Consider the following 224953-nt stretch of genomic DNA (forward strand, 5'->3'; position numbering starts at 1 on the left):
CTGGCGGCGCGATTTGGAAGGCCTGAATGGCGAAGAAAGCGAAGAAGCAGGCCGCGTGCGGCCGCAAGCAGGATCGTGCGCGCGTCACCGGCGGTCAGGATTACGAGGTGAGCTACGAGGCGAGGAAAACCCGGAAGTCGGCGGCGTCGAAGAAGGCCCGTCAAGAAGGTCGGCAATAGCCGCAAGCGAGTTGAGCGCCTGGCTCGGGATGGCGATGAAAAAGTCGCTAGGACGGTACCTTCGAAGCGTCGTTAGCAATGCGTCGCTCGCGGCAGAGCGGCATAGGAGCGATGAACGTGCCCCGGCTCTTGCCCCCGAAGACCCGGGGTACATTCGCGATCATCGCCGTGAACCGGATGAAGCGCTGCTTTCTCCACTGGGATTTCACGCCGGATATCTTGGAGCACTGAGTCGCCCAGCTGCGCACTGGCCCCGGCTTCTGCGATCGCTGGGCCATTTCCTTTTCGGGAACAAAGTTGCAATCGGCGACGTTTAGGCACCGCTTGGTTTGAGTGGTTTCCTTGGCCTCAGCTGGTGCTCCCTCGCTGGGGCCATTTTCTTTTCTGAGCGCAGCCATGACGAACGCCGAGATGTGGATTCTCATCATCGTAGTTTTGGGCGTCATCGGCGTAGTGTTGGTTGGGGATCTTATCTTTTTTTGACGGCTACAGCTTCTTATCGGCTGCTGCGGCATTCGCGAATTAGGGCACGCTATCTGAGTTGCCTATGCAAATGCAGGGAGAGCTTTTCCGTGGCATCCTGTAACCGTGTGTCATCTCACCACATGTAATATCGTTCTGGCACTCGTCGTCGGCGTTGGCTCCTCCTCTAATAGCCGATCCCTTAGGTGATGACGTCGACCCGGCCCCAGCGGGGTAACCCCTCGCTGGGGCCGTTTTCTAAAAAGCCTCCAACTGGCGCTGGCCTCCGTCTGGGACACTTCGCCGCTCCGTGATTTTACGGAATCAGCATCCGTGCCGTTTGATTCTAGGATTTCAAGTGCCGGGGCTAGTTTTCATTCCGAAGCAATTTTCATTTGTCCGGCAAGGGGCCGTCGCGTGATCGGCCCCTTTTTGATTCAGCGGGTACCCTCGCTGGAGGTATCAAAGTCCGGGCTTGCGAATCGAATTGGGCCTGGCAGGATAGTTGCGCCTATCTGGCAGCGTCGGCCCCAGCACTGGCCCGTCGGCCCCCAGAGTGTTGGGCCATCATTTTGGTTGGACACGCCGTCGAACGTACCAGTGAACTTCGTAAATTACGAAGCGCGATTCACGAAGGTTAACGACGCCGCTCCTGAAACATTGCAACGGTCGCCCTCCTGACAGGGAGAATAGACATGGAAGACATGAACGGAGTGGAGCGGACATTTGCGTCTGTTACGGTGCTGGGTGTCTTGGTTCTCATCGCCAGCATGACCGCATACGCGTTTAGCTAGGCCGTGTACCTATAAACCCGGCGGCGTCATGTGACTGGTGAGTACGTCCGCTTTACTTCTATAGCGACCATTGCGACCAAGTTCGTGGGGCAGCGCAATATGTCGCGATGGGCCATGAGGAGAGTTGGTGGCTAAGAGCAGCGGAGCCAAGCTATTGGGATTACGTCGGAACGGCGATTTCGCAAACTAGTCCTTCCGCGCGCCAGTCAAAGAGCACCTTGCCGCCAAGTGGGGCGATCGTTCCTTCGATGAGGCGACTACCAAAGCCCTTGCGTTCGGGCGCAGTTACCCTCGGACCGCCCAATTCGGTCCAGCGAAGCATTAGCTGTCCATCCTCGGTGCGTGACCACGCCAATCTAATCCGGCCTTTAGCGTTAGATAGCGCTCCATACTTGGCAGCGTTGGTTGCCAATTCATGTAAAACCACAGCAATCGCCTGCGCAGCGGTGGGTTCTATTACGGTTTGCAGCCCCTCCATCACAATCCGCTTTACGTGGCCTTCTTGGAGATAAGGGGCGAGCTCCTGCTCGGCGATCGCCGAGACTTCTGCTCCGACCCACCGCGTTTCAACAAACAGCGAGTGAACATTTGCCAACGCTTGGATGCGCCCGCTGATCACTTCCTTGAGGCTCTCGGAGCTGTCAGACCGAGAAAGATTGATAATTGCCTGTACGTTCGCGAGGATGTTCTTGCTTCGGTGCTCCGCCTCGCGAGCCAGAATGCTAATCTGCTCCTGAGTTCGTTTCTGCTCGGTAATATCTCGAGCAATCTTTGATGCGCCAACGATGTTGCCGTGGGCATCTTTGACGGGAGAAACGGTCAGCGAAACGATGATTGAGCTACCATCCTTACGTCGCCGAACAGTCTCAAAATGGTCGATGCGCTCACCTCGTCGAATGCGAGTTAAAATCTGACGTTCTTCGCTTTGTCGGTCCTCCGGGATCACAAGTGTAATAGGCCGGCCGATCGCCTCGGCGGCCGCGTAGCCGAAGATGCGCTCTGCCGCCTTATTCCAGCTTGTAATAATGCCATCGAGATTTTTGCTAACGATCACGTCGTCACTGGATTCAACTATGGCGGCCAGCAGATTGGCCAAGCGCTCGGCACGTTCCAGGGCCGGCTCGCTGACGAGAGGTTCGCGTTGAAGTCCCGACTCTCTTCTTGGCGCCAAGATAAGCCCCCAAAACCAGATGTTGCACTGCCGTTGGTGCCCCAATCATAGCACCGAACGCAAAGGCAAGAAGGTCTCCATTGGCACGGTTTCAGCGGTAATTGTCGATCCCTTCTACTCCGTAAGCGTCCAACCGGGGCCTGCCCGGCGCATTTACTTAGGCGTGTCAGGAGCCATGTCCCACTCCAGTTCCGGCCTTATCTTATGTGAAGATTTTTGAAACGAATCCCTCGATGCCGCTTTTATTGCTCATGCAAAAGGCGACCGAGGTTCATCTAGTCCGCGTGACGACCGATGACGGCGAGGTCCAAATCTGGCTCGCTGCGACCTCGCGCGAAGAAGCCGTTGACCGAGTGCTGGACGCTATCCCGGAGGGATGGGCTGTTAGCCTCATTCAGCGACAGCTCGCCGCCGATCACCTCCCTATCCTCAACATGGCGATCGGAGAAGTGCGCCGGCATCAGGTGTCCTGAAGAAACGGCTCAGCACTTTGGGGGTGGCCTAGGGCCGGTGCTGAGGCCAGTTGTAGATCGGGCGCGAACCCGACGAGCCATTGTTAGCACGCTCCCGATTGCTACTTTGTGCGCGGCACGCAGGAACTCACCATAGGACGGAAGCATCTGATTGACGCTTCTGGTCAGCCAACCGCCCCCGACTGCCAGAAGAAAACCCGTATCGGCTCGTCTCGCCGACTATGACGGTGGGGCGGAGAAACAATTCCATCTCAGGCTACGGCCTTGGAAACGGCACCACGTCGCCATCCGCGGCGCGGATCACCACCCGGGACAGCTCCATGACGGCAAAAGCTTGGTCTTCGAGCGTGCATGGTGACCCGAATATTCAAGTTCGTCTGCCACTTCCGCGGCCTCCGCCGGTGCATCAAGACAACAATTGTTCTGGTGACAGGGTTCCAACGATGCACGGGGACTTTCTTGCGGCCGCGTTTAATGCGGAGTTCGTTCGCAATGCCACAAGCTGGCCGCGCTTGAACGGGTACGAGAAGGTCTTTTCCCGGGCTGCGCGATCTTGACCGACGCCTTGCGTTGGAGCGGCCGCTAATACGCAATTTGTCGTGCTATTGCGGGCTGCACCAGCAAGCGCAGTAATTCAGCCCATGCGAGACTTTCCCACCAAGATCACGTTCGTCGAGATGCGCGAAACGGGGGCAACGCGCGTCATTGTTTTCTGCAAAGACTACCGCTGTTCTTACAACGTCACAGTGGATGGTCGGTCGCATTCGACCTTATATTGCTGTCCGGCAACCGGGCAGCCTCGTCAGCCCTCAACGGAGCCAGGCGGCGCTATCAGACCGGGGCCGTCAGCTCCGCCGCTGTTCCGGCGCTGGAAGGTATCGCAAAGCACAGACAGGCCGCCGCAGACCCCAGCGCATCCACCACGGCGACCGATGCCACTGAGTATCGCTCCGAGGCCTATTGGGATGCCGACGACCATCAATCGGCATGCTGCCATGCGGAGAAAGACGCGGCATGGAATCTGGCTCCAACGACTCCCACCATGGCCAACGTCGCGGCGGTTCTCGAGTACGTGAACCGGTACGAAGACGCGGGCGAGGAATGGCCCGGCACCGACACGATCGGCCCGGAGGGCTGGCACTACAAGCTAAGGCAGACGATGGCCGTTGCAGCCGTCAACTTAGCCTAGCGACCGGTTCACGCCCCGGCGGGTTTCCCCCTTAACGCAATTTCCATTGTTTCCGGCGGTCGACCGCGGCGCGCACTATGTTCGGTCATGGCTTTCACCGCCTCATCTTCGTCGGCGCAAAAAGCGATGCTTCGCCGATCGGCAAACACGAGCCACTGGCGAAGGCCAACTTCCCTGATGACGTACTCGGTCATTTTCGAGCGTCCTGCAGCGAGTGGACTGCATCTTATGCAAACGACGTTGCTGTTCCATTAATCAGAAGCCGGCCCAGACGGTGAGCGCGCACCGAAAGGGGCAAGTCTTTCATTTCGAATGGAAAGGCAAAGTCGAGTATGCAGAGAGCGCTATCGAAGGCGCGGGCTTTGCCGTGACGGGTGCCGCTGTTCGATAAGCCGATTCCGGATCATCTGCCTGACTGGGGGACGGCCTGGATCTGATCCCAAAAAGTACGCCGCCGGGCTTGAAATGCAGTATCCCGGCGGCGGTCTTCCAACTGGCCCTGTCCCCGCAACACAGCGGTAGCAGCGCGGTCAACACACGCGAGTGATGCAGATCAATCCTACCGACGGGCTTTTGCGCTCGTCACCAGCGGCGATAACCGCCGTGATAGCCGTAACCCCTATGATAGCCGTAGCCCCTGTGCACGTATCCGTAACGACGGACGCCGTAGCCACGATAGCCGTAGCCGTAGCCGTACCGCCTGTAGACGGGCGCCGTGCGGACACAGCCGTTCGGGCCGCAGACTACGGCGACGTTCTCGACGTTTGAAGCGGGAGAAAGTGTGGCGAGCGGCATCGCCGACGCGCTTGCTGCCGCAGCAAGGCTGCCGAGCGCAGCAAGTCCAACAAGTGCAAATTTAAGTTTCATGGTTTCCTCTCGTGGAATCTAAGGCCCCCAAACTGTAGGAAGTTGAATGTGAATGCTGGATGAGCAGGCCGGCCGTTTTTGCGTGACGAAAATGCGGCGCGCTTATGCTCTGCGCGGGATGTCCCCAGCGGCCCCTAGGAGCATCCGGAACGAGGAGGGTGCCAAGGTCCAGACTAGCTAAATGCGATAACGAGCAGGCCCGAGCGCCCGCTCGGCTCATCTCCAGCTGGCGAGATGAACGGCCGAATTTGTGTCCGGCTGGGGAGCGCCCATCGTGGCCCATACGGCAATGCCGATGGCCAGCGCGACCAACATAGTCTTGGTAATGATTTTATTGCCATGCATACTGGAGACGCCTCTCTCACGCGTGCAGTCGCCAAATCTCAAAAGTACGCCGCCGGGCCCGAAATGGTTTGTCCCGGCGGCGCCCTGTCATTCCCGGCGCTGGGGCCCTGAAAATCCAAGTATCGGTTACCTAGCAGGCCTTTGCGTCAAACGACTGTTGCTTGGCTCACACAGACGTTTGGAAGAAGAGCCGGTGCCTGGGCCGCACGCCAGCTCCTCCCGAAACGGACCGCCATGTGTCATCCCGAACGTCCCGTCCCACAGAAAAGCGTGCGACCCTCTGGTCGCTGATCTCCCGACGACCCCTGTAAAATCGACATCGGTTTTCGGCGCTGGCGGGATCTGGCGGCAAGTCGTGAAGACAAACCCGGCCTTGCTGCATTGCCACCGGTCACCGAGCGCAACATTACTTGTGGCGGGACGGGGCGCAGCCAATACGAAAAGGACGGCGGCGCAGGCCACCAGATTTGCGATCACCAGCACGCGTACTTTGCGAATCCGCCGTGAACCCTTCGCCGTCGCTCCTTTCGAGAGAAATGGCGGGGCTAGGCACCGTTCTTCGAGCTGACTTCGCCACGTACGCAAATTGGCTTCGTCGAGAACAAGCGGCAGTACCCGGAGTCATGCATATGCTCCCGCGACAGATTGCCCAACGGTCGGCAGTTAAAAATTGAATTTAAGCATGCCCGAGAGGTAAGTATCAGATTTTGCGAATCTGCGCCGCTTGGTTCGCCAGCCCCTCCGCTAAAATCTCAGCTTGTTCTTTGGTTAGCTTCTCGGCAAAGGGGCCATCTTTTCTTATCTGCGCTGGCCCTTTGAGTTCGCTGTCGTAGACCATCCAACCAGTGCTTCCTTTCCGAACGAGGAAGCGGCTTCGCATCGGGCGTCCAATTAATTCCATTGCAACTACCATCCGTGAAATACCAACCCGGCAATTAACGTCTAGGGTGTGGGCGCCCAGTCATTGAACTATGTGAATTGGCGGCGATCAAGTTCGCAGTGAACTGGAAGCGGCCCCAACCTGGGAGCCGCCAACCCGAGCGATACGGGTTTTCTTCTGGCAGTCGGGGGGCACCTTGGCTGACTAGAAGCGTCAATTAGACGCTATGCCGTCTCGATGGTTCCTTGCCCGCCGGGCGTTCAGGGAAAAAAATCCAGCGAGATTCACAGACGTTATTTCCGGAGCCGGGCCTCATTTGGGAGGCTCCTAGCAACGGGGCACGTAATTTTCATTTCGTATTTTTTCAGCCCTGATAGCGACGATCGCTGCTTCTCGGCGGACAGCGGCTCGGCGATCCGACTTGACCCAAGCATGATCCGGATGCTGGGGCCTTTTCGATTAGGAACGAAGTGGATGCAGTGGCATTGGCTGCCCTGTTCTGTGCCGCATCGCTACCGGCACTGAGAACGTCCAGTAAACTGGCCCCAGCTTCCACGGTCGCCGGGGCCGCTTTTCGGGGTGCCCTTAGTCCTTCGGCCGGTGCCGACGAATTTGCGCCCCCCGGCTTTCACGTCCGCGTTCGGCTGATGCGCTTACGTATCCAGCGGTCCTAACCGCAAAAATTTTTTCGACCGGGTTCTTGACAGGGCATCTCCGATTTTTATTTTTCTCGCGCCAGCCCCATCGCGGAGGCTGGGGCCTGGTCGCCCTCGGGGCCAGGCGAGACGGGCACCGGTCGTGTCCGGTGCCGTCCATATCCATCTTGCTCTATGGAGGATTTGGCTATGCGCACATACGACTTCTCTCCCCTGTTCCGGTCGACCATCGGATTCGACCGGCTCTTTGATCTCGCCGAAGCAGCCCACCGGGCCGGCGAAGATCACTACCCGCCCTACAACATCGAACGGCTGTCCGAAGACCGCTATCAGATCGTGCTCGCGATCGCCGGTTTTGCGCCCGACGAAATTTCTGTCACGGCGGAGCAGAACGTTCTGACTGTCGAAGGCGTCAAGGTCGAAAAGGCCGAGCGCGAATACATCTATCAGGGCATCTCGACGCGCAGGTTCAAGCGCCAGTTCAGCCTGGCCGATTACGTCGAGGTCAAGAGCGCGGCGTTCGACAACGGGCTTCTCAGGATCGAGCTGGCGCGCGAGGTGCCGGAGGCGATGAAGCCGCGACGCATCGCCATCAATGCGGCGTCGAACACGGCGCCCCGACAGCTGGAAAGCGTCGCCGCCTGATCGAAACGGCGAAGCCGCGTCCGACGAACGGGACGCGGCTTCGTCTTCTCAGCAACTCGTCTTTCGAACGGAGGCATCCATGCGGCCGACGACCGCGCCTGCTCATAACGTTATTGGCTTTCATCTGCCGACTTGCACCCACCACGAATATGAGACCCCGCACGATGTGGTGCGGGATCCTCGCCTGAGCCTCGCCGAGAAGCGCGCTCTCCTGGCATCCTGGGCCTCGGACGCCAGCGCTGTAGCGTCCAATCCCGCCTTGCGGGCATCCAAGGGGCTCAAATCGCCCGTTCCTGTCCGCGACATCCTCGAAGCGCTTCGCGCGCTCGACGGCGATCCGCGCCATCCGCCAGGCGGCCGGCCTGCCCGCCTGCGCTCCGTCGACCGCTGCCTGGCTGCATAGGAGCGCGAGATGACAGACATCAGGCTACCGAAGCAGGTCATCGACCGCCTCGAGGGACGCTGGCGGTCAAGATTTGGACAGGCAAGGCGCCGGAGCTCAGAACTGTTCGACCACCGGCTTGAACAGCTGCGCGCTCACCGCAACAATATTCATCGGTATCGGCGACTGCTGCAGACCCAGCTCTCCGACCTCGAGCGTGAATTCATTGAAAGACGGCTCGCCGAAGAAGTCACGGCGATGCAAGGCCTCGCGGCCGACATTCCGCCACTTCCCTCCTCGTTCGATCGCGCGGCTTGCGAGGAGATCACGTCATGAATGGGCTGCAACAACTGCTCATAAGAGGCAGCGAAAAAGTCATCGGTCACTATCAATTCCTGCTGGATAGCGCGACCTCGGAACAAGAGCGCGAACGCTATCGACGGAGGATCGAGGAAGAACGCCGGATACTAGGCCGGTTGCTCGATAGCGACGTTCAATCGACATGCGCCGCGTGAGGCATCGCGTTCGCGCCGGGCTGGCGCCGGTAGGCACGACTGTAGCGCTGCTCGACAGGCAGGGCAGAAATGACCAGACTGTGTCTCAGTCGGCGTTGCGGCGCGGCTTGGCGGGCGCCTTCTTCGCCTTGGTGGATTTCGCGGGCGGCGCCTTGCCACCGCTCTGGATGCTCTGCTTCAAGGCGTCCATCAGGTTGAATACGTTGCTCGGGGCGGGCTCGTTGTTCCCCGATTTGCCGCGACGGAACTGCGGCGCGATTGGGAGGCCTGAATGGCAAAGAATGCAAGAAGCAGATCGCGCGTGGTCGCAAGCAGGACCGTGCGCGCGTCGCCGGCGGGCAGGATTACGAGGTGAGCTATGAGGCGAAGAAAGCCCGGAAGTCGGCAGCGTCGGTGAAGAAGGCCGTCAAGAAGGTCGGCAACAGCCGCAAGCAAGTTGAACACCGGCTCGGGTCGGCAATGAAAAGTCGTTAGGAACGGCGCCTTCGATGCGTCGTTAGCAATGCGCCGCTCCTCGGCAGAGCGACATCGGGCGAATGAACGTGCCCCGGCTCTTGCCCCGAAGATTCGGGGCATGTTCGCGAAAGGCGCGGTTTCGTCAGTTAGAAGGGGCGCAGTCTAGCGCCCTGATCTGACCTATTGCGTTGAAGGCCAGCATCGCTCCGTTTTCTGACTTGTCAGCCCCTCGGCTACAATCTCAGCTTGTTCTTTGGTGAGCTTCTCGGCAAAGCGGCCATTTTTCTTTATCTGCGCTGGCCCCTTGAGCTCGCTGTCGTAGACCATCCAGCCAGTGCTTCCTCTTCGAACGAGGTGCCGGCCTCGCATCGGTCTGCCAATAAATTCCATTTGCAACCACCACCTGTGAAAACTCGCCCCGCGATTGTGTCCAGGATGAGATGACACTCATTGAACTATGTGAACGAGCGGCCATCAAAACAAAAGCGGCCCCAACCGGGGCCGCCAACCCGAGCGATACGGGTTTTCTTCTGGCAGTCGGGGGGGCACCTTGGCTGACCAGAAGCGTCAATTAGACGCTATGCCGTCTCGATGGTTCCTTGCCCGCCGGGCGTTCAGGGAAAAAAATCCAGCGAGATTCACAGACGTTATTTCCGGAGCCGGGCCTCATTTGGGAGGCTCCTAGCAACGGGGCACGTAATTTTCATTTCGTATTTTTTCGGCCCTGATAACGACGATCGCTGCTTCTCGGCGGACAGCGGTTCGGCGATCCGACTTGGCCCCAGCATGATCCGGATGCTGGGGCCTTTTCGATTAGGAACGAAGCGGATGCATCGGCATTGATGGGCCTGTTCGGTGCCGCATCGCTACCGGCATTGAGAACGCCCAGCCACTGGCCCCAGCTTCCACAGTCGCTGGGGTCTTTTTCTTCGAATGTTTCTCAGGTTGAATTTCGCAGCGCCAAGAGCCGTTTCAAGGGCGCTCTCGAATAGCGCCTGCGCTTGCTCGAACATTTCGAGCAATTCCCGAGCCTCTGCCTCATTATAACACGTGCCCCTCGCAATCCGCTCGCGTTGGTTTGCCACAATGCGACGCCCATCCTGAACATGCTTTTCTGCGACTGTTATTTGCTCATCTAAAGTTGGCATGAGCTCTGGCCTGCAAATCTTCGGCTCCACCCATATTATCCGGTTCCGGGCGACAGAATAAAATGGCAATTGCAAAGGGAGGCGCTAACGTTGGTTTGTCGGGTTCGCGCCCGACCATCCCACTGGCCTCAGCGCCGGCCTCAAGGCCCCCAAAGGTGCTGGGGCCTTTTCTATGGCTGCTAGGAACGAGCATGGCCGAAGCTTGTTCATCTGACGAATGCGGCACATCAGCCCGACCAAGCCGCATTCTGACAGTGTGAGTGGAAAGCCCCATGGCCCCAGCGTGCTCCCAAGCGCTGGGGCCTTTTCGGTTCGGGAACAACTTGCAACTAACGTAGTTTAGGATCGGTACGACGAGGAGTGGGACTAACCTACCGGCCTCAGCGCTCTCCCGGGCGCCGGGGCCGTTTCTTATGACACGGTCCCTGACATGCCTAAGTGAATGCGGAAACCTCCAGCCGGCCTCACCCGCAAGATACCGGGGTGGCAAACTTCAAAGAGCATTGCTAATCGAGGCGCGGGGGTCACGCCCCCGACATCAAAAAGGAACACTTGGCCCCGGCTTCCCGCTGGGGCCGTTTTTGTTAGGCAGCCGATTCGCTTGTGCAAATACTGGAACATGGGCGCTGGCACAGACTACACATGTTCAGGTTCGATCACGTTGATGGTGTTGAGTTCAGCTTGCTTGGCGACGCTATCGTTTATCGCTCTCATCGTCGGCGTCACGGCTCTTCTGATCGGCTGAACTGGCGTAACTCCTCATGGATGATCCAAGCAAAGAAAAAAGTCCGGCTCGCGCCGGACTTCGTAGTCCAGGCCGAATTTCGAGATAGCGCTGCTTCTCGGCTGCCACGACGTCGAGAGCCTTTCAGCACCTCATTCACGCGACCGGAATTGTCTGCGGCGATGGATGGAGAATGGAGAGGCCGCCAACTGAGGCGGCCTCAGCCCAAAGGCGAGCGCAGCCATTCGGTCATCTGGGCGGCAGCGTCGTTCTGCCGGGCCTTCTTCAGCAGCATCTCTTTTTCGATACCTGGGGGAAGAGTCTTAGCTTCTTGACGCAGGCTCTTGGCCTCTTCGGTAAGACGCTCTTCGAGGGAAGTGATCTGCTTCACGCGGCGGCGGCGCTTCTTCATGGCGCAGCTCCGTTTCTTGGTTTGTCACAATGAGTGTCAACCAGCGGGTAGGAGCGCCGTTCCTAGAGTGGTTTCCTTGACCTCAGCTGGTGCTCCCTCGCTGGGGCCGTTTTCTAGCAAGCCGCCAACTGGGGGCGACTCTTCCGCGTCGTTGTTTGCGGAACGGCGCGATTGTCGGACTTCCTTGCCTCCAGTTTGATCAGCTTTAGTCTGGCACTCAGTCGGCGCAACCTGGCTCGTGCCCGCTTGGCTGAGGTATCAAGTTGGACGCCCACGATCCTGCGCTTCGCCATATTTGCTTTCCTCTGCGGGAAAGGCTCCTGCGTCTTGCGGCCGAGGAAACTGTCTGCCGGCCGCTTGAGTAGATCAACCGCCCGCGCCACGATCTCCTCAACAAGCGCGATCTGCTTGGTAATTGCTTCAATATGGATGCGATGGAAATTTGACCGGCATAGTCACGCTCTCCGGTGATGACGTTATAACGCGCCAAACTAGCATAGGTTGCTAGCTAGGCGGCCGATCGATCCTCCTTGTCCGGTCCGTCGCCCAACGACCTTGAGCAGCTCGTCGGGCAAGGGACGCTGCAGCGCCTTGGCCTCGTCCCACGGCGCGCGCATCCAGACGTCGCGCTCTTCAGCGGTGGATCAGCGGCATCCCCTTCGGGTGAATCGGCGCCACGACGCTGTTCGGCTCGGTGGTCAGGAAGCCGTAGACCAAATGCGGGCCGGGCACCGGTTTGGCCTTGGTGCCGCGGTGGATTGCCAGTTATGAATGGGTGGGACGAGAAGTGGTGCATTCTCATTCTGCCATGTGCCTTTGAGTTCTTCCCAACCTGCCGGGCGCGGACGGGTTCGTTGGCCGGATGTCTGGCTGCCCGATCGTTGCTCGAGCTTCGCTTCAGGCGCGACGCTTTCCGTGACTGGGGACTTCGGTCATTATAGACTATCCGCGAACTGCATCCGGATGGCTGAAGATTTCGAATGCGCTTCCACGCGCAACAGGCAATTAAGGTAATTCCGCACGCCTCAGCCGCGCGGACCGCGAGCGCCGTCGGAGCCGACACCGCAACGAGCATGGGACAGCCGATCGCGGCAGCCTTTTGTACGAGCTCGATGGAGACGCGACTTGTCAGGACGATCGCGCCTTCGCCGGCGGAGATGTTGGTGGAGGCGAGCGTGCCAGCGAGCTTGTCCAACGCATTGTGGCGACCGACATCCTCGCGGACTGCGACCAGTTCTTGATTGGGATGGAAGAAGCCGGCCGCATGCGTGGCGCGGTTGAGCCTCTGGGCGTCCGACAATGCGAGCAGGGCGCTCTCGACTTGCTCAGCTCGAATAGTGATAGACCTCGTCAAGTGGGGCGCTGGACGCGTGGCGTCCGCGAGGCTTTCGATGCCACAAAGGCCGCAGCCGGTCGGACCGACCAAGCGCCGCTGGCGCCGTCTGAAACGCTGTTCGCTAGTGCCGGCAAGCCACATGCGCAGCTCGACGCCTGACGGCCCTGGAATGATGTCGAGGGACTTCAGGCCAGAGACATTGTCGATGATGCCTTGGGTCAGGCTGAAGCCCAGCGCAAGATCCTTGAGGTCGGCGGGAGTCGCCATGACCACGGCGGCCGTCGTGCCGTTGTATACCAACGCGACGGGACACTCCTCTGCGAGAGTTCGCTGCGCTTCCAAGCCATCTTGATCTCTCCGCAGCGTCTCGACGGTAGGGTCTGGCAGGTGATGAAGGCTGTCGTTGGAGATCGGCAATTTCCGCATGAGCGCTCCTTGCCAGCACGACGCCCGGGACACGCCAAGGTTCCTGTCGCGCGAGGAACCTCCGCTTCAAAGGTCGGTTTCTGTCGGTACTTGTCGAGCGCGAGATCAGCCATGAAGCAAAAAGTGACAGTGAAGCAATACGCCGGACCGGCTGGTAGTTGGGGGTCTGTGAAGGCCGTCGCGGGTATGCTGACCCAAGAGGAGGTCGCGATCCTCGGCAGCGAAATCCTGCTCAAACAGAACAAGTCCGACGGATACATGTGCGTCAGCTGCTCCTGGGCGAAGCCGGCAAAACCCCGTCCGTTTGAGTTCTGCGAAAACGGCGCCAAGGCCACCGCCTGGGAGGTGACGAACAAGACGGTCGAGGCCGGATTCTTTGCAAAGCACACGCTCTCGGACTTGCGCGGCTGGTCCGATCATGCACTCGAGGAGCAGGGGCGCCTGACCGCGCCGATGCGCTATGATGTGGCGTTGGACAAATATGTTCCGGTGAGCTGGTCGGAGGCATTCCAGGAGATCGGCCGAGAACTGAATGGGCTCGATCCGCGTTCCGTGGTGCTGTACACCTCCGGCCGCGCCTCACTCGAGGCAAGCTACATGTATCAGCTATTTGGCCGGATGTACGGCACCAACAATTTCCCCGACAGCTCGAACATGTGCCACGAGAGCACGTCGGTGGCATTGCCCCCAGTGATCGGCGTGCCGGTCGGGACTGTACGGCTGCCGGATTTCGAGCAGACAGACTGCATCCTGTTCTTTGGTCACAATACGACAACCAACGCCCCACGGATGCTGCATCCGTTGCAAGAAGCGGCGCAACGGGGCGTCCCGATCATCACCTTCAATCCGCTGCGGGAGCGTGGTCTGGAGCGCTTCACCAACCCGCAGGACCCGATCCAGATGGTGGCGGGCGGCACCCGGATCAGTTCGCAATACCATCAGGTGAGGTTTGGCGGTGATGCCGGAGCCATCATAGGGATCTGCAAGGCCGTGATCGAGGCGGACGACGAGGCGCGGTCGAAGGGTCACGAACGTATTGTCGACGTCGCGTTTATCGAACAGCATACACGCGGGTTCGACGCATTCGCGGATTTCTGCCGCGCGCAGTCGTGGATTGATCTGGAGCAGATGTCCGGGTTGCGCCAGGCAGCGATGTTCCAGGCGGCCAGCACCTACATGGCTGCGAACGCCGTCATCGCGAACTACGGCATGGGCGTGACCCAGCATCGGCACGGCGTCGAAACCGTGAAGATGATCGTCAACCTGCTGCTGTTGCGCGGCAATATCGGCAAGCCCGGCGCCGGGATCTCTCCGATCCGCGGCCATTCCAACGTCCAGGGCCAGCGCACCGTCGGCATTTCCGAGAAGACCAAGTTGGTCCCGCTCGACAAGCTGAAGGAGCTATACGCATTTGAGCCGCCGCGATGGGACGGCCTGACGACGGTGGACGCCTGCAAAGCAATCCTCAAGAAAGAGGTGCGCGGTTTCGTCGGCCTTGGTGGCAATTTTATCCGCTGCATTCCGGAACGATCGCTGATGGAGCCGGCCTGGAGCAGGCTTCGGCTATCGGTCCAGATCGCTACCAAGCTGAACCGAACGCATCTCGTCCCTGGAGACGTAACTTTTCTGCTGCCGTGTCTCGGCCGGATCGAGATAGACCAGCAGGCGAACGGCCCGCAAGCCGTTGCCATGGAGGATTCCACGGCCTGCATTCATGGCTCGAGAGGACAACGCAAGCCGGTAGCGGAACGGCTGTTGTCCGAACCGCGGATCATTGCCGAGATGGCGAAGGCGACGTTGCCGCCGAATCCCAAGCTCGACTGGGACGCCTGGGTCGACAATTACGCGTTGGTCCGCGACGCGATCGAGCGGACGTATCCGGATCAATTCAAGGATTTCAACAAGCGCATGTTTGAGCCAGGTGGCTTTCCGCGGCCACTCGGCGCTCGCGAGCGGAAATGGAAGACGCCGAATGGCAAAGCCAATTTCACGGTTCCGGAAGTCGCTTTCGACATGCCGCCGGCCGGGGACGGTGTCTTCGAACTCATGACGACCCGCGCCGATGGTCAGTTCAACACGACGATCTATAACGAGAACGACCGCTTCCGCGGAATCTACGGCAGCCGAGAGGTTTTGCTGATGAACGCCGACGATATGGCCGAATGGAGTCTCGCCCAGGGCGATCTGGTCACACTGGAGACGACGGCCGATGACGGTGTCGAACGTCGTCTCGGTGGACTTCAGGTCGTTCCCTACGACGTTCCCCGTGGTGGCATCGTTGGATATTATCCGGAGTGCAACGTCCTCGTTCCGCTCTGGCATTTCGCCGAGGGCAGCAAGGTCCCGGCGGCGAAGTCGGTACCGGTGCGCATCAGCCGCGATCCGGTGCCTGAATTGACCGACACCCATGAAGTCCCGATCACCACGGTCGAGTGAGAGGAGGCGACATGCCCAGGGAAAACGATCTCGAAGGACAGCAGGATCAGGGCGGCAAGCACGGTGGCCAGAGGGGAATGCCAAAGCCGGAGCCCAAGCCGAAGGGTGATCAGCCCGATCTGCTGAAGCGGCAGGGCTCGACGCATCCGCCAACACAGGCGTGAGGCCGGCAGGATCGCGGCTGGCTGCATCACGCCGGCGTGCGCGTCATGAAATCCATCAAGCCAAGCCACAGCAAGATGCCGAGCCAGAACAGCCCGGCGCCGGCGAAGATCAGGAGGCGTGCGCCGCGGTCCCGCAGCTCCATGAAGAATGCCGCGACGATGGTGGCCTTGATAGCGGCAATCACAATCGCCACCGCGGAATTGAAGGAGCCGAGCGGCAGATAGGCCAGGGTGACGGTCAGCGCGAGGAGTGCCAGCAGGGCAAGCCAGGAGCCAACGAGCGTAAGCGGTGGCCGCCAGTTCGTCATGTGCCGCTCCGTCCGGGCAGATAGATCAGGGCAAACAGGACGATCCAGACCACGTCGACAAAATGCCAATAGAGTGCGGCGGAATGCAAGGCAGCGCGCATGCGCGTGCTAGCGGAGCGGCGCAGCAGGACGGCAAGCGTCGCGAGAACAGCGATGCCGATCACCATGTGAACGGCGTGAATCGACGTCGCGACGAAGTAGAAGATGAAGAACAGCTCGACCCCATCGGCGAGCGGCGCAACGTAGCTGAAGTCCACGCCGGGAACGAGGTGCTCGTGATATTCGCCGGCATATTCGGCTGCCTTCAGGCCAAGGAACAGCAAGCCAAGCAGCATGGCGCTGACCAGCATGGCGATACAGGTCCGGCGCGCGTCGGCCTGCAGCGCATTGACCGCGCAAGCGACGAAGAAGCTGGAAGTCAGCAGGATCGCCGTATTCGCCGTGCCGATGACGATCCTGGTGTGGCGGCCGGCCTCCGCGAACGCGGCCGGATTGGCGTGCCGGTAAACGAAATAAGCAAACAGCAGCCCGCCGAACAGCAGCACTTCGGTTGCGAGAAACACCCACATGCCGATCTCGGCGGTTTCATCGCGATGCTGAACGGAGGCGTATTGCGGAGCGAAGGCGCGGCCCTTAGGCATTCTGCGGCTCCGCGGCAAAGTCGGGCCCATATTGGTAGGGCGCACGGGTCACGACGGGCTGTGACTCGAAATTGAACTCGGGCGGCGGGGACGGGGTCTGCCATTCCAGGCCCGGCGCATCCCATGGGTTGGCCGGCGCGCGCCTGCCAAAAAACAGAGAATAACCGAGATAGAACATCGGCAGCAGATAGGCCGCCGCCAAGATCGTCGCGCCGCCGGAGGACAGCACGTTCCACACCTGAAATTCCGGCGGATAGACGTGATACCGGCGTGGCATACCTTCGGCACCGAGCACGAATTGCGGGAAAAAGGTCAGATTGAAGCCGAAGAAGATCAGTACCGCCGCCGTCCGCGCCCAGTATTCGGAGTAGAGCCGTCCGGTGATCTTGGGCCACCAGTAATGCAGGCCGCCGAAGTAGGCCGTCACCATGCCGCCGACCATGATGTAGTGGAAGTGGGCCACCACAAAATAGGTGTCGGTCGCGTGTACGTCGAAGGCAAGGCAGGCCAGGAACAGCCCCGTCAGACCGCCGATCGTGAACAGGCCGAGGAAGGCGAGGGCGTAAAGCATCGGAGCGTCGAAGCGCAGCGATCCCTTGTGCAGGGTGGCGGTCCAGTTGAACACCTTGATCGCCGAAGGCACCGCCACGATGAAACTCATGAACGAAAACACGAGACTTGCGAGCAGCGACTGGCCGCTGACGAACATGTGGTGACCCCAGACCAGAAAGCCGACGGCCGCGATGGCGAGGCTGGCCCAGGCGACGAATTTGTAGCCGAACACCGGCTTGCGCGAGAAGCAGGAGATCAGTTCGTTGACCACCCCCATGCCGGGCAGGATCATGATGTAAACGGCCGGGTGCGAGTAGAACCAGAACAGATGCTGGAACAGCAAGGGATCGCCGCCGATCCTGGGATCGAAGATGCCGACGCCGAGGAAACGTTCGGTCGCCAGCAGGACCAGCGTGATGGCGAGCACCGGCGTCGCGAGCACCAGGATCACCGACGTCGCGTAGAGCGACCAGATGAACAGGGGGAGGCGATACCAGGTCAGGCCCGGCGCGCGCAGCCGGTGAACAGTGACGATGAAATTCAAGCCGGTGAGGATCGAGGAGAAGCCGGCGATGAAGATACCGGTCACCGCGACGATGACGTAGCTGTTGGAATAGAGCGTCGAGAACGGGGTATAGAACGTCCAACCCGTGTCGATGCCGCCGGCAAGGATTGCGAACAGCGTCACGCTTCCGCCGGCGATGAACAGGTACCAGCTCATCAGGTTGAGGCGCGGGAAGGCGAGATCGCGGGCGCCAATCATCAGCGGCACGATGAAGTTGCCGAGCGTGTTCGGGATCGAGGGAATCAGGAAAAACCACACCATGATGACGCCGTGCATGGTGAAGAGCCGATTGTAGGTATCGGACGAGACGAGATCGGCCTGCGGCGTAGCGAGCTCGATCCGGATCGCGGTGGCGGCCGCGCCGCCGATGAAGAAGAAGCCGATCAGGGTCGCGAAATACAGGATCGCGATGCGCTTGTGGTCGGTGGTGAAGAACCAGGAGCGCAGGGTGTAGGCGGAGTTGAGATAGTCGGGCTCGGTCATGGTGCACGATCCGCAAGCGATTTGATGTAGGTGACGAGCCGCAACAACTGGTCCTCGCTGACCTTGCCTTCGAAGGACGGCATCACCGGCTGATATCCGGCGGCAACCTGGCTGCGCGGCAGCAGGATCGAATCCCGGATGTACTTGTCGTCGGCGGTTACCGTGGAACCATCCGAGAGCGGCACGGGCTTGCCGTAAAGTCCCTCCAGCAGCGGTGCGTGCACGCTGCTGTTGGCGGCGTGGCAGCCGCTGCAGCCGAGCTCGCGAAACAGCGCGCCGCCTTCACGAGCCAGCGAGTTGGCGGGTCCCTGGTCGTTCAGCCATTTGGCATAGTCCGCCGGCTCCATCGCCACGATCTCGCCGATCATGCCGGAATGGTCGGTGCCGCAATATTCGGCGCAAAACAGGTGATAGTGACCCGCCGTGACCGCTTCGACCTCGAGGCTCTGGTAGCGGCCGGGCACCACGTCGTGCTTGAGACGAAGCGCCGGGATGAAGAAGCTGTGAATGACGTCCTGGGATGCCATCACCAGCCGGACCGGGCGATTGACCGGCATATGCAGGCTGTTGATCTCGGATTGTCCGCCGGGGTGCTGCACTTTCCACATCCATTGCTTGGCGACGACAAAGACCGACAGCTCTCCTTGCGGTTTCTGGTAAATCTCGAGGTACACGCTGGAGCCCCAGACAAACAGCAGGAGGAAAATCACCAACGACGCCGACGTCCAACCGACCTCCCAGTGCCAGCTTTTCTTGACCCGATGTCCGCGATCGGTCGGGTTGCCAGCCCGGTAACGCACGCAGAACACGATGAGCAGGAAGAACAGCAGGCCGAGCACCAGGGCGCTCGCCAGGAGCAATCCTGCAAACAACAGATCGACGTCGCCGCCATAGGGTGAGACCCCGGGCCTCCAGAACGGGATCCATTGGCGCCACATCGTGCTCAGCCGCCCGTGCCGGTCATCGGGACGGCCATCCGGGCAGGCCGGTTTCCAGCAGCCGCTCCATCGCACGCCTAACGGGAATCCGGACCACGCCGCGGCCGGGATCGATCCAACCATAGCTGTCCGCAAATTGGCGATCGGCTTCCCGATGCCGGCGCAGTTCGGCCGCCGGATCGAGCGCAAGCGGCGGCGCCTCGGCACTGAGCGCAGGGCGCGTCACGGGGTTTCCACGATCGATCGACCGCGAGAAGGCGAAAGGCATGAGAAGCGGTGTCGCCACGACGAACAGTCCGAGGCCAAGCGCCAGCCAACACACGAGGACGGGATCGACATCGGACCGCTCGTAGTTGGTATCGGGGCTGTCAGTCATTGGGGGACCCGAAAGGCACGGAGACCAATGCCAAGCATGGGCGCATGTTCCAATCCAGGAACGATCCTGTTTGGCCCGCATTGGGATCTGACGTGCTCATGACGATGATCCGGCGACCGGATGACACAGATATTCTCTCCTGCCGCGGATACATGGCTGCGCCTGTCCATGGTAGCCGGTCTGGCCGTTCTGGGCGGTGGTCTGGTCGGCGTGATCGGATTTGCGCACTCGGCCTTTGAGACGTCGACCGACGTCCGCCCGCACCAGCCGGTTCCGTTCAGCCACAAGCACCATGCGGGCGAACTCGGGATCGACTGCCGCTATTGCCACACGGGCGTCGAAACGAGCCCGCAGGCAGGGCTGCCGCCGACTGCGACCTGCATGACCTGTCATTCGCAAATCTGGACCAATGCCGCGATGCTTGAACCGGTCAGAAAAAGCCTCGCCGACAACAAGCCGATCACCTGGACCCGCGTGGCGAAGCTGCCCGACTACGTCTTCTTCCGCCACGACATTCACATCGCAAAGGGCGTGGGTTGCGAGAGCTGTCACGGGCGCATCGACACCATGCCGCTGACCTATCGCGCCAAAGCGTTGACCATGGAGTTCTGTCTCGATTGCCATCGCGATCCCGCGCCGCATCTGCGTCCAAAAGATCATATTGCCGACATGACGTGGCAGGCCGGCCGCGATGCACGCAAGCAGGGCGAGGCGATCGCTGCGCACGAAGGCATCCGCTTCGGGCAGCTCACCCATTGCTACGTCTGTCATCGATGAGGCGCCCCGCGACAAAGCCGGACCATCCACGTGGCCCCGTCCTCTGGTCGAGCCTCGAGGAGTTGTCGGGCGATCCCGCGTTTGAAGCGTGGGTTGATGCAGAGTATCCGGTCGCCGCAACCTTTGGCCCGACGGCGCGGCGGACGTTTCTGAAGCTAATGGGCGCATCCTTTGCGCTTGCCGGACTAGCAGGATGCGAGAAGAGCCCGTTCGTCGCGGCGTTGCCCTATGTCGAACAACCGCAGGGTACGGACGTCGGCATTCCAAAATACTATGCGACCGCGGTGACGCTGGATGGCTATGCTCAGCCGGTCATTGCGACGACCTATTCCGGCCGGCCAACCAAGCTGGACGGCAATCCGGATCATCCGGCGACACAGGGCCGCAGCGACGTATTCATGCAGGCCGCCGTGCTCGAGCTCTACGATCCCGACCGCGCGCAAGCACCTAACCGTCGCGGCGAGCCGGTGACGTGGAGCGACGTGCAGCATCACATCGGCCTGTTGCGCCAGCAGTGGACGCAAAGCCAGGGCGAGGGGGTCGCATTGTTGCTGGGTCATTCGACTTCGCCGACGCTCATTCGCCAGATTGAAGCTCTGGTTCGCGAGTTTCCCAAGGCCCAGATCTATGAGCACGCCGCGGTTGGCGGCGGACGAGGGCTCGATTCGACGAGAGCGGCCTATGGTCAGCCGCTGCAACTTCGCCCACAATTCGAGAACTGCGACGTCGTCGTCAGTCTCGATGACGATTTCTTGGGAGCGGGGCCTCACCAGGTCGCCAACGCGCGCGCCTGGTCGGCGGCGCGACATCGCACCGCCGACCAGCCTGGCCTTGCGCTGTACATGGCGGAGGCCGTGCCGTCCACGACAGGAGCGATGGCCGAGGCGAGGGTGGCGGTCGATGCCTCGCGCACCTGGCTCGTCGCCCAAGGACTCGCCAATTCATGTGACGTCGCCGGCGCCGCAAAGCCTGATCTTTCGGCGAAGGAGCAACGATGGCTCGATCGCGCGGTCCATGCGTGCCGGTCGGCGCGAGGCCGAGCGCTCGTGACCTGCAGCCGCTTCGGCGACGACGCGACAGCGTCCTGGGTGGCGCGAACGAACGAGGCGCTCGGCGCGACTGCGCTGCTCGGCGCTGCGGCGCCTGTCCCCAATGTCGCGAACGCCAAGAGATTGAGCGATTTGGTCAGCGACATCGGCCGCGGCGCTGTGCAAACGCTCATCATCATTGACGCCAACCCGGCCTATACTGCGCCGGCATGGTTGGCTTTCAGGGACGCTGTTGCGAAGGTCAGGTCCTCGGTCCATGTCGGCATCCATCGGGACGAGACAGGGGCGCTTTGCGAATGGCATCTGCCATTGACGCATACGCTGGAGAGTTGGAGCGACGCGCGCTCGATCGATGGAACGGCCACTATCATCCAGCCCACGATTGCACCCTTCTACGATGTCCGCACCGTTCATCAGGTCATGGCGCTGCTGCTGGGGCAATTGGACCCGTTGCCGGCAGCGCCGGTTCGGGACACGTGGCGCGCGGCACTTGGCAACGATTTCGAGACGAAGTGGACGCGTTGCCTGCACGACGGCTATGTCCCGGAGCAGAGGGCGGCCCCACCGAACATCCACGCGGCGGCAACCGCCGTAGTCCCGCCGCCGCCAGATGACGGACTGGATATTGTCTTCCGGCCCGATCCGACGATCTGGGACGGCAGTTTCGCCAACAATGCCTGGCTGCAGGAGTTGCCGAAGCCGCTGACTACGCTGACCTGGGGCAACGTGATTTCAATCGGCCCGGCGCTGGCCATGCGAAAGGATCTGACCAATGGCGATCACGTCAGGATTAGGGTCCGGGATCGATCGATCAGCGGACCTGTGTGGGTCCTGCCAGGCCAGGCCCCGAACACGGTCGCGCTCACGCTCGGCTACGGCCGGAGCAAAGCGGGTCGGGTTGGCGATGGTCTCGGCTACAATGCCTATCACGTCCAACCGATCGACCAGCCCTGGCAGACCAAGGGCAGCCTGCACAAGCTGGGAACCCGCGAGACGCTGGCCGTCACGCAACTGCATCACCGCATGGAGGGCGTTGACTTCGTCCGTGAAGTCAACGCAGCCGACACCGATCATCCCAAGCACGAGACGACGCAACCGAGCCTCTATCCGCCGAAGCCTTCGGCGCAAAACGCCTGGGGCATGGTGATCGACCTCGATGCCTGCATCGGATGCAATGCGTGTGTGGCCGCCTGTACGGCCGAGAACAATGTGCCAGTCGTCGGCAGCGAGCAGGTCAAGGTCGGCCGCGAAATGCAATGGCTGCGGATTGCGCGCTATTATACCGGCGACGTCGAGGAGCCGCGCAGTTTCTTCCAGCCGGTGCCCTGCATGCACTGCGAGCAGGCCCCCTGCGAGATGGGCTGTCCGGTCCATGCCACGACGCACAGTCCGGAGGGCGTCAACCAGATGGTCTACAACCGCTGCATCGGCACCCGGACTTGCTCGAGCTACTGCCCCTACAAGGTGCGCCGCTTCAACTTCTTCGACTATCGCCCCGCGTCCGATGCGCCGGAACATGCGGCACACAATCCGGACGTCACGGTGCGCTCGCGCGGCGTGATGGAGAAGTGCACCTACTGCACGCAGCGGATCGAGGCTGCGCATGTCGCGGCCGACAAGGAGAACCGGCCGATCCGCGACGGCGAAGTGGTGACCGCCTGCCAGAGCGCGTGTCCGACCAAGGCGATCGTGTTCGGCGACATCAGGAATCCCGACTCCGAGGTGTCGCGCCTGCGCGGTGACGGACGGCATTACGTGTTGCTGGAAGAGCAGGGGACACGACCGCGCACGACCTATCTGGCACGCTGGAAACCCCCGGAAGGCCAGGGATGACCGATCGCACCGCCGATATCCTGCCGCAAGACCAGAGCCTCGGGCGGGTCAGCGATCAGCTCACCGGCATTCCCCTGCATTTCCCGGCGCGCCGGCGCTGGTGGATTGCGATGATCATCGCATCGGCGCTGCTGCTCCTCCTTGTGATCTCCACAACCGCGCTGTTCACCCGCGGTGTCGGCATCTGGGGTATCAATATTCCCGTCAACTGGGCATTCGCGATTCACAATTACGTCTGGTGGCTGGGCATCGGTCACGCCGGAACGTTGATCTCGGCGTTGCTGCTCCTGACTGGCAGCGAATGGCGCAATTCGCTCAATCGTTTTGCCGAGACCATGACGCTGTTCGCGGTGATCTGCGCCGGCATCTATCCGGTGCTGCATCTCGGCCGTCCCTGGTATCTGTACTGGATGTTTCCCTACCCCGCGACGATGGGGATATGGCCGCAGTTTCGCAGCCCGCTGGAATGGGACATCTGGGCGGTCTTGACCTATCTGACCGTATCGCTGGCGTTCTGGTACACTGGCCTCATTCCAGACTTCGCGGCCGCGCGCGACCGGTCGAGGAAGCGCGGCTGGCAGATTTTCTTCGGCATCACGTCGCTCGGCTGGCGCGGCTCGGCCGCGCATTGGCAGCGCTGGCAGCAAGCCTATCGCGTCACCGCGGGGCTTGCGGTGCCACTGGTCGTCTCGGTGCATAGCGAGGTGTCGCTCCTGTTCGCCGCCGGCCAGATTCCCGGCTGGCATTCGACGATCTTTCCGCCATACTTCGTGCTCGGCGCGGCCTTCTCGGGTTTTGCGGTGGTCGCAATCATCGCGATCGCGCTGCGGTCCCTTTTCGCTCTCGGCAATCTGGTCACCGATGACCATCTCGACGTGCTCGGCAAGGTGCTGCTCGCGTGCGGCCTGATGACTGGCTACGGTTACCTCTTCGAAGTTTTCGACGCGCTCTACTCCGGCGGAGCGCACGAGATGCGGACGCTGTCGGACCGGCTCACCGGCGCCTATGCCTGGACTTATTGGGGCGCGATCGCCTTCAATTTCGTTCCGCTGCAGGGGCTGTGGTGGCGTTCGGTGCGGCGCAGCGGCTGGATGCTTCTGTCGATCTCTATCTCGGTCGCGATCGGAATGTGGCTCGAGCGCTACATGATCCTCGTCACCAGCCTCTACCGCGACTTCCTGGTCTCGTCATGGGGCGCGTTCACTCCGACCTTCTGGGACTGGTCGACTTATCTTGGAACGATCGGCCTGTTCCTGGTGCCGTTCCTGCTTGCGATCCGCTTCATTCCGATGATTTCGATCTTTGAGACCGAGGAGCTGTTGCACAAGGAGCAGGAGAGGCCTCATGGCTGAGCACCCCTTCGGCCTGCTCGGCGAGTTCGCTACCCCGGAGGCGCTGCTCGCGGCCGCGCGCAAGGCCCGCGAGGTGGGCTATCGCAACCTCGACGCGTTCACGCCGTTTCCGGTTGAGGGGCTGGCGAAGGTACTCCGTCTGCCAACGCCCCGGATTTCCATCGTTGGTCTCGCTGGTGGTCTCGCGGGCGCCGCCATCGCGCTGCTGATGCAACTCTATGTGAATTACGACTATCCGCTCGATGTCGGAGGGCGGCCACTCTACGCACTCTCGGCTTTCGCCGTAGTGGTGTTCGAACTGACGATCCTGGTGTCGGCACTCGCGATGATCATCGCCATGCTCTGGCAAAACGGCCTGCCGCGGCTCAATCATCCGATCTTCAGCGCCCGTCATATCGCCCGGGCCAGCAAGGACCGGTTCTTTCTGTGCGTGTTGGCCGAGGACGCAGCGTTCGATTCCGAAAAGACGGCTGCTTTCCTGCAGAGCGCTGGGGCGCTGTCAGTGGAGCTCGTGTCGTCATGAAGGGCGCATGGCTTCTTGCGTCGGCCTTGCTGCTCGCCGGGTGCGACCAGAACATGGACGCACAGCCTCGTTACAGTGAGTACGGCCGCGCGCCGCTGTTTCGCGGCAGCGCATTGCGCAACCCGCCAGCGGGCGCGGTCGACCGCGACGCGCTGGCGGAACAGGCCGCTGTGCGGGCCAAGCCGCCATTGACAGCGGCGCTCCTGGAGCGGGGCCATCAGCGCTTCGACATCTTCTGCTTGCCGTGCCACGGCGCCAATGGGGACGGCAACGGCATCATCGTCGAGCGCGGCATGCCGCGTCCGACCAGTTACCATGCCGAGCGGCTGCGGAACGCCGAAGACCAGCATCTCTTCGACGTTATCAGCAACGGCTACGGCGCGATGTATTCCTATGGCGCGCGCGTGCCGCCGCGGGATCGCTGGGCGATCGTCGCCTATATTCGCGCGCTGCAGCTCAGCCGTCATGCGTCGATCGACGATGTGCCGGCCGACCAGCGCGGCAAGCTTGTGGAACCACCATGATCGGACGCGGCCTGCGCGATCGCCGTTTGATGATTGCCGTCGTCGGCACGGCCGGAATGCTGGTTGCTGGTGCGTTCGCAGACCATCGTTCGACCGCCGCGGCCTATCTCGTTGCCTGGATCGCGGTCAGTGCGGTTCCGATCGGGACGCTCGGCGTGCTCATGACGAGTTATCTGGTGCGGCGGGCGTGGACGGAGGAATTGCAGCCGGCAATGACGGCGATCTGCGCCACCCTTCCTATTTTCGGCGTGCTCTTCCTGCCGGTCCTGCTCGACCTCGCTACGCTCTATCCTGCGGCCGGACCTCACGCGGCGCTACCGGCCTTCAAGACGGTCTATCTCGCTCCGTGGTTCGTGGCGGCCAGAACGGGGGTCTATTTCATCGTCTGGACCTGGCTTGCCCTGAAGTTGCAGGCGGCCTGGCCGGACCCGGATCGCATGGCGAAGACGGCGTCCGGTGGACTGATCGTCTACGCGATCTCCGTGTCGTTCGCCGGTGTGGACTGGATGGAAGCGCTGGAGCCGCAGTTCCATTCATCGATTTTTGGCCTGCTGTATCTCGGTATGGTGCTACTGGACGGCGTCGCCGGCGCCATCGGCCTTGGACTTCTCCTGTGCGGCATAAGGCGAGTCGGCGGCTACAGCGCGCTGCTGTTGTCGACGATCCTGCTCTGGGCCTATCTCCATGCCATGCAGTACATCGTCATCTGGTCGGGCAACATTCCGGACGAGGTGACCTGGTACATCGATCGCTCGTCGGAGGGCTGGCAGTTCGCCTTGGCCCTTCTGGCCATCGGTCAGCTCGTGGTTCCGTTCTTTGCGCTGGTGAACCGTCGCGTCCGCGCCGATCGCCGTTGGCTACTCGGACTATGCGCCCTCACGCTCGCGATGCGGATTTGCGAGGCTTCGGTGCTGGCATTCCCGGCCATTGATGGTCTCCATGGTTGGCTCACCAGCATCATGCTGGTGGCCGGTCTGGCCTTGCTTATGGGGCTGTTGGCCTGGGGCGTAGCGTTCCGCCTGCGCCACGGCAGATGGCTCAACTTCGCGCCCCCTCGCGTTCGCGCCGAAGCAGAGCGACGATGAGCAGGCAGAGCAAGACCAAGGTCGCAAGACCGGTCGCCTTGAGCAGGCGACCGACCGCGAGCGTGTAGAGACCGCTCGCGGGATCAAATCCGTAGCACATCAGCCTGACATGATCGGTCCATCCGCCGATGCGGCCTTGACCGGCTTCGACCAACGCGAGGCGCAGATTGGCGGGATCGAGCCCGAGACCGGGCAGGGCGCGCGCAATGCGACCGTCGGCCGTCACGACAAAGGCGACCGCGGGATGCGCGTAGCGGCTGTGGTCGCGGTCGTAGACCGCTTCAAATCCGAATGCTCTCGTCAGTGCCGCGATATCGCTGGCATCGCCGCGCAGGACGTGGGTGGCGTCGCCCAGCGCGTCGAGGCCGACTTGCGCCTGCTTCATCTCCTTCGCGTTCTCCGCGGTATCCTGCGGGTCGAAGCTCACGACGTTCAGATCGAAGTCCTGATCGGGACGCAGGCCGGACTGCCGGAGCGCATCCGAGACGGTGCTGACCACCGGGCCGCACAACGTATCGCAGGTGAAATCTGCGAGGACCCACACGCTTGGCCCGCCGGTGAGCCATTGCCGGATCGGCCGTGCGACGCCGTTTTCGTCCCGCAGGCGGACGCTCAGCGGTAGCACGGCGCCGGGCCGGGGTGATGCCTCGACCCCGGCGAGATCGGACCTGGTCAACTCGGCGCGCGCCGGCGCCAGTGCTGCGCAGACCAAACAGACGGCAAGCATCATCTGGCGATGCATCGCTTCTGGCCTTCATTTCTCCTTGCCGGGCAATACGGTCTCGAGCAGCTGACGCGCTGCGCCGCGGATGACGCCGACTTCGTTCGGGTCGCCCTTGGCAAGCGCGATCGAGAAGTTCTTGGCTTGCTCGAGCGTGATATGCGGCGGTAGCGGGGGCACTTCCGGATCGGTCTTGACTTCCAGCACCACCGGAATGTCGCTCGCGAGCGCCTGCTCCCAAGCCGAGCCGAGCTGTGCGGGGTCGTCGACATAAATCCCCCGCAGCCCGATCAGGTCGGCGAAACGCGAATAAGACACGTTGGGGATGCGTTGCGATGCCTCGAACTTGGGATCGGCATTGATGATGCGCTGTTCCCATGTCACCTGGTTGAGATCTTCATTGTTGAAGACGCAGACGATCCAGCGATGATCGCTCCAGTCGCGCCAGTATTTGGCGACCGTGATAAGCTCGGCCATGTTGTTCATCTGCATGGCGCCGTCGCCAACCAGCGCAATGACGGGACGATCGGGCGCTGCATACTTCGCGGCGATTGCGTAGGGAACGGCCGCGCCCATCGATGCCAAGCCGCCCGACAGCGAGGCGTTGAGGCCGGGACGCATCTTCAGATCACGGGCAAACCAGTTGGCGCAGGAGCCGGAATCGCTGGTGATGATCGCGCGATCGGGAATGCGCGGCGACAGCTCCCATGTCACGCGCTGAGGATTGACCGGCTTGGCCGGCTGGTGCGCGCGATCCTGCAATGTCTTCCACCAGGTCCGGACATTGTCCTCGATCGTCTTTCGCCAGCTGCCGTCGCTCTTCTGCTTCAGGCGCGGAAGCAGCGCGCGCAGCGTCTCCGCGGCGTCGCCCACGAGGCCAATCTCCATCGGAAAGCGGATCGAGAGCATGCTGGCGTCGATGTCGATCTGGACGCCGCGGGCCTGGCCCTCCTCGGGCAGGAACTCGGAATAGGGAAACGCCGAGCCGATCATCAAGAGCGTGTCGCACTCCATCATCAGGTCGTAGCTCGGCTCGGTGCCGAGCAAGCCGATCGAGCCCGTCACCCATGGCAGGTCGTCGGGCACCACGGCCTTACCGAGCAACGCCTTGGCGCATCCGGCCGAGAGCCGGTCGGCGACGGAGGAGACCTCGTTGGTCGCGCCCAGCGCGCCGGCGCCGACGAGCATGGCGACCTTCTTGCCGGCGTTGAGAATGTCGGCGGCGCGATCGAGCTCGGCCTCCGCCGGAATGATCCTTGGAGGAGTGTATCCGACGCCGGACCGCAGCGTGCCGTGCGCGCGCGGCGGATCCTCGTAATCCTCTTCCTGCAGATCATTCGGCAGGATCAGCGCGGTCACGGTGCGCCGGGCGAGCGCAATGCGCGCGGCACGGTCGATCAGATGGCGGACCTGAGCGGCCGAGGAGGCCTGCGCGACATACGCGCTGGCGACGTCCTTGAACATCGAGACCAAGTCGAGCTCCTGCTGATACTGACCGCCCAGCGCGTTCCGCGCCTGCTGGCCCACGATGGCGAGCACCGGCTGATGGTCGAGCAGGGCGTCATACAGACCGGTGATCAGGTGTGAGGCACCGGGGCCCGACGTCGCGATGCAGACGCCGAGGCGGCCGGAAAATTTGGCATACGCACACGCCATGAACGCCGCCATCTCCTCGTGGCGCGCTTGGATGAAATCGATCTTACTTTCGGCGCGATTGAGCCCGCCGAACACGCCATTGATGCCATCGCCGGGATAACCGAAGAGATGCCGCACGCCCCAATCCTGGAGGCGCTGCACTACGAAATCGCCAACGGTCTTGGACATCCTGCATATCCCGAAAGTTGAATGTGAGCGGTGAACGGCGGGGATTGGCAGCCGTTCCAAAGCGACCCGTTCCTCAAGTAGGAGGCGGTTGGCCGCCAGGATGCAAAAGCGAAAGGCGGCTAAGTAAACGTGAGTCTCCCTAAGGCAGCACGAGCGACCATTCGCAAGCGTCGCTCTTAAGGAACCATGACTTCCTTCGGACATTGAAGGACGATGAGTAGATACTATTTCCACATTACGAACGGCCACCCATTCGACGATCCCGCCGGGGAGGAATTGCAGGACGAGCAGGCCGCTTGGCAGCAGGCGCTCCTGACTGTTCGGGATATCGAGTCGAACCTCGGCCTCGACGCGTCAAACCGCTGGTCCCTTGTGGTCAAGCGGGAAGATATGCCGGTTTTTCAGATCGAGGTCACGGCCAAACGCCTCGGCTCAAGTTAGCTGGCGGGCTGCAAATGAAGGTAGGTCGGATCGAATCCGGCCAACTCCTCCAGCCTGCCGTGATCCAGGATACGGTATTGCGAGCGCTCGACCTGCATTATGTTGCTCTCACGCAGTTCTTGCAGCACGCGGTTGACGTGTACGGTGGAAAGTCCAAGGCAATCACCCAGGTCGGATTGCGTGATGGGGAAGGCAAAGCTGCCGTCGCTGGTCCGGCCAATGACCTTTAATCTCCTGTGCATTTCGGCGAAAAGATGTGCCATGCGTTCGACCGCTGATCTGCGGCCGACATTCACGATCCATTCCCTGAAGATCGAGGCGTCAATCAACGTTTCGCGCCATAAAGCTGCCGCAATGTTAGGCCGCTCCCTGCTCAAGCTTTTGGTCGCCTCGTGTGGAATGAAGCCTAGCGTGCAAGGCGTAAGCGTCGAGAAGTCATGATCCATGACGTTGAGGTGCAGGCTCTGCAAGTCGGGAATCTCGCCAGGAACGTGTAGCGATAGAACTTGCCGTTTTCCATCGGGTGTCACCTTCGCGCGGAAAGCAAAGCCCTCGGCGAGCAGGCAACTTTCCCTTGTCCGACTTCCGTCAGCAACAATGATCTTTTGGGCCGGCAGCTGTTGCTCGCGGATTGGAAGTCGCTCTATGGCTCGGATGTCCTGACTGTCTAGTCGATTTGAGACAGTCAACTTTGTGATCAACGTCGTCGGTAGAGTCGAGGGCATCCGCGTTCTTCATACTTAAGACATGGAACGGGCGAGGAGCTTGCTTTCTTCACAAGCTATCGAGGGAGAGCATCACAGCTCGCGACTACCGACGCCCGAAACCCTCTGCGCCGATGCCAAAGGCCAACGATTGTTAATCGAAATTGTTCCTCGTCATTGGCGAAGAGTGATCTCACCCGTTTAGCAACGTCCGAAAGTCGCTGTGGGGTGCAGGCTTCGTCCAACGGCGCGGTTCGCGGAAATCCGAGCGTCGAAGGGAATTTTGGGAAAGTAACTAAGGTTGTAGAATCTATCGTGCTCCGAGCCTACGTTTGATCCGTCACCGTGCGGCCCAAGGTATCTACCGGTGATGAGATCGCCCATCACAGCGCTCCCGCCCCACGCAAACAGGGATCAGCGCCATGAAGAGGCGGCGTCGTTTCAGACAGACAGAAACCCTACAAGAACGGCTTGCGAAGTTTGCGGCCGATATCCTTGATCAGGCTAATAAGCTGCCGGATGGTCAGGAGCGGGAAGATTTGCTTAAGCGGGCACGGAGGGCAGATACAGCCGCTCATATCGATGACTGGGCCTCATCGCCCGGCCTCCGACCGCCGGCGTAGGGCTTGGAGTTATCTCCTCCCTCCAAGTCCTGAGCGCCCCCCCGAGCGGGGCCTTCGCTTAGGAACGCTGTTTTCCCCAGCGCGTTTCAGAACCATGAGTGAGAGTGTACATATCCTTGTAGAAGACGCAGTTCAGATTGCTTGGGATTTTCTCGAAGCCTCCGGCGAGATCATTGACGGCTATGAGACCAGTCGATTTCTCGTGAATGCTGTTGGTCGCATGGCCCTTGCTGGTGAGCGGCGTAAGATCATGCTGGCCAACCGCGCCATCGATGCTTATCGGAATCGCACGCCTCAGGCTGCTTGATGAGCAGAGCGGAGGGGTATCGAAGGGCCCGATGTCGGTAAGGTTATCCGAGACTGAGAACGTGGAAGTACATCGCGGCAATTATCGCGATGCTGAGCAGAATAATCCCAATTAAGAACCTTCCCATATCGGACTAAGCCAACCGGGGCAGGTTCGTTCCTGGCCGGGACTGAAAGGCGCCTTGAGCGAGAATTGGACACTTGGACGCATCGGGACGAAGTGGCAATTTTTGATATGGGTGTTAGCTTCGGAACCTCGGATCACGCCGCAATTCATCATAGATGACTGGCCCCAGCACCGGCCTCTAGCAGGCTGTTGAAAAAGGCGTTCGCCGTGGACCCGTGACCGTGATTCATTGGCTCCGACGGGATTCGGAGATCATGCGTGCGCGGCGGCGACAATCGAACGGGCGAGCTGTTCAGCTATGTTGATCTGGAGGCGCGGGTGCGGCGTGATCATCCGCTGCGAGCGATCCGGACGATTGTGAACGAGGGGCTGTCGGCGCTGGAGCGCGAGTTTGCCGCGCTTTATTCGCCGATCGGACGGCCGTCGATCCCGCCGGAGAAGCTGCTGCGGGCGATGCTGTTGCAGGCGTTTTATTCGATCCGCTCGGAGCGGCTTCTGATGGAGCGGCTGGAATACGATCTGCTGTTCCGGTGGTTCGTCGGAATCGGTATCGACGACGCAGTCTGGGACCATTCTGTGTTCTCGAAGAACCGCGACCGGCTGCTGGAAGGCGACATCGCGGCCAAGTTCCTGGCGGCGGTGCTGGCGCAGCCCAAGGTGACGAAGCTCCTGTCGAGCGATCACTTCTCGGTCGATGGCACGCTGATCGAGGCCTGGGCCTCGATGAAGAGCGTGAAGCCGAAGGACGGCTCTGGCGAGCCGCCGGCGCCAGGCGGCGGGCGCAATGCTGAAGCGGACTTCCACGGCCAGAAACGCTCCAACGACACCCATGCTTCGACCACCGATCCCGATGCCAGGCTGTACCGCAAGGGTAAAGGCAAGGAGACGAAGCTGTGCTTCATCGGGCATGGGCTGATGGAGAACCGCCACGGCCTGCTGGTCGACGCCTGCCTGACGCTGGCGAACGGCCATGCCGAACGGGTGGCCGCGCTGCACATGATCGAGCCGCGTGCCGACCGGCCGACAGCGATCACACTTGGCGCCGACAAAGCCTATGATGCAGAAGACTTCGTCAACGAGCTGCGCTCGATGAACGTGACGCCGCATGTTGCGCAGAACACCAGCGGCCGCAGCTCCGCGATCGACGGGCGAACGACCCGGCACAGCGGCTATGCCGTCAGCCAGCGCATCCGCAAGCGCATCGAGGAGGCATTCGGCTGGATCAAGACGGTCGCCGGGCAAGAAAAGACCTGCTTCCGGGGCCGTGATCGCGTCGCATGGGCCTTTACCTTCGCTTCTGCCGCCTACAATCTGGTGCGGCTGCCCAAGCTGATAGCGGAGGACGCCTGATGGCCAAGGTGCCTGGCTTCGCCAAGGCCTTTGCCGGCCGCTGGCGCATCGCCGACATGGACAACTGGGACAGCGACTTCCTCGATCTTGTCGAAGAGGCGCATCTCACCTTCCAGGGTAAGTCCGACGGTGAAATTGCCTTCGGTGCGCTAAAGGGCTTTCTCGACGTCCGCTACGGCGCGCGAGACGGTTCGGCCTGCGCGGAGTTCTCATGGGAAGGGCACGACGAGAATGACCCCGTCTGCGGTCGCGGGTGGGTTATGATCGGCACTGCTGGCAGGCTCGTTGGCCACTTCTACATCCACAATGGCGACGATTCAGGCTTCGTTTGCGAACGCGGCTGAGTTCTTCAACAGCCTGCTAGGCCCGCGCTAGACTCCAACCCACGGTGACCTACTTTACAGGACGAGCATCGTCGTGTTGGGGCTGAGCCGCATAGCCATCGCAGCAATTGCGATATTCTTGTGAGAAGCGGCCGCCTCAGTGTGGCGGCCTCTTGCATGCTTCAAGTCATGCAAAGAGTTCTTTGCTCGGCTACGTCAATCCGCATGAACGTACCGCTTTTGTGGACCTCCTCCAGCCATGCGCGATCGCACACCTAGCCCAGCGGTGTACTCGGCCGGCGTGCCTTGTCGTCGCGCAAGTAGGACGATCTCCCGCGTATCTCATTCGCTCCCTCCGTTTTGTCTGTGAAGCGCGGCTACGAATCTCCAACCACGATAGTCATAGAGCCCGGCCCAATGATGAACCAGCTTCCCACATTGCCGACAATCGAAAGACCCGGACGTGTTCACCGGGATCGAGCTGCGCTCCTGAAGAGCCGAATAAACTGCGCCGCAGTTGGAGCAGGCAAAATGAATGGTGATTGGTGGGGCCATCGACCGATCCAACGGCAGAGCTTTGCGCCCGTTCCTCGGATCGATCTACCGCCCAATGGGCGCTACGAGGCGCGCCTGTGTCCCGGGTGCTTGTCAATCGTTCTCTTTGCCGCGGTGATCGCTTCCCGCGAGCTTTGATAGGTCATCGTTCTAATGGTTTGCCGGCCGTTGAGAGGCGCTATCTCAACTAAGAATCCGCCGCCGGGTTGCTCGACGACCAACAGCCGGTGTCCTGAATATTCAAGTTCGTCTGCCACTTCCGCGGCCTCCGCGATTGCTCTGACAACAATTGTCCTGTGGGCTGTGTTCCAACGAGACGCAGGGATTCTTCTTGCGGCGCCGCCGAAGCTCTCACCGCTCTCCGGGCCACCAGGTCGATTGCGGGCTCACGGCGGAGATCTTCGTGGTGCGCAACGCCCATGGGCAAGGTCTGCGAATCCCTTGACCGAATGGTTGGCACCACGGTAGGACAGCCGCCAAGGTTCGTGGGATTGCTGATCACGCCGATAAGCGCTGAAATCGCACTCCTATGAAGGATTGCCCTACCAAGATCACGTGCGGCGAAATGCGCGAAACGGGCGCAACTCGCATCATGGTCTTTTGCAAAGACTATCAATGTTCGCACAACGTCCAGACGGACGCGGCGAAATGGCCGGACGAGATGCGCCTGTCAGATCTCGAGCCGCGGTTCACCTGCACAGTGTGCGGCAAGCGAGGCTCGATCATTCGGTCGGTGGACGTGCCGCCAAGGATGGGGACGGGCGGTTAATGGAAGTAGGTCAATCCTCCCGCCACGATCGCTAGGACGAAAGCCAAGGCGGCGGCTCCGATAATCCAAGGCATATCATGGCGTTCTCTGGGAGTCATCCGCAATTGCCCTTCCGTTAGGGATGGAGAAGCGAAAGCAGGCGTTGGCGGTTCTGATCCTGGTCGAGCTGATTTTTGCGCATCACTTCAAGCTCAGCTTCGACCTTAGTGGTGTCTTCATTCAACCGTTTCAATTCAATCAGCAGCGCCTCAAGCTCCGCGAGCCGCCTTTCGCCTTCGATCACATCGATTTCGATCTGCCTCAACTCGTCCATGATCGCATCTTTGTACATCGTCGCGCTACGACTCGCAGGCTCACTGACAAATGACAAACGACGTGCAAGCTCTGCTGGTTCCTTAGGTTCTTGCGAACAGATCTTTGCTAGTCTGAATCACACGAGTGAATGTGCCGCTCCGGCGGGGGCTCGAGGCAAAAATAATCTGCGTTAATGATGGACCGCATCTCACGTAGTAGGCTAGCTTCCGCTCAAGAAGTGAGAAATGCGCTATGCAGGGAAGTGCCCGCGTCCTGAGAGAACCGCAGTTCTGGCTCACCATGCTGTTGAGCTTGTCGCCGCTGTGGATCGCGGCTGGTCTTTTGCTCTTCTTGAGCCATTGAGACCTTTAGACAGCCGACAAACGCTCTTCTTTGTCGGCGCCGCGCACCACGATCTTGAGTGCTTCGTCGAGCAGCGGCCGCTGCAACGCCTTCGCCTCGTCCCACGGCGCGCGCATCCAGACGTCGCGCTCTTCGTCGGTGGTCAGGATCACCGGCATCGCCTTGGGATGGGTCGGTGCCACGACCGCATTCGGCTCCGTTGTCAGGAAGCCGTACACGAGGTGCGGACCGGGCCCCGCCTTGGCACCGCGATCGCCGGCGTACTCGGTCCAGATCCCTGCGAAGGCAGTCAGCGGCCGGTCGTCGCCCAGCGCAAACCAGACGACGTCCTTCTCGCCGGTCTCCGGGTTCGGCTCCCGTGCGTATTCCGACAAGCTGTTGAACGGCACCCAGGCAGCGGCTTTCCGGCTTTAGCCAGCGCTTCCGGTGCGGCGACTTGACGTTGCGGATGTTGGTCACCGGCGGGCCGCCATACTGCGGCGGCGACGGCATGCCCCAGCGCATCAGAACCATCTCGCGACCGCCGGCGCCATCGCGAATGACCGGCGCCGGATAATCCGGGAACGCGCCCGGCAACGCCGACAGGTTGCCGACACAGCGGTTGACGAGACGGAAGAGGCCGGCGTCGTCGGGTGCTGGCCGAAATAGGCCATCACTCGCCAAACCAAAACAGGCCGCAACACTGAAACGACTCCAGAACGAGAAAATTGTGCAAGGGAGAGAAGCGGACAGCGAAGGCGCGTTTGAGTCCCCCCAATTGCCCCGCAGACGCGCACTCGTTTGAATCAGCCCCAGCGCGACCTTGCCCTGGTGCGCTGGGACTGTTTTTGATCCGCCATTTGCGGACGCGAAAATCCTCTGCGGAGGAACGATCCAATTGGGCATCTGCTGGACGCGCTTTAGCACCTCAGGCGATGCGTTCATCCGGTGAATGGACCCGGTCCCTGCCAAGCCTAGTCCATTCACCTAAGGTCCCAGCGTCCGTCCCCCGGTAGCGCTGGGGCTTTCTATTGAGAAGCTGGCCACTCGCAGATGCGAAATATGCGAAGCGCCGTCGCCGAAGGCGTCGCGGATCGCCGTGCGGTAGGGATGGAAGCCGCCTGTTGAAATCTCGGGCTGGCCGATCACGCGGGCGCGCAGATCATGCAGAAAGCCGAAAATGCATCGTGCTTTCGGTGTTACGCTTGCCGACGCCCAGCTAATGGTCGCCTTTTGCGTTCCGGCCATGCCGATGAAAACGTACTGATCGCCCTTGGCGTTGATTTCGTGGCGATGAAAGAGGCCGCCAACTGAGGCGGCCTTAATCGTCCCAAATGCGCTCACCGCACTGGCATTGATAAAGCCGGACGGCTCTGCCCCTCTGAATATCGAGTATGGTTTGCGCTAGGCAAGCGAAGGCGGCGCAAGTTGGACAAAATGTCCGCGATCTGAGGTCGGCTCCGCCGACAGCTGTTCGTTATGATGCGTAGTCACTTAAGCCAGAGTAATCCCGAATGACAGGCCGGGAACAAGAGGCAATACCAGGTAAAACAGAAAACGACCCCGGCGCGGGGAACGCCGAGGCGCGGTCGCTATGAACTCCTGACTGGCGATCCGGCAGGATTCGAACCTGCGACCCGCGGAATCGAAATCTGCCACTCGGTTCGCGAACCGAACCTCGTCAACCACCGATTGACCACCGAAACCCCGTGAACAAACAGCGATAAAGGTGGTCAGTCAGGACTGAGCTTCGTTGTTTTTGTTGATTTTTTCGGCCGCTGATTACGTTCGGGACGCAGGGGTCGCAGGTTCGAATCCTGCCACTCCGACCATTCTTTCAAGCACTTATAGTTTCTGTGTTTTTCGTGCGCAACGACATGCGCATCGATTTGAAGCGCGGCTGCCATGTCGGTCGATTTCGGGACGCCGGTTCCTCTTATCGGCGATTCGGGACCATTGGAGCGCGCGAGGGTAACGGCCCCTGACGTGATGTTGCGTAGCACGTCACCAAGCACCACACGGTCTCCCTTCGGACCTCTCGGCCGATCCTGTCCGGCATCAAAGCACGAATAGCCCGCGGCGAGTAGTGCTCAGCATGCCATCGCAAATCCGAATATGCACTTTGTCAGGGGTTGCCGACCTCGAAGGCCAGCAGAACGTTGCCGGGCAGCCCGCTCCATTGCGCGTAGCCGGAATTGACGTACAGCATGCCGTCGACGACGACCGGGCCGGGTCCGTCCATGGCGCCGCCATGCGCCGCAACGCCGTTGACCGTGGTGTAGTCGCGGGCGGTGTCGATTTCCCAGAGCAACCGTGCGTCATCGGTCGCGTAGGCGCGCAGGAAGCCGCTCACGCCGCCCGAGAAGACGACGCCGGGAATGACGGTGACCGCCGCGGAGAGCGCGGGACTGCATTGGGGGCGGTCGCCACAGGCCACCGGCGCGACCTGCATCGCAATCTTCCCGGTCGCAAGATCGAGTCCGAACAGGCCGCCACCTTCGCTTGAATTCAGACGCCGGGTGCCGTCCCTTAGAAATCGTACGTCCGAATTGGCGACATAGATTCGGTCCTGGTCGGCGGCGGAACCCCACTCGGTCCCGCCCAACGCGCCACCCTTGCCGATCCGCGTCTGCCACAGGATCTTGCCCTCATGGTCGGGATCGAGCGCGTGGACCACGCCGGATTTCTGGCCGATCACCAGCACGCGTTGTCCGTCACGCAGGTTCACCAGGATCGGCGATTGACCGAAGTCATGGTCGGGGCCGCGGTCTTCCGGACAGTTGCTCTGATCGGTGCCGAAACACGCAACGACGAAGCTGTCCTTCGGCGTGGCCTGCTGATGCCACAGCATTCGGCCGGTCGCGAGATCGAGCGCGAGGATGGCATCGCTGGTGTCGGTTGCCGGGTCGGCATAGCTGTTCGAGGTCGCGACATAGAGCGCCTGGCGCTGCACATCGATCGTCGGCGCTGACCAGACCGACGCGCCGGCCGGACCGAACAGCTGGGTCCCGATCGCGTTCGCCCGTGTCGGATGCGGTGCCTCGGGGATCGTGTAGGCCTTCCAGATCTGTGCGCCGGTCTCGGCCTTCAGCGCAACGACGCTGCCGCGAAACGTACAGCACTGGTAGGTGGGGCGAGACCCGATGGCCTCCTCGATCGATGAAACGCCGACATAGACGACGCCGGAATAGAACACTGGCGCACCGGTAATCCGGGCCGCCACATGATCGTCGACCTTACTCTTCCAGATCAGTTTGCCGGTCGCGGCATTGAGGGCGTAGACGTTGGCACGCACATCACCAAAAAAGATGGCAGGCTGGCCGTTGTCCAGCGGGGCAAAGCTGATGGCCGTCCGCACCGGCGCCTCGGTCGGAAACGCCCAGCGCGTGCAGCCACTTTTGGCGTCGAGGGCATGGACCTTGCGGTCGCCGCCACCGACGAACAGCAAGCCGCCGACGACAGCCGGTTGCGCGTTGGCGTTGGACGTGTCAGGAAATCCGAACGCCCATTTCAGACGCAGTCGCGGGACCTGATCTTGCGCCAGGCCGGCCATTGCCGCCGGCTGAAACCGGCTGTTGTTGATGTCCGCGCCCCAACCGTTCCACCGCGGCCCGTCGATCGGCTGCGGAAAGCCGGTCTCGTTCTGCGCGCATTGGCCCGCGCTCTCGGCTGCCGCGAGCGAAGCGGCCTTTCCGGTGACGAGCGAGGCGATCGCCGCCCGCTCGTCGCTGGTCAGTCCCTGCGCGAAGGATGCCATCGGGCCGGTGGTCATCGCACCAAGCACCTCGTCGAACGATCTGGATTGCAGCGCAGTGCGGCTCGGCGCGCGAATACCCGTGTTGCTGCTGTCGTGACATTGCGCGCAGCGTTGCGCGTAGAGGTCGGCACCGCCTTGCTGTGCGGTTGCGGGCAGGCAAGACGAGATCAGGGCGATGGCAATCGCAGCACTCAGTTTCATCGTGATTCACCGGCGTTGGCTTTGATGAAGAGAGCGATTGCAGCTTAGCACAACCTTCCGGCTGCCATCGTGCCTGGCGGAGGCCGGCGGCATGCATGACGGTGCAGGATCCGATCGCCGCCGCCTTCAATTCGAGCGCCCGCCCGCGCGATCTCCCATTGACAGGCCGGCCGATGTGATAGAATTATAACACAATAAGTTGCAAAAATAACAACATGTCACCATCGTACCAGCGCCTCGCGCGGTCGACGGGAGGAAAATTTGGAATTGTCCGGTTCGATCGCAGCCGAGCCGCGGCCGTCGACGGCGCTGTTGATGGTCGGTGGCATCAGCAAGCGCTTCGGCGGCGTGCGGGCATTGCGCGACGTCAACCTCGATGTCCGGGCCGGCGAGGTGCACGCGCTGCTGGGCGAGAACGGGGCCGGCAAGTCCACGCTGATCAAGATCCTCAGTGGTGTCCACGCGGCCGACAGCGGCACGATCGAGATCGCCGGCATCCCAGCGACGTTCGACAGTCCGGCTAGATCGCGCGAGGCGGGCATCGCCGTCGTCTATCAGGACCTCAGTCTCGTCGAGTCGCTGAGCGTCGCCGACAATCTGTTGCTCGGCCGCGAGCCGCGTACGCGGTTCGGCTTTGTCCGCAAGCGCGAACTGATGGCCAGGGCCGGGACATTCCTGAGCGAGCTCGGCATTCCCCTTGACACCAAGGCGACGGTCGGCTCGCTGCCGTTCGCCTACCGCCAAATGACGGAGATCGCCAAGGCGCTGATGGGCGAGGTGCGCCTGTTGATCCTCGACGAGCCGACATCGTCCCTGACTTCGGATGAAGTTCGCATCCTGTTCGATGCGATCGGCAAGGCGACGCGCCGCGGTGTCGGCGTGATCTATGTGACCCATCGGCTCAACGAGGTCTTCGAGATCTCGCAGCGTGTCACGGTGCTACGCGACGGCGCCAATGCCGGCACGTTCGTCACCGCCGAGACCGACATGAAGCGGCTGGTGAACGCCATCATCGGCACCGATCGATTGGCGCCCGCGGCGTCGGGCGCCGAGGCTGCGGCCGCGCGTTCGTTCGATCCGTTGCCGGTCCTGTCGTTGTCGGGCGTGTCGAACGATCGCCTGTCGGCCGTCGATTTGTCCGTCATGAAGGGTGAGATCCACGGCCTTGCCGGACTGATCGGCAGCGGACGCACCGAGGTCCTGGAGACGATCTTCGGTCTTCGGCCGGTCGACAGCGGCGCCTGCCAGATCGACGGCCGGCCGTGGCTGCCGAGGAGCCCGGCCGATGCGATCGCACAGGGTGTCGCGCTGGTGCCGGAAGACCGGCACGTGCAGGGCCTGGTGCCGGATCATTCGATCGAGCGCAACATCACGTTGCCGCGGATTCCGCATTTCTCGCGCTGGGGCTTCATGCGGCAGCGCGCCGCCGCGCGGCGTGCCGACGCTGCGGTGGCGAAGCTATCGGTGAAGGCACAAGGCGCCTCGAGCCTCGTCAGGACATTGTCCGGCGGCAACCAGCAGAAGGTCGTGTTCGGAAAATGGAATGATCCGCGGCCGCGCGTGCTGCTGCTCGACGAACCGACGGTCGGCATCGACGTCGGCGCGCGCGAGGAGATCTACGGCGTGATCCGCAATGCTGCCCGCGACGGCACCGGCGTCCTGGTGGTCTCGTCGGACCTCGTCGAACTGATCGAGCTCTGCGACCGTATCTCCGTGATCGTCGACGGACGCGTGGCGCGAACGCTGGTGCGCGGGGAGATCGATGATGCCGAAGAGCTCCATCATCTGCTGCAGATCTACCAGGCTTCCGAACAAGGCGTATTGCAAGAGCTGCCCGCATGACCGAACTGACCGCGCCCAACCTCGTCGCCTCGTCGACCCGATCCGATCGACGCCGCAAGCTGCTGCGGAATCTGCTGCGGGGCGAGCGGCCCTACATGCTGTACATCGCCTTCGTGGTGCTGCTGATCGTGTTCAGCCTGTCCTCGCCCTGGTTCCTGTCGGTCGACAATTTCCTGAACATCGGACGCCAGACCACGCTGGTCTCGATCATCGCGGTCGGCATGACCTTTGTGATCATCGCGCGCCAGATCGATCTGTCGGTCGCATCGACATTGGCTCTGTCGGGCATGGCCGCGGCGCTCGCGATGAGCCAGATCAACAACAGCTGGATCGTCGGCGCCGCTGCCGGGCTCGGCACCGGCGCGCTGGTCGGGATGCTCAACGGCATCCTGACCACGCAGCTCTCGATCCCGTCGTTCCTGGTGACGCTGGGTTCACTCAGCATGGCGCGCGGTTTGGCGATGATGGTGACCAATACCAAGCCTGTCATCATCACCAACGAGACCTATTTCGCGATCTTCGGTGAGGGCTCGTTCCTGGGCATACCGGTTCCGATCGCCTGGACGCTGGTGGCGATGATCGTCGGCATCCTGCTGCTGCACTATAACGTGTTCGGCCGCCGCATCTATGCGGTCGGCGGCAATCCGACCGCGGCGCTGTATTCCGGCATCAACACCAAATGGGTGACGACCGCGGCCTTTGTGCTGACCGGCGCGCTGGCCGGGCTTGCGGCGCTGGTGCTGTCCGCGCGCTCGCACGCCGCGCGGCCCGACGTCGTGCAGGGCATGGAGCTCGACGTCATCGCCGCCGTGATTCTCGGTGGTTGCAGCCTGTTCGGCGGGCGCGGCTACATCCTGGGGACGCTGTTCGGCAGCCTCATCATCGGCACGCTCAACAACGGCCTCGTGCTGCTCGGCGTCAGCTCGCCGCTGCAGCTCGTCATCAAGGGAGCGATCATCGTGGCCGCGGTCGCCTTCACGAAACGCTAGAGCACGATGGCGCGGCGCGTGGGCCGCAAGGTCAGGCGTTGCAAGGGTAGGGGCAAGGTCGCCGGCCTCCGGTCAATCGGCGACCAAAACGGGAGGAAACAATGAAGCCAATCTTGCGACAGACCCTGCCGCTGACCGCGCTGATCGCGGCGACGGCCATTTCGATCGTCCCCTCGGCCCGCGCCGAAGTGCCTGCAACCTGCGTCAAGGGCGTCGATCTCGCGACGCTTGGACCGAAATCGATCGTCGGTCAGGGGCCCCATGGCGAGAAGGCCGCCTCGCCCGAGGTGCTGGCGCTGTCGGACGCCGATGCCGCCAGGATCAAGGAGAAGCATTTCAAGGTCGGCATCTCCATTCAGACCGTCAATCTCGACTGGGCGCAACTGCAGATCCAGGGAATCACCGACACGCTGAAGAAGTATGGTGTGACCGTCACCGGCGTCGCGTCCGCCGAATATCAGGTCGACAAGCAGATCGCCGACATCGAGAACACCATCCAGCAGCATCCGGATGGCATCATCTCGATCCCGGTCGATTTCACCGCGACCGCGCCGACCTACAAGAAGATCGCCAAGGCCGGCATCAAGCTGGTACTGATGGACAGCATCCCGACCGGCCTGAAGCATCCGGAGGAATATGCGTCCATGATCTCGGCGGACAGCCAGGGCAACGGCCTGATCGCGGCCCAGATCCTGGCGTCCTGCGTCGCGCAGGGCGGTACCATCGGTCTCGTCAATTTCGGCGTCGATTATTTCAGCACCAACGAGCGCACCAAGGGCGTCCGCGAGTGGATGCAGAAGAATCGTCCCGACATCAAGATGAAGCAGGTCGACTTCACCGACCCGCCCAAAGTGTCGCAGATCGCGGGCGACTTCCTCACCGGCAATCCTGATATCAAGGGCCTGTTCGCGGTCTGGGATCAGCCGGCGCTGGATACGCTGAGCTCGATGCGCGCGCAGGGCATCGACATTCCGGTCACCACCGTCGATCTCGGCCTGCAATCGGCGATCGAGATCGCCAAGGGCGGACCGCTGAAGGCAACCGGATCGCAGCGTCCCTATGACCAGGGTGTCGCGGAAGCGATGGCGATGATGAACGCGCTGCTCGGCAAGGAAACGCCGGGCTGGATCGGCGTGCAGTCGCTGCCGGTGACGCAGTCCAACGTGCTGGAATCCTACAAGACGGTGTTCAAGAAGGAGCCGCCGCCGGAGCTGACCGACGCCTGCAACAAGGCGAAGCCTGCCTGCAACTGAGCTACGGGAGTTCGATGCGTGGTCCCGCGAGCCCGCGCATCGTGAGCAGCCTGATCCGGGCGTGCCAGCCCCCGCTCGGATCAGGTTGCGCCGGTCACGTATTCGACGGGAAGGCTGCGGAAGTGCTTGCGCATGTCCGCTGACGCCGCGCCGCCGACGATGATCCGCGAGAACGCGCCGATATCGGAGAAGAATGCCGATTTGAGGCTGCCGAGCTTACTCGCGTCGATCACCAGGATGCTTTCCATCGCGGTCTCGATGACGGCCTGCTTGACGGCGACTTCGTGAAAATTCGAGCAGCTCGCGCCGCGGGTCCAGTGCACGCCGCCTGCGGAGATGAAGGCCTTGTTGATACCGAGCCGCCGCAGATAGGACAGGCCGTCGTCCGACGCAAAGGATTGCGACGACGGATGGTAGAGCCCGCCCATCACCATCACCTGCGTGGCCGGCCGTCGCGTCACGATCGACGCCACGTTCATCGAATAGCAGATCACCGAAAGCGGCAGGTCCTCGGGCAGGCAGTCCGCCAGCGACTGCATCGTTGTGCCGCAATCGATGAAGATCGTATCGCCTTCCTTGATCGAGGCCGCGGCAGACCGGCAGGCCAGACGCTTGTCCTGGGTGTGCTGATCGATCTCCTGCTCGAACGTGTACTTGACCCCGGTCGGCGACGCCGCATTGACGACGTAGCCGCCGAGCAGCGCCAGCGCGGCGTCCGGCCCGGCGAGATCGCGCCGGACCGTCATTTCGGACACCTTGAGGAGCTCGGCGGCGTCCTTCAGATGCAGCGTGCCGCTCGACTCGACGGCGCGGCGCAGCCTCTGCAGGCGCTGCACGCGCGTCTCGCTTGGTCGTGCGTTCGATGTTTCAGTCATTTTGATCGCCGGGCTTGCTTATCCGATTGACAATGATCTTACAATGTTGTGAGTTTATCAACGTCGATTTGTTACAATAATAACATCCAGGTCGGCGGGCTGATCGAGGGTCGGGGACGATGTCGTCCTCAGGCAGTCGGCAAACCCCGCGGCAAGGTCAGGGAGGATCACATGTTGCGATCGACACATTCAGTCTATCTGGCGATCTCGTCGATTCGCTAGGACCGCACGGCGCCTCCATGACGCAGAGCGTCTTCATACAGAATCCGTCCCCATTGGCCGCGCAGCCGCCTTCCCCGGGCGGCGAGCATCCGCTCCCGCGCAACAGCGGCCGTGCGCTCGAGATGGATTGGGTCGACGAGATCAGGATCAATCTGTCGGCCGCCGAACGCCGCGTTGCGAGCCTGCCGGGCCGGCGCACGGTCAAGAAGGACGCGCAGGCGGCGTGGCTTCTCAAGGCGATCACTTGCATCGACCTGACGACGCTCAATGGCGACGATACGACCGAACGGGTGAAGCGCCTCTGCGCCAAGGCCAAAGCGCCGGTGCGCGGCGACCTTCTCGAGCGTCTCGGCTTTGCGGGCCGCGAGCTGCATACCGGCGCGGTCTGTGTCTACCATCGGTTCGTGGCGACGGCCGTCGAAGCGCTCGAAGGATCCGGCATCCCGGTCGCTGCGGTCTCGACCGGATTTCCCGCAGGTCTCGTGCCGCGCGATCTGAAGCTGAAGGAGATCGAGGCGTCGGTCCGCGATGGCGCGGAGGAGATCGACATCGTCATCACGCGTGAGCATGTGCTGACCGGCGATTGGCGGGCGCTTTACGCCGAAGTGCGGGATTTCCGCGCCGCCTGCGGCGACGCCCATCTGAAGACGATCCTGGCCACCGGCGATCTCAAGACGCTGCGCAACGTCGCCAAGGCGTCGATGGTCTGCATGATGGCCGGAGCCGACTTCATCAAGACCTCCACCGGCAAGGAAGGCGTCAACGCGACGCTGCCGGTGACGCTCGCGATGCTGCGGATGATCCGCGTCTATCAGGAGCGCACCGGCTACCAGATCGGCTTCAAGCCGGCCGGCGGAATCTCGACGGCAAAGGACGTGCTCAACTATCAGTTCCTGATGAAGGAGGAACTGGGACGCGACTGGCTCGAGCCGGACCTGTTCCGCATCGGCGCCTCCAGCCTGCTCGCCGATATCGAGCGACAGCTCGAGCATCACGTGACTGGCCACTATTCGGCCTTCAATCGCCACCCCGTGGGATGAGACTCCAGCGATGAGCGTCGCAAACTATTTCGAGACCATGGAGTATGGCCCCGCGCCGGAGGCTGACGGCGAGGCACGCGCCTGGCTGGCGCGGCATGACGCCGTGTTCGGGCATTTCATCGCCGGCAAGTTCACAGCGCCGCATGCCGGTAAACACCTCACGACGACCGAGCCGGCCACCGGCAAGTCGCTGGCGCGCATCGCGCAGGGCGCTGCTGCCGATGTCGAGGCGGCGGTTAGCGCCGCGCGCACCGCGCAGGCAGCGTGGGCAAAGCTCGGCGGTCACGGCCGTGCGCGTCATCTCTATGCGCTGGCGCGCATGCTGCAGCGTCACGCCCGGCTGTTCGCCGTGCTGGAGGCGATCGACAACGGCAAGCCGATCCGGGAAACCCGCGATCTCGACGTGCCGCTCGCTGCGCGCCATTTCCTCTATCACGCCGGCTGGGCGCAGCTGCAGGAGCGCGAACTCGCCGATCAGGTGCCGGTTGGCGTGATCGGGCAGATCATTCCGTGGAATTTCCCGCTGCTGATGCTGGCCTGGAAGATCGCGCCGGCGCTGGCCGCGGGCAATACGGTGGTGTTGAAGCCGGCGGAGTTCACCTCGCTCACCGCGCTGCTGTTCGCCGAGCTTTCGGCTGAGGCCGGCTTGCCGCCGGGCGTGTTGAACGTCGTGACCGGCGATGGCGCGACCGGTGCATTGCTGGTCGAAAGTTCCGGTGTTGACAAGATCGCGTTCACCGGCTCGACCGAGGTCGGGCGGCTGATCCGCCAGTCGACCGCGGGCACCGGCAAATCGCTGACACTCGAACTCGGCGGCAAGTCGCCATTCATCGTGTTCGACGATGCCGATATCGACGGCGCGGTGGAAGGCGTGGTCGATGCGATCTGGTTCAACCAGGGGCAGGTCTGCTGCGCCGGCTCGCGGCTGCTGCTGCAGGAGGGGATCGCGGACACTTTCCGCCGGCGCTTGATCCGTCGCATGGAGACGCTTCGCGTCGGCATGCCGCTCGACAAGGCGATCGACATGGGCGCGGTGGTCGCGCCGGTGCAACTCGAACGGATCAAGTCGCTGGTCGAGACCGGAGTGAAGGAGGGCGCCGATAAATATCAGGCGTCCGGTGCGATCCCGGCGGAAGGATGTTTCTATCCGCCGACCTTGCTCTGGAACGTGCATCCGTCCTCGACGGTTGCGACCGAAGAGATCTTCGGCCCTGTCCTGGTGGCGATGACGTTTCGCACCCCCGACGAGGCCGTGATGCTCGCCAACAACACGCGCTACGGCCTTGCCGCCAGCGTGTGGAGCGAGACGATCGGTCTGGCGCTCGATGTCGCGCCGAAGCTCTTGGCCGGCGTGGTCTGGGTCAACGCCACCAATCTGTTCGACGCCAGCGTCGGCTTCGGCGGCTATCGCGAGTCCGGATTCGGCCGCGAGGGCGGCCGTGAAGGCATGTACGAGTATCTCAAGCCGAAGGCCTGGAGCGGGCGCAAGGCGCGGACCAAGGCATCGCCGCTGCCGACGGCTTCTGGCGCCAGCGCCGGATTCGATGTGCCGCCGATCGATCGGACGGCAAAACTGTTCGTCGGCGGCAAGCAGGTGCGCCCGGACGGTAATTATTCGCGTCCGGTGATGTCGCCGAAGGGCCGGCGCCTCGGCGAGGCAGGCGAGGGCAATCGCAAGGATATCCGCAATGCGGTGGCCGCGGCGCGCTCCGCCGAGTCCTGGACGCGGGCAACGGCGCATAATCGCGCCCAGATCCTCTATTACCTTGCCGAGAATCTTTCCGCGCGCGGCGACGAATTCGCCCGGCGCATCGCCGACATGACCGGCGTGTCGGCCGCGAAGGCGCGCACGGAAGTCGATGCGAGCATCGAGCGGTTGTTCAGCTATGGCGCCTGGGCGGACAAATTCGAAGGATCCATCCACGCGCCGCCGCTGCGCGGCGTGGCGCTCGCGATGCATGAGCCGATTGGCGTGGTCGGCGTCGCCTGTCCCGACGAGGCGCCGCTGCTCGCCTTCATCAGCTTGGTGGCGCCGCTGATTGCGATGGGCAACCGGGTGGTCGCCCTGCCCAGCGAGCGGCATCCGCTCGCCGCGACCGACTTCTACCAGGTGCTGGAGACCTCGGACGTGCCGGGCGGCGTGGTCAACATCGTCACCGGCGACCACAGCGAGCTGGTCAAGGTGCTCGCCGAGCATGACGATGTCGACGCGCTCTGGGCGTTCGGATCGCAGGATGCCTCAGCGGCCGCCGAACGGCTGTCGATCGGCAACCTCAAGCGCACGCTGGTCGATCATGGCCTCGCGCTCGATTGGTACGACAAGGCCGCGAGCGAGGGCCCGATCCTGCTCCGCCACGCGGTGCAGGTGAAGAACATCTGGATTCCGTACGGCGACTAGCGACGTCACCTTGCGGTGATATCGATGGGGTTCGGACCGTCAGAGTCCGGCGAGTTTGAAGACAAGGGAGGGACGCAACATGCTCAAGGGCATCGATCCACTGCTCAATGCCGACGTGCTCTACGCCCTGCGGGCGATGGGGCATGGTGATCGTCTGGTGGTGTGCGATACCAATTTTCCGGCCGACTCGATCGCGCGCCAGACGGTTCTCGGCCGGTTGCTGCGCATCGACAATGTCAGCGCGGCCAGGGCGATTGAGGCGATCCTGTCGGTGATGCCGCTCGATACGTTTGTCGACGATGCCGCGATCCGCATGGAGATTGTCGGCCAGGCGCAGGAAGTGCCACCCGTGCAGCGCGAGGTGCAGGTCGCGATCGATCGCGCGGAGGGACGGTCCTGGCCGCTGGTCGGCGTCGAGCGCCACGCTTTCTACGAGAAGGCCAAGGCGGCCTATTGCGTGATCGCGACGGGCGAGCGGCGCTTCTACGGCTGCTTCCTGTTCAGCAAGGGCGTGATCGGGCCGGACGGGGAGTGACGAGATGAGCAAGAGTGGCGTCGCCGTCCTCGGCGTCTTCGTCGTCGACCTCGCGTTCCGCGCCGGCAACATGCCGGCGATCGGCGAGACGATCGCCGGTTCGGGATTCGCGATGGGGCCGGGCGGCAAGGGATCCAACCAGGCTGTCGCGGCCGCGCGGGCCGGCGCCGGCGTGAGCTTCATCTCGCGGATCGGTAGCGACGCCTTCGGCGAGCTTGCGATCAGGACCTGGGAGGCCGAGGGAATTCGGCCGCGCGTGGCCAGGACGGCGGACGCGCCGACCGGCGCAGCCTTCATTTACGTCCATGAGACGCGCGGCGACAACGCCATCATCGTCGTGCCGGGTGCAGCAGGCGGTATCGGCCCGACCGATGTCGACGCGGTGGCGGACGCGATCCGCGACAGCCGCGTGTTCGTGACGCAGCTTGAGCAGCCGCTCGATGCAGCGCGGCGCGGGCTCGAGATCGCGCGCGCCGCCGGCAGCATCACGGTGTTCAATCCGGCGCCGGCGATCCAATTCAACGATGGCCTGTTTGCGCTGTGCGATTATGTCGTTCCGAACGAGACCGAGGCCGAAGCGCTGACCGGGATCGCGGTGGGCGATCTCGCCGGCGCCCGCCGTGCCGGCGACGCCCTGTTGGCCAAAGGCGCCGGAACGGCGCTGATCACCCTCGGCGAGCGCGGCGCGCTATTCCATGCGCGGGATCGCTCGCTGCACGTGCCGCCCTTCGCGGCCGGCAAAGTCGTCGAAACCACCGGCGCGGGCGATGCATTCGTCGGCGGCTTCGCGGCGGCGCTCGCGGACGGCGTCGATCCGCTCGAGGCTGCGCGCTTCGGTTCGGCCACGGCGGGAATCTCGGTGACCCGGCCGGGCACCGCGCCCGCGATGCCGCGGCGCGCGGAGATCGAAGCGCTGCTGAGGGGATGATGCTGCGATGATGCGGAATGATCCGATCAAGCACGTCTTCATCTGGCCGGCGGTGCTCGTCGTGCTGGCGATCTCGATATTTCCGCTGATCTATTCGCTGACCACGAGCTTCCTGAGCTACCGCCTGATTCCGCCGATCCCACCGCGCGTCGTCTGGCTCGGCAATTATGCGACGTTGTTGCAGGAGCCGCGGTTCTGGAATGCGCTCTTCACCACGACGCTGATTGCGCTGATCGCGGTCGGGCTGCAATACGCGATCGGGTTCGGCGTCGCGCTGGCGCTGAATGCGCGGGTGCCGGGCGAGCGGCTGTTCCGCGTCGCCCTGCTGCTGCCGATGCTGCTGGCGCCCGTCGCGGTCGCGCTGGTGGCGCGCATGATCTTCAATCCGACGATGGGACCGCTCAATCAGTTCCTGTCGAAGTTCGGCCTGGTAAACCTGCCGTTCCTCACCAATGGACATTGGGCACTCGCCTGCATCATCGCGGTGGAGGTCTGGCAGTGGACCCCGTTCATCATCCTGATGATGCTGGCCGGGCTGCAAACGCTTCCCGAGGATGTCTACGAGGCCGCTGAGCTCGAGAATGCCAGCGCCTGGCAGCAGTTCTGGGGCATCACCTTTCCGATGATGCTGCCGATCTCGGCCGCCGTCGTCTTCATCCGCCTGATCGAGAGCTACAAGATCATGGACACGGTGTTCGTGATGACCGGCGGCGGGCCGGGCGTGGACACTGAGACGCTGACGCTGTTCGCCTATCAGGAAGGCTTCAAGAAGTTCAACCTTGGCTACACATCGGCGCTCAGCTTCCTGTTCCTGATCGCGATCACGATCATCGGTGTCACGTATCTTGCGCTGCTGCGGCCGCATCTGGAGAAGCGCCGATGAGCGGGCAGGGCTTGACGGGACTGTCGCCATGGAGCCGCCGCCTGGTCGCAGCCGGCGTTCTCGTCTGGTGCCTGATCACGGTGTTTCCGCTCTATTGGGTGGTGGTGACCGCCTTCAAGACGCCGCCCGGCGTCGTCGGCGGACCTACCTATCTGCCGTTCATCGATTTCACGCCGACCTTGCAGCCCTTCATCGATCTCTATCAGGGCATCCGCGGCGAGTTCTTCCGGACCTTCCTGAACTCGACCATTGTTGGCCTGTCCGCGGCAGCGATCGCCACGGCGATCGGCGCGATGGCGGCCTATGCGCTGGTGCGGTTCGAATTCAAGGTCCGCTTCGGCGCGGGCTTCGTGTTCTTCCTGCTCGCGCTCGGCGGCTACCTGCTGTTCAACACGACGTTCGGGTTCACCCGCCCGCAGGCCCTGTTGCTGGCCTTTCCGATCGCGCTGATCGTGGCCGTCGCCGCCAACCGCCTGCCGCTGCCGGGACCGATCCTCGGCAATGAGGACATCCTGTTCTGGTTCGTCAGCCAGCGCATGTTCCCGCCCATCGTCACCGCCTTCGCCCTGTATCTGCTCTACAGCGAGATCGGCCGGCTGGGCTTCCAGCTGATCGACAGCTTTGTCGGCCTGACGCTGTGCTACGTCGCCTTCTCGCTGCCGATCGTCGTCTGGCTGATGCGTGACTTCTTCGAGGCTGTGCCGATCGAGGTCGAGGAGGCGGCGATGGTCGACAATGTCCCGAGCTGGCGCATCTTCTTCGGCATCGTTGTGCCGATGTCGATGAACGGGCTGCTGGCGACGTTCATGATCACGCTGGCCTTCGTCTGGAACGAGTTTCTGTTCGCGCTGTTCCTGACCAATTCCAGATGGCAGACGCTGCCGATCCTGGTGGCGGGACAGAACAGCCAGCGCGGTGACGAATGGTGGGCGATCTCGGCTGCGGCGCTCGTCGCCATCGTTCCCATGATGATCATGGCGGGCCTGCTCAGCCGGATGATGCGGTCGGGCCTGCTGCTCGGGGCCATCAAATAGCAAAAAAACCTTGTAGGGAGGACTAGACGATGTTGCGACGGACGTTCCTGATGCTGACCACCTCGCTCGCGATGGCCTGTGCCGCGAGTCAGGCGAATGCGGCCTGCAGCCCGGACTATACCGGTGTCACCCTGACGGTGGCGTCGCAGACCGGGCCGTATATCGCCTCCGCGCTCAAGCTCGGCGCGGACGAATGGGCCAAGAAGACTTGCGGCAAGGTCAATGTCGTCGAATTCCCGTGGTCCGAGCTCTATCCGAAGATCGCGACATCGCTGACGGCGTCGGACGCGACGTTCGACCTCGTCAGCTTCGCGCCGGCCTGGCTGCCGGACTTCGTGCCCTATCTCAGCGAGATGCCTAAGGAAATGCAGTCCGGCAAGGACTGGGACGATATCGAGCCGGCCTATCGCGAACGGCTGATGGTGTGGGAAGGCAAGATCTACTCGCAGTCGATGGATGGCGACGTCCACACCTATACCTACCGCACCGACCTGTTCAGCGATCCCAAGGAGAAGGACGCCTTCAAGGCCAAATACGGCTACGACCTCGCGCCGCCGAAGACCTGGAAGCAGTATCTCGACATTGCGGAGTTCTTCCAGCGGCCCGACAAGGGATTGTGGGGAACGGCGGAAGCCTTCCGCCGAGGCGGTCAGCAGTTCTGGTTCTTCTTCAGCCATGCGGCGGCATACGCCAACAATCCGAACTATCCGGGCGCGATGTTCTTTGACCCCGAGACGATGGACGCGCAGATCAACAACCCGGGCTGGGTGAAGGGGCTCGAGGAATACATCAGGGCATCGAAGCTCGGGCCGCCCAATGCGCTGAATTTCTCGTTCGGCGAGGTGAACGCTGCCGTGGCCGGCGGCCAGGTTGCGGAATCGATCGGCTGGGGCGACACCGGCGTCATCGCCGCCGACCCGAAGCAGTCGAAGATCTCGGGCAAGGTCGGTTCGGCGATGCTGCCCGGTTCGGACGCGATCTGGAACGCCAAGACCAAGAAGTGGGACAAGTTCCCGAGCGTGCTTCCGGGCCCGTTCATGGCATTCGGCGGCTGGCAGATCGCGGTGCCGAAGGCCGGCAAGAACCAGAAGGCGGCGTGGGATTTCGTCAAGACACTGACAAGCCCTGAAGTGTCGGGCCAAGCGGCGATCACCGGCGGCAGCGGCGTCAATCCCTATCGCAAATCGCACACTGCCAATCTGCAATTGTGGAGCAAGATCTTCTCGCCGGAGGAGGCCAAGGAATATCTCGGCGCGCAATCCGACTCCATCAATGCCAAGAACGTCGCGCTCGACATGCGTCTGCCCGGCTACTTCTCTTATACCGAGGTGGTGGAGATCGAGCTCGGCAAGGCGCTGGCCGGCCAAACCACGCCGCAGGCGGCGCTCGACGCGATGGCCAAGGAGTGGAATCGGCTGACCGACGAGTTCGGCCGGGCCAAGCAGCTTGCGGCCTATCGCGCGGCGATGGGTCTTCCGTCGAAGAACTAGCTTTCCAGTGAGACGTCCCGGATGATGCGCGAGCATGGTCCGGGACTTTACTTGCCGTCGACGAAGGGACGGAAAAGGTATCCATGGCGCACGTCGAGATCGAGAACGTCAGCAAGGCATACGGGCCCTTCAAGATCATTGAAGGGCTCGACCTCAACGTGGCCGACGAGGAGTTTGTCGTGCTTGTCGGTCCGTCCGGCTGCGGCAAGACGACGACGTTGCGCATGATCGCGGGATTGGAGGCGGTGACGAGCGGAACCATTCGCATCGGCAATCGCGACGTGACGCAATTGCGTCCCGGCTTGCGCAATTGCGCGATGGTGTTCCAGAACTACGCGCTCTACCCGCATATGACGGTCGGAGAGAACATCGGCTACGGCATGAAGGTGCGGGGCGAATCGCGCGCCAGCATCGAGAAGGCCGTCAATGACGTGGCACGCGTGCTTGACCTCGAACAATATCTGCAGCGCCGGCCCAAGCAGCTCTCGGGCGGGCAGCGCCAGCGCGTGGCGATCGGCCGCGCCATCGTGCGCAGCCCGGATGTGTTTCTGTTCGACGAGCCATTGTCCAATCTCGACGCCAAGCTCCGTATCGAGATGCGGACCGAGATCAAGGCGCTGCACCGCCGTCTCGCCAAGACGATCGTCTATGTCACGCACGACCAGGTCGAAGCCATGACCATGGCCGACCGCGTCGTGGTGATGAACCGCGGCCGCATCGAACAGGCGGCCGATCCGATCACGATCTACGAGAAGCCCAGCAATCTCTTCGTCGCCGGCTTCATGGGCGCGCCCAGCATGAATTTCATCCATGGCGAGCTCGTCGCCCGCGACGGCGCGCTCACCTTCACCGAGCCGTCGGGCACGGCGTTGAGAGTGCCGAAGTCACGCGAGGCGGCCTATGCCGGCAGCGTCGGCAAGCCCGTGGTGCTCGGCGTCCGGCCCGACCATGTGTTGCGGCAAGACGCACCGGCGGGCTCTTCGATCCGGATCCTTGTGAAAGACGTGGAGCCGCTCGGGCCGCACACGCTGGTGATCGGGACCGTCGGCCCATTCGCGTTCACGGCGCAAATGCCGGTCGGCGTCGCCGCGGAGCCGGATCATGTCATCGACGTCGCGCTCGATCTCGAGCGAACGCACTTGTTCGACAAGGCGTCCGGGACGGCTATTTGCTGATTTGCCGCAGCCTGGCTCGACAACCGCTTGCCTAGCTGCAGAACCCTCGCGCGCGCCGGACCGTATCGGACGGATACAGGCCGAAAGCCGAGCGGTAGACCGCAGCGAAACGGCCCATATGCGTAAAGCCCCACTTCAGGGCAACTTCGCTGACCGGGAGCATGTTCTCCGGTCGCGACAGTTCGTCGTGGATGGCCTCCAGCCGAATTTGTCGCAAATAGGCGACCGGCGTCGTGCCGTGAACTTTGCGGAAGCCCAATTGCAGCAGCCGGCTGCTGACCCCAACCGTTGCGGCAATATCCGATATCGTCAGCGGCAGATGCGGATTGGCCCGCATATGCTCGACCGCACGGCGAATGTAGCGCGGCGGCGCATCCAGCGGGTGGCGGCTCAACCGGTCGGTCAACCGATGAGGAACGTTCTCAAGGATGAGCTGTATCGCCGCTTCCGATAGCAGCGCACTGGCTTTCGGAGAGCGTGCCAGGATCCCGTCATACAGACCGGTGGTGCTCGTGCGGACAAGCTGAAGAAGGGTCTGTCCAACGCCGGTCGACAAGTCGACGATCGGCGTCAGATTGAGATCTTCCAGCGCCGTGCTCCCGAACGTCGCAGACAGCACCTTGGTAACTGCGCCGGTATGCAAGGTGAGCGTGACGCTTGAGTATCGTCCATCGACCGCTTCGACCCGCTGCGCTTGCATCGTCGGAAGGGGCACGATGGCAATCTCGGAGGGGGTCCGCTCGATGCTCTTTCCTGCAATGAGCATTTCGGCCTGGCCGGCATTCAGCAGGCTTATCGCGAGCTCTCCGGCAGAATTCTCGTATGAATAGCGCCAATCCCAACCGGCCGACAGATCGGCCCGCACGACATCAAGTTCTGCGCCTATGGCTATATCCGCATGCCAGCGAAACGATTCATCACGCTGCGGCGAGGAATGCGCATTGATCCCATGCGGCTGAAGCATTTCAAGGAGTTCTTCAAACGAAGATCCCGATCGCGTGGGAGCTGCAGCGAGTACGTCGTCGACCATCAAATCCCAACCATCGGAAGTTTGCTGTCCGCGAAGTGACCCGGTCCGTCGGACCGGGCAATCATCGTTGAAGCCGCTGCCACACGCACAAATCGCGCCATCACACTAGCACGGCTTTCGGTGAATTCCGGTCGTGCTCTCTTTCTGTTGATCCTCTCAATATCCGATTTTCGAACGGGATATCCAGATCGCGCAATCGGGCCGTCAAAGGTACCATTTGATCTCATTGGCTCCGCCGGTATTGCGCGAAAGTTTCAAATCAATCCTGTCGCGCCGACGTTCGAGTGCACGGGAAAATGCACAACGTTCGCAATCGATCGTCATAGCCACAATCCGAACGCCTCCATCCGGAATGCGACGTCGTCCATGGACTCGTAGCCCATTTGGCCTAAATCGTCACGACCAACTCAAACGGGTTATGAAAGCATGCTTACAAGGATTACTTGCGTACTCGCGCTTACAGTTCTTTCGTCCATGCCTGCGCTGGCCGATGGTTGCGCAGATCACGTCCAGAGCACCGGCGTTCCGATGGTAACGGGCATGACGCACAAGACCTGGATGACCTTCTCGTCGGTCAATCCCGGTGCTGCCCTCGACAAGGTGTCCCGCGCCGTTCTGGCCGAGGGTTTTGTCGGTGTGAACGTCGACAAGAAACTCGGCACGCTGACCACCCAGCAGGAGACCACCGGCTCCGGCCGGCCGCAAACGTTGCAAGTCGTCGTCCGCAAGGATGGCAAAGGCAGCCGCGTCGATGCGACCTTCATCCTGCCGCCGGGACAGTTGGCTCCAGGTATCGGCGATAACCTCTGCCGCGTCGTGAACGCAGCCGGCCAATGAACTCGCCCATCCGTGAATTCAGGTTGACGCGCGAATTGCAACCGGCCGCGCGTGTCCGGGTGTCGTCCGGTCCGAGACCGGGCGAGCCCATCCATGTTTGGGAATCGGGGCGCAGGTGTCGGCCTGCGCCCACAGCAATAAAGCAGGAGATATGATGCGTAGGGCTCGCTTTCTGAAAGTCGTTTTGATGGCCGCCACCGCTGCCACGGTGTTTTCGGCCTCCGCCATTTCGGCTCCGTTGCAGCACGGTGCCGGCGTTGCGGCAGCAGTGCCGTCGTTGACGGAGAAGGTCTGGTGCCGTTACGGGCAGTGCTACGACAATGGCGGCGGCGCGGCCGTCGGCGGACTGGTCGGTGGCCTCATCGGCGGCGTTATCGCGGCCGGCGCAGCCAACGCCGCCGCGCAGCAGGAAGCTGCTGCCGCCCAGCAGCATGCAGCGTCCTGCGCCCAGCGTTATCGCTCCTACGATGCGGCGTCGAATACGTTCCAGGCAAAGGACGGCCGGCGGTATCCCTGCCAATGAGACCGCAGCAGGCTTGCGGCGCCGGAGCGGGGAAGCGAAACCGCCGCTCCAGACAATAGCCTTCGGCGCCGAGCTGAGCACGAATGGAGCTCCGGCCAGGGAGCCGGAGCGGGCGTTCGAGCGCCTCAGGAGCTGCAACGCGGCTTCTGCCGGCGAATTGGCCAGGACCTTTGACTGAACGGGTTCCCGCTCCGCGCCTGGATGCGCGGATCGAAGGGCTTCATCGGGAATCGCAGCGCGGGCGGCCCACGGCGGCTTCTGACGGGATCGTTTTCTATGCTATCACGCGATCCGTCGAAACTGCGCTCGTGGCAGGATCTGCCCGAACCTTACGAATCCGGATCTCGATGATGTTGTCGCTTCCCAAGACCAAAATACGCGTGCTGCTGCTGGAGGGCGTGAACGAATCCGCGGCCCGGATGTTCGAGGCGAACGGCTATACCGAGCTGCAACGTCTGCCCAAGGCGCTGGGACCCAAAGAACTCAGGCAGGCGCTGTCAGGCATCCATATGCTGGGAATTCGCTCGCGAACCCAGTTGACCGCAGACATCCTGGAGGCCGCCGACCGATTGCTCGTTGTCGGCTGCTTTTCGGTCGGCACCAATCAGGTCGATCTCGACGCCGCGCGGAGGCTGGGGATCCCCGTCTTCAACGCGCCATACTCCAACACCCGCAGCGTGGCGGAGCTGACCATCGCCGAGATCGTGATGCTGTTCCGCCGGATCTTTCCGCGTTCGGTCTCTGCACATGCCGGCGGCTGGGACAAGTCCGCCGAAGGCAGCCGCGAGGTGCGCGGCAAGACGCTCGGAATCGTCGGCTACGGCAACATCGGCTCGCAGCTGTCGAACCTCGCAGAGGCCATGGGCATGCGTGTGATCTATTTTGATCAGACCGACAAGCTCCGCCATGGCAATACCGAACCCGCCGAATCGCTCGACGCGTTGCTCGCAGCCAGCGACGTCGTATCGCTGCATGTGCCGGAGACGCCGGCCACCGCCAACATGATTGGCGCGGCCCAGCTCCAGCTGATGAAGCCTGAGGCCCATCTGATCAATAACTCGCGCGGGACCGTGGTCGATCTCGATGCGCTGGCGAGCGCGCTGCGTGAGGGCCGGCTGGCGGGTGCTGCGGTCGACGTGTTTCCGGTCGAGCCGGTGTCGAACGAGACGCGCTTTGTCTCGCCGCTGCAAGGTCTCCCTAACGTCATCCTCACGCCGCATGTCGGCGGTTCGACGGAAGAAGCGCAGGATCGCATCGGCGGCGAAGTCGCGCGCAAGTTGATCGACTATTCCGATGTCGGATCGACCTTCGGAGCGGTCAATTTTCCGCAGGTGCAATTGCCGGCGCGACCGACCGGCACCCGTTTCATCCATGTTCATCGCAACGTTCCCGGCGTCATGCGCCAGGTCAACGACGCGGTCTCCCGGCACGGGATCAATATCCTGGCGCAATATCTGCAGACCGATCCGGAAGTCGGCTATGTCGTGCTCGAGACCGACGTGGTCGGCGGCGAGGGCGAGGGATTATTGGCCGATTTGAAAGCCATTGACGGCACGATCCGCGTGCGGGTGCTGTACGACCAGAACCGGCCGCAGGGCTGACCGACCTCGTCAGTCGGCCGAGAATCCGAACGGCACGCTCGAGGTCCTGAAATCGTCCGGAAGAATCTCGCGTCCGATCGGCGGCGCCGACCGCGCCGCGCATCTCGGTCGATGGCAGACCCGGCATGCGACGCCGATCGGCGTCGGCTCGTCGGCATTCGGTCCCTGTCCGTCGCGCGTGTAGATCAACTGGCCCGCATGTTCGGCGGCGCAGCCGATCGCGATCGCCCGCTCGACGCGGATGGCGCCGAACGCGCCGCCGCCGGCGGTCACGGTGCGGGCGATCGAAAAGAACCGCTGCCCGTCGGGCAATTCCAGCCATTGGGTGACGATCTGGCGCGGCGTCTTGAAGATATCGTGCACTGACCACAGCGGACATGCGCCGCCGTGCTTTGCAAACGGGAAGCCGGCGCCGTCAAGCAGCTTGGAAATGTTGCCGGCCGGATCGACCCGGATCAGGAAGAACGGGACCTTCTCAAGACCCGGCCGTTGCAAGGTCGTGACGCGGTGCGCGATCTGCTCGAAGCTGGTGCCGAATTGACGCGCCAGCGCCTCCAGATCGTAGCGGCGTGCCTCGACCGCTTTCGCGAACACGGAATACGGCATGATGAGTGCGGCGGCGGCGTAGGCCGCAAGCGCACGGCGGGCCAGCAGTTCGGCGCTTTTGGTCGTGAACTTGCCGGCTTCGACGGCGGCACCGATCTCGTTTTCCAGTTCCAGATAGGCAAGTTGCTTGGCCAGCTGAAAATTGAGGCCCGCGGTATCGAGCGAGTCCTCCAGCAGCAATTGTCTGCGATGAAGGTCCAGTCGCCTGATCGAACCCAGCATGACGTTCGGCGGCAGATAACGGACCTGGAGTTTATGTCGCTCCCGAAGCCGCTCGATAAATCCGGCCGGTCCGGCCGGTTCGTGGACGAGCCGCTCGGCGGCATCGTCGAGGCTGGCAAAATTGTTGCGGCGCGCGGCGAGAAATCGTCGGACCTCCGCGACGGGATCGTTGGCGTCAAAGTTCTCCTGACCCGGTGAAGCGATCGCCATGTCCGGAGCCCTGCGCTCCGCAAGCGCCAGTTGCTCTTCGCGATAGGCGGTGTAGAGGCGCAGGAACGCCTCGGTCATTCCGGGGTAGCTGACTGCGAGGTCGCTGACCTCGAGCGCGGGGATGTCGATGTCGGCAAACATCGGTTCCTTCAAAATCGATTGCATGCGGGCGGTGTGATCGGCACCGCCGTCACCGGCGAGATCGGCCAGATCGATCTTGTAGGTGCGGGCAAGCCGCAGCAGCATGTCGGCCGTCACCGGGCGCTGATTGCGTTCCAGCAGCGCCACATAGGGGGCCGAGATTTCGAGATCGGCGGCCATGTCGGCTTGGGTCAGCCCGAGGTCGCGCCGCAGCCGGCGCAGTCGTGGACCCATGAAAACGGAACGGGCGCTTGAGGTTACCATCGCCTTATCCAAAGTTTGTAAGATTCTTACAAACAATACATCTGTTTCTTGTAAGTTATGACAAGTTTTCCGCGCCAGGTCTAGCTCCCGACGGCGCCGCGGGTGACAAACGGTGCAGTTATTTCGTCACCGAAGGGATCACGGACATGAACTTCCAACCGCGCGGGATCAGCGACCGGGCCATCCAGGGACCGGCTTCGTATCAGAGCGAGATCGAGGCGGCCGAAGCGCTGCTCAAGACCAAGGACACCTGGAACGGCGTCACCGCCGAAGCCGTGGCGCGGATGCGCCTGCAGAACCGCTTCAAGACCGGTCTGGATGTCGCCCGTTACACGGCTGCGCTGATGCGCGCCGACATGGCCGCCTATGACGCCGACAGCACCAAGTACACCCAGTCGCTCGGCTGCTGGCACGGCTTCATCGCTCAGCAGAAGCTGATCTCGGTCAAGAAGCACTTCGGCAATACCGACCGCCGCTATCTGTATCTGTCCGGCTGGATGATCGCGGCGCTGCGCTCCGAGTTCGGCCCGCTGCCGGATCAGTCGATGCATGAGAAGACCTCGGTGCCGGCCCTGATCGAAGAGCTCTACACCTTCCTGCGTCAGGCGGATTCGCGTGAGCTGAACGACATCTTCCGTGCGCTCGATGCGGCGCGCAAGGAAGGCGACAAGGCCAAGGAAAAGGCGCTGATCGAGAAGATCGACAACTTCCAGACCCACGTCGTGCCTGTGATCGCCGACATCGACGCCGGCTTCGGCAATGCGGAGGCGACTTATCTGCTCGCCAAGAAGATGATCGAGGCGGGCGCCTGCGCCCTGCAGATCGAGAACCAGGTCTCCGACGAGAAGCAGTGCGGCCACCAGGACGGCAAGGTCACCGTGCCGCACGAGGTGTTCATCGCGAAGATCCGCGCCTGCCGCCACGCGTTCCTCGAGCTCGGCGTCGAGGACGGCGTCATCGTGACCCGCACCGACTCGCTCGGTGCCGGCCTGACCCAGCAGATCGCGGTCAGCCACAAGCCCGGCGACCTCGGCGACCAGTACAACAGCTTCCTTGATTGCGAGGAAGTGACGGCCGCCAACGCGCGCAACGGCGACGTCATCATCAACCAGAACGGCAAGATGATGCGTCCGAAGCGTCTGCCCAGCAACCTCTACCAGTTCCGTCCCGGCACCGGTGCGGACCGCTGCGTGCTCGACTGCATCACCTCGCTGCAGAACGGCGCCGACCTCTTGTGGATCGAGACCGAGAAGCCGCATATCGAGCAGATCGCCTCGATGGTCGACCGCATCCGCAAGGTCATTCCGAACGCGAAGCTCGCCTACAACAACTCGCCGTCGTTCAACTGGACGATCAACTTCCGTTGGCAGGTCTACGACGCGATGAAGGAAGCCGGCAAGGATGTCAGCAAGTACAACCGTGCCGAGCTGATGAAGCCGGAATACGACGAGACGCCGCTGGCGATCGAGGCCGACGAGCGCATCCGTACCTTCCAGGCGGATTCGGCCAAGCGCGCCGGCATCTTCCATCACCTGATCACGCTGCCGACCTACCACACGGCCGCGCTGTCGACCGACAATCTCGCGAAGGAGTATTTCGGCGAGCAGGGCATGCTTGGCTACGTCAAGAACGTGCAGCGCGCCGAGATCCGTCAGGGCATCGCCTGCGCCAAGCATCAGAACATGGCGGGCTCCGACATCGGCGACGATCACAAGGAGTACTTCGCCGGTGAGGCTGCCCTCAAGGCGGGCGGCGCCCACAACACGATGAACCAGTTCGGCTAATCGATCGAACGGATCATTTCGACTATCGGCCGGACGGCCTGGCGCGCGAGCAGCCTGGCCTGTCCGCCGGCGGCGGGGCGATCTTCGACCACGGTGACGCGGTCGAGATCGCCCCGTAACGTTTTTGGGCTCGCTTCCCCTCAAGCCCGCCCATCTGCAGAGGTTCGCGCGTACCATGCGCGTGTGGTAATGCGTCGCTGCGATCTCGAGGGCATGCCACGCGATGAGTGTCGGGCACTACGCATCCGCCGTCACCAGCTCCGCCGTGATGGAACTGCTGAAGCCGTTCGATCCCCGTATCGTCGGAACGCTGCCGCTCGGTCTCGCCGTGCCCGGCAGCGACATCGATATCGTCTGCCATGCGTCCGACCCGAACGCATTCGCGGACGTCGTTTGGGCTCACTATCAAGCGCGCGATGATTTCGCTCTTTTCCGATGGACCTCGGGGACGCGGCCGGTGATTGCCCGCTTTGTGTGCGACGGCTGGCCGTTCGAACTGTTCGGTGATCAGCGTCCAGTGGAGCAGCAACGAGGCTGGATCCACTTCGAGGTCGAACGGCGGCTGCTTGCGCTTGACGATGGGCCGCTGCGGCGAGCCGTCAGCGAATTGAGGGCGGGCGGTCTCAAGACCGAGCCTGCGTTCGCTGCCGTGCTCGGGATATCGGGCGACCCCTATCGTGGATTGCTTGAGCTCGCGGCCGAAACGGACGCCGAGTTACGTGCCCGGCTCGCGGCGTGCGATCTCGGCTGAGCGCCAAATTGATGAAACGGCTTCATTCACCGGGAACGAGGTGGCCGACCGGCGGCCGCGCCAGGCGCCGGTGCTTGCGGCGGGACAGATAAAGCAGCAGGCCGGTCGCGGCAAACAGCGGCATCATGGCGGCGGCCAGCATGAACGCGAGCTTGCCGGGCCATCCCAGAATCGCACCGCGGTGGATGTCGAGCACGCTGGCGAGGACGCGTTCGCCAAACGTCTTGTCGGCGTAGCGATCCGATGAGATGAGGCGGCCGGTAAGGGCATCGATACGGAATTCGTCACGCACCGCCTCGCGTGTCGAATCCTGCGGCCATGACCGCACGCGCACGGCCGTGCCCGCGCCGGCCGGCAGCGTCATGAGGGCCCTTCCGTAACTGTTGTTCTCCTGCTGCAGGAACGCCGACCAGACGTGATCGAAGGCAAGCGGCTTTGCCTCGGCCTTCGCTTCGGTCTTGGCTTGACCCTTGCTCTCGGCAGCCGCGCCGCCGCGCGGCGGCTTGGATTGCATCGCGTTTGCTATGGCCTGAGGCCGCGCGAACAGCCAGTTGGCGCCGGCCTTATACCATTCGAACGAATACCACAGGCCGGTCAGCGTCATCACCAGATAGACCGGCAGCACCCAGGTGCCGATCACGGCGTGCAGCGAGCGGTGCAGGCCGCGGCCGCGCAGTCCCAGATTCGGCTTCAGCCACATCCTCACGCTGCCCGCGCGACGCGGCCAGCGCAGCACGAGGCCGGTGATCAGCATCACGATCAGGCAGATCGCAGCCGACCCGGTGATCTTACGGCCGATGCCATTGCCGTCACCCGGCAACAGCAGCCAGCGATGCAGCTTGCGGACGGTTGCGAAAAAGTCCTCGCCGCGCGGCGAGCCGAGCACGTGCCCGTCATAGGGGTCGACATAGACCGAGGACGGCCGCGTGCCGCCTTCGCTGCGAGCGAAACGGATGCGGGCCGCGGCCGATGGATCGCTCGACATCGTCACGGCCGAGACCTTGCTGAAATCGCCCGCCGCCGCCAGCCGCGCGATCAACTCGTCCGGCGTGAGCCGTTGGGTCGCGCTGGCCTCGACGCGCATCATCTGACTGTTCAGGCTGGCCTCGATCTCATCCTCAAAGGCCATCGTCGCGCCGGTGAGGCCGACCACGGCCCATACCAGCGCCAACACAAGGCCAACCAGGGAATGGACCTGCAGCAGTGCTGCCTTGATCGGGCGCCAAACGTCACGCATCAGAATTTCACCGTCGCCGAGAGCGAGAAGCGCCGCGCGTCGCCCATCGCGACCGTCAGGATGCTGTTGGCCGAAGGGTAGTAGACCGTGTCGAACAGGTTCTTGACGTTGAACTGGTAGATGACCGGAAACGACTGGACCTTGGTCTCGTAGGTCGCAAACACGTCCGCGACCGTGTAGGCCGGCAGCACGAAGCTGTTCGCGGCATCGCCTGGCCGGTCGCCGACATAGCGCGCGCCGCCGCCGAGGCGATCTATGATTTCGGCACCACCCTGCCCGGCAGGCTTCGCTGCGCCGATCACCAGATGGGTGCGGCCCTTGTCGGCGGCATTTCGACGGTCGCCGACAACCCGGCCATCAGCATTCACGGGCACTCTTGCACTTCCGATTCACGCGAACTCGTTCACGGCGCGCCTCTAGCAGTCGGCGCGCGCGAAAAGAACCGGAGCAGACTTGAATCTCTCTAACCGGAATGGATTTGAAACATTCTAAGACGCGACAGGGCTCGCGCGCGTGCGCGAGCCCTGAACCTCGTGACCTGCTTGTCGCGTCTGCGCGTCAAATGGCCGTGCCATCGTCGCCTGAGGCTGCGGCCGTGGTTCTGTCACATCTCAGGTGTATGGTTTGCCGTAGGCCGCGCGATGCGCCTCACGACAACGCCAGGCTGACCGGCGCCTTGCCGACCACTCCGGTGCTCACGCCGTCGCGCGCCATCGATTCGATCTCGTTCCAGTTCTCGCGAAAGATCCGCGCCGCCTCGTTGGCACTTTCCGCCTGGATCGTCAGACTGCACGCGCGTCTTGTGCCATTGCTGGCGAGCTGGAAGTAGAGAACATATCCAGACGATTCCGCACTCCGTGCGCCCAGCGGTGCCTGCTGCATGTAGGTTTTCCCCAAAGTGTTTTTGTTGCGCCACCCGCAGACAGGATTTGACAGGGATGCGGCACCTTCGTGGTTCACAACGCCGCAATCTGCACGATTGCGCATTTTGTTCGGCGGTGTTGCCGGGACTCAACAGGCGATGGAACCGATGACCCGCAATGGCTGCAACTCAGCCGCGACCGCCATGTGGCTTCAACTGTTGTTTGGTGATGGGTTGCCCTTCCTTGAGGGGGGAGCCGCGGCGCGAATCTCCGCGGCGGTCACAATTGCGATGCCGCGCTGAGATCGAACGGCCGCTGTGGCGCAGGATCTGCGCTCCGCTCAAGGTAGCGTTCGCGACGACGCGGAAGTCGATGTAGCGCCAGATCGCAGATCGCGGGCGCAGCGAAGCCGTCGCGCCAGGCTGACCCGTGCCGTCGCCGACCACCGAGAATTGCATCTGTCCGCATGGGCCGGGGCGGCGATCGTAAAGCCGCTTGCTGGCCTGTCCCAGGTGTGCTATTAGCCGAACGGCCGTTCGGATTATTATTGACCGTCGAAGAAAACGTCGGCCGCAGGCGATCGGTGAGGGAGACGGAACGATGAACATAATGACCGGCGCCTCGCCATGGGAACGGTTGATCCGGCCCGACCGGGTGCATGGGTCGCTCTATACCGATCCCGAGATCTTCGAGGCCGAGCTCAAGAACATCTGGTACCGGACCTGGGTCTATGTCGGGCACGAGAGCGAGGTGCCGAACGCCAACGACTACGTCGTCAAGTCGATCGGCCCGCAATCCGTGATCATGACGCGCGACGAGCAGGGCAAGGTCAATTTGCTGCTCAACCGCTGCTCACATCGCGGCAACCAGGTCTGCTCCTATGAGCGCGGCAATGCCCGCTCGTTCACCTGTCCGTTCCATTCCTGGACTTTTGCCAATGACGGCCGCCTGGTCGGTTATGCCTTCCCCGACGGCTATGAGGGGCAGGACAAGTCGCAGCTCGCGCTAGGGCGGGTGACGCGCGTCGAGTCATACCGCGGCTTCGTGTTCGGCTCGTTCGCGGCCGATGGCCCGACGCTGAAGGAACATCTCGGCGGCGCCGCGGAGACCATCGATCGCCTGGTGCGCACCTCGCCGGAGGGCGAGGTCGAGATCACGGCGGGCTTCCTCAAGCATCGCGTCAAGGCGAACTGGAAGTTCATCCTGGAGAACGAGTGCGACGGCTATCACCCGGCCTTCGTGCACACCTCGATCTTCGGCGTCGCCGACAGCATGATCGGCAAGCTCTATGGCGGCGCCTCGACCGCGCTGACGCGCGACTACGGCAACGGCCATACCGAGATCGACCTGCGGCCCGAGTTCCGCAAGCGCGATGCGCCGATGAGCTGGTTCGGCACCAGCGAGGATCGGCTGCCGGACTATACGGCGCGCATGAAGGCCGCCCATGGCGACACCACCGCGCGGGAGATCATGATCGACGGCACGCCGCATGTGATGATCTTCCCGAACCTGTTCATCGCCGAGATCCAGATGTTCGTGATCCAGCCGCTCGGCGTCGATGACAGCGTGCAGCACGTCACCGCGTTGCAGTTCAAGGGCGCGCCCGATCTGAACCGAAGGCTGCGCCAGCAGACCATGGGCTCGGTCGGCCCGGCCGGTTTCCTGCTCGCGGACGATTCCGAAATGTACGAGCGCTGCCATCGCGGCGTGCTGGCGCGCAATCCGGAATGGATCTTCCTCGGCCGCGGCGAGAAGCGCGAGCGGCAGGACGAGCTCGGCTTCACGGTCGGCCACGTCACCGACGAGGTGCCGTCGCGCGGCATCTGGACCCATTATCGCAAGCTGATGGAGCCTGACTGATGCTGTCGCGCGAGAGCAGTGCCACGTTGATGAGCGCCATCACCGCCTTCCTCTATCGCGAGGCGCGGCTGCAGGACGAGCATCAATACGAGGCCTGGGAAAAGCTCTGGACCGACGACGGCGTCTATTGGGTGCCGGCCAACGGCGCCGACATCGACCCGGAACGGCAGATGTCGATCATCTACGACAACCGCTCGCGGATCGCGCTGCGGGTTCGGCAGCTGATGACCGGCAAGCACTTCACCCAGACGCCGCAGTCGAATTTGCGCCGGCTGATCTCCAACGTCGAATTGATGGACGAGCAGCCTGACGACGGCGACATCGCGGTCGCCAGCAACAGCCTCATTTTCGAATCAAGCCTGCGCGACGACACGCTGTGGGCGGCGCGCAATGAATACCGGTTGCGCCATGTCGATGGCGAGTTGCGGATGGCCAGCAAGAAGGTCATCCTCGTCAACAACGACAAGGCGATCTACACGCTCTCGTTCCTGGTCTAGAGGAAAACGCGCCATGATCGACAAGGGCCCCGTTCTGCTCAACATTACCGACGGCATCGCGCGGCTGCGGCTCAACCGCCCCGATGCGGCCAACGGCATGAGTGTCGAGCTGCTCCGCGCGCTGTGCGACGCCATCATGGCATGTCATGGTCATCCCGATCTGCGCGTCGTGCTGCTGAGCGGCGAGGGCACCAATTTCTGCGCCGGTGGCGATGTCCGCGCCTTTGCCTCCAAGGGCGAGAAGCTGCCGGACTATATCCGGCAGGCCACCGCGTATCTGCAGAATGCGGTGACCGGATTGCTGCGTCTGGAGGCGCCGGTCATATCATCGGTGCAGGGCTTTGCGGCGGGCGGCGGCGGCTTCGGCCTGGTTTGCGCTTCCGATATCGTGATCGCGGCGGAGTCGGCAAAATTCCTCGCCGGCGCGACGCGGGTGGCGATGGCGCCGGATGCCGGCGTCTCCGTTACGCTGTCGCGGCTGGTCGGCCTGCGACGCGCGATGTCGATCCTCCTGACCAACCCGGTGATCCCGGCGGCGGAAGCATTGCAGATGGGCATCGTCACCAGGGTCGTGCCCGATGACGAGCTCGCCGATGCATCGCTCGCGCTGGCCCGCGAGCTTGCGGCCGGCGCGCCGAAGGCGCTGGCGGCGACCAAGCGGCTGGTCTGGGCCGGCACCGGCACCAGCATCGAGCAGTGCCTGTCGGATGAGGCGCGCACCGTCGCCGAACTCTCGGGGATGGCCGATGCACGCGAAGGGCTCGCCGCGGTGATCGAGCGGCGCCAGCCTGTCTTCACGGGGCGCTGAGGTGGCGAGCTTGCCATTCGGACGTCTCGATGGCCGCCGCGCCTTCGTCTCCGGCGGCGCGCGGGGCATCGGTGCTGCGATCGCCCGCAGCTTTTCCGGCGCGGGCGCGAGGGTCGTGATCGCCGATCTCGATGTCGCCGCGGCCTCGGAGCTGGCGCGCGAAACCGGCGCCGGCGTTGCAGGATTAGACGTCAGCGATGCTACGGCGGTGCAGGCCGTGATGGCGCAGGACGGCCCGTTCGACATTGTCGTCAACAATGCCGGCATCGATCAGCACGCCTTCTTCACCGATACCACGGCGGAGGATTGGGCGCGGCTGATCGCGGTCAATCTCACCTCGGTCTTGGCCTGCACCCACGCCGCGCTGCCGGCGATGCAGGCGGCGCGCTTTGGCCGCATCATCAACGTCACCTCGGAAGCGGCGCGGCTCGGCTCCAAAGGGGGTGCGGTCTACTCCGCGGCCAAGGGCGGCGTGATCTCGTTCACCCGGAGCATCGCGCGGGAGAATGCACGCTATGGCATCACCGCGAACGCGATCGCGCCGGGACCGATCCGCACGCCGATGCTGGAGCAGGCGGTGGCAAAGGGCGGTGACAGGATCCTGCAGGCAATGACCGGTGCAACGCTGCTCGGCCGCCTCGGCGAGCCGGAGGAGGTCGCGGCTGCCGCGCTGTTCCTGGCTTCCGACCAGGCCGCCTACATCACCGGAGAAACGCTCGGCGTTTCCGGCGGCATGGGCATCGGCGGCTGAAATGGACAGCGCGGACGACGATATCGCAATCACGCCGGTCGATCGCGCGATCGAGCGTTTGCGCGCGATCTATCGCGGCTGGACCCGCGATACATCAGTGGCGCAGATGCGCAGCGATTGGGACACAGCCTTTGCCGGCTGCGCGGTGCCGGTGACGTGCCAGCCGGTCTCCGCCGGCGGGGTCGACGGCGAATGGCTCGTGCCGACGGACGCACCACGCGACAAGGTGATCCTCTATTTTCACGGCGGCGGTTTCCGCATCGGCTCGGTCGCGTCGCATCGCGACCTGGCCGCACGGATTGCCGATGCATCGGGCTGCCGCGTGCTCTCGATCAATTACCGGCTCGCGCCGGAGCATCGTTTCCCCGCGGCACTGGAGGATGCGCTGATTGCCTATCGGTATCTGCGCGAACAGGGGCTGCATCCGGCGGATATCGCCTTTGCCGCCGACTCGGCCGGCGGCAATCTCGTGTTGTGCACGATGCTGGCGGCGCGCGACCGCGGCTTGCCGCTGCCCGCCGCCGGCGCGCTGATGTCACCCTGGACCGATCTTACCGCGAGCGGCGCGAGCTATCAGAGCAGGGCCGAGGCCGATCCGATCCACCAGCGTGCCATGATCCTGGCGCTGGCCAGGAACTATCTCGGCAAGGACGGCGATGTCAGCAATCCGCTCGCCTCGCCGCTTTATGCCGATCTCAGCCGTCTGCCGCCGCTGCTGGTCCAGGTCGGCGACCGCGAGACCGTGCGCGACGATGCGACGGAACTGGCCGCACGGGCAAAGGCTGCCGGTGTCGATGTCAAGCTGCAGGTGTGGGACGGCATGATCCACGTCTTCCAGATGTTCCCGGAGATCCCGCAGGCGCGCGAGGCGATCGCATCGCTGGCAGCTTTTTTGCGCAACCATCTTCACATCGGCCATCAGAGGGCGCCACAATGAACGTCATGACGTCGGATCCGCGCCAGCTCACTGAGACCGAATTCCACTTTTCGGAGCAGCCCAATCTGCCTGAGGAGTTGCGCATGCTGCGCGAGCAGGTGCGCCGCTTCGTCGAGAAGGAGGTGGTGCCGCATGCCGAGGCGTGGGAGCGCGACGGCAAGATCCCGCGCGAGATCTATCGCCGCATGGGCGCGCTCGGCTTTCTCGGCATGCGCCATGCGGCCGAGTATGGCGGCACCGACATGGGGCCGCTGGCCTCAATGGTGTTCGCCGAAGAGTTGGGGCGTTCGAGCTTCGGCGGTTTCACGTCGTCGATCCTCGTGCATACCGACATGTCGGCGGTGCACATCTCCTTGCGCGGCACGCCGGAACAGAAGCAGAAGTATTTGCCGGCGATCATCCGCGGCGAGACGGTCTGCTCGATCGCGGTGACCGAGCCCGATGCGGGCTCCGACGTCGCTGGCCTCAAGACGCGCGCGCGGCGCGACGGCGACAGCTGGGTGATCAACGGCGCAAAGATGTTCATCACCAACGCGGTTTATGGCGACATCCTGATCGTCGCCGCGCGCACCGACCCGCATGCCAAGGGCAGCCGTGGCATCTCGCTGTTCATCGTCGAGCGCAACACGCCGGGCATCACGGCGACCAAGCTCGACAAGCATGGCTGGCTCTGCTCGGACACCGCCGAGATCGCGTTCCAGGACGTGTGCGTGCCGGCGGAGAACCTGCTCGGCGACGAGAACAAGGGCTTCTATGGCATCATGGAGACCTTCCAGAACGAGCGCATCTGCATCGGCGGCATCTGCGCCGGCGAATCCGCCAAGGCGATCGAGCTGACGACGAATTATGTGAAGACGCGGCAGGCATTCGGCGGCCCGCTCTGGAATCAGCAGGGCGTGCGGCTGAAGCTTGCCCAGCTTGCCGCGAAGGCGGCGGCGGCGCGGGCGCTGGCCTATCAGGCCGCCGAGCTCGCGGCGGCCGGGCAGGATTGCCTGCGCGAAGTGTCGATGGTGAAGGCGCTGTCGCCCGAGGTGCTGCACGAGGTGGTGCATGGCTGCCTGCAACTGCACGGCGGCTCAGGCTTCATGCGCGGCACCCCGATCGAGCGGATGGTGCGCGACGCGCGGGTGCTGACGATCGGCGGCGGCGCCACCGAAGTGATGCTCGAGGAAATCGCCAAGCGGATGTGAGGGGCTCAGCCCCTACGGGCCGCCGGCTTGCCCTGGCCGACCGTCTGCGCCGCAATGCCCGGCTTCAGCCGCCAGTCCTCGCCGAAATCCGCGAGCGGATGGAAGAACAGCGGCTCGGTGGTCTCGAGCTGCCGCAGCCGTTCGGCATAGTCGTCGAGATAGCGGTGCCGCGTGGCCTCGTCGACGAAGTTCACTGAATACGACACAAACGGCGGCAGCACCTTGCAGCCGGCATAGGCCAGCATGCCGTTCTGGATCGGCCACAGCACCACATCGAGCGCACCGACCAGCCCGTCCGACGCGCACATGCCGGGATAGGCGGCGGTCGAGGTCACGACCATGGCACGGCGGCCGTTGAGGCCGCCGGTGTCGTAGCGGCGGCCGCTGCCGTAAATTGCGCCATTGACGAACACGCGGTCGATCCAGCCTTTCATGATGGCGGGGACGGAGAACCACCACAGCGGAAACTGCAGGATCAAGAGGTCGCACCACAGCAGCTTCTCGATCTCGGCGGCGACATCGCTGCTGAGCGCCCCGCGCTGCAGGTTGTATTTCTGCTCGCGGTCATATTGCAGCCGGTCGGGAAACCGCCGCGCGCCAAAGTCTTCGGCGGTCGCCACCGGGTTGAACCGCATGGCGTAGAGATCGGAGATCCTGACCGTGTGCCCGAGCGCGGTCAGTTCCGCCACCGACCGCGCCAGCAGTGCAGCGTTGAACGACTGCGCCTCCTGATGGGCAAAGACGATCAGGACCTTCATCTCTCTAGTTTACCGGCTTGAAGCTGAGCGTCGCGGCATCGGCTTGCATGATCTGCAGCTTCTGGTTGGAGAAGCGGACGCCGGGACCGAAGCTGATCGGCGCCATCACGCCGGTCTCGACATTCTTGGTCTTCTCCAGCTCCGAGATGGTGCAGGCCCAGGTCGGCTGCTTGCCGCAGCGCTCGATTGCCGCGATCAAGACTTTCGCGGCGGCATAGCCGGTCATGGTGTAGCGGTTGATGCCCTTGAACTCGGCCTCCGACACCAGCGGCTTGGCCTTCTCGAGGAACGCCTTGCCCGCCGCGCCGGCAAACGGCTCGACATAGTCGACCGCGTAGATGCCGTCGCCGGCCGGGCCCATCAGCTTCAGCACCGGCTCGATGCGGCCGGGCCAGAAGATGCCGGTCACCGGCTTGATGTTCAATTTCTCGAGCTCCTTTGTCATCGCGATGTTCTCGGCGATGATGCCGCCGGCCAAAAACACCTCGGCGCCGGCATCCTTCAGCTGCAGCATGTCGGACGAGAAGTCCTGCTGGCCCTTCTTGTAGTTGCCGCTGTAGACGACGTTCAGCTTCTTGGCCTTGACCACGGAATCGAAGCCGTCGCGCACCGTGATGCCGTAATCGTCGTCCTGGGTGATCAGGCCCCATTTCTTGCCGGGGTTCTTGTCGGCAAGGAAGTCGACGAGGTGGATGATGCCTTCCTCGTAGGATTGCCCGACCACGAACACGTTCTTGCGCGCCGGCTCCCACAGGAATTTGACCGGCGCGACGTCGATCACGGTCGGGATACCGGACTTCTCGAGCACCGGCATCACAGCGATCGACTGGCCCGAACCGGAGATGCCGAGCATCGCGAAGACCTTGTCGACGTCGATCACCTTCTTGACGCCCTGGATGGTTCGCGCGGTAACGTAGCCGTCGTCCTCCAGCACATATTTGATCTTGCGGCCGTTGATGCCGCCGGCGGCGTTGGCTTCGGCGATCGCAATCTTGTGGCCGATCGAGGCCGCGACGCCGAGCAGCGCCGGCGGGCCGGTCAGCGGCTCCACGTCGCCGATGAGGATCTCGCTGTCGGTGATGCCGGGATCGGCGGCAGCAGCCGGGCCGGTCGCGAGACAGGCCGTGGTGAGCAGCAGCGAGGCCGCCGCCAGGTATTTGATCATCGTCTCCTCCTCATGGTGTTGCGTCTTTTTTGATTAGTAGCGCAGCGGCCAGTGCACCCAGGTCCGCCTGATGTCGTGCCAGGCGCCGACCAGTCCGCGCGGCTGGAAGCGCAGGAACAGGATGATGACGAGACCGTAGAGCATGCTCTTCAGCTCCTGCGCGCCGGTCGTGAAGGTCGCGTCCATCTGCGCGCTGAACAGGCTGAAGACGATCCGTGTCACCTCCGGCAACAGCACGATCAGGATGGTGCCGAGCACCGCGCCGAGCGCGGAGCCGAGCCCGCCGACGATCAGGATCGCCAGCGCCTCGATCGAGAGCAGGAACGGAAATCCCTCGACGCTGACAAAGGAGAGATAGATGCCGTACAGCGCGCCGGCGATGCCGGTGATGAACGCTGAGGTGATGAAGGCGAACAGCTTGTAGGCATGCAGGTTGATGCCCATGACGCGCGCGGCAGTGTCGTTGTCCCTGATCGCGACAAAGGCGCGGCCGACTCGGCTGCGGCGGATATTGAGGGTGGCGAACAGCGTCAGCCCCGCGATGCCGAGGCAGAGATAGGTGAAGGCCGCGTCGCCGTCGAAGCTGATGCCGAGGATCTCGGGCCGCTGCACCTGAATGCCGCGCGCGCCGTTGGTGAGCCAGCGCATCTCCAGGATCACGGTGTTGATGATGAAGGAGAAGGCGAGCGTGGTGATGGCGAGGTAAAGCCCCTTGAGCCGGAGCGACGGCGCGCCGACGATCAGGCTCGCCAGCGCCGGTACCACGCCGGCGCCGAGGAAACCGATCAGCGGCGGCATGTGGTACTTTGTGACCAGCACCGCATAGGCATAGGCGCCAGTGACGAGGAAACCGACATGGCCGAGCGAGATCAGACCGGTGTAGCCGGTCAGGATGTTGAGCCCGAGCGCGCCGGTGACCGTGATCAGGATGATCATCAGGAACGACAGCGCGTAGGAGTTCAGAACATAAGGCGCTGCGATCAGCGCCAGCAGCAGCACCGCCGACCATAGCCACTCCGGCGGGGAATCGATCAGCGCAACCAGTTCGCCGTAGCTCTGCTTGTAATCGCCGGTGCGCATCACACCCTCTCAATGTCGCGTTCGCCGAAGATGCCGAACGGGCGGATCATCAGCACGATGATGATCATGGCAAAGCCCGCGACCTCCTTCATGCCGGAGCCGATATAGCCGCCGGCAAGGTTTTCGGTGATCCCGATCAGGAGGCCGCCGAGGCCGGAGCCGAGCACGGCGTCGAGGCCGCCAAGGATGGTGGCCGGAAACGCCTTCAGCCCAAGCTGGAACATCGCCGGCGATAGGTCGTAGGACAGCGCAAAGAACACGCCGCCGATGCCGGCGATCACCGAAGACGCGGCCCAGGCCAGCGCATGAACTCTTGTGGCGCTGATGCCCATCAACAGCGCGGTGCGGTCGTCGGCCGCGACCGCGCGCATCGCGACGCCGACCTTGCTGTAACGGAAGAACGCCCAGATCGCGGCGAGAAGCAGAAGCAGCGTCGCGATGACCGCAATCTGCCCGGTCCGCACGCCGATGCCGCCGAGATGCACGATGCCGCGACCCATGCCGATATCGAGGCCGTGCGGGTAGGCGTCCCAGATGAAGTTGATGGCGGAGCGCAGGATCACGGCGAGCCCGATCGTGACCATTACGGTCGCGAATACCGGCTCGCCCAGCATCGGCCGCATCACAAGGCGCTCGATGATCAGGCCGAGCACGACAGCAGCGAGAATCGCACTCACCGCGACGACGAATACATTGCCGCTGACCGTGGTCGAGATCGTCCAGGCGATATAGGCGGTGATCATGGTCATCTCGCCCTGTGCGAAATTGACCAGTCCGGTGGATTTGTAGATCACCGCAAAGCCCATCGCGATCAGTCCGTAGATCGCGCCGATCGCGAGTCCCGAGATCACGAGCTGGATGAGATACTGCATTCAGCCCTCCGCTCGGTAGATGATCGCGAGCTCGCGGGCGAACTTCTTCTCGATCATGGCGCGGCGTACCTTCTGGGTGGCGGTCAGCTCGCCGTCGTCATGGTCGAGCTCTTTTTCCAGGATGGCGAACCGCCTGATGTTCTCGACCCGCGCGAACCGCTTGTTGGTCTCGTTGACGACGCGCTCGACCAGCTCATTCACTTCGGGAAGCTGCGACAGCGATTTGTAGTTGGTGTAGGCGAGCGCCCGGTCGCGCGCCCATCGGCCGACGTTGTCGTAGTCGACCTGGATGATGGCGCCGAGATACTTCTTGGCCTCGCCGACCACGATCGCTTCCTTGACGAACTCGGAGTCCTTCAGTGCGTTCTCGATCTCCGACGGGGCGATGTTCTTGCCGCCGGCGGTGATGATGATCGCCTTCTTGCGGTCGACCACGGCGATCTCGCCATTGTCGAGCACCTCGATGATGTCGCCGGTGCGCAGCCAGCCGCCGGGCTCCAGCGAGGCGGTCGAGGCCTTCTCGTCGAGGAAGTAGCCCTTGAAGACGCCGGGGTTGCGCAGCAGGATCTCACCGTCGGCATCACACTTCCATTCGGTCTGCGGCAGCGGCACGCCGCAGCCGCCGATCCGGTGATGGCTTTCGGTCTGGATGAAGGCGACGCCGCCGCTTTCGGTGAGGCCGTAGCCCTGCGACACCGGACGGCCGATGATGTCGAAGAAGCGCAGCGTCTCCGGCGAGATCGAGGCGCCGGCGCAGAGCCGGTGCCGGCTGTAGGCGAAGCCGAGATGGCGCTGCAAATTGCGGAACATCAGGAGATAGAGCAGCCCATAGGCGGCGCGGTCGAGCACATTGGCCTTGCCGGCCTGTCGACGGTCGGACAGCGTGCGGCCCCAGGCGAGGCAGGCCCTGGTGAAGCTCTGGTGCAGGCGGCCGCTCTCGCCGAGGCGGAACAGAAAGCCCTGCTGCAGCTTCTCGTAGATGCGCGGAACGCCGACGAAGAAGGTCGGCGCAATCTCGCGGATGTTGATCGCGACGGTGTCGATCGATTCGGCAAAGGACACGGTGCCGCCGAGCACCAGATGCGTCACGGTGCCGTAGCAGCGCTCGGCGACGTGGCACAGCGGCAGATAGCTCACCGCCTCGAACGGCTTGTCGGCAATGCCCACGGTTTTGGCGTAGGCATAGGCAGCGTAGACGAGATTGCGATGGGTCAGCATCGCGCCCTTGGGCGGACCCGTCGTGCCCGAGGTGTAGACGAGGATGCAGACGTCGTCGGGCGCGCCCTGACTGATCAGGCGGTCGAGCGTCGCGTCGGCCTCCGGATTCTGCTGGGCGTAGGTCTTGCCACGCTCGCACAATGCGGCGAACGACATCAGCTCCGATTGCCGGTAATGCCGCAGGCCCTTCATGTCGACGCAGACGATGGCCTCGAGGTCCGGCAGGCCGCCATTGCCCGCCATCGCGTCGAGCACCTTGTCGGTCTGCTCCTGGTCGCCGGTGACGACGATGCGGGCGCCCGAATGCTTGACGATATATTGCAGCTCGACCCAGGGATTGGTCGGATAGATGCCGACCGCCACCGCGCCGATCATCTGCGCACCAAGATCGGCGTAAAACCATTCCGGCGTGTTCTCGCCGGCGATGGCGATTCGGTCGCCCGGCTTGATGCCGAGCGAGAGCAGGCCGAGCGCCACCGCGCGCGCAGTGTCGTAATAGTGGCGCCAGGAATAGGGATTCCAGATGCCGTAATCCTTCTCGCGCAGCGCCAGCGCCTCGCCGTGCATGGCGGCGCGCTGCCGTAGCAATTGCGGGATGGTGATGGCGGCATCCGCAAGCGTAGCCTGCAACGCGTCGGCGCCGGTTGCCGGTGGGTTGCGCGGCGTGCTCGCTTGCAGCGGCGGATAAGCGGTGCGCAGGCTGTCCAGCGTCGACATCACGCGCCCGCCTTTGCCATCGCCTCGGAGCGCTGGCCGCCGAGATAGGCCTCCGCGACTGCCGGATCGCGCCTGATCTCACCAGGTGTGCCTTCGGCGATCTTGCGGCCGAAATTCAGCACATGAACGCGGTCGGAGATGTCCATCACTATGCGCATCTCGTGCTCGATCATCACGACGGTGATGCCGAGCTCGTCGCGGATGTCGAGCACGAAGCGCGCAATGTCTTCGGTCTCCTCCTGGTTCATGCCGGAGACCATCTCGTCCAGCAGCAATAGCTTCGGCTCGCAGGCGAGCGCGCGCGCGAGCTCGACGCGCTTTTGCTGGCCGTAGGACAGCGTGCCGACCACGGCGTCCCTGATATGCTCGATCTCGAGAAATTCGATGATGTGTTCGACGCGCTGCCGTGCCGCGATTTCCTCCTTGCGGGTACGCCCGTAAAACCACACCGCATCGAGCACGGTCGAGCGCAGATGGGTGTGGCGGCCGGTCAGGATGTTCTCGACCACGGTGCCGTGCTTGAACAGCGCCAGATTCTGGAAGGTGCGGCCGATACCGACGGCGGCGAATTTCCACGGCGAGATCGTCGAGAGGTCGATGCCGTCGAACGTGATGCGGCCGCCGCTCGGCCGCAGCACGCCCGAGATCATGTTGAACAACGTGGTCTTGCCGGCGCCGTTCGGACCGATCACGCTGCAGATCTCGCCGGGCGCGACGCGCAGGCTGACATCGGCGACCGCCTGCAGGCCGCCGAAGCGCTTTGACAGGTTCTCGACAGTGAGCAGCGCGGTCACGACAGCCACCGCTTGCGGCGCTTGTAATGCTTGACTTCGCGCAGGCTCTTGCGGCCGGTGGAGGAGACGCCGAGATAGAATTCCTGGACGTCCTCATTGGCGGTGAGCCTCGATGCCGTGCCGTCGAGCACGACGCGGCCGGTCTCCAGGATGTAGCCGTAGTCGGCGATGTCGAGTGCGCGCTGCGCGTTCTGCTCGACCAGCAGCACCGTCATCTTCAGTTCGTCGCGCAGCCGGACGATCACCTCATAGATGCGGTCGATGATCAGCGGCGCGAGGCCGAGCGACGGCTCGTCGAGAGCCAGCAGCACGGGGTCGGTCATCAACGCGCGGCCGATCGCGAGCATCTGCTGCTCGCCGCCGGACATGTAGCCGGCGATCTGGTCGCGCCGCTCATACAGCCGCGGAAACAGCGCAAACACCTTGTCGCGGCGCTCGCGCGCCTCGGCACTGGTCCTGGTGTAGCCGCCCATTTGCAGGTTCTCGTCGATGGTGAGTGCCGCGAACACGCGCCGGCCCTCCGGCACCTGCACGATGCCGCGGCGGACCAGTTCGTCCGGCGCAAGGCGATGCACTTCGTCATTGCGGAAGCGGATGCTGCCGTTCTCGATCACGCCTTCCTCGGTATAGAGGATGCCGGACATCGCCTTCAGCAGCGTCGATTTGCCGGCGCCGTTGGAGCCGAGCAGGGCGACGATGTTGCCCTCGGGCACCGCGATCGAGACGTCGCGGATCGCCTCGATCGCATTGTCGTAGACGATCCGGATGTTGCGGAATTCAAGGAAGCCATCCTGCGCCGGCGCGGCCTGCGGCGCTGCTTGCGGCATCGGATGCGGGATGGTCGTCGGCATCGTGCTCAGACCCGGCCTGCCGTTAAGCGCGGGCGCGCGGCGAGGATCGCATCGGTGACGAGCTTGGCGGTTTCGGCGCAGGCCTGAGTGCCGCCATTGCCATATTGCTTCACCGCGTCGCCGACGCACCACAGGCCCTCGATGCCGGTCTCGCGCGGCAAATCGTAGCCGGCGCAGCTGCGTTGTGCCGGCCAGTCGTCGCGCATCACCCGGATCGAGAGGATTTTTGCCTGGTCGAAATTGGCGAACTGCTCGCGCAGATCCTCGAGCGCGAGCGCGACCTCCGCGTCCGCATCGAAATCGCCGAGCGCGGGCACCGGCACGGCATAGGCGACATAGAGGTGCCAGCCGGGCGGCGCCAACTCCGAACAGGTGGCGGAGAGGTTGGCCATGTTGCAGAGCCGGCGCGTCTTGCCGAAGGTGACGATGCCGGGATGATTGATCAGCGGCTCGCGGCTCGCGACATTGATGACGATGTTGGCGGCCGGGCGAAGGTCGTTCTTCACCCTGGCGATATAATCCGCCGGGAACGCCTCGCTGCCGGCAAGCGCGACGGTGGCCTTCGGTCCCGCATTGCTGATGACGAGATCGGTGTCGATCCGCACCCGTTCACCATTGCGCAGAACGGTGACGCCTTCGACGCGGCCATCTGATGTGTGGATCGTGGTCGCCGGCGTTCCAAGCCAGATGTCGCCATTGCGCCTGACGGCATTGCCCAGGCTGTTCCAGACGCCGATCGTGCCCTGCGGGCAGAAGCCGAATTTCTTGAAGGCGCCCTTGCTGGTGAAATAGGTGAGGAAGGCGCGGGCCGGCAGCTCGGCGGCGTTGCAGGCGAAGATCGCCGCACAGAGATTGCGGAACAGCGCGTGCACGGTGGCGTTGCTGGTGTAGCCCTTCAGCCAGTCCTCGGTCGATTGCCGCCCGTCGGGCAGATTGCCGGAGCGGGCGTCGGCGAATTTCTCCAGGATGCGCGAGGCTTGCTTGGTGAGTTGCCCGAGCAGCAGCGACCAGCCGCCGCGGCCGACATCGATCACCTTGCCGTCGATGAAGAACGAGCTCGCGGGCTCCGGCGCGCGGATGTCGAGCGGGGCGCCGACGGCGTGGAAGGTTTCCTCGAACACGCCACCGAACTCGATCGCGATCGCCCCAATATTGACCTTGAAGCCGTCGATGTCCTCGGTCGAGGCGCGCCCGCCGAGCCGGTCCTTGTCGTCGACGACGAGCGTATGCAGCCCGCCATGGGCGAGGCGCGCCGCGGCACACAGCCCGCCGGCACCGGCTCCGATCACGACAGCATCGATCCTCTGAGAATCCACGCGCAACCTCCCGCGATGCCGCCGGGTTGCTCCCGGCATGCGCAATCCGCTTGCTTGATGGAAGGCAGTCTAATATAATCCGACCGGTCGTTCAAATTATTTTTTGACGCAGTCGCTCATCGCACGGACGATGGAAGAGTTCTGGTGGATGGTGCCCGCAAAAGGGAGGAGAGCGTGGGGTGGCGGTAGTATAGAGAGAGGCAGTCGCCCGATTCCGGCGGCGCCGATGGTGCACGAGAGAGACGGCAATGGCGCGGACGCGCTCAGAGAATTACGACGAGATTCAGCGGAACATTCTTACCACCGCCTGCGGCCTGTTCGCGCGGCAGGGCTATATGCGTGCCTCGATCGCCGACCTTGCGGATGCCTGCAAGCTGTCGCGCGGCGCGCTGTACCATTATTTCGATTCCAAGGAAGCGATCCTGTTCGCGATCCTCGACGCCCATATCCGCGAGATGATCGCGGACGTCGAAGCCGCGATGGCCGAAAAGGCGACCACGCTGGAGCAGTTCCGCGCCGCGATCCAGGCCATCGTCGCGCTGAATGCGCGCTCGAGCGACGAGCAGCGCGTGATCCTCAACGACCTCTCGTTCCTCGGCGAGACCGAGCAGGATGCGATCAAGGCGCTGGAGCGCCAGCTGGTCGACACGGTCTCGGATCTCCTGGTCAAGCTCGACAAGGAAGGCAAGATCGTCAAGCGGACCAAGAAGATCTACAGCATGATGCTGTTCGGCATCCTGAACTTCAGCCACACCTGGTACGATCCGAAGGGCGGGATCGATCCAAGGGAGTTCGCCGACATGGTGGTGGATCTGTTCCTGTACGGTTTCACCATGCCGGTGCCGGCAAAGGTTGCCGCGCGGCCGCTGCGCCAGCGCGCGTGAGGCCGTCGTGGCCCGCACGGCGGCTTCGCGCCGATGATATCTCTCGCGGCGATTATTCCTCATCTCAGCTGCACATCATCGTGAAGGCCGAGACGTTGTCCCGCGCGTAACGCGCGCGCGGCGCGCTGCGTAGTCTGAACACGAGCGCCGCAACAGCGGCCGATGGTGACATCGCAGCGAGGGAAGCAACATCCGCATGAATTTGTCGTTCAACATCGCCGAACGGGGCGAGGGGTCCTATCGTTCGCTCGCGATCCTGCGCTGGGTCATGGTCGTGATCTTCGTGTCGTTCGGCATGCAGAAGTTCACACTGCAATCGGCGCAAGGCATCGCGCAGTTCATCAGCAACAGCCCGTTCATTTCGTGGCTGTCGGTGTTCGGTCTCCGGGGTGAGGCCTATGTTCTCGGGGTGGCCGAGTTCGGTATTGCGGCGCTGCTCGCCGCCGGTGCGTTCAGCCCGCTTCTCTCGGCGATCGGCGCGCTGATGGGCGTCATCACCTTCGCGGTGACGTGGTCGTTCTTCTTCACGACGCCCGGGGTGGTGAAATGGAGCCTGTCGACCGATCCAATGGCCTGGAACCTGGCCGGCGAGTTCCTGTTCAAGGACATCGTGCTGCTGTGCGTCTGCCTCGTGCTGCTGTTGGCGTCGTTGCCGCGGTCGATCGTCCGCTCGCGCGCCCCATAGGTCTCGCGCCGCGCATCGATGGTTAACCGATGCTTAAACAGCCATCGCGCGTATCCGGCATCTGGAACAGGACAAAACGTCGCGGACGACCGTGTCTTGAAAATCGAATCCAACCGGCTTATGCAACCTTCGATTGACGAATTGTTGCTAGGAAGAAACGTCCCCGGTTGGGAGCGGAATGTGACGAAGTCAGAAATATCCTTGGCCCGATCGGCAAGCGCCGATCCTGCCGTTTCGTCCAAGCCCGCTCCCGTCATTTTCAAACGTCCCGCATTTTTTGTTCGATTGCAGTTCCCGCACCGTGGCTGGAGTGGGAGGGCGGTCGCGATCGCGGCTTCCGGAAGTGACCACCGGAACAGCGATCGGGCCGCCCCGTCCCCAGCCGGGCGGGTAACGGGCGCAAGACGCACAATCGTGAATTCGGATGCATCGGTTCCACCGCTAGGATCGTGATGTTGCCATCTCTCGATGGTGAACAGACTCGCCCGCGGGTCACATCGCAACATCGTCCTGATTTCGCTCTTCATGAGACAATGGCTCACCGTCCGGATCGCAGCCGTCCTGCTCGTCGTCGCTGTTAGCGTGCTCGGAGTGGCGCGCGCGGACTCCGACATGGATGCGCAGATCAGGGACATCGTCACGACGGAACTCGCGCCGACCGCGACTGCGGCCGACCCGGGCGGCCTCGCCGTGGCGGTCTATGCCGGCGGCCGGGTCGCCTTCTTCAACTACGGTTTCGCTGATGCCGCAGCGAAGCGACCGGTCACCCCGGACACGCTGTTCAACCTCGCCTCGTTGCGCAAGCTGTTCGAGGCGACGCTGGTCGCGCTCGGCACCGAGCGCGGCGAATTACGGCTGGACGATCCGGTCGGCAAGTATCTGCCCGAGCTCAACGCCGACTACGTCAGCCGCGTCACCATCGGCGAGCTCGTCAATCATACGTCGGGGCTGCTGCTGCCGACCGATCATCCGCCATGGCCGGACGGGACGTTCAGCCGTGATCAGTTCATCGCGATGCTCAATGCATGGACTCCACCGGCGGGAGAGCAGCCGGGCAAGCAGCGCGTCTACAGCCATGCCGGCTATGTCCTGCTGCAGCTCGTGCTGGAGCGGCGCTATGACATGCCGATCGCGACGTTGATCGGGAACCGTATCCTCAAGCCGCTCGGCATGACGTCGACCTTCGTTCCAGACCGTAGCGAGGACAATCGCTCGACGATGGCGCCCGAGATGATGCAGCGTGTGGTTCAGGGCTACTCCCACGACGGCACGGCGATCGGTCCGCCGGGCAATCAGCAGCGCTATTATGATTTTCCAGGCACCGGCCAGATGTTCTCAACGGCGCGCGATCTCGGCATATTGCTGGGCGCCTGCCTCGACGGCGCGGTGATCGATCCGGAATTGCGCGCCGCGTTGCAGATGACCGAGCGTGAGAGTTTTCGCGTCGACGAGAAGTTCGGCCAGGCGATGGCATGGGAGCATGTGCGGCTGGACGGCGTCACCGTGATCGACAAGCCGGGCGGTCTCAATAACGCCTCAGCCTATGTCGGCCTGGTGCCGGCGCGCAGGCTCGGCATCGTGCTGCTCGCCAATCGCGGCGACTATCCGCACGAGATCGCGCGCTACAGGATCTTGCCGGCCCTCGCGCGACTGTAGTCGCAGGACGTGCCGGTCCAATGACACGGCCCGCGCGGCAGGGCAGGGGATGCATGCAAAAATCGCGATGGCGCGGAACCGTGATCGGCTGTATAAGCCGGTAGCTTCTTCTCCATTTTGAAGAGGCTGATATGACCGATCTGTATCCTGATTTGCACAATTGGCTTTCGCAACAGCCCCATGGGTTGCGAACCTTCAGGACCTTCCAGAAAAAACTCGAGATTCTGAGCAAGGACGACCCGGAGCAACGCGGCGTTTGCCGGCTGCTGAGCGGACTCGTCGGCAATTACGTCGAGACCTTCGACGAGGAGCCGCTGCCCGTCGCGGTCGCCGACCGCGCCTATGGCCGGCTGCTCGATCTCGTCGCAAGCCTTGATCTCAAGGGAAATCCCGACCGGCGCCTCGCCGACATCAACCGCGTCGCGTCCTGCGATCTGCTGAACTGATCGCGGCGCAAAACGCTTTGCGTTCTGTCGCGGGAAAACCGCTTCGCACTTCCCGGGATCATGCTCTAGCGCCGCGTCGTCGCGAGCTCGCGATAGAGCGCGGCGTAGCGGCCGGCGCGATTGTGCCAGGAGACATCGGTGGCCATGCCGGCCTGCTGCAGCCGGCGCCACGTCACCTTGTCGTTGAACAGCAGGTTTGCCTTGCGCAAGCCGTGGGCGAGCGCATCCGAAGTGACGGGTGCGAACTTGACGCCGGTCGGCGCATCGCCGGTGATCGCGACTTCGTCGAAGTCGAGCACGGTGTCGGCAAGGCCGCCGACATTGGCGACGATCGGGACCGCGCCATAGCGCAGCGCGCACAGCTGGGTGAGGCCGCACGGCTCGAAGCGCGACGGTACTGCGAGCGCGTCCGCGCCGGCCTGGATCAGATGCGCCAGCGCCTCGTCGTAACCGATCACGACCGCGATCCGTCCGGGATTGTCGCGCGCCAGCGCGGCGTAGCGATCCTGCAGGTCGCGATCGCCGCTGCCGAGCAGCACGAGTTGAATGCCTTCGCCGAGCAGCGTCGGAATGTTCTCGAGCAGCAGGTCGAGGCCCTTCTGCCATGACAGCCGGCTGATGACGCCGAGCAGCATCGCATCCGGCGCGGGATCGAGCCCGAAGCGGCGCTGCAGCGCCGCCTTGTTCGCCGCGCGCTCCGCCGGCTGCTCGGCGCTGAAGCGCGCCGCGATGTCGGGATCGGTGGCCGGATTCCACACCGATATGTCGATGCCGTTGAGGATGCCGCTCAGCACGTCGGCGCGTTCGCGCAAGAGGCCGCCGAGCCCCATGCCGCCATCGTCGCTTTGAATCTCCCGCGCATAGGTCGGCGAAACCGTGGTGATGCGGTCGGCGAATTGCAGGCCGGCCTTCAACAGGCTGATGGTGCCGTAATATTCGACGCCGTGGAGCGCGTAGGATTCGCCCGGCAGGCCGAACGCGGTCAGCATGTCCGGCGAGAACTGGCCCTGATAGGCGAGGTTGTGCACGGTCATCACCGTGCCGGGCCGCGGTTGCCCGGCATAATGCAGGAGGGCGGGTGCGAGGCCCGCCTGCCAGTCATGCGCATGCACAATGTCGGGGACGAAGGAGGTGATCGCGCCCTGGCCGATCTCCGCCGCCATCCGCGACAGCGCGGCAAAGCGGATGCCGTTGTCCGGCCAGTCGCGTCCGTCCGGGCCGACATAGGGATTGCCGGGCCGCGCATAGAGATGCGGCGCGTCGAGCGCGAACAGATCGAGGCCATCATGCGTGCCGCCCAGCACGCGGATCGGCCCGCCGTAGAATTCCGGCCAGTGCAGCAGCGTCTCCGCCGTGGCCAGCGCCTTGAGCACGTCGGGATAGCCGGGCACCAGCGTCCGCGTCGTGACGCCGTATTGCTTCAGCGCCGCCGGCAGCGCGCCGACCACGTCGGCGAGGCCGCCGGTCTTGACGATCGGGTAGACTTCAGAGGCGACTGCGAGGACGCGGATGGGCGTCATGTCCCCAGCCTGTCGATCATCGACTGCGTAATCAGCGTGATGCCATTCTCGGTGGTGCGGAAGCGCTTGCCGTCGAACTCGGGATCCTCGCCGACCACGAGCCCTTCCGGAATCCTCACCCCGCGATCGATCACGACGTTTCTGAGCCGCGCGCCGCGGCCGACATTCACGTAAGGCATGATCACCGCATTCTCGACATTCGCGTAGGAATTGACGTGGACACCGGTGAACAGCAGGGAGCGGCGCAGCGACGCGCCCGAGATGATGCAGGCGCCGGAAACAAGCGAGGTCACCGCCTGGCCGCGCCGTCCGTCCTCGTCATGCACGAACTTGGCGGGCGGGGTGATCTCGGCATAGGTCCAGATCGGCCATGATCGATCGTAGAGGTCGAGCTCGGGCACCACGTCGGTGAGATCGATATTGGCGCCCCAATAGGCATCGACGGTGCCGGCATCGCGCCAGTAGGAGCGGGGATCGTCGCCGGAGCGGACGCAGGAATCATTGAACTGATGCGCGATCGCCCGGCCATGCTTCACGATATAGGGGATGATGTCCTTGCCGAAATCGTGGGCCGAGTTCGGGTCGGCGGCATCGCGGCGCAACTCGTCGAACAGGAATTCCGAATTGAAGACATAGATGCCCATGCTGGCCAGCGACTTGTCGGGCTTGCCGGGCATCGGCGGCGGATCGGCCGGCTTCTCGAGGAAGGACTGGATCAGGCCGGTCTCGTCGATATGCATGATGCCGAAGGCAGAGGATTCCGCGCGCGGCATTTCAAGGCAGCCGACCGTGACGTCGGCGCCACTTTCGACATGCTGCTTCAGCATGATCTCATAATCCATCTTGTAGACGTGGTCGCCGGCGAGCACCAGGATGTACTTGGTGCCGTGCGCTTCGAGGATGTCGACGTTCTGGTAGACCGCGTCGGCCGTGCCGACATACCACATCGTTTCGGAAACGCGCTGGCTTGCGGGCAGGATGTCGAAACTCTCGTTTCGCTCCGGCCGGAAGAAGTTCCAGCCGCCTTGCAGATGCCGGATCAGGCTGTGCGCCTTGTACTGGGTCGCCACCGCGATGCGGCGGATGCCCGAATTCACTGCATTGGACAGCGCGAAATCGATGATGCGCGACTTGCCGCCGAAATAGACCGCGGGCTTGGCGCGCTTGTCGGTGAGCTCCTGAAGTCTGCTGCCGCGTCCGCCGGCCAGCACGAAGGCGAGGGCGTGACGCGACAAGGGTTCATTTCCGACTGATCTCATGGTCATCCTCCCAGAACTTCAGGCTGGCCCCGCTACCTTCTCTTGTCCGGAAGGCCTGATCGGGCGCCAACGGGGCCGATTGGGAACGTAGCAAGTGCATCCCGGTTGAGCAAAGCGGGATGGCGGGCTTTCGTTCCCCGGACCCCCGCTCGTGAAGATCGGGGTTGCGAGCCGGTTAAAGCTATTGACGAGGCGCGATTTCGGCCTAGAGCAAGCCTGCCGTTTTCTTCTGTCAGGCCAGCATCCCATGACACTTTCTTCCGTCACGCCACAGGACATCCGCGCAACGCTGCTGCTGCGCCGGGAGATCGCGCTGCTCGACGTCAGGCATGAGGCGGAATTCGCCACCGGCCATCCGCTGTTTGCCGCCAACATGGCGTCCGGCCGGATCGCGCTCGAAGCCGAGCTGCGACTGCCGCGCAAGGACGTGCCGATCGTCCTTTATGACAATGGCGAGGGGCTGGTCGCTGCCGCCGCGGTGCAGTTGATGGCGCTGGGCTATAGCAATGTCGCTGCACTCGCCGGCGGCCTGGGGGGCTGGAAGGCGGCAGGTTACGAGGTGTTCGAGGACGTCAACTCCTACGCCAAGGCGTTCGGCGAGTTGGTCGAGTCGCGCAGGCACACGCCGTCGCTGAGCGCCGACGAGGTCGCCGCGCTGATCTCGGACAAGGCCAACATCGCGATCCTCGATGTCCGCCGCTTCGACGAATATGCCACCATGAATATCCCTGGCTCGGTCAGCGTGCCCGGCGCCGAGCTGGTGCTGCGCGCCGGCGGCGCGGCGCCGGATCCCGACACCACCATCATCGTCAACTGCGCCGGCCGCACCCGCTCGATCATCGGCACGCAGTCGCTGATCAATGCCGGACTGCCCAACAAGGTGCGGGCGCTGCGCAACGGCACGATCGGCTGGACGCTGGCGAAGCACGATCTCGAGCACGGCGCCGGCAAGCGCGGCGGCATCGCTCCGTTCGAGGGCGCAGGCGACAATGCGCGCGACGTCGCCTATCGCGCCGGCGTCCGTCACATCGGGATCGACGAACTCGCCGCGCTGGACGAGGATGCGCACAGTACGCTGTATCGCTTCGACGTGCGCGATGCCGAGGAATACACGGCCGGTCACCTTGCCGGCTTCCGCCACTATGCCGGCGGCCAGCTGGTGCAGGAAATCGACATGGCTGCTCCCGTGCGCGGCGCGCGCATCGTGCTGAGCGACAACAAGAACATCCGCGCCGACATGACGGCGTCCTGGCTCGCGCAGATGGGCTGGGAGGTCTATGTGCTCGACGGCGGCTATAACGGCCGGCTCGAAGTCGGACCACCGCGCATGGTGCCGCGGCCCGATCCTGCGCACCGCTACCGGCGACCCTATGAAGGCACCGGCGTCGCGGAGCAGGCGATGCAGGCCTATCTCGATTGGGAGTACGGCCTCGCCGAGCAGCTGCGTCGCGACGGCACGCACGGGTTCTATGTGATCTAGCGGATGGCGTGGTGACGGCGGTGCGACCGCATCGGTCGGTGCCGAGTCGCAGGGGCGCACTGCCAAAATATCGAAAACAACCCCATGCAAAGGAGCCGGTGGCTGCCGGCGGACACGGCAACTTGACTCGTCGGGCAAATCAGCGGTATTCTTCCATTATTCAGAAATCGTGATGTGAGTCCGGGGCTCCTCCAACACGTCGTCCCTGCCTAGCGCGCAATTGTGTAGCGCGCAAAATCGAATGGCACCGCGCGCAAGTTCGTTTGTCACCCCTCAAGTTGGCCCCTGCCGATGGCAGGGTCGACGTCCGCTTCGCGGTCGACAGCGGCGGATTGCGGACGTCTCCCGAGGTCGCAGAAGGGCCAGACGCAGTCATAACGGCTTGCGTAGCGGACCGCGATGGGTTTCCGCGCATTGCGTTAGCGAGGTTTGACGCGTGTTTCTAAGAGCTGCTTGTCCCAATGTGGGTGGATTTGGCCGTCCACTGTTGGCAGGTATTGGACCCATTCGGCTCGTATGCCTCGCGGGTCGATATCTCTGTTCGACACGACGTAGTCAATCTCGCTTCGCGTCGTGCCGATATCCATTAACTCACGATCACTTAGGTCGCACAAGGCGGCTTGTAACCTCTGGCGTTCGCGCCGTTCCTGAAGCGCACCCCAATATTTCCCTAAAAAGCTGGAGACGCGCCGCGTCAATGCGGAAATTTGTCCCAACCCTGTTGCACCATAGGTCATGCTCATCGGAGCATCCTCCTCGGTATTGCTTGTATCGACGGTACCCCATGGTTAGGGGGCCACGCTTGACATCCGGCTTACATTTTCCTTGCCGGCAGCTTATTCTTTGCGTCCGAGCGGCGCAGAAGATCGAAGGCCGCCTAAGGGACCCTCAATTGCGTTATTTCTTCGAGGAGTACGTATTCGACACCGACCGTCGCGAACTGCATCGCGGGGCGAGCCTCGTCTCCATCACACCGCAGGTATTCGATTTACTTGATTACCTTATCCGCAATAGGGAGCGCGTCGTCAGCAAAGACGATCTCATCAGCGCGGTTTGGAATAGACGCATCGTCTCAGATGCCGCGCTGACGACCCGCATCAATGCCGCCCGGGCGTCAATCGGTGACGACGGTGAAAGGCAGCGCCTAATAAAAACATTGCCGCGCAAAGGCTTCCGATTTGTTGGCGCAGTGCACGAAGGGCAGAAGCCGGCAACTTCGAGTAGTTCGACGGCGCAGAGCGACGGCACGGAGCAAGCGGTGTCACCGCCTCGTCTTTCTATCGTTGTCCTGCCATTCGTCAATCTTAGTGGTGACCCCGAGCAAGACTACTTCGTCGATGGTGTGACGGAAAGCCTCACTACGGACTTGTCGCGGATCAGCGGCTCATTGGTGATCGGGCGACACACCGCATTCACCTACAAGGGCAAAGCGGCTGACCTCAAGCAAATCGGTCGCGAGTTGAACGTCCGGTATGTGCTAGAAGGCTCCGTACAGCGCCGCGAAAGCCGACTTCGCGTCAACGCGCAGCTGATAGACGCTGAAACCGGCACGCATTTTTGGGCGGACCGCTTTGACAAACTCCTAGCCGATCTGTTCGATATGCAGGACGAGATCATATCTAGACTAGCTAACTCCTTGGACGCGCAGCTCGTCGCAGCCGAGGCCATGAGAGCACAACGTTCGGCGCATCCCAATTCAATGGAGTTGTACTTCCAGGGCAGAGCTAAGCTCAATATGGGGTTGACTTCCGAATATATCTTGCAGGCGCGCCACTTTTTCGAGCGCGCCCTGACGCTTGATCCCGGCAATATCGAAGCGCGTCTGGGTTTAGCGCATGTTGATGGCATTGTTGGTGCCGGCTACATGACCGACGATCGGATAAAGTACCTTACCGCAGCAGAAGCGGCCGTCATGCATGCCCTGACCCTCGCGCCGAACCACGCCTTGGCTCACTTACATTTGGGAACAGCAAAAATTTTCACGAACCGCGTGTTTGAGGGCATTGACGAACTACAACACGCTTTGGCGCTGGACCGAAATCTGGCCCACGCGCACGGGTTAATCGGTCAAGCCAAGATTTTCCTCGGTCGCGGCGGGGAGACTGAGGCGCATGTCTTAGAGGCACTCCGTCTGTCTCCCCGCGACATTCATGCCTTCATGTGGATGCAGTATGTCGGTTTCGCTAAGTTGCAACTTAGTGCCGATAAGGAAGCCGTCTGTTGGCTCCGCAGGAGCATCGACGCCAACCGAAATTATCCGTTTGCGCATCTTGGGCTCGCCGCTGCCCTAGCACTGCTTGGAGCACTCGATGACGCGCGGGCCGCCGCGCAAGCAGGGCTCGCGCTTCAACCTAATTTCAGCATCCGCCGCTTCCGCGCCAGCCCGTCGACCGATAATCCAGCTTATCTTGCCAAACGTGAGCGCATTTATGAGGGCATGCGATTGGCAGGAGTACCGGAGGGGTAACGTCGCAGAGGGGTCAAAAGGCGACATGAAGCAACGGCGATCCAATAGTCCGCTTTGGAGCCCGAACCGCCCTAGACCAGGGCGTTGGCGCGGACCAGAAGGGCATCGACCTGCTCGTCGGACAGGCCCACGACGGCGATCATATGCTGAACCAAGGGGTCAGACCGCCTGATCTCGGTCGCCAAGTCCCATTCCTCCTGGACGTCCGCATCCGCCGCAATTGCGGCCTTCACGGAAGCCCAGGTGCCAAGCTCGTCAAAGGCCCTCTTGAGACCGAGCTTGGTGCAGGAAGACGGCACAGGGGCCGGCGGATTGAGGAATGCGACAACAGCCGGATCGTCATCAGCGATTCCTTCAAGCACAAGATCGGGCTGCGGACCTTTAAACCAACTGACGATTGCGCCCGCTTCGTTTCGTTCAATGAAGCCCATGATGATTAATTCTCCAACGGATCGAACCAGCCGCGCGTAAAACACCGATAAGATGTGTTCGCTGCCGCCGATCGCGCACAAATCTGCGCGGCAGTATCCGTCCAAATCTGCAAATCGTTGGCGTTGCCAGAAGTCGAGCTTGTCACTTCGATGCCGTTACCGCCGACACTGTAACCCGGCGCGTTGTCGAAAAGACCGGTTTCGTGCGTCCACCAAACGGTATTGATCGTAGGGCACCAAGCGATAATGTTGATGTATGCTTTGACGCGAACACCCGTAGGAATGCTTCCCAACGCGAACGTTTGCAACGTCGTTCCGAGTGTATTTGTGGTGAAATCCAGCGACGAGCCGACCCAAAAGAATTCCCGACCGCGCTGTAGGATCTGCGAGAATAGGCCGCCCGAGTTGTGCCAAACGGCACCGACGCGACGGAACAACGTATATCCGGCAGGCATTGTCGGCGCGGTCGCGCTCCTGGACATCAGCACATCGACTGCCGCCGTCGTCGGATTCTTTATCACGAAGACATGATAGAAGCCGTTCGCTAGCGCTCCGGTATCGACGATCGACGGCGTCGTAAAGCTCGTCCCCATGGGGTTGAAAGTCGGGATGTCGACGATGCGCGACAAGCTCGGTCTGCCCGAGCCCGGCCCACAAGAGGAACTGCTGGTCATGCCGACGGCTCCCATGTTCGGCGGCGGCGGGCTGTTCGGGGATCAGCAGCCGTTCCAATCTCTGCATGCGCGACGACCGGCGCTGCGCTCCGCGGACGAGGTGGCCCAGCTGGCGCTCGCTGCTGAAGATCTGGCGCAGCCTGCGTTCCAGGAGCTGGTCGATAGACTGAAGGTCGTGCTGCAGAGTGCGACGAGCTTGGAGGACGTGCGTCACAGCCTGACAAGGTTGAAGCTTGATCCGAAGAACATGACAAAGGCGATCCAGCTCGCCCTGGTGATGGCGAAGCTCGCCGGCCGCGACGATATCGCCGATGAACACTAGGGTCATTCTGCCGCGCAAGCTGAGTTTCCGCGGCTGTTGCTGCGGTCAGGCGCATCTTGCGATGAACGCCGTCGATGTCGCTGCCTTCAGCACCGATCCGCTGGAGGCGATCCGGTTCATCCGCGATAAGCTCGACGTGCCGACGTCGAGATGGACCGACCTGTGGCAGCAGCAGCACTCGGTCGCATTTACGGTCGCCGGCGCGACCTCGAAGGACCTGGTCCGGGACTTCCACGACGCCGTCAACAAGGCGATCGAGGATGGCACCACGCTGGAGGAGTTCCAGAAGGACTTCGACGACATCGTCGAAAAGTACGGCTGGAGCTATAACGGCTCGCGCGGTTGGCGCAGCAGCGTGATCTTCGACACCAACGTCAACATGGCCTACGCCGCCGGGCGCTGGGACCAGATTCAGCAGGTGAAGGCGCGGCGGCCTTACCTGATGTACAAGCACCTTGCCGGGCAGGTCCATCCGCGCGCCGAGCACGAGGCCTGGGACGGCACCATTCTGCCGGTCGACGACCCGTGGTGGCAGACGCATTTCCCGCCGAACGGCTGGTTCTGCCATTGCTGGGTTGAAAGTCTCTCCGATGCCGACCTCGATCGCTACGGCTATCAGGTGTCCGACCAGGCGCCACCGTCGCGCCTGGTGCCTCATATCGTCGGCGGCCGGACCGTCATGGTGCCCGAAGGAATCGATCCCGGCTTTGCCTATCGACCGGGTGAGCAACCGGCCGCAACCGATGACGAATAGGAGTCCCGCCTGCGAGTCCCACCTGTCCGCGGTGCTGCTGCGGCCGAAGTGGCGGTTAAGCCTAGTTTTAAAGAGCTTTCAGCAAGCTTTGAAGCTAGGTGGGACTCAGCGCGCGCCGCCGGGCTTATCGAGTCCCACTTCGGCCAGACGCCGACTGAATCGAATAGGGTTTTCGGTGCCGCCGCGCCGTTGCGTGCCATTCGATCACGCGCGCTGTCGTCTCGCCAATCGCGCGCCGCCGCCCGTCCAACGTGATCGAGCGGCCGCGACGGCTTCAGCTCGGTCACCGCGCCCGCCTTGCCGTCCTTCATCTCGATCTTGAACAGTTTGGCCGGAATGAAGGTCGTGACGTAAAGATTGCCGTCGGCGCCGATCGCGATGCCGTCGAGCCCGACGCCGTCCTTGGCCGGCGCGAGCTGCGGATCGGTGGCGAACGTCGCCAGCCCCGTGCTGCCGGGTTTCAGGCTATAAACGAATGGCGCAAAGGAATCGCTCACATAGGCGGTGCCGTCGGCACCGACCACGATGTCGTTGCAGAACGATTTCGGATCGCTCAGGGCAAAGCTGCCCTTCGGCGCGCCGCTCTTGAGATCGAAGGTCTTCAGCCAGGCGCCCTTGACGTCGCTCGGCCCCGCCACGCCCATCGCGCTGATGTCGTTGGAGCAGACATAGAGCGTGCCGCTCTTCTCGTCGGCGAGCACGCCCAGCGTCGAGCGGCTGTCGGCGGCGCCCGGCTTGACCAGCTGCTCGGCCTTGCCGGCCGAGATCTTGGTCACGCCGCCATGGTTGAAGCTGCCGACGTAAAGCGTTCCGTCGGAGGTCGAGGTCACGCTCTCCGGAAAACTCTTGTCGGGAACGCCGACCGGAGCCGTTTCGGCGCGAGCCGCGCCGGCCATGCCAAGCGCAAGGACGATGGCCGCAGCGCTCGCTAGATTCTTGTTTTGGCGCGTTTTCTTCACGCGAACCTTCGCTCGAAAACGCTCCAGCGATGCGCGGCGGATCTTGAGCAGTTCTCCCGTTGCGCGCGGACGTCCCGCGGCGCCATTGTTCTTTATCATGATCGCGTTTCCTCAATGAACCTGGTTGGACCAGGCAGGATTTTCTTGGCGATCGTCTCCGGTCGATGGTTGTTGTCTGCAGGGTTCCCGACCGAATTGTTCACCCGCCTGCCTTGTCGTTTCGATATATACGATAGTATATAGCGAGAGGGAAGCAGCAGAGAGGAAGCTGCGACGGCCGGATGGCGCGTCATGGAACGGGAATTGGCGCTGCACCACCAATGCGTGTGCTGCGGTGGCCTTATCGGGGGGATCGTCGACGATGGCGCGATCGGCCTCGATGCACGGATCGGCGTGTTTACGGATGAGTGTGCATTCGCCTGCAACGAATGCACCGCGAGTCTGATCGCGGCCGCAGCACGGCCCAGGCAGGAGGCAGTTCGGCGCAAATAGGTGCGACTAAACTCAATCCGGGCTGAACGCGTCGTAGACCAGCTTGCGGAACGCGGGCGTGATGCGCTGGCGCTCGTTCTGGGTCTGCTCGAGCATGATGTAGATCATGTCGAGCTTCGGATCGACGCCGAAATAGGTGCCGCTGCCGCTGTCCCATTTCAACTCGCCGATCGAGCCGGGCGGTGGCGGCTTGGCGATGCCGGGATCGGTGCGCACGGCGATGCCGTAGCCATAGCCAAAGCCGTCGCCGGGGAAGTACCAATAGTCTCGGCCGACGCCGGAGCCCGGCCCGATATGGTCCGTCGTCATGGTCTTGAAGGCAGAGGGGCTCAGATAGCGCTTGCCGTCGAGCTCGCCGCCGTTGAGCAGCATCTGCGCGAAGCGCGCATAATCGAGGATGGTCGATACCAGGCCGCCGCCGCCGGATTTCCATTCCGGATGCGCGCGCCGGTCGTTCTCGCCCTCGATCAGGATGGTGTCCGAGGGCAGCGGCTCGGCGAGCCTTGTCCGTTCGGTCTCCGCATCGAGCACGTATCTGGTGTCGTTCATCTTCAGGGGATCGAACAGGCGCTCCTTCTCGAACTGATAGAGCGTCTTGCCTGAGACGATCTCGATCACCCGGCCGAGCACGTCGGTGGAATGGCCGTAGCGCCACAGCGTGCCCGGCTGCCGCGACAGCGGCAGCTTGGCCAGCCGTGCGACGAATTCCTCGTTGTCGAACTTGCCGTCGAACAGGTGTCCCGCACGGTAGATCTTCTGGATCCAGTCGGCGCCGATATATTCGTAGGTGATGCCCGAAGTGTGCCGCATGATATCTTCAATGGTCACCGGCCGGATCGGCGGCACCAGCTCAACCTTGGCCGGATCGTTTCCACCGTCCGGTTCGATGGCGACCTTCACGTCGGCAAACGCCGGGATGTATTTCGACAGCGGGTCCTGCGGCGACAATTTGCCTTCGTCGACCAGCATCATCGCGGCGGTGTTGGTGATCGGCTTGGTCATCGAGTGCAGCGCGAACATCGTATCCGGCCGCATCGGCGACTTGGTTGTCACGTCGCGATACCCGAAGGTCTTCAGATAGACCGGCTTGCCGTGCTGCTGGATCAGGATGACTGCGCCCGGAATTTTTCCTGCCGCAACCTCGTTGTCAAAGAATGCGGTGATGCGTTCGAGTTTTTCCGGCACCGGGGCAGGGGCATCGGAGGCGCGCGCCGCGCCTGATATGACAACTGCAAGACAACCGATCGCGGTCACTGCTCCGCGAAGCGTCAGCACAGCACGGTGGACTGCCCGATCATACCCGCACGACATTGAAAAGCCCGCCCCTGCCTGATGCCCTGAGCGCAGAGTTTTAACGGCGTGCGCTCCCGCGCACCATAATCATTTTGGAGCGAGTTTATTCCCGGCGATGGCCGGAATTATACGATTTGGGTAGCGCCGACGGGCGTGCGCACGGCATTCGACAGCACCTGCAGCGCCTGGCTCAGTTCGGCGCGGTTGCGCGCCGCACCCAGCGACACGCGCAGGCCGCGCGGCGCGGCTTCGCCCGCCGCAAAGGCGTCTTCGCCGACCACGGCGAGACCGTTGCGCATCAGGTGCGACAGCAGGTCGGTGCCGTCGAAATGCTTCGGCAGCGGCATCCAGAGATGGTGGCTCGCCGGCCGCGCCGCATAGCTGACGCCTTTGAGGAAGCGGGTCGCAAGCAGCTGGCGCGCGGCCGCCTCGTTGCGGATGGCGCGGATGATGTCGGCGGCGACGCCGGAACGCAGCCATTGCGTGACCAGCGCGACCATCAGCGACGGCGGCATCTGCATGGTGGCCTGCATGCTGGCGCGCATGCGCTGCTCGGCGGCGGCATCGGGTGCCAGGAGATAGGCGACGCGCAGCGCCGGCGCGATGCATTTTGCGATGCTCGCGGCGTAGTAGGTGCGCTCCGGAATCAGCGTTGCGATCGGCGCCATCTGCGGTTCGAGCGGGCCGTAGACGTCGTCCTCGATCAGGACGCAGCCGCGCTTGCTGATGATATCGGCGATCGCCTTGCGCCGCGCCGCGCCCATGGTCGCGGTGGTCGGATTCTGCTGCGTCGGAATCAGGTACACCGCCTTCGGCTTGTGCTTGCGGCAGGCCTCGTCGAGCGCGTCGGGCCTCGCGCCCTCCGCGTCCATCGCGACGCCGACCAGGCGAACATCGAGCCGCGCCGCCGCGGCCTTGATGCCGGGAAACGTCAGTGCCTCGGTCAGCACCACGTCGCCGGGCGACGTCAGTGCCAGCAGGGCGTTGAAGATGATCGCCTGCGAGCCCGGATAGATCACGATGCGGTCGGCGGATGCGTTCGGCACGCGCGGCTGTATCCACGCGGCGCCGACCTGGCGCTCCTCAGTGGTGCCGCCGGGACGCGTATAGCCGAGATAGGCGGAGAACCCCGCCTCGGAGCGGATGGTGGCAAGTCCCTGCGCGATGCGCAGATCGAGATTGGCCTCGACCGGCTGCGGCGGCAGGTTCATCGACAGGTCGATGTTGACGGGCGCGGGCAGGTCGGACGCCGCGCGCGCGGTGGTCTCCGAGACGAAGGTGCCCTGGCCGACGCGGGCGTCGAGCAGTCCGCGCCGCCGTGCCTCGCCATAGGCCCGTGTCACCGTGGTCAGATCGATATCGAGCGCGGTTGCCAGCGCACGGTGGGTCGGCAGCCGCTGGCCGCGAATCAGCCGGCCGCTGGCGATATCGGCGGCCAGCGCATCGACGATGCGCAGGAACATCGGGCCGTGCCATTCCGAAACTGTAGGGATCCAATCCATGCAATCCGACGCTTTGTCTTTGATTGTATGCTATCGAAAGCATATTGTATGGATCATCAGATCAGGTCAAGGACAACGGCCAAAGGAAAACGACGATGACCGAGACGGTTTCCCTGCCAAAGGCGATGTGGCGCGGCTTCACCATGAAGTGCCCGAACTGCGGGCGCGGCCATCTGTTCGGCCGTTTCCTCAAGGTCGCCGATCACTGTGAGGTCTGCAGCGAGGACTTCACGCCGCAGCGCGCGGACGATTTCCCGGCCTATCTCGTGATCGTCGTGGTCGGCCACGTCGTGGTGCCGGCGCTGCTGTGGCTGGAGATGAACTACGCGCCGCCGGCCTGGCTGCAACTGGCGATCTGGCTACCGGTGACGTTGTTCAGCGCGCTCGCGCTGCTGCAGCCGACCAAGGGCGCGATCGTCGGCCTGCAGTGGCAGCTCGGGATGGAGGGTTTCGCGGCGACCCGGCGCGCGGTGGCGCCCGCCCGGGCGCAAAGCAGCGTCGGACGGACTCGCGAAGCCTGACGCGATCCCAGAATCGTAGCCCGGATGAGCGAAGCGACATCCGGGAACAGCAGCCCCGCATATCGCTCCGCTCATGCGGGCTGCAGCGCCGGGTCACGTCAGGATCGTAGCCCGGATGAAGGCAACGGGTCGCGCGAACGCGCGCCGATGACAGGCTCAGCGAAATCCGGGGTAACTCCTGCACAGCGAAGAATCCCGGATTGCGCTGCGCTCCATCCGGGCTACGGATCAATCAAATCGGATGATGGTGCGGCCGGAACATCCGGCCCTTTTCCGTCACCAGCACGACGGCGAGCGCGGCCAGCGTGCAGAGGAAGAAGCCGGTCGCGAACGGCGCCAGCGTGCCGTCGTAATCCTGTCCGATCGTGGTGCCGACGCCGATCCCGAGCAACGTCGTGATCGTGCCGTACAGCGAGGAGGCGGTGCCGGCGATCTTGCCCTGCGGCTCCATCGCGAGCGCGGTGAAGTTCGCCATCATCAGCCCGAACGCGAACATCATCAGGCCCGACAGCACCATGAACAGCGGCAGCGACAGCGTGTCGGTCTTCACCGCCAGTAGCAGGGCGCCTGCGACGACCGCAAAGCCGGTCAGCGCAGCGTGCGAGATCACGCGCATGCCGATGCGGCCGACGATGCGCGAGTTGAGGAAGCCGGCGATCGCGACGCCGACCGCGCAGGCCGCGAACGCCACCGGGAAGTAATGCCCAAGCTTGAAGATCTCGGTGAAGATCTGCTGCGAGGAGAACACGAAGGCGAACAGCGAGCCCTGCACGCCGCCGGCGGCGAGCGCGTAGCCGAGCGTCTGGCGGTTGGTGATGGTCTGGCGGAACGCGGACAGCACCTCCGGGATCGCCAGTGACTTGCGCAGCTCAAGCGGCAGCGTCTCCGGCATCCGCATCGCGCTCCAGGCCAGCGCGATCACGCCGTAGATCATCAGTAGCACGAAGATGCCGCGCCAATGCGTCAGCAGCATCACCGCCTGGCCGAATGACGGCGCGATCACGGGGACCGCGATGAACACCATCATCGCCAGCGACATCACGCTCGCCATCCGCCGTCCGGCGTAGCAGTCGCGCACGATCGAGGTCGCGATCACGCGGGTCGCGGCGGTGCCGAGCCCTTGCAGCGCGCGCGCCAGCAGCAGCGTTTCGAACGAGGGCGCCATGATCGCGAGCAGGCCGGCGATGGTGTAGACCGTCATGCCGCCGAGCAGCACCGGGCGGCGGCCGAAGCGGTCCGACAGCGGGCCCATCACGAACTGGCCGACGCCGAAGCCGACCAGGAAGATCGACAGTACCATCTGCGGGCGGTTGGCGTCGGCGATCTGGAACGCGGAGCGGATGTTCGGCAGCGCCGGCAGCATCATGTCCATCGCCAGCGGGTTCAGCGCCATGATCGAGGCGATGACGACGACGAATTCCGGAAAGCCCATCGGGCGGTGGCCTGAGGAAACCCAGGCATCGGCATTGATGTCAGACACTTAGCAACCTCTTGGGAATCCTCGCATCGTAGCGATCTTGCTGCGATGCACAATCGGCGTTTCGGGATAGCTGCCCGCCGATCGCGGTCGAGGTAGCGGGGTCGGGAACCAGGGCCAAAAGCACAATTCGCCGAATATCGTTGCGGATGCAACTATTTTGCTCGTGCGGCGCGGAAACCTCTGCTAATCCCGGGCCCGGCATCCGTGCGGGGCAGGCGCATAGCCGCCGATCACGCCCGCGCGGCCAAGAACAGGCTCAAGAACAGGTTCAAGAACGGGTTTGGGGAGGCCACATGTCCATCGAACTGTCCGCGCGCTCGCGCGGCGCTGAACTGTCGGATGAGGAGCGCAAGGTCCTCACTGCAACGCTCGTCGGCACTACCATCGAGTGGTACGACTTCTTCGTCTACGCCCAGGCGGCGGGCCTGGTGTTCGGCGCGCTGTTCTTCGCGCCGATGAATGCGAACAATCCGCTGCTGGCGCAGATCGTCTCGTTCGCGACGCTCGGCCTGTCGTTCCTGTTCCGCCCGTTGGGGGCCATCGTCTGCGGCCATCTCGGCGACCGCTTCGGGCGCAAGAACATGCTCGTCGTCACGCTGCTGTTGATGGGGGCGGCGACCGCGCTGGTCGGCCTGCTGCCGACCTATGCGCAGATCGGCGCCTGGGCGCCGGCGCTGCTCATTCTGTTGCGCATCCTGCAAGGCTTCTCGGCCGGCGGCGAGTGGGGCGGCGCGGCGCTGATGGCGGTGGAATCGGCGCCCGTCGACAAGCGCAGCTTCTTCGGCTCGTTCCCGCAGATCGGCACGCCGCTTGGCATGATCCTGGCGACCGGCGTGCTGTGGGTGCTGACCGCGACGCTTGGCAAGCAGGCGATGATCGAATGGGGCTGGCGGATTCCGTTCCTGCTCTCGATCGTGCTGATCGTCGTCGGCATCGTGATCCGCCGCACGGTCGAAGAGTCTCCGGTGTTCCAGGCGATGCAGCGCCGGCACAAGGAATCCTCCGCGCCGCTCAAGGAGCTGATGCGCAATCACAGCAAGGAGATTTTGCGCACCGCGTTGATCTTCATGGCCAACAATGCGGCCGGCTACATCCTGATCGCGTTCATCATCAGCTACGGCGCCAACACGCTGAAGATGCCGTCCGAGCAACTGCTGCTGATCGGCACGCTCGCGGCGGTCAGCTGGTTCATCTTCACGCTGCTCGGCGGCATCCTCGGCGACAAAATCGGCCGCGTGCGCTGCTTCCAGATCGGCTATGGGCTGATGGTGCTGTGGGCGGTGCCGATGTGGTTCTTGATCGACAGCAAGAACCTGCTGCTGTTCTTCGTCAGCGCCGTCGGGCTCACGGTTGCGCTCGGCCTGTCCTACGGCCCGCAGGCCGCGCTCTATGCCGAGCTGTTTCCGGCCAAGGTGCGCTATTCCGGCGTCTCGATCGGCTATGCGCTCGGCGCCATTTTCGGCGGCGCCTTCGCGCCGATGATCGCGCAGTGGATCATCGGCACCTACGGCCAGTCCTGGCGCGTCGGCGTCTACATCGCGGTGCTATCGCTGATCTCGCTGATCACGGTGTCGACGATCAGGGATCCGCAAGGCGTCGATCTGAACGTGCACGACGCCGGCACTTAGGCCTTGTAGGCCGGATTAGCCGCAAGGCGTAATCCGCCCTCGTCTCTGCGTCGCGGGTGGATTACGCCTTCGGCCAATCCACCCGCGCAGCGGTGCATCGCCTGCGATTGCAGCGCGGTCGTTCAGATCCGGGCGCCGCGGTTGTAGCCGTCGACGAGCTGATTGTAGTCGCGCATCAGCCGCGCCGGCGATCCTTCCACCATCCAGCCGGCGCCGGCGTTGCTCAGCATCATCTTCTCACCGGAGCTGTAGGGCACCTTGTCGCGAACGCGGCGCATGAGCTGCCTCGCCGTGGTGAGGAATGATTTGGCGCTGCCGATGAACATCGAGCCGAGCTTGGCGTCGCCGTCCTTGCCCGAGGCCTCGTCCACTGCCTTCACCGTGGCCTCATACTCGTTGAGCGCCTGGGTTATCGCGTCGAGGTTGGGTTTGTCGGCCTGCTGCGCGCGAAGCACGCGTTTGGCCTGGATCATCAGGGCCTCGACATAGTAGTGCGACTTGCGGCCTTCGCTGGCCTCGATCGCGGCCAGCTGCTCGGCGGCGCGCTTGTCATTGATGGCCTCGACGCCGGCGCGCAGCGCCTTGTCGGCGCCGGCAAACGCATCCCAGGCCGCGACCAGGCGCGGATGCAGCGCCTTGCCCTTGGCCATCTTGTCGTCCTTGTAGTTCTCCTGGGTGTAATAGTCGTCCGCCTCCTTCAGCAGCGGCTCAAGCGTGGTGACGGCCGCAACATACGCGTTCGCGGCGTCTTCAAGCTCGGCGTCGTGCGGGTCCGCTGCATTGGCAGCCGCGACGCTCGTCTTGCAGTCGGACGTGTCGTAGATCGTGTAGGTTCCGTAGATGATCCGCTCCTTGCCGGTGGGACCGCCCTTGGCGGCCCAGGAAAAGTAGCGTTCGCGGGATTCGTACGAGCGCGCCGAGAGACGGTTGATGCACCCGACATAGGCGTTCAGCTTGTGCGTCAGTTGCGCGGAGGAGGCGCTCGCCGACGACGCAGGCGGGGCCTGTTGGGCCGCGGCAGGTGCGAGGAAAGTAGCGATGGCCGCAATCGCAAGGAAAGGGAGATTTCGCATCGGAAGTTTGCCCTCATCTCAGCCGGAAGTTGGCCGCCTCAGCCTGGAAAGTCTATGTGACGGCAGAGAATAACGTCACACGAGCCTCCGCCGAGGCCGCGCGGCACACTATCGACAGACTTGATTGTCGGCTACGGGCCGGAAGTCACGACCGCCGAACTTAGCGATAAGGTACGCGCCTAGCTGATCCCCAGCATCGCCTTCAGCTTCTTGACCGCGCTGTCGGGTGTCGTCAGCACCTCGAGGCCAGTGACTTCGGCGACGCGCTCGGCCGCCGGCGCCATGCTGTACTGCGCGAGCGCGATCAGGTCGCAGTCGCGCAGCTCCTTGGACGCCTCGACCACGATGCGGTCATGTTCGGCGCGGTCGCCGCGGTCGAGCGCCGCCAGCGCGCCATCGGCAAGTTTTGGCACCAGCGTGACCTGTGACGGAAATTCCGGCGGCATCGACACCAGCGTCGGCGGGAAGGTCGAGAGCAGGCCGATCCGCTTGCCCCTCGCCACCGCCTGTTCGATCATCGCCTCGTTCGGCTTCAGCACCGGCATCGGCGCGTGCTCGCGCGCCACCGCCTCGATGCAGGGCCCGAACGCCGAGCAGGTAAAGAGAATGCCGTTGGCGCCGGTGCCGACAGCATAGCGGCCCATGGTCAGAAATCGCTCGGTCATGCGCTCGTCGAGCTTGCCGTCGCGGGCGAGGTCCGCCGACAGGCTGTCGTCGAGCAGGTTCATCAGCCGTGCCTCCGGCCAATGCCGTGCGAACGATGCCTCGATCGGCACAATCGAGTGCTTCAAGGCGTGAATGAGGGTGATGCGCATGATCGGCGTTTCTCCCTCTCCCCGCTCATTTTGCGGGGAGAGGCCTGGGATGAGGGGTTCTATCATCGTAACAGGTGAGAGGAGTATGCGCGGAGGCTCTCCCTCACCCGGATTGCTTCGCAATTCGACCTCTCCCCGCAGGCGGGGCGAGGTGACTTCACTTACTTGAACGGGATCGCGTACATCAACCCGCCCTTGCTCCAGGTGGCGTTGAGGCCGCGCTCGAGCTTCAAGGGGCTGGCCTTGCCGACATTGCGCTCGAAGATCTCGCCGTAATTGCCGCCGGCCTTGATCGCGCCGACCAGCCATTTGTTGTCGAGCCCGAGGCGTGAGCCGAGATCGCCCGACGCGCCGAGCAGGCGCTGGATCGCCGGGACCTGCGACTTCGCCATCTCGTCGGCATTGGCCTGGGTGACGCCGAGCTCTTCGGCCTCGATCAGGCCGTAATGCAGCCAGGTGATGATGTCGCTCCAGACCTCGTCGCCGTTGCGGGTGAACGGGCCGAGCGGCTCCTTGCTGATGGTCTGCGGCAGCACGACGTAGTCGTCGGCCTTCGGGGCTGCGGTCGCGACCGCGCCCGCGAGCGCGGAAGCATCCTGGGTCATGGCGTCGCAGCGGCCGCCGAAGAAGGTCTGGTACATGGTGTCGACGCGGTCGAACACCAGCGGCTTCCAGTCGATGCCGTTGGCGCGGCCGTAGTCTCCGAGCGTCACTTCATGCGTGGTGCCCTGGGCGACGCACACGGTGGCGCCCTTGAGGTCCTTCAGCTCCTTCACGCCGAGGTCCTTCTTCACGACAAAGCCTTGGCCGTCGTAGAAATTGACCGGTCCCTGCCGCAGCCCAAGCGTGGTGCCGCGCAGAAAGGTCTGCGTCGAGTTGCGGTAGAGCACGTCGATCTCGCCCGACTGCAGCGCGGTGAAGCGGTTCTGGGCGGTCAGCGCGACGTAGCGCACCTTGGCGGGATCGCCGAGCACGCCGGCGGCAAGCGCACGGCAATAGTCGACGTCGAGACCCTTGAAGTTGCCTTGCGAGTCCGGCGCCGAGAAGCCGGCAAAGCCGGTCGAGACGCCGCACACCAGCGTGCCGCGCTGCTTGACGGTGTCGAGCGTCGCCGCGCTTGCGCCCGCGATGCCTGCGGCGAGAACGGTCAGAGTGATGATACCCCTCAGCATGTCTTCCTCCTCCTCCTAACGTTTGAGCATGATCTCTGCGCAAACGCTTCGCGTTTGTCGCGGGAAAACCGGTGCCCGTTTTTCCGGATCATGCTCCGTGACCAATATCCTTCAGCGCGCTGTCTACCGCAGCGCCTAGCCGTTCGACGATCATGTCGATGTCGCCGGACGTCGCGATATAGGGCGGGGCGAGCAGCACGTGATCGCCGCGCTGGCCGTCGGCGGTGCCGCCCGACGGATAGCAGCCGAGCCCGCCGGCGAAGGCCGCAGACTTGATCCGCTGATGCAGCTTCAGCTTGGGATCGAACGGCTGCCGCGTGGCACGGTCGGCGACCAGCTCGACACCCCAGAACAGGCCGCGGCCCCTGATGTCGCCGACATGGCGGTGATTGCCGAACCGTTCGGTGAGCCGCTGTTCGAGCTGGCGGCCGCGCTCCTTGACCTGGTCGAGCAGCTTCTCCTCAGCGATCACCTTCTGCACCTCGAGCGCGGCGGCGCAGGCGAGCGGATGCGCCAGATAGGTGTGGCCGTGCTGGAACGCGCCGGAGCCGTTGCGCACCGTGTCGACGATCGTGCCGCTGGCAAGCATCGCGCCGATCGGCTGATAGCCGCCGCCGAGGCCCTTGGCGACCGCCTGGATGTCGGGCGAGATGCCTTCCTGCTCCCAGGCATGCAGCGTGCCGGTGCGGCCCATGCCGCACATGACCTCGTCGAGGATCAGGAGCGCGCCGTGGCGGTTGCAGATCTCGCGCACCGCCTTGAAGTAACCCTCCGGCGCCGGCACGCAGCCGGCGGTGGCGCCGACCACGGGCTCCGCGATGAACGCCGCGACCGTATCGGGGCCGAGCCGCTGGAATTCGGCTTCGAGTTCGGCGGCAAGGCGCGCCACGAACGCCGCCTCCGATTCGTCGTCGCGCTTCTCGTGATAGGCGAAGGCCGGCGTGACATGGCTGAACGAGGGTGACAGCAGCGGCGCGTAGGGCTCGCGGCGCCAGGCATTGCCGCCGGCCGACAGCGCGCCGAGCGTGTTGCCGTGATAGCTCTGGCGGCGCGCGATGAAGCGCGCGCGCTTCGGCTCGCCGCGCTCGATGAAATATTGCCGCGCCAGCTTGATCGAGGCCTCGATCGCTTCCGACCCGCCGCTGACGAAATAGACATAGCCGAGGCCGCCGGGCTCGTGGCCGACGAGCCGCTCGGCGAGCTCTTCTGCAGGCTCGGAGGAGAAGAAGCCGGTATGGGCATAGGCGATCCTTGAAGCCTGCTTGGCGATCGCGGCCAGGATGCGCGGATGCTGATGGCCGAGGCACGACACCGCGGCGCCGCCGGAGGAGTCCAGAATCCGGTGGCCATCCTCCGCGATCAGCCAGACGCCGTCGCCGCCGACCGCTTTCGGCGGGGTCTCGCGCAGGCTGCGATGCATCACGCGGCTCTTGTTGGCTGCCATGACACTCATCCTTTCTCGACAAAATATTGCGACATCTCGGCAAGCCGGCCCTCGGTCTCCTCCAGCTTGCGCTTTGCCCCGGCGCCGCCCAGCGTGAAGGCGACGGCCGCCAGCGACTGGGCGACTGCGATCGCGCCGGTGAGGCTCGGGAAGAAGCCGGGGGAGGAGGCGGCTTCGAACAGCAGCAGATGATCGGCGCCTTCGGCCATCGGCGCGCTGATGGTGTCGGCGATCGCGATCAGCGCTGCGCGCGCCTGATGTGCCGCGCGCGCCGTCTCGACGCTGACCAGGGTGTAGGGCGCAAAGCCGATCACGACCACAGCGTCGCCTGACCGGAAGGCGCCGTGGTCGAGATCGAACGGGCCGGAGCCGCCGACCAGTTGCACGGCGTCGGGGCGGAACAGGCGGAGCTGATAGGTCAGCAGTTCCGCGACGCTGCGGCAGCTGCGAAACCCCGATATCCAGATCCTGTCCGCGGAGTGCAGCGCACGCGCGGCTTCCGCGATCGCGCTCGCTGAAATCCGCGCAAGGCCCGCGGCCTCGGCTTCCAATTTGTCGTGCACCAGTTTGACATCGGCATTCGGCCCGGCGCGGCGGCTCCTGGCGCGGCCGGAGAACGGCGAACCCTGCGCCGGCCGGCGCGCCTCGGTGAGCGCGGCGCGCAATTCGTCCCAGCCGGAATAGCCGAGCGCCTTGGCAAGACGGGTGAATGAGGCAGGATCGGCGCCGGCGACGGACGCGAGCTCGCGCATCGAGCGGGTGGTGGCGTCGTAGTCATTAGCGGCGACGAACCGGCCGACCTCCTGCAAGCGCATCGGCAGCGACGGCAGTGCGCTGCACAATTCGTTGAGGGGCGATGGTTTCGGCTGAGCCTGGGCCATGAAACATATGTTGCATGGATCTTAATTTGGTGCAACATATGAAGTGCGCAGGATTTGAGGTTGACGCGTCTTCCTCACGCGAACCGGTATCCATCCCGGATCAAGTCCGGGACAGGCTTCGCTCGAAAACGCTCTTGCGCATGGCAGAAGATCGCTTCTCACTGGGGTCCTTGTGCTGTGACGACATCGACGCCGAAACGCCCTCCCGCCCGGCCCTGGCGGCTTTCGCTCAGCGACCCCCGCGTCGCCGGCCTGTTCTGGCAGATCCTGGTGGTCGCCATCGCGGTCGCCGTCGTCGCCTGGCTGTGGTCCAACGCGGTTCATAATCTCTCGGTGCGGCGCATTTCGACCGGCTTTGCCTTCCTCGGCCGTGAAGCCGGCATGCCGATCGCCGACAGCTGGATCGACTACACGCCGAAGAACACTTACCTGCGCGCCTTCATCGTCGGCGTCGTCAACACGCTGCGCGTGGCGGTCATCGGCATTGTGCTGGCGACCGTGATCGGCACGCTGGTCGGCATCGCGCGGCTGTCGTCGAACTGGCTGCTGGCGCGGCTCGCCGCCGTCTATGTCGAGGTGCTGCGCGACCTGCCGCTGCTGCTGCAACTCTTGTTCTGGTACGTGCTGATGCAGGGCCTGCCGGCGGCGCGCCAGGCGTGGAAGCCGGTCGACGGGGTCTATCTGTCCAACCGCGGCCTGGTGCTGCCGTCGGTGCCGCTGCATGAGGCCAATGACTGGACGCTCGTTGCGCTGGCCGCCGGCGTGATCGTCTTCCTCATCGTCAGGCGCCGCCTGATCGCGCTGCAGATGCTCGATGGCAAGGCGCGGCCGACCTGGCCCTACGCGCTCGGCCTCATCATCGCGCTGCCTGCGCTGGTGTCGTGGCTTCTGGGTGCGAGCTGGAGCGTCATGCTGCCCGAGCTGCGCGGCTTCAACTTCGTCGGCGGGCTGACGCTCGCGCCGGAATATTTCGCGCTGCTGATCGCGCTCGTCACCTATACTTCGGCGTTCATCGCCGAGATCGTGCGCAGCGGCATCCAGGCGGTGCCGCGCGGTCAGTCGGACGCCGCCAAGGCGCTCGGGCTGAAGCGCAGCTTCGTGTTGCAGCACATCGTGCTGCCGCAGGCGCTGCGCGTCATCATCCCGCCGATGACTAGCCAGTATCTGAACCTGACCAAGAATTCCTCGCTCGCGGTCGCGGTCGGCTACCAGGACATCGTCTCGATCGCCAACACCACGCTGAACCAGACTGGGCAGGCGATCGAGTCGATTGCGCTGATCATGATGGTGTTCCTCACCATCAGCCTCGGCATCAGCCTGTTCATGAACTGGTACAATGCGCGGATCGCGCTGGTGGAGCGCTGACATGAGCTCGGTCGCACACCTTCCGCAGGATCCGCTGCCGATCGGCCGGCGCCGCGCGCAGCGTACGCTCGGCGGCCAGATCGTGGCCTGGCTGCGCGCGAACCTGTTCGCCTCTGTGACGTCGAGCATCATGACGCTGCTGCTGCTGTTCGTGCTCGGCAAGGCGTGCATCGCGCTCTGGCAGTGGGGCATCGCCAACGCGGTCTGGATCGTCTCGGGCAACGACACCAGCGCCTGCCGCGCGCTGCGCGGCGGCGGCGCCTGCTGGGCGGTGATCCCCGAGAAGTACCGCTTCATCCTGTTCGGCACCTATCCGTTCAGCGAGCAGTGGCGGCCGGCGCTCGCGGTTCTGATCTTCATTGCGCTGTTCGTGGTCTCGAGCCGCCGCAGCTTCTGGCGCAAGGAACTGTTCCTGCTGTGGGCCGTGGCCTTGATCGCGATCGGGTGCCTGATGTGGGGCGGTTTTCTCGGCATGTCCTTTGTCACGCAGGACCGCTGGGGCGGGCTGCCGGTGACGCTGATCCTTGCGACTTTCGGATTGGCGTTCGGCTTCCCGCTCGGAATTTTGGTCGCGCTCGGCCGCCGCTCCAAGCTGCCGGCGATCCGCTCGCTCTGCGTGCTCTATGTCGAGCTGATCCGCGGCGTGCCGCTGATCAGCCTGTTGTTCATGGCGAGCGTCATGTTTCCGCTGTTCATGCCCGACGGCGTCAACATCGACAAATTGCTGCGCGCCCAGATCGCCTTCATCCTTTATGCCGGCGCTTACCTTGCGGAAGTCGTGCGCGGCGGCCTGCAGGCGGTGCCGCGCGGACAATATGAGGCCGCCGATGCGCTCGGACTGTCCTACTGGGAGAAAAACGCACTGATCGTGTTGCCGCAGGCGATCCGCCATGTGATCCCGCCGCTGGTCAACACCTTCATCGCCTTCTTCAAGGACACCAGCCTGGTCCTGATCATCGGCATCTTCGACCTGCTAACGACCGCGAAGACCGCGATCGTCGATCCGGCCTGGCAGGCCTTCAGCGTCGAGGTCTATGTGTTCGTCGGCGTGATCTACTTCGTGTTCTGCTTTGCGATGTCGCGCTACAGCCGCGGCCTCGAGGCGCAGCGCGCGCACGGCTGAGCGATCCGGGTTCTCGGTCGCTTGCCCTCACATGCCGCATCTTCGTTGCCGGCCTGTTCGCATCCGCAGCCGCCTGCTTTGATTTTTGGAGCGGACCGTTCTGGCCTTAACGATGCGGCAACCAAGACTGGGCCGATGGTTGGCGCAAAAGCGCGGCTGGCACAGATTGCACTGGGCGACGTTCCGCCCCTCATTTATCTTGAGTGCCGTGGATTCGCGAGCGCGCGCGATGACAGAAATCATTGTTCGCGTGAGCATCGTTCGAGGTGCCGTTGATTTGTTGATTTGGTGCGTGCCTGACAGGGCTTCACTTTTGATTTTTGCCGTACGCCAATGGCCGAAGACAACCCCGTCTATCCGGAGAGCACCCGAAGCCAGGTCGACGATGCCCTGCAAGGGTTTTCGACCGATGAGCTTCGCCAGCTCCTGGCAGAGATCGAGCAACTCCTGAGCGTTGAAGCTGTGCCTCGCCGACCAAGACTGCGACTGGCCGGAGGCACATACGTGAGCGAGTATACCGCGCGCGCAAACATCGACCACTATCTGGATCTGCTGAAGCGCCCGGACGTTCCGACCAACACGAGATCGATGCTCAACAAGCGGCTGCTCGAGGAAGAAGACAAGCTCGGCCGGCGACGCGAGCAACTGGAGTTTGCCGAAAGCAGGGCCGCAGCGTGCCGGGATCGTGCAGATCGTCAACGGCGTTTGACGGATTCGTTCGCACCGGGTTCGGCTGACCGGGAGCAGGCCGAAAGGCTGCTGGTCAATTTCGAGGCGCTTGCACAGCTGGTCGAAGGATTTTGTCGCCAGATGCGCCACACGCTGAATCACAGTCCGCTTTAAGCGCGACGCCGCCTCGGTTCCGCGGTCTCCTGGTCGTCGCCACCTTCCCGCGCCCTGTCGGGCTTTTGACCGCGTAGCCGCTTCGCCCCGGGGCCGGTGCCAGGCGACCGGGGATAGTCCAGTCTTGGCGAACCCGGCATCACGAAATCTGGAGAAGGACGGCCCAAGCCGGCTTGCCAAGCCGCCGCAGACCTATTTATGATCATAAAATGGATAAATCGGTCCTCCCGTCGCTCGACCCCTCGCGCCGCGCCTCGATCAAGCGCAAGCGCTCCGACGCGGTCGCCGACCTGATCCGTAGCCACATCTTCCAGGCCGGCTTGCGGCCGAACGACCGGCTGCCGCAGGAGGGTGAGCTGATCGAGATGTTCGGCTGCAGCCGCTCGACCATCCGCGAGGCGCTCAAGTCCTTGGAGGTGCAGGGGCTGGTGCAGAACACCACCGGTCCCGGCGGCGGCGCGCGGGTGGCGCCGGTGTCGATCAACCGGATCGTCGGCCTGCTCAGCAACTACTTCTACTTCCAGTCGGTCTCTACCGCGCAAATCTACCAGATCCGCCGGCTGATCGAGCCGGAGCTCGCCTTCAGCGTGGTCGGCCACCTCACGGCGAAGCATTTCGCCGCACTGGAAAAGGCGATCGCGGTCCAGGAGCATCATCCCGACGGCGACGCCGATTGGGAACATCATCGCCACGCCGAGATCGATTTCCACGACATCCTGATCGAGGCCTGTCCCAACCCGCTGCTCGGCCTGATGTGCCGGTTCGTCAACGAGGCCATCAGGCATCTGATCGGTAAGCTCGGCGTACAGGAATTCGCATCCAGCTTCACCTGCGAGAATATCGAGTTTCACAAGCGCCTGATGGCCGCGTTCCGCTCCGGCAATGCCGCGCGCGCCCGGCGCGTGATGCTCGATCATGTGCTGAGCGCCGAAGCGGTGGTCGTTCCCGCGGAAGACCGGCGCATCGATCTGCCCGTCTTTCATCAGCCGTTGGGGCTTGACTGAACCGCATCGGCCGACTGCTGCAGCACGCCCTGGAGAAAACGACAATGGACACGCGGCGCGAGAATGAGTTGTGGAGCTGGTCGGCCGTCGATCTGGCACGTGCGATTGCGACGCGCGCGATCTCCAGCCGGGAAGCGGTGCGATCCAGTCTCGATCGCATCGCCGAGGTCAATCCGGCATTGAACGCCATTGTCGCGGTCCTCGCCGACGAGGCGCTGGCCGCCGCGGACGCGGCGGATGCCGCGGTGAAGTCGGGCGCGGAGCTCGGCGCGCTGCATGGCGTGCCGATCACCATCAAGGTCAATGTCGACCAGCGCGGCCAAGCCACCACCAACGGCGTCGTCGCCTTCCGCGATGTGATCGCCACCGAGGACAGTCCGGTGGTCGCGAATCTTCGCAAGGCGGGCGCGGTCATCGTCGGGCGTACCAACACGCCGGCCTTTTCGCACCGCTGGTTCACCAACAACGATCTGCACGGCGCGACCTACAATCCGTGGAGCCGCCGGCTGACGCCGGGCGGCTCCAGCGGTGGCGCCGCGTCGGCGGTCGCTTCCGGAATGGGCGCGATCGCGCATGGCAATGATTTCGGCGGCTCGATCCGCTATCCCGCTTACGCCTGCGGCGTCGCCGGCCTGCGTCCGACGCCGGGGCGGATCCCGGCGTTCAATCCGTCGGCAACCAGCGATCGTCCGATCACCGCGCAGATGATGTCGGTGCAGGGGCCGCTGGCCTGCTCGGTCGCCGATCTCGGGCTCGGCCTCGCCGCGATGGCGCAGGCGGACGCGCGCGACGGCACCTGGCTGCCGGTGCCGCTGCAAGGTCCAGAGCTCAAGCATCCGATCGGCGTTGCGATCGCGCCGGTGCCGTTCGGCGACGAGGCGCCGGAGGTGAGCGCGGCGGTACGCGCCGCCGGGCGCTGGCTCGCGGAGGCCGGCTTTGCCGTGGAGGAGACCGTGCCGCCGCGGCTCGCGGAGGCCGCCGATCTCTGGCATCGCCTCGTCATCAACGAGGAGCGGCGCGTGCTGGCGCCGATGATCCGCAAGTTCGGCGACGATCGGAGCCGCTACAATCTCGAGTGCCATATCGCCTACGCGCCCGAGCTCGACGGCGATCAGGTGCTCGCCTGCTTCGAGCAGCGGCTGGCGATCGTGCGGGCCTGGCAGCTGTTCCAGGAGCGCTATCCCGTCATCATCCTGCCGGTCTCGGCGCAACTGCCGTTCCGTTTCGATCAGGATCAGGAAGATGCGACGGTGGTCCGCGCGCTGCTCGACGCGCAGCGGCCGCTGCTTGCGGTGCCCGCGCTCGGCTTTCCGTCGGTCGTGGTGCCGACCGGGACCGCCGGCGGCGTGCCGGTCGGCGTGCAGGTGATCGCCGGTCGCTTCCGGGAAGACGTCTGTCTCGCGGTGGCCGAGCTGATCGAGGCGCGCGCATCAAAGCTGACGCCGATCGACCCGCGAGACTAAACCAACAACTGAACCAACAACAAAGCACTGAGCATCAAGGGAGAATATCACGTGACGAATGCACCGATCTGGCAATGGTCCGCCGTCGACACGGCCAAGGCGATCCGAGAGAACGAAGTGACCTCGGAGCAGGTGGTTCGCGCGCATCTCGACCGCATGAAGGAGGCCAACCCGGCGCTCAACGCCGTCGTGGTCGATCTCGGCGCCTCAGCGATGCAGGCCGCCAAGGCCGCGGACGAGGCGCTGGCCGCGAGCAAGCGCGGAGGCGGCGCCGTCGGGCCGCTGCACGGCGTGCCGGTCACGATCAAGATCAACATCGACGTCGAGGGGCAGGCCAATTCGAATGGCGTGGTGGCATTCAAGGACAACATCGCCCCGGGCGACTCGCCGGTGACGGCCAATCTCAAGAAGGCCGGCGCCGTCATCATCGGCCTCACCAACACGCCGGAGTTCTCGCTGCGCGGCTTCACCGACAACCCGCTGCACGGCCTGACGCGCAATCCCTGGAATGCCGACGTGACCTGCGGCGGATCCTCGGGCGGCGCCGGCGCGTCGATCGCCGCCGGCATTGGCACCATCGCGCATGGCAACGACATCGGCGGCTCGCTGCGCTGGCCGGCGCATTGCAACGGCATCGCCACCATCAAGCCGACCCAGGGCCGCATTCCGGCATTCAATCCGAGCGCGACCGCGGAGCGGCCGCTGATGGCGCAGTTCATGTCGTCGCAAGGGCCGCTGGCGCGCTACGTCGCCGACGTGCGCCTCGGCCTCGAGGTGATGGCGCAGCGCGACCCGCGCGATCCCTGGTACGTGCCGGCGCCGCTGACGGGGCCGAAGCCGGCTGGGCCGATCAAGGTCGCGCTCGCCAAGATCCCGGAGGACATGACGACCGATCGCGGCGTGATTGCGCTCCAGCGCAAGGCGGCGGATCATCTCGCCGATGCCGGCTATGCGGTCAGCGAGGTGGAGGTCCCCGACCTCAACAAGGTCTGGCAGCTCTGGTGCGACCTGATCATGACCGAGACCCGCGTGTTGCAGCAGGACCAGATGCTGGCGACCACCAGCGCCGACTTCCAGAAGACGTTCCGCGGCTTCATGGCGCTGGCCAACCCGCTCGACCAGCCCGGCTACATGAAGGCGATCGCCGAGCGCTCGCGCCATATCCGGAACTGGATGACGTTCCTCGAGCAGTATCCGCTGGTGCTGATGCCGACCACTGTGCGCAAGACGCCGGAGGTCAACGCCGATCTCGGCGGCGATCAGCGCGTCAAGGATTTGTTCTGGAACGACCTGCGCTTCATTTCGTCGATGAACGTGCTGGGGCTGCCGGCGGCCGTGGTGCCGGTCGGCCTCGATGAGGGATTGCCGGTCGGTGTCCAGATCGTCGGCTCGCGCTATCGCGAGGACATGTGTCTCGACGCCGCCGAGGCGATCGAACGCAAGGCCGGCATTCTGGCACGGCAATTGTGGCAGCGGCGCTGAGCGATCTCGGCACCACAACGCATTTATCCATTCGTATCATTCAACGCGCGCCGCGGCAAAGTCTCGTCGCGGCGTTCGCATGATCGGAAACGCGCGAATGTCGACGAACCGGCTGTGTTCCTTCTCCCGGAATTTCTGAACGGAATCGCAGAGCGCCATGCCGGCGATGGGGTTGTCGGCGATCCCTGATTGCTTCAGGAGATCGTCCGAAACGTCGAAACCCCTGGGAACGAAATGTCCGTCACGAAACGCTCGCATGTCCTGGTCGCAATTGCCGCCGCGTGTCTCTCTTTTGCGGCCGGCGCTGCCCGAGCGGAGGATGGCGTGCTGCGGGTCGGCATCATCACCGACATGAGCGGGCAATATTCCGACGGCAATGGCCCGGGATCGGTGATCGCGGCGCAGATGGCGGCGGAGGAAATCGGCGGCACGGTCGCCGGACGCAAGATCGAGATCATTTCGGCGGATCACCAGAACAAGCCTGATGTGGCGACCGGCATCGTGCGCAACTGGATCGACAACAAGGGTGTCGACGTGATCGCCGAAGGCGTCAATTCCGCGGTGGCGCTCGCGATCCAGACCGTGACGCGCGAACGCAAGAAGCTTTTCCTGATCTCGGGCTCCGGTTCATCCGACCTCACCGGCAAGCAATGCTCGCCGACCAGCGTGCAGTGGACTTACGACACCTACGCGTCCTCGAACGCGACGGCGAAGGCCGTGGTTGCGCGCGGCGGTACGCCCTGGTTCTTCCTGACGGCGGATTATGCGTTCGGCCAGGCGCTGGAGCGCGATGCCAGCAAGGCCGTGACATCGGCCGGCGGCAAGGTGCTGGGCGCGGTTCGCCATCCCTTCGACACCGCCGATTTCTCTTCGTTCCTGCTGCAGGCCCAATCCTCCGGCGCCAAGATCCTGGCGCTTGCCAATGCCGGTTCCGACTTCCGCAACGCGGTCTCTCAGGCCGACGAGTTCAATATCCGCGCCAGCATGCAACTCGTCGCGCTGCAGGTGACGCTCACCGATGTGCCCGCGCTTGGCCTCGCGCATGCGCACGATCTGCTGTTCACCGATTCCTTCTATTGGGATCGCACGCCGGAGACGCGCGCCTTCGCCCAGGAATTCTTCAAGCGGCACGGCGCAATGCCGACCGCCTATCAGGCCGGCGTCAACTCGGCGCTCAGGCACTACTTCAAGGCGGTCGCCGCCACCAACTCGGTCGATTCGGAGACCGTGATCGCGCAGATGCGCAAGACCCCGGTCAATGATTTCTTTGCCCAGAACGGCCTCGTGCGCGAGGACGGCCGGATGGTGCATGACATGTATCTGATGCGCATCAAGAAGCCGGAAGAGTCCAAGAGCAAATGGGACCTCTACGAGTATCTCGCGACGGTGCCGGGCGACCAGGCCTTCCGTCCGCTCGATGAAGGCGGCTGCCCTTACGTCGCCAAATCGCATTAGCCTCAAGAATTTGCATCGAGCCTTCGCGTGAGTTTTTCTGGCATCATGCGCGAGTTTTGATCGATTGTCCGGTGCCGATCCTGAAGATACGTTCGTATTGAGACCAGTCTCAGTCGACAGATCATGATCGTCGCGCAGGTCGCTGCACGGTTCCGCGCGAGCTGCGGGCTTGTCGCTGAGAACGTTTCTCGTCCGCCCGGCAGGACCGGGCGCAGAAGGAGACGCAGCAACATGACGGGCGACACGGGTGTTCGGGCTGGCCGGTGCCATTGCGGCGCGGTGCGTTTCGAGGTGACGCTCAGCGACGGCTTCAATTCGATCCGCCGCTGCACCTGCTCCTACTGCCGGATGCGGGGCGCCGTCGTTGCCATGGCGGAGATGGGCGGGATCAAGATCCTGCACGGAGAGGATGCGTTAACAAGCTACCGCTTCCATACCGGATCGGCGCGGCACTTCTTCTGTTCGCGCTGCGGGATCTACACCCATCATCAACGGCGATCGAACCAGAACCTGTATGCCGTCAACGTGGCCTGCCTTGACGGCGTAAGCCCCTTCGATTTTCCCGAGGTGCCTGTGATGGACGGCGTCAATCATACCAACGACACCGGCAAGCCGACGCGCCGGGCAGGCACACTCCGCTTCATCCCCGCCGACTGACGATCGCCGTCGGCCGACGACCGCCCGGCCGACGCGTGGTGTGGCACTTGAATCGGTACCTATCTTCATCGTCGTCCCGGCGAAGGCCGGGACCCATAACCACCGCTGCAAATTGCTGTACAGCGGTGGACCGACGAGTCCCCCACATGATCCGCCGCGGCGTATGGGTCCCTGTGTCTTGGAAGTCTGTCAGGATGGGTTGGGCGGGAAGCCGTTGGGTCCTTGGCGCTTGACGCCGTGAGCCGGCTCGGCCTCCCGCCCGTTCCATTACCAACCTGAACAGTTGCACGAGGCTGCGCCAACAGACCTCGCATCACAGGGACAGGCACCGTGATCATACCCCCTCGTTATGTCGGAATCGACGTCTCCAAGAAGCATCTCGATATCTTTGATGAAGCTGACGGCGTGTCCAGGCGCATCGCCAACGCGGCACAGGCCATCACACAGCAGGTGGCGCGTTGGCGATGCGATGCGCTGGTCGTCTTCGAGGCCACGGGCGCCTATGACCTCGCGCTTCGCGAGGCCCTAAGCCAGGCCGGTGTCCGCTTCGCTCGGATCAATCCGGCTCGAGCTCGCGATTTTGCGCGGGCCAGCGGCCAACTTGCCAAAACCGATCCGATCGATGCACGGATGCTGGCGGCCTTTGGCCGGGTCATGCAGCCGGCAGCCGAGCGGGCCGCCAATCCCGCCCGCAACGCTTTGGCAGGGCTTGCAAAACGGCGGGACCAACTGGTTCTCATGCGCGCGCAGGAGAAGAACCGGCGCAGCGAGGCCGACGACCGCGCCATGGCCGAACGGATCAGTCGGCTCATTGAGGTTCTCGATGGCGAGATCGCCGAGATCGAGGCCGATATCAACGCATTGACCAAGGCCGAGCCGGAGATCGCGGACGATGCGCGGTTGATGCGCTCACTGCCGGGCGTGGGTCCCGTGGCTTGCATGCAGCTGATCGCGAAGATGCCGGAACTTGGACATGTTGGAGCGAAGCAGATCGCCGCGCTCGCGGGCCTTGCCCCCTTCAACGTCGACAGCGGCGCCTTCCGTGGAAAACGCAAGATCGCCGGCGGCCGAAAGCGCGTTCGTGACGCCCTCTATATGGCGGCTCTGAACGCGGTTCGTCGGGCCGATCCATTCAAGGCCTTCTACGCGCGGCTGCGACAGGTCGGCAAACCAGCCAAGCTCGCTCTCATTGCCGTCGCCAGGAAGCTCCTAACGGTCCTCAACGCCATGATGCGCGACAGAAAGCCCTACCTGCAGACCAAGCCGACATAACAGTTGCCGGCCTTCGCCGGGACGACGATTGTGGATGCAGGCCGGGCCACACATGCGGTGTCGTCCCTGCTTTCGCAGGGACGACGGCTGTGGTGAAATCAAGTGAGGCGTCATCGCGACGGCCCATCACCGTGTTCACGAGGCACCATGACCAACACCATCGAGGCTTCCGACGGCGGCTACCGCTTCATGCCCGGCGTCAGCCAGTATTCCTGCGGCGTCGCTGCGCTGCCCGGCTTTGCCATCGAGCGCGTCAGGTTCTCCGAGCCGGTGCCGTTGAGCGCGGGTTTTGCTGGGATAGCTGACATCCTCAAGGCCGCCGGCCGTCCGCTGACCGCATTCGCCGCCTGCGAGCTGCGCTCGCCGGCGCCGTTCACCGAGGAGGGCTTTAAGGCCTTCAACGAGATCTACATCAAGACGCTGGTCGCCTGGGGCGTTATGCGGGACGGCGTCAATCCGGTGGCGCGCAGCAATGTCTGTCCAAAGCTCGATCCGCCCGGCGAGCCGTCGTTCCACGCCTTCTGCTACACGGTGCCGGCCGCGAAGGACGCACCGGCAAGCTTCGTCGTGGCCGGCAGTGGCGAGTCGGTCGAGGGCAAGGCAAATTACCGCGATCATACCGTTGCCCCCGGCGACACCAGCCCGCCCGGCATCCTGGCGAAGGCGAAATTCGTGGCTGACGAGATGGAACGCCGGATGAGGGCGTTCGGCGGCTCCTGGCGGGACACCACCGCGGTGCAGCTCTACACCGTGCACGACGCTTATCCTGTGCTGGAAAGCGAACTCGGCCGCCGCGGGGTGCTTCGCAACGGCTTGACCTGGCATTTCGACCGGCCGCCGGTGGTTGGGCTCGACTTCGAAATGGATTGCCGGCGCGTGCATCGCGAGCGCGTGGTGTGACGCGTCGGTCGCGTGATGCATCAAAAGCGCGTGTGGGTGGATGTGGAAGCGTGCGCCCTTTCTTGACACGGATCGCGCGAGCCGTTTCCCTTCGCCATCGACGTCAGCGGCTGGGTGAGCGCGGGTGCAGAACGAATCTGTGATCAGGCGGCGTGATCTGCTGGCGCTGATTGGCACCATTGCCGGCAGTTCGGCGATGTATCACGCGATGACGAGCCTCGGCTTCGCGTCCGAATCCGCCTACAAGGGGCCGCTGAAGCTCACAGGCGACGTGAAGGGCGCCTCGGTGCTGATTCTCGGCGCGGGGCTTGCCGGGATGACGGCGGCGCTGGAGCTGCGCAAGGCCGGCTACAAGGTCCAGATCCTCGAATTCAACAGCCGCGCCGGCGGCCGCAACTGGTCGATCCGCGGCGGCGACAGTTTTGTCGAGCTCGGCGGTTTCAGGCAGACCAGTCAGTTCGAGCAGGGGCTCTATCTCAATCCCGGCCCGTGGCGGATTCCCTATCATCACCGAGCGCTGCTCGATTACTGTCGCCGGCTCAATGTGACGCTGGAACCCTTCATCCAGCTCAATCACAACGCCTATCTGCACGCGACGCGTGCATTCGGCGGCAAGCCGCAGCGCTTTCGCAGCATCAAGGCGGATTTTCAGGGCGGGGTCTCGGAGCTGCTCGCAAAGGTCACCCAGCAGGGCCGGCTCGACGAGACCGTGGGCAAGGAGGATCAGGAGATCCTGCTGCAGTCGCTGCGCGACTGGGGCGCGCTGGATCGCGACTACAAGTACAATGCCAACCTCGTGTCGGCCGAGTTCCGTGGGTATGCGCGCGATCCCGGCGGCGGCCTGATGGGCGATCCGCTGCCCAGCGAGCCGATCCCGCTGCAGGAGCTGCTGCGGTCGCGGATGTGGCGCTATCTGCAGACCTTTGCGCGCTACGATTTCCAGACCACCATGTTCCAGCCGGTCGGCGGCATGGACATGATCGGCAAGGCATTCGCGCGCGAGGTCGGCGATCTCATCCGCTATGGCGCCAGGGTGACGCAGATCCAGCAGAACGGCTCCGGCGTCACCGTGAGCTATGTCGACACCGCCAGTCCATCCACGGTGCAGCAGGCCACCGCCGACTGGTGCATCTGCACCATCCCGTTGCCGATCCTGAGCCAGTTGCCGGTCGATGTCAGCGCGCCGATGAAGAGTGCGATCGACTCCGTGCCCTATGCCGCCTCGGTGAAGATCGGCCTGCAGTTCAAGCGGCGGTTCTGGGAGGAGGATGACGCGATCTACGGCGGCATCAGCTACACCGACCTGCCGATCCGGCAGATCGCCTATCCGAACTACGGCTTCAACCGCGGCGGCCGCGGCATCCTGCTCGGCGCCTACATGTATGGCGGTGCCAATTCGTTCGAGTTCACCGCGATGACGCCGGCCGAGCGGGTCGCCAGCGCGGTCGAGTTCGGCGCCGCAATCCATCCGCAGTACAGAAACGAATTCGAGAACGGCGTCGCGGTGGCCTGGCATCGCGTGCCGTTCACGCTCGGCTGCGCCGGCGAATGGACCGAGGCCACCCGGGCGCAGCATTACCGCAATCTCTGTCAGATCGACGGCCGTATCGTGCTGGCGGGCGAGCACGCCTCGCAGCTGCCGGCCTGGCAGGAGGGCGCCATCCTGTCCGCGCTCGACGTCATCTCCCGGCTGCACGAACGCGTGGTGAAGACATGATGATGCGGACCGCGACATCCGTCGTCGCCGCACTGGCGCTGCTGTCGGCGACGGCGGCCCTTGGGCAGGACAGTGGCGCGGGCAAGCGCACCTTCTCTTCGGGCTACCGCTTCGTCGAGATGACAGGCGAGGAGCTGTTCGCCAATGTGTGCCAGGGCTGCCACATGCCGGATGCGACGGGCGCGAGTGGGGCGGGCACTTACCCGTCGCTGGCCGGCAACAAGAATCTCGAGGCCGCCGGCTATCCGGTCTTCCTGGTCATCAATGGCCGCCGCGGCATGCCGGCGTTCGGCGACATGATGACCGATGGTCAGATCGCCGCCGTTGTGAATTATCTGCGGACGCACTTCAGCAACAACTATCAGGACGCGGTGACGACCAAGGATGTCCAGGACGCCCGCCGCTAGAAGCGCCGTTTCCGTCATTCCGGGGCACGGGCAAAGCCCGCGAACCCGGAATCCAGAGGTGACGTACTCGGAGTTCCGCAACTTCGAGATTCCGGGTTCGCGCGGCGCGCGCCCCGGAATGACGAAATGAACGATGTGTGCCGCACGAGCTGCGATCGAGCAATGGGGGAAATCATGAGATTAGCAACTATCGCACTGGGCGCCGCGTTGTCGGCGATGGCGACCGCCGCCTCGGCTGACGTGGTCAGGCATCCGATTCCCAACTCGACATTCCCGATCGCGCAGGCCGTGACCGTCACCGGTAACACCACGACCGTCTATGTCAGCGGCCAGGTGCCGCCGGTGATCAACAAGGACGCCGATCCGTCGAGCCCGCAGGCCTATGGCGATACCAAGGCGCAGACCGTCGGCGTGCTCAACCGCATCAAGGCCATTCTGGAAGGCCAGGGCCTCGGCATGGGCGACGTCGTCAAGATGCAGGTATTCCTGGTGCACAACGCATCCGCGCCGATGGACTTCAAGGCCTTCATGGAGGGCTACACCCAGTTCTTCGGCGGCAGCCAGCCCAACCTGCCGGCGCGCTCGGTGGTCGGCGTCGCAGCCCTCGCCAATCCCGGATTCCTGGTCGAGATCGAGGTGATCGCGGCCAAGGATTCGAAATAAGGACTGCAAATAGCGTGCGCGAAACCGCGGAGCATGCGCGCGGAAATTGAAGGGCTCGCCGTCTTGCCAAAGCGCGTGCCGGCTGTCTGAATTCGCTCCGATCAGGTGGCGGAATTCCGGGAGAGCATGATGTCGCACAAGGCTAGAGACACGGTTCGGTCGCTGCGGCTCGCGGCGGCGCTCGGTCCGGCGCTGCTGGCAACCGGTGCCGCGGCGCAGGGGCTGACGGAGCAGCAGCAATTCGCCCGCGGCATCTACCAGGAGCTGGTCGAGATCAACACGACCACCGCGACCGGCGATACCCAGAAGGCGGCGGAGGCGATGGGCGCGCGGCTCCGCGCGGCGGGCTTCCCCGAGGCCGACGTGCACGTGTTCTCGCCGGCGCCGCACAAGGGCAATCTGGTGGCGCGGCTGCACGGCTCCGGCGCGCGCAAGCCGATCCTTCTGGTTGCCCATCTCGACGTCGTCCCCGCTAACCGCGAGGACTGGTCGGTCGATCCGTTCAAGCTCACCGAGCAGGATGGTTATTTCTACGGCCGCGGCTCCAGCGACGACAAATACATGGCGTCCGCCTTCATCACCAATCTGATCCGCTACAAGAAGGAGGGCTATAAGCCCGACCGCGACATCATCGTCGCGCTCGAGACCGACGAGGAATCCTCGATGCCAACGCTCTCGGCATGCAGTGGCTGATCAAGAACCACCGCGACCTGATCGATGCCGAGTTCGCGCTCAATGAAGGCGGCGGCGTCGGTCTCAAGAACGGCAAGGCGATCCGCAACAGCGTGCAGACCAGCGAGAAGGTCTCGATCGGCTACCAGCTCACGGTGAAGGATCGCGGCGGCCACTCATCGCTGCCGCGCAAGGACAATGCGATCTATCACCTCGCCGAAGGCCTCGTGCGGCTCTCCAATTACAGCTTCCCGATGAACCTCAACGAGACCACACGGATCTATTTCACCAAGATCGCCGAGGTCGACACGTCGCATGCCGACGACATCAGGGCGATCCTGGCGCCGCAGCCCGACCCGGCGGCGCTGGCGCGTTTGTCGGAGAATCCGGGCTATAATGCGCAGCTCCGCACCACCTGCGTCGCGACGATGCTGGAGGGCGGCCACGCCATCAACGCGCTGCCGCAGCTGGCGACCGCCAAGGTGAACTGCCGGATACTGCCCGGCGAGCCGGTCGAGGGCGTGCAGGCGACGATCGAGCGCGTGCTCGCCGACAAGCAGATCGCGGTGGCTCCGACCGGCAAGGCCGTGCTGAGCCCGCCGTCGCCTCTCAACGAGGAGATCATGGGTTCGATCGAGAAGCTGTCGAAGGAGTTCTGGCCGGATGCGTCGATCGTTCCGGTCATGAGCACCGGCGCAACCGACGGCAGCTATCTGCGCAATGCCGGAATTCCGACCTATGCTCATTCCGGGCTGGCCGCCGATGTCGACGACAATCGCAACCATGGCAAGGACGAGCGCGTGCTCGTCAAGTCGTTCTACCAGGGCGAGGAGTATCTCTATCGCCTGGTCAAGATGCTCGCCGGCGGGAAATGATGGCTGACAACAAGACAAGGACACGGGTTGCGGTCGCCGGCCTCGGCGCGATCGGCACCGACGTCGTCAAGGCGCTCGATCAGGGCATCGAGGGCCTGACGCTGGTCGCGGTGTCGGCGAACAGCCCGGGCAAGCACCGCGGCTGGGTGGCGGAGCTCAAGTCGGCGCCGAAGCTGATGCCGATCGAGCAGCTGGCCGAGATTGCCGACATCGTGGTCGAATGCGCGCCGAGCAAGCTGGTCCGTTCGATCGTGGCGCCGGTGGTCGAGCGGGGCAAGACCGCGGTCGTGCTCAGCGTCGGCGCGCTGCTCCAGAACGAGGACCTCGTCGATCTCGCGAAGGCCCATGGCGGCCAGATCATCGTGCCGACGGGGGCGCTGATCGGGCTCGATGCCGTGACCGCCGCGGCCGTCGGGACCATTCATTCGGCCAAGCTCGTGACGCGCAAGCCGGTCGCCGGCCTCGTCGGCGCGCCGCATCTGGTCGAGAACAACATCCAGATCGAAGGCATCACCGAGCCGCTGCGCATCTTCGAGGGCAGTGCGCGCGACGCCGCAAAGGGCTTTCCGGCCAACCTCAACGTCGCGGTGGCGCTGTCGCTCGCCGGCATCGGCCCCGACCGCACAAGGGTCGAGATCTGGGCGGATCCGACGGTGACGCGCAACACCCACCGGATCGAGGTCGATTCCGATTCCGCGCGGTTCTCGATGATGATCGAGAACATTCCCTCGGAGAACCCGAAGACCGGCCGCATCACCGCGCTGTCGGTGATCGCCTGCCTGCGCAAGCTGCGCGCATCATTGCGGATCGGCACCTGATGAAGATTGCGCCCGACGATCTCTTCCTTATCATCGACGTGCAGAACGATTTCTGCCCCGGCGGCGCGCTGGCGGTCGCGGACGGCGATGCCGTCGTGCCTGTCGTCAACCGGCTCGCCGAGCGGTTCGACCATGTCGTGCTGACCCAGGACTGGCACCCGGCGGGCCACAGCTCGTTTGCGACCTCGCATCCGGGCGCGGCGCCGTTCTCTGAGATCGCCATGCCTTATGGGCCGCAGACGCTGTGGCCGGATCATTGCATCCAGGGTACGGCCGGCGCCGCGTTCCATCCCGACCTCGCCACCGAGCGGGCCGAACTCGTGATCCGTAAGGGGTTTCGGACCGCGATCGATTCCTATTCGGCGTTCTTCGAGAACGACCGCAAGACGCCGACCGGGCTCGCCGGCTATCTGCGCGAGCGCGGCTTCAGGCGCGTCGTGATGGCCGGGCTCGCCACGGATTATTGCGTGCAGTATTCGGCGCTCGATGCGCGCCGGCTCGGCTTTGAGACCATTGTCGTACTGTCGGGCTGCCGCGCCATCGACCTCGGCGGCTCGCTCGCGGCCGCCACGACGGCAATGCGCGAGGCCGGAGTGGAGCTTGTTAAGGACACCGTCTGAGCGTGGCCAAACAGGGGCAAAAACCGTTGTTTTGACTGGCTTTTTGTTCTAATCCCCAGCCGTTGATGATCACGCGCAGCGGAGCTTTCGTGTCGGGACAGGTTTTGCGGATTGGGACGCGCAAGAGCGCGATGGCGCTCGCGCAGACGGACGAGGTTGCGCGGCTGCTGCGCGCTTCGGCGCCGGATCTTGCCGTCGACATCGTCAAGTTCGAGACGCGCGGCGACCAGGACCAGACCAGCAAGCTGTTGCGCCATGGCGGCAAGGGCGGCGCCTTCGTCGCCGAGATCCGCGAAGCCATGCGTGCCGGCACCTTGCAGGCGGCGATGCATTCGCTGAAGGACGTACCGGGCAATGAGGAGACGCCGGGTCTCGTCATCGCCGCGATGCTGGCGCGCGATGCCGCCAATGACAGCCTCGTGCTGCGTCCCGGCCTGTCGCTCGACACCCTTCGCGCCGCGCGCGGCAAGGGCTTCATGATCGGCACCAATGCCGTCCGCCGCGCCGCCTATCTGCGCCGGCTGTTTCCGGAAGCGACCGTGATCCACTATCGCGGCGCCGCCGACACGCGGGTGGCAAAACTCGATCGCGGCGACAAGCAGCGGCTGCCCGGCGGCGGCGAGGTCGGGCCGGCGGACGCGCTGGTGATGGCGCGCTCGGGTCTCGAGCGCATCGGCATGACCGCGCGTATCGCGCATGATTTCTCCGTCGGCGAGATGCTGCCTGCGGTCGGCCAGGGCATTGTCGCGGTGGAATGCGTCGACACCGACTGGGCGACACGTGCGCGGCTTGCCGGGATCGACAACGTGCAGTCGCGGCTCGCCGCCGAGGCCGAGCGCGAGGTGCTGTGGGTGCTCAACGGCCATTGCAATTCGCCGATCGCCGGCCACGCCACGCTTGCGGGCAGCGAGATGACGCTGCGCGCCTCCGTGCTCGACGAGGCCGGCGCCGGCTTCATCGAGGTGACGCGGCGCGGGCCGGCCGATCGGCCGCGCGAACTCGGCCGCGCCGTGGGCATGGAGCTGCTGGAGAAGGGCGCCGCTGAGATCATCGCCCGCACCCGGGTGGAGGAATAGCGCGCGCTACGCCCGCAGCGGCCAGCTGTCGATGATGCGGAAGCGTGATGCGCTGTCGGTCTGCTTGAACAGCGCGATGCGGTCGATTGCGAGCCTCGTGAGGTCGACCGCCGCGAACCGTGTGCGCAGCTGCGCCACGATCGGGCCCCGCCGCTCGTCGCTCAGCCGTCCCGTCAGCGTCATGTGGAAGCGGAACTCCTCCATGACGTAGGGATAGCCCCAGCGGTCGAGATAGTCGCACTGCCGCGCGGTGAGTTTCTCTGGCCTGCGGCGCGCGCGATCTTCCGGTGTCAGCGGCGCGCGGAACGCGTCGAATTCCGTGACGCAATCGGCAGCAAGCTGTTGCAGATCATCCGAGCGGCTGGCCGGGATCACCGCGATGAAGCCGCTGATGGCATCGACCACCGGTTCGATCACCGGAATGCGCCGCGCGCGACCGGCGAAGGCGGCGCAGGCATCGAGAAGCTCGGCCTCGCTCCGACCGTCGGCGAGCGCGGTGGGCGCCTTCAGCGTGGCGTGGAATCCATACTTGCGCGGATCTTCGGTGACCTCGCGCCAGTCGGGCGTGACGCCTTCGGGAAACGGCAACGCGTCGCCTGACACGGCATCGTAGCCGAGCAGCGTCGAACCGAAGCGGTGCAGCGCGCTGTCGGGTGACGGCGCATAGTAGATCGCGTAGCGCGGAGTATTGGCCATGGGACTGAGCTACGCCGCCGCAACCGTCTTGCGCGGCGCGAGCGAATGAACGAGGCAGCTCGCGTCGGCCAGATGCACCAGCCGTCCGGCCGAGATCACGGCGACAATGCGCGGCCGCAGCGGCACCTTGTCGTCGACGACGACGATGTCGGCACGGCGGCCCGCGGCGAGCACGCCGCGGTCGGCGAGCCCGGCCGCGCGGGCCGGCGCCGACGAGATCAGGTCCCAGGCTCTGGCGAGCGGCAGGATGCCGTCGGCGGCGAGGCGGAACGCCGCGAGCAGCTGCGCCGGATAGTAGTAGTCCGACGCCAGCACCGAGCAGAGGCCCTGTGCGATCATGTCGGATGCCTTGGTCCAGCCGGTGTGGCTGCCGCCGCGCACCACATTGGGCGCACCGAACACGATGAAGTCGCCCGCCGCCGCAGCGTCGCGCGCGGTCTCCTCGTTGACGGGGAATTCGGCGATCGTGGCGCCCAGCGCGCGAAACTCCTGGCGCATCGCCGGGCTGTTGTCGTCGTGCGACAGCATGCGGATATCGGCCGCGCGCGCAGCGGCGGCCAGTCGCGCGATCGAGGCAGGCACCTCGGGACGGCGCGCCACGATCCGGTCCAGCATGTCGTTGACGGCCTCGACGGAGAGCCCGGTGCGCTCGGCCAGCTGGTTGCGCTTCTTCGGCTTGACGTTGCTGTGGTCGTTGAAGGCGAACAGGTCTATGCGGCCCTCACTGAGCCATTGAATGATCTCGGCCTCGGCCTCGAGATTGTGGGTCTCGTGGCGCAGATGGAAGCGGGTGTCGGCGGCGAGCTGCGGCCGCAGCGCCTCGATCGCATCGAGCAGCTTGCGCGCATTCTCCGCGCTGCGCAGGCCGGGCTCCCACGACCACGTCGTGCCATGGAACACGGTGGTGATGCCGTTGGCGATCGCCTGCCGGTCGCTGTCGATCAGCGCCACGTCGGTCGGGAAGTCGACGCCGGGGCGCGGCATCATCTGCCGCTCGAACGCATCGCCGTGCAGGTCGATCATGCCGGGCAGCACGAGGAGGCCGCTGGCATCGATGTGCAGCGCGGCGCGACCCTGCTCGGCGTCGAGCGCGCCGATGTCGCGGCCTGCGGTCCGCAGCGAGGTCTCGACCAAGGCGCCGTCAACCAGCGTGCGCCCGCCCTCGATGAAAATGTCCGTCACGATGCGGCGCTCCGTTGTTTGGCTTGTGATTGGGATACGGCCTCGGCCTCATGCTTGTCGAGGAATTCCTCGACCGCGAGCTTGCGAAAGTCAGGCAGGACACGCCGAAGTGTTTCGTGATCCCAGTCCCACCATGCGAGCGCAGCGAGGCGGTCGGCGATCGTCTCGGAGAAGCGCCGCTTCACCGGCCGCGCCGGATTACCGGCGACGATGGTGTAGTCGGGAACGTCCTTGGTCACGATGGCGCCGGCGGCGACGACAGCGCCGGTTCCGACGTTCCGGCCCGGTAACAGGATCGCACCGTGCCCGATCCAGACGTCATGGCCGATATGCACGTGATGCGCACGTCGCCAGTTGAAGAAGTCGGTGTCGTCGCTCTCCCCGGGGAAATACGCGCTGGCGCGGTAGGTGAAATGCGCCTGAGTCGCGCGATGCATCGGGTGGTCGCCGGGATTGATGCGGGTCATCGCGGCGATCGAGCAGAACTTGCCGATCGAAGTGTAGGTGATCTGGCTGTCGTTCACGACGTAAGAATAGTCATCCATGCTGACTTCAAGCAGGATCGTGCGCGCGCCGACCTCGGTATACTTGCCGAGCTTGCTCTCGCGCACCGACGCTGTCGGGTCGACGGTCGGCACAACCGAGAGTGTTTTTCCGGCCATCGGGGCCTCCGCAAATCTTAAAGAATCTTGGGCTTCCGGGGATGCGTGCTCGTCATCGGGACGCTTGATGACAACATCATGACGTCGGGATGACGGCAAGGGAGCGACAAGGGAGGGGTGTGGACGATCGCCGCACCGCAGCGCTGTCGTCACATAACTGTAAAACGCCGGGGATAGCGATGGCCCAACGAGGCGCGGTTGGAGCATTACATGCTGGTGGTGGAAGGTTTGACGTGCCGTTTCGGCACGAAAGCCGCAGTCGACAACGCGTCCTTTTCGATCGCGCCGGGCAGCTTTGTCGGCGTGATCGGCCGCTCCGGTGCCGGCAAGTCGACGCTGCTGCGGATGATCAACCGTCTCGCCGATCCGACCTCCGGCCGTATCCTGTTCGAAGGTACCGACGTCACCGCGTTGCGCGGCAAGGAACTGCGGCGGTGGCGCGCGCGCTCGGCGATGATCTTCCAGCAGTTCAATCTGGTCGGCCGCCTTGACGTGCTGACCAACGTGCTGATGGGCCGGCTGGCCCAGATTCCGTCATGGCGGTCGCTGGCGCAGGTCTGGCCGGAGCAGGACAGGGCGCTGGCGCTGTCGGCGCTCGAGCAATTCGACATCGCCCAGCTGGCGGCGCAGCGCGCCGACCAGCTCTCCGGCGGCCAGCAGCAGCGCGTCGCGATCGCCCGCGCGCTGGTGCAGGAGCCCGACATCATTCTCGCCGACGAGCCGATCGCCTCGCTCGATCCGCGCAACACCAAGATCGTGATGGACGCGCTGCTGCGCATCAACAAGCATTTCGGCATCACTGTGCTTTGCAATCTGCACTCGCTCGACCTGGCGCGGACCTATTGCGACCGCCTGGTCGGCATGGCCGCGGGTCGCGTGGTGTTCGATGGCGCCCCCGCGGCGCTCACCGACCATATCGCCCGCGAGCTCTATGACCTCGAGGCCAATGACGTCATCGGCGCAGCACCGCTGCCCGCGCCCGACGGTGCAACTGCGCCGGCACTCGGCACCGCAGCCGCGGCCTGAGCGTCGCGCATTTTTCAATCTGGGAGGCCGGGCATTTTGCCCGGCCAACAGGTGCAACTACAACAAAAGAGGGGTAGTCATGTTCACTCGTCGCATCATTCTGGCTGGCGCCGCCGCGCTGGCATTTGCCGGTTCGGCCTCCGCGCAGGACTGGAAAGCAAAATACCCGGAGCTCACCTTCGCGGTGGTGCCGGCCGAGAACGCCTCCGGGGTCACCGAGCGCTGGACGCCGTTCGTGGCGTATCTGTCGAAGGAGCTCGGCGTGAAGGTCACGCTGCGCATTGCCAACGACTACGCGGCCGTCATCGAAGGCCAGCGCGCCGGCAACATCCAGATCGCCAGCTACGGCTCGGCCTCGTTCTCTCGCGCGCGCCTGACCGGCGTCAAGACCGACGCGTTCGCCAACGATATGAACGCCGACGGTTCGACCGGCTATTACTCGGTGTTCTTCGTCAAGGCGTCGAGCCCGTACAAGACGGTCGAGGACCTGAAAGGCAAGAATCTCGGCCTGGTCGATCCGAACTCGACGTCCGGCAACAACGTGCCGCGCTTCGAACTCAACAAGATGGGCATCGCGAACGCCGAAGGCTATTTCGGCAAGGTCGTGTTCACCGGCAGCCACGAGAACGCCGTCCTGGCGCTGTCGCAGGGAACCGTTGATGTGGCCGCCAACCAGTGGACCAACGAGGACGATTCCACGCTCGCCCAGATGCTGACCAAGGGCATGCTGAAGAATGCCGACGGCTCGGCGATGAAGAAGGATGATTTCCGCATCATCCACAAGTCGGCGCTGATCATCAACGGCCCCTATGCGTACAACACCGATCTTCCGGAGGACCTGAAGGCCGCGATCGCAAAGGCCTTCTTCGACGCCCCGACCAAGGACAAAGCCGCCTTCGACCGTCTGTCCGACGGTCAGAAGAAGGGCTTCCATCCCGCCACCACCAAGGATTGGGACGGCACCATCGAGCTGATCAAGTTCGTCGACGGTTTGCGCAAGAAGGCGAGCTGATCGCACGCCTGACGTCACGAGGGCCGGGCGTATAGCCCGGCCCTTTCCACTCAACTTCGAACCGGACTGGCACGCGTCGATGGCGACCGCCGTATCCATTCTTCCAGCGCAGCAACTGGCGACATTGGAGGACGCCTACCGCAAGTCCGTCGCACGCAAGCGGTTGAAGGCCGCGCTGGCAACGGCGGCATTCTGTGCGGTGCTGGTGATCGCGGCGTTCGGCGCCGAAGTGAACCTGCGCACGCTGTTCACCTATTTCGGCAATTTCGTCAGCTATTTCGATCGCATCCTGACGCTGGATTCCGGCGCGCGGGTCTGGACCGATCCCGCCGAATGGTTCTGGGGTTGGCATAAGTGGCTGAAGATGCTCGGCGAGACGATCCTGATCAGCTATGTCGGCACGCTGACGGGTGCCGTGCTTGCCTTCGCGCTCAATTTCTTCGCGGCCCAGAATACGTCGCCGGGCCCGTGGGCACGTTTCACGATCCGCCGCCTGCTGGAATTCGCCCGCACCGTCCCTGGCATCGTGTTCGCGTTGATCTTCGTGATCGCGTTCGGCCTCGGGCCGATGGCCGGCGTGCTGGCGATCGCGATCCACACCACCGGGGCGCTCGGCAAGCTGTTTGCCGAGATCGTCGAGAATGCCGACATGAAGCCGGTCGAGGGCATCCGCTCCACCGGCGCGAGCTGGCTGTCCTGCATGCGCTTTGCCGTGCTGCCGCAGGTCTCCGCCGGCTATGCCAGCTATGCGCTGCTGCGCTTCGAGATCAACGTCCGCGAGGCGTCGGTGATGGGCTTCGTCGGCGCCGGCGGCATCGGCCAGGAGCTGGTGGTCGCGATCCGCAAGTTCTACTATTCCGACGTCAGCGCCATCCTCATCACCATCATCGTCACGGTCTTCATCATCGACATTTCGACCGGCTGGCTGCGCGGCCGGCTGTTCGGCAAGGAGACCCGTCGATGAGCCAGATGCCGAGGCCGGACACCACGGAACTGCGCGCGAAGTACCCCGGCGTCTTCGAACGTCCCGCATCGGCACGGCTGGCGATGCCAGCCATGATCGCGGCGGCGCTCGCGATCTTCGTGTTCGGCCTGGTCGATCTCGACTTCTCGCCGTCCAGGCTGATCGCGGGCCTCGGCCAGCTCGGCTGGATCACCATGCTGATGCTTCCGCCGAATCCGGGCTCGTCGTTTCCGCTCTACATGCAGGCGCTCGGCGAGACGCTGTCGATCGCGGTGCTCGGCACCACGCTTGCCGCGGTTTTGGCGCTGCCGGTCAGCCTGCTGGCGGCGCGCAACATCATCCCCTCGAACCTGATCCGCTTTCCGGTGCGCCGCTTCCTGGACTCGATCCGCGGCGTCGATACGCTGATCTGGGCGCTGGTCTGGATCAACGTCGTCGGTCTCGGCCCGTTCGCCGGCGTGCTCGCGATCATGGTGTCCGACTTCGGCGCGTTCGGAAAGCTGTTCTCGGAGGCGATCGAGGCGGCTGATCGCAAGCAGGTCGAGGGCATTCGCGCCTCCGGCGGCAACGCCCTGCACGAAATCCGCTTCGGCCTGCTGCCGCAGGTGCTGCCCGTGATCGCCGGGCAGGTGCTCTACTTCATCGAGTCGAATACCCGTTCGGCGACCATCATCGGCATCGTCGGCGCCGGCGGCATCGGCTTGCAGCTCGCCGAGCAGATCCGCGTGCTGGAATGGCAGAAGGTGTCGTTCCTGATCCTGATGATCCTGATCGCAGTTGCCGCGATCGACTTCATCTCGAGCAAGCTGCGCTTTGCGATCATCGGGCAGCGTGCGGTGGTGTAGCTTCTTCTTCGCCTCTCCCCGCGTGCGGGGAGAGGCCGGAATTTTCGCGTGGCGCAAACTCCGGGTGAGGGGGACTCTCCGGGGACTCACAGCTTCCGGATTCGCGGAGACAGCCCCTCACCCCCACCCTCTCCCCGCCAGAGCGGGGCGAGGGAGAAGTGCTCATCGTCAACCGTTCTCGACCAGAAATTCCACGCGCTCGGCGGCGAAGCGCGAACGCTTGGTCACCAGCGGCTGGTCCAGCATGTCGACGTCGGTTGCGTCGACCACCAGCACCGGCCGGCCCAGCGGCAGGTCGAGCCGCGCGGCGTCGGTCGCATCGACGATCGCTGCGGTGATCCGGGTCGAGGCGCGGTGGTAGTCCTTGACGCCGTAATGCCCGAGCAGCTTCGTCATCGAGCGGACGTTGGCGAATACGCTGCCGGCATCAGGAAACCGCTCGGCCGACAGCCAGGTGGTGGAAACGCAGATCGGCGTCCGGTCGGCGAGCCGCACCGCTTCGATCCGGATCAGCGGCGCACCGATCTTCAGCCCGAGCTCGCGTGCGATCTCGCGATTGGCGGTGTCGCTGCTCGCATCGATCAGCTGGCCGCGCGGCTCGTGGCCGCCGGCGCCGACAATCTCGGAAAACCGCGTGCGTGAGCGCAAGGGATAGGCGAGGCGCTGGGCTTCGACATAGGTGCCGCTGCCGCGCTCGGCGCGCACCAGGCCGCGCTCGGCCAATGCGGCGAGCGCCCGCCGCACGGTGTGCCGGTTGACCCGGTACGTCTCGGCGATCTCCATCTCGCCGGGCAGCTTTTCGCCGGCGGCAAAGCGGCCGTCAGCGATGCCGCGCTCGATGCCGTCGGCGACCTGCCGCCACAAGGCGACGCCGGAACTTTCCTGCATGCTCATGGCGCGGTGATACCAGAAATCTTTGGTTTGTCACGAAACAGTCATGGCGCTCCGCTATCAAGTTGTCTAGTATCATAGACAACTTGATGCAAGCAAGGTTGCCCAAAGGTTTGCCCATGAGTTCGATCGGACCAAACAGCAAACAAGCCCAGCGCAAGGCCGCGATGACCGTGCTGGCGCACGCCGCCGCTGCGGACATCGCCGGCAGGCTGGCGGCGATCGCAGTGCCCGCGCATGAGAACCTGCGTGAGCCGGAAAACGGCCTTGTGATGCTGCGCGGGCGGATCGGCGGCGACGGTGCGCCGTTCAATCTCGGCGAGGCGACGGTGTCGCGCGCGGCGGTGCGGCTTGCGACTGGCGAGGTCGGCTTCGGCTACACGCTCGGCCGCGACGCGCGGAAGGCGCAGATGATCGCGCTGTGCGACGCCATGGTGCAGTCGGCGGAGTTGTCCGGCGAGGTGGAGGCCAAGGTGATTGGGCCGCTGCGCGTCGCCATGAACGCCGAACGCGGCCGCAAGGCAGCGGAAACCGCGGCGACGCGGGTCGATTTCTACACGATGGTGCGCGGTGAGGGATGATGCAATGACGACGATTGCCGAAATGCCCGCGGGCTTTGCCGACAAGGTGCTGTCGGCACAGTCGACCTTCCGTTCCGTGATGGATGCGATGGCGCGCCCGGGCAGCGTGCAGCGCGTCGCCGCTGATGTCGGAACGCCGGCCGGCATGATGCGCGGCTCGGCCGCGATCGCGCTGACGCTGTTCGATCACGATACGCCGATCTGGCTCGACGCGGCGATGTCGGCGACGCCGGACGTCGCCCGCTGGCTGAAGTTTCACGCCAGCGCGCCGGTGATCACCGATTCCTCGATCGCGAGCTTCGCGCTGATCGGCGATGCCGCGAACCTGCCGGCGCTCGATCGCTTTGCGTTCGGCAGCAGCGAGTATCCTGACCGCTCGACCACGCTGATCCTGCAGGTCGACAGCCTGTCGCAGGGGCCGGCCTTCGAGCTGAAAGGACCCGGCATCGACGGCAGCGCCGTGCTGCAGGCGATGCTCAAGCCGCGCGACCTGTTCCAGCGGCTTGCGATCAACGAAGCCTTGTTCCCGCGCGGCATCGATGTCGTGTTGGTCCATGACGATGCCATTGTGGCGATCCCGCGCACCACGCGGCTGATCGCAAGCGGAGTGTAAGCGATGTATGTAGCCGTCAAGGGAGGCGAGCGCGCCATCGAGAATGCCCATCGGCTGCTCGCGCATGAGCGGCGCGGCGACCGCGACGTGCCCGAGGTGACGCTGGCACAGATTTCCGAGCAGCTCGCGCTCGGTGTCGATCGCGTGATGACCGAAGGTTCGCTCTACGACCGCGAGCTCGCGGCGCTCGCGATCAAGCAGGCGCGCGGCGACATGATCGAGGCGATCTTCCTGGTCCGTGCCTTCCGCGCCACGCTGCCGCGCTTCGGCGCCACTGAGCCGGTCAACACCGGCGAGATGCAGGTGCGGCGGCGGATCTCCTCGACCTTCAAGGACGTTCCGGGCGGCCAGATCCTGGGCCCGACCTTCGACTACACCCATCGCCTGCTCGATCCGCAGCTCGCGCAAGGCTTTGTGCCGGAGCAGCCGGCGACCGCGGACGCCTCGCAGGCCGCCACGCCGCGGGTGACCGACATTCTCGGCCGCGATGGCCTGATCGAATCCTCACCGCAGGCAGATAGCAACACGCCGGTCGGCGACCTCACGCGCGAGCCGCTGAGCTTTCCGGCCGACCGCGATTTGCGGCTGCAGAATCTGGCGCGCGGCGATGAGGGCTTCCTGCTCGCGCTCGGCTACTCGACGCAGCGCGGCTATGGCCGCAACCACCCGTTCGCCGGCGAGATCCGCTTCGGCGAGGTCGAGGTCGAGTTCTTCGCCGAGGACGCGGGCTTTGCCGTGCCGCTCGGCTCGATCGAGTTGACCGAGTGCCAGATGGTCAACCAGTTCAAGGGCTCGACGACCGAGGCGCCGTGCTTTACCCGCGGCTATGGCCTCGCCTTCGGGCAGAGCGAGCGCAAGACCATGTCGATGGCGCTGGTCGATCGCGCTTTGCGTGCGCGCGAGCTCGGCGAGGAGGCGGCGGCGCCGGCGCAGGACGAGGAGTTCGTGATGTCGCACTCCGACAATGTCCAGTCGACCGGCTTTGTCGAGCATCTCAAGCTGCCGCATTACGTCGACTTCCAGTCCGAGCTCGGCCTGTTGCGCAAGCTGCGGCAGGAGTTTGCGGAAGCCAACGAGGCCGTGGAAATGCAGGAGGCCGCGGAATGAACGCGCCGACGTACAATTTCGCCTATCTCGACGAGCAGACCAAGCGGATGATCCGCCGCGCGATCCTCAAGGCGATCGCGATCCCCGGCTATCAGGTGCCGTTCGCGAGCCGCGAGATGCCGATGCCCTATGGCTGGGGCACCGGCGGCGTGCAGGTGACCGCCGCGATCCTCGGTCCCGACGACGTGCTGAAGGTGATCGACCAGGGCTCGGACGATACCACCAACGCGATCTCGATCCGCAAGTTCTTCGGCAAGACCGCGGGTGTCGCGACCACGACCTCGACCACGGACGCGACCGTGATCCAGACCCGGCATCGCATTCCCGAGGCGTCGCTGCATGCCGGGCAGGTGCTGGTCTATCAGGTGCCGATCCCCGAGCCGCTGCGCTTCCTCGAGCCGCGCGAGACCGAGACGCGGCGCATGCACGCGCTCGCCGAATACGGGCTGATGCACGTCAAGCTCTACGAGGACATCGCGCGCTTCGGCCATATCGCCACCGCCTACGCCTATCCGGTGAAGGTGAACGCGCGCTACGTGATGGACCCGTCGCCGACACCGAAATTCGACAATCCGAAGATGGACAATTGCGCGGCGCTGCAGCTGTTCGGCGCCGGCCGCGAAAAGCGCATCTACGCGATCCCGCCCTACACCACCGTGGTGTCGCTGGACTTCGAGGATCACCCGTTCACGCGCTACCGCTTCAACGCGCCCTGCGCGCTCTGCGGCGCCGACAATTCCTATCTCGACGAGATCGTCACCGACGACAAGGGCGGCCGGATGTTCGTCTGCTCCGACACGGACTTCTGCGAGCAGCGCCAGGCCGCCGGCCATCACGGCACCGAGAGCGCAGCGCCGCACAAGGAGAAGGCGCATGTCTGAGCTCCCGAGCCTCGACAACGACGAGCCGCTGCTGCTGGCCGAGGGGCTTGCCAAGAATTACGGCCGGCTGGCGGCCTGCCGCGACGTCTCGTTCGCGCTCTATCCCGGCGAGGTGCTGGCGATCGTCGGCGAGTCCGGCTCGGGCAAGTCGACGCTGCTGCAGCTGCTCTCGGCGCAGCTCGCGCCGAGTGCGGGCCGGGTGTCCTACCGGATGCGCGACGGCGTGCTGCGCGATCTCGCTGAACTCGGCGAGGCCGAGCGGCGCTTCCTGTTTCGCACCGACTGGGGCTTTGTGCACCAGGACCCGGCGCAGGGGCTGCGCATGGGCGTCTCGGCCGGCGCCAATGTCGGCGAGCGGCTGATGGCGGTCGGCTGGAATCACTACGGCCGCATCCGTGACACCGCATCGACCTGGCTGGAGCGGGTCGAGATCGATACCGGCCGCATCGACGACGCGCCGAAGACCTATTCCGGCGGCATGCGGCAGCGGCTGCAGATCGCCCGCAACCTCGTCACCGAGCCGCGGCTGGTGTTCATGGACGAGCCGACCGGCGGTCTCGACGTCTCGGTGCAGGCGCGATTGCTCGACCTGATGCGCAACCTCGTCAGCGAGCTCGGGCTTGCCGCGATCGTCGTGACCCACGATCTGGCGGTGGCGCGCTTGCTCTCGCATCGCGTGATGGTGATGAAAGGCGGCCGCGTCATCGAGACCGGCCTCACCGACCAGGTGCTCGACGATCCGCGCGAGCCCTACACCCAGCTGCTCGTTTCCTCGATTCTTCCGCCATGAGCGTGCCAATGACCGCGATGATCGAACTTGCCGACGCCGAGAAGACCTTCACCATGCACCTGCAGGGCGGCGTCGAGCTGCCCGTGGTGCGCGGCGTCTCGTTCCACGCCGATCCGGGCGAGTGCGTGGTGCTGTCGGGCCCGTCGGGCGCCGGCAAATCTTCGATCCTGAAGATGATCTTCGGCAACTATCGTTGCGACAGCGGCCGGATCGGCATCCGCCACCATGGCAAGGTTGTCGACCTTGCCACCGCCGAGCCGCGCCAGGTGCTGAGCATCCGCCGCTCGACCATCGGCTATGTCAGCCAGTTCCTGCGCGCCGTGCCGCGGGTGGCGACGATCGACGTCGTCGCCGAGCCCTTGATCGTCAACGGCGTGGCGCGCGAGGAGGCCCGCGCGCGCGCCGGCCAGCTGCTGCGCCGGCTCAACATTCCGGAGCGGCTTTGGACCCTGCCGCCCTCGACCTTCTCCGGCGGCGAGCAGCAGCGCGTCAACATTGCACGCGGCTTCATCTCGGACCTGCCGATCCTGCTGCTGGACGAGCCGACCGCTTCGCTCGATGCGGCCAATCGCGCCGTGGTGGTCGAGCTGATCGCGGAGAAGAAGACCAAGGGCGTCGCGATGGTCGCGATTGTCCATGACGACGAAATCCGCCATCTGATCGCCGACCGTATCGTCGACGTGACCTCGTTCGCGGCTGCTGCCTGAAGGACCGTTTGAAATGACCGCCAAGCAAGACACCATCATCGGCAACGCCCGGCTGGTCCTCGCCGATCGCGTGATCGAGCAGGGCTGGGTCGCGATCGCTGATGGCAGGATCGCGGAATTCGGCGAGGGCAGGGCGCCCGAGGCCGCCGAGGATGCCGGCGGCGACCTCCTGATGCCCGGGCTGATCGAGCTGCACACCGACCATCTCGAGATGCACTATGTGCCGCGGCCGAAAGTGTTCTGGAATCCGGTCGCGGCCGTGATCTCCTATGACGGTCAGCTCGCGACCTCAGGCATCACCACGGTGCTGGATTCGCTCCGGGTCTGGCGCGAGGACGGCGCCGAGGATGTCGACGGGCGCGCCGGCGTGCTGGCGGCGGCGATCTCGGCGGCGCGCGAGGAGAATCTACTGCGCGCCGATCACTTCCTGCATCTGCGCTGCGAGGTCCCGATGCCGGACGTGGTCGCCGAGGCCAAGGAACTGATCGACCGGCCGGATGTGCGGCTGATGTCGCTGATGGACCACACGCCGGGTCAGCGCCAGTTCCGCGACGAGGTCAAGCTGCGCGACTACTATCGCGGCAAGGGCGGCGGCATGACCGACGCCCAGCTCGACGTGCTGTTCGCGCGGCGCTTCGCCTATCAGAAGGAATATGCGGTGGCGAACACCCGCGCGATCGTCGCGCTGGCGCATGAATACCGGATCCCGCTGGCGAGCCATGACGACACCACCGACGAGAACGTGGTCGACGCCGTCAACGACAAGGTCGCGGTGGCGGAGTTCCCGACCACGATGGAAGCCGCGCGGGGCTTGCACGCCGCCGGCATCGACATCCTGATGGGCGCGCCGAACGTGGTGCGCGGCGGCTCGCACTCCGGCAACATCGCAGCCGTCGATCTCGCCAATGAGGGCATGCTCGATATCCTGTCGTCAGACTACATCCCGTCCAGCCTTTTGATGGCGGCGCTGCAATTGCCGCGGCACGTGCCGGCGATCGATCTCGCTTCGGCCGTGCGCACCGTGACCAAGACGCCGGCCGAAGCGGTCGGGCTCAACGACCGCGGCGAGATCGCGCTCGGCCGCCGCGCCGACCTGATCCGCGTGCACGTCGCGCGCGATCTGCCAGTCGTGCGCAGCGTCTGGCGCGAAGGAGGGAGGGTCGCATGACCGATGCATCCGTCGTCGCCGATCGGCGCGCCGGAATCGGTCCCGGCCGGCTGATCCTGGTGGTCGGTCCGAGCGGCGCCGGCAAGGATACGCTGCTGGGGTTCGCCAAGGCGGCCTGTGGCGATGATCGCGATGTCGTGTTTCCCCGTCGGCTGATCACCCGCAAGGCCTCGGCGTCGGAGGACAATGAGGAGGTCAGCGCGGAAAGCTTCCAGCGCGCGGTAACCGCCGGCGACTACGCCATGCACTGGGAAGCGCACGGCCATCGCTACGCGCTGTCGCGGTCGATCAACGACGATTTAGGCGCCGGACGCACCGTGATCGCGAACGTCTCGCGCACCGTGATCGCCGCGGCGCGCCGCAACTATGCCAATGCTGTCGTGGTGCTGGTCACGGCGCCGCCGGATGTGCTGGCCGCGCGGCTCGCAATGCGGGCGCGCAGCAGCGACGGCCTTCTCGAGCAGCGGCTGGCCCGCACCGTCGACGAGAGCACGTCGACGCCCGATTTCACCATCGTCAATTCCGGCACCGCCGACTATCATGCGCGACAGCTTGTCCGCATCATCAAGGGCGAACGCTGGGACGACTAGAGCGTTTTCGAGCGAAATGGATACCGGTTCGCGTCAAGAAAATGCGTCGAAAGGCAGCAAAGGGAGAAGAGCACGAATGTCGGTGATCGAAACGGTCGAGCAGCTCGAGGCGATCTACGGCTTCCCAAATGACGCGTCGACCGTGAAGGTCGCCGACCACGTGACGCCGCTCTATCGTGTGCTCATCGAGAAGTCGCCGTTCGTGTCGCTTGCCACCGCAGGCCCCGAAGGGCTCGATTGCTCGCCGCGCGGCGATCTGCCGGGCTTCGTGCGCATCCATGATGCGAAGACGCTGATGATGCCGGATCGCCGCGGCAACAATCGCTGTGATTCGCTGCGCAACATCGTTCGCGATCCCCGCGTCGGCTTGCTGTTCCTGATTCCCGGCTCGGGCAGCACGCTGCGCGTCAACGGCCGCGCCTATGTCACGGCCGAACCGGAGCTGCTCGCCTCCTTCATGATGGAAGGCAAGGCACCGCGCACGGTGATCGTGATGCATGTGGAGGAGATCTATTTCCAGTGCGCGCGCGCGATCGTGCGCTCCGATCTCTGGAATCCGGACAGGCGGGTCGATCCGAAGGTCTTGCCGACGCCGGGCCAGATTCTTGCCGAGATGAGCGAGCACACGGTCGGCGGCGAAAAATACGATCGGGAATGGCCGGAGCGCGCGCGGCAGACGATGTGGTGACGGGCCCGGACGGCTGGGAAGCATGATCCGGAAAAGTGCGAAGCGGCTTTCCGAAAGATCATGCTCAAACAAAAGTGCCATAGCGCGCTGGCGATTGAACCCATCGCGCTTTAGGCCTCGGCGCGGTCTTCCCAGTCCTCCCAGGTCACGTCAGCATTGATCTCGAGGTAGCGCGCAACGGCAACGCCGATGGTCGGGAAGAAATTGTTCTCGCCAAGCTGCGCCAGCAGGCCGAATTTCTTCAGCTTGTCCTTGACGGGGTCCTTGAGCTCGGCAAAGCACAGCTCGATCTTCTGTGCGTGCAATGCCTCGTCGAGCTCGGCGAGAATGTCGCCGGCGGTCACATCCACGCTGGTGACCGGCTCGGCCGTGACCACCAGCCAGCGCACCGCCGTCGGGGATTTTGCCACCGCATCCAGCGCGCGTTCCTTGAAGAACTCGGCATTGGCAAAGAACAGCGGCGCATCCCACCGGAACAGCACCAGCCCGGGGATCTGGCGCGCATCAGGGTATCGCGTGATGTCGTGATAGCCCTTCACGCCGGAGGCGCGGCCCAGCACGGCGGAATGCGGCCGCCAGCCGTCCCACAGGAATTCGACGATCGCGAGCACGATGGCGAGGCCTATTCCCGGAATCACGCCGAGCACGGCTACGCCGACGAAGCAGACCATCGATAGCCAGAACTCCCACTGCTGAATGCGGTAGATTCGCCTGAGGTCGCTGATCTCAAACAAGCCGAGCGCAGCAGCGATGACGACGGCGGCCAATGCTGCGTTGGGCAAGTGCTGCAGCAAATTCGGCGCTATCAGCAGCAGGAAGGCGATGGCCAGCGCGCCGATGACGCTGGTCAATTGCGTGCGCGCTCCGGCAGCTTCCGCAACGGGCGTGCGCGATCCGCTGCTGCTGATCGGAAAACCCTGAAAGAAGCCGGCCGCCAGATTCGCCGCGCCGAGTCCCACCATCTCCTGATTGGGATCAACGCGATCGCCCAATCGTCCCGCATAGGCGCGCGACAGCACGCTGGTATCGGCGAACGACACCAGCGCGACGGCGCTGCCGCCGATCAGCACCTGCACGACGTCGCCATAGCCGATCCTGGGAATGGCGAATCCCGGCAAGCCCTGGGGAACCGAACCCAGGACGGTCACGCCGAAGCGGGCCCCGAGATCGAAAACCCCGGTGACGACCGTCGCCGCGACGACGGCAATCAGAATGCCGGGCAACCGCTTGTTCCGGGCGAGCAGCAGGATCACCGCCAGCGTCGCAAGGCCGATCCCGAGGGTCGCCCAATTCGTCTTTCCGTCGACGATTGCTCCGACGACCGCCCAGAGACTGCGCAGAGGTCCATCGCCTTCAATGGAAAAGCCGAACAGCTTTGGCAGCTGGCTGATCAGCACGGTCAGGGCTATTCCGTTCATGTAGCCGTAGCGGATCGGCTTGGAGAGAAGCTCGGTCAGGAATCCCAGCCGCGCGATGCCCGCGACGATGCATATCGTCCCAGAGACGACCGCCATCATGGCGGCCAGGGTTGCCGCACGCATCGGATCGCCGCCAGACAGCGGAACGACGACGCCGAGGATGATGGCCGCAAGCGCCGAGTCCGGCCCAAGGACAAGGATGCGGCTCGGCCCGAACAGCGCGTAGACCAGCAGCGGGATGATCGTCGCATAGAGCCCGTAGATGCCGGGCAGGCCGGACGCTTCCGCATAGGCGATGCCGACCGGGACCAGCATGGTCGCGAGCACAAGCCCGGCGACGATATCGTGTGGAAGCCACGCCGCTTGATATCGACGCAGCGTGGTGAGACCTGGCAGCCAGCCGGTCCAATGCTTCATCGCCGGTCACTCCCAACGTCGTTGGGGCCGCAGGCGCTTGACGTGAACCGCTCTACCCCTTCAACCGCTCTACCCCTTCGCCTGCTCATCAAACGCCTTCAGCGACACCGCTGCAATCTCGCGCAGCGCGTTGCGGTCGGCACCCGAGGAAGCCATCACGCACATGCCTGATGTCACCGCGGAGAGATAGCGGGCAAGGGTGGCCGGATCGGCGCTTTCGCCCAGGTCGTGTTCGGCCTTCGCGCGGACAAAACGCTCGTGCAACTGGTCCTCGGTTCGGGTGCGGCGCGCTGCCAGTTCAAATGGAACATTCTCCGAGCCGGTGCCGCAGGCAAGGCCGCCCTGGACCAGCAGGCAACCGGGCGGGTTGGCGGGATCGGTCTGGGCGTCCGCGTGCTCCATCAAAAATCGTTCGGCCACCTCTCGGGCGGTGGAGGCGCCCAAAACCTTTTCCATCCACGCGTCGCGCTTCTCGGTGTAGCGGTCGAGCGCGGCCTTCAGCAGACCCTCCTTGCTGCCAAACGCGGCATAGAGGCTGGGCGGATTGATATTCATCGCCTCGGTGAGCTGCGCGATCGTCGCGCCCTCGTAACCATGGCGCCAGAACACATCCATGGCCTGGTCCAAAGCGGCGTCCGCGTCGAAAGCGCGGGGGCGTCCCATTCCCATTTTTCGTTGCTCCGTAAGCCGGGTGCCGTTTCTATGACGGATTGTCCCTGGCTTATCCTCTTGTTGCACGTGATGTTTTTCCGCGACTTCCCATTTCCCCATGAATGAGATAAGAAATTCATAGTGCTCGATACATAAGTATCTTGCGAACCGGCGTCCAGCTCCACATCTGTAGCGAACACTACAGATATCTGGAGCGCGTGAATGCCCTCGTCAATCCAAAATCCCCGTTCCGGCCGCTTCCGACGTGTCGTCGGCGGTATCGTGATCCTTGGCGGCCTCGCGGTGGCCGGTTCGATCGCGACCGGCCACTATTTTCATGCCGCACAGGCGACCGCGACTGCCGCAGCTCCCGAGCCGGCGGTCCCGGTCACCGTCGCCGTGATCCAACCGCGGTCGACCACGCTGTTCGATGACTTCTCGGGCCGGCTCGAAGCCGTCGACCGTGTCCAGCTCCGGCCGCGGGTGGCCGGTGCGATCCTTTCGACCAACTTCACTGAGGGCGCGCTGGTGAAGTCCGGCGACATCCTGTTCAAGATCGACCCCGCGCCCTACGCGGCCGAGGTCGATCGCGCCCAGGCACAGCTCGAGGCCGCCAAGGCCCGCGTCGTGTTCACCACGAGCGAAGTCGAGCGCGGCGCGCAGCTGGTCGGCAACAACATCGTGACCAAGCGCGATTTCGACCAGCGCGACAACGCCAATCGCGAGGCAATCGCCAACGTCAAGGCCGCTGAGGCCGCGCTGCAGACGGCCAAACTCAATCTCGACTACACCGAGGTGCGGGCGCCGGTCGACGGCCGGGTCGGCAGGATCGAGGTCACCGTCGGCAATCTCGTCGCCGCCGGCACCTCGTCGCCGGTCCTGACCTCGCTGGTCTCGGTCAATCCGATCTATGCGAGCTTTGATGCCGACGAGGAGGTCGTGCTGCGCGCGCTGAACTCGATCGCGGACGCCTCCGGCAAGCGAGGCAATCTCGACCAGATTCCGGTCGACATGGTGACGTCGGGCGGCCTCGGCGCCAAGGGGCACATCCAGCTGATCGACAACCAGGTCAACGGGCAGAGCGGCACCATCCGCGTCCGCGCCGTGTTCAAGAACGATGACGGCCGGCTGATCCCGGGGCAATTCGCCCGCGTGCGCATGGGCCAGCCCAAGCAGCAGACGCTGGTGCTGATCGACGAGCGCGCCGTCGGCACCGACCAGGACAAGAAGTTCGTCATGTTGGTCGGCGACGACAGCCGCGCCGTCTATCGCTCCGTCACGCTCGGTGGCTCGGTCGACGGCCTGCGGATCGTCACCGCCGGCCTGAAATCCGGCGACCGCATCGTCGTCAACGGCTTGCAGCGCGTGCGTCCGGGTGCGCTTCTGAAGATGGAAGTCGCCGAAATGGGCGCGCGCAGCATGCAGCAGGCATCCACTGAAACCAACCAGCACGTCGTGCAGCGCTAGGCGCTGCGCGCGGGGGCGGAGCCATGAATCTCTCAAAATTCTTTATCGACCGGCCGATCTTCGCCGGCGTGCTTTCGATCCTGATCTTCCTGGCCGGCCTGATCTCGCTGCTGGCGATGCCGATCTCGGAATATCCCGATGTGGTGCCGCCGTCAGTCGTGGTGCGCGCAACCTATCCCGGCGCCAATCCGAAGGTGATCGCCGAGACCGTCGCAACGCCGATCGAGGAGCAGATCAACGGCGTCGAGGGCATGCTCTATATGTCGAGCCAGGCCACCACCGACGGCGCGATGACGCTGACGGTGACGTTCCGGCTCGGCACCGACCCCGACAAGGCGACGCAATTGGTGCAGAACCGCGTGCAGCAGGCCGAGCCGCGCCTGCCGGCTGTGGTGCGCCAGCTCGGCATCATCACCAAGAAGAGCTCGCCCGACCTCACCATGGTCGTGCATCTGCTGTCGCCGAACAACCGCTACGACATGACGTATCTGCGCAACTACGCCGTGCTCAACGTCAAGGACCGGCTGGCGCGGATCGACGGCGTCGGCGACGTCCAGCTCTATGGCGCCGGCGACTATTCGATGCGGGTCTGGGTCGACCCGCAGAAGGCCGCCGAGCATGCGCTGACCGCAAGCGACGTGGTGCGCGCGATCCAGGCGCAGAACGTCGAGGCCGCCGCCGGCGTGGTCGGCTCCTCGCCCAGCGTCAAGGGCCTCGACCTGCAGCTCTCCGTCAATGCCGAGGGACGGCTATCGACCGAAGAGCAGTTCGGCGACATCGTGGTCAAGACAGGTTCGGCCGGCGAGGTGGTGCGGCTGCGCGACGTCGCGCGGATCGAGCTCGGCGCCTCCGAATACGGCCTGCGTTCGCTGCTCGACAACAAGCAGGCGGTCGCGATCCCGATCTTCCAGGCGCCGGGTTCGAACGCGCTGGAGATCTCCGACCATGTCCGCGCCACGATGGCCGAGATCAAGAAGAACATGCCGGAAGGCGTGTCGTACCAGATCGTCTACGATCCGACGCAGTTCGTGCGTTCCTCGATCGAGGCCGTGATCCACACGCTGCTCGAGGCGATCGCGCTCGTCGTGCTGGTCGTGATCCTGTTCCTGCAGACCTGGCGCGCCTCGATCATTCCCTTGATCGCGGTTCCGGTGTCGATCGTCGGCACCTTCGCGGTGATGCATGTGTTCGGCTTCTCGATCAACGCGCTCAGCCTGTTCGGCCTGGTGCTGGCGATCGGCATCGTGGTCGATGACGCCATCGTCGTGGTCGAGAACGTCGAGCGCAACATCGAGTCCGGCTTGTCGCCGCGCGACGCCACCAACCAGGCGATGCGCGAAGTGTCCGGCCCGATCATTGCGATCGCGCTGGTGCTGATCGCGGTGTTCGTGCCGCTCGCCTTCATCTCTGGTCTCACCGGACAGTTCTACAAGCAGTTCGCACTGACGATCGCGATCTCGACCGTGATCTCGGCTGTGAACTCGCTGACGCTGTCGCCGGCGCTGTCGGCGCTGCTGCTGAAGGGCCATCACGAGCCGAAGGACTGGCTGACCCGGATCATGGAGAAGTCGCTGGGCTGGTTCTTCCGCGGCTTCAACAAGGTCTTCACCAAGTCCTCCGAGAACTACGGCCGCACCGTCACCAAGGTGATCTACGGCAAGGCGGTGGTGATCGGCCTCTATGTGCTGCTGATCGGCTTGACCGGCGTGCTGTTCAAGCAGGTGCCATCAGGCTTCGTGCCGGGCCAGGACAAGCAGTATCTGGTCGGCTTTGCCCGGCTGCCCGACGGCGCGACGCTCGATCGCACCGAGGAAGTGATCCGCAAGATGAGCGACATCGCGCTGACCCAGCCGGGTGTCGAGAGCTCGGTGGCGTTCCCTGGTCTGTCGATTTCCGGCTTCACCAACTCCTCCAATGCCGGCATCGTGTTCTCGACCCTGAAGCCGTTCGACGAGCGCAAGGATCCGTCGCTCAGCGGTCCGGCGATCGCGATGGCGCTGAACAAGAAATATGCCGGCATCCAGGATGCCTTCATCGCCATGTTCCCGCCGCCGCCGGTCAACGGCCTCGGTACCATCGGCGGCTTCAAGCTGCAGATCGAGGACCGCGCCGGCCTCGGCTATGAGGCGCTGAACGACGCGACCAAGGCGTTCATGGCGGCGATGCAGAAGGCGCCGGAGATCGCCGGCGTGTTCTCGAGCTTCCAGGTCAACGTGCCGCAGCTGTTCGCCGATATCGACCGTACCAAGGCGTTGCAGCTCGGCGTGCCGGTCACGGAAGTCTTCAATACGCTGCAAATCTATCTCGGCTCCTACTACGTCAACGACTTCAACAAATTCGGCCGCACCTATTCGGTCTATGTGCAGGCGGACGCGCCGTTTCGCGCGCGTGCCGACGACATCAGGCAGCTGAAGGTGCGCTCGTCGTCGGGCGACATGGTGCCGCTGTCGGCGCTGTTGAAGGTCCGCCAGAGCGCTGGGCCGGAACGTGCGATCCGCTACAACGGCTTCCTGTCGTCCGACATCAATGCCGCTGCTGCACCCGGCTATTCCTCCGGCCAGGCGCAGGAGGCGGCGACGCGGATCGCCGCCGAAACGCTGCCGCCCGGATTCGCCTTCGAATGGACCGATCTGACCTATCAGGAGTTCATCGCCGGCAATTCCGGAATCTGGGTGTTTCCGCTGGCGATCCTCTTGGTGTTCCTGGTGCTGGCCGCGCTCTATGAGAGCCTGGCGCTGCCGCTCTCGATCATCATGATCGTGCCGATGGGGCTGTTGGCGGCGATGTTCGGCGTCTGGCTGTCGAAGGGCGACAACAATGTCTTCACCCAGATCGGCCTGATCGTGCTGGTCGGATTGTCAGCCAAGAACGCCATCCTGATCGTCGAATTCGCGCGCGAGCTCGAATTCGCCGGGCGGTCACCGATCCGTGCCGCGATCGAGGCGAGCCGGCTGCGGTTGCGGCCGATCCTGATGACCTCGATGGCGTTCATCATGGGCGTGCTGCCGCTGGTGCTGTCGACCGGCGCGGGCTCGGAGATGCGGCGCGCGATGGGCGTCGCGGTGTTCTCCGGCATGATCGGCGTCACCGTGTTCGGCCTGTTCCTGACGCCGGTGTTCTACGTGCTGCTGCGCAGCCTCACCGGGATGAAGCCGCTGACGCAGCACGGCGAGACGACTATCCCTGGAAAAGCACACGCGGCATGATGCCGCGTGTACAGAACGTTTTCGAGCGAAGTGGATACCGGTTCGCGTGAAGAAAACGCGGCAAAACAAAAAAAACGAGAGCTTCGGCTTTGATTCAATCAAAACTGAAGCTCTCGTTCGTGTCATTTTCGGCGAGGTCAGGCTGCGATATCGAGCAGCAGCAATGACGAACCGCGGACCAGCACCTTCCGGCCCGCGGGCGTCAGTTCAAACGAATCGCCGCGCACGGCGACATAGCCGAGCGTGATCAGGCTCTCGACGGCAAAGCGGTTCAGCCGTGAAGGGTTTGCTGCGGGAGCCCGCAACGCTTTCAGCGCATCCCACTGATCGGGTCTGAGTTCGAATTCTTCGCTCATCGGTCCAGGCACTCCAGAAGTTCTTGGCGAGCGAGATACAGAGCGCAGATGAATTTCGTGCGACCACAACGAGTCAGGATTTCGATTTATGTGGACGCGTCGTCACATCGCCGTGTCATTGGAATACTTCAATTTTTTCGAATCGTTGCGGCGCAATAACGCGTGATTTCGTCACAGTGATTAATCCCAAATTGTCACACAGGTTAATCGTCTCGATTAACCGCGCCGCACACTTGCGCCCCCATCGACCGGCAACGTGACGCCGGTCACGAAATCCGCTTCATCGGACGCGAGAAACAGCGCGGCATTGGCGACGTCCCAGCCGGTGCCCATCTTGTGACGCAGCGGCACCTTGCTGTCGCGTTCGGCCTCGACTTCGGCGCGGCTCTTCTTGAATTCGCGGGCGCGCGTGTCGACCGCCATCGGCGTGTTCATCAATCCCGGCAGGATCACGTTTGCGCGAATGCCATATTGCGCATTCTGGTAGGCGAGCTGTTCGGTGAAGGCGATCATCGCCGACTTGGTCGCCTTGTAGGCGACGTAGGGATAGGTCGTGATCGCGGCCATCGACGAGATGTTGATGATCGAGCCACGCTGCTGCGTGCGCATGATCGGAATCACATGCTTGGCGGCGAGGATGCAGCTCTTCAGATTGATCGCCACGCAGCGATCGAACGCCTCTTCTGATATGTCGAGCAGTTCGGCATCGCCGCCGGAGAGGCTGACGCCGACATTGTTGTGCAGGATATCGACGCTGCCCCAGCGGCCATGTGCATCAGCCACCATCGCCTTGATGTCGGCATTCTTGGTGACGTCGGCCTTGAAGGCGACTGAAGTGCCGCCCTTGGCCGCGATCAGGTCGACGGTCTCCTGCGCCGATGCCAGATTGTGATCGACGCACAGCACCCTGGCGCCTTCGCGCGCGAAGGTCAGCGCGGTGGCGCGGCCGTTGCCGATCCCCTCGCCGGGGCTTTGGCCGGCACCCACGACGATAGCGACGCGATCTTGCAGGCGCATGTCACTTCACCCCCTGTAGCGGGTACTGCTGCAGTACCTCCTTGTAGTAAGGCTCGTTGTCGATCTGCATGGTGGCGAGCACCCGCACCACGGCGCAGTAGAATGCGATCGTCAGCACGAGGTCGGTCATGTGCTCGTCGGACAGCTCGCGCTTGATCTCGGCGAAGGTCGCCTCCGACATCGCGAGCTCGCGCACCATCTCGCGGGCGCCCTTCAGGATGGCTTTCGCCAGCGGCTCGAGCTTCGACGGCTGGCCTTTGGTCTCCGCGATCAGGCCCTGGATATCCTCGTCGGTGACGCCGAACTCCTTGCCGATCTTCACATGGTGGGTGAATTCGTATTCCGACTGCTCGAGCCAGCCGACCTGCAGGATCGCGAGTTCGCGCAGCCTGGGATCGAGCTTGCTCTTGAAGCGGATATAGCCGCCGACGCCGTTGAAGGCGCGCGCCATGTCCGGCGAGTTCACCAGCAGCTTGTGCAGATTGGTATTGCGCTTGAGCATGTCGCGATATTCGGGGGCGACCTGATCGGTTTCGAGATAGGGCAGGCGGGCCATTGTTGTTGTCCTTTTTTCGGCGGCTTGCGGGAGAGGGCGGCTGTCGCTTCAGCCGTAGAGGGCTTTGTGCTCGCTTTCGTAGTTGGCGTAGGAATCCTTCATGCTGGCGCCGTTGAGCAGCATCGTTGCGACCACCGCGTTGTCGGCATCGAACACGGTCGAGCGCACCCACATGCTCTCGGTGCGCTTGCTGCCGGAAAGCGCCACGACCTCGCGCTCGACCCAATAGGTCTCGCCGGGGAAGAGCGGCCCGCGCAAAACACGGATCTCCTGGTCGGCGAACAGCCCGACCGCGGGGCCGCGGACCGGCAGCCGATCCTCGCGCGCGCGGTACTGGAACAGCACGCTCAGCATCTCCATCGGGATGATGGCGCGGCCCCAGGGATTGTGCTCCAGCGAATAATAGTCCGAAGGCTCGGTGATCACCCTGAGCTTGTCGGCGAGCGAAAACGGATAGAGATCGCCCATGTTCTGGTCGAAATCCATCTTGATCGCCTGCCGCGGCGTCTTCATGCCGACCTTGATATCGGCGAGGATCACGGGATCGGTCAGTGGCTTCAATTCGCCGAGCCGGTGACTGAGCGCCGTCTCGCTGCCGTCGCCGTCGATCGAGGCGGTGCCGCGCAGGATCTCGGTGCCGTCACGCTTGATCATCCCGATCGTGCAAACGGTCTGGCCGGGCTTCGGCTTCTCGATCCGGGCCTGCACCTCTTCGCCTTCGAACACCGGGCTGCGGTAATGCGCCGAGAGGCATCCGGTCATGAACCAGGCCCGGCCCCAGATCCGCTCGCACAGCGGTGCGAACTGGCTGAAATGGGTCGGCCCCTCGATCGTGCCGCCGCGGAAGCCCAGCTTCTGCGCGGTTGCATCATCGTGGATCGAGGCGTGGGAATCGTAGGTCTGGGCCTGCAGCATCTGCTTCGGGCTGCGCCAGGGACCCACCAGCAGATCGCCGTTCTCCACGATTTCCGTCGTGAACGCGGATTCGACTGTAATCATCCTTGGTCTCCCTTGCGCGCCACCGTTTCAAAGATGCTGCCTTGCAGAGCGGCAAGGCCTCGCAGAGCGACAAGGCCTCGCATGCGCAACATGAGATATGTGCTGCGGCCATGGAACGGGGCTGTTCATGCATAACAAAATCAGTGCATGCTGATGCATGATCATTTCGGAAGATAATCAGACCGGTTCGGACCGGCGTGGCTGACTGACGGGGAAACTGATGGCGTTGATGGAAGTTGGACTGGACGACAAGTACCGGTTGGATACGAAACGAATCTTCCTCTCCGGTACCCAGGCGCTGGTCCGATTGCCCATGTTGCAGCGCGAACGTGACCGCGCGAACGGGCTGAACACCGCCGGTTTCATCTCCGGTTACCGCGGCTCGCCGCTCGGCATGTACGACCACGCGCTGTGGCGGGCGAAATCCTTCCTCAGGGAACATGACATCGCCTTCGTCCCCGGCCTCAACGAGGATCTGGCGGCGACCGCGGTGTGGGGCAGCCAGCAGGTCGGCATGTTCCCCGGCGCCAAGGTCGATGGCGTGTTCGGCATCTGGTACGGCAAGGGCCCCGGCGTCGACCGCTCGCTCGATGCGCTCAAGCACGCCAATTCCGCCGGCACCTCGCCGAACGGCGGCGTGATCGCGCTGGCCGGCGACGACCATGGCTGCCAGTCCTCCACCCTGGCGCATCAGAGCGAGCAGGTGTTTGCCTCGGCGCTGATGCCGGTGGTCAATCCGGCGACGCTGCAGGATTATCTCGACCTCGGCATCCTCGGCTTCGCGCTGTCGCGCTATTCCGGCTGCTGGGTCGGCTTCAAGGCGATCTCGGAGACGGTGGAAAGCTCGGCCTCGATCGTCAGCGATCCCGATCGCATCAAGATCATCATCCCCGACGATTTCGAGATGCCGCCGGACGGGCTCTCGATCCGCTGGCCGGATCCGCCGCTCGAGGCCGAGCGCAGGCTGCACGGGCCCAAGATGGAGGCGGTCGCGGCCTTCGCCCGCATCAACCGCTTCGATCGCATCGTGCTGGATTCGAAGCCGGCGCGGCTCGGCATCATGGCGACCGGCAAGGCCTATCTCGATCTGCGCCAGGCGCTCGCCGATCTCGGCATCACCGATGCCGATGCGCAGGCGCTCGGGCTGCGCATCTACAAGGTGGCGCTGACCTGGCCGCTCGAAGCGCGCGGCGCGCGCGCCTTCGCCGAGGGCCTGCAGGATGTGCTGGTCGTCGAGGAGAAGCGCGGCTTCATCGAGGACCAGCTGGTCCGCATCCTCTACAACATGGACGCGTCGAAGCGGCCTTCGGTGGTCGGCAAGCGCGACGAGAGCGGGGCGCCTCTGCTGCCGAGCGAGGGCGAGCTGACGCCGACCATGGTCGCCGCCGCCGTGGTGGCGCGGCTGCGCAAGCTCGGTCACCGCAGCCCGCTGCTGGAGCAGCGTTTGGCAAAACTCGAGGCGTTCGATCGCCCCGCCGAGGGCACGGGCACCGCGAAGCTGCAGCGCACGCCGTATTTCTGCTCCGGCTGCCCGCACAACTCGTCGACCAAGATTCCCGAGGGCAGCCGCGCCATGGCAGGGATCGGCTGCCACGGCATGGCGCTGTCGGTGCCGAACCGCAACACCCAGACCATCTCGCATATGGGCGCGGAGGGCGTGAGCTGGATCGGGCAGGCGCCGTTCACCAGCGAACAGCATGTGTTCCAGAATCTCGGCGACGGCACCTACACCCATTCCGGCTTGCTGGCGCTGCGCGCTGCGGCCGCGGCCGGCGTCAACATCACCTACAAGATCCTCTACAACGATGCGGTGGCGATGACCGGCGGGCAGCCGGCCGAAGGCGGCTTCACGGTGTCGCAGATCGCGCATCAGGTCGCGGCTGAAGGCACCAGGAAGCTTGCGATCGTCTCCGACGATCCGGACAAATATCCCGCCAATTATTTCCCGTCCGGCGCCACCATCCACCATCGCCGCGAGCTCGATGCCGTGCAGCGCACCCTGCGCGAGGTCGAGGGCCTCACCGTCCTGATCTACGACCAGACCTGCGCCGCCGAGAAGCGCCGCCGCCGCAAGCGCGGGCTGTTCCCCGATCCCGCCAAGCGCGTCTTCATCAACGAGCGCGTCTGCGAGGGTTGCGGCGACTGCTCGGTGGCGTCGAACTGCGTCTCGGTGCAGCCGCTGGAGACCGAGCTCGGCCGCAAGCGCCGCATCGATCAGTCGAACTGCAACAAGGATTTCTCCTGCATCGAGGGTTTTTGCCCGAGCTTCGTGATGGTGCAGGATCCCAAGCTGCGCAAGGCCGACCGCACCGCGGCCGATCCCAAGGCGTTGTTCGCCGATTTGCCGACGCCGCCTGCGGCCGCGTTGAGCAATCCCTACAACATCCTGATCACCGGCATCGGCGGCACCGGCGTCATTACCATCGGCGCGCTGCTCGGTATGGCTGCGCATGTCGAGGGGCTCGCCTGCTCGACGCTCGACTTCACCGGCCTGTCGCAGAAGAACGGCGCGGTCATGAGCCATGTCCGGCTCGCGCCCGCCTCCGACATGCTGACCACGGTTCGCATCGCGCCGGGCAACGCCAACCTGATCCTCGGCTGCGACCTGGTCGTCGCCACCAGCGTGCCGGCCCTGAGCCGCGCCGAGCGCGGCGTTACCCGCGCCGTGGTCAACGCCGATCTCTTGCCGACCGCGAGCTTCGTGATCGATCCCGATATCGACTTCGAAGCCAGCTCGATGCGCGATGCGCTGAACGGCGCCGTGACGCCAGGCGATCTCGACATCCTCGATGCCACCGGGCTTGCCACGGCGCTGATGGGCGACAGCATCGCCACCAACGCCTTCATGCTCGGCTTCGCGTTTCAGCGCGGCGCGATCCCGCTGTCGCTGGAAGCGATTCTGAAGGCGATCGAGCTCAACGGCGCCGCCATCGAGATGAACAAGACTGCGTTCTCATGGGGCCGGCTCGCCGCGCACGATTTGCAACGCGTGGTCAGCGCCGCGCGCTTCAAGAGCGCCGGTGCCGCGCCGGCCAAGAAGACGCTCGATGAGGAGATCGCGTTCCGCGCCAAATTCCTCACCGACTATCAGGATGCGGCCTATGCCAAGCGCTATCTCGACGATGTCGCTCGCGTCCGCACCGCCGAGGCGGCGGCCGCGCCGGGCTCGCAGGACCTGACCGAAGCCTTCGCAAAGGGCCTGTTCAAGCTGATGGCCTACAAGGACGAATACGAGGTCGCGCGGCTCTATTCCGACGGCGAGTTCAGCAAGGCCTTGAGGGAGCAGTTCGAAGGCAATTCCGGCTTGAAGGTCTTGCTGGCGCCGCCGCTGCTGGCCCAGCGTGATCCCGTCACCGGGCGGCTGCAGAAGCGCGAATTCGGTCCGTGGATTTTCACCGCGTTCGGCATGCTCGCAAAGCTGAAGGGCCTGCGCGGCACCGCCTTTGACATCTTCGGCTATACCGCCGAGCGCAAGATGGAGCGCGCATTGCCGGTCGAGTATTCGGCGATGATCCTGCGTCACCTCGACAGCAAGAAGCCGCTCGACTTGCCGCGCCTCGTGGCGCTAGCGAAGGCCGCGGACCTCGTGCGTGGTTATGGCCACATCAAGGAGGGCAACGTCGCCCGCTATCGCACCGAATGCGCGCGGCTGGAGTGCGCGATCAACCAGCCGCTGGCGCAGGCGGCTGAATAGGGGCCGGGGAACTTTCCACGGCCGCCCTGGTGACCGGTAACTCTGCCCGCAACCAGCGGCTGGATTCGCGCGGCCGAGCCCCTACATGATGGCTGTCTGTTCGAGTGATTTCAGGAGGCCGTTTGATGGTCCTGAAAAACGCTTTTGTTGCAATCGTTTGCACCGCGTGCCTGACTTGGGGTGGCGTGGCGTTGGCCGACGAGTACGGCCCCAGCGAATTCTTCAGCCTCGATCTCTCCAAGGCGGTGCTGTCGCCGAAGCGGCTTGGCCCGCCGACACAGTTCGAGCCCGTTCCGGTCGAGGCGAAGACCGACCATGGCCCCGATCAGCAGGCAAATGTCGAGCCGCAGGTCGAGGAGCCGAAAGTCGCGCCGAAGAAAGCCGTGCGGACCACCAGGGTGACCGCACCGCACGAGAAGAAGCGCGCGGAAGTGCGCGTGCCCGCCCGCGCCAAGCTCGCGCGCCGCCACTCGAACCCGCTCGATGCGGAGGCCCGCGACACACGGATCCAGACCTGGCCGTGCCGCACCGGCGGCATTTGCAACTGGCATCGGTGAGGCGGCGCTCTCGCGCAGATCCACGTGCGCATCCACAAGAATGTTAAACCCGTCATCCTTCGAGGCTCGCTCCGCTCGCGCTTCAGGATGACGGGTTTAGATCGAATGCTCGGCGTGCTGCGTTCCAATCGACGTAACCGAGTCATCCCGCCGTCGCAAAACCGTCGGCAGAGAGTCAAGAAACCGTAAGGCCGGAGTCAAGGAGCGCAGGCAAAACCTTCGTTGCGATTCGACGAAGGTTATTCGATGCCGACAGCGATCTCCGCGGGGCGGCGAGGCCTCACCCGGCGCCAGCTTCTGGTGCGCTCGGCGTCGACCGCCGCGCTGGCGGGATTCGGCGCGCTGGCCAAACCATATCTGAGCCGCGCCGCGGATCGGCCGGCGATCGCGGGCATCCAGTCCGGCGACGTCGCAAGCGATTCCGCTGTCATCTGGGCCCGCGCCGATCGTGCCGCGCGGATGCACGTCGAATGCGCCGCGGTCGAAAGCTTCGCCAGCATCCTGCGCGCCGCGTCCGCCGATGCGCTGCCCGAGCGCGACTTCACCGCCAAGCTGCTGCTCGACGGCCTGCCGCCGGGCCAGGACCTGTTCTATCGCGTGCGCTTCGAGGACCGCGACGGCACATCAGGCGAAAGCCGGGTCGGCCATTTCAGAACCGCGCCGGCCGACCGGCGTCCCGTCTCGTTCGTCTGGTCCGGCGACGTCGTCGGGCAGGGCTGGGGCATCGACCCCGCGCGCGGGGGCCTGCGCAGCTACCGCACCATGCTGAACGAGCGCCCGGACTTCTTCATCCATTCCGGCGATCACATCTACGCCGATTGCACGGTGCCGTCGGAGCAGAAACTCCCCAACGGTGAGATCTGGCGCAACATCGTCACCGAGGAGAAATCCGCCGTCGCGCAAAGCCTCGATCAGTTTCGCGGCAACTACAAATACAACTGGCTCGACGACAATTTTCGCACCTTCCACGCCGAGGTGCCGATGTTCGCGCAGTGGGACGACCACGAGGTGGCCGACGACTGGTCGCCGCTCGGCACCACCGATGCGACCGGCTATGAGGCTGACGGCAGCTCGCGCCTGGTGGCGCGGGCACGCCGCGCCTTCCACGAATTCATGCCGATGCGGCTGATGCCGGAGCGCGATGGCCGCGTCTACCGCAAGATTCCCTATGGGCCGCTGCTCGACGTCTTCATCATCGACATGCGCTCCTACCGCGATTCCAGCTGGAACCAGCAGGGCGATCCGGACCAGGCCCGCATCCTCGGCCAGAGCCAGCTTGCCTGGCTGAAGCGGGAACTGGTGGCGTCGGATGCTGTCTGGAAGGTGATCGCCGCGGATCTGCCGATCGGTCTCGTCAGCCTCGATGCGGTCGCGCTCGGCGACGGTCCGCCCGCGCGGCGCGAGCACGAGATCGCCGATCTGTTGTCCTTCATGAAGCGCGCCGGGGTCCGCAACACGGTGTGGCTCACCGCCGACATGCACTACACCGCCGCGCATCATTATGATCCGAACCGCGCGGTGTTCCAGGAGTTCGAGCCGTTCTGGGAGTTCGTCTCCGGTCCGCTGCATGCCGGCACCTGGTCGCCGGGTGAGCTCGACAACACCTTTGGCCCGAAGGCGATGTACCAGAAGGGCTGCTCGACCGAGCAGGGCGACAATCTCGCGCCGTGCTTCGGGCTGCAATTCTTCGGCCGCGTCGACATCGACGGCAAGACCGGCGTGATGACGGTGACGCTGAAGGACGTCGACAACCACGACCTCTGGTCGGTCGATATCGAGCCGCGGCCGGACGCGCGGCCCGGCCAGATCATGGCGCAGCACATCTAGCGCCCTCTCTGATCCCGTCGCGACATCTTGATTGCCGGCGTCTTGCCCGAGGGGCCGGTTTGCGGGCAGACTGCGTGTCGGCAGTCCTGCCAATTTCATTCCCACGAAACGATTTGCTGGCGTGACGTCGTCGATGGCATCGGCGTCCCACGCGTCAGGAGCCATCCATGGAAAATCTGCAGACACAGGGCATCAGCCTGCCGCAGCTCGGGCTCGGCACCTTCCGCATGCAGGGCGATACCTGCCGCGCGGCGGTAGAGAGCGCGCTTGGGCTCGGCTATCGGCATATCGACACCGCCGAGATGTACGGCAATGAAGAGGCGATCGGGGCGGCGATCGCTGCCTCGAATGTCGCGCGCAAGGACCTGCACGTGACCACCAAGGTCTGGCACGAGAACCTGGCGCCGGATGCGATCCGAACAGCGTTCGACGCCAGCCTGAAGAAGCTGCGGCTCGATCACGTCGATCTCTATCTGGTGCACTGGCCGTCGCGGAGCATGAAGCTGCCTGCCGTCTTCGAGACGCTAATGAAGCTGAAGGAGGAAGGCCGCACCCGCGCGATCGGCGTCGCCAATTTCACCACCGCGTTGCTCAAGACCGTGGTCGAGGACATCAAGGCGCCGATCGCCTGCAACCAGATCGAATATCACGCGATGCTGGACCAGACGCCGGTGCGCAAATATCTCGCCGCGAAATCGATCCCACTGGTGGCCTATTGTCCGCTCGCCCAGGGCCGCTTCGCCACCAACGAGACGCTGGCGAAAATCGGCAGCAAGCATGATGCGACCGCAGCACAGGTGGCGCTGAAATGGCTGCTCGATCAGGATGGCGTGGCGGCCATTCCGAAAGCCTCGCGCGCCGAAAGCCAAAAGGCCAACCTCGACGCACTGAAGGTCAAGCTCGACGACGAGGACCGCGAGGCGATTGCGGCGCTGCGCAAGGACATGCGCTGCGTCAATCCGGGGTTTGCGCCGGCGTGGGATTGAGGCCGCTGGCCCTGAGGAAGCAGAAAAGAAAAAATGGCTCCGTGAGGAGCCATTTTCCGTTGTGTCGGTCTTTAGTAGTGATGACGCTTGATGATCACCGTCCGGTCATGGCCGTGATGCCAGCCATGATGCCAACCGCGATGCCAACCACGGTCATGGCGCATTTCGGCGCGTGCGCCCCAGCCGCGGTCCCAGTGATGATGATCGCCATGTCTGATCACGACCGTTTCGGCGCTCGCGATCGACGGAACGGCCACCGCAAGCGCACCAACCGCCGCGAGAACAAAGCCAATCTTTTTCATCTCATCCTCCTCAAATAAGCGAAGAGAAAACCGTACGGAGATTGAAACGTTCCTCAGGAACCAGAGGAGTTTTCTGAACGCTTGTTCAGCAACTGCCTCGAACGCTGCTGCCGTCGCGTGTTGGTACGCACAACCGATGAGCGAGCGCACGGGCTGCTTTCCCGGCCTTGCCTAACCGCTGCGTCCGACGCATCATCGCGCCATAAAAATCAATGTTCGGGGGGACGTTGCCGTGAGCGAATTTTCACGCCGGGATTTTTTGAAAGTGACGGGATCGGCCGCTGCCGCAGCCATCGCGAGGCCAGCCGCTGCGGCGATGGGGCCGGACGACAAGTTCGACCTCGTGATCAAGAACGGCGATGTCATCGATCCCAGCCAGTCGCTGCGCGGCAAGCGCGACATCGGCATCCGCTGGGGCATCGTTGAGGCGATCGAAGACGAAATCCCGGCCGCTCGCGCCGCCAGGACTATCGACGCCTCGGGCAAGCTCGTGATGCCGGGCCTGGTCGATCTGCACTGCCACGTCTACCCGTACGGATCGGCGATCGGCATTCCCGCCGACGAGCTGGTGCAATTCCAGGGCACCACGACGGTGGTCTCGGCGGGCGATGCCGGCGTCAACAATCTCGCGGCGCTGCGGCGCTTCATCGTGGCGCAATCGCGGGCGCGGATCTACGCCTTCGTCCACATCGCCAACAACGGCCTGTCGGCATTCCCGGTGGCCGAGCTCTACAACATCGACAACGCCCAGGTCGAAGCCTGCGCGATGGCGCTGGCCGAGAACCCCGACTTCCTGATCGGGGTCAAGGTGCGGATGTCGGAAAACGTCATCTTCAAGCATGGCCTCGAGCCGCTGAAGCGCGGCATTCAAGCCTGCGAGATGTGCGGCTGGCCGGCGCGGATGATGGTGCATATCGGCGGCGTCGAGACCAGGGAGCTGATGTCCGACATCCTCAATCTGCTGCGGCCGGGCGATATCCTGACCCATGCCTATTCTGGCGCGCCGAACATGTCCGGCGCTTTCACCAATATCGTGCAGGAGGGCAAGCTGTTGCCGGCGGCGCTCGCGGCCAAGCAGCGCGGTGTGCTGTTCGATGTCGGCCATGGCGGCGGCAGCTTCGATTTCACGGTGGCCGAGATCGCGATCCCCGCCGGCTGCACGCCCGATACGATCTCCTCCGACATCCATGTCTTCTCGGGCAACTCGCCCGGCATCCCGTTCCTGCCGAACGTGATGAGCAAGTTCCTGGCGATGGGCTCGTCGCTGGATCAGGTGGTGGCGATGGCGACCTCGGTGCCGGCGCGGATCATCAACCGGACCCCGAAGATCGGCACGCTGCAGCGCGGCGCGCCCGGCGATGTCGCGATCATGGATCTGGTCGAAGGTCCGGTCTCCTTCGTCGACACCCGCAACAACAAGCGCGACGGCAATCTGCTGCTGAAGCCGGTGCAGACCGTGGTCAACGGCGTGCCGTTCGGCCGGCCCTATCAGGCACCATTTTCAGTGAGGTGAGGGCGGGTGGAAACATGGATTGCTTCGTCGCTTCGCTCCTTGCAATGACGTCGAGACGGGTTACCCCGTCATTGCGAGCAAAGCGAAGCAATCCATCTTCCGGCGAGCGAAACAGCTAACCGCGCTTCTCCACATTGCTGCTGCGCGCCGGCACGCCGAACTCCTTGCGGCACACCTCGGCCAGCACGGCGACGCCCTCGCGGATCTGCTCGTGCGAGGGGCTGGCGAAGCAGAGGCGGAGCCGGCTGCCGGAATGGGCCTTGCTGGTCGACCATTCCGGTCCCGGATTGATCGAGACGCCGGCGGCAAGCGCCGCCTGATAAAGCTTCAACGTGTCGACATTGTCGGGCAGCTTGACCCAGAGGAAGATGCCGCCCTTGGGTGCCTCGAATTCGGCCGCGGTGCCGAACTGCTCGTTCAACGCCTCCATCAGCGTATCGAGCTTGGCGCGCAGGCCCTTGGTCAGGCGCGGCACGTGGGTCGAAAAATGCGGCGCGCAATATTCCGCGAGCACCATCTGCTCCAGTGCGCCGGAGCCGGCGTCGGTCTTCAGCGGCAGCATTCGCGACATGATCTCCCAGGGCGCGACGATGAAGCCGACCCGCAGCGCAGGCGCGATCGACTTCGAGAACGAGCCGATATGGATCACGCCGCCATGCTTGCTCATGGCATAGATCGCGGGCGGCCGTTCGCCGCTCCAGATCAAATCGGCATAGCAATCGTCCTCGAAGATCGGCACGCCGTATTCTCTTGACAGCTTCAGCATCTCGGCGCGGCGGCTCTCGGGAAGGATCGAGCCGGTCGGGTTCTGCACCGTCGGGATGGTGTAGATGTATTTCGGCGTGATGCCGCGCCGCTTGTGATCGGCGAGTGCTGCAGCCAGCGCGTCGATCCTGATGCCTTCGCCATCGAGGGGAATGCCGACCGCATTGACGCCAAGCCGTGTCAGCCGGTTCAGTGAGCCCTGATAGGTTTCCTGTTCGATCAGCACGGTATCGCCCTTGGCGAGCAAGGTGTGATTGACCAGATCGAGCGCCTGCAGCGAGCCGGAGACGATCATGATCTCGTCCGGCGTGCAGGCAATCCCGGCGTCGCGCTTCAGCTTCTCGGTCAGGAACTGGCGCAGCGGCAGATAGCCCTGCGGCCCGTGCGCGAGGTTGTAGGTCGCGAGATTCCTGCCCTCGCGCTTCAACACGGCGTTGACCGCCTCCAGCAGCCCGTCGACCGGGACCTGGTCGGGATCGTTGTTGCCGCCGACGAAGCTGTATCTGGCGAGCCCGGTCCAGCGTGCGGCCGGGGCAGGCAGGCCGGCCGGGAGCAGCGGTGCAAAGTCGAACTGGGCTGAGGTGGACATGGACGTTTCGCTCCGTGTTGTTATCGTTGAGAAGGCCGCGGCGAGCGGCCTTCCATGAGGTTAGTTCTTGCCGACCGGCCGCATCGGCCGGCCCTGGCTGATGAAGGCGTAGTGCCCTGCGCCGACACTGCCGACCATCAGGGCCTCGACCGCCGGTTCCGCGATCTCGCCGGCGGCCGCCCAATCGACCACGAAATTCGCGCCGGTGCCGCCGCGGGTATCGGTCGTGGCGATCGCGACCTCGACGGTCGCAAACGGTTTTAGCGCGACCGGCGATTTGAGGTAGCTCTCCACCATCTTGCCTGATGTGTCGAAATAGGCGATCCGCTTCAGCACCAGCGGCTTCGTCTCGGAAGCGTTGTGCACGCTGAGCGTCACCGAAAAATCGGCCCTGAGCTTGCCCTGGCTCATCGACACGCTGGAATACACCGGCACGTAGAATGCACCGGAGGCGGTGAGGCCCTCCGATGGCACCGCCGTCAACGAGTTCGCGAAATTTTGTTCAATACCTGCCGAGGATTGTGCTAGCGCCTCTGACATGCGCACGGTGAGCAGGCAGAGCAAAACTGCGAGAAAAATGCCGCCTGCGCGGATGTGACACATTGCTCGGTTGATCCTCACGCCCGGCCCTCTAGGTTGCGGCAACAGGAAGTCTTTGACGCATGCATGAACTGATTCCCGATATCACGCTCTGTATCCTGTTTGCCTGGGGGATTGGGCTGCTGGCCCATTTCTCCCGACAACCGCTGATACTGGCCTACCTTATCGCCGGCTTTTTCATTGGTCCATTCGGCATGGGCTGGGTCAAGTCCCAGGAATCGATCAGCGTCATCTCCGAGCTCGGCCTGATCTTCATGCTGTTCATGATCGGGCTGGAAATCGACCTCAAGAAGATCATCCGTGCCGGCAAGGTCATCCTGTTCGCCGGAGCCGGCGAGCTGATCGGCGGCTGCCTGATCGGCGTGGCGTTCTTTGCGGCTATCGGGCTTGCGGTCGGCGGCGGCAAGTTCGACGCGATCTATCTCTGCGTCGCCTGCGCGCTGTCCTCGACCGTGATCATCGTCAAGGTGCTCTACGAGAAGCGCGAACTGGACACGCTGCCGGGCCGCATCACGCTCGGCGTGCTGGTGCTGCAGGACATCTTCGCGATCCTGTTCCTGGCGGTGCAGCCGAGCCTCGACAATCTGCAGATCAGCGTCGTGCTGCTGTCGATCGCCCGCGTCGCGGTGCTGGTCGCGACCGCGCTGGTGCTGAGCCGCTACGTGCTGCCGCGGCTGTTCCACCAGATCGCGCGGCGGCCCGAGCTCGTGCTGCTCGGCGCGCTCGCCTGGTGCTTTCTGATCGGCGAGATCGCCGAGCGGCTGCATCTGTCGCGCGAGATGGGCTCGCTGGTCGCCGGCGTCTCGATCTCGACCTTTCCCTATGCGCTCGACGTCACCGCCAAGGTCACGACGCTGCGGGATTTCTTCATCACGCTGTTCTTTGTCGCGCTCGGCATGACGATCCCGATTCCGGGCCTCTCGGTGATCTGGCTTGCGCTCGTCATCGCGGCCTTCACGGTGGCGAGCCGCCTGATCACGACGTTCACGCCGCTCTATCTGATGAAGCAGGGGCCTGCGCGCCAGCCTGCTGCCGGCGATCAACCTGGCGCAGATCTCCGAGTTCTCGCTGGTGGTGATCCAGACCGGCGTCGCCGCCAACCACATCGGAACCGAAACCGCGAGTGCGGCCTCGTTCGCCTTCGTCGTGCTGGCGGTGCTCTCGACCTTCGCGATGGGGCGCAGCGACCAGATCGTGCGCGGCCTGATCGGTCCGTTGAAGCGGATCGGGCTGCGTGACCTCGACCAGGAAGGCCAGGGCCGCGGCGAGGCCGGGCACGAGGGCGGACATGGCGAGATCCGGCGCATCGTCATCCTCGGCTTTTTCCGCGCGGCGAGCGCGCTGATCAGCCAGATCGAGCGGCAGAACCAGTCGCTGCTCGAGCAGATCAGCGTGATCGATTTCAACCCGCTGGTGTTCCGCACGCTGTCCGACCGCGGCATGCATGTGATCTATGGCGACATCAGCAATGTCGACACCCTGGTTCATGCCGGCATCGGCAACGCCGAGATCATCATCCTGAGCGTGCCGGATTTCCTGCTGGTCGGCGCCGACAATGAGAAGCTGGTGCGCCACGTCCGCGCCCTCAATCCGACCGCGCGGATCGTTGCCACCGCGGACCTGTTGACCGGCGTCGATGACCTCTACGGCGCCGGCGCCGACTACGTGACGGTGACCCGGCTCAGCGATGCCGGCGAGCTTTACTCCGTGATCGAGGCGGCCGACGCCGGTCTGCTCGACGACAAGCGCGCCGAGCTGGACGCCCAGCTCAGTGACCGGCGCGAGGTGCTGCCGTAGGCGAGCCGGCTTTGTAGCCGGCTTTGTAGCCCGGATGGAGCCAACGGGTCGCGCGAACGCGCGCCCGATGACAGGCTCCGCGAAATCCCGGGATCGTGCACGCGGAAATGTCCCGGATTGCGCTTCGCTCCATCCGGGCTACGGAAACCGTAACCGCCCTGGTATGCATGGCGGGTTGCATAATGATACTGGCGCTGACATCGGAACCCGGCTAATCCACTGCCTGCATATAGCGAGATGTCAGGACAATGGCCGATACGATCCAGGAAGTGCTGCAAGCCTTTGCGAAGGGTGAACTCGTTGTCGTCACCGACGATGACGACCGGGAAGGCGAGGGCGATCTGATCGTCGCGGCGTCGTTCTGCACGGCGGAGAAGATGGCTTTCATCATCCGCCACACCTCCGGCATCGTCTGCGCGCCGATCACCACCGAGGACGCCCGCCGGCTGCGGCTCGACCCGATGGTGGCGCACAACGAATCCAACCACACCACTGCCTTCACGGTCTCGATCGACTACAAGCCCGATGGCGGCACCGGCATCTCGGCCGAGGAGCGCGCCTCCTGCTGCCGCGCGCTCGCCAATCCCAATGCCGGCGCCAATGATTTCGCGCGTCCCGGCCACATCTTCCCGCTGATCGCGCGCGACGGCGGCGTGCTGCTGCGCTCCGGCCACACCGAGGCAGCGGTCGATCTGTGCCGGCTCTCCGGGCTGCCGCCGGTCGGCGTCATCAGCGAGCTGATGAACGACGATGGAACCGTGATGAAGGGCGAGCAGGTCGCGAAATTCGCCGCCGCCCACAAGCTCAAGCACGTCACGATCGCGGACATGATCGCCTATCGCCAGGCGCGCGAGAAGCTGATCGAGCGGGTCGCGACCTTCACCACCGAAAGCCCGATCGGCCCGCTGCAGGGCTATGCCTATCGCTCGCCGTTCGACGAGATCATGCATGCCGCCTTCGTCTATAACGGCATTGGCGACGGCCGGGACGTGCTGACGCGGCTGCACAAGCCCAACATCGTGAAAGACCTGTTCACCGGGCCGGCGCGAATGGAAGCCGTGCTGCGGCATTTCAAGGATGCCGGCCGCGGCGTGCTGGTATATCTGCGCGATGGTGCCGCCGGTGTTCCGGTCGAGCCGGTTGGCGAGCAGAAGACGGCGGAGGCCGATCGCCACAGGCAATGGCGCGAGGTCGGCGTCGGCGCACAGATCCTGCGTGATCTCGGCGTCACCTCGATCCGGCACCTGACCTCGTCGGTGCATGACTACAAGGGATTGTCAGGTTTCGGCATCGAGATCGTGTCGAACGAGAAGCTGGAGACCTGACGTCAGTCATTCCGGGTTCGATGCTGTGCATCGCCCCGGAATGACGGTGAGAGGATCACCAATTGCGCTTCGCAGCATAGCGCTTTAATTTATCCGCCAATTTCCGATAGACGACGCGAAAGGATGTTTCATGAGCGTGCGCCCCCAGGCCAAGGACAAGCCGGCTGCCGCCAGCTTCCAGTGGGATGATCCGTTCCTGCTCGACGACCAGCTCACCGAAGACGAGCGCCTGATCCGCGACACTGCGCGGGCCTATGCGCAGGACAAGCTGCTGCCGCGGGTCACCAAGGCCTATCTGGAAGAAAAAACCGATCGCGAGATCTTCAACGAAATGGGCGAGCTCGGCCTGATCGGCGTGACGCTGCCCGAGGAGTATGGCTGCGCCAACGCGAGCTACGTGGCCTATGGCCTCGTGGCGCGTGAGATCGAGCGCGTCGATAGCGGCTATCGCTCGATGAACTCGGTGCAGTCGTCGCTGGTGATGTATCCGATCTACGCCTATGGCGACGAAAACCAGCGCAAGAAATATCTGCCCAAGCTTGCGACCGGGGAATGGGTCGGCTGCTTCGGCCTGACCGAGCCGGACGCCGGTTCCGATCCCGGCGGCATGAAGACCCGCGCCGAAAAGGTCGCCGACGGCTACAAGCTGAACGGCGCCAAGATGTGGATCTCGAACGCGCCGATCGCCGACGTGTTCGTGGTGTGGGCCAAGTCGGCGGCGCACGACAACCAGATCCGCGGCTTCATCCTCGAGAAGGGCATGAAGGGCCTGTCGGCGCCGAAGGTCGGCGGCAAGCTGTCGCTGCGCGCCTCGATCACCGGCGAGATCGTGCTCGACAATGTGGTGGTGCCGGAAAGCGCGCTGCTGCCCAACGTCTCCGGCCTCAAGGGTCCGTTCGGCTGCCTCAATCGTGCCCGCTACGGCATCTCCTGGGGTGCGCTCGGCGCCGCCGAGGACTGCATGCACCGCGCGCGGCAGTACACGCTCGACCGCAAGCAGTTTGGCCGGCCGCTCGCCGCCACCCAGCTGGTGCAGAAGAAGCTCGCCGACATGGAGACCGAGATCGCGCTCGGCCTGCAGGCCTCGTTGCGCGTCGGCCGCCTGATGGACGAGGGCAAGATGGCCCCCGAGATGATCTCGATCGTCAAACGCAACAATTGCGGCAAGTCGCTCGACATCGCCCGCATGGCGCGCGACATGCACGGCGGCAACGGCATCCAGATCGAGTATCACGTGATGCGTCACGCCGCGAACCTCGAGACGGTGAACACCTATGAGGGCACGCACGACGTCCATGCGCTGATCCTCGGCCGCGCGATCACCGGCATCCAGGCGTTCTCGTAATCCTTTCGCAGTCATTCCGGGGCGATGCGTCAGCATCGAACCCGGAATCTCGAGATTCCCCGAGGCGCAATTGCGCCCCTGAGGTTCAGCCCTGTCGGGCTGCCCCGAAATGACGTCGGAGTGAAATTCCAGATGGCCGACAACGACGACATCCCGTTCAACCGCGATTTTCCGCTGAAGCCCGGCGTGGTCGAACAGGTCCGCCCCGGCGTCCGCCGCGTCCTCTGCAACAATCCGAGCCCGTTCACCTTCACCGGCACGGTCAGCTACATCGTCGGCGAGGGCAAGGTCGCGATCATCGATCCCGGTCCCGACGACGAGGCGCATGCCAAGGCGCTGCTCGATGCGGTCAAGGGCGAGACCGTGACGCATATCCTGGTCACCCATACCCATCGCGACCATTCGCCGAACACGCCGCGGATCAAGGCCGCGACCGGCGCGCCGGTTTATGCCGAGGGACCGCACCGCGCTTCGCGCCCGCGCTTCGAGAGCGAGAAGTACAATCCGGAATCCGGCGCCGACCGCGATTTCCGGCCAGATGTGCAGGTCAAGCACGGCGACGTCATCGAGGGGGCGGGCTTTGCGCTGGAGGCGGTCGCCACCCCCGGCCACACCGCCAACCATCTGGCGTTTGCCTGGGCCGAGCGCAGCATCAATTTCGTCGGCGACCATGTGATGGGCTGGTCGACCTCGATCGTGGCGCCGCCGGACGGCTCGATGATCGATTACATGGCCTCGCTGGAGCGGCTGGAACAGCGGCCCGAGCAGCTGTATTTCTCCGGCCACGGCCCGGAGATTCCGGAGGGGCCGCGCTACGTCCGTTTCCTGGCGCGGCATCGCCGGGCGCGCGAGGCGTCGATCCTGCATCGTCTCGGCAAGGGCGAGGCCGACATTCCGACCATGGTGCGGGCGATCTATATCGGGCTCGATCCGCGGCTCGCCAATGCCGCCGGCTATTCGGTGCTGGCGCATCTGGAGGACCTCGTCGCGCGCGGCGTCGTGGCGACCGACGGCGATCCCGTGATCGGCGGGACGTACCGGATGGCGTAGTTTAGTTCGTCATTCCGGGATGGTGCGAAGCACCAGACCCGGAATCTCGAGATTCCGGGTTCATCGCTGCGCGATGCCCCGGAATGACGCTACCGCGTCACTTCTTCACCGTCTTCGCCGGCGGTGCCTTTGGCGCGACAGGAGCCGCCTTCTTCGCCGGCTTGGCATTGTCGTTCTCGGCCGCGCTGTTGAGGTCCTCGATCAGCTTCTTGACGCGGGCGGCGTTGCTGCCGAGATCGGTATCGAAATAGCGCGACGCCGAGCGGATATCGACGCGGGAGTCCTCGTCGTCAGGCGTGACCCGGATCGAGACGTCCTCGCGGAAGCCCATGATCGGCGTCCGCGCCACCGCCTCGATGCGGCCGATGCGGCGTGGCGGCTGCGGCGCGCGCGCGTCGATGACGAGCCATTTGCGGCGGTTCACCAGCCGCAGCGTCAGCTCATAGGCGCGGTCGACCGGGGTTTCGAGCTCGACGGTTTCGATATCGGGATAGGCCGCGCGCTGCCGCTCGGCCGAATAGAGGCCGGCATAGGCGGCAGGATTGGTGCCTTCCCCGGTGCGCAGCCGCGCCAGCGCCTCGAATTTCGGCGGGTCGATCGCGTCGGTGGTGACGTCGTAGATCCGCGGCAGCTTGCGGTACTGATAGATGAGGTAGGCCGGGTAGGCGAGGATCGCCGCGTCGATCACGAGCGCGAGCAGGATCCGGCCCATGCCGCGGGTGCCGTTCTGCCAGATCGCAGCAAAGGCGGCCAGCCCAAGCAGGATCGACAGGCCGGCCAGGCCTAGCGCGCCGAAGAAGGTCGCCAGCGCCGGCTTGACCTCCAGGAACCCGAAGCGGACGATCAGGATCGAGACCACCACCGCGACGACCGAGAAGATGGCGAGGTTGCGCGACCAGGTGGCGAGACCGGACACGGGCTCCTGCTGGTAGGGAGCGGAAAACCTGCGCGCCATCGTCGAAAAATCTGCCGGTTGAGATGTCCTCAGGCGACCTCGGCCGCCGCGATCAGTCGTGTGAGACCACGGACCTGCGGCGAATTCAAGGGATTTGGGCGGTGCTGTTCACCCTCCCCTGGAGGGGAGGGGCGACGTGAATGAAATGAGCGGCGCGGTGGCGTGATCCTCAGCACGGGCACCTGTCTCAACGGAGGGACTGTCACCCCACCTCGGTCCGCATTCCGCTGCGCTTCATGCGAACCGATCCCCCCTCCAAGGGAGGATAAGGGAGGATGCGAGCCTGCCTACGCCGCGGCGGTCGGGAAGGTGTAGTCCTTGAACTGGTCGCGCAGCGCCGTCTTCAGGATCTTGCCGGTCGCGGTGTGGGGAATGCCGTCGACGAAGGCGACGTCGTCGGGCATCCACCATTTGGCGATCTTGCCGTCCATGAACTTCAGGATGTCCTCGCGCGTGGCGCTCTGGCCCTGTTTGAGTTGCACGATCAGCAGCGGCCGCTCATCCCATTTGGGGTGATGGACGCCGATCACGGCGGCTTCCGCGACGGCCGGATGGCCGACCGCGAGGTTCTCGAGATCGATCGAGGAGATCCATTCGCCGCCGGACTTGATCACGTCCTTGGAGCGGTCGGTGATCCGCATGTAGCCGTGCTCGTCCATGGTCGAGACGTCGCCGGTGTCGAAATAGCCGGCATCGTCGAGGATGTTGCTGTCGACCCGGAAATAGGCCTTGGCGATCGCGGGGCCGGAGACCTTGAGACGGCCGAAGGTCTTGCCGTCCCACGGCAGCTCCTTGCCGGCATCGTCGGTGATCTTCATCTCGACGCCGAACGGCGGATAGCCCTGGGTCTGCAGGATGTCGAGCCGCTCCTCGCCGGTGCGCTCGGTGAACGGCGGCTTCAGCGTCGCCAGCGTGCCGAGCGGGCTCATCTCGGTCATGCCCCAGGCGTGGCGCACCTGGCTGCCCATGTCGAGGAAGGCCTGGATCATCGAGCGCGGCATCGCCGATCCGCCGCAGATCACCATTTGCAGATCCGGCAGCTTGACGTTGTTGGCGGCCATGTATTGCAGCAGCATCAGCCAGACCGTCGGCACGCCGGCGGTGTGCGTGACCTTCTCGGTCGACAGCAACTCGTACACCGAGGCGCCGTCGAGCTTCGGGCCCGGCATCACGAGCTTGGTGCCCATCGACGGTGCTGAGAAGGCGATGCCCCAGCTGTTGGCATGGAACAAGGGGACCACCGGAAGCATTGTGTCCGACGCGGAGGTGCCGAGCGCGTCCTTCGAGTTGGCCATCAGCGCGTGCAACACGTTGGAGCGGTGCGAATAAAGTACACCCTTGGGATCGCCCGTCGTGCCGGAGGTGTAGCACATCGCCGCCGCGGTGTTCTCGTCGAAGGTCTTCCACTCGAACTTGCCGTCGGATGCCGCGATCCAATCCTCATAGGCGACCGCGTTCTTCAGCGTGGTCTGCGGCATGTGCGCCTTGTCGGTCAGCACCACGTAGCGCTCGACGCTCGGCAGCTGGCCTGCGATCTTCTCCAGCACCGGAACGAAGGTGAGGTCGGTGATGACGATGCGGTCCTGGGCGTGGTTGACGATCCAGGCGATCTGTTCCGGAAACAGGCGCGGATTGACGGTATGGCAGATCGCGCCGATCCCCATGATGCCGTACCAGACCTCGAGGTGGCGCCAGGTGTTCCAGGCGATGGTGGCGACGCGGTCACCGAGCTTGATGCCGTCGCGTTCCAGGCTCTGCGAGACCTTCAGGGCGCGGGCATGGATCTGGGCGTAGGTGGTGCGATGAATCGGGCCTTCGACCGACCGCGTCACGACTTCCTGGGTACCGTGATATTTGGCGGCGTGCTCAATAATCTTGTGACACAGCAAGGGCCAATCTTGCATCAAACCAAGCATACGCAAATCCCTCCTCGATCCTCACGCATGATCCGCCGGCATCTTGGACGGCCGGCAGTAAAATCATGGAACTGACATGAACTTTAGCGCGGAGAAAGCAAGCCGAAAATGGCCTGTTGGCGCGTTTCGTCGCGGGGGCGCGGCAATGGTTACCGCCGCTGTGCTGCTTTGCCTTGGCATGCAAACAGGCCCCGCCGAGGCCGCCCGCCGCGCGCCCAGCTTTCCGTGGGACGATCTGTTCGGCACCCGGCCGCAAAGGCCGCACAAGGCAGCCCGCCGCGCAGCGGTGCCGCTGCCGAAGCCGCGCCCGGCTCAGGCGCCGGCGGAGCCTCCCGCCGCAGCCAAAACGCAGCCTGCGGTGCCCGCTGAGGCGGCCGGGCCCAGCGAGTCGGCCAAGCCGGTTGAGGCAGCGAAGCCGGCCGAGCCCGCTGCGCCGCAGCTTTCGGCCTGCCGGCAGGCGCTGACCGAGGAGATCGCGATCGCGCCGAGCATTCCGGATATCCACGGCGCCGGAGGCTGCGGCGGCGAGGATCTGGTGCGGCTCGAGGCCATCGTGCTGCCGGACAGGCGCAAGGTCGCGGTCAAGCCCGCGGCGATCCTTCGCTGCAAGATGGCCGCTGCGGTCGCCGACTGGATCCGCACCGATATCGCGCCGCTCGCGCAGAGCCTCGGGGGCGGGATCAGCAATCTCGACAATTTCGACTCGTTCGAATGCCGCGGCCGCAATCGCGTCGCCGGAGCGCAGCTCTCCGAGCATGGCCGCGCCAACGCGCTCGACGTGCGCGCCTTCGGTCTCGCCGACGGCAAGTCGATTTCGCTGACCGACCGCAGCGTGCCGCGGACCTTGCGCGAGACCGTGCTGCATTCAGTTTGCGCCCGCTTCTCCACGGTGCTCGGGCCGGGCTCGGACTGGTACCACGAGGACCACATCCATCTCGACCTGATCGAGCGTCGCAACAATTATCGGATCTGCCAGTGGAACGTGGACGACCCGCTGCCGCAGGTCGCGCCGCTGTTGCCGGCCGAGCGCCCCGAAGAGGCGCCGCCGCGCGAGGTCGCCGCCAAATCCGACGCGCCGAAGGCGGATACATCCAAAGCTGACCATGGCAAGTCTGGCACCGGCAAGCCGGACGCCACAAAATCAGATGATGCGGCCGCACCCGACCGCAGCGCCGAGACCAGGCCGCAGCCAACAAAAAAGCGCCGGCAAAGCCGGCGCTTTTGATCGCGATTGCGATTGGATCAGTAGGTCGTGCCGCCGCCGCCCTGCAGCGCCATCTGCGGCTTGTAGGGCGAGTCGCCGTGCTTCGGCTCCAGCACCACGACGATGGTGCCGAGCTTGACGCGGTTGTAGAGGTCGATGACGTCCTCGTTGGTCATGCGGATGCAGCCCGAGGAGATCGACGCGCCGATATATTCCGGCTGGTTGGTGCCGTGGATGCGGAACAGCGTGTCCTTGCCGCCCGAATAGAGATACATCGCGCGCGAGCCCATCGGATTGTCCGGGCCCGGGGCCACGAAAGTCGGGACGCCGAGGCGCGAGATTTCGCCGGGGGTCGGGTGCCAAGCCGGCCATTCGGTCATGCTGCCGACCTTGGCGATGCCGGACCAGGCCATGGCTTCCTCGCCGACGGTGATGCCATAGCGGATCGCCTTGCCGTCGTTCAGCACGTAATAGAGGTAATGGTTGTCGGAATCGACCACGATCGAGCCGGGGGCTTCCTTGCGGTGGTACTCGACGATGGCGCGGCGGAACGGTTCAGCGACCGGTGTCTTGACGTAGGTGGTCTTGGCCAGGAGTTCCTTGTCACGCGGCTTGAAGTTCGCGGTGTTGGTTGCCTCATAGGTTGTGGCCTGCATGCAGCCCGACAACATCAGGCCCGCGGCCAGAATCCCGAAGGTAACTTTGAGCGACGACATGATTACATTCCAATCGAAAATCCGCGCCCGAAAGCGCCACTATTACGCCCCAAACGCCACGATTCCATTAGCGGCATTATTGCCGAAACGTGCCATTATTCCCAGACTTTAGATGCCTTTCCCGCATCGCGGGACGCTGTCTGTGGCTTTTTTGCCGCAACTGTTCTGGCGCCGGGTTGGTTTTTGTGCAAACAGGCAACGGTCGACGAGTCGGCGTCACGTCGCTGCCGCCTGGCCGCCACAAGTATGGATGCCCGGTTAATACCCCGGTCATGAAGCGCCCCCCAGAATCGCGCTAAGTCGGCGGGTCCTGCCAGCCCTGTTTCGTGGAGTTCGTGATGCTGTCGGTGTTCGTTCCGTCCGAGTTTTCGCTCAAGAAGGCCACGGCGACCGACCTCGGCGCGCTGCCCGAGGGAGCGGTCTGGGTCGATCTGGTGAATCCGACGGTAGAGGAGGACCGGGCGGTCGAGAAGCTCGCGGGGATCGCGGTGCCGACCCGGGAAGACATGCAGGAGATCGAGATCTCCAGCCGGCTCTATATCGAGAACAGCGCGCGCTACATGACCGCGACGCTGATGTGCCAGTCCGACACCGACATGCCGCGCACCACGGCGGTCACCTTCATCCTCACCGGTCATCGGCTGGTGACGGTGCGCTACGACTTGCCGAAGCCGTTCGCGCTGGTCGAGAACAAGCTGGCGCGCGCCTGTTCCCCCGGCATCACCGGGGAGCAGGTGCTGATGGAACTGCTGGACGCGGTGATCGACCGTTGCGCCGACATTCTGGAGCGCTGCGGGGCCGATATCGACCAGGTGTCCCACGACATCTTCGAGCCGGAGAGCGAGCGCCACGGCCACGCCAAGCAATATTCGCAGATCCTGATCGCAATCGGCCGCAAGGGCGACCTGACCTCGAAGGTTCGCGAAAGCCTGGTCTCGATCGGCCGCCTCGTCACCTTCCTCTCCGCGGTGGTCGAGGGCGTGAAATGGTCCAAGGACATGCGCGAGCAGCTCAAGACCATGCAGCGTGACGTGGCCTCACTGACCGACCACGCCTCCTATCTCTCCAACAAGATCACCTTCGTGCTCGACGCCATGCTCGGCGTGGTCAATCTGGAACAGAACAACATCATCAAGCTGTTCTCGGTGATGGCGGTGGTCTTGATGCCGCCGACGCTGATCGCCTCGATCTACGGCATGAATTTCAAGATGATGCCGGAACTCGAATGGACGCACGGCTATCCGTTCGCGCTGGTGCTGATGCTGATCGCGGCTGTCGTGCCGTACTGGATCTTCAAGTGGAAGAAGTGGCTGTAAGCCGGTTCCACGCGTCGCGTTTTGGGACGCGCTTCCTGCCTTATTTCCTCTGCTAAAATTTGAGCGTTGCGCTGAACGTTTGGGCGAAACTTGTCTGCGATAACGCCCGCCTCGAAGCCGGAGGACAGCAATGGTTGAGAAGATCATAACGCCACGGCGTAACGTCATCGACTTTGCGCGCTATCAACAGGACCGCGCAGCAGGCAAGGTGCAGGCGATCTCGCCGAGACTTTGCCGTTACTGTGGCGCTGCGTTGCTGGATGGCGAGGACGAAGACGAATGCTCCAGCGCGCTGAACGACGTCGCGCTGCGGCAGCCCGAGAAGAAGAAGTCGCGTCGGTTTTACGCAGACTAGAGGCCGAAGCCTCGGAGGCAGAAGCCTCGTTTGCGTTTGTTACGCCTGCAAGTGAAGCAATCCCAATGACGGCCGCGGCGGCGGCCGGGATCGCCTCAAAACTTCCCTCCCCGAAATACGGCTCTTCCCAAGCTCAGACGTGCTGACCACCGTTGATGTGGATTTCCGCACCGTTCACGTAAGAGCTGGTCTCCGTGCAGAGAACGTAGATGATCTTGGCGACCTCGTCCGGCGTGCCGAGGCGGTGCATCGGTATCTGCTGGTCGACGATCTTCTCGGTGCCCGGCGACAGGATCGAGGTATCGATCTCGCCCGGCGCGATCGCGTTGACGCGGACGCCGACGCGACCGAAGTCCGATGCCATCTCGCGCGTCAGCGCCGCGAGCGCGGCCTTCGACGTCGCATAGGCCGCGCCGGCAAACGGATGCACGCGCGAGCCGGCGATCGAGGTGACGTTCACCACCGCGCCCTTGGCGTGTTTCAACTCCTCGATCAGCCCGCGCGCGATCATGATCGGTGCGAAGAAGTTAACGTGGAAAACGTGGGTCCATGTCTCGATGTCGGTGTCCATGGTGCCGAGCCGGCCGCCGCCCGCAGCCTTCGGCGAGATCGCGGCGTTGTTGACCAGCGCGTGCAGTTCATCGTTCTCGAGCCGCCTGCGGATCTCGGAGATCGCGCGCACGGTGTCGTCATGGCTGCCGAGGTCGACCTCGATGTGGTCTTCCGGCCCGGCGCCCCACGGGCAGACCTCGGGAAACGCGTGCCGCGACAGGGTGATGACGCGCCAGCCGGCGGACGAGAACCGGATCGCGGTGGCATGGCCGATGCCGCGGCTTGCGCCGGTCAGGAGCAGCGTGCGCCGCGGTGCATTGGATGGGTGGGGCATCGACGGTTTCTTTCGTTTTCGTCATGCGCGGCGGCGTGCCGGGCATTCACGCCTTCGAACGACTTGGGATGACTTGGGATCAGACGTCGATGGCCGGGTCATCTTACACGAAGACGCGCTCCGCGCTTTCGCCCCGCCATGACGGTCGCAGCCTTCAGGGATAGAGCCGCACCTTCGACCAGGCGCTGCCGGCGCCGTCGCGGCGGAATTCGATGCGATCGTGCAGGCGGTACGGGCGGTCGTGCCAGAACTCGAAGCGCTGCGGCGTGATCCGCCAGCCGCTCCAGCCCGGCGGCCGCGGCACCTCGCCGATGACGTATTTCGCACCGGTCTTGGCGATCGCCTGCTCGAAGGCGAAGCGGCTCTCCAGCGGCTGCGACTGCTTGCTGGCCCAGGCGCCGATCTGGGCCTGCTTCGGCCTGGTGGCGAAATAGGCGTCGGCCTCGGCATCGGTCACCGGCGTGACCGGCCCGCGGATGCGCACCTGGCGGCGCAGTGATTTCCAGTGGAAGAGTAAAGCGGCTTTAGGATTTGCGGCCAATTCGCGGCCCTTGGCGCTCGCGATGTGGCTGTAGAACACGAAGCCGTCGGCATCGAAGCCCTTCATCAGCACCATCCGCACGTCGGGCAAACCGTCGGGATCGACGGTCGCAAGCGCCATCGCGTTCGGATCGTTCGGCTCGGACTTGACCGCCTCCGCAAACCATTCGGCGAACAGGGCGAACGGCTCCTCCGCCGCGGTGAAATCACCCGATGTTAACGGTGTCGGGTGTTTGATGGAGGTCGTGTCGGTCATGTCAGGAGTCCCGATTTGCATCCGCCCGCGTCTGAAAGCGCGTTACTAGCCCTATATAGGGCATGGGGGCGCGTTGGCCTATCGGCGATCCACCCCGCAGGCGCGGTGGTGACATTGATCCTGATCGGCGTCGGCGCAAGCGGCTGCAGCCTGTCGCGCAGCGACGCCTTCGCCAAGCTGGACGACAAGGATGTGACGGGCTCGATCAGCCCGACCCAGGTCAATGCGGTGATGCCGACCGACACCGATCTCGCCTTCGCCCGCAATGCCGCCTCCGACGTGCTGACCAAGGGCGACAAGGATTCCAGCCAGCCCTGGGAAAATCCTGAAACCGGCGCGCGCGGCTCGGTGACGCCGCTGGCCCAGGCCTATTCGGGCGAGGACGGCAAGACGTGCCGGGATTTCCTTGCCAGCTACGTCAATGGAGCCACCGAGAGCTGGCTGCAGGGTGCCGCATGCAAGGCTGGACAAGGGCGGTGGGAAATCCATAGCCTGAAGCCCTGGAGAAAATCCTGAGAATTCCGGCGAAGCCGGGCTAAGTTGCAAAAATGCCACTGAGCCCCCATATGAAGGCGAAGTGGGCCCGGACGGGTTCCCGGCCAGGACTGATTTTTCCCGTGAAGGAGACGTGACGGATGCGCGACCCCTATGAGGTCTTGGGGGTGCAGCGGAGCGCCAGCGCTGCGACGATCAAGAGCGCCTATCGCAAGCTCGCCAAGAAGCATCACCCTGATAACAACAAGAACGACCCGAAGGCGGCGGCCCGCTTTGCGGAGATCAACACGGCCAACGAGATCGTCGGCGACGAGGACAAGCGCAAGCAGTTCGACCGCGGCGAGATCGATGCCGAAGGCAAGCCGCGCTTCCAGGGCTTCCCTGGCGGCGGCGCCGCCGGCGGTCGCGCCGGTCCGGGTGGCTTCGAGTACAGTTTCCGCTCCGGGCCCGGCGGCGGCATGGGCGGCGGCAGCTTCGAGGACATCCTCAACAGCATGTTCGGCAATGCGGCTCGCGGCGGTGGCGGCCGCGCGGGCCGGGCCAGTCCGTTCGAGTTTGACGGCGGCGGGGTCGGTGTCGACCTCGATCTTTCGGTCGCCATGACGGTGTCGCTGGAGGAATCGGTCAGGGGCGGCGATAAGCGCGTCCGCCTGCCGACCGGCCGCGAGCTCAATGTCAAGATTCCGCCCGGGGTTGCTGCGGGTCAGCAGATCCGGCTGAAGGGGCAGGGCGAGACCGCGCAAGGCCATCCGCCCGGCGATCTCCTGATCACGATCTCGATCGCGCCGCACCCGTTCTTCAAGGTCGACGGCAACGACCTCAGGATCGACCTGCCCATCACCCTCTACGAGGCGGTGCTTGGCGGCAAGGTCCGCGTGCCGACGCTCGGCAGCGCGGTCGAACTCTCGATCCCGAAGAACACCTCGAGCGGCCGCACCTTCCGCCTCAAGGGCAAGGGGCTGTCGAAGGCGGGCGCCGTCGGCGATCTCTACGTCACGACCCGCATCATCCTTCCCGACGGGAACGATGCCGAGCTTGAGGCATTGATGCAGACGTGGGGGGATCGAAAACCCTACAATCCGCGTAGCGATCTCGGCTGACCGCCGAGAGCGTGCCCCAAAAGACGCGAAGACGCGAAACTGCAACTACCCCGGACTCTATCGGGGTAGACGCGGGCATTGCGGGCGCGTCAAAAGATGACCGGCCGCCGGAAGTCCCATCTGCGGCGTGCGGATGGGACGGCGGAAAGGAGTGCGGCCTCGAGAGGGGGACCAGCGCGGTACACAAAACCCCAATCGAGGCCGCGTGCGCCGATCGGCGGATCGGGCGCGGATCATCTTCGCGTGAGCATCCGGTGCGATAATGAGACGCGTCGATGACGCGAATCGAAGTTTTCGATGTCGGAATTGGGACACTGAGTGAGGCTGGATTCACTTACTCGAAATGACGCAATTTCGACGGCCTGATCTTCCGTAAATTTACCGGAGATCAGCCGCCGCTCTTCTCCATCTGATCGTAGACGGCCTGCGCGACCTGGGTCAGGCGCGTGCGATCGGTGCCGCCGCTGACGACATAGGCGACCCCCCGATCCGCCCAGAACAGCGCGCCGTCGCTGCCCTGCACGGCATAGCGCATCTGGGTCGCCTCGGTCTTCACCTTGGCGGTGTAGACCGTGAACCGCTCACCCGACGTGCTCTCATACATCAGAAACGACGCCGGGCCGCTCGGTCCGGGCAGCAGGCGGCCGCCGACCAGCTTCAGCCCAGTCAGCTCCGGCGCGCGGACGTCCCAGCCGCAGCGCTTGGTCAGCCATTGCTGCAGGTGGTCGCGCTCGCTGCCGGGCACCTCGACGGGATGCCGGACCTCGACCACGTAGAGCCGATGCGCATCGAGTGCATCGACCGTGAAGCTCTGGAAGGCCGACGGCGTCGCCGAGGCGCCGCGCGCGATCCAGCCGGCGCCGCCACCGGCGACGAAGGCCATGACCGTCGCCGCTACCGCGCCATAGACCCAGCGGCGCGGCTGGCGCACCAGCCGCTCGAGCTCGAGCCGTTTCGGCACCGCCTCGTCCAGCACGGTGTCGTAGCGCGCATGCAGTGTCTCGGCCATCGCACGCCATGACTGCACCCGCGCCGCGTCGTCGGGATGTGCGGCAAGCCACGCCTCGACATCGCCGCGGCGTTCGGCCGGCAGCTCATTGTCGACGTAAGCGTGCAGCTCGTCTTCGGTGACGGGAATGTTCGGGTCGGTCATATCAGTGGTCTCTGCCAAATCTTGTTCGAAAATCGTTCATGCATAACGCCGGCCATCGCGCACATTATCATTTCACCCGCCGGAGCGCCGGGCGCTGGCCCTCGATCGAAGCCCGGACATGGGCGCGGGCGCGGGCGAGGCGGGACATCACCGTGCCGATCGGCACGCCCTGGATGTCGGCGACCTGCCGGTAGCTCATGCCCTCCAGCATCACCAGCAGCAGCACCGAGCGTTGCTCCTCGACCAGCGTCGACAGCGCGCGCTCGATGTCGCGTCCCTCGGCCTCGGTGCCGCTGGCGTCGGCATTGTTGTCGAGCAGCGGCACGAACGCCGGCCGCCGCGCCAGCGAGCGCCGGCGGTTCTTGTTCAGATTGGTCAGGATCGTGTAGAGCCAGCTCCTGACGTCGCCGCCGAGAAACAGCCGCTCCGAGCGCAGCGCCCGCACCAGCGTATCCTGCACCAGATCGTCGGCGATATCAGTGTCACGCGCCAGCGCGCGAGCATAGCGACGCAGCGCCGGTATCATGGCTTCGACACTTTGACGAAACGCGGTCATGCATCCCAGTCTTCGATGGTCTCGGCGATAGCCGCCTTGTCCAACATAACACCCTTACGGCGTGGCTATTCCGTCTGCGCCGATCTGCGCGCATACCGCCCAAGCTGCGGCCGATTTGGGCTTGTCGCCAGCCGAAGTGCTGGTGTACCTCCGATCCGAAAAAATTCGAAGCGTGGAAGCCTTGAGGCGGCCGACCTCTCGCGCAGCAGGGACCAGCCGTTACGGGAATGCCGGTACCGACGATTTATTACATCCGCCACGGCGAGACCTCGTGGAACGCCGAAGGCCGGCTCCAGGGCGTGCAGGACATCGCCCTCAATGAGCGCGGCCGCGCCCAGGCGGCGCATGCCGGGCGCATCCTCGCTGATCTCCTGGCGCGCGACGGCCGCGACAAGACGACGGTGCCGTTCGTCGCAAGCCCGCTGATCCGGGCGCGGGCGACCATGGAGCTGGTGCGCGCCGAGCTCGGCCTTGCGCCCGGCGACTACACCCTCGACGCGCGGCTGCGCGAGATCGGCTACGGGACGTGGGAGGGCTCGACCCTGGCGCAGGCGCAGGCTGCGGACCCCGCGCTGTATGCCCGCCGCCTGGCCGAGAAGTGGACGGTGTCGCCGGCCGGCGGCGAGAGCTATGTCGACGTCCAGGTGCGGATGACCGACTGGTATCGCTCGGTGACGGAAGACACGGTCGCGGTTGCCCATGGCGGTACGGCGCGGGCGCTGATGGTGGCGCTCGGCTTCGAGACGCCGGCCTCGGCCGCCGAGCTCTATATCGAGCAGGGGGCGGTCTACGTGTTCGGTGAGCAGGGGCTGCGCAAATATAGCTAAGCATCCCGTCATTCCGGGGCGATGCGGAGCATCGAACCCGGAATCTCGAGATTCCGGGTTCGCCCTTCGGGCGCCCCGGAATGACAGCCTGGCTGTTTGACCCCGCTGCTTCCGCGCGTTACGACACGCCATGTCCTTCAATACTTTCGGCCATATGTTCCGCGTCACGACCTTCGGCGAGAGCCATGGGGTCGCGATCGGCTGCGTCGTCGACGGCTGCCCGCCGCTGATCCCCCTGACCGTGGAGGAGATTCAGCACGACCTCGACCGCCGCCGCCCCGGCCAGTCGCGCTTCACCACTCAGCGCCAGGAACCGGATGCGGTGAAGATCCTGTCCGGCGTGATGGCGCATCCGGAGAGCGGCGCGCAGGTGACGACCGGCACGCCGATCGCGCTGCTGATCGAGAACACCGATCAGCGTTCGAAGGATTATTCCGAGATCAAGGACAAGTTCCGGCCCGGCCATGCCGACTTCACCTATGAAGCGAAATACGGCCTGCGCGATTATCGCGGCGGCGGACGCTCCTCCGCGCGCGAGACCGCGACCCGCGTCGCGGCCGGTGCGATCGCGCGCAAGGTGCTGCCCGAGGTGAAGGTGCGCGGCGCGCTGGTGCAGATGGGGCCGCACAAGATCGACCGCGAGAAGTGGGACTGGGACGAGATTGCGAACAACCCGTTCTTCTGTCCCGACAAGGACAAGGCGGCGTTCTTCGAGAGCTATCTCGACGGCATCAGGAAGAGCGGCTCCTCGATCGGCGCCGTCATCGAGGTCGTCGCTGAGGGCGTGCCGGCCGGGCTCGGCGCGCCGATCTACGCCAAACTCGACAGCGACCTGGCGGCGGCGATGATGAGCATCAACGCGGTCAAGGGCGTCGAGATCGGCGCCGGCTTCAGCGCCGCCGAATTGTCGGGCGAGGAGAATGCCGACGAGATGCGGACCGGCAACAACGGAACGCGTTTCCTGTCCAACCATGCCGGCGGCGTCCTCGGCGGCATCTCGACCGGGCAGCCGGTGGTGGTGCGCTTTGCGGTCAAGCCGACCTCCTCGATTCTGACCACGCGCCGGACCGTGGACCGCAAGGGCGCGGATACCGACATCCTGACCAAGGGCCGCCACGACCCCTGCGTCGGCATCCGGGCGGTCCCGGTCGGCGAGGCCATGATGGCCTGCGTGCTGGCTGATCATTTTCTGCGCGACCGCGGGCAGACCGGGCGCTGATCCCCTATATAGTGGCGGTCGCCAGACCGCCCTGGGGGAATGCCATGAACGCGTCGGAGCTTCGGGACATCATCGAGTGGATGATCGGCGGCGCGCGGTCGGCGCCGACCCCGCCGCAGATGATGGCGGAATGCTGCGAGCGGCTGGTGCGGGCCGGATTGCCGCTGTGGCGCATCGGCGTCTTCGTGCGCACGCTGCATCCGGAGATCTATGGCCGCCATTTCTTCTGGAAGCCGGGTAGCGAAGTCGAAACCGGCACCGTCGATCACAACATCCTGGACTCCCCGGACTTTGCCGTCAGCCCGCTGTCGATCGTGTTCAGGCAGGGCGTTGAAGTACGCGCGCGGCTCGACGACCCCGCGAGCAAACGCTTTCCCATTGTCGTGGACCTGCAGGCCGAGGGCGTCACCGACTACATCGCGATGCCGCTGGTTTACACCGACGGCTTCGTCAATGCCTCGAGCTGGACCACCAGGCAGCCGGGCGGCTTCACCGAGGAGCAGCTCGATGCGATCCGCTCGATCACCGTGCCGCTGGCGCGCTACATCGAGATCGTGACGCTGCGCCGCACCGCGTCGCTGTTGCTCGACACCTATGTCGGCAACCGTGCCGGCGAGCGCATCATGGGCGGCCAGATCCGGCGCGGCCATGCCGATACGATGGATGCCGCGATCTGGCTGTCGGACCTGCGCGGCTTCACCGCGCTGTCGGACCGCTTGCCGGCCGAGACTGTCGTGGAGATCCTCAACCTCTATTTCGATTGCCAGGTCACTGCGATCCGCGACCATGGCGGCGAGGTGCTCAAATTCATGGGCGACGGCCTGCTCGCGGTGTTCCCGGTCGACGAATATCTCGGCGACGAGGTGCAGGTCTGCTCACGTGTGCTGGAGGCCGCGCGCGCGTCCCGCGCCGGCGTCGAGGCGCTGCAATTCGCCAATGGCGATGCCATTGAACGCTTCCGTTTCGGCCTCGCCCTGCATCTCGGGCGCGTGCTCTACGGCAATATCGGCGGCGGCAACCGGCTCGACTTCACCTGCATCGGTCCGGCGGTCAATCTTGCCGCGCGGCTGGAGAAGATCGCCGGCCGTCTCGGCCGCACCGTGGTGGCCTCGGAGCGCTTCGCCGGCATCAGCGACGGCGGCTGGAGCGATCTCGGCGAGTTTCCGATCGCGGGATTTGCCAAGGCCGAACGGGTCTACGGCCTGTTCGACGAGGCGCCGGTCGCTGCTGCGAGCTAGCCGCCGCGGGCGTAAGACTGCTTCAGGCCAAAGGTCAGGATCGACAGCGTGATCCACAGCCGCAGCATGGCGAAGCCGAAGATGAAGACGACGTAGATCAGGTTCTTGAGCGGCTGGTCCACCATCGAGATTTGCCAGAAGTGCCAGATCGCGGTGCGCACAAGCGCCTGCCCGTAGCCCAGCGCAACGTTGAGCGTGCCCAGCACGAGCACCGCCGCGCCAAGCCAGAGCGCGTGCCGGCCAAGGTCCTTGACGGCGGCAAACAGCGCGACGCGGCCGCCATTGCCTTCCGCATTGACGATGATCAGCAGCACCAGCGCCGCGATCGCCGCACTCCAGAACCGGCCGAGATGGGTGACCTGATCGAAGGCCATGCCGTCGAGGCCCGACAACAGATACGGTGCAAACGACGAGAAGCCGATCGCGGCGGTGCCGAGTGACGCCACGATCATCACGAGCACGATCCGCCACAGGATCGACAGCGACAGTCTGATCTGCTCGGCCAGCGTCAATTCGCCAAGCGATGATCGGCCTCCGGAAGCCTGGATCGACTCCCGTGCCGTCGCGAAGAAGGCGAGCAGCACGCAAGCGTTGGCCAGCGCCAGCGCGGGCACGATCAGGCCGAGATTGCCGTAGCCGACGATCCGCAGCGCCGCCGCCATGATGAGCCAGGGCAGGGCGGGCAACGGGCGAAATGGCCCGAACGAGGTCTCCGGGCGAGTCTTCCGCAGGGACAGTTGTTGGCGCAGCGCGACGGACATGCCGCGTTCATGCCATGCGGTCCCTAAAGCACCGGTCGCCGCGATCGCTAAAATTCGCGGCAAGGCCAGCGGCAATCCGGCACTGGCGCGCTATTCCTCGGGCTCGGTGGTGAACAGCAGAGGATAGCCCTTGGCGCGGCCGGCGTCGGTAGCGCGCGTCGCCTTGGTCTCGGCGACGTCCCTGGTGAAGACTGCGACGACGCAGACGCCGCGCTGGTGCGCGGTCAGCATCACCTTGTAGGCCTGGTCGTCGGTCATGCGGAATTCACCCTTCAGCACGGTGACGACGAATTCGCGCGGCGTGTAGTCGTCGTTGACCAGGATCACCTTGTGCAGGCGCGGCCGCTCGACCTTGGTCTTGGTCCTGGTTTTCGGCTTGACGACGGTATCCGGCATCGCACTCCCTCGCGATTGCCCCGTAAGAATACCGTCTTCAGGCGCGCCTTGGAACCGTTCGATTTGCACGGCGTCATTGCGGCAACGGCACGGCGCGCGTCGCCGCATTCGAGACAAGCGAAGTCTGACTTGAGTGTGGGCGTCTAACCTGAATGTGAAGGACAGCTGATATCTGCGCTTTTCGCCGCCTGAATTGCGTGTCACCATGACACTCATACGACGGGAGGGCCGCAATGCGCTGGTATGTCTCGATCGGAGCGGTGCTTGTCGCGGGCATGTTGGCCAGCGGCGATGTGGCCGGTGTTGCCGCGCCCGGCCCGGGAACCCAGCCCGGCCATCGCCTGGCTGAAAAGGAATCCACACCGAGCGTCGACATCGAGTTGATCATCGCGGTCGACGTTTCCTATTCGATGGATATGGACGAGCTTGCGATCCAGCGCGAGGGCTATGCGCAGGCGATCGTCTCCAAGGATTTCCTGCAGGCGCTGAAGGCCGGTCCGAACGGCAAGATCTCGATCACCTATTTCGAATGGGCCGCCTCCAACGATCAGAAGATCATCATCCCCTGGCGGGTGATCGACGGCCCTGAATCCGCCGATGCGGTCGCCGCCGAAATTATGAAGACGCCGGTGCGCCGCGCCTCGCGCACGTCGATCTCCGGCGCGATCTATTTCGCGATCCCGATGTTCGACGAGAATCCGCATCGCGGCCTGCGCCGCGTGATCGATATTTCCGGCGACGGGCCCAACAACAACGGCACGCCGATCACGCCCGCGCGCGACGCGGCGCTTGACAAGGGCATCGTCATCAACGGGCTGCCGATCATGGTGAAGGAACCGTCCTACTCGACGATGGATATCGAGAATCTCGACTATTACTACGAGGACTGCGTGATCGGCGGACCGGGCTCCTTCGTGGTGACGATCAAGGATCGTGAGAAGTTCAAGGAGGCGATCCGCACCAAGCTGCTGCTCGAAGTCGCCGGCCGCACCCCCGAGCGCCCGATTATGCGGACCGCCGACAAGGAGCCGCGGGTCAATTGCCTGATCGGCGAGAAGATCTGGCAGGACCGCTGGGGGCGGTAGCGATCATGGAAATCTCGCAGGATGGGTAGAGCGCAGCGAAACCCATCAATTCATATCCGCGGCGCGAATGATGGGTTTCGCTGCGCTCTACCCATCCTGCGGTTCTAACTCGCCCTACAGATCTTCTGGAGCTCACTCTCTATCGCGCGCAGCATCTGCAACGCGGCGGCGTGCTCGGCCGCGCCGATCTGTTGCCATATTTGCGCGACACGTCCAGACAGTTCGCGAACCGTCACCGGAAAATTCGCGGCCTGTGCCAGCGCGCCCTTTTCGTTGATCAGATACGCCCCGTTCAGCGCAAACAGCACCTGCGCGATGCAGGCCAGCGCGCGATAGGCGCAGCCGGCGATATGCGTGCTGTCGCCGCGCGGCAAGGCGAGCTCGGCATTCTCGATGCTGAACTGGGCTTCCCATTGAAAGCGCCGCACCAACGCATCGCGCAGGGCCGGCGGGTAGGGCACGGTCCTCGCCTTCAGCGCCGCGACGAGGCCGTCGGGATCGTGCAGCGCACGGCACAGCGCGACCTCGCCCATCCAGATCGCCGAGCAGAAGCCGTGCGGATGGCCGGGCTGATAGTGCATGCTGATCTCGCCGTTCCGGCAAGCATCGATGACAGCGGAGACCCGATCGATGCTGCGGTAGAGCAGGTCGACCTTGCGGCCGTCGATCGTGAGCCAGGCACCGCCGACGATCCACGGTCCCCATTCGCCGACCGGCGTAACATGCGCAACAGCGGGATCGTCGACCAGACCCGTTACAGCTTCGCGCAACCGATCGATATCCGGCGCGGTGCCATCCCGATAGTAGAGGCCGATATCGGTGTCGGAGGTGTCATGCGCGGTGCCGCGCGCCCGCGAGCCGCCGAGCACGATGGCGGCGACGCCTGGTACGGCGGCGAGAACGGAAATGATGCGTGCGAGCAGCGGATCGTCGGACATGGAGCGCAGACTATAGCGAGACTGCCCGCGCTCAGCGATAGTCGCTGCGTCCTGTCAGCGCGCGAACCGCGCCACCAGCTCGACATGGGGGGTGTGGCGGAACTGATCGACCGGCGTGACATCCGCGATCTTGTAGCCGCCGTCGATCAGGATCTTCGCGTCGCGCGCAAACGTTGCGGCGTTGCAGGACACCGCGACGATCACCGGCACCTTGCTCGTCGCCAGCTGGGTGACCTGCGCCTGCGCGCCCTGCCGCGGCGGATCGAACACGACGGCGTCATAGTCGCGCAATTCCTGCGGCATCAGGGGACGGCGGAACAGGTCGCGGGCCTCGGCCTTGAGCGGCTTCAGCCCCGGCGTCGATTGCGCGGCCTTCTGTAGCGCGGTGATCGCACCCGTGTCGCTGTCGAAGGCCGCGATCCGCGCCTTCTCCGCGAGGCGCAGCGCGAACGGACCGACGCCGCAAAACAGGTCGGCGATATGCTTGGCGCGTCCGCAATGCGCGCGAACCAGCGCGGCCAGTGCCTCCTCGCCCTGGACGGTCGCCTGCAGGAACGAGCCGGGCGGCAGCACGACCTTCGCCTTTCCGATCGCAATCTCGGGAGAGGCACGCTGCAGCACCAGCTCGCCGTGGCGTGTCAGCCGCGCCAGCCGGTGCTTCTCCGCGACGCGCGACAAAGTGGTGATCAGGCTGGTTGGCAGCGCGCCGGAGCCGCGCACGTCGATGTCGAGGCCGTTGACGGTTGCGGTCACCTGGATGTCCAGCGGCTTGCCGGTCGCGATCAGCGGCTCGGCTGTGGCCCAGGCCGCCTCGAGCGCGCCGTCGAGCGCAGGATCGAGGATCGGGCAGCGATCGACCGGGATGATGTCGTGCGAACCTGCCGCGGCGTAGCCGACCTTGAGGACCTCATGGCTGCCCATGCGGCCGTGCAACGTGATGCGGCGACGGCCCGCGCCATGGGCATCGATCAGCGCAGCGACTTCCGCCGCAATCTTCGCCTGCGCCAGCGTCTCGACCACGATGTTGCGCTTCCAGGCGTGGTAGGGCGCATCGTTCCAGTGCTGGATCGCGCAGCCGCCGCAGACCCCGAAATGCGGACAGAACGGTACGATGCGCTCGGGGCTTTCCTGCACGACCCGCAGCAGCCGCCGCCGGTCGGGATGGTTGCCCGGGACGTCGTCGACCTCGACCATTTCGCCGGCCAGCGCATAGGGCACAAAGATCGATTGCGATCCCTCGATCGCGACGCCGTCGCCGCGGTGGCCGACATGGTCGATGGTAAGAAGCTCAGCCACGGCGCGCGCCGAGGAAGAATTCGATATTGCCGTCGCCGCCCGAGATCGAGGACGGGAACACCTGAATGTCGGTGCAGCCCTGCGAGGCGGCAAAGGCGGCGATGTCGTCGCAGATCTCCTGGTGCACCATCGCGTTGCGGATGACGCCGCGCTTGGAGTGTTTGCGCGCCGCCTCGAATTGCGGCTTGATCAGTGCCAAAAGATGCATCGGGGCTGCCGCCAGCGACAGCGCCACCGGCAGCACCAGCTTCAGCGAGATGAAGCTGACGTCGATCACCACGATGTCGGGCCGCGCCGGCAGGCGCTTGCCCTCGAAACTCCTGATGTCGGTCGCCTCCATGGAGACGATCTTCGGATGTCCCTGCAGCGAGGGATGCAACTGGCCATGGCCGACATCGATGGCGAACACGAGACTTGCGCCGTTGGCGAGCAGCACTTCGGTAAAGCCGCCGGTCGAGGCGCCGACATCGAGGCAGACATGGCCCTCGACGTCGATCGGATAGTGCTCGAGCGCGCCGGCGAGCTTGACGCCGCCGCGCGAGACATAGGGATGCGCCGGTTCCGCCGAGAGTGCCGCGCCCGGTGCGACGATCTCGGACGCCTTCGCGATTTGCTTGCCGTCGGCGGTGACGAGGCCGGCGTCGATGGCGGCGCGCGCCCGCGCCCGGCTTTCGAACAGGCCGCGTTCCACCAGCAGCACGTCGATGCGCTTGCCGGGGGATGCGTCGTTGTCGTTGTCGCCCGCTCTGGTCACTTCGCCGCCTGCCGGCGCTGCGCGGCAGCGAGCCGCACGCACGCCTCGAAGGAGGTGAGGTCGTGCCAGAGGTCGGCCGACGGCTCGCGCGGGGTCACCAGCGGGCTGCCGTGCAGGTCGAGCGCGTGCATCATCATCAGATTATCCGGTAATCCAAACTCTTCCACCGTCAGCCCCTCCGCATCGATCAGGCGTCCGTCGGATGCCGGCACGACCTGACTGAGCCGCGCCACGCGATTGGCGTAGGACGTGGGATCGTTGGAATAGGCGAGACACAGTTTGTCGCGTCCCGCCATGTAGCCGAGTTCGTAAACCGTGCCTGCGTCGGCACTGGGGCCGCGAAACGGCGTCAAGTTGGCGATGATGGCGTCGGCAGACTCCATCATCGCCTCGTTGCTCTTGAAGATGGTGAGCGAGGCGCCGGCGGCGGTGGGATCGATGCTGTTATCGAGCGGATACAGCCCGGTCAGCCCGTGATAGGCGCAAACCTCCGCCTTGCGGCGGCCGATCTCCACGGCATCCGGCAGGAACACGTCAGGACCTGCCAGATAGATCTTCATGGACTTGCCGGGGCTGGTGCGTTTTCGAGCGAGAACCTGGAGCTTCGGTTCTGATTGATTCAATCAGAACCGAAAATGCTCCAGTGAGCGCCGCCCGCAGCGATCAGGCGAGCTTGACGGTCTCGGTCTTGTAGTCCTTGCCGAGGGTTTCGAACACCTTGGCAACGATGCTCTTGGCGTCGAGACCGGCGCGGGCATACATCGCCGCCGGCGTGTCGTGGTCGAGGAACACGTCGGGCAGGATCATCGAGCGGAACTTGAGCATGCCGCTGTCGAGCATGGCGTTGTCCGACAGGAACTGCATGACATGCGAGCCGAAGCCGCCGATCGAGCCTTCCTCGATCGTGATCAGGATCTCATGGTCGCGGGCGAGCTTCATGATCATTTCTTCGTCGAGCGGCTTCATGAAGCGCGCGTCGGCGATCGTGGCGGAGAGGCCGTGCGCCGCGAGCTCGTCGGCCGCCTTCTCGCACTCGGCGAGACGGGTGCCGAACGACAGCAGCGCGACCTTCTTGCCCTCGCGGATGATGCGGCCCTTGCCGACTTCCAGGGCAACGCCGACTTCCGGCATCTCGATGCCGCGGCCTTCGCCGCGCGGATAGCGCAGCGCGCTTGGACGATCGTTGATCGCAACCTGCGTCGCCACCATGTGGACCAGTTCCGCCTCGTCGGCGGCGGCCATGATCACCATGTTCGGCAGACAGCCGAGATACGCATTGTCGAACGAACCCGCGTGCGTCGCGCCGTCGGCGCCGACCAGGCCGGCACGGTCGATCGCGAAGCGGACCGGAAGGCTCTGGATCGCGACGTCATGGACCACCTGGTCATAGCCGCGCTGCAGGAAGGTCGAGTAGATCGCGCAGAACGGCTTGTAGCCTTCGGTGGCGAGGCCGGCGGCGAAGGTCACCGCGTGCTGTTCGGCAATGCCGACGTCGAAGGTGCGGTCCGGGAACGCCTTGTTGAAAATATCGACTCCGGTGCCCGACGGCATCGCCGCGGTGATGGCGACGATCTTGTCGTCCTTCTCGGCTTCCTTGACGAGGCTCTGGCCGAACACGTTCTGGTAGGCCGGCGCATTCGGCTTGGCCTTGGCCTGGGTGCCGGTCGCGACGTCGAACTTGACCACGGCGTGGTACTTGTCGGCGGAGGCTTCGGCCGGGCCGTAGCCCTTGCCCTTCTGGGTCACGACGTGAACCAGGATCGGGCCGGTCTCCATGTCGCGGACGTTCTTCAGCACCGGCAGCAGATGGTCCAGATTGTGACCGTCGATCGGGCCGACATAGTAGAAGCCGAGTTCCTCGAACAGCGTGCCGCCGTCCATCATGAAGCCGCGGGAATATTCCTCGACGCGGTTGGCGCGGTTGGCGAGGATCTTCGGCAGCCGCTTGTTGATCTGCTTGGCGGCCTCGCGCAGCGAGCGGTAGGTCTTGCCGGAGTAGAGACGCGACAGATAGGCGCTCATCGCGCCGACCGGCGGCGCGATCGACATGTCATTGTCGTTGAGGATCACGATCAGGCGGGAGTTCATTGCGCCGGCGTTGTTCATCGCCTCATAGGCCATGCCCGCCGACATCGCGCCGTCACCGATCACGGCGATAACGTTGTTCTTGCCGCCGGAGAGATCGCGCGCCACGGCCATGCCGAGGCCGGCCGAGATCGAGGTCGAGGAGTGCGCGGCGCCGAACGGATCGTAGTCGCTTTCGGTGCGCTTGGTGAAGCCGGAGAGGCCGCCGCCGGTGCGCAGCGTGCGGATGCGGTCGCGGCGTCCGGTCAGGATCTTGTGCGGGTAGGCCTGGTGGCCGACGTCCCAGATCAGGCGGTCGCGCGGGGTGTCGAAGATGTAGTGGATGGCGGTGGTCAGTTCGACCACGCCGAGGCCGGCGCCGAAATGGCCGCCGGTCACCGACACCGCGTCGATGGTTTCCTGGCGCAGCTCGTCGGCAACCTGCTGCACCTGCTCGACCTTCAGCTTGCGCAGGTCATCCGGCGTGTGAATAGTGTCAAGAAGCGGCGTCTTACTAAATGTGGTCACAGCGAATTTCCAATTTTTGCCTGTCGGAACGAACCGCCCGACGCGAGATGGGATGGCGCGCACACCGCGCAGCGAATGCCAGACACTGGGTGCCGCCCCGGCAGGCCGGTGCCTGGTTGTAAGCCTAGATTCACTCCGGATTGGACCACGTGATATGCATCACCTTGGTCGCTCTTCACCCGTCCCGGTTCAGTTTTGTCGAACCATTTGAGATGCATGCCGCCCGAAAAGTCGGGCTGCCCGCCACTCTCAAATGCCCATAGAACTGGAAGCATTACACCAAAGCCGCAGCCAAAGCCAACCCGATAGGGGGCGCAGGGTTCCTATGCGGCGCGCTGAAAAACCTAATCTTTTCAATGCCTGGGTGGGAGCCGGGTTCCAATTCGCCTAATTTGGCGGCAGCCGGCCGGGGCGGCTCGGCCTGATTCGCAGCCGTACCCGACCCCCGCGGTAGCCCCGGGGGTTTACGGGTGGCTGGAAATGCACAGCAACAATTGCCCGCCGTGGCGGACATCGCGCCGCACGATCGAGGTGGTCGGTGGCGCTACTGCACGTCGAGTGGTTCGGTGCCGGTCGGCTGGCCCGAGGCGTCGGTGGTGATCTTGTCGACGCGGGCTTCGGCCTGGCGCAGCAATTCCTCGCAGCGCCGCTTCAGCGCCTCGCCGCGCTCGTAGATCGCGACCGATTCCTCAAGCGGGACCTTGCCGTCCTCGAGCCGCTTGACGATCGATTCGAGTTCCTCGATCGCGCGTTCAAAGGAGAGCTTCTTCACGTCGGCTTGGGTATTCTCGGCCATTCTTGCGTTCCCGATTGCGTGGATCAGATCGCAACCTGATCTTGTCGTCCAAACATGACCTGTCGCAGGCCATGCTCGCCCCGGCGCAGAATCAATCGAATTTTTGCGGACGTATTGTGGCGGGGATTTACCCGTCCATCAATGCGGTGACGTGAGATGCTACCGACTCTTTCAGGCCCTGCAGGTCGTAGCCGCCTTCCAGGACGGAGACGACGCGGCCGCCGGCGCTCTTGTCGGCGAGATCCATCAGCTTGCGCGTGACCCAGCCGAAATCCTCGCCCGTCAGGTTGATCGAGGCCAAGGGATCGCGGTGATGCGCGTCGAAGCCCGCCGAGATGACGACGAGTTCGGGGGAGAACTTCTCCAGCTGCGGCAGGATCAGATTCTCGAAAGCGGAGCGGAACTTGGCGCCGCCGTCGCCGGGCGCCAGCGGCGCGTTGACGACAGTGTCGTGCTCGCCACGCTCGCCGGCGGCGCCAGTGCCGGGGAACAGCGGCATCTGGTGCGTCGAGCAATACATCACGGTCGGGTCGGCCCAGAAGATATCCTGCGTACCGTTGCCGTGATGGACGTCGAAATCGATGATCGCGGCGCGCTTGATGCCGTATTTGCGCTGCGCGTGGCGGGCGGCGATCGCGGCATTGTCGAAGAAGCAGAAGCCCATCGGCGTCGATTTCTCGGCGTGGTGCCCGGGCGGGCGCACCGCGACGAACGCGTTTTGATGCTTGCCCTCCATCACCGCATCGGTGGCGGCCACCGCGCCGCCGACGCCGCGCATCACCGCTTCCCAGGTGCCTGGCGACATCGAGGTGTCGCCGTCGATATAGATCATGCCCGAGGTCGGCGCGATGTGGCGGAGTTCGCTGACATAGTGCTCGCCGTGACAGAGCAGCACGGTGTCGAGGTCGCCTTCCGGCGCGGAATCGCGCACCAGCGCCTTGAAACGATCCTCGCCGAGCACCTCGGCGACCGCCCGCAGCCGGTCGGGGCGTTCGGGATGTCCGGGAGGGGTCAGGTGGTCGAGACAGGCCGAATGCGTCAGAAGCAGTGTCATGCAAATTCCCGGCGCAATCGATGCGCGTGCGAGGACGCATGATCCGGAAAAGTGCGCAGCGGTTTTCCGACCAAGATCATGCAAGAGCAGGCCCTAATCTAGGCCGTTAGCGGCGTTCCGGAAAGGGCCGACATCATCCCTGTTCCCGTCCTTCCAAAGCCTGGGCGTTTTCCGCGTCACCGCGAGCGGAGCGAAGCAATCCATGCCGCATGCTCGGAGACAATGGATTGGTTCGCTCCGTTCGCAATGAGGTGAGGGGCTGCGTACGTCACCCCTGGACCTCGCTCAATTGATCCGCTCGATCCGCTTGCCTGCCGTCGGGCCTACCGGGCTGTTGGCCTTGAAGTAGGCATAGAGCGCATCGACGTCGTAGATGCCGAACTGCTGCGCGGTTCCTTGCTTGAACACGGTGAAGCCGTCGCCGCCCTCGGCGAGATAATTGTTCACGGTGACGCGGTAGCTCGCGGCCGGGTCGATCGGCTTGCCGTCCAGCGACATCCGTGCGGCGATGATGCGCGCGCCATCGGGCTTGCTCGCATCCCACGCATAGGAGAACCCCTTCGAGACCTGGAGGGCGCGCGGCCGCTTCGGATCGGCCCATTGCTGCTCCAGCGCGTCCTTGAGCTGCTTGCCGGTCAGCGTCATCGTCACGAGCTGGTTGCGGAACGGCTGGCTTGCGAAGATATCGGCATAGGTCACCGCGCCGTCCTCGCGCTTGACGATGTCGGTGCGCACGCCGCCGGGATTGGTGAAGGCGATCACCGCGCCGCCATTCGGCTCGGCGCTGGTTGCAAGCAGCTGTGCGTCGGCGACGATGTCGCCGAGCGGGCTCTCGCCAGTTTCGGCAGGTGTACGCGACAGCGTTTCGGTGACTGAGCCTGCCGCGCGGCTCGCGATCGGCGCGGCCAGCCGGTCGTAGGATTCCAGCAGCGCGCTCTGCTCGGGATCCTTGGCCGTGCCGGCGATCCGCACGATGGTGTTGGCGGCGCTGGCGCTGATCACGTCATGGCTGTTCGGATCGAGCTGAAGATCGATCGCCGTGACCAGGGTGCCGTATTTGTCGCCGGAGGTGACGAGCCGTCCGTCGATCTCGCAGACATAGGCCTGGTGGGTGTGGCCGGAGACCACGACGTCGACCGCGCGATCGAACTTCTTGACGATGTCGACGATCGGCCCGGAGATCCCTGGACATTCATTATAGTCGCCGGCCGGAAAGCCGCCTTCGTGGATCAGCACCACGATCGCCTCGACGCCCTTCGCCTTCAGCTCGGGGACCAGCGCATTGACGGTCTCGGCCTCGTCGCGAAAGTCGAGGCTCGCGACGCCGGCAGGCGACACCAGGTTCGGGGTGTTCTTCAGCGTCAGCCCGATGAAGGCCACTGCAATGCCGTCGAATTGCTTGATCTCGTAGGGCGGAAACACCGTCTTGCCGGTCGCCTTGTCGATCGTGGAGGCGGCGAGATAGCGGAATTTGGCTCCTGTGAACGGGTGTGGCCCCTGGCATTTGTCGATCGGATGGCAGCCGCCATTCTGCATCCGCAGCAGCTCGTCCTTGCCCTCGTCGAATTCGTGATTGCCGACCGAGGAGATCGCAAGCCCCATCAGCGAGAGCGACTCGATGGTCGGCTCGTCGTGAAACATCGCCGACAAGAACGGGCTTGCGCCGATCAGGTCGCCGGCCGCAACGAAGATGTTGTTCTTGTGGCCCTCGCGCAGCTGCTTGACGATAGTGGCCATCCGCTCGGCGCCGCCGGCGGGCTCCATGATCTTCCTGGTCGCGTGAGCGGGGTCGGTGATGCGGATGCCGCCCGGCGGCGGCCGCAGATAGCCGTGGAAATCGTTGATCGCGAGAATGCGCAGGCTCACCGGCTCCGCGGCCTGCGCCGGGCAGGGGCTTGCTGCGGCCAGTCCGAACGCGCAGAGCGCGGCGAGAGGGGAAAGGCGGGGCTGTCTCATGATCTGTCCATGGAGCACGGGATCATGGCGCCGCGCCACTACAATTTTGCGACGCTTCGTTTCAATCCTTCGGGCGAGCCATGAATGCCTTGAACGCCTCGACTGCTTCCTCGGAGCGCATCCGTTCGCTGAACAGATGGTTCTCCTGCTCGATGCGGCGGGTGACGTCCTCCGGCGGCAGCCGGATCAGGCGCCGCGAGATCGCCACCGCCTCGGCCGGCAGCGCGCAGATCTCGCGCGCCACCTTGTGCGCCTCCACCTCGGCATGTCCCGGCGCCACCACGGTATTGACGAAGCCGGCGACGCGGGCGTCGTCGGCCGACATGGTGCGGCCCATCACCAGCATCGCGAAGGCACGCTGGTGGCCCATCATGCGCGGCATCAGGAGGCTCGAGGCGCCTTCCGGCACCAGGCCGAAATTGGAGAACGGCGTCGAGAACAGTGCGGTCTTGCTGGCGAGCACATAGTCACAGTGAAACAGCATGGTGGTGCCGATGCCCATCGCGACGCCGTCGACGGCGGCGATGATCGGCTTCACATTGTGGGCCAGCGAATACAGGAACTTGACGAGGTCGGAGGCCGGCGGGGTCTCGCCGGTCGAGGTGCCCTGCGCGAGCAGGTCCTCGATGTCGTTGCCCGCGGTGAACACGCCGGAGCCGCCGGTGATGATCAGGCAGCGGATATTCGGATTGTTCTGCGCCTTGTCGATCGCGTCGCTGATCGCGCGAAACATCTCCTGGGTAATCGCGTTCTTCTTCTCGGGCCTGCGCAGCCGGATCACGCGCGTGGCGGCTTCGTCGGTCACTATGACATGCGCGGTCATCGAGCGGTCCCAGGGTCGGCCGGCAGCGTCGCCGGCGGAGGTCGTGCCGCCATCCTACATGATCCGGTGCAAGCCCCAAGAGCTCCAGCGTGTTCCGGGCCGCTTTTCCCCGTGGGCGAGCATGAGAACGGCGCAATGCAGATAACCGGAGCTTGCGATACCGGGCAGGGGACGTTGGTCGGAGGCCGGACGCGCACGGCGATGCTGCCCTCCGCCCGCGCCACGATGGCGCCGGTGCCGCCCGCCTGCAGCGCCCGTGACGCTCGCGACGAGTTTAACTTCCCCGCGAGAAACATTCCGCTGTTCGCGGCATTTCCCCCTTTGCTGACAGGCCGAGCAGACCCCGACACGTCGTTGTCGTGGTTCCGTGTCCGGCTGACTTGAGGAGAGCGGCGGCATGCAGATCTCCGGACGTTTGGAACTATCGCGGCGCCATCTGTTGATTGTTGGAGCCGCCTCGCTTGCGGCGTCGTCGATTGCGACGCCCCCGCCTGCGGCCGCCCAATCTGCCCCGACCGGAGCGCCCGTGATGACGAGAGTATCCTTTGACGTGAACGGCGAAACCCACCAACTCGAGCTCGACACCAGGACCACGCTGCTCGATGCCCTGCGCGAGCACCTGCATCTGACCGGCACCAAAAAAGGCTGCGACCACGGTCAATGCGGCGCCTGCACGGTGATCGTCGACGGCCGGCGGATCAATTCCTGCCTGACGCTCGCCGTGATGCATCAGGGCGACGAGATCACGACGATCGAGGGGCTCGGCACGCCGGACGGGCTGCATCCGCTGCAGGCGGCATTCATCGAGCATGACGGCTATCAATGCGGCTATTGCACGCCGGGCCAGATCTGCTCGGCTGTCGCCGTGCTTGCCGAGGTTAAGGCCGGCATCCCGAGCCATGTCACGGCGGATCTGAATGCGCCGCTGCGACTGACCAATGCCGAGCTCCGTGAGCGCATGAGCGGCAACATCTGCCGCTGCGGCGCCTATTCCAACATCGCCGAGGCGATCAGCGAGGTCGCCGGGAGGAGCGCATGAGATCATTCAGCTATGAGCGCGCCGCCTCGCCGGGCGCGGCGGCCGCAGCCGCCGCCGGCACCGCGAACGCCAAATTCATCGCCGGCGGCACCAATCTGCTCGACCTGATGAAGCTCGAGATCGAGACGCCGGCGCACCTGATCGACGTCAACGACCTGGCGCTCGACCGCATCGAGGAGACTGCGGACGGCGGCTTGCGGATCGGCGCGCTGGTGCGCAACACCGATCTCGCCGCCGATATCCGCGTGCGGCGCGACTATGGCGTGCTGTCGCGCGCGCTGCTCGCCGGCGCTTCCGGCCAGTTGCGCAACAAGGCGACGACCGCGGGCAATCTGCTGCAGCGGACGCGCTGTCCTTATTTCTACGACACCAATCTGCCCTGCAACAAGCGCAAGCCCGGCAGCGGCTGCGCCGCGATCGGCGGCTTCAGCCGCCAGCATGCGGTGGTCGGCGTGAGCGACGCCTGCATCGCGACCCATCCGAGCGACATGGCGGTGGCGATGCGCGCGCTCGACGCCGTCGTCGAGACGGTGCGGCCCGACGGCACCACGCGCAGCATTCCGATCGCCGAGCTGCATCGTCTGCCCGGCGACAGCCCCGAGATCGAAACCAGCCTGGAGCCGGGCGAACTGATCACCGCGGTGGTGCTGCCGAAACCGGTCGGCGGCGCGCAGGCCTATCGCAAGGTGCGCGACCGCGCCTCTTATGCGTTCGCGCTGGTGTCGGTTGCCGCCATCGTGCAGCGCGACGGCACCGGCCGCGTTGCGCTCGGCGGCGTGGCGCACAAGCCATGGCGCGTCGAAGCGGCGGAGGCGGAATTGCCCGACGGCGCCAAGGCCGTCACCGCGCGCCTGTTCGCCGATGCGAAGCCGACCAAGGACAATGCGTACAAGCTGCCGCTCGCCGAGCGAACGCTGGCGGCGGTGCTGCGCGAGGCCAGGGCTTGAGATCCAAGGCTTAAGATGAGGGCCTGACATCATGCGTTTTGAACATCCCGCCACCTTCAATCCGATCGACCAACTCAAGGTGATCGGCCACCCGACCAGCCGGATCGAGGGGCCGCTGAAGACCACCGGCACCGCGCCTTACGCCTATGAGCGGCACGACGTCGCGGCCAACCAGGCCTATGGCTACGTGGTCGGTTCGGCGATCGGCAAGGGGCGGATCGGTTCGATTGATCTCGAGGCGGCGAAGGCTGCACCGGGCGTGCTCGCCATCGTCACATCGGGCAATGCCGGCAAGCTCGGCAAGGGCGAGCGCAATGCGGCACCGCTGCTCGGCGGGCCCGAGATCGCGCATTATCACCAGGCCGTCGCCATCGTCGTCGCCGGGACCTTCGAGCAGGCGCGGGCCGCGGCGCAGCTGGTCCGGATCGACTACGTCAAGGGCGACGGCAAGTTCGATCTCGCCGCGGAGCGGGACAAGGGCATCACGCCGCACCCGTCATTCGGCGGCCCGGCCGATACCGCCGTCGGCGATTTCGCCTCCGCCTTCGCTGGTGCGCCCGTGCAGCTCGATGCCACCTACACGACGCCCGATCAGGGCCACGCGATGATGGAGCCGCATGCTTCAATCGCGGCCTGGGACGGCGACAAGCTCACGGTCTGGACCTCCAACCAGATGATCGCCTGGGGCGCTGAGGACATGGCGAAGACGCTTGGTATCCCCAAGGAGAATGTCCGCCTGGTGTCGCCCTATATCGGCGGCGGCTTCGGCGGCAAGCTGTTCCTGCGCGCCGAGGTGCTGCTCGCCGCGCTCGGCGCCCGCGCGGCCGGCCGGCCGGTCAAGGTCGCGCTGCAACGTCCGCTGATGTTCAACAACACGACGCACCGTCCGGCGACGATCCAGCGCATCCGCATCGGCGCCGAGCGCGACGGCAAGATCACCGCGATCGGCCACGAAAGCTGGTCCGGCAACGTCAAGGACGGCGAGCCCGAGATGGCGGTGAGTCAGACGCGGCTGCTTTATGCCGGCGCCAGCCGGATGACGGCGACGCGGCTTGCGGCGCTCGATCTGCCGGAGGGCAATGCGATGCGCGCGCCCGGAGAAGCCTCCGGCATGATGGCTCTCGAGATCGCGATCGACGAGCTCGCCGACAAGCTCGGCATCGACCCGGTCGTGCTGCGCATCAGCAACGACACCCAGGTCGACCCCGAGCATCCGGAGCGGCACTTCTCGCAGCGGCAATTGGTGCAGTGCCTGAGCGATGGCGCGGCGCGGTTCGGCTGGGACAAGCGCAACCCGAAACCCGGCGCCGTCCGCGACGGACGCTGGCTGGTCGGAATGGGCGTCGCCGCGGCCTTCCGCAACAATCTCGTGACCAAATCGGCGGCCCGCGTTCGTCTCGACCAGCAGGGCATCGTGACCGTCGAGACCGACATGACCGACATCGGCACTGGCTCCTACACCATCATCGCGCAGACCGCGGCCGAGATGATGGGTGTGCCTCTGGACAAGGTCGCGGTGCGGCTCGGCGATTCCGACTTTCCGGTGTCCTGCGGCTCGGGCGGGCAGTGGGGCGGCAACAATTCCACCGCCGGCGTCTATGCCGCCTGCACCAAGCTGCGCGAGGCCATTGCACAGAAGCTCGGCTTCAACTCCGCGGAGGCGGTGTTTGCCGACGGCGTGGTCCGCTCCGGTAATCGCAGCGTGCCGCTGGCGCAGGCCGCCGGCGGCGGCGAGCTCGTGGCGGAGGATGCCATCGAATACGGCGATCTCGCGAAAACCTACCAGCAGTCGACCTTCGGCGCGCATTTCGTCGAGGTCGGCGTCGACGCCGACACCGCTGAAATCCGGGTGCGGCGGATGCTTGCGGTCTGCGCGGCGGGCCGCATCCTCAACCCCAAGGCGGCGCGCAGCCAGGTGATCGGCGCGATGACCATGGGCGTCGGCGCGGCGCTGATGGAGGATCTGGTCGTCGACAAGCGGCACGGCCTGTTCATCAATCACGACCTTGCTGCCTATGAGGTGCCGGTCCATGCCGACATCCCGCATCAGGAGATGATCTTCCTCGACGAGACCGACCCGATCTCGTCGCCGATGAAGGCCAAGGGCGTCGCCGAACTCGGCATTTGCGGCGTCGCCGCCGCTGTCGCCAATGCGGTCCACAACGCGACCGGCGTTCGCGTGCGCGACTATCCGATCACGCTCGACAAGCTGCTCGCGGGAATGCCGGTCTAACCTCGCCCGACGAACGAACCGATGCCCCGGCCGATCGCGGCGCCGTGCTGAAACAGCGCGCCGAGGTGATCGCCGGGCACCGACATCGCATCGAGGCCGTTCTCCGCGGCAAAGCGCTGCATCGGCGCATGCGGTCCGTCGTCCTGTCCGTTCCACAGCAGCACCGGCACGCGCGAGGACAGCACCGCGTCCTTTGCGCCATCGACCTGGCCGAGCGCATTGAAGCAGGCCCGCACGCCGCCTTCGAGATCCGGCGTCACCCATTCGGCGAGCTCCGGCACGGTGCGGCGGGCAAAGGTGATGAAGGCGCCATAGGTCAGCGGGCCGGCATTGCCGCGCGGCAGTCCGGTGAGAAAGTCCCAGCCACCGATCGCCAGCGACGCCAGCCGTGCCGGGAAAAATCGGGCGACGCCGACCGCGACCCAGCCGCCCATCGAGTGTCCCACTACATGGGCGCGCTCGTCGCCGAGATCGTCGATCACGGCGACGATGTCGCCGGCGCGCTGCGCCTGATTATAGAGCGCCGGATCGGCCGGCTTGTCGCTGAGGCCATGTCCGAGCGAATCGACGCAGACGACACGAAAGCGATCGGCAAGCGCGTCGACCACGCCGCATTGTTTCCAGCTCGCGGCGTCGAGCAAGAGACCGTGCTGCAGCACGATCAGCGGCCCGGATCCCTCGACGGTGTAGTGGATACGCTGGCCCCGGTGATTGGCGAAAGGCATTGATAGAGTTCCCCACGTTTCACCAGAGGTGAGCGTGAAGGCGCCGGGTTTCAAGACCTCGTTCCGGATCAGGAACCACATCGCCGATGGCGGGCGGAACCTCGCCTTCAGCCGCCCCACACGGTGGCTTCGCTCCAGCCGAGATCCCTGAACTCGGCCGCGCGGAGCGGCGCTTCACCGGCGGCGAAGAATTCGTCGAGCTGCGGCGGCTTGACTGTGGTCTCCGAGAGCATCGCATGGGCCTGGCCGCGATGATGGATCTGGTGCTGAAACAGATGCATCAAGAGGCGGTCGCGCCGCTCAGTCTGCACGCTCGTGTCGCGATTGATCTTCACCACATCATCGAGCCGCTCAGCCGTCAGCACATCGCAGTGCACGATCAGCCGCTGATCGATCGCGCGCTGGGCGTCTTTCAGCTGCGCCACCGACGGATAGGGCACTTCATTGGCCCACGCCTTCGGCCCGAGCCAGCCGCCCTCGAGCGCGTCGATATAAAACAGGTCGATGACATGAATGTGGTTCAGTGTCGCCTGCAGGCTCGGGAAGAACCCGGTCCGCGCCGCGGCGAACTCCGCCTGGCTGAGACCGGCGCAGGCCGTGAGCAGGCGATGATTGGCCCAGGCGTTATTGTACGCAAAAGCGCGAAAGGTCTGAACGAGGCCTGCTTGCATATCGGTCCTCACTGGATTGACTGTTTCAGGCGGGCGCGGCGGCGAGCCGGCCGACCTGCGACAGTGATCGCGGTGCTTGCGTTGGTGACTTGATCCTCGCATAGCTAATCCATCGTGGTGCACTTCATCCGAAGGCGGGAGCAGATGCAACTGGCAAAGAACGTGATCGACGTCGGCCTTTCCTCCAACGACCTCGAGCCGATGCTGCGGTTCTGGCAGCACGATGCCAGGCTGCGCTTCGATCATGTGCAGCCGATCCGCCGCGGGCAGAAGCAGTACCGGCACGACGCGCAGGGTTCGGTCATCAAGCTCAACCATCATGTCGAGCCGCTGCCGGACGCGGCGCCGAGCGGCTATCGCGAGCTGATCATTGCGCGCGCTGGCGTCGACGCACCGCAACGCATGGCCGACCCCGATGGCAACAGCGTTTGCCTGGTCGCGCCCGGACATGACGGCATCACCCAGATCGCCGTCATGCTGGCGGTGCGCGACCTCGCCGCGCATCGCAGGTTCTACGGCGACATCCTCGGCTTCGCCGAGCAATCATGGTCGGGCGGTCCGGCGTTTCGCCTCGGCGACAGCCTGATGCTGCTCAAGGAAGACGCTGCCGCCACGGTCGATCCGATCCGGCCGGCGCGCGGCTGGCGCTACATCACACTGCAGGTCGCCGACATCGATGCCGTGCATGACGAGCTGCGCGCCAAGGGCGTGCGGGAAGGCCTTGCGCCGGTGACGCTCGGCGAGGTCGAACGGATCTCCATGATCCTCGATCCCGATGGCAACTGGATCGAACTGTCCCGCCGCGCATCGATCGTTGGAAGCCTGTCCGACCGCTAGCCAGCAAATTTTCTGCCCGCCCGGGCGGCGCCGATGATATGATTCCGACGAATGCATCCAATTTGATGATCGCTTTATGCAGTCGATTTTCGGGCCGCGGCGGGTTCATCGATCGATTCCACGAGCGGTTATCGGCTCGGCTTGCCTGCTGCTGTTTGTCCCCGTCGCGAGCGCCCAGCCTCTCGGCAATCCAGCGGTAACGCCCGCCGCGCAGCGCGCAGAGCCGGCGCAGGCAGAAACATCGCAAACGGAAACGTCTCGTCCGGATGCCAACGCCGGGGCCGATCGGTCGGCGTCCGATCAGCAATCGTCATCCGTTCCGTCGCCGGCGCCGATACCTTTGCGTCCAAGGCCCGATGGGCCGCAGCAATACTGCAAGGCGTTGGAAGAGGCTGCATTGGAGAACGGCTTGCCGCCGGATTTCTTCGTCCGGCTGATCTGGCAGGAAAGCAATTTCGATCCCAATTCGGTCAGTTCGGCCGGTGCCCAGGGGATCGCCCAGTTCATGCCCGGTACCGCGCGGTGGCGCGGTCTGGCCGACCCGTTCGAGCCATTGCCTGCCTTGCAGGAATCCGCGCGTTGGCTCCGCGAGCTGCGCGCGCAGTTCGGCAATCTCGGCCTTGCGGCGGCCGCCTATAATGGTGGTCCACGGCGCGTTCAGGATTGGCTGGCGGGACGTGGAAGCCTGCCGGGCGAAACGCGCGCCTATGTCAGGATCATTACCGGCAAGTCCGCCGAGGAATGGGCGCAGGGTTCGCTTGAGGATCGGGTCCACACCGACGCGGTCATGGCCTGCGGTGACATCGTGCGCGGCATGCTCGTTCGGGCACTTCCCGCGGGCCCAAGAGAGTCCGTGACAATCGCGCAGCAAGCTGCGTGGGGGCCCTGGGGACTTCAATTGGCCGGTGGCCCGTCGCAATCGCGCGTACTCGCCGACTACCAGCAACTTCAGAAACGATTTGCATCCGTGCTCGGCGATCGCGCACCGCTCGTTCTGAGATCGCGCATGGCCGGGCCAGGCTCGGCCACCTGGTATCTGCTCCGGGTCGCCGAGACGACCCGCGAGCGAGCTAACCAGCTGTGCGCCCGATTGGAGGCAGTCGGCGGGCGCTGCCTCGTGTTTCGAAACTAGTGGCACACGTTGCACGTCGCCGCGACCGACGGCGGGATGAGGGCTAATTGGCGGCAGAGCCTTCGACCGCAAATGTGTGGTACCTGGCGTATTTCTCGCCGACCGCCCGAACCTGCACGTAGGCTGGATCGTGTCGCCAGGCCCAAAGCGCCTCCATGGTCGGATACATATAGATGACGACGCGCTTGGGTGGATTTCCATCAACGGCAACGACCTGCGAACCGGTTGCCGCCGCGCCGGCAGCCGCGATCAGCTTGCCGCCATGCGCCTTGATGATCTCCTTCGCCTTCGGGAGATATTCCCTGGCATAACCATCGGGATCGGTGACCTCGATTTGCCCGATCAGATAGGCGGGCGGCCTGGCTTCGCCATGCAGTGCTTCGGCGCCAAGAGCGCCGATAGCGGTACAACTCAACATGACCAGAGCCATCTTGCCTCCAGAACTCATGGGAGCTTCCTCCGATGCCGTGGCGGTGCCACAAGCCGCAGCCTGGCAGGACTCTCCACGAGACTTCGAAATACGTCCAATACATATATTTTCTCGAACCTTATGCTTGAATGGTATAAGCGGGTATGACTCTTCAACAGGCCCTCACGTTCTTGACGGTGGCCGAGCTCGGCACGGTCTCAAAGGCCGCTTTGCGGTTGCGTGTCGCCCAACCCGCTCTCTCTAGGCAAATCATCGGTCTCGAACGGGAGCTCGGCTTGCAGCTCTTCGATCGCGTCGGGCGCCGGCTTCTATTGACCGGCGAAGGCGAGCAGTTGATTGCGGGCTGTCGTCTGCTGCTCAACAGCGTCAATTCCTTGAAGGAGCAGGCTCAGCTGCTTCGTCAAGGAGATACCGGGGTCCTAAGGATCGCCGGCTCGCCGCAACACATCGAAAGCGTGCTGTCGGAATTTCTGCACCGGTACGCGGAGCGATATCCCAGGGTCGAGATCAGGATCAGGGAGGGGACGGGCAGCGAGATATTGGCGATGCTCGAACGTGGGGAAGTTCATCTCGGCCAGAATTTGTTGCACGCCGTCAAGCTGGACGAACAGCACTTCGGCAGCCTTCCGCTTGGATCCGTGCAGTTACTGGCTGCTTGCCATCCGTCGATGCCGCTTGGTCCCCGTCGCACAATCGAGATCGCTGACCTTGCCGAACTTCCGTTGCTGCTGCTGGACAGCGGGTTCGGATTTCGCCGTGCTTTCGATGCGGCAAGCCGTATGGCGGGACTGAAACCGAAGATCATGTTCGAGAGTCGCAGTCCGCACACCTTGCTGGCACTCGCCGAGGCGGGGCACGGCGTCGCGATCGTTCCTTCCCAGCTTCAGTGCTGGCGCTACGGATTAAGGATTGTCGGTCTCACGCACAGACGCCGCGTGTTGCAGGAGCCCCTGACCATCTCATGGGACAAGCGGCGTCCGTTGCCTCGTTTCGCGACTGACTACTGTGCAATGCTGGCAGCACATATGCGGGAGACGTTTCCGATCACGCGCCCGACGGAGCCGGCAGCGGCAAAAGCAAGTGTTCGGACGCGCGCCAGGCGAGTTCCACGCAAGGCGAAAAGTCGGGGCGGTTGAATGCTGCTTGCGCGCGGCAGCTTGCCGGTGGCGCGCGAAAGGCAAAGACGACGCTCATCGGCGCGAGGGCCTTCTCCTGGACCGGTGTGAGATGGGCCGTCCACGACGCAGGCCAGCAGCGCCGGATGTTCAATAACCTCCGGAGGCGAGCTTCCGTCGGAAGCTAACGTCTGGACCTGTATCGGCACCCGTCCGGCATTCTCACTTTTTCATCTTGATGCCGTTCTTGGCACGATACTCGTTGAAGACAACGTCAATGGCCTGAATGACCTTCTTGTCCTGGTTCGCCTTGCAATAAACGATGATCTGGTGCTCCAGATCCTTCGCGCGATCGACCTTCATCAAGTGCTTCTTAGCGAGGCCATTATACCAACCGCTGTACCAAACCGTCAGATAATCGGCATCCTCCTGGAAGGTGTTGGCAAGCTGGGCGCATGTAAGCGCCTGAACATCAACATAGCCGTCAGCGTTCGCGTAGGTCTTCAACTCGACCTGGGCCTGACAGGGTGTCACGGCTGAAATCGCGACCGCCGCGGAAGCCAGAAACAATTTTATGGACATGCTATCTTCCCACAGGTTCTCGTGAATGACTTCTTTCGGATCGCAGCGCAAACCGGTCTCGCGGGACTTGCTACCAGTACCGCGCGGGATCGGCCCACTTTGCTCGGAGTGGGGTGATGTTTTGGGCTCGCGCGCGCGGCTGCATCAGCATTTGGTCACGACCTGACCATAGGCGTTGGTCACCTGCACGCACCCCGGCGTGGCAACATAGGCGCCGGCTGCTACTGCTCCAGCGGCTGCGGTGCCGTAGACGGCGCGCCGCGTGGTCCGGCGCGCGACCCCGGCATAGCTCATCGGCGTCAACGGTCGTCCGACCCGTGCTTCCGCGGTGGAAACCAGCCCTTGCTCGATATGGCCCTTGCCATTCCAGAGCAGCGTGCCCGAGAATGTGACGGCGGTTAAGAGAAGCAGAAGCGTCTTGCGAAGTGGGTTGGTCATTTCTTGGCTCCAGCAATTGTGCCCGCAGGTACTTCGTCAAATTCGATCATGACGTCGGAATCGAGTCCGACCTTCGTCGCGCCTTCCGGCGGCTTGAACGAGAAGGTGTCCGCGGCAGCGATTGCATCGGTCTTCCAGTCCTTGATCCGCAACGTATATTGCGGCGCGCCAGCCACGGTCTTGCTGGTGATGACATATTTGCGGGGGATCGGTTGCGGACCGGTCTGGATCCAGATCTGCCAGTCCGTGTCATGTCCGCGGAACGCCAGATGCTCGCACTCGACGCCGTCGATCACGCCCTGTCCGATATGATGCCCTTCAATGACGTCGGACGTAAGTACGTCGAAGGAATTCGAGAGCAGCAGATCCGTGCCGGGCATCGCTGCTCCCGTTTTCGCCTGAATCGCCTCCACAAGTTGCTCGACCGTGCCGGGTGCGTCGGCCTGCACATAGGCCTTGGCGTTATTGCCGTACAGCGAGACGGTCTTGCCGTCATAGACCAGGTCGACATCGGTATAGCCACCGGTTCGTCTGACCCTCAATTTGTCGGGCCGGGTCATTTTCAACTGACCGGAGCTGGAAAACTGGATCTTCTGTAGTTCCGGCGTGATGATCTCGATGTCGCTATCGTACGTCGCGGTGATCGATTTCTGGGCGGCCGTATAGTCCGCCATCGCCTTCAGCAACGTCGTGGAGTCATCGGCACGCGCGTGACCGATCGGCGTTGCAGCTATGGCGATCGATGCAGCCACCCCCGAAGCGCGAAGCAATGCGCGCAGTCTTTTCCTGTTCATGCCGGTCCTCCCTAAGGTCGCGACCAGTCTGGAGCACCTGCGCCGTCGCTCGCTTGATTTAAATCAAGGAGCCGGTCCAACGATAATGGATTTCGGGAGCACGGCAGCCGAGCAGACGTCGGGCCGGATGCGGAGCCGAACAAATATTGGGGGTGATATGAGAAAGCTGCTGATCACAATCACGGTTTTGTTGTTGTCGAATGCGTCCGGCAAGGCGGAAGAAAAGCTGGTTGTCGACATGAGCAGGATGACCTGCCGCGAGCTGGCCAGGCTCGACTTCCAGGATTTTGCCGGTGTCACCATGTGGCTCAGCGGGTATTACAACGCGAGCGTGCACAACACCGTGGTCGACCTGTATCAGTTCGCGCAAGCTGCAAAGACCGTGAAGGATTTCTGCCAAACGAGCCCGCAGTCCACGGTCATGTCTGCGGCCGAGCGGGCTCTCGGTATTAAAATGCCCCGTTCGCGCTAGGCTACGCGATCGGCAGCCTGACCTCAAATTCCGTGCCTTGGCTGCCTGTCGCAACAAGCGCCAGCATTCCCCCATGCCGATCGATGATCGTGCGACAAATTGCGAGACCCAATCCCATCCCATCGGCTTTGGTCGTGAAGAACGCATCAAAGACGTTGGTGTGCTGAGGTATGCCAACTCCGGCATCCCGGACGTTCAGAACGATCCAGCGTTGGTCGATACGGGTCGAAACGGTTAGCTTTCGTTGATCAACTGGTATCGACGCCATGGCCTCAACGCCATTCTTCACGATATTCAACACCACTTGCTGCAATTGAGCCCGATTGCCCGTGACTGCGTGAGGGTGATCGGAAAAGCTGGTCGAGACGGATATCTGGTTAGTCTGCAGATCATGTTGCATCAAACGCAAGACCTGGCACACCACATCCTCGATCTGCATCCTGGAGCGATTGGAGGCGCTCTTGAACAGACTGCGGATGCTCGTGATCGTCGAGTCAACGCTCAGGCTGGCGCGCTCGATGTCCTTCAGGACAACGTCGATCTCCTCAAGGTCGGGCGGCTCGGCGGCGAGCTGATTAAGCGCAATGCTCGTGTTCAAGGTGATCGAGCCGAGGGGAGATCTGATTTCGTGCGCGATTGCGGCCGTCGCAGCGTCGATGCTCATAAGCTGATTGGCCCGTTCTCGCCGCTGGAGAATTAGCGCGCTGGCCAGACGGGAGTACAGCACCATCAGCTCCGTTAGCAGGACGCATAGCAGCATGCAGCTCGCTACCAGCGCGAAGCCGCGCGCGGCGTACCAGCCGACAGAGAAGCGAACGGAGCTGGCGACCGCCGCTACGAGAAAGTTCGGCATCCAGGCGACAAGCGTCACCATCAGCCACATGTCCAGAATTGTGCGTCGGCGGCTGAACAAGACCGCCAACGTCGCCGCGCCCACGAGCCAGAGCGCAATGTTGATCTGGCTCCCGAACCGCGTTTGCAGGGTAACGCTCCCGCTGTAGAAGCTCGGCAAGTGGTTCACCCACGCTGTCACGGTCCACGTCAGTGCAGCAACGGTGGTGAGGACGGCGCATATTGTCGCTATGATGCTCGCTCTCGTCGACCGGGCGGCGGCGCCTCGCTCCGTCTTATCCTTGAGAAGCGTGTATGCCAGGATGCTCAGTGGAAACGTGGTGTGCCAGAAAACAAAAAACCACGCCGGTGTATCGAAGCCATCGCCGAGTATTCCGTTTGGGCCATAACCACCGGGAAAGCTCAGTGTCTGCAAGAAGGCAAACGCGCCGCTGAAGAGATATGCACCGGCGACGGCCAATAGTCCGCGCCGAGGTTGCACAGAATACTGTCCGAACAGCAGCGTAGCGGTCAGCAGATCGGCGGCGCTTAGCACTGTCTGCAGGACTGGAACAAATGCGTCGACCCTGCCGATCTGTACGCTCGCAAACGGCGCGATACAGGCGGCGAGGACAAACAGCGCGGCCACCACCCACATGGCCGCGCGGCGATGTTCGCGCGTTGCGGGCATGAGAGGAATCACCAGAGGAAATTCGTCTTCGTGAGGCGACGTGATTTGCCTTGTAATCATCTTCGTCCCTCAAGAGGATGGCCGTCTGCCGGAATGAGATCGAAATCAGCTCGGCTTGAGTTGCTCGGCCATCAAGACGAGTTCGGCAAGCGATCGGGCCTGCATTTTCTCCATCACTCGTTGACGGTGCGCCTTGATGGTGCGCACGGTCGAACCAAATTCATTTGCGATCTGCTTGTTTAATTTGCCCTCAACGACCCGTTCGAACACATCGCGCTCTCGCGGAGTGAGCTTGGCCGCGTTGGTGCGGTGAATCGCTTTTTCTTCTCGACGCTGCTGGGAGGTCTTGTGCTTATCAATTGCACGTTCGATCGTGGAAAGCAGAATTTCGGCCGTGACCGGCTTCCTCAGAAAATCCTCGGCGCCAGATTTGATGGTACGAACCGTGATCGGTATGTCTTCGTACCCGGAAAGAAAGATGATCGGGAGCTCGACGTTCTGCGCAATCAGCTGCTGCTGCAAGTCGGGGCCAGTGATTGCCGGCAGGCGAACATCAAGCAGTATGCAGTCAACCCTATTCTGGTGGAGCTGCTGCGCCAGCAGCCGCTCCGCTGACGGAAAGGATTGGACATGATAGCCTGCCAGCTCCAGCAGACGCTGGGCAGCGCCGCTGAACTCAGGGTCATCGTCCACAAGGTAAATCGTCCCACGCAAACCAAGCCGCTCAACCTGCAATTCATGGAACCTGTAGCTGTGTTTTCCAGTGTCAACAACACGGGTTTTTACGGGCTTCGTGATCGGGTCTTTCAGCGGAGCCATGGATGTCCGCTCCCGGTCGGGAATCGTCGATGACGGCGGAGTCGGGCACCTCCGCTTTCCCTGCGCCCTCTGCTTGAGGAGAGGGCGGAACGAAGCGCAAAGCTCGGACAGATCGTGTCGCGAGAACGCGGATGTATGACGAACTGACCGTGCAACACATTCGGTGTCGTCGCGGCCTTCGCCAGGACGACGGCTGTGAATGCGGCGCGGCCTATGGCCAGGGAGGGCGTCGTACCCCGCCAGTACCGCGTCCGCGCCGGTCACCGCCTCGGCGCTTTCGGTCACGGTCTTTTCCAGCGACGGCGCCTGTACGGCGATGTTCTCGGCGAAGAAGCGCGCCAGCGCGACATAGCGCTGCGGCTCGGCTTCGCCGTTCGCCTTGGCGGCCAGCGCCTCGCCGGCGAGCATGCAGCCGCCGAGCGTTCCGGCGAACAGCCGCAGATAGGGCGTTGCGCCGGCCAGTGCCTCGTTCGGCGCCGAGGCGCTCGAGCAGCCATTTGCTGATGCGCTCCAGCGCGGCGTGCGCGTTGCGCAGCTTGGGCGCTTCCGAACTTGCCCTAGCGGATTAAGTGTGTATGCTTGCGGCGTTCGATTTGCCGTTGTGCCTTGTTGAATGGTCAAAGCGGCCCTTTTCCAAAGAACATCGTCGGTTGAAGGATGATGCGGAACCAAGCGCGAATTCACGTGCGTCCGCTTTGGAGAAGACAAATGCCTACAGGTACTGTGAAGTGGTTCAACGGCCAGAAGGGCTTCGGTTTCATTCAGCCCGATGACGGCACGAATGACGTGTTCGTTCACATCAGCGCTGTCGAGCGGGCCGGACTTGGCGGTCTCGCCGAGGGCCAGAAGCTGTCGTTCGAACTCAAGATCGACAAAATGCGTGGCAAGACCAGCGCCGAAGATCTTCGGCTGGCTTGAATCGATCTGTCATTCCACGGATGTACTGGGATGACAGCCGCGGCCCGCTCGATCCTCTGATGGGTTGAGCGGGTCACGCTGCTTTTCAAAGGGCTCATTCGCTCATGGCCAAGAAGCCGGAAGAACTTTCTGCCGAGCGCCTGGCCAAGGCCCAGCGCCAGCGGCTTGCCGCCGAGGCCGGTGCGCAGGCAATCGCTGAGGTCGAGCGCGACGCGATCGCCGTGCGCAAGAACATGGTGCGTCTGCGGGCTCTTCGTGAAGCGCGTGACGCCGAGGCGGCCGCGCAGGCTGGCGCTGCACCCGCAGGCGCGGCATCTGTGGCTGCCAAGAGAACCAAGCGGGTCAAGCGCATCGTGCGCTAAGCCGCGCAATCACGCACGTCTTCGAGTCCGTCGCTGATAGTTGCTGAAGCGGACCTGTTGCTTCGCGGCCTCGGCCGCTACGTTCAGGTCGCGAAGCCTGGCCGTTGCCCGAACTATTTGGGACGATCGGCCTCCTTCCGTTCGCCGCCTTCAGTCTGATCCTGATGTAGTCAGTGATATCGCCGGCCGCATCACGCAGATCCTGTTCCGTCAGGCCTTGCTGTCCCGCCATCTCGACGCACCGGTGCGCCAACTCGGCAACGTCCTGCGAGGCACCCGGCGTTCCATATCGCTCGGCAGCGTGGACGCTGTTTTCAATCCAGAAATCAAGGAACTCTCTCGCTTTTGCGGTCATGACTCACCCGGACGGCTCGCGCGCCTCCGTCCTCACCGGCCACATTCCCCGGTCTTCGCAGGAACAATCAAGAGCCGGGGTAAATTACCATGCCGATGACGCGCTATTATTTCGATCTTCGTGATGGCGGCGGCCTGGCGATCGACGAAGAGGGCATGGAGATGTCCAGCTTCGGTGCGGTTCAGGAGGAGGCTGCGCGCGCCTTGGCCGACGTCATTCGGGATTCCTTTCGCGGTCACAATTTCCATCAGATTGCCATCGAGGTCCGGGACGGCGATGGGCCCGTGCTTGAGGTGGCCATCGCTTGGCGCAGTTGCCGGCTGGATTCTTGAGTCTGGCTGCGCAACGCAGCGGCTAGCGCCTTGTGATGCCGAGACTGAGACTGACCTGAAATAGCGGCCCTTCGTCCGTCCGGACCTCAAACGCCAATAGACTGTGTTTGTCCAAAGGCGGGTTCTCCTTGGCTATGCTGAGCAATGACTGCATCGCTTCGTGCGCGGCAGTTTCCTCGTCGCGTAGCTCGATGCCCTGTTTGTCGGCATAGAGTTGCTCGCCGCTGCGGATATCGAAATAGTAGCGGGTTGCCATCTTCGGCTCCCTTTGGTGGCGGGAGCTGCCCAGGCTCTCAGGTGCCGGCGCTCAATAGTCATCCGGCAGCGACGTACTCTGCGCCTGTTGGAGCGAATTTGCTACTCGGCAACGGTGGAGATTTTAGGGAACCGGCTCCGCGTTCGCGGTCAAGCCGCCATCGCCGTTCAGCCATGATCTCGCCGTGGCTGAACCGCCGGATATAATTCTCATGATCAGCGACTGCGTCTTGCATAGCCGAGATAAGTGCATAGGTTTCGTAGATCGACTGGCCTTGAGCCTTGTAGATCGGTTCCACGGGACCTTTTTCCAAAGACATCGTCGGATGAAAGCGAGGACGCGTGCTTGCAGCACCGCGGCTGAAGCTTCCGCGATGTTGTTGGTCGGCTGCCGTTCCACGGATGTACTGGAATGGTAGTGCGGCCCGCTCTGTCACTGATGGAGCGGGCCATTGTAGTGTTCATTCAATGTGCGTTGTACCGCGAGAGAGGTGATCCGTTGCAAGTTCTTGTCAGGGACAACAACATCGACCAGGCGCTTCGAGTTCTAAAGAAGAGGTTGCAGCGCGAAGGCGTCTTTAGAGAGATGAAGCGCCGCAGATCGTTCGAAAAGCCATCGGAAAAGAGGGCTCGAGAGAAATCCGAGGCCGTGCGGCGAGCCCGCAAGCTTGCCCGCAAGCAAGCGATACGGGATGGATTGATCGCGGCTCCTCCGCGGAAACCCAAATTCCCGGCGTCCAGACCTTCGGTGCCAAGGCAATTGCCACAGCAAGCAGGCGGCACACGGGAGACTTAGCCCGTACCGATCCTGCTGGAAGGATCGTGCAGGATGACGCGGCGATCTTATCGAGGCAACGGATGCCTCCAGGAACGTATCTCCGATGAGATATGTCGTCGGCGAGCCGTGGATCGGGATGTTCGATCGAGGCACGACGATCAACGGCGACGTGCGCAGAACCTGGCCGGCACGGCCATCAACGCAATGGCAGATCATTCCGCCAGCCAGTTCGATCAGGCCGCCCGCAAGCGTGACTTGCTCGACGGCCCGGAGGAATTTCGCGCGGATCGCTGACGAGACGTGTGATTCGGCGGTAGCCGCAAAACTCGATGCCGTCCCGGGCAAGCGAAGCGCCGAATGGTTTGCAAAGCTGGAGCCACAGCTCGTTTCAACAACGGAAGGCTGTGGTTGTGGGTCCCTGCTTTCGCAGGGACGACAGCTGTGATGCCGCACGTCGTGTGCATCAAACGAGCGAGGAGGGCCTTTGGCGACCACAGCGCTTTGGGCCCTCTCACCTCGCAATGACGGTGGAAAGTATGTTACCCCGCCAGCACAGCATCCGCGCCGGTCACCGCCTCGGCGCTTTCGGTCACGGTCTTTTCCAGCGACGGCGCCTGCACGGCGATGTTCTCGGCGAAGAAGCGCGCCAGCGCGACATAGCGCTGCGGCTCGGCTTCGCCGTTCGCCTTGGCGGCCAGGGCCTCGCCGGCGAGCATGCAGCCGCCGAGCGTTGCGGCGAACAGCCGCAGATAGGGCGTTGCGCCGGCCAGTGCCTCGTTCGGCGCCGAGCCGAGGCGCTCGAGCAGCCATTTGCTGGTGCGCTCCAGCGCGGCGTGCGCGTCGCGCAGCTTGGCGCCCGTGGTGCCGAACGCCGGATCGTTGGAGGTCTCGACCTGCTTGATGACGACAGCGAGCTCGTCCAGCAGCGCCCAGACCGAGGCGCCGCCATTGGCGCCGAGCTTGCGGGTGACGAGGTCGATCGACTGGATGCCGTTGGTGCCCTCGTAGATCGAGGTGATGCGGGCGTCGCGATAATGCTGCGCGGCGCCGGTCTCCTCGATGAAGCCCATGCCGCCGTGGATCTGCACGCCGAGATAGGCGACTTCGTTGCCGATGTCGGTGGAGAAGGCCTTGGCGATCGGGGTCAGCAGCGCGCCGCGGGCAGCGGCCTCGGCGCGCACCTTGGCGTCCTTGGCGCGCACCGAAACGTCGAGCGCGACCGCGGTGGCGTAGCAGATCGTGCGCGCCGCCGCCGTCATGCTGCGCATCTGCATCAGCATGCGCTTGACGTCGGGATGCACGATGATCGGATCCATCCCGTCGCTCTTGTGGCCGATAGCTTTCCCTTGCCGGCGCTCCTGCGCATAGGCCAGCGCTTGCTGATAGGCGCGGTCGGCAATGCCGACGCCTTCGAGGCCGACGCCGAGGCGGGCCTGGTTCATCATCGTGAACATGCAGCGCATGCCCTGGTTTTCCTCGCCGATCAGATAACCGATCGCGCCACCCTTATCGCCCATCGTCATGGTGCAGGTTGGTGAGGCGTGCATGCCGAGCTTGTGCTCGACGCCGCTGGCATGGATGTCGTTGCGCTCGCCGAGCGAGCCGTCGGCATTGACCAGGAATTTCGGAACCAGGAATAGCGAGATTCCCTTGGTGCCCGAGGGGGCATCGGGCAATCGTGCAAGCACGAAATGCACGATGTTGTCGGTCATGTCGTGCTCGCCATAGGTGATGAAGATCTTGGTGCCCTTGATGCGATAGGTGCCGTCGGGGGCGCGTTCGGCGCGGGTGCGCAGCGCGCCGACGTCGGAGCCGGCATTCGGCTCGGTGAGCTGCATCGTGCCGGTCCACTCGCCGGTGACCAGCTTCTCGAGATACGTCTTCTTCAACTCGGGGCTGCCATGGGCATCGAGCGCCTCGATCGCCGACAGCGTCAGCAGCGGACAGAGGCCGAAGGCGACGTTCGACGCGCTCCAGATCTCGGTGCAGGCGGCGTTGACCGCGAGCGGCAGGCCCTGGCCGCCGAACGCCTCCGGCCCCGACACCGCGTTCCAGCCCGCGGCGGTCCAGCGCTGGTAGGCGTCGGGCCAGCCCGGCGCGGTCGTCACCTTGCCGTTGTCGAGCTTGATGCCGTGCTCGTCGCCGACACGATTCAGCGGCGCCAGCACATCGGAGGCGAACTTGCCGGCTTCTTCCAGCACCGCAGCGGTGATGTCGCCGTCGAAATCGCCGTAGTGGCCGGCCTCCACGGCGGCAGCGAGCCCCGCACCGTGATTGAGGGACAGCAGGATATCGTTGATCGGCGCACGGTAGGTCATGGCGTTACTCCCGACGAGGCGTTTGCAAATTGTCATCCCATGAAACCGGCGGCCTCTCAACAGTCCGAACGGACATCGTACGGTCTGTTTCGGCCACCGCGGCGTCGGCTTATAAATAAGAGTACCGTCATCATCCTGCGGCTTTCGTGCCTTTTCGATCGCCGCCCTGTTGAAATGGCGGGACTCACCCTATAGACCGACGTGGCCTTCGATCGGCGCGTTGGGGCGTAGCCAAGCGGTAAGGCAGCGGATTTTGATTCCGCCATTCGGAGGTTCGATCCCTCCCGCCCCAGCCAGCAAACAAGCCATTGATTTCAATAAAGGAAATCGTTCTTCCCGGTCGAGCCCCGCCGCCATTTCGGGCGGATTGGGCCGGCTGGCTGGAAATCTGTGCCGCTTTCGTTTCCATGGCGGCGGGCGACAAGCCCCGAGTCGCCCGGAGATCCAGGTCAACGGGCGATCGTAATCACGACATAACGACGGATCTGACGTGGCGAATACCAAGAAGGCCCGCGCTGCTGCTGGCGCGAAGAAGAAAAGCAAGGGATCGGCGCGTTCCGGGATCTCGTCTTCCTCACCGCTTGGCATGCTGGCGCTCCATCTTCTCGAGCTGTGGAAGAAGTCCGGGCGGGACGGCATCGTTTTCCTTGCGGAAAGCGAGAACAGGGCCGAGCGCCTCGGCAGCGTGCTGCATTCGCTCGATCCTTCGCTCGAGGTGCTGGTGTTCCCGAGGCTGAATACCTTGCCCTTTGACGGGCTGGAGCCGTCACGAGAGATCGCCGGCCGGCGCAGTTCGGTGTTGAGGCGCCTCGCCCGGAGCAAGAAGCCGGTCTTCCTGGTATCGACGGCGGAGGCGATCATGGAGCGGTTGCCGTTGCCCGCCAGCTCGGCGCGCCTCAGCATCAGCTTGAAGGTGGGGGCGGGCTACTCCGAGCAGGAACTCAAGGATCGTCTGGAAGCTCTGGGATACGATCTCGACGAAGAGGCGGATTATCCCGGCAGCGCTCTGTTCCACGGAATGACGTTCGAGGTATTTCCCGCGGGCGCGCTGGGGCCGTTCAGAATTGAGCATTCTGGTGGCGTGATCCGCAGAATCGCCGGTGTCGATCCGGACGAGCACGACGTCGTGTTCGACGCGGAGGAACTGCACATCGACCCGATGTCCGAACGGATCGCGTTGGGAGGCAAGCGGGTGCAGCGGGCGGCGCTGCCGGATTATTGTGAGCGTGCGCGCTGGATCGCGGACGCGGGCGTGTCAGGCCACGCTGATAGCTGGCTGAGCACGATCAAGGAGGCGGCCGGCCGCAGGGAGGCGGAGCGCGAGTATCTGGGGCCCGCTGACTGGAAACGGCTGACCAGACGGATGAGCTCGCTGCCCCGAAAGGCAGCTTTCACCGCCACGCCCGACTTCTCGAAGGTCGCCTCGTCGCGGAAAGCTCTTCGCGGATTTGTCGCCGACACCGAGCGCGCCGGATCGCGGCTGCTGTTTGTCGCGGCGGTCGAGGATGACCTGCGCGCGATGGAGCGAATGAGCGGGATCAAGGCGGAGCGCTTTGCAAACTGGAACGTGGCGGCGAAGGGACGAGGCGGCGCAGGCGCGCTGCTGGCCGACTTCGACACCGGCTTCATCGGCTCAGGGCGCAAGCCGCTCGTCGTCGTGACGGCGACCGACGTGCTCGGCAGCAGGGCGCATCATCCGCAGCCTATGGCGAGAGCCTGGAGTTCGGCTTTCGATCATCCCGACGTGCCGGAGCGCGGCGCGGTCGTCGTGCATCTGCAGCGCGGGCTGGCCGTGCTCGATGGCTTGCAGACCTTCGATGTGGGGAAGGGATCATCGCGCGAGATGATCAGGCTGGCATTCGCGGGGGATGATGCCGTCCTCGTTCCGCCGGCCGATCTTGCGCTGATCTGGCCGTATGCCGCGGAGCTCGGCAAGCTGGCATTGGACAGGGCCGATGGCAGTACGTGGTGGACGCGCCGAACCAAGGCGGAGCAGGAAATTCAGACTGCCGCCAAGGCGCTTGCCAAACACATCGCGCAACGGCGCCGCCGGCGCGCTCCCAAGCTGGTCGCTCCCGGTCCCGCATATGAGCGGTTCGTCGCGCGCTTTCCCTATTTCACGACCGTCGACCAGGCGAAGGCAATTCGCGACGTGCTGGACGATCTTGCCTCCGGTCATCCGATGGATCGGGTCGTCTGCGGCGACGTCGGGTTTGGCAAGACCGAGGTGGCATTGCGCGCGGCGGCGGCCGTTGCGCTGTCGGGCAAGCAGGTTGCCGTGGTCGTGCCGACGACCGTTCTGGCAAGGCAGCACGTCGCAACCTTCCGCAAACGGTTTGCCCCGCTTGGCATCGAAGTGGGAAGCCTGTCGCGGGCGACGTCGTCTCCGGAGATGAAGGAGACCAAGGAGGGCCTGCGAAGCGGCAAGATGAAGGTCGTGGTCGGCACGCAGGCGATCGCATCGAAGGACGTGAAGTTCGCCAAGTTGAGTCTGGTCATCATCGACGAGGAACAGCACTTCGGGGCGGCGGAGAAGGCGAAGCTTTCAGGCCTGGCGAAGGGCGTCCATACGCTGTGGATGAGTGCCACGCCGATTCCGCGCACGCTAGCGGCGGGCCTTGCGGGATTCAGGGAGCTTAGCGTGATCGCATCTCCGCCCGTTCATCGGCTTCCGGTCGCGACCAGGATCGCTCCGCTCTCGGACGCCGCCATTGCCGCCGCATTGCTGCGCGAGCAGCGACGTCACGGGCAAAGCTTTCTGATCTGTCCGCGCATCCAGGATCTGGATCCGATGCTGGCGCGCGTGCAGTCGATGGCCCCGGAGCTGCGCATCGTCTGCCTGCACGGCAGGCTGCCCGCCGACGAAATCGACGATCGAATGATGAGTTTCGTCGAGGGCGAGGCGGACGTCCTCCTGGCGACCAACATCGTGGAAAGCGGTCTCGACATCCCCAGGGCGAACACCATCGTGGTGTGCTGGCCGGAAAAGTTCGGTCTGGCGCAGCTCCACCAGCTCAGAGGCCGTGTGGGACGCGGCGGGACACGCGCCTTCGCATACATGCTGACCGAATCCAGTTCGGAACAATCCGGGAGGCGTTTGGCCGTTCTGGAGGAGTTCAGCAGACCGGGCGCCGGTTTCGCGATCAGCGAGCGGGATCTCGACCTCAGAGGCGCCGGGGATCTGCTTTCGGAACGGCAATCCGGCCACGTGCAGGTTTTCGGTCCGGTGCTATACAGCCATCTTCTCAAGCAAGCCTCGGAGAAGACCAACGACCGGTCCGCCGATCTATGGGTACCCGATCTCAACCTTCCGCTCGCGGATTTGCTGCCCAGGAGCTATGTGCAATCGGAGTCCGTGCGGCTTGAAATCTATGGCCGTGCCGCGAGGTGCCGGAGCGAAGACGATCTGGAAGATCTCGAGGAAGAGACCTCGCGACGCTTCGGCAGGCTGCCGTCGGCCGGTCGGGACTTCTTTGCCGCGGCGAGGCTCAGGATCGATTGCAAGCGGCGAGGGATCGTGAGGCTCGATGTCGGCCCGGAGGCCGTCGCGGCGACGTTCCTTCCCGGGAGGCTGCCCAAATCCAGAGCACGTTCGCTCGAGCGCGATGGCGATCGCGTGTTCTATTCGGACAACATACACGAGCCGCCTTTCGAGCGGATCGAGGATCTCCTGGACATTTTGGACGAGTGAGGGCGACGCGGCTCCGTCGGAGACGAGCCTTGCGGATGCACCGCGTACAGTAGAGATGTTTCAGCGCGCTGCGGCTGCGGAGAACAAATCGACCGATTCTGCGCGCTGACATCCCAGTGACATGTAGCATCGTTACTGCACATGCGCGGCAAACCGCCCGCCGTCATTCGGCCTGCTCCGAGCCATCGGAAAGCCCCCTTCCAGACGCGAGTCGACGGTATTCGGGGCGGGTTATGTTGTTCAAATCTCGGCGTTTTGGGCCGAAATGTCGTGCCCGGGATACCGGAATCAGTGCCGCCGAAGCCGGCTTCGGCTTTCGCTTTCTCAGTAGGACTACGCGTTTTGCACACCGTTCCGCGCGGTGTTGCCCAATCTTGTGCCCGATAGCGGTAACTGAAATATTTGTGTTGTATTTCAATGGCTTGCTGAAATGTCGCAATTCAAAAGCCCGTGATATTTGTGCAACATTTGCCCGAAAACAGCCGCAACTCGCCCCAAACCGAGCGGTCTTTTGTTGCGTGATCGGGGGCCTTCTGTCTCATATGGAACTACGACGGAGGGGGGCATCCCGAGGTCGTCCCGTTCTAGGTGGTTCGCTTAAGTCCCTCGCGTTCATGCGGGTGTGTCCGAAGGCGCGAAGCGACTAAGCGGGGATTTTAAGGGACAAAGGGAACCAACCTGAGGGTGTTTTACCCGGCGGATCCGGAACCTTCCCTGAGATAGAGCAACTTGGAGGTTTAACATGAAGATGGTTAAGAGCCTTATCCTCGGCTCGGCGGCGGCTCTCGTCGCGGTCGGCGGAGCTCAGGCGGCCGATCTTCCCGTCAAGGCCAAAGCGGTCGAGTACGTGAAGGTTTGCTCCCTGTATGGTCCCGGATTCTACTACATCCCGGGCACCGACACTTGCATCAAGCTGGGCGGCTACCTGCGCGTCGACGTTCTGGCGAACACCAACTCGGACCACACCGGCAACACCTCGGGCGCTGGTGGTGCGAACAACCGCTTCACCAACGGCTACACCTGGCGTTCGCGTGAAGACCTGAACATCGATACGCGCACCGCGACCGAATACGGCGTGGTCCGCACCTTCTTCGATGCGACCTTCTCCTGGACCTCGGACACCTATGCCGGTCAGGGCAACGGTGCGACCGTCTACTCGCCGATCGGCGCGGTTTCGGCTCCGAACAACGCCAACTCCGGCGCGGTTGCAGGCGGCACGGTCGGCGTCTACTACGCCTTCATCCAGTTCGCCGGTTTCACCATCGGTAAGGCGGTCTCGCAGTTCTCGGCTCCGTGGGCCAACTATCCGGGCAACAGCTACGACGGTCTCGTCGGCGGCGGCGGAACGATCACCGGCGTGAACCAGTTCACCTACACCGCGCAGTTCGGCAACGGCGTGTCGCTGTCTCTGTCGGCTCAGGATCAGTCGGCTTACTACCAGGCTGGTGTGGCCAACCTCGGTGCGCCCGTCAACTTCGGCGTTCCCGGCAACGTCAACACGTTCGGCGTCAGCGACTATGCCGGCACGATTGCTCCGGATCTCGTCGCGATGCTGCGCGTCGATCAGGCCTGGGGTCTGTTCCAGGCATCGTTCGCCGCGCATAACAACCACGTGGCCTACTACGGCGGCACCGAGTTGACCGGTCATCCGGACGACAAGTGGGGCTGGGCTGGTTCGTTGGCCTTGTCGATCAAGAACATCCCGACCGGACCTGGCGACACCATCAACTTGCAGGGTGTCTACACCAACGGTGCGACCCGCTATAACATCCAGGATCTCGCCGGCTCCGCTGGTGCGAACACCATCTTCGGCGGCACGAACGTTCCTGGTGCTTACCAGAGCATCGGCTTCGGCAGTGCTCCGGACAGCGTGTTCGTCACGGGCGGTCAGCAGCAGCTGATCACGACCTACGGCTTCCGTGGTGCCTACGTGCACAACTGGAACCCGAACTGGAACACCAGCATCTACGGTGCTTGGGCCCAGGTTAACTACAACGGCACCGCCAAGGGCTACCTCTGCGGCCCGGCTGGCAACGGCGTGGGTGGCTCGCTCAGCAACTTCTTCGGTGCTGGTTCGGCCCTGACGTCCTGCAACCCCGACTACAGCATCGCGCAGCTCGGCACGCAGACCCAGTGGACCCCGGTGAAGAACCTGACCTTCTCGGCCGACTTCACCTACACCCGTCTGGACCAGAGCTTCGCTGGTACGGTCGCCTTCCCCGGCAGCGCCACGATCGGCAAGCCGGCCGCGGTCTACGAGCTGAAGGACCAGAACACCTACATGCTGCTGCTCCGCGCTCAGCGCAACTGGTAACACCGGTTGATCTGACTGCAAGCTAACAGAGCCCCCGGCGCCAAAACGCCGGGGGTTTTGCTTTGTGATGCCGGTTCTGGCGCCTCACGCGGCGAGTATGTCGCGCACCATCGGCACCACCTTGCTGCCATAGAGCCCGATGCTCTTCATCAGCTTGTCGTGCGGCAGCGGGCCCGCCGAGTATTTCAGCTGGAAGCGCGCCGCGCCGAGCGTCTTCACGGTCGACGCGATCTTGCGGGCAACGGTTTCCGGCGCGCCGACATAGAGCGAGCCGTGCTCGGCCTCGGCCACGAACTCGTCGCGGCCCATCGGCGGCCAACCGCGCTCCTTGCCGATCCGGTCACGCATGACCTTGTAGTCCGGCCACAGCTCCTCGCGTGCCTGCGCGTCAGTCTCGGCGACATAGCCGGGCGAATGCACGCCGATCGGCTTCGGTTCGCGGCCGAACTGCTGATAGGCGCGCTGGTGCAGATCGACATAGGGTGCAAAGCGCTTGGGATCGCCGCCGATGATGGCAAGCATCAGCGGCAGGTCGTAACGCGCCGCGCGTACCACCGACTCCGGGCTGCCGCCGACGCCGATCCAGGTCTTCAGTCGTCCGTGCTCGACCGGCGGATAGACCGACTGGCTCTTGAGCGGTGGCCGCAGCTTGCCCTGCCAGGTCACCGGCTCCTGCTTGAGCAGTTCGGTGAACAGATCGAGCTTCTCCTCGAACAGCTCGTTGTATTGCCTGAGGTCGAAGCCAAACAGCGGGAACGACTCGGTGAAGGAGCCGCGGCCGAGGATCACCTCGGCGCGGCCGTTCGAGACCGCGTCGACCGTGGCGAAGCGCTGGAAGACGCGGATCGGATCGTCCGAGCTCAGCACGGTCACCGCCGAGCCGAGGCGGATGTTTTGGGTGCGCGCGGCGATTGCCGCCAGCACGGTCTCGGGCGAAGAGATCGCAAAATCGGCGCGGTGGTGCTCGCCGAGCCCGATGAAATCGATCCCGAGCTCGTCGGCCAGCACCGCTTCGTCGACGACGTTGCGGATCACCTGGGCATGGGGCAGCGGCGTGCCGGCGGCGTCGTTGGTGACGTCGCCAAACGTATCAAGCCCGAATTCGACGGAGGTCGTCATGGTCAGTCCAGTTGTCGGCGTGGCGGAGCATCCGCCACGGGCCACCCATCGCACGCAGGCCGAAAGGTCGGGTTGCTGCGGATCTATCCGCAAGCCTGCGCTGTGGAGCCTTGGTTGGAGATAGATGGGAACTATTGCCGGTTCAGGGGGCCGGCAAGGTCACGCCGCGAAACGCAGCGTTTCCAGGCCCGATTGGGAGCAGCCTGCGGCAATCAGCCCGGGACCACCAGGAAACCGGCGCGCGGGAAATGCACCACCACCTCGCCGACGCGCTCATCCGACCGGCGGATCGCGATGTGTTGCGCCGACAGCGAGACGATCTCGCCACGCACCGGGATCTTGCCGTAGTCATCCGGCATCACGGCAACGACGTCGCCGGGCTTGCGACCGTTCGGGTCCGTGGGGTCGCCGAACACAGGTGACTCCGGCCGTGCCTTCGCCGCGATCTCGAGCGCGTCGGCCGACGACATCTCGGTGCGCGTGCTGTGGCCGATGGCGCGGATGCGCTCCTCCCATGCTGCAACGCGCGGAAAGGACGTCATGATCTCGTCCATCGTGGCGAGACTCTGCCGCGCGTACCACACGTTCATGTAGGCGCTGACGTCCGCGAGGGCTGAACTCGCCGAACAGCCACGGCCGGCCGTCGCCGAGTTGCGCCTCGATCCAGTCGATATTGGCGCGGAACTGGTCGCGCATCTGCGGCAGCGCCGCGGTCATGGCGGCGACGTCGAACTTGCCGCCGCGCAACTTCTCGCGATCCTCGATGAAATCCCGCGGGACCTTGTCGCCGATGAAGCCGAACACGAGGTTGACCGTGTTCTGGAAGAACGGCCGGTCGGTCCACATGCCGAGCCCAGGGCATGCCGGCATTGCCTGCCGGAAACAGCGTCGGCGTCGGGTAGCGCCGCTCCAGCTCGCGGATGATGATCTGTGTGTCACAATAGATGTCGGCACCGATCTGCATCGTCGGCGTGCGGCGATAGCCGCCGGTCATCGGCATCAGGTCGGGCCGCGGCATGATCCGTGAGATCCGCACCGAGTTCCAGGCGAGTTTCTTGAATCCGAAGATGATGCGGATCTTCTCGGAGAACGGCGATTGATCGAAATGGTGCAGGATCGGCGTGGGCTGCGACATGGCCTTCTCCCGGGACAGGGTGCGATCTCGACGGACCTTGCCGCATAAGCTGACAAGATTCCGGCCCTATATTCGCGGTGAGGAGGGCGGCGCAGCGCGTTCAGAACTGCTCCGCCCACGGCCGCAGGTCGAGCTCCAGCGTCCAGGCGCTGCGATGCTGGTGGTGCAGCACCCAATAGGCGTCGGCAATGGCCGCGATGTTGAGCATGCCATCCGGTCCGCGCTCATCCTTCAATTGCGGACGCATGCTCAGCAGGCGGTCGCCCTCGATACCGCCGTCGACCACGACATGACCGACATGGATGCCCTGCGGCCCGAATTCCCGCGCCACGCTTTGCGCCAGCGCGCGGAGCGCGGCCTTTGCGGCGGCGAACGGTGAGTAGTTGGCCTTGCCGCGCAGTGAACCGCTGGCGCCGGTGAACACCAGCGTGCCGCCGCCGCGCGCAAGCAAAGCGGGGATCGCGGCCTGTGCCAGCTGGAAACCGCCGAGCGCATGTTCGCGCCAGTGTTCCTCGAAGCGCTGCTCGCTGACCTTCAGGAACGGCGCCGGCCGGTTGGAGCCCGCATTGTGCACGGCCATCGCGAGCGGTGCGAGCCTCTCGGCCGCCGCGACGAAGCGCGCGACATCGGCCGCCGTGGAGGCGTCGCCGACCACATGCGCGACCGTTGCGCCGCCTGCGGCGAGCTCGGCCGCCGTCGCGGCGAGCTTGTCGGCGTTGCGGCCGGCGATCGCGACGGGATAGCCGCCGGCAGCAAAGCGACGCGCAATCGCCGCGCCGAGGCCGTTCGATGCGCCGACGCCGGCAATCAGCACGCTTCCCTGCACGGCGGTCGGCTCGAGGGCGGATCGGTCGTTCATGGCTTGCTCCATCAAGGTGCCCGCGGCGCGGGCGAAATCATTCGTCGGATGCCATCGCGACGATGCTGTCGCGCACCGTGCGCAGAACGGCGTCGGACCGCTTCTGGTCGGTGAGGACGCGCGAGATCGCCAGCGCCCCGACCATCGCACTCACCGCGAGGATTGCGTTGCCGTCGTCATCGTCGCCGAACGTCTCGGCGACCTTGGCGATGAAGGATTCGATGTGCGGCTCCATCACCGCGCGGCACTGCGCGTCGGCGCGGCCGACATCCGAGATCAGCGCGCCGATCGCGCAGCCCGACCCGGGCGAGTCGCGATGGGCGCGGCTGAGATAGCTCCGCACCAGTGTGTTGATGTTGATCGGCTTGTCGGGATCGCGCGCCGCGTGAGCCGACGCTTCGCCTGCATCCAGCGCCTGTTCCAGCGCCGCGGCGATCAGGTCGGAACGCGAGGCGAAGTGCCCATAGAAACCGCCATGGGTCAGCTTCACCTGCTGCATCAGGCCGCCGATGCTGAGCGCGTCGAGGCCCTTGCCGCGGATCTGCGTCGCAGCCTCGTTCAGAATACGCTCACGGCTCCTGGCCTTTTCGGCCTGGGAATGGCCCATCTCGCCTGTCCCCTGTTTGACTCTCTTTCTGGATTATGACCATCATGTATCTGGATGACAACCATCATCCAGAAATTATCCAGTCACAAAGCAGGGAGGAACTGATGTCCGGCAGCGCGAGCGAAGGGCGGGTCCGCCACGAGCGGCACGACCGCATCCTCAAGATCATCATCGACAATCCCGCGAAGAAGAATGCCTTCAGTCCGGAGATGATGGCTGAGCTTTCCGACGCGCTGACGCTGCTCGACAATGACGATGGCCTCTGGGTCGGCGTGCTCTGCGCCGCCGGCGGCAGTTTCACCGCGGGTCTCGACATGCCGAAATTCTTCGGTCCGACGGCGACGCGCAAGCCGGTGCCGGAGGGCAACGTCGACCCGTTCGGGTTGTCGAAGCGCTGCCGAAAGCCGATCGTCACGGCGGTGCAGGGTATCGTGTTCACCGTCGGCATCGAGATGATGCTGGCCGGCGATATCGTGATCGCCGCGGACGACAGCCGCTTCTGCCAGATGGAAGCCAAGCGCGGCATCGCGCCGCTGGCGGGTGCGCATTTCCGCTATATCAGCCGCGCCGGGTGGGGCGATGCGATGTATCACCTGTTGCTGTGCGACGAGTTCACCGCCGCCGAAGCGCATCGGATCGGTCTCGTGCAGGAAGTCGTGCCGGCGGGCCAGCAGGTCGAGCGTGCAATGGCGCTCGCGGAGATCATCGCGCGCAATGCGCCGCTTGGAATCCAGGTAACCAAAGAGGCGGGCCGCAAGTTCATCGAAGCCGGCGAGCAGGCGGCAATTGCGATCATCCCGCAGATCCGCGAACGCGTGCTCAACACATCAGATGCGGCCGAGGGCATCAAGTCCTTCGTGGAGCGTCGCCCGGCTGTGTTTCAGGGACGCTAGTTGCGTTCACGATACGTGCTCGAAGAAGCTGTGACAATGATGTCGCAGCTTCTTGATTTCGATCACGACAATGTAGCAGCGACTCTTGTCGAGATTCGTCGAATCAGGGAGATTCGAGTCATTCATTAAATTCTGTTTCGTCCTGCTTTCACTCAAGCGTCCGGTATGGATTCCCATGACAAACGCACGAGTAATAGTTGTCGGAAATAACAAGGGCGGCTCGGGCAAGTCGACAATTGCCATGCACGTCGCCATCGCGCTGATCAAGGCGGGTCAGCGCGTCGCCACCATCGATCTCGATAACAAGCAGAAGTCGCTGACGCACTACGTCGAGAACCGGCGGGCTTGGGCGCGGGAAACCTCGCTGGATCTCGGCGTTCCCGCGCATATGTGCTTCGAGACGGTGAGCGGCAGGAGCAGCGAGGTCGAGACGCTCGGGCGCGGCGCGTTGGCCGAGATCGTCGAGCGGCTCGGCCGGTCGCACGATTTCGTCGTCATCGACTGTCCCGGCCACGACACCTATCTCACGACATTCACGCATTCGCTGGCGAACACGTTGATCACGCCGCTCAACGACAGCTTCCTCGATTTCGACGTGCTCGGCACCGTCGATCCGAACGACTTCAAGGTGACCGGCATCAGCCACTATTCGACGATGGTGGAGGAAGCGCGGCGCCAGCGCAGCGCACACGATCAGCCGGCATTCGAGTGGGTGGTGCTGCGCAATCGTCTGTCCACGCTCGGTTCACGCAACAAGCGCCTGGTCGGCGAAGCCTTGAGTGAACTGTCCAAGACCCTGAATTTCCGCCTGGTCGATGGCCTGGCCGAACGCGTGATCTTCCGCGAATTCTACCCGCGCGGACTGACGGCGATCGACGACGTCAGCCAGCTCGCACTCGGTAGCCGGCCGACCATGTCGCATGTCACCGCACGGCTCGAGATGGAACGGCTGATGACCGCCATCATGCTCGGCCATCTGGTGGCGCGTCCGCCGGAATCCTCCGACGCCAGCCGCGACGCGGCGTAAGGCGACGTCGGGCCGCTACCGGCAATTGGCGTTGCCGGCGTCGGTGACGGTCAGGAACGTGATGGTTGCCGGTGTGAAGACGATCGTTCCGGCGACTGTCGCATTGCCGTCCAGCGCGGGGATGCGATCAGAGGCTCCAAGCAAAAGCGTCGCGCCATTGAGCTGGACGTTGCCGTCGGCAGGCTTTTCGCTCGCGAGCGTGTAACGTTGCGAGGCGGCCGACAGCGTGAGCTTGTGCCGCATCCGCCGATCATTGTTGATGACGAGCAGGGCCACTCCATCGGGCATGTCGCGCGCGCAATGCGCATAGACATGGAAGCCGTGACGCTCCGCGATACCGGCATCGAGCACGGTGGTGCCCATCAACCGCCGCCATAGCAGCGCAGCCCAATAATTCGGCCGCGGCAGATGAGTTCGTTCGTCCAGCAGCCCATAGTCGCTCGCGGCAAGCGTGTTGTGCATCACCACCTGAACGCCGGCCTTGGCCAGCCGTCCGAGTTGATCGAGGTAACGGAACGTGTCGGCGAAGGTTGCGGCCAGGCGATTACCGCCGCACGCGGTCTCGGCCGTCTCGGTCAGCCAGATAGGCTTTCCCGGTGCAAGCTGGTCGCGCAGCGTCTCGTAGAGGGCGAGGCTGTTGCCGGTTCGCGCCAGCCATTCGTCCGACAATGCCTGCCTTGCCCTGCGATCGCCGCCGCATCGGGCCGACAGCGCGCCATAGTGATGGTAGGAGACCGCGTCGATGCCTGCCGCTGATGCGGCGAAAAGCGCTTGGGCCTCAGCGCCGGCGCCGATCGTGCCGGGGCCGAGGATCGTCACGTCGGGCGCGGTGTCCTTCATGAAGGCGCGAAACTCTCCAAAATCCCGGCCGTAGGCCGCGGCATCGTAGCCGTCAGGGGCACTGCCGATGGCCGGCAGATCGGGCTCATTCATGAACTCGGCCGCGGCGATATGCCCGCCAGCAGATCGCGTGAAAGCGAGGAGTTGCCGGGCCTGCTCGGGACTCCATTGCCCCGCAGCGTCACGCGCGCCCGCGCTGATCGCAAAGGACGTGACGATGGGAGCGTCGACGGCGCGCGAGAACTCGATCACGTCCCGCCACTGCCGTCGCGTCAGCACGCCGTTGAAGCCGGCCGGCGGTGCAGCCGGTGGCGTCTCGGAATCCGAAAAAAACGTGCTGTTGGCCCAGGTCCCGCTGACGCGCAGATAGGCGGGGGAGAGGGCTGCGGCTAGCTTGCGCAGCCTGCCATCATGCAGGTCGATCGGAGCGCGCGCTGCGAACCGCTCCGTTTCCGCACGCCGACGCGTGACGGCGGTTGCGTAGGGCTTCCAGAACCGTCCGCCGGTCACCTCGACCATCTCGATGTTGTAGGACTGAAAGCGCGGGTCGATGGTCGCGACGCGCGGCAGGGTCGCGACATTCAGCGCGAGCTCTGCCGCGGCCGCCTTCGTATGCGCGAAGGTTGCCATCGCCGAGACGGCGACGAGGCATCGGAGCGGATAAGCCCAGCGGTCGCGCACGGGTCCTCGCGGCGTTCCGGATTGTGGCGTTCAGGATGCCGCCGCGGCTTGTTTGAATCAATGCGGGAGCGGGCCTTGCGGCTCGTTCGCGATACGATCCCACAGCGCGCGGATCATGTCCTTCATGACCAGCGCGTCCTGCCAGCGGTCGGACAGTTCCCTGCCGTCGGGCCCGGTGATGGCATAGGGCGGGGGACCGAGCTCGCACAGGAAGGTCAGGGTCGCGTCGGGACCGGCACGTTTCCGCCACGAGCGGATACCGTAGTCCCACCAACCCATGAACAGCGACACCCAGCCTTGGTGTTGCGGAAAGCCGAGCGAGATCTGCACCTGCTCGCGGCTCGCGATACGGCCATGGATGCCCCAGGCATTGTCGAGGATGCGATGGATCATCGCGTGGTTGACGTCGTCGACCGGCCAGGCGAATTCGCGGCCGACCAGATAATGCGAGAGATCGGCGGTGAGCCGCAGATCGGGAAAGCAGTCGAGCAGGTCGAGCATGAAGAACAGGTCGGTCGTCATGCGGTCGCGATGGGTTTCGACGTGCACGGCGACGCCGGCGTCCGTGGCAAGCCGCCGCCAGCCTTCGAGCAGCGGAATGCAAGCTGCGAGCCGGCGCGGCCGAGCGTCCGGCTGCAGGTTGACATGATCGGCGCCGAGCCGGGCGACCAGCTCGAGAACCGGTTTCAGGTCGTCGACGCTCTTCGGGTAGCATTGCGCCTGCCAGATCATGCCATGCGCGCGAAGGAAGCTCGTCACCTCGCGCGCAAAGACAGGATCGATGAAGCGCACGCCGGCACCGTCAAACCCGGCATCGCGGATCATCGCGAGCTGGGTTTGCAGCGGCCATTCGCCCTCATCCGCCAGCCGCCGCTCCATCGCCCAGAGCGACTGCAGGACACGCAGTTGCTGCGCCACCGATCAGGCCCGCGCCGGGATCGCCGTGGGCAGCTCGGCATGTTCGCCTTCGTCGGCGGCGATGTTCTCCTGGTAGGTCTCGGGCCCGATCCAGATCGCAACGACGGTGCAGGCGGACAGGAACATCGCGTAGCAGGCGACCGGCCACCAGGTGCCGTAGGCTGCCACCAGTGCCGTGGCGACGAACGGCGCCGGACCGCCCGATAGCAGCGAGCCGAGCTCGCGGGCGAAGGCAAAGCCCGCGAAGCGGCGTTGTGGCGGGAACAGCTCGGCGAAATACGCCGCCTGCGGCCCGAACATCGCCGCGGTCACCACGGCGCGCGCCAGGATGAAGGCGAGCGCGATCATGATCCATTCCTTGGTGCCGACCATCCAGAAGAACGGGAAGGCGAGCGCCACGCCGGCCAGCGCGCCGAACATGTAGACCGGCCGCCGTCCGATCCGGTCAGACAATGCCGCGAAGCCGAGGATCGCAAACAGTTCGACCGTGAATGCCAGCATCAGCGCGCTGAGCGCCTCCGCCTTGGGCACGCCGAGCGTGGTGATCACGTAGCTCAGCCCAAACACCGGGAAGAAATAGCCGAGCCCGTTCTCGGCCATGCGGGCGCCGAGCACGACGAAGAAGTTGCGCGGATGCCGGCGCAACGCTTCCATCGCCGGATTGCTTTCGACCTTGCCGCGCGCGACCACCGCCTCGGTGTAAACCGGCGTCTCGGTGATGCGCATGCGGACGAAGATGCCGACGACGATCAGCAGGAAGCTCGCCAGGAAAGGCAGGCGCCAGCCCCAGCTCATCAAATCCTCGCGCGGCAGCATGGTGACCAGCGCAAAGGCGGCGGCCGCAAGCAGGTTGCCGACGGAGACGCCGAGCGGCGCGAAGCCGCCCCAGAAGCCGCGATGCTTCGGCGGTGCGTTCTCGACCAGATAGATCACCGCGCCGCCATACTCGGCGCCGGCGCCGAGACCCTGGAT

The 224953-nt window shown here is 64.1% G+C and carries 214 protein-coding genes, 1 tRNA gene and 7 pseudogenes (1 of these 222 cut by a window edge); 122 read left to right on the forward strand and 100 right to left on the reverse strand.

Features of this window, described 5'->3' with window-relative positions; translation table 11 throughout:
• Nucleotides 1-26 precede the first annotated feature (26 nt).
• Nucleotides 27-255: pseudogene (locus ACVWY5_RS07575) on the forward strand (DUF3606 domain-containing protein).
• On the opposite strand, the gene ACVWY5_RS07580 reads toward ACVWY5_RS07575, so the two are convergent.
• Both ACVWY5_RS07580 and ACVWY5_RS07585 read right to left on the reverse strand, forming a co-directional pair.
• Nucleotides 227-577: a hypothetical protein gene (locus ACVWY5_RS07580; protein ID WP_321177175.1), complete on the reverse strand. Its 351-nt coding sequence runs from the start codon at nucleotides 575-577 to the stop codon at nucleotides 227-229. The pseudogene ACVWY5_RS07575 and the gene ACVWY5_RS07580 overlap by 29 nt on opposite strands.
• A 1018-nt stretch (nucleotides 578-1595) precedes the next feature.
• Nucleotides 1596-2531: a PAS domain S-box protein gene (locus ACVWY5_RS07585; protein WP_321177174.1), complete on the reverse strand. Its 936-nt coding sequence runs from the start codon at nucleotides 2529-2531 to the stop codon at nucleotides 1596-1598.
• 281 nt (nucleotides 2532-2812) lie between these two features.
• Between ACVWY5_RS07585 and ACVWY5_RS07590 the strand changes: the two genes are divergently transcribed.
• Together ACVWY5_RS07590 and ACVWY5_RS07595 are read left to right on the forward strand one after the other, a co-directional pair.
• On the forward strand, nucleotides 2813-3079 hold the full coding sequence (locus ACVWY5_RS07590) for a hypothetical protein (RefSeq protein ID WP_321177173.1): 267 nt from the start codon (nucleotides 2813-2815) through the stop codon (nucleotides 3077-3079).
• 775 nt (nucleotides 3080-3854) lie between these two features.
• Nucleotides 3855-4268: a hypothetical protein gene (locus tag ACVWY5_RS07595; protein ID WP_028337871.1), complete on the forward strand. Its 414-nt coding sequence runs from the start codon at nucleotides 3855-3857 to the stop codon at nucleotides 4266-4268.
• Between the two features lie 8 nt (nucleotides 4269-4276).
• Here ACVWY5_RS07595 and ACVWY5_RS07600 read toward each other — a convergent pair whose 3' ends face one another.
• The 3 genes from ACVWY5_RS07600 to ACVWY5_RS07610 all read right to left on the reverse strand — a co-directional run bounded on the left by ACVWY5_RS07600 (nucleotide 4277) and on the right by ACVWY5_RS07610 (nucleotide 6318).
• Complete coding sequence (locus ACVWY5_RS07600) at nucleotides 4277-4462, reverse strand: hypothetical protein (RefSeq protein WP_028337870.1); 186 nt, start codon at nucleotides 4460-4462, stop codon at nucleotides 4277-4279.
• A gap of 388 nt (nucleotides 4463-4850) precedes the next feature.
• Nucleotides 4851-5135: a hypothetical protein gene (locus ACVWY5_RS07605; RefSeq protein WP_080667343.1), complete on the reverse strand. Its 285-nt coding sequence runs from the start codon at nucleotides 5133-5135 to the stop codon at nucleotides 4851-4853.
• Nucleotides 5136-6180: 1045 nt separating this feature from the next.
• On the reverse strand, nucleotides 6181-6318 hold the full coding sequence (locus ACVWY5_RS07610) for a hypothetical protein (protein WP_244481700.1): 138 nt from the start codon (nucleotides 6316-6318) through the stop codon (nucleotides 6181-6183).
• Between the two features lie 887 nt (nucleotides 6319-7205).
• On the opposite strand from ACVWY5_RS07610, the gene ACVWY5_RS07615 reads away from it, so the two are divergent.
• The 5 genes from ACVWY5_RS07615 to ACVWY5_RS07635 all read left to right on the forward strand — a co-directional run bounded on the left by ACVWY5_RS07615 (nucleotide 7206) and on the right by ACVWY5_RS07635 (nucleotide 9032).
• Nucleotides 7206-7661 carry an Hsp20 family protein gene (locus ACVWY5_RS07615; protein WP_028337868.1) on the forward strand — a complete coding sequence of 152 codons (456 nt, stop codon included), beginning with the start codon at nucleotides 7206-7208 and terminating at the stop codon, nucleotides 7659-7661.
• 79 nt (nucleotides 7662-7740) lie between these two features.
• Nucleotides 7741-8064: a hypothetical protein gene (locus ACVWY5_RS07620; protein WP_028337867.1), complete on the forward strand. Its 324-nt coding sequence runs from the start codon at nucleotides 7741-7743 to the stop codon at nucleotides 8062-8064.
• A 9-nt stretch (nucleotides 8065-8073) separates the two neighbouring features.
• Nucleotides 8074-8379 carry a hypothetical protein gene (locus tag ACVWY5_RS07625; RefSeq protein ID WP_321177172.1) on the forward strand — a complete coding sequence of 102 codons (306 nt, stop codon included), beginning with the start codon at nucleotides 8074-8076 and terminating at the stop codon, nucleotides 8377-8379.
• Nucleotides 8376-8558 carry a hypothetical protein gene (locus ACVWY5_RS07630; RefSeq protein ID WP_028337866.1) on the forward strand — a complete coding sequence of 61 codons (183 nt, stop codon included), beginning with the start codon at nucleotides 8376-8378 and terminating at the stop codon, nucleotides 8556-8558. Before ACVWY5_RS07625 ends, ACVWY5_RS07630 begins: the two co-directional genes overlap by 4 nt.
• A gap of 267 nt (nucleotides 8559-8825) precedes the next feature.
• Complete coding sequence (locus ACVWY5_RS07635; protein ID WP_028337865.1) at nucleotides 8826-9032, forward strand: DUF3606 domain-containing protein; 207 nt, start codon at nucleotides 8826-8828, stop codon at nucleotides 9030-9032.
• A gap of 162 nt (nucleotides 9033-9194) precedes the next feature.
• Here the strand turns inward: ACVWY5_RS07635 and ACVWY5_RS07640 are convergent, their stop codons facing one another.
• From ACVWY5_RS07640 to fdhD, 4 genes and pseudogenes are all read right to left on the reverse strand, one after another.
• Nucleotides 9195-9341: a hypothetical protein gene (locus tag ACVWY5_RS07640; protein WP_244481699.1), complete on the reverse strand. Its 147-nt coding sequence runs from the start codon at nucleotides 9339-9341 to the stop codon at nucleotides 9195-9197.
• A 1765-nt stretch (nucleotides 9342-11106) separates the two neighbouring features.
• A complete protein-coding gene (locus tag ACVWY5_RS07645) occupies nucleotides 11107-11298 on the reverse strand; it encodes a hypothetical protein (RefSeq protein WP_028337864.1) in 192 nt (63 codons plus the stop codon).
• A 508-nt stretch (nucleotides 11299-11806) separates the two neighbouring features.
• A pseudogene (locus ACVWY5_RS07650) lies at nucleotides 11807-12051 on the reverse strand (SOS response-associated peptidase); the annotation flags it as partial.
• Between the two features lie 189 nt (nucleotides 12052-12240).
• Nucleotides 12241-13060 (reverse strand): annotated as a pseudogene (gene fdhD / locus ACVWY5_RS07655) (formate dehydrogenase accessory sulfurtransferase FdhD).
• A 111-nt stretch (nucleotides 13061-13171) separates the two neighbouring features.
• On the opposite strand from fdhD, the gene ACVWY5_RS07660 reads away from it, so the two are divergent.
• Both ACVWY5_RS07660 and ACVWY5_RS07665 read left to right on the forward strand, forming a co-directional pair.
• On the forward strand, nucleotides 13172-15496 hold the full coding sequence (locus ACVWY5_RS07660; protein ID WP_028337862.1) for an FdhF/YdeP family oxidoreductase: 2325 nt from the start codon (nucleotides 13172-13174) through the stop codon (nucleotides 15494-15496).
• Nucleotides 15497-15507: 11 nt separating this feature from the next.
• On the forward strand, nucleotides 15508-15660 hold the full coding sequence (locus tag ACVWY5_RS07665; RefSeq protein WP_167350369.1) for a hypothetical protein: 153 nt from the start codon (nucleotides 15508-15510) through the stop codon (nucleotides 15658-15660).
• A gap of 26 nt (nucleotides 15661-15686) precedes the next feature.
• On the opposite strand, the gene ACVWY5_RS07670 is transcribed toward ACVWY5_RS07665, so the two are convergent.
• The 5 genes from ACVWY5_RS07670 to ACVWY5_RS07690 are packed head-to-tail and all read right to left on the reverse strand — an operon-like array spanning nucleotide 15687 to nucleotide 19523.
• Nucleotides 15687-15968: a cytochrome C oxidase subunit IV family protein gene (locus tag ACVWY5_RS07670; RefSeq protein ID WP_028337861.1), complete on the reverse strand. Its 282-nt coding sequence runs from the start codon at nucleotides 15966-15968 to the stop codon at nucleotides 15687-15689.
• Nucleotides 15965-16609, reverse strand: coding sequence for a cytochrome c oxidase subunit 3 (locus ACVWY5_RS07675; RefSeq protein ID WP_028337860.1), 645 nt, complete (start codon nucleotides 16607-16609; stop codon nucleotides 15965-15967). Before ACVWY5_RS07675 ends, ACVWY5_RS07670 begins: the two co-directional genes overlap by 4 nt.
• Nucleotides 16602-18209, reverse strand: a complete 1608-nt coding sequence (gene ctaD / locus ACVWY5_RS07680) for a cytochrome c oxidase subunit I (protein ID WP_038378062.1) — start codon at nucleotides 18207-18209, stop codon at nucleotides 16602-16604. The genes ACVWY5_RS07675 and ctaD overlap by 8 nt, the downstream gene beginning before the upstream one ends.
• The gene (coxB, locus tag ACVWY5_RS07685) at nucleotides 18206-19147 is read right to left on the reverse strand and encodes a cytochrome c oxidase subunit II (protein WP_050382868.1); all 942 of its coding nucleotides are present in this window, start codon (nucleotides 19145-19147) and stop codon (nucleotides 18206-18208) included. Before coxB ends, ctaD begins: the two co-directional genes overlap by 4 nt.
• Before the next feature lie 22 nt (nucleotides 19148-19169).
• Complete coding sequence (locus ACVWY5_RS07690; RefSeq protein ID WP_028337857.1) at nucleotides 19170-19523, reverse strand: hypothetical protein; 354 nt, start codon at nucleotides 19521-19523, stop codon at nucleotides 19170-19172.
• 120 nt (nucleotides 19524-19643) lie between these two features.
• On the opposite strand from ACVWY5_RS07690, the gene ACVWY5_RS07695 reads away from it, so the two are divergent.
• From ACVWY5_RS07695 to ACVWY5_RS07725, 7 genes and pseudogenes are all read left to right on the forward strand, one after another.
• Nucleotides 19644-20300 carry a cytochrome c3 family protein gene (locus tag ACVWY5_RS07695; protein WP_028337856.1) on the forward strand — a complete coding sequence of 219 codons (657 nt, stop codon included), beginning with the start codon at nucleotides 19644-19646 and terminating at the stop codon, nucleotides 20298-20300.
• Nucleotides 20297-20443 (forward strand): annotated as a pseudogene (locus tag ACVWY5_RS07700) (TAT-variant-translocated molybdopterin oxidoreductase); the annotation flags it as partial. The gene ACVWY5_RS07695 and the pseudogene ACVWY5_RS07700, both read left to right, overlap by 4 nt.
• A gap of 15 nt (nucleotides 20444-20458) precedes the next feature.
• Complete coding sequence (locus ACVWY5_RS07705) at nucleotides 20459-23182, forward strand: 4Fe-4S dicluster domain-containing protein (protein WP_051376400.1); 2724 nt, start codon at nucleotides 20459-20461, stop codon at nucleotides 23180-23182.
• A complete protein-coding gene (nrfD, locus tag ACVWY5_RS07710; RefSeq protein WP_028337855.1) occupies nucleotides 23179-24534 on the forward strand; it encodes an NrfD/PsrC family molybdoenzyme membrane anchor subunit in 1356 nt (451 codons plus the stop codon). The genes ACVWY5_RS07705 and nrfD overlap by 4 nt, the downstream gene beginning before the upstream one ends.
• A complete protein-coding gene (locus tag ACVWY5_RS07715; protein WP_028337854.1) occupies nucleotides 24527-25057 on the forward strand; it encodes a DUF3341 domain-containing protein in 531 nt (176 codons plus the stop codon). The genes nrfD and ACVWY5_RS07715 overlap by 8 nt, the downstream gene beginning before the upstream one ends.
• On the forward strand, nucleotides 25054-25581 hold the full coding sequence (locus ACVWY5_RS07720; RefSeq protein WP_028337853.1) for a c-type cytochrome: 528 nt from the start codon (nucleotides 25054-25056) through the stop codon (nucleotides 25579-25581). The genes ACVWY5_RS07715 and ACVWY5_RS07720 overlap by 4 nt, the downstream gene beginning before the upstream one ends.
• Entirely contained in the window at nucleotides 25578-26666 is a 1089-nt protein-coding gene (locus ACVWY5_RS07725) for a hypothetical protein (RefSeq protein WP_028337852.1), read from the forward strand. Before ACVWY5_RS07720 ends, ACVWY5_RS07725 begins: the two co-directional genes overlap by 4 nt.
• Here the strand turns inward: ACVWY5_RS07725 and ACVWY5_RS07730 are convergent.
• Both ACVWY5_RS07730 and ACVWY5_RS07735 read right to left on the reverse strand, forming a co-directional pair.
• Nucleotides 26620-27396 carry an SCO family protein gene (locus ACVWY5_RS07730; protein ID WP_063616671.1) on the reverse strand — a complete coding sequence of 259 codons (777 nt, stop codon included), beginning with the start codon at nucleotides 27394-27396 and terminating at the stop codon, nucleotides 26620-26622. The genes ACVWY5_RS07725 and ACVWY5_RS07730 overlap by 47 nt on opposite strands.
• 24 nt (nucleotides 27397-27420) lie before the next feature.
• Nucleotides 27421-29211 carry a thiamine pyrophosphate-requiring protein gene (locus ACVWY5_RS07735; protein ID WP_028337850.1) on the reverse strand — a complete coding sequence of 597 codons (1791 nt, stop codon included), beginning with the start codon at nucleotides 29209-29211 and terminating at the stop codon, nucleotides 27421-27423.
• Between the two features lie 213 nt (nucleotides 29212-29424).
• On the opposite strand from ACVWY5_RS07735, the gene ACVWY5_RS07740 reads away from it, so the two are divergent.
• On the forward strand, nucleotides 29425-29652 hold the full coding sequence (locus ACVWY5_RS07740; RefSeq protein ID WP_038378059.1) for a DUF6894 family protein: 228 nt from the start codon (nucleotides 29425-29427) through the stop codon (nucleotides 29650-29652).
• Here ACVWY5_RS07740 and ACVWY5_RS07745 read toward each other — a convergent pair.
• Entirely contained in the window at nucleotides 29649-30341 is a 693-nt protein-coding gene (locus ACVWY5_RS07745) for a Crp/Fnr family transcriptional regulator (protein ID WP_321177171.1), read from the reverse strand. The two genes, ACVWY5_RS07740 and ACVWY5_RS07745, sit on opposite strands and share 4 nt — an antisense overlap.
• Nucleotides 30342-31073: 732 nt before the next feature.
• On the opposite strand from ACVWY5_RS07745, the gene ACVWY5_RS07750 reads away from it, so the two are divergent.
• From ACVWY5_RS07750 to ACVWY5_RS07760, 3 genes are all read left to right on the forward strand, one after another.
• Nucleotides 31074-31286: a hypothetical protein gene (locus ACVWY5_RS07750; RefSeq protein ID WP_028337848.1), complete on the forward strand. Its 213-nt coding sequence runs from the start codon at nucleotides 31074-31076 to the stop codon at nucleotides 31284-31286.
• A 384-nt stretch (nucleotides 31287-31670) separates the two neighbouring features.
• Nucleotides 31671-32762: an IS5 family transposase gene (locus tag ACVWY5_RS07755; protein ID WP_431016701.1), complete on the forward strand. Its 1092-nt coding sequence runs from the start codon at nucleotides 31671-31673 to the stop codon at nucleotides 32760-32762.
• Nucleotides 32762-33106 carry a hypothetical protein gene (locus tag ACVWY5_RS07760; RefSeq protein WP_431016702.1) on the forward strand — a complete coding sequence of 115 codons (345 nt, stop codon included), beginning with the start codon at nucleotides 32762-32764 and terminating at the stop codon, nucleotides 33104-33106. The genes ACVWY5_RS07755 and ACVWY5_RS07760 overlap by 1 nt, the downstream gene beginning before the upstream one ends.
• Nucleotides 33107-34524: 1418 nt before the next feature.
• Here ACVWY5_RS07760 and ACVWY5_RS07765 read toward each other — a convergent pair.
• The 5 genes and pseudogenes from ACVWY5_RS07765 to ACVWY5_RS07785 form a co-directional block, all read right to left on the reverse strand.
• Nucleotides 34525-34722: a hypothetical protein gene (locus tag ACVWY5_RS07765; protein WP_283089671.1), complete on the reverse strand. Its 198-nt coding sequence runs from the start codon at nucleotides 34720-34722 to the stop codon at nucleotides 34525-34527.
• Between the two features lie 349 nt (nucleotides 34723-35071).
• Nucleotides 35072-35729, reverse strand: a pseudogene (locus ACVWY5_RS07770) (SOS response-associated peptidase family protein).
• Between the two features lie 303 nt (nucleotides 35730-36032).
• Entirely contained in the window at nucleotides 36033-36389 is a 357-nt protein-coding gene (locus ACVWY5_RS07775; protein WP_028352350.1) for a hypothetical protein, read from the reverse strand.
• Between the two features lie 389 nt (nucleotides 36390-36778).
• Nucleotides 36779-37060 carry a hypothetical protein gene (locus ACVWY5_RS07780; protein WP_321177058.1) on the reverse strand — a complete coding sequence of 94 codons (282 nt, stop codon included), beginning with the start codon at nucleotides 37058-37060 and terminating at the stop codon, nucleotides 36779-36781.
• Nucleotides 37061-37170: 110 nt separating this feature from the next.
• Nucleotides 37171-39003, reverse strand: a complete 1833-nt coding sequence (locus ACVWY5_RS07785) for an outer membrane protein assembly factor BamB family protein (protein WP_028337049.1) — start codon at nucleotides 39001-39003, stop codon at nucleotides 37171-37173.
• 261 nt (nucleotides 39004-39264) lie between these two features.
• Between ACVWY5_RS07785 and ACVWY5_RS07790 the strand changes: the two genes are divergently transcribed.
• The 3 genes from ACVWY5_RS07790 (at nucleotide 39265) to ACVWY5_RS07800 (ending at nucleotide 43087) form a co-directional block, all read left to right on the forward strand.
• The gene (locus ACVWY5_RS07790) at nucleotides 39265-40845 is read left to right on the forward strand and encodes a sugar ABC transporter ATP-binding protein (RefSeq protein ID WP_321177059.1); all 1581 of its coding nucleotides are present in this window, start codon (nucleotides 39265-39267) and stop codon (nucleotides 40843-40845) included.
• A complete protein-coding gene (locus tag ACVWY5_RS07795; protein WP_028337047.1) occupies nucleotides 40842-41834 on the forward strand; it encodes an ABC transporter permease in 993 nt (330 codons plus the stop codon). The genes ACVWY5_RS07790 and ACVWY5_RS07795 overlap by 4 nt, the downstream gene beginning before the upstream one ends.
• 101 nt (nucleotides 41835-41935) lie before the next feature.
• Nucleotides 41936-43087, forward strand: coding sequence for a substrate-binding domain-containing protein (locus ACVWY5_RS07800; RefSeq protein WP_028337046.1), 1152 nt, complete (start codon nucleotides 41936-41938; stop codon nucleotides 43085-43087).
• Nucleotides 43088-43167: 80 nt separating this feature from the next.
• Here the strand turns inward: ACVWY5_RS07800 and ACVWY5_RS07805 are convergent, their stop codons facing one another.
• The gene (locus ACVWY5_RS07805) at nucleotides 43168-43962 is read right to left on the reverse strand and encodes a DeoR/GlpR family DNA-binding transcription regulator (RefSeq protein WP_028337045.1); all 795 of its coding nucleotides are present in this window, start codon (nucleotides 43960-43962) and stop codon (nucleotides 43168-43170) included.
• A gap of 239 nt (nucleotides 43963-44201) precedes the next feature.
• Between ACVWY5_RS07805 and deoC the strand changes: the two genes are divergently transcribed.
• The 8 genes from deoC (at nucleotide 44202) to ACVWY5_RS07845 (ending at nucleotide 53667) form a co-directional block, all read left to right on the forward strand.
• Nucleotides 44202-45224 carry a deoxyribose-phosphate aldolase gene (gene deoC / locus ACVWY5_RS07810; RefSeq protein ID WP_051376314.1) on the forward strand — a complete coding sequence of 341 codons (1023 nt, stop codon included), beginning with the start codon at nucleotides 44202-44204 and terminating at the stop codon, nucleotides 45222-45224.
• A gap of 10 nt (nucleotides 45225-45234) precedes the next feature.
• Nucleotides 45235-47622 (forward strand): aldehyde dehydrogenase family protein, encoded by a 2388-nt coding sequence (locus ACVWY5_RS07815; RefSeq protein WP_028337043.1) that lies wholly within the window; start codon nucleotides 45235-45237, stop codon nucleotides 47620-47622.
• Between the two features lie 79 nt (nucleotides 47623-47701).
• Nucleotides 47702-48157, forward strand: a complete 456-nt coding sequence (locus tag ACVWY5_RS07820) for an RbsD/FucU family protein (RefSeq protein WP_028337042.1) — start codon at nucleotides 47702-47704, stop codon at nucleotides 48155-48157.
• Between the two features lie 4 nt (nucleotides 48158-48161).
• Nucleotides 48162-49085 carry a ribokinase gene (locus ACVWY5_RS07825; protein WP_028337041.1) on the forward strand — a complete coding sequence of 308 codons (924 nt, stop codon included), beginning with the start codon at nucleotides 48162-48164 and terminating at the stop codon, nucleotides 49083-49085.
• Between the two features lie 7 nt (nucleotides 49086-49092).
• A complete protein-coding gene (locus ACVWY5_RS07830) occupies nucleotides 49093-49968 on the forward strand; it encodes a carbohydrate ABC transporter permease (RefSeq protein ID WP_028337040.1) in 876 nt (291 codons plus the stop codon).
• Nucleotides 49965-51002 (forward strand): carbohydrate ABC transporter permease, encoded by a 1038-nt coding sequence (locus ACVWY5_RS07835; protein ID WP_028337039.1) that lies wholly within the window; start codon nucleotides 49965-49967, stop codon nucleotides 51000-51002. Before ACVWY5_RS07830 ends, ACVWY5_RS07835 begins: the two co-directional genes overlap by 4 nt.
• A 50-nt stretch (nucleotides 51003-51052) precedes the next feature.
• Nucleotides 51053-52492, forward strand: a complete 1440-nt coding sequence (locus tag ACVWY5_RS07840; RefSeq protein ID WP_321177064.1) for an extracellular solute-binding protein — start codon at nucleotides 51053-51055, stop codon at nucleotides 52490-52492.
• Between the two features lie 83 nt (nucleotides 52493-52575).
• Nucleotides 52576-53667 carry a sn-glycerol-3-phosphate ABC transporter ATP-binding protein UgpC gene (locus tag ACVWY5_RS07845; RefSeq protein ID WP_028337037.1) on the forward strand — a complete coding sequence of 364 codons (1092 nt, stop codon included), beginning with the start codon at nucleotides 52576-52578 and terminating at the stop codon, nucleotides 53665-53667.
• 31 nt (nucleotides 53668-53698) lie between these two features.
• Here ACVWY5_RS07845 and ACVWY5_RS07850 read toward each other — a convergent pair whose 3' ends face one another.
• Nucleotides 53699-54697 (reverse strand): AraC family transcriptional regulator, encoded by a 999-nt coding sequence (locus ACVWY5_RS07850; RefSeq protein ID WP_321177065.1) that lies wholly within the window; start codon nucleotides 54695-54697, stop codon nucleotides 53699-53701.
• A 540-nt stretch (nucleotides 54698-55237) separates the two neighbouring features.
• On the opposite strand from ACVWY5_RS07850, the gene ACVWY5_RS07855 reads away from it, so the two are divergent.
• The 3 genes from ACVWY5_RS07855 to serA all read left to right on the forward strand — a co-directional run bounded on the left by ACVWY5_RS07855 (nucleotide 55238) and on the right by serA (nucleotide 57658).
• A complete protein-coding gene (locus ACVWY5_RS07855) occupies nucleotides 55238-55534 on the forward strand; it encodes a hypothetical protein (protein WP_456671662.1) in 297 nt (98 codons plus the stop codon).
• A gap of 187 nt (nucleotides 55535-55721) precedes the next feature.
• Entirely contained in the window at nucleotides 55722-56057 is a 336-nt protein-coding gene (locus ACVWY5_RS07860) for a BA14K family protein (protein WP_050387906.1), read from the forward strand.
• 347 nt (nucleotides 56058-56404) lie between these two features.
• Nucleotides 56405-57658, forward strand: a complete 1254-nt coding sequence (gene serA / locus ACVWY5_RS07865) for a phosphoglycerate dehydrogenase (protein ID WP_028337033.1) — start codon at nucleotides 56405-56407, stop codon at nucleotides 57656-57658.
• Nucleotides 57659-57667: 9 nt separating this feature from the next.
• Here the strand turns inward: serA and ACVWY5_RS07870 are convergent, their stop codons facing one another.
• The gene (locus ACVWY5_RS07870) at nucleotides 57668-59101 is read right to left on the reverse strand and encodes a helix-turn-helix domain-containing protein (RefSeq protein ID WP_028337032.1); all 1434 of its coding nucleotides are present in this window, start codon (nucleotides 59099-59101) and stop codon (nucleotides 57668-57670) included.
• A gap of 146 nt (nucleotides 59102-59247) precedes the next feature.
• Here ACVWY5_RS07870 and ACVWY5_RS07875 point away from each other — a divergent pair, with 146 nt between their 5' ends.
• On the forward strand, nucleotides 59248-60885 hold the full coding sequence (locus ACVWY5_RS07875; protein WP_028337031.1) for an isocitrate lyase: 1638 nt from the start codon (nucleotides 59248-59250) through the stop codon (nucleotides 60883-60885).
• A 223-nt stretch (nucleotides 60886-61108) separates the two neighbouring features.
• On the forward strand, nucleotides 61109-61636 hold the full coding sequence (locus ACVWY5_RS07880) for a DUF4269 domain-containing protein (protein WP_028337030.1): 528 nt from the start codon (nucleotides 61109-61111) through the stop codon (nucleotides 61634-61636).
• Between the two features lie 22 nt (nucleotides 61637-61658).
• Here the strand turns inward: ACVWY5_RS07880 and ACVWY5_RS07885 are convergent, their stop codons facing one another.
• From ACVWY5_RS07885 to ACVWY5_RS07900, 4 genes and pseudogenes are all read right to left on the reverse strand, one after another.
• Complete coding sequence (locus ACVWY5_RS07885) at nucleotides 61659-62873, reverse strand: PepSY-associated TM helix domain-containing protein (RefSeq protein WP_028337029.1); 1215 nt, start codon at nucleotides 62871-62873, stop codon at nucleotides 61659-61661.
• Nucleotides 62873-63124 (reverse strand): annotated as a pseudogene (locus ACVWY5_RS07890) (TonB-dependent siderophore receptor); the annotation flags it as partial. The pseudogene ACVWY5_RS07890 and the gene ACVWY5_RS07885, both read right to left, overlap by 1 nt.
• 397 nt (nucleotides 63125-63521) lie before the next feature.
• Nucleotides 63522-63755 carry a hypothetical protein gene (locus ACVWY5_RS07895; RefSeq protein ID WP_028337027.1) on the reverse strand — a complete coding sequence of 78 codons (234 nt, stop codon included), beginning with the start codon at nucleotides 63753-63755 and terminating at the stop codon, nucleotides 63522-63524.
• Nucleotides 63756-63924: 169 nt separating this feature from the next.
• Entirely contained in the window at nucleotides 63925-64194 is a 270-nt protein-coding gene (locus ACVWY5_RS07900; protein ID WP_028337026.1) for a hypothetical protein, read from the reverse strand.
• Nucleotides 64195-64336: 142 nt separating this feature from the next.
• Here ACVWY5_RS07900 and ACVWY5_RS07905 point away from each other — a divergent pair, with 142 nt between their 5' ends.
• The 6 genes from ACVWY5_RS07905 to ACVWY5_RS07930 are packed head-to-tail and all read left to right on the forward strand — an operon-like array spanning nucleotide 64337 to nucleotide 69779.
• Nucleotides 64337-65596, forward strand: a complete 1260-nt coding sequence (locus ACVWY5_RS07905; protein ID WP_028337025.1) for an aromatic ring-hydroxylating oxygenase subunit alpha — start codon at nucleotides 64337-64339, stop codon at nucleotides 65594-65596.
• The gene (locus tag ACVWY5_RS07910; protein WP_038377859.1) at nucleotides 65596-66093 is read left to right on the forward strand and encodes an aromatic-ring-hydroxylating dioxygenase subunit beta; all 498 of its coding nucleotides are present in this window, start codon (nucleotides 65596-65598) and stop codon (nucleotides 66091-66093) included. Before ACVWY5_RS07905 ends, ACVWY5_RS07910 begins: the two co-directional genes overlap by 1 nt.
• Before the next feature lie 13 nt (nucleotides 66094-66106).
• Nucleotides 66107-66901 (forward strand): enoyl-CoA hydratase/isomerase family protein, encoded by a 795-nt coding sequence (locus tag ACVWY5_RS07915; protein ID WP_028337023.1) that lies wholly within the window; start codon nucleotides 66107-66109, stop codon nucleotides 66899-66901.
• Between the two features lies 1 nt (nucleotide 66902).
• Nucleotides 66903-67652: an SDR family oxidoreductase gene (locus ACVWY5_RS07920; protein ID WP_028337022.1), complete on the forward strand. Its 750-nt coding sequence runs from the start codon at nucleotides 66903-66905 to the stop codon at nucleotides 67650-67652.
• Between the two features lies 1 nt (nucleotide 67653).
• Complete coding sequence (locus ACVWY5_RS07925) at nucleotides 67654-68589, forward strand: alpha/beta hydrolase (protein ID WP_038377858.1); 936 nt, start codon at nucleotides 67654-67656, stop codon at nucleotides 68587-68589.
• The gene (locus ACVWY5_RS07930; protein ID WP_080667240.1) at nucleotides 68586-69779 is read left to right on the forward strand and encodes an acyl-CoA dehydrogenase family protein; all 1194 of its coding nucleotides are present in this window, start codon (nucleotides 68586-68588) and stop codon (nucleotides 69777-69779) included. The genes ACVWY5_RS07925 and ACVWY5_RS07930 overlap by 4 nt, the downstream gene beginning before the upstream one ends.
• Before the next feature lie 5 nt (nucleotides 69780-69784).
• Here ACVWY5_RS07930 and ACVWY5_RS07935 read toward each other — a convergent pair whose 3' ends face one another.
• Genes ACVWY5_RS07935 through ACVWY5_RS07970 form a run of 8 tightly spaced genes read right to left on the reverse strand, consistent with a single transcriptional unit; the run spans nucleotide 69785 to nucleotide 78550 of the window.
• Nucleotides 69785-70537 (reverse strand): NAD(P)H-dependent oxidoreductase, encoded by a 753-nt coding sequence (locus ACVWY5_RS07935; RefSeq protein ID WP_038377857.1) that lies wholly within the window; start codon nucleotides 70535-70537, stop codon nucleotides 69785-69787.
• Between the two features lie 4 nt (nucleotides 70538-70541).
• On the reverse strand, nucleotides 70542-71702 hold the full coding sequence (locus ACVWY5_RS07940; protein WP_028337019.1) for an ABC transporter substrate-binding protein: 1161 nt from the start codon (nucleotides 71700-71702) through the stop codon (nucleotides 70542-70544).
• 33 nt (nucleotides 71703-71735) lie between these two features.
• A complete protein-coding gene (locus tag ACVWY5_RS07945) occupies nucleotides 71736-72782 on the reverse strand; it encodes a branched-chain amino acid ABC transporter permease (RefSeq protein WP_028337018.1) in 1047 nt (348 codons plus the stop codon).
• Entirely contained in the window at nucleotides 72782-73654 is an 873-nt protein-coding gene (locus tag ACVWY5_RS07950; protein WP_028337017.1) for a branched-chain amino acid ABC transporter permease, read from the reverse strand. The genes ACVWY5_RS07945 and ACVWY5_RS07950 overlap by 1 nt, the downstream gene beginning before the upstream one ends.
• Complete coding sequence (locus ACVWY5_RS07955) at nucleotides 73655-75589, reverse strand: AMP-dependent synthetase/ligase (RefSeq protein WP_028337016.1); 1935 nt, start codon at nucleotides 75587-75589, stop codon at nucleotides 73655-73657.
• Nucleotides 75589-76383: an ABC transporter ATP-binding protein gene (locus tag ACVWY5_RS07960; RefSeq protein WP_028337015.1), complete on the reverse strand. Its 795-nt coding sequence runs from the start codon at nucleotides 76381-76383 to the stop codon at nucleotides 75589-75591. The genes ACVWY5_RS07955 and ACVWY5_RS07960 overlap by 1 nt, the downstream gene beginning before the upstream one ends.
• Entirely contained in the window at nucleotides 76380-77234 is an 855-nt protein-coding gene (locus tag ACVWY5_RS07965; protein ID WP_038377855.1) for an ABC transporter ATP-binding protein, read from the reverse strand. The genes ACVWY5_RS07960 and ACVWY5_RS07965 overlap by 4 nt, the downstream gene beginning before the upstream one ends.
• A 5-nt stretch (nucleotides 77235-77239) precedes the next feature.
• On the reverse strand, nucleotides 77240-78550 hold the full coding sequence (locus tag ACVWY5_RS07970) for a phytoene desaturase family protein (RefSeq protein ID WP_321177060.1): 1311 nt from the start codon (nucleotides 78548-78550) through the stop codon (nucleotides 77240-77242).
• Between the two features lie 248 nt (nucleotides 78551-78798).
• Here ACVWY5_RS07970 and ACVWY5_RS07975 point away from each other — a divergent pair, with 248 nt between their 5' ends.
• From ACVWY5_RS07975 to ACVWY5_RS07990, 4 genes are all read left to right on the forward strand, one after another.
• Complete coding sequence (locus ACVWY5_RS07975; protein WP_028337012.1) at nucleotides 78799-79434, forward strand: TetR family transcriptional regulator; 636 nt, start codon at nucleotides 78799-78801, stop codon at nucleotides 79432-79434.
• A gap of 196 nt (nucleotides 79435-79630) precedes the next feature.
• Nucleotides 79631-80119 carry a DUF417 family protein gene (locus ACVWY5_RS07980; protein ID WP_028337011.1) on the forward strand — a complete coding sequence of 163 codons (489 nt, stop codon included), beginning with the start codon at nucleotides 79631-79633 and terminating at the stop codon, nucleotides 80117-80119.
• A 525-nt stretch (nucleotides 80120-80644) separates the two neighbouring features.
• The gene (locus ACVWY5_RS07985) at nucleotides 80645-81775 is read left to right on the forward strand and encodes a serine hydrolase (protein WP_028337010.1); all 1131 of its coding nucleotides are present in this window, start codon (nucleotides 80645-80647) and stop codon (nucleotides 81773-81775) included.
• Between the two features lie 131 nt (nucleotides 81776-81906).
• The gene (locus ACVWY5_RS07990; RefSeq protein WP_028337009.1) at nucleotides 81907-82221 is read left to right on the forward strand and encodes a hypothetical protein; all 315 of its coding nucleotides are present in this window, start codon (nucleotides 81907-81909) and stop codon (nucleotides 82219-82221) included.
• Between the two features lie 65 nt (nucleotides 82222-82286).
• Here the strand turns inward: ACVWY5_RS07990 and glgA are convergent, their stop codons facing one another.
• Complete coding sequence (gene glgA, locus ACVWY5_RS07995; RefSeq protein ID WP_028337008.1) at nucleotides 82287-83741, reverse strand: glycogen synthase GlgA; 1455 nt, start codon at nucleotides 83739-83741, stop codon at nucleotides 82287-82289.
• Nucleotides 83738-85000: a glucose-1-phosphate adenylyltransferase gene (gene glgC, locus ACVWY5_RS08000; RefSeq protein WP_028337007.1), complete on the reverse strand. Its 1263-nt coding sequence runs from the start codon at nucleotides 84998-85000 to the stop codon at nucleotides 83738-83740. The genes glgA and glgC overlap by 4 nt, the downstream gene beginning before the upstream one ends.
• Nucleotides 85001-85247: 247 nt before the next feature.
• Here glgC and ACVWY5_RS08005 point away from each other — a divergent pair, with 247 nt between their 5' ends.
• Entirely contained in the window at nucleotides 85248-86480 is a 1233-nt protein-coding gene (locus ACVWY5_RS08005) for a rhodanese-like domain-containing protein (protein ID WP_028337006.1), read from the forward strand.
• Between the two features lie 419 nt (nucleotides 86481-86899).
• Here ACVWY5_RS08005 and ACVWY5_RS08010 read toward each other — a convergent pair whose 3' ends face one another.
• Entirely contained in the window at nucleotides 86900-87223 is a 324-nt protein-coding gene (locus tag ACVWY5_RS08010; RefSeq protein ID WP_080667239.1) for a DUF1127 domain-containing protein, read from the reverse strand.
• 149 nt (nucleotides 87224-87372) lie between these two features.
• Between ACVWY5_RS08010 and ACVWY5_RS08015 the strand changes: the two genes are divergently transcribed.
• On the forward strand, nucleotides 87373-88947 hold the full coding sequence (locus ACVWY5_RS08015) for a winged helix-turn-helix domain-containing protein (protein WP_028337005.1): 1575 nt from the start codon (nucleotides 87373-87375) through the stop codon (nucleotides 88945-88947).
• A gap of 71 nt (nucleotides 88948-89018) precedes the next feature.
• Here the strand turns inward: ACVWY5_RS08015 and ACVWY5_RS08020 are convergent, their stop codons facing one another.
• Nucleotides 89019-89378: a hypothetical protein gene (locus ACVWY5_RS08020; protein ID WP_038377854.1), complete on the reverse strand. Its 360-nt coding sequence runs from the start codon at nucleotides 89376-89378 to the stop codon at nucleotides 89019-89021.
• A 5-nt stretch (nucleotides 89379-89383) separates the two neighbouring features.
• A complete protein-coding gene (locus ACVWY5_RS08025; protein WP_157340264.1) occupies nucleotides 89384-90007 on the reverse strand; it encodes a hypothetical protein in 624 nt (207 codons plus the stop codon).
• Between ACVWY5_RS08025 and ACVWY5_RS08030 the strand changes: the two genes are divergently transcribed.
• Nucleotides 89997-90374, forward strand: coding sequence for a DUF935 domain-containing protein (locus tag ACVWY5_RS08030; RefSeq protein ID WP_244482673.1), 378 nt, complete (start codon nucleotides 89997-89999; stop codon nucleotides 90372-90374). The genes ACVWY5_RS08025 and ACVWY5_RS08030 overlap by 11 nt on opposite strands.
• Nucleotides 90364-91128, forward strand: a complete 765-nt coding sequence (locus tag ACVWY5_RS08035; protein WP_080667238.1) for a phage minor head protein — start codon at nucleotides 90364-90366, stop codon at nucleotides 91126-91128. The genes ACVWY5_RS08030 and ACVWY5_RS08035 overlap by 11 nt, the downstream gene beginning before the upstream one ends.
• Here ACVWY5_RS08035 and ACVWY5_RS08040 read toward each other — a convergent pair.
• The gene (locus ACVWY5_RS08040) at nucleotides 91086-92186 is read right to left on the reverse strand and encodes a hypothetical protein (protein ID WP_321177061.1); all 1101 of its coding nucleotides are present in this window, start codon (nucleotides 92184-92186) and stop codon (nucleotides 91086-91088) included. The two genes, ACVWY5_RS08035 and ACVWY5_RS08040, sit on opposite strands and share 43 nt — an antisense overlap.
• 192 nt (nucleotides 92187-92378) lie before the next feature.
• On the opposite strand from ACVWY5_RS08040, the gene ACVWY5_RS08045 reads away from it, so the two are divergent.
• Nucleotides 92379-92579 (forward strand): hypothetical protein, encoded by a 201-nt coding sequence (locus ACVWY5_RS08045; protein WP_028337002.1) that lies wholly within the window; start codon nucleotides 92379-92381, stop codon nucleotides 92577-92579.
• Nucleotides 92580-92591: 12 nt separating this feature from the next.
• Here ACVWY5_RS08045 and ACVWY5_RS08050 read toward each other — a convergent pair whose 3' ends face one another.
• Nucleotides 92592-93890 (reverse strand): serine hydrolase domain-containing protein, encoded by a 1299-nt coding sequence (locus ACVWY5_RS08050; protein WP_456671663.1) that lies wholly within the window; start codon nucleotides 93888-93890, stop codon nucleotides 92592-92594.
• Between the two features lie 107 nt (nucleotides 93891-93997).
• Nucleotides 93998-95374 carry an aminotransferase-like domain-containing protein gene (locus tag ACVWY5_RS08055; protein ID WP_028337000.1) on the reverse strand — a complete coding sequence of 459 codons (1377 nt, stop codon included), beginning with the start codon at nucleotides 95372-95374 and terminating at the stop codon, nucleotides 93998-94000.
• 95 nt (nucleotides 95375-95469) lie between these two features.
• Here ACVWY5_RS08055 and ACVWY5_RS08060 point away from each other — a divergent pair, with 95 nt between their 5' ends.
• Nucleotides 95470-95895: a DUF983 domain-containing protein gene (locus ACVWY5_RS08060; RefSeq protein ID WP_038377853.1), complete on the forward strand. Its 426-nt coding sequence runs from the start codon at nucleotides 95470-95472 to the stop codon at nucleotides 95893-95895.
• Between the two features lie 232 nt (nucleotides 95896-96127).
• On the opposite strand, the gene ACVWY5_RS08065 is transcribed toward ACVWY5_RS08060, so the two are convergent.
• Nucleotides 96128-97327, reverse strand: a complete 1200-nt coding sequence (locus ACVWY5_RS08065; RefSeq protein ID WP_456671769.1) for a multidrug effflux MFS transporter — start codon at nucleotides 97325-97327, stop codon at nucleotides 96128-96130.
• Nucleotides 97328-97668: 341 nt separating this feature from the next.
• Here ACVWY5_RS08065 and ACVWY5_RS08070 point away from each other — a divergent pair, with 341 nt between their 5' ends.
• Nucleotides 97669-99003, forward strand: coding sequence for an MFS transporter (locus ACVWY5_RS08070; protein WP_028336997.1), 1335 nt, complete (start codon nucleotides 97669-97671; stop codon nucleotides 99001-99003).
• Between the two features lie 122 nt (nucleotides 99004-99125).
• On the opposite strand, the gene ACVWY5_RS08075 is transcribed toward ACVWY5_RS08070, so the two are convergent.
• The 5 genes from ACVWY5_RS08075 to ACVWY5_RS08095 form a co-directional block, all read right to left on the reverse strand.
• The gene (locus tag ACVWY5_RS08075) at nucleotides 99126-100076 is read right to left on the reverse strand and encodes a YiiG family protein (protein WP_038377852.1); all 951 of its coding nucleotides are present in this window, start codon (nucleotides 100074-100076) and stop codon (nucleotides 99126-99128) included.
• 179 nt (nucleotides 100077-100255) lie between these two features.
• Nucleotides 100256-100891 (reverse strand): aspartate/glutamate racemase family protein, encoded by a 636-nt coding sequence (locus tag ACVWY5_RS08080; protein ID WP_028336995.1) that lies wholly within the window; start codon nucleotides 100889-100891, stop codon nucleotides 100256-100258.
• A 161-nt stretch (nucleotides 100892-101052) separates the two neighbouring features.
• The gene (locus ACVWY5_RS08085; protein ID WP_028336994.1) at nucleotides 101053-102063 is read right to left on the reverse strand and encodes an amino acid ABC transporter substrate-binding protein; all 1011 of its coding nucleotides are present in this window, start codon (nucleotides 102061-102063) and stop codon (nucleotides 101053-101055) included.
• Between the two features lie 88 nt (nucleotides 102064-102151).
• Nucleotides 102152-103507: an aspartate aminotransferase family protein gene (locus ACVWY5_RS08090; protein ID WP_028336993.1), complete on the reverse strand. Its 1356-nt coding sequence runs from the start codon at nucleotides 103505-103507 to the stop codon at nucleotides 102152-102154.
• A gap of 5 nt (nucleotides 103508-103512) precedes the next feature.
• Nucleotides 103513-104388 carry a MurR/RpiR family transcriptional regulator gene (locus ACVWY5_RS08095; protein ID WP_018270329.1) on the reverse strand — a complete coding sequence of 292 codons (876 nt, stop codon included), beginning with the start codon at nucleotides 104386-104388 and terminating at the stop codon, nucleotides 103513-103515.
• A gap of 177 nt (nucleotides 104389-104565) precedes the next feature.
• Here ACVWY5_RS08095 and ACVWY5_RS08100 point away from each other — a divergent pair, with 177 nt between their 5' ends.
• The 18 genes from ACVWY5_RS08100 (at nucleotide 104566) to hemC (ending at nucleotide 122800) form a co-directional block, all read left to right on the forward strand.
• Nucleotides 104566-105753 (forward strand): ABC transporter permease subunit, encoded by a 1188-nt coding sequence (locus tag ACVWY5_RS08100; protein ID WP_028336992.1) that lies wholly within the window; start codon nucleotides 104566-104568, stop codon nucleotides 105751-105753.
• 1 nt (nucleotide 105754) lies between these two features.
• Nucleotides 105755-106876, forward strand: a complete 1122-nt coding sequence (locus ACVWY5_RS08105; protein ID WP_028336991.1) for an amino acid ABC transporter permease — start codon at nucleotides 105755-105757, stop codon at nucleotides 106874-106876.
• A gap of 333 nt (nucleotides 106877-107209) precedes the next feature.
• Nucleotides 107210-107719 (forward strand): hypothetical protein, encoded by a 510-nt coding sequence (locus tag ACVWY5_RS08110; RefSeq protein ID WP_028336990.1) that lies wholly within the window; start codon nucleotides 107210-107212, stop codon nucleotides 107717-107719.
• A 209-nt stretch (nucleotides 107720-107928) separates the two neighbouring features.
• Entirely contained in the window at nucleotides 107929-108723 is a 795-nt protein-coding gene (locus tag ACVWY5_RS08115; RefSeq protein ID WP_051376310.1) for an FCD domain-containing protein, read from the forward strand.
• A gap of 44 nt (nucleotides 108724-108767) precedes the next feature.
• Nucleotides 108768-110186: an amidase family protein gene (locus ACVWY5_RS08120; protein ID WP_028336989.1), complete on the forward strand. Its 1419-nt coding sequence runs from the start codon at nucleotides 108768-108770 to the stop codon at nucleotides 110184-110186.
• Nucleotides 110187-110237: 51 nt separating this feature from the next.
• Nucleotides 110238-111668, forward strand: coding sequence for an amidase family protein (locus ACVWY5_RS08125; protein WP_321177062.1), 1431 nt, complete (start codon nucleotides 110238-110240; stop codon nucleotides 111666-111668).
• A gap of 234 nt (nucleotides 111669-111902) precedes the next feature.
• Nucleotides 111903-113123 (forward strand): ABC transporter substrate-binding protein, encoded by a 1221-nt coding sequence (locus ACVWY5_RS08130; protein WP_028336988.1) that lies wholly within the window; start codon nucleotides 111903-111905, stop codon nucleotides 113121-113123.
• Nucleotides 113124-113354: 231 nt separating this feature from the next.
• Complete coding sequence (locus tag ACVWY5_RS08135) at nucleotides 113355-113780, forward strand: GFA family protein (RefSeq protein ID WP_028336987.1); 426 nt, start codon at nucleotides 113355-113357, stop codon at nucleotides 113778-113780.
• A gap of 330 nt (nucleotides 113781-114110) precedes the next feature.
• Nucleotides 114111-115052: an IS110 family RNA-guided transposase gene (locus ACVWY5_RS08140; RefSeq protein ID WP_283089771.1), complete on the forward strand. Its 942-nt coding sequence runs from the start codon at nucleotides 114111-114113 to the stop codon at nucleotides 115050-115052.
• 147 nt (nucleotides 115053-115199) lie between these two features.
• Complete coding sequence (cnbZ, locus tag ACVWY5_RS08145) at nucleotides 115200-115952, forward strand: 2-amino-5-chloromuconate deaminase CnbZ (protein ID WP_028334555.1); 753 nt, start codon at nucleotides 115200-115202, stop codon at nucleotides 115950-115952.
• A gap of 124 nt (nucleotides 115953-116076) precedes the next feature.
• Entirely contained in the window at nucleotides 116077-117669 is a 1593-nt protein-coding gene (locus ACVWY5_RS08150) for a flavin monoamine oxidase family protein (RefSeq protein ID WP_038377522.1), read from the forward strand.
• Entirely contained in the window at nucleotides 117666-118076 is a 411-nt protein-coding gene (locus ACVWY5_RS08155) for a c-type cytochrome (RefSeq protein WP_244978877.1), read from the forward strand. Before ACVWY5_RS08150 ends, ACVWY5_RS08155 begins: the two co-directional genes overlap by 4 nt.
• A gap of 174 nt (nucleotides 118077-118250) precedes the next feature.
• Nucleotides 118251-118739, forward strand: a complete 489-nt coding sequence (locus tag ACVWY5_RS08160) for a Rid family hydrolase (protein WP_028334552.1) — start codon at nucleotides 118251-118253, stop codon at nucleotides 118737-118739.
• A 126-nt stretch (nucleotides 118740-118865) separates the two neighbouring features.
• On the forward strand, nucleotides 118866-119432 hold the full coding sequence (locus tag ACVWY5_RS08165) for a M20/M25/M40 family metallo-hydrolase (protein WP_321176837.1): 567 nt from the start codon (nucleotides 118866-118868) through the stop codon (nucleotides 119430-119432).
• Nucleotides 119420-120286, forward strand: a complete 867-nt coding sequence (locus ACVWY5_RS08170) for a M20/M25/M40 family metallo-hydrolase (protein WP_321176836.1) — start codon at nucleotides 119420-119422, stop codon at nucleotides 120284-120286. Before ACVWY5_RS08165 ends, ACVWY5_RS08170 begins: the two co-directional genes overlap by 13 nt.
• Nucleotides 120286-121104 carry an aspartate dehydrogenase gene (locus ACVWY5_RS08175; protein ID WP_028334551.1) on the forward strand — a complete coding sequence of 273 codons (819 nt, stop codon included), beginning with the start codon at nucleotides 120286-120288 and terminating at the stop codon, nucleotides 121102-121104. Before ACVWY5_RS08170 ends, ACVWY5_RS08175 begins: the two co-directional genes overlap by 1 nt.
• On the forward strand, nucleotides 121104-121724 hold the full coding sequence (pncA, locus tag ACVWY5_RS08180; protein WP_028334550.1) for a bifunctional nicotinamidase/pyrazinamidase: 621 nt from the start codon (nucleotides 121104-121106) through the stop codon (nucleotides 121722-121724). Before ACVWY5_RS08175 ends, pncA begins: the two co-directional genes overlap by 1 nt.
• A 65-nt stretch (nucleotides 121725-121789) precedes the next feature.
• A complete protein-coding gene (gene hemC, locus ACVWY5_RS08185) occupies nucleotides 121790-122800 on the forward strand; it encodes a hydroxymethylbilane synthase (RefSeq protein WP_050387865.1) in 1011 nt (336 codons plus the stop codon).
• A 6-nt stretch (nucleotides 122801-122806) separates the two neighbouring features.
• On the opposite strand, the gene ACVWY5_RS08190 is transcribed toward hemC, so the two are convergent.
• From ACVWY5_RS08190 to ACVWY5_RS08200, 3 genes are read right to left on the reverse strand one after another with little or no spacing between them, the layout of a single operon-like run.
• Nucleotides 122807-123496, reverse strand: coding sequence for a DUF1045 domain-containing protein (locus ACVWY5_RS08190; protein ID WP_028334548.1), 690 nt, complete (start codon nucleotides 123494-123496; stop codon nucleotides 122807-122809).
• Between the two features lie 9 nt (nucleotides 123497-123505).
• Complete coding sequence (locus tag ACVWY5_RS08195; RefSeq protein WP_028334547.1) at nucleotides 123506-124678, reverse strand: alpha-D-ribose 1-methylphosphonate 5-triphosphate diphosphatase; 1173 nt, start codon at nucleotides 124676-124678, stop codon at nucleotides 123506-123508.
• Complete coding sequence (locus tag ACVWY5_RS08200; protein ID WP_028334546.1) at nucleotides 124675-125340, reverse strand: LbetaH domain-containing protein; 666 nt, start codon at nucleotides 125338-125340, stop codon at nucleotides 124675-124677. The genes ACVWY5_RS08195 and ACVWY5_RS08200 overlap by 4 nt, the downstream gene beginning before the upstream one ends.
• A gap of 210 nt (nucleotides 125341-125550) precedes the next feature.
• Here ACVWY5_RS08200 and phnC point away from each other — a divergent pair, with 210 nt between their 5' ends.
• From phnC to phnE (ACVWY5_RS08220), 4 genes are all read left to right on the forward strand, one after another.
• A complete protein-coding gene (phnC, locus tag ACVWY5_RS08205) occupies nucleotides 125551-126366 on the forward strand; it encodes a phosphonate ABC transporter ATP-binding protein (RefSeq protein ID WP_028334545.1) in 816 nt (271 codons plus the stop codon).
• Nucleotides 126367-126445: 79 nt separating this feature from the next.
• Nucleotides 126446-127378, forward strand: coding sequence for a phosphonate ABC transporter substrate-binding protein (phnD, locus tag ACVWY5_RS08210; RefSeq protein ID WP_028334544.1), 933 nt, complete (start codon nucleotides 126446-126448; stop codon nucleotides 127376-127378).
• Between the two features lie 79 nt (nucleotides 127379-127457).
• A complete protein-coding gene (phnE, locus tag ACVWY5_RS08215) occupies nucleotides 127458-128342 on the forward strand; it encodes a phosphonate ABC transporter, permease protein PhnE (protein ID WP_028334543.1) in 885 nt (294 codons plus the stop codon).
• Nucleotides 128339-129187 carry a phosphonate ABC transporter, permease protein PhnE gene (gene phnE, locus ACVWY5_RS08220; RefSeq protein ID WP_028334542.1) on the forward strand — a complete coding sequence of 283 codons (849 nt, stop codon included), beginning with the start codon at nucleotides 128339-128341 and terminating at the stop codon, nucleotides 129185-129187. The genes phnE (ACVWY5_RS08215) and phnE (ACVWY5_RS08220) overlap by 4 nt, the downstream gene beginning before the upstream one ends.
• Before the next feature lie 168 nt (nucleotides 129188-129355).
• Here phnE (ACVWY5_RS08220) and phnF read toward each other — a convergent pair whose 3' ends face one another.
• A complete protein-coding gene (gene phnF / locus ACVWY5_RS08225) occupies nucleotides 129356-130081 on the reverse strand; it encodes a phosphonate metabolism transcriptional regulator PhnF (protein ID WP_028334541.1) in 726 nt (241 codons plus the stop codon).
• Nucleotides 130082-130197: 116 nt separating this feature from the next.
• On the opposite strand from phnF, the gene phnG reads away from it, so the two are divergent.
• The 9 genes from phnG to ACVWY5_RS08270 all read left to right on the forward strand — a co-directional run bounded on the left by phnG (nucleotide 130198) and on the right by ACVWY5_RS08270 (nucleotide 137203).
• Complete coding sequence (phnG, locus tag ACVWY5_RS08230; RefSeq protein ID WP_028334540.1) at nucleotides 130198-130659, forward strand: phosphonate C-P lyase system protein PhnG; 462 nt, start codon at nucleotides 130198-130200, stop codon at nucleotides 130657-130659.
• A gap of 4 nt (nucleotides 130660-130663) precedes the next feature.
• Entirely contained in the window at nucleotides 130664-131272 is a 609-nt protein-coding gene (phnH, locus tag ACVWY5_RS08235; protein WP_028334539.1) for a phosphonate C-P lyase system protein PhnH, read from the forward strand.
• A 3-nt stretch (nucleotides 131273-131275) separates the two neighbouring features.
• On the forward strand, nucleotides 131276-132379 hold the full coding sequence (locus tag ACVWY5_RS08240; RefSeq protein WP_028334538.1) for a carbon-phosphorus lyase complex subunit PhnI: 1104 nt from the start codon (nucleotides 131276-131278) through the stop codon (nucleotides 132377-132379).
• The gene (locus ACVWY5_RS08245; protein WP_016846424.1) at nucleotides 132376-133260 is read left to right on the forward strand and encodes an alpha-D-ribose 1-methylphosphonate 5-phosphate C-P-lyase PhnJ; all 885 of its coding nucleotides are present in this window, start codon (nucleotides 132376-132378) and stop codon (nucleotides 133258-133260) included. The genes ACVWY5_RS08240 and ACVWY5_RS08245 overlap by 4 nt, the downstream gene beginning before the upstream one ends.
• Nucleotides 133253-134050 carry a phosphonate C-P lyase system protein PhnK gene (phnK, locus tag ACVWY5_RS08250; protein ID WP_028334537.1) on the forward strand — a complete coding sequence of 266 codons (798 nt, stop codon included), beginning with the start codon at nucleotides 133253-133255 and terminating at the stop codon, nucleotides 134048-134050. The genes ACVWY5_RS08245 and phnK overlap by 8 nt, the downstream gene beginning before the upstream one ends.
• Before the next feature lie 8 nt (nucleotides 134051-134058).
• On the forward strand, nucleotides 134059-134757 hold the full coding sequence (phnL, locus tag ACVWY5_RS08255) for a phosphonate C-P lyase system protein PhnL (RefSeq protein ID WP_028334536.1): 699 nt from the start codon (nucleotides 134059-134061) through the stop codon (nucleotides 134755-134757).
• Between the two features lie 13 nt (nucleotides 134758-134770).
• Nucleotides 134771-135925, forward strand: a complete 1155-nt coding sequence (locus tag ACVWY5_RS08260) for an alpha-D-ribose 1-methylphosphonate 5-triphosphate diphosphatase (protein ID WP_028334535.1) — start codon at nucleotides 134771-134773, stop codon at nucleotides 135923-135925.
• Nucleotides 135922-136515 carry a phosphonate metabolism protein/1,5-bisphosphokinase (PRPP-forming) PhnN gene (gene phnN / locus ACVWY5_RS08265; RefSeq protein WP_028334534.1) on the forward strand — a complete coding sequence of 198 codons (594 nt, stop codon included), beginning with the start codon at nucleotides 135922-135924 and terminating at the stop codon, nucleotides 136513-136515. Before ACVWY5_RS08260 ends, phnN begins: the two co-directional genes overlap by 4 nt.
• Before the next feature lie 76 nt (nucleotides 136516-136591).
• Entirely contained in the window at nucleotides 136592-137203 is a 612-nt protein-coding gene (locus tag ACVWY5_RS08270; protein ID WP_028334533.1) for a pyridoxamine 5'-phosphate oxidase family protein, read from the forward strand.
• Between the two features lie 110 nt (nucleotides 137204-137313).
• On the opposite strand, the gene ACVWY5_RS08275 is transcribed toward ACVWY5_RS08270, so the two are convergent.
• Both ACVWY5_RS08275 and ACVWY5_RS08280 read right to left on the reverse strand, forming a co-directional pair.
• Nucleotides 137314-139038, reverse strand: coding sequence for a sulfate permease (locus tag ACVWY5_RS08275; RefSeq protein WP_028334532.1), 1725 nt, complete (start codon nucleotides 139036-139038; stop codon nucleotides 137314-137316).
• Between the two features lie 69 nt (nucleotides 139039-139107).
• Nucleotides 139108-139707 (reverse strand): TetR/AcrR family transcriptional regulator, encoded by a 600-nt coding sequence (locus tag ACVWY5_RS08280; RefSeq protein WP_028334531.1) that lies wholly within the window; start codon nucleotides 139705-139707, stop codon nucleotides 139108-139110.
• 204 nt (nucleotides 139708-139911) lie between these two features.
• Between ACVWY5_RS08280 and ACVWY5_RS08285 the strand changes: the two genes are divergently transcribed.
• Nucleotides 139912-141156, forward strand: a complete 1245-nt coding sequence (locus ACVWY5_RS08285; protein ID WP_028334530.1) for an efflux RND transporter periplasmic adaptor subunit — start codon at nucleotides 139912-139914, stop codon at nucleotides 141154-141156.
• Nucleotides 141157-141179: 23 nt separating this feature from the next.
• Nucleotides 141180-144362, forward strand: coding sequence for an efflux RND transporter permease subunit (locus ACVWY5_RS08290; RefSeq protein WP_028334529.1), 3183 nt, complete (start codon nucleotides 141180-141182; stop codon nucleotides 144360-144362).
• Between the two features lie 137 nt (nucleotides 144363-144499).
• Here ACVWY5_RS08290 and ACVWY5_RS08295 read toward each other — a convergent pair whose 3' ends face one another.
• The 4 genes from ACVWY5_RS08295 to ACVWY5_RS08310 form a co-directional block, all read right to left on the reverse strand.
• Nucleotides 144500-144718: a hypothetical protein gene (locus ACVWY5_RS08295; protein ID WP_028334528.1), complete on the reverse strand. Its 219-nt coding sequence runs from the start codon at nucleotides 144716-144718 to the stop codon at nucleotides 144500-144502.
• 216 nt (nucleotides 144719-144934) lie between these two features.
• The gene (locus ACVWY5_RS08300) at nucleotides 144935-145735 is read right to left on the reverse strand and encodes an SDR family NAD(P)-dependent oxidoreductase (RefSeq protein ID WP_028334527.1); all 801 of its coding nucleotides are present in this window, start codon (nucleotides 145733-145735) and stop codon (nucleotides 144935-144937) included.
• 1 nt (nucleotide 145736) lies between these two features.
• On the reverse strand, nucleotides 145737-146291 hold the full coding sequence (locus ACVWY5_RS08305; protein ID WP_028334526.1) for a carboxymuconolactone decarboxylase family protein: 555 nt from the start codon (nucleotides 146289-146291) through the stop codon (nucleotides 145737-145739).
• A 48-nt stretch (nucleotides 146292-146339) separates the two neighbouring features.
• A complete protein-coding gene (locus ACVWY5_RS08310) occupies nucleotides 146340-147290 on the reverse strand; it encodes a hypothetical protein (protein WP_028334525.1) in 951 nt (316 codons plus the stop codon).
• 220 nt (nucleotides 147291-147510) lie between these two features.
• Here ACVWY5_RS08310 and ACVWY5_RS08315 point away from each other — a divergent pair, with 220 nt between their 5' ends.
• The 4 genes from ACVWY5_RS08315 to ACVWY5_RS08330 all read left to right on the forward strand — a co-directional run bounded on the left by ACVWY5_RS08315 (nucleotide 147511) and on the right by ACVWY5_RS08330 (nucleotide 154354).
• Complete coding sequence (locus ACVWY5_RS08315; protein ID WP_028334524.1) at nucleotides 147511-150984, forward strand: indolepyruvate ferredoxin oxidoreductase family protein; 3474 nt, start codon at nucleotides 147511-147513, stop codon at nucleotides 150982-150984.
• A 125-nt stretch (nucleotides 150985-151109) separates the two neighbouring features.
• Nucleotides 151110-151541, forward strand: a complete 432-nt coding sequence (locus ACVWY5_RS08320; protein WP_028334523.1) for a hypothetical protein — start codon at nucleotides 151110-151112, stop codon at nucleotides 151539-151541.
• Nucleotides 151542-151787: 246 nt separating this feature from the next.
• Entirely contained in the window at nucleotides 151788-153368 is a 1581-nt protein-coding gene (locus ACVWY5_RS08325; RefSeq protein WP_038377539.1) for an alkaline phosphatase D family protein, read from the forward strand.
• 167 nt (nucleotides 153369-153535) lie between these two features.
• Nucleotides 153536-154354: an aldo/keto reductase gene (locus ACVWY5_RS08330; protein ID WP_028334521.1), complete on the forward strand. Its 819-nt coding sequence runs from the start codon at nucleotides 153536-153538 to the stop codon at nucleotides 154352-154354.
• 71 nt (nucleotides 154355-154425) lie between these two features.
• Here ACVWY5_RS08330 and ACVWY5_RS08335 read toward each other — a convergent pair whose 3' ends face one another.
• Complete coding sequence (locus ACVWY5_RS08335; RefSeq protein WP_028352140.1) at nucleotides 154426-154656, reverse strand: hypothetical protein; 231 nt, start codon at nucleotides 154654-154656, stop codon at nucleotides 154426-154428.
• A 232-nt stretch (nucleotides 154657-154888) separates the two neighbouring features.
• On the opposite strand from ACVWY5_RS08335, the gene ACVWY5_RS08340 reads away from it, so the two are divergent.
• On the forward strand, nucleotides 154889-156169 hold the full coding sequence (locus ACVWY5_RS08340; RefSeq protein ID WP_028334520.1) for an amidohydrolase family protein: 1281 nt from the start codon (nucleotides 154889-154891) through the stop codon (nucleotides 156167-156169).
• A 115-nt stretch (nucleotides 156170-156284) separates the two neighbouring features.
• Here the strand turns inward: ACVWY5_RS08340 and ACVWY5_RS08345 are convergent, their stop codons facing one another.
• The gene (locus ACVWY5_RS08345) at nucleotides 156285-157523 is read right to left on the reverse strand and encodes an aminotransferase-like domain-containing protein (RefSeq protein WP_028334519.1); all 1239 of its coding nucleotides are present in this window, start codon (nucleotides 157521-157523) and stop codon (nucleotides 156285-156287) included.
• A 60-nt stretch (nucleotides 157524-157583) separates the two neighbouring features.
• Nucleotides 157584-158126 carry a DUF3124 domain-containing protein gene (locus ACVWY5_RS08350; protein WP_028334518.1) on the reverse strand — a complete coding sequence of 181 codons (543 nt, stop codon included), beginning with the start codon at nucleotides 158124-158126 and terminating at the stop codon, nucleotides 157584-157586.
• Nucleotides 158127-158185: 59 nt separating this feature from the next.
• Between ACVWY5_RS08350 and ACVWY5_RS08355 the strand changes: the two are divergent.
• The 4 genes and pseudogenes from ACVWY5_RS08355 (at nucleotide 158186) to ACVWY5_RS08370 (ending at nucleotide 163640) form a co-directional block, all read left to right on the forward strand.
• Nucleotides 158186-159920: pseudogene (locus tag ACVWY5_RS08355) on the forward strand (cation:proton antiporter domain-containing protein).
• Between the two features lie 248 nt (nucleotides 159921-160168).
• Complete coding sequence (ribB, locus tag ACVWY5_RS08360; RefSeq protein ID WP_028334516.1) at nucleotides 160169-161245, forward strand: 3,4-dihydroxy-2-butanone-4-phosphate synthase; 1077 nt, start codon at nucleotides 160169-160171, stop codon at nucleotides 161243-161245.
• 130 nt (nucleotides 161246-161375) lie between these two features.
• Nucleotides 161376-162590 (forward strand): acyl-CoA dehydrogenase, encoded by a 1215-nt coding sequence (locus tag ACVWY5_RS08365; RefSeq protein WP_028334515.1) that lies wholly within the window; start codon nucleotides 161376-161378, stop codon nucleotides 162588-162590.
• Nucleotides 162591-162722: 132 nt separating this feature from the next.
• Nucleotides 162723-163640: an MBL fold metallo-hydrolase gene (locus ACVWY5_RS08370; RefSeq protein ID WP_028334514.1), complete on the forward strand. Its 918-nt coding sequence runs from the start codon at nucleotides 162723-162725 to the stop codon at nucleotides 163638-163640.
• Between the two features lie 97 nt (nucleotides 163641-163737).
• On the opposite strand, the gene ACVWY5_RS08375 is transcribed toward ACVWY5_RS08370, so the two are convergent.
• Both ACVWY5_RS08375 and ACVWY5_RS08380 read right to left on the reverse strand, forming a co-directional pair.
• On the reverse strand, nucleotides 163738-164595 hold the full coding sequence (locus ACVWY5_RS08375; protein ID WP_028334513.1) for a DUF1499 domain-containing protein: 858 nt from the start codon (nucleotides 164593-164595) through the stop codon (nucleotides 163738-163740).
• Between the two features lie 287 nt (nucleotides 164596-164882).
• Complete coding sequence (locus ACVWY5_RS08380; RefSeq protein WP_028334512.1) at nucleotides 164883-166511, reverse strand: fatty-acid--CoA ligase; 1629 nt, start codon at nucleotides 166509-166511, stop codon at nucleotides 164883-164885.
• A 76-nt stretch (nucleotides 166512-166587) separates the two neighbouring features.
• Here ACVWY5_RS08380 and ACVWY5_RS08385 point away from each other — a divergent pair, with 76 nt between their 5' ends.
• The gene (locus ACVWY5_RS08385) at nucleotides 166588-167736 is read left to right on the forward strand and encodes an extensin family protein (protein ID WP_028334511.1); all 1149 of its coding nucleotides are present in this window, start codon (nucleotides 166588-166590) and stop codon (nucleotides 167734-167736) included.
• 17 nt (nucleotides 167737-167753) lie between these two features.
• Here ACVWY5_RS08385 and ACVWY5_RS08390 read toward each other — a convergent pair whose 3' ends face one another.
• A complete protein-coding gene (locus ACVWY5_RS08390) occupies nucleotides 167754-168431 on the reverse strand; it encodes a L,D-transpeptidase (protein WP_018270352.1) in 678 nt (225 codons plus the stop codon).
• A 338-nt stretch (nucleotides 168432-168769) separates the two neighbouring features.
• Between ACVWY5_RS08390 and ACVWY5_RS08395 the strand changes: the two genes are divergently transcribed.
• On the forward strand, nucleotides 168770-169747 hold the full coding sequence (locus tag ACVWY5_RS08395; RefSeq protein WP_028334510.1) for a magnesium transporter CorA family protein: 978 nt from the start codon (nucleotides 168770-168772) through the stop codon (nucleotides 169745-169747).
• Nucleotides 169748-169877: 130 nt separating this feature from the next.
• The gene (locus tag ACVWY5_RS08400; RefSeq protein WP_028334509.1) at nucleotides 169878-170102 is read left to right on the forward strand and encodes a hypothetical protein; all 225 of its coding nucleotides are present in this window, start codon (nucleotides 169878-169880) and stop codon (nucleotides 170100-170102) included.
• A 133-nt stretch (nucleotides 170103-170235) separates the two neighbouring features.
• On the opposite strand, the gene ACVWY5_RS08405 is transcribed toward ACVWY5_RS08400, so the two are convergent.
• Nucleotides 170236-170988: an SDR family NAD(P)-dependent oxidoreductase gene (locus ACVWY5_RS08405; RefSeq protein ID WP_018270354.1), complete on the reverse strand. Its 753-nt coding sequence runs from the start codon at nucleotides 170986-170988 to the stop codon at nucleotides 170236-170238.
• A gap of 154 nt (nucleotides 170989-171142) precedes the next feature.
• Nucleotides 171143-171784, reverse strand: coding sequence for a pyridoxamine 5'-phosphate oxidase (pdxH, locus tag ACVWY5_RS08410; RefSeq protein WP_018270355.1), 642 nt, complete (start codon nucleotides 171782-171784; stop codon nucleotides 171143-171145).
• Between the two features lie 108 nt (nucleotides 171785-171892).
• Here pdxH and ACVWY5_RS08415 point away from each other — a divergent pair, with 108 nt between their 5' ends.
• Both ACVWY5_RS08415 and ACVWY5_RS08420 read left to right on the forward strand, forming a co-directional pair.
• Nucleotides 171893-172300 (forward strand): RT0821/Lpp0805 family surface protein, encoded by a 408-nt coding sequence (locus ACVWY5_RS08415; protein ID WP_028334508.1) that lies wholly within the window; start codon nucleotides 171893-171895, stop codon nucleotides 172298-172300.
• Nucleotides 172301-172419: 119 nt separating this feature from the next.
• Nucleotides 172420-173379, forward strand: a complete 960-nt coding sequence (locus tag ACVWY5_RS08420) for a J domain-containing protein (RefSeq protein ID WP_028334507.1) — start codon at nucleotides 172420-172422, stop codon at nucleotides 173377-173379.
• Between the two features lie 388 nt (nucleotides 173380-173767).
• Here ACVWY5_RS08420 and ACVWY5_RS08425 read toward each other — a convergent pair whose 3' ends face one another.
• Both ACVWY5_RS08425 and ACVWY5_RS08430 read right to left on the reverse strand, forming a co-directional pair.
• Entirely contained in the window at nucleotides 173768-174532 is a 765-nt protein-coding gene (locus tag ACVWY5_RS08425; protein ID WP_028334506.1) for an anti-sigma factor family protein, read from the reverse strand.
• A 67-nt stretch (nucleotides 174533-174599) separates the two neighbouring features.
• Nucleotides 174600-175088, reverse strand: coding sequence for a sigma-70 family RNA polymerase sigma factor (locus tag ACVWY5_RS08430; protein WP_028334505.1), 489 nt, complete (start codon nucleotides 175086-175088; stop codon nucleotides 174600-174602).
• 227 nt (nucleotides 175089-175315) lie between these two features.
• Here ACVWY5_RS08430 and ACVWY5_RS08435 point away from each other — a divergent pair, with 227 nt between their 5' ends.
• The 3 genes from ACVWY5_RS08435 (at nucleotide 175316) to ACVWY5_RS08445 (ending at nucleotide 178372) form a co-directional block, all read left to right on the forward strand.
• The gene (locus ACVWY5_RS08435; protein ID WP_028334504.1) at nucleotides 175316-175915 is read left to right on the forward strand and encodes a histidine phosphatase family protein; all 600 of its coding nucleotides are present in this window, start codon (nucleotides 175316-175318) and stop codon (nucleotides 175913-175915) included.
• Between the two features lie 130 nt (nucleotides 175916-176045).
• The gene (gene aroC, locus ACVWY5_RS08440; RefSeq protein ID WP_028334503.1) at nucleotides 176046-177134 is read left to right on the forward strand and encodes a chorismate synthase; all 1089 of its coding nucleotides are present in this window, start codon (nucleotides 176046-176048) and stop codon (nucleotides 177132-177134) included.
• A 44-nt stretch (nucleotides 177135-177178) separates the two neighbouring features.
• Nucleotides 177179-178372 carry an adenylate/guanylate cyclase domain-containing protein gene (locus ACVWY5_RS08445; RefSeq protein ID WP_028334502.1) on the forward strand — a complete coding sequence of 398 codons (1194 nt, stop codon included), beginning with the start codon at nucleotides 177179-177181 and terminating at the stop codon, nucleotides 178370-178372.
• Here the strand turns inward: ACVWY5_RS08445 and ACVWY5_RS08450 are convergent.
• Nucleotides 178369-179133 carry a hypothetical protein gene (locus ACVWY5_RS08450; RefSeq protein ID WP_321176834.1) on the reverse strand — a complete coding sequence of 255 codons (765 nt, stop codon included), beginning with the start codon at nucleotides 179131-179133 and terminating at the stop codon, nucleotides 178369-178371. The genes ACVWY5_RS08445 and ACVWY5_RS08450 overlap by 4 nt on opposite strands.
• A 90-nt stretch (nucleotides 179134-179223) precedes the next feature.
• A complete protein-coding gene (gene clpS, locus ACVWY5_RS08455; RefSeq protein WP_021076758.1) occupies nucleotides 179224-179529 on the reverse strand; it encodes an ATP-dependent Clp protease adapter ClpS in 306 nt (101 codons plus the stop codon).
• A gap of 233 nt (nucleotides 179530-179762) precedes the next feature.
• Here clpS and ACVWY5_RS08460 point away from each other — a divergent pair, with 233 nt between their 5' ends.
• Entirely contained in the window at nucleotides 179763-180614 is an 852-nt protein-coding gene (locus ACVWY5_RS08460) for a DUF1194 domain-containing protein (RefSeq protein WP_028334500.1), read from the forward strand.
• A gap of 104 nt (nucleotides 180615-180718) precedes the next feature.
• Here the strand turns inward: ACVWY5_RS08460 and ACVWY5_RS08465 are convergent, their stop codons facing one another.
• From ACVWY5_RS08465 to ACVWY5_RS08505, 9 genes are all read right to left on the reverse strand, one after another.
• Nucleotides 180719-181552 carry a nucleotidyltransferase domain-containing protein gene (locus ACVWY5_RS08465; RefSeq protein ID WP_028334499.1) on the reverse strand — a complete coding sequence of 278 codons (834 nt, stop codon included), beginning with the start codon at nucleotides 181550-181552 and terminating at the stop codon, nucleotides 180719-180721.
• A 54-nt stretch (nucleotides 181553-181606) separates the two neighbouring features.
• The gene (locus ACVWY5_RS08470; RefSeq protein ID WP_028334498.1) at nucleotides 181607-182848 is read right to left on the reverse strand and encodes a methyltransferase; all 1242 of its coding nucleotides are present in this window, start codon (nucleotides 182846-182848) and stop codon (nucleotides 181607-181609) included.
• Nucleotides 182841-183602 carry a TlyA family rRNA (cytidine-2'-O)-methyltransferase gene (locus ACVWY5_RS08475; RefSeq protein ID WP_028334497.1) on the reverse strand — a complete coding sequence of 254 codons (762 nt, stop codon included), beginning with the start codon at nucleotides 183600-183602 and terminating at the stop codon, nucleotides 182841-182843. The genes ACVWY5_RS08470 and ACVWY5_RS08475 overlap by 8 nt, the downstream gene beginning before the upstream one ends.
• Nucleotides 183599-184162, reverse strand: a complete 564-nt coding sequence (locus tag ACVWY5_RS08480; RefSeq protein WP_028334496.1) for a nucleoside 2-deoxyribosyltransferase — start codon at nucleotides 184160-184162, stop codon at nucleotides 183599-183601. Before ACVWY5_RS08480 ends, ACVWY5_RS08475 begins: the two co-directional genes overlap by 4 nt.
• Before the next feature lie 103 nt (nucleotides 184163-184265).
• A complete protein-coding gene (gene dxs / locus ACVWY5_RS08485; protein ID WP_028334495.1) occupies nucleotides 184266-186194 on the reverse strand; it encodes a 1-deoxy-D-xylulose-5-phosphate synthase in 1929 nt (642 codons plus the stop codon).
• A gap of 544 nt (nucleotides 186195-186738) precedes the next feature.
• Entirely contained in the window at nucleotides 186739-186990 is a 252-nt protein-coding gene (locus tag ACVWY5_RS08490; protein WP_028334494.1) for an exodeoxyribonuclease VII small subunit, read from the reverse strand.
• Between the two features lie 127 nt (nucleotides 186991-187117).
• Complete coding sequence (locus tag ACVWY5_RS08495; RefSeq protein ID WP_028334493.1) at nucleotides 187118-188044, reverse strand: histone deacetylase family protein; 927 nt, start codon at nucleotides 188042-188044, stop codon at nucleotides 187118-187120.
• Nucleotides 188045-188329: 285 nt separating this feature from the next.
• Nucleotides 188330-190000, reverse strand: a complete 1671-nt coding sequence (locus ACVWY5_RS08500) for a bifunctional metallophosphatase/5'-nucleotidase (protein WP_028334492.1) — start codon at nucleotides 189998-190000, stop codon at nucleotides 188330-188332.
• A 61-nt stretch (nucleotides 190001-190061) separates the two neighbouring features.
• Nucleotides 190062-190823, reverse strand: coding sequence for a crotonase/enoyl-CoA hydratase family protein (locus ACVWY5_RS08505; RefSeq protein ID WP_028334491.1), 762 nt, complete (start codon nucleotides 190821-190823; stop codon nucleotides 190062-190064).
• A 397-nt stretch (nucleotides 190824-191220) separates the two neighbouring features.
• On the opposite strand from ACVWY5_RS08505, the gene paoA reads away from it, so the two are divergent.
• Genes paoA through paoC form a run of 3 tightly spaced genes read left to right on the forward strand, consistent with a single transcriptional unit; the run spans nucleotide 191221 to nucleotide 195042 of the window.
• Entirely contained in the window at nucleotides 191221-191862 is a 642-nt protein-coding gene (paoA, locus tag ACVWY5_RS08510; RefSeq protein ID WP_028334489.1) for an aldehyde dehydrogenase iron-sulfur subunit PaoA, read from the forward strand.
• The gene (locus ACVWY5_RS08515; RefSeq protein WP_028334488.1) at nucleotides 191859-192809 is read left to right on the forward strand and encodes an FAD binding domain-containing protein; all 951 of its coding nucleotides are present in this window, start codon (nucleotides 191859-191861) and stop codon (nucleotides 192807-192809) included. The genes paoA and ACVWY5_RS08515 overlap by 4 nt, the downstream gene beginning before the upstream one ends.
• 31 nt (nucleotides 192810-192840) lie before the next feature.
• Nucleotides 192841-195042 carry an aldehyde oxidoreductase molybdenum-binding subunit PaoC gene (gene paoC / locus ACVWY5_RS08520; RefSeq protein WP_028334487.1) on the forward strand — a complete coding sequence of 734 codons (2202 nt, stop codon included), beginning with the start codon at nucleotides 192841-192843 and terminating at the stop codon, nucleotides 195040-195042.
• On the opposite strand, the gene ACVWY5_RS08525 is transcribed toward paoC, so the two are convergent.
• Together ACVWY5_RS08525 and ACVWY5_RS08530 are read right to left on the reverse strand one after the other, a co-directional pair.
• On the reverse strand, nucleotides 195039-195767 hold the full coding sequence (locus ACVWY5_RS08525; protein ID WP_028334486.1) for an alpha/beta fold hydrolase: 729 nt from the start codon (nucleotides 195765-195767) through the stop codon (nucleotides 195039-195041). The two genes, paoC and ACVWY5_RS08525, sit on opposite strands and share 4 nt — an antisense overlap.
• 107 nt (nucleotides 195768-195874) lie before the next feature.
• On the reverse strand, nucleotides 195875-196438 hold the full coding sequence (locus tag ACVWY5_RS08530) for a DinB family protein (RefSeq protein WP_028334485.1): 564 nt from the start codon (nucleotides 196436-196438) through the stop codon (nucleotides 195875-195877).
• 144 nt (nucleotides 196439-196582) lie between these two features.
• On the opposite strand from ACVWY5_RS08530, the gene ACVWY5_RS08535 reads away from it, so the two are divergent.
• Both ACVWY5_RS08535 and ACVWY5_RS08540 read left to right on the forward strand, forming a co-directional pair.
• Nucleotides 196583-197275 (forward strand): VOC family protein, encoded by a 693-nt coding sequence (locus ACVWY5_RS08535; RefSeq protein WP_028334484.1) that lies wholly within the window; start codon nucleotides 196583-196585, stop codon nucleotides 197273-197275.
• A 76-nt stretch (nucleotides 197276-197351) separates the two neighbouring features.
• Nucleotides 197352-198407, forward strand: a complete 1056-nt coding sequence (locus tag ACVWY5_RS08540) for a lytic transglycosylase domain-containing protein (protein WP_080667097.1) — start codon at nucleotides 197352-197354, stop codon at nucleotides 198405-198407.
• A gap of 43 nt (nucleotides 198408-198450) precedes the next feature.
• On the opposite strand, the gene ACVWY5_RS08545 is transcribed toward ACVWY5_RS08540, so the two are convergent.
• Nucleotides 198451-198837 carry a DUF1330 domain-containing protein gene (locus ACVWY5_RS08545; protein WP_028334483.1) on the reverse strand — a complete coding sequence of 129 codons (387 nt, stop codon included), beginning with the start codon at nucleotides 198835-198837 and terminating at the stop codon, nucleotides 198451-198453.
• Between the two features lie 143 nt (nucleotides 198838-198980).
• On the opposite strand from ACVWY5_RS08545, the gene ACVWY5_RS08550 reads away from it, so the two are divergent.
• A complete protein-coding gene (locus ACVWY5_RS08550) occupies nucleotides 198981-199973 on the forward strand; it encodes a LysR family transcriptional regulator (protein ID WP_028334482.1) in 993 nt (330 codons plus the stop codon).
• A gap of 201 nt (nucleotides 199974-200174) precedes the next feature.
• Here the strand turns inward: ACVWY5_RS08550 and ACVWY5_RS08555 are convergent, their stop codons facing one another.
• The 3 genes from ACVWY5_RS08555 to ACVWY5_RS08565 all read right to left on the reverse strand — a co-directional run bounded on the left by ACVWY5_RS08555 (nucleotide 200175) and on the right by ACVWY5_RS08565 (nucleotide 201724).
• Entirely contained in the window at nucleotides 200175-200534 is a 360-nt protein-coding gene (locus ACVWY5_RS08555; RefSeq protein WP_038377519.1) for an HdeA/HdeB family chaperone, read from the reverse strand.
• A gap of 144 nt (nucleotides 200535-200678) precedes the next feature.
• Nucleotides 200679-200972 (reverse strand): hypothetical protein, encoded by a 294-nt coding sequence (locus tag ACVWY5_RS08560; RefSeq protein ID WP_028334480.1) that lies wholly within the window; start codon nucleotides 200970-200972, stop codon nucleotides 200679-200681.
• Nucleotides 200969-201724, reverse strand: coding sequence for a DUF2092 domain-containing protein (locus ACVWY5_RS08565; RefSeq protein ID WP_321176833.1), 756 nt, complete (start codon nucleotides 201722-201724; stop codon nucleotides 200969-200971). The genes ACVWY5_RS08560 and ACVWY5_RS08565 overlap by 4 nt, the downstream gene beginning before the upstream one ends.
• Here ACVWY5_RS08565 and ACVWY5_RS08570 point away from each other — a divergent pair.
• Entirely contained in the window at nucleotides 201705-202238 is a 534-nt protein-coding gene (locus ACVWY5_RS08570) for an HdeA/HdeB family chaperone (protein WP_080667103.1), read from the forward strand. The two genes, ACVWY5_RS08565 and ACVWY5_RS08570, sit on opposite strands and share 20 nt — an antisense overlap.
• 1 nt (nucleotide 202239) lies before the next feature.
• On the opposite strand, the gene ACVWY5_RS08575 is transcribed toward ACVWY5_RS08570, so the two are convergent.
• Nucleotides 202240-203760, reverse strand: coding sequence for an MASE4 domain-containing protein (locus ACVWY5_RS08575; RefSeq protein ID WP_160321827.1), 1521 nt, complete (start codon nucleotides 203758-203760; stop codon nucleotides 202240-202242).
• A 105-nt stretch (nucleotides 203761-203865) separates the two neighbouring features.
• Nucleotides 203866-205263 carry a response regulator gene (locus ACVWY5_RS08580; RefSeq protein ID WP_317250356.1) on the reverse strand — a complete coding sequence of 466 codons (1398 nt, stop codon included), beginning with the start codon at nucleotides 205261-205263 and terminating at the stop codon, nucleotides 203866-203868.
• A 24-nt stretch (nucleotides 205264-205287) separates the two neighbouring features.
• Here ACVWY5_RS08580 and ACVWY5_RS08585 point away from each other — a divergent pair, with 24 nt between their 5' ends.
• The 3 genes from ACVWY5_RS08585 to ACVWY5_RS08595 all read left to right on the forward strand — a co-directional run bounded on the left by ACVWY5_RS08585 (nucleotide 205288) and on the right by ACVWY5_RS08595 (nucleotide 206546).
• Nucleotides 205288-205497: a cold-shock protein gene (locus ACVWY5_RS08585; RefSeq protein ID WP_016844538.1), complete on the forward strand. Its 210-nt coding sequence runs from the start codon at nucleotides 205288-205290 to the stop codon at nucleotides 205495-205497.
• Nucleotides 205498-205601: 104 nt separating this feature from the next.
• Nucleotides 205602-205859 carry a hypothetical protein gene (locus ACVWY5_RS08590; RefSeq protein ID WP_028334476.1) on the forward strand — a complete coding sequence of 86 codons (258 nt, stop codon included), beginning with the start codon at nucleotides 205602-205604 and terminating at the stop codon, nucleotides 205857-205859.
• 444 nt (nucleotides 205860-206303) lie between these two features.
• Nucleotides 206304-206546, forward strand: coding sequence for a DUF6894 family protein (locus tag ACVWY5_RS08595; protein ID WP_028334475.1), 243 nt, complete (start codon nucleotides 206304-206306; stop codon nucleotides 206544-206546).
• Between the two features lie 22 nt (nucleotides 206547-206568).
• Here the strand turns inward: ACVWY5_RS08595 and ACVWY5_RS08600 are convergent, their stop codons facing one another.
• Nucleotides 206569-206802, reverse strand: coding sequence for a DUF6894 family protein (locus ACVWY5_RS08600; protein WP_028334474.1), 234 nt, complete (start codon nucleotides 206800-206802; stop codon nucleotides 206569-206571).
• Between the two features lie 498 nt (nucleotides 206803-207300).
• Here ACVWY5_RS08600 and rpsU point away from each other — a divergent pair, with 498 nt between their 5' ends.
• Both rpsU and ACVWY5_RS08610 read left to right on the forward strand, forming a co-directional pair.
• Nucleotides 207301-207597 (forward strand): 30S ribosomal protein S21, encoded by a 297-nt coding sequence (gene rpsU / locus ACVWY5_RS08605; protein WP_080667102.1) that lies wholly within the window; start codon nucleotides 207301-207303, stop codon nucleotides 207595-207597.
• 85 nt (nucleotides 207598-207682) lie between these two features.
• Nucleotides 207683-208024, forward strand: a complete 342-nt coding sequence (locus ACVWY5_RS08610; protein WP_321176832.1) for a hypothetical protein — start codon at nucleotides 207683-207685, stop codon at nucleotides 208022-208024.
• A gap of 94 nt (nucleotides 208025-208118) precedes the next feature.
• On the opposite strand, the gene ACVWY5_RS08615 is transcribed toward ACVWY5_RS08610, so the two are convergent.
• On the reverse strand, nucleotides 208119-209897 hold the full coding sequence (locus ACVWY5_RS08615; RefSeq protein ID WP_028334473.1) for an acyl-CoA dehydrogenase: 1779 nt from the start codon (nucleotides 209895-209897) through the stop codon (nucleotides 208119-208121).
• 221 nt (nucleotides 209898-210118) lie between these two features.
• Here ACVWY5_RS08615 and ACVWY5_RS08620 point away from each other — a divergent pair.
• The 3 genes from ACVWY5_RS08620 to ACVWY5_RS08630 all read left to right on the forward strand — a co-directional run bounded on the left by ACVWY5_RS08620 (nucleotide 210119) and on the right by ACVWY5_RS08630 (nucleotide 215902).
• Nucleotides 210119-210193: transfer RNA gene (locus ACVWY5_RS08620), tRNA-Gln, on the forward strand.
• Between the two features lie 389 nt (nucleotides 210194-210582).
• Nucleotides 210583-213588, forward strand: coding sequence for a DEAD/DEAH box helicase (locus ACVWY5_RS08625; RefSeq protein WP_456671664.1), 3006 nt, complete (start codon nucleotides 210583-210585; stop codon nucleotides 213586-213588).
• A 742-nt stretch (nucleotides 213589-214330) separates the two neighbouring features.
• Nucleotides 214331-215902 carry a porin gene (locus ACVWY5_RS08630; RefSeq protein ID WP_028334471.1) on the forward strand — a complete coding sequence of 524 codons (1572 nt, stop codon included), beginning with the start codon at nucleotides 214331-214333 and terminating at the stop codon, nucleotides 215900-215902.
• A gap of 84 nt (nucleotides 215903-215986) precedes the next feature.
• Here the strand turns inward: ACVWY5_RS08630 and ACVWY5_RS08635 are convergent, their stop codons facing one another.
• The 5 genes from ACVWY5_RS08635 to ACVWY5_RS08655 form a co-directional block, all read right to left on the reverse strand.
• The gene (locus ACVWY5_RS08635) at nucleotides 215987-217021 is read right to left on the reverse strand and encodes an LLM class flavin-dependent oxidoreductase (protein ID WP_028334470.1); all 1035 of its coding nucleotides are present in this window, start codon (nucleotides 217019-217021) and stop codon (nucleotides 215987-215989) included.
• A 212-nt stretch (nucleotides 217022-217233) separates the two neighbouring features.
• Nucleotides 217234-217611: a hypothetical protein gene (locus ACVWY5_RS08640; protein WP_456671665.1), complete on the reverse strand. Its 378-nt coding sequence runs from the start codon at nucleotides 217609-217611 to the stop codon at nucleotides 217234-217236.
• Nucleotides 217608-218156, reverse strand: coding sequence for a glutathione S-transferase N-terminal domain-containing protein (locus tag ACVWY5_RS08645; protein ID WP_456671666.1), 549 nt, complete (start codon nucleotides 218154-218156; stop codon nucleotides 217608-217610). Before ACVWY5_RS08645 ends, ACVWY5_RS08640 begins: the two co-directional genes overlap by 4 nt.
• Nucleotides 218157-218256: 100 nt before the next feature.
• Nucleotides 218257-219015 carry an SDR family NAD(P)-dependent oxidoreductase gene (locus ACVWY5_RS08650; protein WP_038377534.1) on the reverse strand — a complete coding sequence of 253 codons (759 nt, stop codon included), beginning with the start codon at nucleotides 219013-219015 and terminating at the stop codon, nucleotides 218257-218259.
• A 37-nt stretch (nucleotides 219016-219052) separates the two neighbouring features.
• Nucleotides 219053-219622 (reverse strand): TetR/AcrR family transcriptional regulator, encoded by a 570-nt coding sequence (locus ACVWY5_RS08655; RefSeq protein ID WP_028334468.1) that lies wholly within the window; start codon nucleotides 219620-219622, stop codon nucleotides 219053-219055.
• A gap of 104 nt (nucleotides 219623-219726) precedes the next feature.
• On the opposite strand from ACVWY5_RS08655, the gene ACVWY5_RS08660 reads away from it, so the two are divergent.
• The gene (locus tag ACVWY5_RS08660) at nucleotides 219727-220515 is read left to right on the forward strand and encodes a crotonase/enoyl-CoA hydratase family protein (protein WP_028334467.1); all 789 of its coding nucleotides are present in this window, start codon (nucleotides 219727-219729) and stop codon (nucleotides 220513-220515) included.
• A gap of 175 nt (nucleotides 220516-220690) precedes the next feature.
• On the forward strand, nucleotides 220691-221542 hold the full coding sequence (locus ACVWY5_RS08665) for a division plane positioning ATPase MipZ (protein WP_080667095.1): 852 nt from the start codon (nucleotides 220691-220693) through the stop codon (nucleotides 221540-221542).
• 15 nt (nucleotides 221543-221557) lie between these two features.
• Here the strand turns inward: ACVWY5_RS08665 and ACVWY5_RS08670 are convergent, their stop codons facing one another.
• The 3 genes in view from ACVWY5_RS08670 to ACVWY5_RS08680 are tightly spaced (at most 57 nt apart) and all read right to left on the reverse strand, a layout consistent with a single transcriptional unit that may run on beyond the window.
• Nucleotides 221558-223063 carry a hypothetical protein gene (locus ACVWY5_RS08670; protein ID WP_028334466.1) on the reverse strand — a complete coding sequence of 502 codons (1506 nt, stop codon included), beginning with the start codon at nucleotides 223061-223063 and terminating at the stop codon, nucleotides 221558-221560.
• A gap of 57 nt (nucleotides 223064-223120) precedes the next feature.
• The gene (locus ACVWY5_RS08675) at nucleotides 223121-223981 is read right to left on the reverse strand and encodes a sugar phosphate isomerase/epimerase family protein (RefSeq protein WP_028334465.1); all 861 of its coding nucleotides are present in this window, start codon (nucleotides 223979-223981) and stop codon (nucleotides 223121-223123) included.
• Between the two features lie 3 nt (nucleotides 223982-223984).
• Nucleotides 223985-224953 carry the 3' portion of an MFS transporter gene (locus tag ACVWY5_RS08680; RefSeq protein WP_028334464.1) on the reverse strand. It continues 378 nt past the right edge of the window, so the window shows 969 of its 1347 coding nt (coding positions 379-1347); its start codon lies beyond the right edge, outside the window — the gene reads right to left on this strand; the stop codon is at nucleotides 223985-223987.

The organism is Bradyrhizobium sp. USDA 3256, assembly GCF_054058275.1.

Coding starts and splice junctions, on each gene's coding strand:
- ACVWY5_RS07580 (WP_321177175.1), bottom strand. CDS start 577: ATGGCTGCGCTCAGAAAAGAAAATGGCCCCAGCGAGGGAGCACCAGCT.
- ACVWY5_RS07600 (WP_028337870.1), bottom strand. CDS start 4,462: ATGACCGAGTACGTCATCAGGGAAGTTGGCCTTCGCCAGTGGCTCGTG.
- ACVWY5_RS07605 (WP_080667343.1), bottom strand. CDS start 5,135: ATGAAACTTAAATTTGCACTTGTTGGACTTGCTGCGCTCGGCAGCCTT.
- ACVWY5_RS07610 (WP_244481700.1), bottom strand. CDS start 6,318: ATGGTCTACGACAGCGAACTCAAAGGGCCAGCGCAGATAAGAAAAGAT.
- ACVWY5_RS07615 (WP_028337868.1), top strand. CDS start 7,206: ATGCGCACATACGACTTCTCTCCCCTGTTCCGGTCGACCATCGGATTC.
- ACVWY5_RS07620 (WP_028337867.1), top strand. CDS start 7,741: ATGCGGCCGACGACCGCGCCTGCTCATAACGTTATTGGCTTTCATCTG.
- ACVWY5_RS07625 (WP_321177172.1), top strand. CDS start 8,074: ATGACAGACATCAGGCTACCGAAGCAGGTCATCGACCGCCTCGAGGGA.
- ACVWY5_RS07630 (WP_028337866.1), top strand. CDS start 8,376: ATGAATGGGCTGCAACAACTGCTCATAAGAGGCAGCGAAAAAGTCATC.
- ACVWY5_RS07640 (WP_244481699.1), bottom strand. CDS start 9,341: ATGGTCTACGACAGCGAGCTCAAGGGGCCAGCGCAGATAAAGAAAAAT.
- ACVWY5_RS07645 (WP_028337864.1), bottom strand. CDS start 11,298: ATGAAGAAGCGCCGCCGCCGCGTGAAGCAGATCACTTCCCTCGAAGAG.
- ACVWY5_RS07660 (WP_028337862.1), top strand. CDS start 13,172: ATGAAGCAAAAAGTGACAGTGAAGCAATACGCCGGACCGGCTGGTAGT.
- ACVWY5_RS07665 (WP_167350369.1), top strand. CDS start 15,508: ATGCCCAGGGAAAACGATCTCGAAGGACAGCAGGATCAGGGCGGCAAG.
- ACVWY5_RS07670 (WP_028337861.1), bottom strand. CDS start 15,968: ATGACGAACTGGCGGCCACCGCTTACGCTCGTTGGCTCCTGGCTTGCC.
- ACVWY5_RS07675 (WP_028337860.1), bottom strand. CDS start 16,609: ATGCCTAAGGGCCGCGCCTTCGCTCCGCAATACGCCTCCGTTCAGCAT.
- ctaD (WP_038378062.1), bottom strand. CDS start 18,209: ATGACCGAGCCCGACTATCTCAACTCCGCCTACACCCTGCGCTCCTGG.
- coxB (WP_050382868.1), bottom strand. CDS start 19,147: ATGTGGCGCCAATGGATCCCGTTCTGGAGGCCCGGGGTCTCACCCTAT.
- ACVWY5_RS07690 (WP_028337857.1), bottom strand. CDS start 19,523: ATGACTGACAGCCCCGATACCAACTACGAGCGGTCCGATGTCGATCCC.
- ACVWY5_RS07695 (WP_028337856.1), top strand. CDS start 19,644: ATGACACAGATATTCTCTCCTGCCGCGGATACATGGCTGCGCCTGTCC.
- ACVWY5_RS07705 (WP_051376400.1), top strand. CDS start 20,459: ATGGGCGCATCCTTTGCGCTTGCCGGACTAGCAGGATGCGAGAAGAGC.
- nrfD (WP_028337855.1), top strand. CDS start 23,179: ATGACCGATCGCACCGCCGATATCCTGCCGCAAGACCAGAGCCTCGGG.
- ACVWY5_RS07715 (WP_028337854.1), top strand. CDS start 24,527: ATGGCTGAGCACCCCTTCGGCCTGCTCGGCGAGTTCGCTACCCCGGAG.
- ACVWY5_RS07720 (WP_028337853.1), top strand. CDS start 25,054: ATGAAGGGCGCATGGCTTCTTGCGTCGGCCTTGCTGCTCGCCGGGTGC.
- ACVWY5_RS07725 (WP_028337852.1), top strand. CDS start 25,578: ATGATCGGACGCGGCCTGCGCGATCGCCGTTTGATGATTGCCGTCGTC.
- ACVWY5_RS07730 (WP_063616671.1), bottom strand. CDS start 27,396: ATGATGCTTGCCGTCTGTTTGGTCTGCGCAGCACTGGCGCCGGCGCGC.
- ACVWY5_RS07735 (WP_028337850.1), bottom strand. CDS start 29,211: ATGTCCAAGACCGTTGGCGATTTCGTAGTGCAGCGCCTCCAGGATTGG.
- ACVWY5_RS07740 (WP_038378059.1), top strand. CDS start 29,425: ATGAGTAGATACTATTTCCACATTACGAACGGCCACCCATTCGACGAT.
- ACVWY5_RS07750 (WP_028337848.1), top strand. CDS start 31,074: ATGAGTGAGAGTGTACATATCCTTGTAGAAGACGCAGTTCAGATTGCT.
- ACVWY5_RS07760 (WP_431016702.1), top strand. CDS start 32,762: ATGGCCAAGGTGCCTGGCTTCGCCAAGGCCTTTGCCGGCCGCTGGCGC.
- ACVWY5_RS07765 (WP_283089671.1), bottom strand. CDS start 34,722: ATGGACGAGTTGAGGCAGATCGAAATCGATGTGATCGAAGGCGAAAGG.
- ACVWY5_RS07785 (WP_028337049.1), bottom strand. CDS start 39,003: ATGAAACTGAGTGCTGCGATTGCCATCGCCCTGATCTCGTCTTGCCTG.
- ACVWY5_RS07795 (WP_028337047.1), top strand. CDS start 40,842: ATGACCGAACTGACCGCGCCCAACCTCGTCGCCTCGTCGACCCGATCC.
- ACVWY5_RS07800 (WP_028337046.1), top strand. CDS start 41,936: ATGAAGCCAATCTTGCGACAGACCCTGCCGCTGACCGCGCTGATCGCG.
- ACVWY5_RS07805 (WP_028337045.1), bottom strand. CDS start 43,962: ATGACTGAAACATCGAACGCACGACCAAGCGAGACGCGCGTGCAGCGC.
- deoC (WP_051376314.1), top strand. CDS start 44,202: ATGACGCAGAGCGTCTTCATACAGAATCCGTCCCCATTGGCCGCGCAG.
- ACVWY5_RS07815 (WP_028337043.1), top strand. CDS start 45,235: ATGAGCGTCGCAAACTATTTCGAGACCATGGAGTATGGCCCCGCGCCG.
- ACVWY5_RS07820 (WP_028337042.1), top strand. CDS start 47,702: ATGCTCAAGGGCATCGATCCACTGCTCAATGCCGACGTGCTCTACGCC.
- ACVWY5_RS07825 (WP_028337041.1), top strand. CDS start 48,162: ATGAGCAAGAGTGGCGTCGCCGTCCTCGGCGTCTTCGTCGTCGACCTC.
- ACVWY5_RS07830 (WP_028337040.1), top strand. CDS start 49,093: ATGATGCGGAATGATCCGATCAAGCACGTCTTCATCTGGCCGGCGGTG.
- ACVWY5_RS07835 (WP_028337039.1), top strand. CDS start 49,965: ATGAGCGGGCAGGGCTTGACGGGACTGTCGCCATGGAGCCGCCGCCTG.
- ACVWY5_RS07840 (WP_321177064.1), top strand. CDS start 51,053: ATGCTGACCACCTCGCTCGCGATGGCCTGTGCCGCGAGTCAGGCGAAT.
- ACVWY5_RS07845 (WP_028337037.1), top strand. CDS start 52,576: ATGGCGCACGTCGAGATCGAGAACGTCAGCAAGGCATACGGGCCCTTC.
- ACVWY5_RS07850 (WP_321177065.1), bottom strand. CDS start 54,697: ATGGTCGACGACGTACTCGCTGCAGCTCCCACGCGATCGGGATCTTCG.
- ACVWY5_RS07855 (WP_456671662.1), top strand. CDS start 55,238: ATGACGCACAAGACCTGGATGACCTTCTCGTCGGTCAATCCCGGTGCT.
- ACVWY5_RS07860 (WP_050387906.1), top strand. CDS start 55,722: ATGGCCGCCACCGCTGCCACGGTGTTTTCGGCCTCCGCCATTTCGGCT.
- serA (WP_028337033.1), top strand. CDS start 56,405: ATGATGTTGTCGCTTCCCAAGACCAAAATACGCGTGCTGCTGCTGGAG.
- ACVWY5_RS07870 (WP_028337032.1), bottom strand. CDS start 59,101: ATGGTAACCTCAAGCGCCCGTTCCGTTTTCATGGGTCCACGACTGCGC.
- ACVWY5_RS07875 (WP_028337031.1), top strand. CDS start 59,248: ATGAACTTCCAACCGCGCGGGATCAGCGACCGGGCCATCCAGGGACCG.
- ACVWY5_RS07880 (WP_028337030.1), top strand. CDS start 61,109: ATGAGTGTCGGGCACTACGCATCCGCCGTCACCAGCTCCGCCGTGATG.
- ACVWY5_RS07885 (WP_028337029.1), bottom strand. CDS start 62,873: ATGCGTGACGTTTGGCGCCCGATCAAGGCAGCACTGCTGCAGGTCCAT.
- ACVWY5_RS07895 (WP_028337027.1), bottom strand. CDS start 63,755: ATGCAGCAGGCACCGCTGGGCGCACGGAGTGCGGAATCGTCTGGATAT.
- ACVWY5_RS07900 (WP_028337026.1), bottom strand. CDS start 64,194: ATGCAATTCTCGGTGGTCGGCGACGGCACGGGTCAGCCTGGCGCGACG.
- ACVWY5_RS07905 (WP_028337025.1), top strand. CDS start 64,337: ATGAACATAATGACCGGCGCCTCGCCATGGGAACGGTTGATCCGGCCC.
- ACVWY5_RS07910 (WP_038377859.1), top strand. CDS start 65,596: ATGCTGTCGCGCGAGAGCAGTGCCACGTTGATGAGCGCCATCACCGCC.
- ACVWY5_RS07915 (WP_028337023.1), top strand. CDS start 66,107: ATGATCGACAAGGGCCCCGTTCTGCTCAACATTACCGACGGCATCGCG.
- ACVWY5_RS07925 (WP_038377858.1), top strand. CDS start 67,654: ATGGACAGCGCGGACGACGATATCGCAATCACGCCGGTCGATCGCGCG.
- ACVWY5_RS07930 (WP_080667240.1), top strand. CDS start 68,586: ATGAACGTCATGACGTCGGATCCGCGCCAGCTCACTGAGACCGAATTC.
- ACVWY5_RS07935 (WP_038377857.1), bottom strand. CDS start 70,537: ATGAAGGTCCTGATCGTCTTTGCCCATCAGGAGGCGCAGTCGTTCAAC.
- ACVWY5_RS07940 (WP_028337019.1), bottom strand. CDS start 71,702: ATGATCAAATACCTGGCGGCGGCCTCGCTGCTGCTCACCACGGCCTGT.
- ACVWY5_RS07945 (WP_028337018.1), bottom strand. CDS start 72,782: ATGCGCACCGGCGATTACAAGCAGAGCTACGGCGAACTGGTTGCGCTG.
- ACVWY5_RS07950 (WP_028337017.1), bottom strand. CDS start 73,654: ATGCAGTATCTCATCCAGCTCGTGATCTCGGGACTCGCGATCGGCGCG.
- ACVWY5_RS07955 (WP_028337016.1), bottom strand. CDS start 75,589: ATGTCGACGCTGGACAGCCTGCGCACCGCTTATCCGCCGCTGCAAGCG.
- ACVWY5_RS07965 (WP_038377855.1), bottom strand. CDS start 77,234: ATGCCGACGACCATCCCGCATCCGATGCCGCAAGCAGCGCCGCAGGCC.
- ACVWY5_RS07975 (WP_028337012.1), top strand. CDS start 78,799: ATGGCGCGGACGCGCTCAGAGAATTACGACGAGATTCAGCGGAACATT.
- ACVWY5_RS07980 (WP_028337011.1), top strand. CDS start 79,631: ATGAATTTGTCGTTCAACATCGCCGAACGGGGCGAGGGGTCCTATCGT.
- ACVWY5_RS07985 (WP_028337010.1), top strand. CDS start 80,645: ATGAGACAATGGCTCACCGTCCGGATCGCAGCCGTCCTGCTCGTCGTC.
- ACVWY5_RS07990 (WP_028337009.1), top strand. CDS start 81,907: ATGACCGATCTGTATCCTGATTTGCACAATTGGCTTTCGCAACAGCCC.
- glgA (WP_028337008.1), bottom strand. CDS start 83,741: ATGACGCCCATCCGCGTCCTCGCAGTCGCCTCTGAAGTCTACCCGATC.
- glgC (WP_028337007.1), bottom strand. CDS start 85,000: ATGAGATCAGTCGGAAATGAACCCTTGTCGCGTCACGCCCTCGCCTTC.
- ACVWY5_RS08005 (WP_028337006.1), top strand. CDS start 85,248: ATGACACTTTCTTCCGTCACGCCACAGGACATCCGCGCAACGCTGCTG.
- ACVWY5_RS08010 (WP_080667239.1), bottom strand. CDS start 87,223: ATGAGCATGACCTATGGTGCAACAGGGTTGGGACAAATTTCCGCATTG.
- ACVWY5_RS08020 (WP_038377854.1), bottom strand. CDS start 89,378: ATGGGCTTCATTGAACGAAACGAAGCGGGCGCAATCGTCAGTTGGTTT.
- ACVWY5_RS08030 (WP_244482673.1), top strand. CDS start 89,997: ATGCGCGACAAGCTCGGTCTGCCCGAGCCCGGCCCACAAGAGGAACTG.
- ACVWY5_RS08035 (WP_080667238.1), top strand. CDS start 90,364: ATGAACACTAGGGTCATTCTGCCGCGCAAGCTGAGTTTCCGCGGCTGT.
- ACVWY5_RS08040 (WP_321177061.1), bottom strand. CDS start 92,186: ATGATAAAGAACAATGGCGCCGCGGGACGTCCGCGCGCAACGGGAGAA.
- ACVWY5_RS08045 (WP_028337002.1), top strand. CDS start 92,379: ATGGAACGGGAATTGGCGCTGCACCACCAATGCGTGTGCTGCGGTGGC.
- ACVWY5_RS08050 (WP_456671663.1), bottom strand. CDS start 93,890: ATGTCGTGCGGGTATGATCGGGCAGTCCACCGTGCTGTGCTGACGCTT.
- ACVWY5_RS08055 (WP_028337000.1), bottom strand. CDS start 95,374: ATGGATTGGATCCCTACAGTTTCGGAATGGCACGGCCCGATGTTCCTG.
- ACVWY5_RS08060 (WP_038377853.1), top strand. CDS start 95,470: ATGACCGAGACGGTTTCCCTGCCAAAGGCGATGTGGCGCGGCTTCACC.
- ACVWY5_RS08065 (WP_456671769.1), bottom strand. CDS start 97,327: ATGGGCTTTCCGGAATTCGTCGTCGTCATCGCCTCGATCATGGCGCTG.
- ACVWY5_RS08070 (WP_028336997.1), top strand. CDS start 97,669: ATGTCCATCGAACTGTCCGCGCGCTCGCGCGGCGCTGAACTGTCGGAT.
- ACVWY5_RS08075 (WP_038377852.1), bottom strand. CDS start 100,076: ATGCGAAATCTCCCTTTCCTTGCGATTGCGGCCATCGCTACTTTCCTC.
- ACVWY5_RS08080 (WP_028336995.1), bottom strand. CDS start 100,891: ATGCGCATCACCCTCATTCACGCCTTGAAGCACTCGATTGTGCCGATC.
- ACVWY5_RS08085 (WP_028336994.1), bottom strand. CDS start 102,063: ATGCTGAGGGGTATCATCACTCTGACCGTTCTCGCCGCAGGCATCGCG.
- ACVWY5_RS08090 (WP_028336993.1), bottom strand. CDS start 103,507: ATGGCAGCCAACAAGAGCCGCGTGATGCATCGCAGCCTGCGCGAGACC.
- ACVWY5_RS08095 (WP_018270329.1), bottom strand. CDS start 104,388: ATGGCCCAGGCTCAGCCGAAACCATCGCCCCTCAACGAATTGTGCAGC.
- ACVWY5_RS08105 (WP_028336991.1), top strand. CDS start 105,755: ATGAGCTCGGTCGCACACCTTCCGCAGGATCCGCTGCCGATCGGCCGG.
- ACVWY5_RS08110 (WP_028336990.1), top strand. CDS start 107,210: ATGGCCGAAGACAACCCCGTCTATCCGGAGAGCACCCGAAGCCAGGTC.
- ACVWY5_RS08115 (WP_051376310.1), top strand. CDS start 107,929: ATGGATAAATCGGTCCTCCCGTCGCTCGACCCCTCGCGCCGCGCCTCG.
- ACVWY5_RS08120 (WP_028336989.1), top strand. CDS start 108,768: ATGGACACGCGGCGCGAGAATGAGTTGTGGAGCTGGTCGGCCGTCGAT.
- ACVWY5_RS08130 (WP_028336988.1), top strand. CDS start 111,903: ATGTCCGTCACGAAACGCTCGCATGTCCTGGTCGCAATTGCCGCCGCG.
- ACVWY5_RS08135 (WP_028336987.1), top strand. CDS start 113,355: ATGACGGGCGACACGGGTGTTCGGGCTGGCCGGTGCCATTGCGGCGCG.
- cnbZ (WP_028334555.1), top strand. CDS start 115,200: ATGACCAACACCATCGAGGCTTCCGACGGCGGCTACCGCTTCATGCCC.
- ACVWY5_RS08155 (WP_244978877.1), top strand. CDS start 117,666: ATGATGATGCGGACCGCGACATCCGTCGTCGCCGCACTGGCGCTGCTG.
- ACVWY5_RS08160 (WP_028334552.1), top strand. CDS start 118,251: ATGAGATTAGCAACTATCGCACTGGGCGCCGCGTTGTCGGCGATGGCG.
- ACVWY5_RS08165 (WP_321176837.1), top strand. CDS start 118,866: ATGATGTCGCACAAGGCTAGAGACACGGTTCGGTCGCTGCGGCTCGCG.
- ACVWY5_RS08170 (WP_321176836.1), top strand. CDS start 119,420: ATGCAGTGGCTGATCAAGAACCACCGCGACCTGATCGATGCCGAGTTC.
- ACVWY5_RS08175 (WP_028334551.1), top strand. CDS start 120,286: ATGGCTGACAACAAGACAAGGACACGGGTTGCGGTCGCCGGCCTCGGC.
- pncA (WP_028334550.1), top strand. CDS start 121,104: ATGAAGATTGCGCCCGACGATCTCTTCCTTATCATCGACGTGCAGAAC.
- hemC (WP_050387865.1), top strand. CDS start 121,790: ATGATCACGCGCAGCGGAGCTTTCGTGTCGGGACAGGTTTTGCGGATT.
- ACVWY5_RS08190 (WP_028334548.1), bottom strand. CDS start 123,496: ATGGCCAATACTCCGCGCTACGCGATCTACTATGCGCCGTCACCCGAC.
- ACVWY5_RS08200 (WP_028334546.1), bottom strand. CDS start 125,340: ATGGCCGGAAAAACACTCTCGGTTGTGCCGACCGTCGACCCGACAGCG.
- phnC (WP_028334545.1), top strand. CDS start 125,551: ATGCTGGTGGTGGAAGGTTTGACGTGCCGTTTCGGCACGAAAGCCGCA.
- phnD (WP_028334544.1), top strand. CDS start 126,446: ATGTTCACTCGTCGCATCATTCTGGCTGGCGCCGCCGCGCTGGCATTT.
- phnE (WP_028334543.1), top strand. CDS start 127,458: ATGGCGACCGCCGTATCCATTCTTCCAGCGCAGCAACTGGCGACATTG.
- phnE (WP_028334542.1), top strand. CDS start 128,339: ATGAGCCAGATGCCGAGGCCGGACACCACGGAACTGCGCGCGAAGTAC.
- phnF (WP_028334541.1), bottom strand. CDS start 130,081: ATGAGCATGCAGGAAAGTTCCGGCGTCGCCTTGTGGCGGCAGGTCGCC.
- phnG (WP_028334540.1), top strand. CDS start 130,198: ATGAGTTCGATCGGACCAAACAGCAAACAAGCCCAGCGCAAGGCCGCG.
- phnH (WP_028334539.1), top strand. CDS start 130,664: ATGACGACGATTGCCGAAATGCCCGCGGGCTTTGCCGACAAGGTGCTG.
- ACVWY5_RS08240 (WP_028334538.1), top strand. CDS start 131,276: ATGTATGTAGCCGTCAAGGGAGGCGAGCGCGCCATCGAGAATGCCCAT.
- ACVWY5_RS08245 (WP_016846424.1), top strand. CDS start 132,376: ATGAACGCGCCGACGTACAATTTCGCCTATCTCGACGAGCAGACCAAG.
- phnK (WP_028334537.1), top strand. CDS start 133,253: ATGTCTGAGCTCCCGAGCCTCGACAACGACGAGCCGCTGCTGCTGGCC.
- phnL (WP_028334536.1), top strand. CDS start 134,059: ATGACCGCGATGATCGAACTTGCCGACGCCGAGAAGACCTTCACCATG.
- ACVWY5_RS08260 (WP_028334535.1), top strand. CDS start 134,771: ATGACCGCCAAGCAAGACACCATCATCGGCAACGCCCGGCTGGTCCTC.
- phnN (WP_028334534.1), top strand. CDS start 135,922: ATGACCGATGCATCCGTCGTCGCCGATCGGCGCGCCGGAATCGGTCCC.
- ACVWY5_RS08270 (WP_028334533.1), top strand. CDS start 136,592: ATGTCGGTGATCGAAACGGTCGAGCAGCTCGAGGCGATCTACGGCTTC.
- ACVWY5_RS08275 (WP_028334532.1), bottom strand. CDS start 139,038: ATGAAGCATTGGACCGGCTGGCTGCCAGGTCTCACCACGCTGCGTCGA.
- ACVWY5_RS08280 (WP_028334531.1), bottom strand. CDS start 139,707: ATGGGAATGGGACGCCCCCGCGCTTTCGACGCGGACGCCGCTTTGGAC.
- ACVWY5_RS08285 (WP_028334530.1), top strand. CDS start 139,912: ATGCCCTCGTCAATCCAAAATCCCCGTTCCGGCCGCTTCCGACGTGTC.
- ACVWY5_RS08290 (WP_028334529.1), top strand. CDS start 141,180: ATGAATCTCTCAAAATTCTTTATCGACCGGCCGATCTTCGCCGGCGTG.
- ACVWY5_RS08295 (WP_028334528.1), bottom strand. CDS start 144,718: ATGAGCGAAGAATTCGAACTCAGACCCGATCAGTGGGATGCGCTGAAA.
- ACVWY5_RS08300 (WP_028334527.1), bottom strand. CDS start 145,735: ATGCGCCTGCAAGATCGCGTCGCTATCGTCGTGGGTGCCGGCCAAAGC.
- ACVWY5_RS08305 (WP_028334526.1), bottom strand. CDS start 146,291: ATGGCCCGCCTGCCCTATCTCGAAACCGATCAGGTCGCCCCCGAATAT.
- ACVWY5_RS08310 (WP_028334525.1), bottom strand. CDS start 147,290: ATGATTACAGTCGAATCCGCGTTCACGACGGAAATCGTGGAGAACGGC.
- ACVWY5_RS08315 (WP_028334524.1), top strand. CDS start 147,511: ATGGCGTTGATGGAAGTTGGACTGGACGACAAGTACCGGTTGGATACG.
- ACVWY5_RS08320 (WP_028334523.1), top strand. CDS start 151,110: ATGGTCCTGAAAAACGCTTTTGTTGCAATCGTTTGCACCGCGTGCCTG.
- ACVWY5_RS08325 (WP_038377539.1), top strand. CDS start 151,788: ATGCCGACAGCGATCTCCGCGGGGCGGCGAGGCCTCACCCGGCGCCAG.
- ACVWY5_RS08330 (WP_028334521.1), top strand. CDS start 153,536: ATGGAAAATCTGCAGACACAGGGCATCAGCCTGCCGCAGCTCGGGCTC.
- ACVWY5_RS08335 (WP_028352140.1), bottom strand. CDS start 154,656: ATGAAAAAGATTGGCTTTGTTCTCGCGGCGGTTGGTGCGCTTGCGGTG.
- ACVWY5_RS08345 (WP_028334519.1), bottom strand. CDS start 157,523: ATGTCCACCTCAGCCCAGTTCGACTTTGCACCGCTGCTCCCGGCCGGC.
- ACVWY5_RS08350 (WP_028334518.1), bottom strand. CDS start 158,126: ATGTGTCACATCCGCGCAGGCGGCATTTTTCTCGCAGTTTTGCTCTGC.
- ribB (WP_028334516.1), top strand. CDS start 160,169: ATGGCCGATACGATCCAGGAAGTGCTGCAAGCCTTTGCGAAGGGTGAA.
- ACVWY5_RS08365 (WP_028334515.1), top strand. CDS start 161,376: ATGAGCGTGCGCCCCCAGGCCAAGGACAAGCCGGCTGCCGCCAGCTTC.
- ACVWY5_RS08370 (WP_028334514.1), top strand. CDS start 162,723: ATGGCCGACAACGACGACATCCCGTTCAACCGCGATTTTCCGCTGAAG.
- ACVWY5_RS08375 (WP_028334513.1), bottom strand. CDS start 164,595: ATGGCGCGCAGGTTTTCCGCTCCCTACCAGCAGGAGCCCGTGTCCGGT.
- ACVWY5_RS08380 (WP_028334512.1), bottom strand. CDS start 166,511: ATGCTTGGTTTGATGCAAGATTGGCCCTTGCTGTGTCACAAGATTATT.
- ACVWY5_RS08385 (WP_028334511.1), top strand. CDS start 166,588: ATGAACTTTAGCGCGGAGAAAGCAAGCCGAAAATGGCCTGTTGGCGCG.
- ACVWY5_RS08390 (WP_018270352.1), bottom strand. CDS start 168,431: ATGTCGTCGCTCAAAGTTACCTTCGGGATTCTGGCCGCGGGCCTGATG.
- ACVWY5_RS08395 (WP_028334510.1), top strand. CDS start 168,770: ATGCTGTCGGTGTTCGTTCCGTCCGAGTTTTCGCTCAAGAAGGCCACG.
- ACVWY5_RS08400 (WP_028334509.1), top strand. CDS start 169,878: ATGGTTGAGAAGATCATAACGCCACGGCGTAACGTCATCGACTTTGCG.
- ACVWY5_RS08405 (WP_018270354.1), bottom strand. CDS start 170,988: ATGCCCCACCCATCCAATGCACCGCGGCGCACGCTGCTCCTGACCGGC.
- pdxH (WP_018270355.1), bottom strand. CDS start 171,784: ATGACCGACACGACCTCCATCAAACACCCGACACCGTTAACATCGGGT.
- ACVWY5_RS08420 (WP_028334507.1), top strand. CDS start 172,420: ATGCGCGACCCCTATGAGGTCTTGGGGGTGCAGCGGAGCGCCAGCGCT.
- ACVWY5_RS08425 (WP_028334506.1), bottom strand. CDS start 174,532: ATGACCGACCCGAACATTCCCGTCACCGAAGACGAGCTGCACGCTTAC.
- ACVWY5_RS08430 (WP_028334505.1), bottom strand. CDS start 175,088: ATGACCGCGTTTCGTCAAAGTGTCGAAGCCATGATACCGGCGCTGCGT.
- ACVWY5_RS08435 (WP_028334504.1), top strand. CDS start 175,316: ATGCCGGTACCGACGATTTATTACATCCGCCACGGCGAGACCTCGTGG.
- aroC (WP_028334503.1), top strand. CDS start 176,046: ATGTCCTTCAATACTTTCGGCCATATGTTCCGCGTCACGACCTTCGGC.
- ACVWY5_RS08445 (WP_028334502.1), top strand. CDS start 177,179: ATGAACGCGTCGGAGCTTCGGGACATCATCGAGTGGATGATCGGCGGC.
- ACVWY5_RS08450 (WP_321176834.1), bottom strand. CDS start 179,133: ATGTCCGTCGCGCTGCGCCAACAACTGTCCCTGCGGAAGACTCGCCCG.
- clpS (WP_021076758.1), bottom strand. CDS start 179,529: ATGCCGGATACCGTCGTCAAGCCGAAAACCAGGACCAAGACCAAGGTC.
- ACVWY5_RS08460 (WP_028334500.1), top strand. CDS start 179,763: ATGCGCTGGTATGTCTCGATCGGAGCGGTGCTTGTCGCGGGCATGTTG.
- ACVWY5_RS08465 (WP_028334499.1), bottom strand. CDS start 181,552: ATGTCCGACGATCCGCTGCTCGCACGCATCATTTCCGTTCTCGCCGCC.
- ACVWY5_RS08480 (WP_028334496.1), bottom strand. CDS start 184,162: ATGAAGATCTATCTGGCAGGTCCTGACGTGTTCCTGCCGGATGCCGTG.
- ACVWY5_RS08490 (WP_028334494.1), bottom strand. CDS start 186,990: ATGGCCGAGAATACCCAAGCCGACGTGAAGAAGCTCTCCTTTGAACGC.
- ACVWY5_RS08495 (WP_028334493.1), bottom strand. CDS start 188,044: ATGACACTGCTTCTGACGCATTCGGCCTGTCTCGACCACCTGACCCCT.
- ACVWY5_RS08500 (WP_028334492.1), bottom strand. CDS start 190,000: ATGAGACAGCCCCGCCTTTCCCCTCTCGCCGCGCTCTGCGCGTTCGGA.
- ACVWY5_RS08505 (WP_028334491.1), bottom strand. CDS start 190,823: ATGACCGCGCATGTCATAGTGACCGACGAAGCCGCCACGCGCGTGATC.
- paoA (WP_028334489.1), top strand. CDS start 191,221: ATGCAGATCTCCGGACGTTTGGAACTATCGCGGCGCCATCTGTTGATT.
- ACVWY5_RS08515 (WP_028334488.1), top strand. CDS start 191,859: ATGAGATCATTCAGCTATGAGCGCGCCGCCTCGCCGGGCGCGGCGGCC.
- paoC (WP_028334487.1), top strand. CDS start 192,841: ATGCGTTTTGAACATCCCGCCACCTTCAATCCGATCGACCAACTCAAG.
- ACVWY5_RS08525 (WP_028334486.1), bottom strand. CDS start 195,767: ATGCCTTTCGCCAATCACCGGGGCCAGCGTATCCACTACACCGTCGAG.
- ACVWY5_RS08530 (WP_028334485.1), bottom strand. CDS start 196,438: ATGCAAGCAGGCCTCGTTCAGACCTTTCGCGCTTTTGCGTACAATAAC.
- ACVWY5_RS08535 (WP_028334484.1), top strand. CDS start 196,583: ATGCAACTGGCAAAGAACGTGATCGACGTCGGCCTTTCCTCCAACGAC.
- ACVWY5_RS08540 (WP_080667097.1), top strand. CDS start 197,352: ATGCAGTCGATTTTCGGGCCGCGGCGGGTTCATCGATCGATTCCACGA.
- ACVWY5_RS08545 (WP_028334483.1), bottom strand. CDS start 198,837: ATGGCTCTGGTCATGTTGAGTTGTACCGCTATCGGCGCTCTTGGCGCC.
- ACVWY5_RS08550 (WP_028334482.1), top strand. CDS start 198,981: ATGACTCTTCAACAGGCCCTCACGTTCTTGACGGTGGCCGAGCTCGGC.
- ACVWY5_RS08555 (WP_038377519.1), bottom strand. CDS start 200,534: ATGTCCATAAAATTGTTTCTGGCTTCCGCGGCGGTCGCGATTTCAGCC.
- ACVWY5_RS08560 (WP_028334480.1), bottom strand. CDS start 200,972: ATGACCAACCCACTTCGCAAGACGCTTCTGCTTCTCTTAACCGCCGTC.
- ACVWY5_RS08570 (WP_080667103.1), top strand. CDS start 201,705: ATGGCGATCGATGCAGCCACCCCCGAAGCGCGAAGCAATGCGCGCAGT.
- ACVWY5_RS08575 (WP_160321827.1), bottom strand. CDS start 203,760: ATGCCCGCAACGCGCGAACATCGCCGCGCGGCCATGTGGGTGGTGGCC.
- ACVWY5_RS08585 (WP_016844538.1), top strand. CDS start 205,288: ATGCCTACAGGTACTGTGAAGTGGTTCAACGGCCAGAAGGGCTTCGGT.
- ACVWY5_RS08590 (WP_028334476.1), top strand. CDS start 205,602: ATGGCCAAGAAGCCGGAAGAACTTTCTGCCGAGCGCCTGGCCAAGGCC.
- ACVWY5_RS08595 (WP_028334475.1), top strand. CDS start 206,304: ATGCCGATGACGCGCTATTATTTCGATCTTCGTGATGGCGGCGGCCTG.
- ACVWY5_RS08600 (WP_028334474.1), bottom strand. CDS start 206,802: ATGGCAACCCGCTACTATTTCGATATCCGCAGCGGCGAGCAACTCTAT.
- ACVWY5_RS08610 (WP_321176832.1), top strand. CDS start 207,683: ATGAGATATGTCGTCGGCGAGCCGTGGATCGGGATGTTCGATCGAGGC.
- ACVWY5_RS08615 (WP_028334473.1), bottom strand. CDS start 209,897: ATGACCTACCGTGCGCCGATCAACGATATCCTGCTGTCCCTCAATCAC.
- ACVWY5_RS08630 (WP_028334471.1), top strand. CDS start 214,331: ATGAAGATGGTTAAGAGCCTTATCCTCGGCTCGGCGGCGGCTCTCGTC.
- ACVWY5_RS08635 (WP_028334470.1), bottom strand. CDS start 217,021: ATGACGACCTCCGTCGAATTCGGGCTTGATACGTTTGGCGACGTCACC.
- ACVWY5_RS08640 (WP_456671665.1), bottom strand. CDS start 217,611: ATGAACGTGTGGTACGCGCGGCAGAGTCTCGCCACGATGGACGAGATC.
- ACVWY5_RS08645 (WP_456671666.1), bottom strand. CDS start 218,156: ATGTCGCAGCCCACGCCGATCCTGCACCATTTCGATCAATCGCCGTTC.
- ACVWY5_RS08650 (WP_038377534.1), bottom strand. CDS start 219,015: ATGAACGACCGATCCGCCCTCGAGCCGACCGCCGTGCAGGGAAGCGTG.
- ACVWY5_RS08655 (WP_028334468.1), bottom strand. CDS start 219,622: ATGGGCCATTCCCAGGCCGAAAAGGCCAGGAGCCGTGAGCGTATTCTG.
- ACVWY5_RS08660 (WP_028334467.1), top strand. CDS start 219,727: ATGTCCGGCAGCGCGAGCGAAGGGCGGGTCCGCCACGAGCGGCACGAC.
- ACVWY5_RS08665 (WP_080667095.1), top strand. CDS start 220,691: ATGACAAACGCACGAGTAATAGTTGTCGGAAATAACAAGGGCGGCTCG.